Origin of the sequence: Yoonia sp. 208BN28-4, assembly GCF_037543925.1 — a bacterium.
Lineage (GTDB): Bacteria > Pseudomonadota > Alphaproteobacteria > Rhodobacterales > Rhodobacteraceae > Yoonia.
Map to the genome: position 1 here is coordinate 112,640 of NZ_JBBIFY010000003.1, position 230,686 is coordinate 343,325.

Below are 230,686 nucleotides of genomic sequence, written 5' to 3' on the forward strand. Positions count from 1 at the left end.
TCTGGCGCGTCGTCACTGCCAAAGTTGAAATAACCGCAGCCTGTGGTGGTCAGCAGAAGCGTGAATGCCAGAAGGAATCGCATGGGAAGTGCCTGTTTTTATGTCGCCGCAGATGTAGGCGATTGCCGCAGCACTGTCTTGCCGCTGCGTCAGATTAGGCGATGATCTGCCGAACGTGCCTAGGGCGCCCACGTCAGGAAGTTGGCGATCATGCGTAGACCAGCCGACTGGCTTTTCTCGGGGTGGAACTGCGTGCCGATGATGGTGTCGCGCCCTACGATAGCAGTCACATCGCCTGCGTAATCGACGTGGGCGAGGCGTTGCACGGGATAGGCGACGGTCATGGCGTAGGAGTGCACGAAATACGCATGCTCGCCCGTCTCGATACCGGCCAGAACAGGGTGGGGGATGTTCACGATCAGGTCGTTCCAACCCATATGCGGAATTTTCAGCGCGGGATCGGCAGGCGTGATCTTGTTGATCGTGCCGTTGATCCAGCCAAAGCCGGGGGTTTCTTCGTATTCAAAGCCTGTCGTGGCCAGCATTTGCATGCCCACGCAGATGCCAAAGAACGGCACAGCGCGGCGTTCCACACTGTCGATGATCGCCTCGGCTAGACCGGAGCGGCTGAACAATTCGGAGCGGCAGTGGGGGAATGAGCCATCGCCGGGCAAAACAATCCGGTCCGCTTTCGCGACGACATCGGGGTCAGAGGTCACGACAACGGGACCGCTGCCGACCTCTGCTGCCATGAGTTCAAAGGCCTTCTGGGCCGAGTGCAGATTACCGCTGTCGTAGTCGACAAGTGCCGTGGTCATAGCGCGCCTTTGGTCGAAGGAATGGCGTCCGCCTTGCGTGGGTCGGTTTCCAACGCATCGCGCAGCGCACGGGCCACGGATTTGAAAGCGGCCTCGGTGATGTGGTGGGCGTTGAAGCCGTGCAGCTTGTCGATGTGCAGCGTGATCCCGCCGTGGGTGGAGAGCGCCTGAAAAAACTCGCGCACCAGTTCGGTGTCGAATGTGCCGATCTTGCCGTAGGGCAGATCAAGGTTGCAGATCAGGTAGGGTCGGGCGGACAGATCCAGCGCGCACCGCACCTGTGCGTCGTCCATCGCAAGGTGGCACGATCCGTAGCGCACGATGCCTTTCTTGTCGCCCATCGCCTCGGTCAGGGCTTGGCCAATGGCAATGCCCACGTCCTCGACCGTGTGGTGGTCATCGATGTGCAGATCGCCCGAGGCCCGGACAGTCATGTCAATCAGCGCGTGGCGCGACAGTTGATCCAGCATGTGGTCAAAGAACCCCACGCCGGTCTGGTTGTCGTAAACCCCTGTGCCGTCAAGGTTCAGCGTGACGGTGATATCTGTCTCGGCGGTTTTGCGGGTGATGGTGGCTTGGCGCATCGCGTCGCTCCTGCGTGGTCGGTTGCGCACTCTATAGGGGTGTGCGGGGCAGGGGCCAAGTGGGCGATTGCGGGTTTGCCGCCGCTGTGCCAGCTTGGCCGCAATCAGATATAAGGATGCCTGCCCATGACGACCTGTGTATTCGTGCAAATCCGCTGCAAACCCGGCACGACCTATGCGGTGGCCGATGGTATCGCGCTAAAGGAGATCCATTCGGAGCTGTATTCGACCAGCGGCGAATATGATCTGCTGTGCAAGCTCTATATTCCCGAGGGCGAGGACGTGGGGAAGTATCTGAACGATAACCTGATGGATGTGGCGGGGATCGAGCGAACGCTGACGACCTTGACCTTCAAGGCGTTCTGAGGGGTTAACCATCTGTTAATAAATAGAAACCTTCCCCGTAGGGAAGGCTTATGCTTTTACGCACTGCGACCTTGTGCCTAGGCTGTCGCATCCTGCGGCGGCTGTGTCTGTCCGCGTCCGCCAGTGGCCCAGCCTACGGCTTTTTCGCCCAGCTTCTGGAACTTGGCCGATGCGCTGTCCAGCTTGGCCTCCCATTCGGGGTTTGGCGTCTGGCCGTCTGTCACCTTGAAGAAGGCTTGCAGCAAGCAGGCGATGGCGAAGGGTTCGATCACCGCAGCCTTCACGGCCCACGCAAAGACGAGCGCAAAGACCACGCCACCCGCCGACCATGCGCCGGGGATCACGTAGACGATGGCCGCAGCCGGGGCGAGCATCACGAAGAACACCACAATCGTCAGCGCCCATGTGAAAAGCGTGAGCCATGCTGCGTTCTTCAGCATCGGTTTCGCGTTCTGGCCGTAGAACACCAGCGCCTCTTTGGCGGAGGCATAAGGGTTATCGGCCCGCTTGCGCATGGCGTGGGCAAGGATCACCTCGTCGACAAGGCCAACGGCCATGCGCAGGTAGGCGCGAAAGACGGCCATGACATTGGACAGGCCGGGGATCGGCAGGAGCGACATCAGGCCCTGCACAAGACCAGTGATGACCTTGATCACGCCCTTCACAAGCTGGTCGATCCCAAAGAGCACGGATGCCTCACCAAAGCGGGCGGTCACGATGTCCTTGGCATAGGCGATTTGACCCTGACCTTCGGGCAGCGCGCGGCCATCCAGAATTTCAACCATCACGGCGATGTGGCCCGCTTTGACAATATAAAGCAGGTATTCGCGCATCAGATAAAGAACGCCCGCTACAATCGCAAAACCGATGCCGCCGCCCCAGAGCGTGCTGGACGCCTGAAACCCGTCATCACCAAATCCGCCGACGCCGTATCCGATGCCGGCCCCTGTGCCAGTGCCCAGCACATAGGCAAAGGCAATGCCGACATAGACGGCGATCCGGAAAAGGAGGAATGGCAGCGTCTGCCCGAGCACGCCAATGGCGCGGCCCATACTAAAATCCCACATGAATAAATCCCTTTGTCACGTTTAATTGCCCTTAACAGACAGTGCGCAGGGTAGAGGGACAAGTCGGGAAATCCTGCCCCTCCTGTTGGGGGGATGACGGGGAAGGTGGGCATAGGACAACAAAAAAGGCCGCCCGAAGGCGACCTTGTTTTTGCGAATTGGAGCGGGCGAAGAGATTCGAACTCTCGACCCTAACCTTGGCAAGGTTATGCTCTACCCCTGAGCTACGCCCGCGTTCCAGTTCGTAGCGGTGATCTATAAAGAGTTGTGGGTGGCTGCAAGACCAAATCTTGCCAAATGCGAGAATTTTTTGCGCCTGCTTGCTTGGCTGCTCGTCCGGCTCTTGCAAGCCAGCCTCGCCAGTGTGGGATCAGGTAAACTGGATCAGATCCCAGCGGTTCTCGAACGGGTCGCGGAACACAGCCACAGTGCCGTAGGGTTCATGGCGCGGGGCTTCTTCAAAGGTAACGCCCTTTGCGGTCATTGCCGCATGATCGCGGGCGAAATCATCGGTTTGCAAGAACAGCCAGACACGCCCGCCGCCTTGGTTGCCGATTGCCGCGGCCTGATCGCCCACCGCGCGGGCCAGCAGGAACGCGGTTTGCGCACCTTTGGGGGCCACGCGGACCCAGCGTTTGCCGTTGCCGTGGTCGCTGTCTTCCAGCAGATCCCAGCCCATGGTGTCGCAGAAAAACGCGATGCCCGCGTCATAGTCGGGGACCAGCAATGCGATAAGGGCCAGATGCTGCATCAGATGAGCGCGTGCAGAAAGAGACCGACGGCTGTCAGGCCGATCATGCCAGTGGTAAGCAACATGCCCCATGTGCGCAGCTTGAACGGCATCGGGTGCTGCCAAAAGCAGATCGCGTGCAGCAGACGCCCGACAAGCAGCATCAGACCAAGTGCATGTAAGGCCAGTGCTGGCGCGCCCTGCAACTCGACCAATGCCAGCAGGATCAGGCCGAAGGGCGCGTATTCGACAAAGTTTGCCTGACCACGCACGCGCTGGCGCAGGTCAGGATTGTCCGCGTCGCCCAGCGAAACGCGATTGCCGCGCCGGAATGCGATGACGCGGAAAGAAAGGGCCAGAAAGATGACAGCCAGCGGGGCGGCGTAGAGCGATGTAATTGTGACCATCACTCCAGCTCGATCAGCAGGTCTTTGGCGTCGATCTGGCCACCGGCGGTAACGTGCACCGCCTTAATGACAGCATCCCGATCGGCGTGGATGCCGGTTTCCATCTTCATGGCTTCGATGGTCAGCAGCAGATCGCCTTCCTTCACCTCTTTGCCCGCAATCGCGGCCACGGTCGCGACAACGCCCGGCATTGGTGCGCCGATGTGGTTGGCGTTGCCTGCTTCGGCCTTCGGGCGGCTGATTTTTTCGGACGCTGCGGCGCGGTTGGTCACGCGGATCGTGCGGGGCTGGCCATTCAGTTCGAAGAACACCTTCACCTCGCCATCCTCGCCCAGTTCCGACACGGCCTGCATGCGGATTTCGAGCGTCTTGCCGGGGTCGATCTCGGCGGCGATCTCTTCACCCGGTTGCATGCCATAAAAGAACGTCTTGGTGGGCAGGGTGCGGACGGGGCCATAAGTGCGGTGGCGGCCCATGTAGTCAAGGAACACCTTTGGATACATCAGATAGGCGTTCAGGTCCTCGTTATCGACGGTTTTGCCGTCAAGCTGCTTGGACAGGTCCGCGCGGGTGGCTTCCAGATCAACGGGTTTCAGCATCGCGCCGGGGCGTTCTGTGCTGGCTTTTTCGCCCTTGAGCACCTTTTTCTGGATCGCCTTGGGCCAGCCGCCTGGGGGCTGACCAAGCGAGCCCTTCATCATGTCCACAACGCTGTCGGGGAACACGACCTCAACCTTGGGGTCTTCCACGTCGGCGCGGGTCAGGTTCTGGGACACCATCATCAGGGCCATGTCACCGACCACCTTGGAGGACGGCGTGACCTTCACGATATCGCCAAACATCTGGTTCACATCGGCATAGGTCTGGGCGACCTCGTGCCAGCGGTCTTCAAGGCCAAGACTGCGCGCCTGTGCCTTGAGGTTGGTGAACTGACCACCGGGCATTTCGTGCAAATAGACCTCGGAGGCGGGGGCCTGCAGGCCGCTCTCGAAGGCGGCGTAGTGTTCGCGGACCTGCTCGAAGTAGTTGGAAATCTCGCGGATCGCCTGCACGTCGAGGCCGGTGTCACGCTCGGACCCTTTGAGGCTTTCCACGATGGAGCCAAGTGTCGGCTGAGATGTGTTGCCCGAGAAGCTGTCCATCGCGGCGTCGACCACGTCCACGCCAGCGGCGGAGGCGGCCAGAACGGTGGCAATCGCGGCACCGGATGTGTCGTGCGTGTGGAAGTGGATCGGCAGGCCGGTTTCGTCTTTAAGCGCCTTGATCAACTGCGTGGCGGCGGCGGGTTTCAGCAGGCCCGCCATGTCCTTGAGGCCCAGCACATGCGCGCCTGCTTTTTCAAGGTCTTTGGCCATGCCGACGTAGTATTTCAGGTCGTATTTGCTGCGCGCGGGGTCCAGCATGTCGCCGGTATAGCAGATCGTGCCTTCGATCACTTTGCCCGCCTTGCCTACGGCGTCCATGGCGACGCGCATGTTGTCGACCCAGTTCAGGCTGTCGAACACGCGGAAGACGTCAACGCCGCTGTCAGCCGCCTGGGCGACAAAGGACTGCACCACGTTATCGGGATAGTTGGTGTAGCCCACGCCGTTGGAGGCCCGCAGCAGCATCTGCGTCATGATGTTGGGCATGTTCGCGCGGATGTCGCGCAGGCGCTGCCACGGACATTCCTGCAAGAACCGGTAGGCCACATCAAACGTCGCACCGCCCCAGCATTCCACGCTGAAAAGCTGATGCATCTTGGTGGCGTAGGCGGGGGCTGCGTTGATCATGTCGATGGACCGCATCCGCGTGGCCAGCAGGGACTGGTGCCCGTCGCGCATCGTGGTGTCGGTGATCAGCAGTTGTTTCTGGTCGCGCATCCAGTCGGCCACGGCCTCTGGCCCGAAATCGTCCAGAATGTTGCGGGTGCCCGGGGTGACGTCTGTTGTCGGCTTCACCGGCGGACGCGGGGCCTTGATGTCGGCGGGCGGCATCGGGCGGCCAGCTGTCTCGGGGTGACCGTTGACGGTGATGTCGGCGATGTAGGTCAGGATTTTCGTGGCGCGGTCGCGGCGCTTTTTGAAATCAAAGAGGTCGGGCGTCTCGTCAATGAACTTGGTGTGGTATTCGTTGTTCAGGAACGTCGGATGCTTGAGCAGGTTTTCCACGAAGGCGATGTTGGTCGACACACCGCGGATACGGAATTCGCGAAGGGCGCGGTCCATGCGGGCAATCGCCATTTCAGGCGTGGGCGCGCGGGCGGTGACCTTGGTCAGCAGCGAATCGTAGAACCGCGTGATGACAGCACCGGAGTAGGCTGTGCCGCCGTCCAAACGGATGCCGGGGCCAGTGGCCGAACGATACATCTGGATACGGCCATAGTCGGGGATGAAGTTGTTTTGCGGGTCTTCGGTTGTCACGCGGCATTGTAGAGCGTGGCCATCCAGCTTCACATCATATTGGGATGCACAGCCTGTCGCCTCGACCAGTGACTTGCCTTCTGCGATCAGGATCTGGGCGCGGACGATGTCGATGCCGGTGACTTCCTCCGTCACCGTGTGTTCCACCTGCACGCGGGGGTTCACCTCGATGAAATAAAACTCACCGCTGTCCATATCCATCAGGAATTCGACGGTTCCGGCACATTCGTAATTCACGTGCTGGCAGATTTTCTTGCCCAGATTACACAGCTGTTCGCGCTGGGTGCCAGACAGGTAAGGGGCAGGGGCGCGTTCCACGACCTTTTGGTTGCGGCGTTGGACCGAGCAATCACGTTCCCACAGGTGGTAGATCGCGCCGTGGCTGTCGCCAAGGATTTGCACCTCGACGTGGCGGGCGCGCATGATCATCTTTTCCAGATAACCCTCGCCGTTGCCAAAAGCAGCCTCGGCCTCGCGGCGGCCTTCGAGCACCTTCTCCTCAAGCTCGCTCTCGGACATGATTGGGCGCATACCGCGCCCACCGCCGCCCCATGACGCCTTGAGCATCAGCGGATAGCCGACCTCTGCTGCTTCGGCCTTAATTGCGGTCATATCGTCGCCAAGCACTTCGGTGGCGGGGATGACAGGCACGCCAGCTTCAATCGCCACGCGGCGGGCCGAGGCTTTGTCGCCCAAGGCACGCATGGTTTCGGCCTTGGGGCCAATAAACTTGATACCGTTGTCGTGGCAGGCGTCTACGAAATCGGGGTTCTCGGACAGGAGGCCATAACCGGGGTGGATCGCATCTGCGCCGGACATCTTGGCCACGCGGATGATCTCTTCAATCGAAAGGTAAGCGGCAACAGGCCCCATACCCTCGCCAATCCGGTAGGCTTCGTCGGCTTTGAAGCGGTGCAGGCCCAGCTTGTCCTCTTCGGCAAAGACCGCGACGGTTTTCTTACCCATCTCGTTGGCGGCACGCATGATGCGGATTGCGATTTCGCCACGGTTGGCAATCAGGATTTTCTTGAAGTCGGCCATATCGGTCCCCTGTAGGTTCCTGTGTCTTGAAAAGACGTATTTTGCAGTTGCAGCATTTGTAAGGTGAATCGCGGTTTTGTAAACCTCGTAGAAATACCGATGTGGGTGGAACGTCTTTGGGATTGCGCTGTTGAATTGGGAACACAGCAAAAGGAATGACCCCCATGGCACGTTTCACCGGTAAGACAGCACTGATCACAGGCGGCACGAGCGGGATCGGTTTGGCCACGGCCAAGCGGATTGCAGACGAAGGCGGCACCGTCGCCGTGACCGGCACCACGCCGGACCATCTGGAAGAGGCGCGCAAGGCGCTGCCCGACGGCAGCCTGATTATCGAGAACGACGCGTCCGACCCCAAAGCCTGCGCGGCGCTGGGCGAGCGGATCAAGAACGAGTGGGGCAGTCTGGACATCGCGTTCCTGAATGCGGGCTTTGGTGAGAACATGGCGACAGAGGATGTGACCGCCGAAGGGTACGACGCGATGATGGACGTGAACGTGCGCGGCGTGGCCCTGCATATGGCCGCGTTGAAGCCATTGATGAACGAAGGCGGCGCGGTGCTGGTGACAGCATCGGTGGCCCCTTATCTGGGCGGCGCGAAGGGTGCGATCTATGCAGCCTCCAAGGCATCGTGCCTTGCAATGGCACGCAGCTGGTCCAAGGACATGGCGGGCGACAACATCCGCGTGAATGCCGTGGCCCCGGGCCCGATCGAGACAGGTTTCTTTGACGCGCTGGGCGATGGCGGCGATGACGCTGATGAATTGCGCGACCAGATCAGTCAGGCCGTCCCCTTGGGCCGGATGGGCAACGCGGAAGAGGTTGCCGCGGTGACCACATTCCTGCTGTCGGATGACGCATCATATGTCACCGGATCGGAATATATGGTCGATGGCGGCATGACGCTTCGTTAACCAACACTGACCTAAGCTATTGATCGCGCGGCATTAACCTTGCCGCGCGATTTTGCTTTTGACGCCTTATCATTTTGTTAACGATTTGTTAACGTTTTGCCATGGCCACCGAGATTGAACTGACCGCGATCCTGTGTTCCCTCATCCTTGGGGGCGAAACAGAGGTGCGCCATTACTATCCCGTGGTTGACCGGACACATCACATCAGGGTGGATTGCGAGACACCGACCCACGTGGTCGAGGTTGGCTTTGATGCCAAGCGGTCGTCTCAGGACAGTCTGCATCAGGCGCTTTTTGCCGCAGAGCAGTCTGGCAAGCTGCCGATGGTGGTGATCATCGACACCAATGGCATTGAGGAAAACGTGCAGTATCAGGTCAGGACCGTGGCCCGATCTTTGGACGTCAGCTATTTGACCGTAACCGAGGATTTCCTGATCCGCTGGCAGATGACAGAGCCGTTTCGAAACCGCTCTGAGCCGACGCTATTCGGGTATTAGACCGAGCCCGCCTCAACCATGAAGTTGCTCGCGGTGCACATCGCCGCGTCGTCTGACGCGAGAAACAGCACGATGCGCGCCACATAGACCGGATCAATCAGATCGGGCAGGCACTGGTTCTGACGATGTGCTTCTAAGGCTTCCGGCGTGGCCCACAGCTCTTTTTGCCGCTCGGTCATGATCCAGCCTGGCACAACGGTATTCACACGGATGCGGTGTTGCCCCAGATCACGCGCCATTGTGCGGGTCAGACCATGCACGGCGGCCTTGGCGGTGGCATAGGCGGGGAAGCCGCCAACAGCCTCCCACCAGCTGTTGGATCCCATGTTGATGATCGAGCCTGACCCCGCCTTGATCATCGCCGGGGCGACGGCTTGCATGGTGAAAAACATATGTTTGAGGTTGGTTTGCAGCCGCTCGTCCCAGTATTCGGGTGTCACGTCCTGCCAGTTGTGGCGATCATCGCGGGCGGCGTTGTTCACCAGCACGTCGAAGGGCCCAAGGTCAGCGATGGCAGCTTGGGTGGCAGTGATGTCGCGTAGGTCGCAAATGGCAAATTGTGCGCCTGTCTCTTGCGCAATCGCCTGACTTGCATCTGCGTCCTTGTCCAGAAATGCAATCTTCGCGCCCTGTTCGGCAAAGGCGCGCACCATGTCGGCCCCGATGCCGCTGGCGCCTCCGGTGACCAGAACGCGGGCGTCTTTGAGGCTGGGGTAGCTGGCGAATTTTGTCATGTCTGCTCCTTGATCAAGCGGGCTGGCAGATCGGTGAGGGTGCGTGCGCCAAGCTGGCCCATGTTGGCAATCATATCCTGCCGGATGATATCGACAACATGCGCGGCACCGGCCTCTCCCATTGCGCCCAGACCATAATGAAAGGCACGGCCTAGCATTATGAAATCAGCGCCCAAAGCCAGCGCGCGCAGCACGTCCAGCCCGCCCGCGATGCCACTGTCCATGATAAGCGGCAGATCGGTGGCAGCGCGGATGGCGGGCAAAACCTCAATCGTGGCGGGAGCTGCGTCGAACTGGCGGCCCGCGTGGTTGCTGATCCAAAGCGCATCTGCGCCTGCGTCCTTCAGTTTGGGCGCATCGCGCGAATCCAGCACACCTTTGATAATGAGCGGCCCATCCCATTCGGACCGCAAGGCATCGACGTAGGACCAGTCTGGCGAGGTGCGCAGCAGGTAGCCCACGTGCTGGTTAGAGGGCAGCGCGGTTTTCTGTGTCGCGTAGCTGTCCATCAGCTTCATGCGCGGCATGCCGGTTTTGCGGATACCAGCCAGCCACGCGGGGCACTGTGCGGCCTGCATGGCCAGACGCGGCGTGAGCTTCGGCGGTTGCTGCAAGCCGCCCCGCGTTTGCCGTTCGCGACGGGACGCGACAGGGACATCGACGGTTAGCACCAACGTATGAAGGCCCGCGTCTTTGGCGCGTTTCAGCATGTCAGCGCGGATCGCGGGATCGCGCGGCGGGTAGATCTGGAACCAACCCTGTCCGCCGTGGTGATCGGCCACGTCCTGAGGCGTTTGGGTGGCGACGGTGGAGATCGTGTAGGGAACCCCTTCGGCGGCAGCAGTACGGGCGAGCATCTTTTCGGCATCGGGCCAGATCAGGCCGGACATGCCCACCGGCGCAATCCCGATGGGCAAGGGGTAGTCTCGGCCCAGAAATGTGGTGGTCAGGTCAGGCGTGAATTCGCCGTGCAGGATGGAGGGTTGCAGCAGAACCTCATCGAGTTTTGCGCGATTGCGCTGCAACGTCGCCTCGGACCCTGTGCCGCTATCAAGGTATTCCCACACGAAATGCGGGATGCGTTTGCGGGCGGCGAATTTCAGATCGCTTATGGCGGGAAATCTGGCGTGGCTCATAGGCGGTACGCTATGGCGGGGGCGGTGCATTTTGCAAGTGACGGAGCCTCCGGCGGGAGTATTTGCGGCAAAATGATACACGGGCGCGGTGATCGGGTGAACGAAACGCGAACGTCGGGCTTTCCTGATCGGTGATTTCACACTATGTTACGCGCCATGAGCAGTTATTCCGAAGATGATGCCTTTGAGGCCGCAAGTGTCCCCCTCTCTCAACGTGCGATGGCGCGCCCGAGTGCGGCGTATCTGGACGCCCTGAACCCCGCGCAGCGCGAGGCGGTTGAGGCGCTGGAAGGGCCGGTGCTGATGCTGGCGGGGGCGGGCACGGGCAAAACCAAGGCGCTGACCACACGCATCGGGCATTTGCTGGCCACGGGCACGGCGCGGCCGCATGAAATTCTGGCGGTGACGTTCACCAATAAGGCCGCGCGCGAGATGAAAAACCGCGTGGGTGCCATGATGGGCGAGGCGGTCGAGGGGATGCCGTGGCTGGGCACGTTCCATTCGGTCTGCGCCAAGCTGCTGCGGCGGCATGCGGAACTGGTGGGGTTGAAGTCGAATTTTACGATTTTGGATTCAGACGACCAGTTGCGGTTGATGAAGCAACTGGTGGTGGCGGCTGGCATTGATGATAAACGCTGGCCCGCGCGGATGCTGGCGGGGATTATTGACGGCTGGAAGAACAAGGCGCTGACGCCTGATAAGATTCCTGTCGCCGAAAGCGGGGCGTATGACCACAAGGGTGTGGAGCTTTACGGTCAGTATCAGCAGCGGCTTAAGGAGCTGAACGCCGTCGATTTTGGCGATATCCTGCTGCACATGGTGGTGATTTTCCAGACGCATCAAGACGTGTTGGAGCAGTATCAGCGCTGGTTCCGTTATATTCTGGTGGACGAGTATCAGGATACGAACGTCGCGCAGTATCTGTGGCTGCGGCTGCTGGCCTCATCCCACAAGAACATCTGTTGCGTGGGTGACGATGACCAGTCGATCTATGGCTGGCGCGGGGCGGAAGTTGGCAACATCCTGCGGTTCGAGGCGGATTTTCCGGGTGCTGTTGTGGTCCGGCTGGAGCAGAATTACCGCTCCACCCCGCATATTCTGGCTGCTGCGTCCGGCGTGATTGCGGGCAACAAGGGACGCTTGGGCAAAGAGCTTTGGACGGCTGAGGAAGACGGCGAGAAGGTGCGCCTGATCGGTCACTGGGACGGCGAGGAAGAAGCGCGCTGGATCGGGGAGGAGGTCGAGGCGTTGCAGCGCGGGACGCGCGGGCTTGATCCGGTTGGGCTGGACCAGCAGGCGATTTTGGTGCGTGCGTCGCATCAGATGCGCGCCTTTGAAGACCGGTTCCTGACGATTGGTCTGCCCTATCGTGTGATCGGCGGACCGCGGTTTTACGAGCGGATGGAGATCCGCGATGCGATGGCTTATTTCCGGCTGGCTGTATCACACGACGACGATCTGGCGTTCGAGCGGGTGGTGAATACGCCCAAGCGCGGGCTTGGCGATAAGGCGGTGCAGACGATCCAGCGCACGGCGCGGGCGAATGGGGTCAATCTTGTGGAAGGCGCGCGGCTGGTCTGTCAGGGCAAGCTGATTGGCGGCAAGGGTCTGAAAGAACTGACGCAATTTGTGCAGGGTGTGGATCGTTGGCACGCGCAGGTGCGGGCCGAGGAAGACACGCATGTCGAACTGGCCGAGATGATCTTGGACGAGAGCGGCTATACGGGGTTCTGGCAGAACGACAAAACGCCGGAAGCGCCGGGGCGGCTGGAGAACCTCAAGGAATTGGTGAAGGCGTTGGAGAATTTCGAGAACCTGCAAGGGTTTTTGGAGCATGTCAGCCTGATCATGGATAACGAGACCGAAGAGGCAGGCGAGAAGGTCAGCATTATGACGCTGCACGCGGCCAAGGGTCTGGAGTTTCCCGCCGTGTTCTTGCCCGGTTGGGAAGATGGCTTGTTTCCGTCGCAGCGGTCGATGGATGAAAGCGGGATGAAAGGCCTCGAGGAAGAGCGGCGGCTTGCCTACGTGGGGATCACGCGGGCCGAGGCGATTTGTACGATCTCCTTTGCGGCCAACAGGCGGGTCTATGGTCAGTGGCAGTCGGCGATGCCGTCGCGGTTCATTGACGAGCTGCCGGAGGATCACGTGGAGGTGCTGACGCCACCGGGGCTCTATGGCGGTGGTTTTGGTGCGGCTGGCATGGCGGCCAGTGCGTCGCCTTCGATACAGGAAAGCATGGGATCAAATCTGCATCAGAAGGCGGCGGATGCGAATGTGTATAACTCGCCCGGCTGGCGGCGGTTGCAGGCACGCGGGCAGCAACGTGGCATGTCGCAGCCGGTTGAATCGCGTAATATGACGATTGATCTGGATGCGGTCAGTGCATTTACCACCGGCGACCGCGTGTTTCACCAGAAGTTCGGCTATGGCGAGGTGATGGGCATCGAAGGCGACAAGCTTGAGATCGAGTTTGACAAGGCCGGATCAAAGCATGTTGTGGCGCGGTTCATTGTGAATGCCGCACAGGCGGATGACGTGCCGTTTTGACGGACGGGGCTGCGCGCGTGCGGGGCACGACGCCCCGGCCGCCGTCCCGTGCACTATTCCTGACGGACGATAATCTCGACACGCCGGTTGGCGGCGCGACCCTCTTCGGTGTCGTTTGTCTCAACCGGTTCAGCCTCGCCTGCGCCGCGGGCTGTTGCGTCAATCCCTGACAGATCGGGCTGGGTGGTCAGGAAATCACGCACCGTTGTAGCGCGCGCCTGTGACAGTGACTGGTTGTAGTCCGTTGATCCTGTGGCGTCGGTATGGCCCACAACGGCGATGGTGACAGCGCCTGCCTTGGCAATGTCGCCCGCGATGTCGGCCAATGCTGTTTCCGCCGCGGGTTTCAGATCGGCGCTATCAACGTCAAAAAGGACAGCCCCGTCCAGCGTGAACCGCGTGGCGGTGCCAATCGCGGCTACGGCGTCGATATCCGCACCGGCAAAGCGGCCCGAACACGACACGCCATCATCTGTCAGGCGCACAAAGCTATAGGTCGCATCGGGATCGGCCACAGCCGCGATGTCGATCTCAGACCGGCCGCCTGCGATCCCGCCAACTTCGGCCCATGTGGTGCCGTCTTGCGAAATCGCGAGAGCGGTGCCTTCCACATCGGGGCCGACCTCGAACACGTGAAGGTCGGGACCGGGTAGGTCGATCAGGGCATTGTCGGTGAATTGCAGCGTCAGCGTGCCGCCGCATCCAAGGGTCGCGAAGGTGCCGCCATTGTTGTCGCCGGTATAATCCGGTGGTCCGATGGCGCTGGCAGGATCAGCTGCGCTGGCGGTGATTGTGCCGGACCCGGGTGTTTGGGCCACGACAGCATCTGCAAAGCTTAGGTCGCCTTGCGGCAATGTGACCTCACCCCGTGCGCCGTCAGAATAGCTTTGTGGTGTCTGGGCCAAGGCCGGTGCGGTCAGAGCGAGGGCTGTGGTCAGGGCGAGGATGCGCATCAATGATCCCTTTTGAAACGGATAAAATGAATTCGCGATCAGTGTTTCCGATCCGGTGATGGTGATCAAGGGCAGGGGCGATAAGTGGGGAGGCCAGCGGAGGTGATGTTTGTGTTTAGTGCACCAGCAAAGGATAGAGCGAGATCACCAGCAGGATGGCCATCGTGATATTGAACACCCGCAGCCGTTTGGCCGTGCCAAGAAACCGGCGGACCTGCACACCCATCCATGCCCAGATCGTGATGCTTGGCAGGTTGGTTGCAGCAAACACGATTGCGACGACCAGCGAGCCATAAAGCGCGCCTTTGTCCTGCGGAGCGTAGCCACTGATGGCTGTGATCGCCATGAACCATGCCTTGGGGTTGACCCATTGAAACGCGGCGGCTTGCAGAAAGGTGAAAGGCTTGCCTTCGACCTTTTTCGCCTCTGGCGGGACGGCGTTGGCGATCTTCCATGCCAGCCACAGCATGTAGGTGACCGCAAGCACCTTGAGCACCGTGTTCAGCCATGGATAGGCGTCAAAGATTTGTAAAAGGACCAGACCGACCATTGTCACCATGAACGAATGGCCCAGAGAGATGCCCAGCATATGTGGCACCGTCCGGCGCAGACCGTAATTCGCGCCCGATGCCATAAGCATGAGGTTGTTGGGCCCCGGGGTGATCGAGCTGACGAAGGCGAATTGCACTAGCAAAAAGAGTGTGACGGTATCCATGCGCCGCAGATTATGCGTATCGGCGCACAATTAAATTGCTAATGGTGCGGGGTTTGGCCTATTTCAGCAACTCATGACGAGGATTGATGACATCAACGCGCGGATATTGCGCGAGCTGAGCGCTGACGGGCGGGTCAGTAATCTGGTGCTGGCAGAGAAGGTCGGGCTGTCGCCATCGGCCTGTCTGCGGCGGGTGCAAGAACTGGAGCGGTTGGGCGTCATTAAGGGCTATCGCGCACGGCTTGATCCCGCGCAAACCGGCCGGGCCTATGTGGTCTACGTGGCGGTGGGTTTGTCCGAGCATACCAAGACGGCGCAGGAAACATTCGAGCGGGCGATGCAGCGCGCCGAGGAGGTCACGGAATGTCACAACGTGGCCGGTGCGTTTGAATACATGCTGCGGGTCGAGGTCGAGGATTTACCTGCCTACAAGGCGTTTCACACCGAAAAACTGGGCACCGTGCCGCATGTGCGGTCGATCACGTCTTATATGGTCATGGGGTCGCCCAAGGATGTGCGGGGGTAGTAGGCGCAGGTGGCGGCCTATTGTGTACCGCTAAATACACCGCCGATGTTTTCGCCGTTAAACGCCCCCGCGACAGAATCTTCGCCGTAGAAGCCGCCCTTGAGCTGCGCGTCGTCTCCGTTAATCGAGATAGTGCCCGACAGCGCGCCGCTGCTTGTAAGGCCAGCGTCAAGCTTGATCGTGGTCTCGATGCTTCCGTCAAGCCCGCTGCGAGTTAGATCACCCGACAGGCGTTCGCTGCGCGGATTATAGAAGAAGATTCCCATGGTATCGTTGACTTCATTGGCTGTGACGTAGCTGACCCTGCCATCAAACCGGAGGCTGGTTGGTGTAAAATCGACGGCAGGCACAAGATCATCGACGGTGGGTGCTGCGGACAACGGCCCGCTGATCCCCGAAAAAGTTGTTCCGTTGGGCTCCATACCGCCAATCAAGAGGGCAGTGCCTTCGGCGAACGTAACTGCGCGGGTCTGGTTGGTGCTGACCCATGCCAACTGACCATTGAGAGATATTTCACCATTCTCAGGCAGAATGACCGTCTCGCCGTTTTGCATCACGCTGTACACCCCATTGGCGACCTGCGCCTGCCCATCGGCAAGCGGGATCACATCACCGGGCTTGATATCATCCAGAAACGATGTGTCGTCGATTGTCGTGCCACCGCACGCGGTCATGGCAAATAGGGCAAATGTCCCAAAGGCGAAGTAACGCATGGTGCTGCTTTCTGCGAAAATCCAAAGCTTGGCGATTTGTATCGCACTCCCGACAGAGTGGTGGATATCGCAGCAGTTGCAACCCTTTCGTGCAGCCAAACCTGCCTTCACAAAACAAAAAACGGCCGCGCCCGGGAGGAGGTGGGCACGACCGTTCTTATTATCAGCGCCCAACCGCATCTCGGGAGGAGAAAGAGCGGGGCGCTTCCTCGCCGCTGTTTTGTTTGCCCGGGAGGAGGTGGGCGCAAAAAGCGGCGGTATGATCGGCGCTACCGGGAGGAGGTGGCAGAGCCGAAACTGGTGTCAGGCGGATGGCGGCGTCCGAGGGAGGAGGTTCAGACGCCGCCGCCTTTTGGTGATCCATCCGCAGGGAGGAGGTTGCGGGGAGGATCAAACAGGTCTGCCATTTCAGGGAGGAGGCGGCAGACCCGATCTGGTAAGTCGTTAGACTGTCTTTGCAGCGTCCAGTGCGATCGACTTGATCATGGAGCGGTTGATGCCCATGTCGGCCAGTTCGCGGTTTGAGAGTGCGGACAGTTCGTTGTATGTGGTGCGGAACGCGCGGCGTTGCTTGCGGGCGGCAGCGAAGTCAGCGACCAAAGCGTTGAAGCGGTCTGCGATCGTCACGGTGCGTGTGTTGTTTGCGTATGCCATTTTATATTCTCTTACTCTTCTCTGAGTTTGCGTCTTTGGTGTCGTTAGCGCTATCGTCTGCGCTGTTGTGAAATACATTTAGGCTTTTGCTGCGGATGCACAACGTTTCTTTCTGCATTGCAGCTATGCGTAATATGCAATCCTGAAACTGACCTAAGGTCATAAATTTGTTAACTAATTTTGCGTGACGTTGTGTCAGCTTGCGGTTTGCTGAAAACGGCAGCACAAAGGGCCAAATTGAAGGCGACTGATGAACGGCGGTGGACGACATGGCGATTGAGAAGGCTGAAATATTAGGCGCGCTCCAAAAGATCGGGTTGCCGGACGGTGGCGATCTGGTCGGGCGCGACATGATCCGCGCAGTCACGATAGAAGGTGACGCGGTCCGGTTTGTCATCGAAGCGCCGGATGCCGCACAGGCCAGCCGCATGGCGCCAGTGCGTGATGCGGCAGAGGCTGCGGTCAAGGCGTTGTCAGGCGTGGCGCAGGTGTCTGTTATATTGACAGCCCACAGTGGCGGCCCAGCGGCCAAGCCCGCCGCCCCAAAAGGCGAGCCGCCTGCGTTGAAGGTCGGACGTCACCCTACACCGCAAGCAGGCCCTGCGCCCGTCGCCGGTGTTGACCGTATTCTAGCGATCGGATCCGGCAAGGGCGGCGTGGGCAAATCCACCGTGTCATCAAACCTTGCGGTGGCTTTGGCCAAGCAGGGGCGACGTGTGGGTCTGCTGGATGCCGACATCTACGGACCAAGCCAGCCGCGCATGATGGGCGTGAACAAGCGCCCCGGATCGCCGGATGGCAAGACGATTATTCCTTTGCAGGCGCACGGCGTCACGATGATGTCCATCGGTCTGATGGTGGACCCCGACAAGGCAGTCGTCTGGCGCGGCCCGATGTTGATGGGGGCGTTGCAACAGATGCTGGGGCAGGTCGAATGGGGCCAGCTTGATGTGCTGATCGTTGACCTGCCGCCGGGCACGGGCGACGTGCAACTGACGTTGTGCCAAAAGACGCAGCTGACGGGCGCAGTTGTTGTCAGCACGCCGCAAGACGTGGCGCTGCTGGATGCGCGCAAGGCGCTTGATATGTTCAAATCGCTGAACACGCCTGTGTTGGGTATGATCGAGAACATGTCGACGTTCCATTGCCCGAACTGCGGTCACGAGAGCCATATCTTTGGTCAGGGCGGCGTCGCGGCAGAGGCGGCCAAAATAGGTGTTCCGCTCTTGGGGGCTTTGCCGATTGACCTTGATACGCGGTTGGCAGGCGACGGCGGCACGCCGATTGCCGCAGGTGAGGGGCCTATGGCGGACGCCTATGCAACGCTCGCCAAACGGTTCATCGACGGCGGGATGGCCTGACAATAGTCGTCTGATGACATGATCTCTTCATTTTGTGTTGCCGCCTCGGGCGGTGATGCAGATGAAAGAGTTCTCGATTTCTCGTTACCAGTCGGGGGCAGGCGCCGGCGTTTATGGCATGGCCGGCTTGTGTGCAGCTTTTGTGCGCAAATCCTTAATCGCGCGGAAATTGTTCTCGCCCGTTTGCGCGAGGCAGCCTAGATTGAGGCTGCGGCGCAATGTAGTGCTGTCGAAGCAAACGGAACGACCTGTCATATTGACCGTTTTAAGATGCCATTTATGCCCCAAACCCGTGCCTTGAGCAGTTCAACGCCGGGGCTGAGATCAATCTGCGATACGGCTCTTTGGGCCGGTAACCCCGGACAATCGCAATGCCTGTAATCCGCGCGCTGACACCTGCGGATGAGAATGCTGTGTGGCCTCTTTTGCGTGATGTGTTTCGCAAGGGTGACACCTATGCTGTCGATCCGTCGATCACGCGCGATGCAGCGCTGGCCTATTGGAAGGCCGGGGCCGCCTGCCTGGTCGTCGAGGATGCGGGCCAGATTGTCGGCACCTACTATATCAAGACCAATCAGCCCGGCGGTGGTGCGCATATTTGCAATTGCGGATATATAGTCTCGACAGCAGCGCGGGGCCGTGGCCTTGCGCGATTGATGTGCGAAACCAGTCAGGACCAAGCGCGCGGGCTTGGCTATCGCGCCATGCAGTTCAATTTTGTGCTGGAAAGTAACGCTGGCGCCTTGCGGCTGTGGCACCGGCTTGGGTTTCAGACCGTGGGCACCATCCCCGACGCCTTTGATCATCCGGCACTGGGAATGGTCGCGGCGCAGGTTCTCTACAAACCGCTATAGACGTAGTTTTCGGGATTTCATGGAATCGATCTGTAGATTCGGATGGGATTAGATGGAATCTGCGTGGGATTACCGGGAACGGGCCGCAAATGAGGGTGGGATACAGCTGATAATGGCGGACCGCAGAAATTTATTGGGGCATTTTTGCACCACTAAATCGTCTTTAATTCTTACAATATCTAGTGCAAAATATGTCATGTGACACAGGATAAGCGCCGAATTTGAAACAAATGCTACCAGATGTTGTTTTACGAAGACCCCTCAAACACCATCTAGTTCCATGAATTCCCAAAAAGTTGTTGCCAGACCCAGATCCATGCGTCACTAAGGATGCACGGAAGAAACGAGCACACCAACAAACCGGGGCACCAAAGAACCCCACCGGCAAAAAGTCAGGTTTCATACAGGCCTCGTTAATTTCGAACAAAGAGATCCGGCGCGCGAGCGAGCAGACATCCCCCCAGGTGGCGCGCGCAGCTGGACTAGCCCGCAAGGGCAGGAAACGGCGGGTTTGATCAGTGGCAGCAGATCAAAACCCGCCGTTTCTACATTCAAAACAAGATTTTCGGGGGCGACGTTAAAGTAAAGGACCGAGGGACAGTGGTCTTGAGTTTCACAGGCGAACACACCCAAAAGGTGGACGGTAAGGGGCGCATGTCGATCCCTGCCGATTTTCGTCGTGTTCTTGAAACCGGTGATCCGGATTGGGCGCCGGGCCTGTCCCCGCGCATGTACCTGCTTTACGGTGACCACCTTAAGAACGAGCTGCATGGCTATACGGTAGAAGAGTTTTCTGCTGTGATCGCGCAGATCAATGCGATGCCGCGCGGCTCTGCCAACAAGAAAAAACTGTCGCACCTTTATATCGGACAATCCATCAAGCTGGACGTTGATAAGGATGGCCGCACGGTCATGCCGATCCGTCAGCGTGACAAACTGGGTCTGAAAGACGGCGAGTTGTATTTTCGCGGTGTGGGCGACCATTTCGAGATCTGGAAAGCCGAGACATTTACCGCCGAGGTGGGCGAAAGCCTCAAGGGGTGGCTGGACGAGCAGGACGATGATTTCGATCCGCTCAGCCTGTTGGAAGAGTAGGGCGATCCCATGTCAGCTGCCGCAGACGATGACCCGCATATCCCTGTACTGATTAAACCGCTCATCGCGGCGGTTTCGCCAGTTTCCGGCGTGTGGCTGGATGGCACATTCGGTGCGGGTGGCTATACCCGTGAATTGCTCGAGGCCGGTGCCGACAAGGTGATTGGTGTGGATCGTGATCCGCTGGCGTTTGAGCTTGCCGATCCGTGGGTCGCAGAATTTGGCGACCGGATTGAACTGGTCGAAGGCACGTTTTCGCAGTTGGATGAATATGCGTCCGATCTTGATGGCATCGTGCTGGACCTTGGCGTGTCGTCGATGCAGCTTGATCTGGCCGAGCGTGGCTTTTCGTTTATGCGTGACGGGCCACTTGATATGCGGATGTCGCAGGACGGGCTTTCAGCAGCGGACCTTGTCAACACGAAGGACGAGGCGGAAATCGCTGATATCATTTATCTTTACGGCGAGGAACGTGCATCGCGCCGGATTGCAAAGGCGATAGTCGCGGCGCGGCCAGTGACCACAACCTTGCAGCTGGCGAAAATTGTCGAATCCTGCCTACCACGCTCCAAGCCGGGGCAATCGCACCCTGCCACGCGCAGTTTTCAGGCGTTGCGGATCGCCGTGAACAACGAATACGGCGAATTGGCGGAAGGCTTGATGGCCGCTGAAAGGGCGCTGAAGCCCGGCGGTCAGTTGGCTGTTGTGACGTTCCATTCTGTCGAGGACCGGATGGTCAAACGGTTCTTGCAAATGCGCTCTGGCGGCACGGCCAATGCAAACCGTTTCGCCCCTGCAGTTGAACAGATTGAACCTGCATTCAAGGTTCTCAAGAAAAAGGCAATCGGGCCGGATGATGAAGAACTGGCGCGCAATCCGCGGTCGCGGTCTGCCAAGTTAAGGGTTGCTGTACGCACCGATGCACCGGCAGAGGCGATTGATCCGGCGGACCTTGGTATGCCGATGATGAAGGCCAAAAAAGAGACCGTCAAAAAGCGCGGCAAAAGAGGGTAGTATGCGGGGATTTCTGTTTATCTTGGCAGGGTTATGCGTGATGGGGCTGGCATTCTGGTCCTATCAGGAGAACTACAAGACGCGCGACGCCATCAGCGAAGTGCGCAGCCTGCACCGCGAAATTGGCGCCGCGCATGAGCGTCTGAGCATGTTGCAGGCCGAGTGGGCCTATCTGAACCGGCCCGATCGGCTGCGCGATCTGGCGGACCTGAACTATGACCGTTTGGGGTTGCTGCCGCTGATGCCGGATGCATTCGGCAAGGTTGACCAGATCATCTATCCGCTGCCCGAAATTCTGCCGATCACCAACCCCATTGACGTGAACGCCTTTCTTGAAACGCTCGACGAGGAGGATCCGCTATGATCCGCACGCCGCTGCGCCCGCTGGCGCGTATCCTCAAGGCTCGTGAAAAGGGTGAAAACCCTGACGTGATCGAGGCCGAAAACGTTCGTTTGCGCCAAGAGGCGGAACAGGATCGCGCCCGCGACCGCGCCGAGGGGCGTTTGTTGGTGCTGGGCATGGCGTTTTTCTTTGCTTTTGCGGTCATTGGCGGGCGCATGGGCGTGCTGGCTTCGACCGAAGCCGAAGAGCCACGCGCCCAAGCACAGGGCAATCCGATCATTGGACAGCGCTCTGACATTGTTGATCGCAACGGGCGTATTCTGGCGACGAACCTTGATACTTATTCGCTTTATGCTCAGCCGCATCACATGGTTGATCCGGCGATGGCGGCGGAAAAGTTGCTGGAGGTGTTCCCCGAACTGGACGGTGAACGGCTGCTGCGCGATTTCACCGGCGATCGCAAATTCCTGTGGATCAGACGCCAGATCAGCCCCGAACAGATGCAGGCGGTGCATGATATCGGCTCTCCTGGATTGCTGTTCGGGCCGCGTGAAATGCGGCTTTATCCCAACGGTCCGGTTGCGGCGCACATTCTGGGTGGCGCATCTTACGGGCGTGAAGGCGTTTCATCGGCTGAGGTGATTGGTGTCGCGGGGGTCGAGCGGCAGTTTGACGACTATCTGCGCGATCCCGCCAACGAAGGCGCACCGCTAGAACTGTCTTTGGATCTGACCATTCAGGCCGCCGCCGAAGAGGTGCTGGCTGGTGGCATGTCGATTATGAATGCCAAGGGTGCGGCCTCGATCCTGATGGACGTGCACACGGGCGAGATTATCAGCATGGTGTCGCTGCCCGATTTTGACCCCAACAACCGCCCGCAGGTGCTGACCAACGGCGATCAGTCCGACAGCCCGCTGTTCAATCGCGCGTTGCAGGGCGTTTACGAACTGGGGTCCGTATTCAAAATCTTCGCCGTAGGGCAGGCGATGGAGCTTGGTCTGCTGAACGCAAACACCATGATCGACACGCGTGGCCCGTTGCAATGGGGCCGGTTCCGTATCCGTGATTTCCACGACTACGGCGCATCGCTGAGTGCCACAGACATCATTGTAAAGTCGTCCAACATCGGCACCGCGCGGATTGCAATGCAGATCGGCGGGGCCCGCCAACGCGAGTTTCTGGGCGAGTTGGGATTTCTTGAGGCCACGCCTGTTGAAATGATCGAAGCGCCAAGCGGTGCGCCGCTGTTGCCGCGCCAGTGGTCTGAGATTTCAACGATGACAATTTCTTACGGGCACGGCCTGTCCACATCGCCGGTGCATCTGGCGGCGGGGTATGCGTCGCTCTTGAACGGTGGTCTGCGGGTCGAGCCGACTTTGCTGCGTCAGGATGGTCCGCAATATGGTGACCGTGTGGTCAGCGAACAGGTCAGTGCGGCGGCGCGCAGTATGCTGCGACAGGTGGTCGAGCGTGGCACGGCGTCTTTTGGTGAAGTGCCGGGCTACGAAGTGGGCGGCAAGACAGGTACGGCTGACAAACCGCGTCCGCAAGGCGGGTACTACGATGACAAGGTCATCTCGACCTTCGCATCGGTCTTTCCGGCCGATGATCCGCAGTATGTGTTGATCGTTACATTGGATGAACCGGTCGAATCGTCTGGTGACAGACCGCGCCGCACGGCGGGTTGGACAGCAGTGCCCATCGCCGCCGAAATGATCCGCCGCGTCGCACCTTTGCTTGGGCTAAGACCACAGATTGAAACCTTGGAACCAACTGGTGTAACACTGACCTCAAACTAAATGTGGGGTTATCATGTCAGGGCAGGCACAACGCACATCATCGCTCGCGGGGCTGGGACTGACAGCCGCTGGCGGGCGCGAGGCGCAGATCACAGGGCTGAGCGTTGATAGCCGCGATGTGGCTGAAGGGCACTTGTTTGCGGCCTTGCCGGGGGCGACGATCCACGGTGCTGCCTTTATCAAAACCGCTATTATCAAAGGGGCCGTGGCGATCCTGACGGATGCCGAAGGGGCGGCGATGGCGGCCGATGATCTGGGCGATGTCGCCGTGATTGTGGCGCAAGACCCGCGCCAGACATTGGCGCAGACCGCCTCGCTCTGGTTTGGCGCGCATCCCGAAACGGTGATTGCGGTCACAGGCACCAACGGGAAAACATCCGTCTCCACCTTTGCCCGCCAGATCTGGGAGATCATGGGCCTGCCAGCTGTGAACCTTGGCACCACCGGTGTCGAAGGGGCGTGGGCCTATCCGCTGAAACACACAACGCCAGAACCGATCACCCTGCACCGCGTTATGGCCGAGGCAGCGCGCCACGGCATTACCCACGTCGCGATGGAGGCGTCATCGCACGGGCTGGACCAGCGCAGGCTAGATGGTGTGGTGCTGGCCGCTGCGGGCTTTACCAATTTCAGCCAGGATCATCTGGACTATCACGAGACGTTCGAGGCGTATTTTGCCGCCAAGATGGGGCTTTTCACACGCGTGCTGGCCGAAGACGGTGTAGCGGTGATCAATCTGGACGATCCCAAAGGGCCACAGGTTCATGCAATCGCCGTGGCGCGCGGGCAGGAAACAATCGGCGTCGGGCGGCATCCAGATGCGACGCTAAGGCTGAAGGCGCAGCGGTTTGATGCGACAGGCCAGAACCTGTTGTTTGAATGGAACGGGCGGCCCTATCAGGCCTATCTGCCGCTGATTGGCGGATTTCAGGCCGAAAACGTGCTGCTGGCCGCAGGGCTGTGCATCGGCGCTGGCGGCGATCCAGAGGACGTATTCCCTGCGCTTGCATCACTGAAAACGGTACGTGGCCGGATGGAACTGGCCGCGACACGCGAAAACGGGGCGTCGGTGTTTGTTGATTATGCGCACACGCCGGATGCCGTGGCGACCGCGCTGAAGGCGATGCGCCCGCATGTCATGGGCAAGATTATCGCAATCGTCGGCGCAGGTGGTGATCGCGACACGTCCAAAAGGCCGTTGATGGGTGCTGCTGCGGCAGAGCATGCTGATGTTGTGATTGTGACTGATGACAACCCACGGTCCGAAGATCCGGCCAGCATTCGTGCCGCCGTGATGGCTGGCGCGCTGAATGGCACTGGCACGCCCTCGGTGACAGAGGTCGGTGATCGGGCCGAGGCGATTTTGCGCGGAGTTGATGCGCTTGGCCCCGGTGATGCGCTTTTGGTTGCTGGCAAAGGACATGAAAGCGGGCAAACCGTTGGTGATACCGTGCTGCCGTTTGATGATGTGGAGCAGGCCAGCGTGGCTGTGGCCGCGTTGGAGGGCCGGTTGTGAGCGTGCTTTGGACCGCAGCTGACGCCGCCGCCGCAACTGGCGGGCAAACCGCTGGTGGATGGGCTGCCGGTGGCGTGTCGATTGACACACGCACGATCCAGCCCGGCGATTTGTTTGTCGCACTGAAAGATGTGCGCGACGGGCATGACTTTGTGGCGATGGCGCTCGACAAAGGGGCGGCGGCGGCGTTGGTCACGCACCGGCCCGAAGGCGTCGCGGAGGATGCACCGCTTTTGATCGTGCCGGATGTGCTGAAAGCGCTTGAGGATATGGGCCGTTTCGCCCGCGACCGGACCCGCGCGCGCGTGGCAGCGATCACCGGATCGGTGGGCAAGACATCGACCAAGGATATGCTGCGGATCGTGCTGGAAAAACAGGGCAAGACCCATGCCGCCGAAGCATCCTACAACAATCACTGGGGCGTTCCGCTGACACTGGCGCGGATGCCAGCCGATGCCGATTTTGCGATCATTGAAATCGGGATGAGCAATCCGGGTGAAATCGCACCCTTATCGGTGATGGCCCGCCCGCATGTTGCGATGATTACCACCGTGGCCGCCGCCCATCTTGAAGCCTTTGGCCGGATCGAAGGCATCGCATCCGAGAAAGCCGCGATCATGGACGGGCTTGAGACGGGCGGTGCGGCAATCCTGAACGGCGACATCCCGACAGCACCGATCCTTGCCGATTACGCGGCTGAAAAAACGATTGCGCCCACATGGTTCGGGCATGGCGACTGCGACTGGCAAGTCGGCGACGTGCGCCTTGCCCATGACGCAACGGTGATTGCGGCGCGTCATGGCGATGACGATTACCTGTTCAAGCTGTCCGTTGCCGGACGCCATTTTGCGATGAACGCTGTGGGCGTGCTGGCCGTGGCTGATGCGTTGGGCGCTGATCCTGTGGCGGCATCGCTTGATATTGCGGGCTGGGTGCCACCTGCCGGACGCGGGACCCGCGAAACGCTGGTACTTGATGAAGGTATCGAGGATGGCACGATTGATCTGATTGACGATGCCTTTAATGCCAATCCGACTTCCATGACAGCAGCACTTGAGGTGCTGGCCGCAACCAAACCCAAAGACGGTGTAGGCCGGATTTCCAAGGGCCGCCGCATAGCGATCCTTGGCGATATGCTGGAACTGGGCGACACGGAAATGGCTGATCACGCGGGATTGGCCGACGATGTGTCGATGGCGGCGCTGGATGTGATCCACTGTGCCGGACCGCGTATGCATCACCTTTGGTCCGCGCTGCCGGATGAAAAACGCGGCCAATGGGCCGAAACTGCCGCTGAACTGGCCGAGAAGGCCGGACATCTGCTTGACGCGGGTGATGTGGTGCTGGTCAAGGGATCAAAGGGCAGTAAGGTCAGCCTTGTCGTTGACGCGATCCGAAAACTGGGGCATCGCAGAGCCCAACACCACGCGTAAAGGACGCCTCAGAAGATGCTATACTGGTTAACCGAGCTGTCGGATGGTGGCGATTTTTTCAACCTGTTCCGTTATATCACGTTCCGCGCAGGCGGCGCGTTTATGACGGCGCTGCTGTTCGGCTTTGTCTTTGGTCTGCCGCTGATCAATGTGCTGCGCAAGCGTCAGGGCAAAGGCCAGCCGATCCGCGAGGATGGACCGGAAGGGCATTTTGTCAAAGCGGGCACACCGACGATGGGCGGGCTTTTGATCGTTGGGGCGCTGACCTGTTCGACCTTGCTCTGGGCGCGGCTGGATAATCCTTACATCTGGATGGTGCTGTTTGTAACGCTGTCGTTTGGCCTGATCGGGTTTGCCGATGACTATGCCAAGGTGTCCAAGCAAAACACGGCAGGCGTATCCGGCAAAGTGCGGATTTTGCTGGGTCTTTTGATTGCTGGCATCGCGGGCTTTTGGGCGGCGCAATACCACCCAGAGGCGCTTCAGAACCAGCTGGCCCTGCCGATTTTCAAAGACACGCTGATTAACATGGGGTTTCTGTTTGTGCCGTTTGCGATCATCGTGATCGTGGGTGCGGCCAATGCGGTGAACCTGACAGACGGTCTGGACGGGCTTGCTATCATGCCAGTGATGATTGCGGCAGGCACCTTTGGCATCATCGCCTATGCGGTGGGCCGCACTGACTTTACCGAATATCTGGACGTGCACTATGTGCCTGACACGGGCGAGATCCTGATCTTTACCGCCGGTCTGATCGGCGGGGGACTTGGGTTCTTGTGGTATAATGCGCCGCCTGCCGCTGTGTTTATGGGCGACACGGGATCGCTTGCATTGGGCGGTGCGCTGGGTGCCATCGCCGTGGCCACCAAGCACGAGATTGTGCTGGCCATCGTCGGCGGCATCTTTGTGGCCGAGGCGCTGTCGGTTATTATTCAGGTGCTGTACTTCCGGCGCACCGGCAAGCGTGTGTTTCTAATGGCCCCGATCCATCACCATTATGAGAAAAAGGGCTGGGCCGAGCCACAGATCGTGATCCGGTTCTGGATCATCTCGCTGATCCTCGCGATGATCGGTCTTGCGACGCTGAAGGTCCGCTAGGCAGTTGCTTGTGTCGCGCGAAGGCGCGGGCCATCATGGCCCCGTATTTGCACGATGGAGATTTCAATGACCTTTCAAATGACACTGACAGCCACAGTCATGGGACTTTGGGCGACAACCGCTGCCGCGCAAACCACCGTGGTGACATCACCCTGCCAACCCGAGACATCATCCGTGACAGCGGCCGATATGGCGCAATACCTTGCCGGAACGTGGTCGATGTCGGCGGCAGGCACGGGGTTTACGACAGGCACCAACTTCGGCAGCGTGACGCTGGCTGCCGATCCTGAAACCGGCCAACTGACGATGAGCGCCGATGGGATGAGCGTGCCGCTTGTGCCGATGGGCCTTGCGCGCGAACTGGACGAACCGGCCCCTGACGAACCGGATTTTGACATGGCGCTTGAAGGTTTGTCCGGCGGTGGCTTGACCCAATCAGAGATCGAAGTGCTGACCGGATGTGATCGCCCAATGCGGTATTGGTGGTCGATGGGCAGTGGCAACCGCCGCAGTTGGGGTGGGATCATGTTCGTCGAACCTGATATGGCGTCGGGCTTTATGGCCAATAGCGCTGGCGGGTCACGCAGCGTGATCTACCGCAGGTAAGAGGACAGAACGCCGATGATCCCCGTTCAAGGATATGAAAACCAGACTGTCGCTGTTCTGGGGATGGGACGCTCTGGCAGGGCTGCGGCCAAGGCGTTGCAGGCGGGTGGCGCAAAGGTCATCGTCTGGGATGATGGTCCAACGGGGCGCGATGCAGCGGATCAGGACGGGTTTGACCTTGTTGATCTGAATAAGGCTGGCGCATTTGATGGCGTGGCGGCATTGATCGTCAGTCCCGGCATTCCGCATCTTTATCCCGCGCCCAATCCTGTGATCGCGGCGGCTTGGGCGGCAGGGGTGCCGGTGGACAATGATATCAGTCTGTTCTTCCGGTCTTTTGCGACAGATGACTGGAACGGTTTTGACACGATGCCGCGTGTGGTGGCGATCACCGGATCAAACGGGAAATCGACCACAAGCGCGCTGACCCATCACATTCTGGCCGAAAATGGCAGGCCCACCCAACTGGCCGGTAACATTGGGCGCGGGGTGCTCGACATTGATCCCGCCCATGACGGCGAGGTGGTGGTGCTTGAGTTGTCATCCTACCAGACCGATCTGGCCCGCGCGCTGACGCCTGATATTGCAGTGCTGACAAACCTGTCGCCGGATCATCTTGATCGTCACGCGGGGCATGGTGGCTACTTTGCTGCCAAGCGCAGGCTTTTCGCCGAAGGTGGGCCGGATCGCGCTGTGATCGGCATTGATGAACCAGAGGGGCAATATCTGGCCAACCAGCTTGCCGGTTCACTGGCCGACGATCGCGTGATCCGTATTTCGTCGGGTCAAAAGCTGGATCAGGGGGGTTGGAGCGTGTTTGCTCGAAAAGGCTTCCTGTCGGAATACCGTAAGGGGCGGCAAGTGGCCTCTATTGATTTGCGGGGCATTGCGGGGCTGCCCGGTGCGCATAACCACCAGAACGCCTGTGCAGCCTACGCTGTTTGCCGTGCGCTGGGGCTTGGTCCGCGCGGGATTGAGGCTGCATTGCAAAGCTATCCCTGCCTGCCGCACCGGAGCCAGGTGGTCGGACAGCGCAACGGGGTCACCTTCGTCAATGACAGCAAGGCCACCAATGTCGATAGTGCTGCCAAAGCGTTGCAGGCGTTCAAGAGCATTCGCTGGATTTGCGGCGGGCTGCAAAAGGAAGGCGGGCTGGACGGGCTGCTGCCGCATACAGGGAGTGTGCAGAAGGCCTATGTCATCGGGCGCGAAGCGGAAAGCTTTGCCCGTGATCTGCAAGGCGTTGATGCGCAAATCTGCACCACGATGGAGGCCGCTGTCGCTGCAGCCGCCGCCGATGCGCAACACGGCGAAGTCGTTCTTCTGGCGCCTGCTTGCGCCAGCTTTGACCAATACGATGATTTTGAACAACGTGGCGACGCATTCACGGCTGCGGTGCAAAAGGTAGTGTCGGAAGGATAAGATGACCGGACCAAACCCGATCAGGGATCGCACTCTCTGGCTGACGGTGTTGGCGATCTGGTTGGCGCTGCGGTTTTACTGGCCGTTTCCGCAGCTTGTCTGGTGGCAGACGATGGGGCTGCTTTACGGCCTTCTGATGATTGGCGCGATTGTCATCATGGGTGGCAAGCTGCGCTATGTCTTTGATGCCGAGGACAAGATTTACGCCGATAGCACGGGCGGCTGGCACTGGCGGCGCAGCTGGATCATATTGCCGGTTCTGGCAGCGATCTGGATATTGGTGCTTGGACTGACTGCCATGACCGGCACGTTCCATGTGGACCCCGCGCGATTTGATATCCTGCTGATGGTCTTTGCCACGCAGGTTTTCATGGTGGGGCTGGGTGAGGAGCTTTTCTTTCGCGAGGCGGGGATCAAGGCATCAGCTGGTAATCCGATATGGCTTTTCGTTTTTGCGGTGGGACTGTTTGGGGCGATCCATTGGCAGGGTGGTGTCTTTGCCATTCTGGTCGCGGTGGGGCTGGGTGCGGTCTATCTGGCGACCCGTCTGGCAGGCGTGCCAATTCTGATAGTGGCTCTGATGCACGGCATCAATAACACGGTGTCGCGCTATGTCATCTGGTTGGATATCAGCAATCAGGTCGTCTACGCCGTGCTTTTCGTCCTGGGCTGTTTTGCTTTGGCGGCGGCCATTGTGGCGCTCGCGGGTGTGTATGAGCGCAGGCGCGGGCCCTAGGCCGCAGCGATCGCCTGTCCTGCGGCCCAACCCGACGACCATGCCCACTGGAAATTGTAACCGCCTAGCCAGCCTGTCACATCAACACATTCCCCGATGAAATAAAGGCCGGGCACGGCTTTGGCTTCCATAGTTTTGGATGACAGCGCGTCGGTATCCACGCCGCCCAATGTCACCTCGGCGGTGCGATACCCTTCGGACCCTGACGGCAGCAGCGGCCAGTGTGACAGCGCATCACAGATGGCGCGCAGGCGGGTATCCGACTGGTCGGCGATATTGCCTTGGAGTGAAAGGTCATCGGCAAGGAAGTCGACCAAGCGTGCGGGAAGGTGCTGCGACAGGATGCTCGTCAGCCGTTTCCGGCCTGCCTCGCGACGGGCGGTCTGCAAATGCAACAACAGGTCTGTCGCGGGGATCAGGTTGACCGCGATCTCTTGGCCTTCGTGCCAGTAGGACGAGGCTTGTAGGACCGCAGGGCCGGACAGGCCACGGTGGGTGAAGAGAAGCGCCTCATCAAAGCTGGTGTCATCTGCCGTCACGCGGGCGGGCAGGGCGGTGCCAGCCAGCGGCTTGAACCTGTCATCGCTGAATGTCAGCGGCACAAGGCCTGCGCGCGTGGGGATGACAGGCAGGTCAAACTGCGCTGCAATCTGATAGGCAAAACCCGTGGCGCCCATCTTGGGAATGGATTTGCCACCACATGCCACGACCAGATTGCGGGCTGTGATCGCCGTGTCGCGCCCGTCGCGGGTCAGTGTGGCGGCAAAGCCTGTGTCTGTTTTGGTGATATCGCGGATTGCGGTTTGCAACATCAGCTGTGCGCCAGCGCGATCCATCTCGGCGCGCAGCATGGCAATGATATCCTTGGCGGATGTGTCACAGAAAAGCTGGCCCAGCGTTTTTTCGTGATAAGGGATGCCGTGCTCGGTCACGAGGCTGATGAAATCCCACTGCGTATAGCGTTTCAGGGCGGATTTCGCGAAATGCGGATTTTGTGACAGGAATTGCGTCGGCGTGCAGCCTGTGTTGGTGAAATTACAGCGGCCACCGCCGGAAATGCGGATCTTTTCACCGGCAGCCTTTGCGTGATCAATGACCAGCGTATTTGGTCCGGCGTGGGCCGCGCACATCATGCCTGCGGCACCTGCGCCAATGATAAGTGTGTTGACCTGCATGGCGCTGATATGGCGGGTGGTGTGGCTCTTGCCAAGAGCGGGATGCCTCCGGCGGGAGTTGTTTTGGCCAAATGAAGTCGGAGCGCACCCGCAATTTCAGGTAGAAAAGTGCGTAAAGGCGCGTTAAGGTGCGACTTAGACCCGGCAAACGGGCGACCCGAGGCAGTATGAGCGATACCCCATGACAGAGATGGTCTATGGCACGGTTCCCGTGCAATCCGTCGATCCGGTTTTACCCCGTTGGTGGCGCACCATCGACAAATGGACGATGTCTTGCATCTTTGTGCTGTTCGGCATCGGCATGCTGCTGGGGCTGGCGTCATCGCCACCGCTGGCGGCACGCAACGGGCTTGAGCCGTTCCACTATGTGACGCGGCAAGCTGTCTTTGGCAGCATGGCGATGATTGCGATGATTGCCGTGTCGATGATGTCGCCTCAGTTGGTTAGACGTTTGGCGGTGCTTGCCTTTATTGCAGCTTTCATCGCGTTGGCAGGGTTGCCGTTTTTCGGCACGGATTTTGGCAAAGGTGCCGTGCGCTGGTATTCGCTGGGCTTTGCATCTGTGCAGCCGTCCGAGTTTTTGAAGCCCGCGTTTGTTGTGGCCGCCGCATGGTTGCTGGCCGCTGGACAAGAGGTGGGTGGCCCGCCGGGCAAGACGTATTCATTTATTCTGGTCGTCATCATTGTGGCGTTTCTGGCATTGCAGCCAGACTTTGGTCAGGCCGCACTGGTGCTCTTTGCATGGGGTGTAATGTACTTTGTCGGCGGTGCGCCGATGATCCTGCTGCTGACCATCGCGGGCATGGTCGTGGCGGGCGGCTGGTTTGCTTACGGCAATTCGGAACACTTCGCGCGGCGCATCGATGGCTTTCTGTCGCCCGATCTGGACCCGCGCACGCAGCTTGGCTACGCCACCAACGCGATCCGCGAGGGCGGTTTTTTCGGCGTGGGCGTAGGCGAGGGGCAGGTGAAATGGTCGCTGCCGGATGCGCACACCGATTTTATTATCGCCGTTGCTGCCGAAGAATACGGTCTGATCTGTGTGATCGCGATTATCGCGCTTTATACGGTGATCGTTGTGCGGTCCCTGACACGTCTGATGAAAGAACGTGATCTGTTTACTCGTCTGGCTGGCACCGGACTGGCCTGTGCGTTTGGCGTGCAGGCGATGATCAATATGGGCGTGGCGGTGCGGTTGCTGCCAGCAAAGGGCATGACGCTGCCGTTTGTATCCTACGGTGGATCGTCGCTGATTGCGGGCGGGATCGCGGTTGGCATGTTGCTGGCGCTGACCCGCACACGGCCACAGGGCGAGATTGGCGATATCCTGATGCGGCGGGGGCGGTAACATGGCCCCGCTTTTGATCATCGCGGCAGGCGGCACCGGCGGGCACATGTTCCCCGCGCAGGCGCTGGCCGAAGTGATGCTGGAAAAAGGCTGGCGGGTGCGCCTGTCCACGGACGCACGCGGCGCACGCTATACCGGCGGTTTTCCCGACGCGGTTGAGGTGATGACGGTAGGCTCGGCCACTTTCGCGCGTGGTGGCATTGTTCAAAAGCTGGCCGTGCCGTTTCGCATAATCGGCGGCAGTGTCGCGGCCACATGGCGGATGCTGCGTGACAGACCTGCGGTTGTCGTGGGCTTCGGCGGATACCCCGCGATCCCTGCAATGACGGCTGCGTGGACTTTGCGGGTGCCACGGATGATCCATGAACAAAACGGCGTGTTGGGGCGGGTGAACCAGCTTTTCGCCAAGCGCGTCGATCAGGTGGCGTGTGGCACATGGCCCACGGAACTGCCTGACGGGATTGAAGGTATCCACACCGGTAACCCTGTGCGGGCGGCGGTGCTTGATCGTGCGGCGGCGGCCTATATTCCGCCGGACGACTATCCGATGTCGATCCTTGTGATGGGCGGCTCTCAGGGGGCGCGCATCCTGTCAGATGTTGTTCCGCCCGCGATCTCGAACCTGCCCACGCCGATCCGCAAACATATCCGTGTCAGTCATCAGGCCCGCGAGGAAGATATCGAACGGGTGGCTAAATTTTACGCCGACGAAGGTATTCCGGCGGATGTGCAGACCTTCTTTACCGATGTGCCCGAACGCATGGCCGAAGCGCAGCTTGTTATCGCACGCTCCGGTGCGTCTACCGTGGCGGATGTCAGCGTGATCGGACGCCCCGCGATCTGGGTGCCGCTGGCGCAGGCGATCCGTGATGAGCAGACCGCCAACGCCCGCCAACTGGTCGAGGCGGGAGCTGCAAAGATCATGCCGGAAACGGTGTTCGAGGTGGACGCGCTTTCGGCAGAGATCGAAACCATACTGTCCGATCCCGCAGCGGCCCTAGCCATGGCGCAGGCGGCATTGGCGTGCAGTGTTCCTGATGCAACGATGCGATTGGTGGCGCTTGTCGAAGGGCTTGCGAACGACAGCAAACAGATGGAAGAGGCAGACACACAATGATGGACGGGACCTTTGAAATGAACGCTGCAGCAACCAAACTTCCGCTTGATGTTGGACCGATCCATTTTGTCGGGATTGGCGGTATCGGCATGTCGGGTATCGCAGAGGTGCTGCTGAATCACGGCTATATCGTGCAGGGGTCCGACCTGAAATCATCACCGATCACCGAACGACTGAAATCGCTTGGTGCTACGATCTTTGAAGGGCAGCGTGCCGAGAACCTTGAGGGGGCAGAGGTGATTGTCATCTCCTCGGCCATCAAACCAGGCAATCCCGAACTGGATCAGGCCCGCACACGCGGTATGCCTGTTGTGCGCCGTGCAGAGATGCTGGCCGAACTGATGCGTCTGAAATCCAATGTCGCTGTCGCCGGAACGCACGGCAAGACGACGACCACAACTATGGTTGCGGCCTTGCTGGATGAGGGCGGGATCGACCCTACAGTCATCAATGGCGGTATCATCCACGCCTACGGCTCCAACGCGCGGATGGGGCAGGGCGAATGGATGGTAGTCGAGGCCGACGAGAGCGACGGCACATTCAACCGCTTGCCAGCAACCATCGCGATTGTGACCAACATTGACCCCGAGCATATGGAACACTGGGGCACGATCGAGAATTTGCGCGCGGGTTTTCTTGATTTTGTGTCCAACATTCCGTTTTACGGGCTGGCCGTGTGCTGCACCGATAATGGCGAGGTGCAAAGCCTTGTGGGTAAGATCACAGATCGCCGCGTGCGAACCTACGGGTTCAATGCGCAGGCCGATGTGCGTGCGATCAACCTGACATACAAGGCAGGCGTGGCGCATTTTGACGTTCACCTGCAGTCCGAAGATGTGATGATCGAGGATTGCGAATTGCCGATGCCGGGTGATCACAACGTGTCGAATGCGCTGTCCGCCGTGGCTGTGGCACGCCACCTGGGCATGAAGGCCGCGGAAATTCGCGCCGCGCTGAAATCTTTTGGCGGCGTCAATCGTCGGTTTACGAAAGTCGCCGAAGTTGATGGCGTGACGATTATTGATGACTATGGCCACCATCCGGTTGAAATCACTGCCGTGCTTAAGGCCGCGCGTCAGGCCACCGAAGGCCGCGTGATCGCTGTGCACCAGCCGCACCGCTTTACCCGCCTGAATCATCATTTTGCCGAATTTTGCGCCTGCTTTAATGATGCAGATGTCGTTGGCATCGCCGAGGTATTTGCCGCTGGCGAAGAGCCCATCGAAGGCGCGTCCCACGTTGATCTGGTTCACGGTCTGATCCAGCACGGCCACCGCCACGCCCGCGTGATTTCTGATGAAAGCGATCTTGCACGACTGGTCAAGGAACAAGCCCGTCCGGGCGATATGGTTGTCTGTCTTGGCGCTGGTACGATCTCGGCATGGGCCAATGCCTTGCCAGAAAAGCTGGCCAAGTGAGCGGGTCGATCATCTTTGGCGCGCTGTGGGTGGTGGCCTCGGCGATTGTCGCGTTTCTGCCGATGCAGCGGCAGTATGTGCCCGGCATTGCGCTGCTCTGTCTGGCGCCGGTGCTGATTGTCTGGCTTGGCATTGATCACGGGTGGCTGGTCGGGCTTGCTGCGACGGCTGCCTTTGTGTCCATGTTCCGCAATCCATTGATCTATATCTACCGCCGCCTTGCCGGCCAGAACCCAGAGGTCCCCAAATGACCCTTTCGCTGATTGCCGCTTGTATCTGGATCGTGCTGGCCGCCGTGTTGGCGATGCTGCCCTCGAATGACGATCTGTGGCGTCGCGCATATTTCCTGATCGCGATTGGTGTGCCGCTGGTGGGGTGGGTCACTTATGAAAACGGCCCGTGGATCGGCATGGCCGTGCTGGCGGCAGGCATGTCGTTCCTGCGCTGGCCGATGCTGTATCTGGGGCGTTGGGTCAAACGCCAGATTGTGCGCGGCTGATGCAAAGCTGGGCTGACATCGGTGTTTTGGCGGTGATGCTGGTCGCGGGCTTTGTGCCGTTCATCATTTTGTGCCGTCTGATGCTGGGCGGCAAAACCGGCCTTGCATTGACGGTTCTGGCGCTGCTTGGCGCGGCGCTCGCTCTGACGATCTATTCGGTAACGGTGCCACTGGGCCTGAGCCCGATGACGTCGATCCTGTTGGGGCAGCTTGTGCTGACCCCTGCGCTGATCGGCGCCTGTGCGGGCATATTGCTTGGCTGGCTGATTTATCGCCGCCGCAATCCGCGTCAGGATTGATGCGCACTGCGGGGGTATCCAAACCGATCCGCACCCTTGCCGTTTGCACGTCCGCTGACTATCGGTAGCGCACCTATGCAGAGCGGCGAAAGGCACATACCATGATTGATACGCTTCCCGACGTGCGCGGCACGCTGACGCCCGCCCGCGAGCTGGCCGATCTGACATGGATGCGCGTGGGAGGCCCCGCCGAGGTGTTGTTCCAGCCCGCCGACATTGATGATCTGTCCGCTTTTCTGGCGGCACTTGACGTAAACGTGCCTGTATTTCCGATGGGTGTTGGTTCAAACCTGATTGTGCGTGATGGCGGGATCAAGGGTGTGGTGATCCGGCTTGGGCGCGGGTTCAACCAGATTGCAATCGACGGGCAGACAGTCACGGCAGGGGCGGCGGCGTTGGATGCGCACGTGGCGCGCAAGGCGGCGGCAGAGGGTGTGAACCTGACGTTCTTGCGCACGATCCCCGGCACGATTGGCGGTGCTGTGCGGATGAACGCGGGCTGCTACGGTGATTACATGGCGGACGTATTGCAATCAGTGCAGGTTGTGATGCGCGACGGCACAGTGCAGCAGATCGTTGCCGCTGACCTGCAACTGGCCTATCGCAGCAGCGTTTTGCCGGACGGCGCGATCATCACAGGCGCGGTGCTGAAAGGCCCGGCAGAGGACGCAGCTGTGCTGGAACAGCGTATGACGGATCAACTGGCCAAACGCGACGAGACGCAACCGACGAAGGACCGCACGGCAGGCTCTACGTTCCGCAATCCCGCCGGTTATTCCAGCACGGGGCAGGCGGACGACACGCATGATCTTAAGGCGTGGAAGGTCATAGATGATGCGGGCATGCGCGGGGCCACACGCGGTGGTGCTGTGATGAATACCAAACACTCCAACTTTCTGACCAACGCGGGCGGTGCCACGGCAGCCGACCTTGAAGATTTGGGCGAAGAGGTGCGGAAAAAGGTTTACGATTCCAGTCAGATCACGCTAGAATGGGAAATTATGCGCGTAGGTGTCCGCAAGGGCTGACGTTGCGCAAACAAGGCCCGCAAACGGGCCACGATCCGAGGCAAGGATCACATAACAAATGACGGGGCAGCAAGCCTCGCGAATTAGGCGGTGGGTTATGTCGAGCAGGGCAAACCCGAAAGTGGTTGTTTTGATGGGTGGTCCATCGGCGGAGCGGGACGTTTCGCTGAGCACGGGCGCCGAATGTGCAGCGGCTTTGCGGGTATCAGGATGTGACGTGATTGAGATGGACGCAGGTCAGCAGACCAGCGCCGATCTTGCCGTGCACCTGCAAGAGATTGCCCCAGACGCTGTTTTCAACGCGCTTCACGGACGCTGGGGTGAGGATGGTTGCGTGCAGGGCATGCTGGAGTGGCTGCGCATCCCATACACCCATTCGGGTGTGCTGGCCTCGGCGCTGACCATGGACAAGCAGCGCACCAAAGAAGTTTATCAGGCCCACGGTCTGCCATTCGTCAAATCGGTGATTGCCAGCGCAGACGACGTGAAAGCGGATCACGTCATGACGCCGCCCTATGTCGTGAAACCTTTTAACGAAGGGTCATCCGTCGGCATCTATATCGTCAATGATACGGCCAACGGACCGCCCAAACTGGCCGATGATATGCCTGCTCAGGTAATGGTTGAAACCTATGCGCCGGGGCGCGAACTGACGACAGCTGTGATGGGTGATCGTGCGCTGACGGTGACGGATATCATTGTGGATGGCTGGTATGACTATGCTGCCAAATACGAAGAGGGAGGTTCGCGCCACGTGATCCCTGCTGACATTCCCCAAGACATTTTCGATGCCTGCAAGGATTACGCCTTGCGCGCGCATCAGGCGCTGGGCTGCCGTGGCATGAGCCGCACCGATTTTCGCTGGGATGAAAGCCGCGGGCTTGAGGGTTTGATCCTGCTCGAAACGAATACACAGCCCGGCATGACACCCACGTCGCTTGCCCCTGAACAAGCCGACCACTGTGGGATCAGCTTTCCCGACCTGTGTCGCTGGCTGGTGGAGGACGCATCATGCGATCGTTGATGGGCCAGCGCCGTGCGCGCAATTTCCGCGACCCTGCGCCTTCGAAGTGGGGCTATCGCTATCAGCGGCTGATGCTGACACCCGGTTTTCGCGGGGCTGTACGGATTGGCGTGCCTTTGGCGCTGATTGCGATTATCGGCACCACCTGGCTGTCGCGTGACAGCAATCGCGAAATGGTCACGGCCAAGATCGCCGATATCAAGGCAAGCCTTCAGCAACGGCCAGAGTTCATGATCACCGAAATGAAGGTGACAGGGGGCGACCTGCAAATTGCCACGGATGTGGCCACGGTATTGCCGCTGGAATTTCCGCTGTCATCCTTTGATCTGGATATGGAAGCGGTGCGCAACACGGTTGAGGATCTTTACGCCGTCGAAAGCGCCCGCGTGCGTGTGGGCGAGGGCGGTGCACTTGATATCAATGTCACGCCACGTGTGCCTGTCGCCATTTGGCGGGATGGTGAAACGCTGCGTTTGATTGACGCCGACGGCGTGTTCTCGGGCATTATCGACACGCGCGCTGTGCGCCGTGATCTGCCGCTGATTGCGGGTGACGGGGCCGAGCAGCACATTAACGAGGCGTTGGTGCTTTTCACCACGGCCCGTCCTGTTGGTGATCGCGTGCGCGGACTTGTGCGGATGGGCGAACGCCGCTGGGATATGGTCATGGACCGTGGGCAGCGCATCTTGCTGCCCGAAAACGCGCCGATTGCTGCGCTGGACCGGGTGATCGCCTTGCAGCAGGCCCAAGACCTTTTGGCCCGCGACGTGGCCACGATTGATATGCGAAACGCCAACAGGCCAACAATAAAAATGACTGATGCGGCAGCCAACGCGCTGCGCCGTGTCAGCGACACTGGGGAATAGGATACGATGCGGGACCTTTATGAAAGCCAGCGCGCCATGCGCAACATGCGCAAAGCGGCGATGCAGCGCGGTGTGGTTGCCATTCTTGACGTTGGCACATCCAAGATCGCCTGCCTTGTGCTGCGCTTTGACGGGCCTGAGCGGTTCACCGATGCGGACGGTATCGGGTCAATGGCGGGGCAATCGTCTTTCCGCGTGATCGGTGCCGCGACCACGCGGTCGCGCGGGGTCCGCTTTGGCGAGGTTGACGCAATGCAGGAAACCGAACGTGCGATCCGCACGGCGGTGAACGCGGCGCAGAAGATGGCCAATGTGCGTGTCGATCACGTGATTGCTTGCCTGTCAGGCGCGCGGCCACGGTCGTATGGTCTGGATGGTGCGCTTGATATCGCAGGCGGCACGGTGACAGAGCAGGACATCGCACAGGTCATGGCGAACTGCGATGTGCCTGACTACGGCGCGGATCGTGACGTTCTGCACGCGCAACCTGTGAATTTTGCGCTGGACCATCGCTCTGGCATGGCCGACCCGCGTGGTCAGATCGGCAACAAGCTGACCACGGATATGCACATGCTGACGGTGGATAGTGTCGCGTTGCAGAACCTTTATTTCTGTATCAAGCGCTGTGATCTTGAACTCGCCGGTTTGGCGTCATCGGCCTATGTGTCCGGCGTGTCCTCGCTTGTCGAAGACGAGCAGGAACTAGGATCGGCCTGTATTGATCTAGGTGGCGGCTCCACCGGTATCTCGGTCTTTATGAAAAAACACATGATCTATGCCGATGCGGTGCGCATGGGCGGCGACCACGTCACGTCTGATATTTCGATGGGCCTGCAAGTGCCAATGGCCACAGCCGAACGGATCAAGACCTTCTACGGCGGCGTTGTTGCCACTGGCATGGATGACCGCGAGATGATTGAGATCGGCGGCGACACAGGCGATTGGGAACACGACCGCCGCACCGTCAGCCGTGCCGAGTTGATCGGCATTATGCGCCCGCGCGTTGAAGAAATTCTCGAAGAGGTGCGCGCCCGTCTGGACGCCGCCGGGTTCGAGCACCTGCCAAGCCAGCAGATCGTGTTGACGGGCGGTGCAAGCCAGATACCGGGGCTTGATGGGCTTGCATCCAAGATCTTGGGCTCTCAGGTCCGTTTGGGGCGTCCACTGCGTGTGCAGGGCCTTCCGCAAGCTGCCACAGGGCCGGCATTTTCCGGTGCAGTAGGCCTCACGCTTTTTGCCGCGAATCCCCAAGACGAATGGTGGGATTTCGAAATTCCGGCCGACAAATCATCGTCGCGGTCGTTCAAAAGGGCCGTGAAATGGTTCAAGGACAATTGGTAATACGCAAGATTTTGCCGAAACGCCGAAATCCGGCGGAATTGCTGCTAAATGCCCCCACATTTTGTGGGTAAATCGTGTTTTTTCCGTGACGTCTGGGCAACAGGCGTTTAGGATCGCACTAATTATTTACAGACTGCCCGGTGGGACGGGCCCATAACACAGGCGGACAGAGCAATGACATTGAACCTTTCCATTCCCGGTCAGGAAGAACTCAAGCCACGCATCACGGTGTTTGGCGTGGGTGGTGCCGGCGGCAACGCCGTCAACAACATGATCGAACAGCAATTGGACGGGGTCGAATTCGTCGTTGCCAACACAGACGCACAGGCGCTGCAGCAATCCCGGTCGGACGCGCGTATCCAGATGGGTATCAAAGTGACTGAAGGTCTGGGTGCCGGTGCGCGCGCAACCGTTGGTGCTGCAGCCGCTGAAGAAAGCATTGAACAGATCGTTGATCACCTTGCTGGCGCACACATGTGCTTCATCACTGCCGGTATGGGCGGTGGCACAGGCACAGGTGCGGCCCCGATCATTGCTCAGGCCGCACGCGAGCTTGGCGTTCTGACTGTTGGTGTTGTGACCAAGCCGTTCCAGTTTGAGGGCGGCAAGCGCATGAAGCAGGCCGATGATGGCATCGAGGCGCTGCAAAAGGTTGTTGATACACTGATCATCATCCCCAACCAGAACCTGTTCCGTCTGGCCAACGAAAACACCACATTCACCGAAGCCTTCGCACTGGCAGACGACGTTCTGTACCAAGGTGTGAAGGGTGTGACAGACCTGATGGTCCGTCCCGGCCTGATCAACCTCGACTTTGCCGACGTGCGCGCCGTGATGGACGAGATGGGCAAAGCCATGATGGGCACAGGCGAGGCAGAGGGCGATGATCGCGCTGTGCAGGCCGCTGAAAAGGCCATCGCGAACCCGCTTCTGGACGAGATTTCGCTGGAAGGTGCGCGTGGCGTGCTGATCAACATCACCGGTGGCTACGATCTGACACTGTTCGAACTGGACGAAGCCGCGAACAAGATCCGCGAAAAGGTCGATCCAGAGGCGAACATCATCGTGGGTTCCACGCTCGACACTGAAATGGGCGGCAAGATGCGCGTTTCTGTTGTTGCGACAGGGATCGACGCGATTGCAAAGCCTGCTGAAACACCCGTGCCACGCCGTTCCATGGCGCAGCCACTGACACAGCAGGTTCAGGCAGAAGAAACTGTTGCAGCGCCAGCACCTGCTTATGCCGCACCAGCCGCTGCTGTGGCTCAGCCAGCACCCGCGCCCGCGCCGGAGCCCTCACTGTTTGCGCAGATGGACGACGACCGCAGAGCGCCGCAGGTGGAAGACGACTTCGCTGACATGCACGCTGCCATCGAAGAGACAGACGATCTGCCACCACCGGCCTACCAGCCACGCGAAGAAGCACCTGTCGAGGCTGATTTTGTTGCACCACGCGCCGCAGCACCGGGCACACCATCCGAGGCCGCCATGCGCCGTCTGCAAGACGCTGTCAGCCGCAATGCTGATCGCGCCCCTGTTGAGCGTGTTGCCGTTGCCGAAGGCGAAAAGCCACGCATGTTCGGATCGCTGATCGGACGCATGACTGGTGCCGGTGCCGAGCCTCAACAGCCTGTTCGCCAGCCCCCACAGGTTCAGGCGCTGCACGAAGAGCAGGATGTGGACCCCGAGCAGGAGCGGATTGAAATCCCCGCATTCCTGCGTCGTCAGGCCAACTAAAAGCGTTACATCGGTGGCCCTGCGGGGCCATTTGACGCCACGTCGAGATCACGATCAAAGCCACCCTTCGGGGTGGCTTTTTCTTTTGCATCAAGGGGTTAGAGATACTGCTGACGTATTGTGACAGAATAGGCGTCGGTTGTTTCAGTCGGTTACAAAGCGTGAATTGAGACACTGCCCCCCACGCCTTAAATACTGAACACCAAGTTAACAAAGGCCGACATCCGTGCAGACGACCCTGAAAACACCTGTGACATTCGAAGGCACCGGCCTTCACACCGGCGCATCCGTGCGACTGGTTGTGAAACCTGCGGCTGGTCACACCGGTATTGTTTTCCAGCGCACCGATCTGGGCAATGCGCAGATTGCAGCGTTGTGGCACAATGTCGAAGTGACGCCGCTCAACACGCGCCTGCAAAACGGGCAGGGTGTGACGGTTTCGACGATTGAACACCTGATGGCGGCGCTATCTGGGTGCGGTATTCATAACGCTTTGATCGAAATTGACGGGCCTGAAGTGCCGATCCTTGATGGTTCGGCTGCTACGTTCGTGCGGGCATTTGTTGCGGCAGGAGTTGCGCGGCTTGCGACTCCGTTGCGTGCCATCGAGATTTTGAAGGATGTTTCTGTCACACACGGTCCGGCACGCGCAGCACTTTCGCCCGCCACATCGCTTCAGATCGCGTTCGAGATTGATTTTGACGATGCGGCCATCGGACATCAGCAAAAGACGCTGAACATGGCGAACGGTTCGTTTGTTCGCGAGCTTTGCGACAGCCGCACTTTCTGCCGTCAGGCTGATGTGGATGCGATGCGGGCCAATGGTCTGGCACTGGGCGGCACGCTGGACAATGCGGTCGTTGTTGATGGTGATCGCGTTCTGACACCTGGTGGCCTGCGCCACGCAGACGAGGCCGTGCGCCACAAGATGCTTGATGCATTGGGTGATCTGGCCACAGCCGGTGCGCCAATCCTTGGCCGCTATACTGGTGAGCGGGCAGGGCACGCGATGACGAACCGCCTTTTGACGGCGCTGTTTGCGCAGCCTGATGCGTGGCGCTGGGTGAACTGCGATGCTGCAATTCTGGCCCGTTTGCCCGGTGTCGGGGTCAAAGCGGCTGACCTTGCACAAGTTGCCTGATCCGCGGATTGCGCGAAGTTGATCCGTGGATCGGCAAAAGGCATTTTGCACACCATTTTTCTATGCTAGACATCTGCCAATCGGGGCCAAAGCCCCCGACGAGCGGGGTGCAGACGTGCAGGGGCATCAGATGTCAGGCGTATTTACCATGAGACGCGGCAAGGTTCTTGTCGCCGCAGTGTCCTTGATGACGCTGGTTGCGTGTGGCGGATTTGATCCGCGCGCCGAAGGTGCATTAGAAGCCTATACCGCCCAACAGATTTTTGAACGTGGTGAGCTGGAACTGGAAACCGGTGATCCTGATGATGCCGCGTTCTACTTTGGCGAGATCGAGCGGCTTTACCCTTATTCCGAATACGCCAAGCGCGCCCTGATTATGCAGGCCTTCGCGTATCATCGCGACAAGAACTACCCCAACAGCCGCGCATCGGCGCAACGCTATCTTGATTTCTATCCTGCCGAGGAAGACGCCGCTTATGCTCAGTATTTGCTGGCGCTGTCTTACTACGACCAGATTGACGATATCGGCCGCGATCAGGGGCTGACCTTTCAGGCGCTGCAAGCATTGCGTGCCGTGATCGAGAACTACCCCGAAACCGATTATGCGCGGTCATCGATCCTGAAGTTTGATCTTGCATTTGACCATCTGGCCGCCAAGGAAATGGAAATCGGTCGGTATTACCTTAAGCGCGGGTTCTATGCGGCGGCGGTGAACCGGTTCCGCATCGTGGTCGAGGATTTCCAGACAACAACCCACACAGCCGAGGCGCTGCATCGCTTGGTCGAGGCGTATCTGTCGCTTGGCCTGACGGACGAGGCTCAAACGGCGGGCGCAATTCTTGGCTACAACTACCAGTCCACCGAATGGTATCAGGACAGCTTTGCCCTGTTGACCGGCCGCGGGCTTGAGGCGCGTTCGGCGGGCGATAACTGGCTGTCGTCGATCTACCGGCAGGTTGTGCGCGGCGAATGGCTTTGATCCACACGGGCCATTGATCCGATGCTGCGCGGGCTTGATATCAGGGATATGCTGATCATCGACCGGCTGGAACTTCAGTTTCAGCCTGGTTTGAATGTGCTGACCGGTGAAACCGGTGCGGGTAAATCGATCTTGCTGGATTCGCTGGGTTTCGTGCTGGGCTGGCGTGGACGTGCAGAGCTTGTGCGCGCCGGTGCCAAACAGGGCGAGGTCACCGCATGGTTTGATTTGCCGGAGGATCATCCGGGTCGGGCCGTTTTGGAAGAGGCAGGTATCACGGTCGAGGATGAGGTGATCTTGCGGCGCGTGAACACGGCTGATGGGCGCAAAACCGCTTGGATCAACGACAGACGCGCCAGCGGCGAGGTGCTTCGGGCGCTGTCGGAAACGCTGATTGAATTGCACGGACAGCACGATGATCGCGGACTTCTGAACCCGCGTGGGCACCGTATGATGCTCGATGACTACGCAGGACTGGCCGATGATCTGGCGGGCGTGCGGGCGGCGTGGAGCGCGGTGTCACAAGCTCGCAAGACGCTTGCGACAGCCCAGAAACGGCTGGCTGAAGTACAGGCCGAGGAAGACTACCTGCGCCATGCGGTTGGCGAGTTGGACAAGCTGATGCCGGAGCCAGGCGAAGAGGCGAAGCTGGATACGCAGCGACGCCTGATGCAGGGCGCCGAGAAGATCCGGAAGGATATTACAAAAGCCGCCGAAGCCCTTGGAAACATGGGCGCAGAAGGGCAGATGAACGATGCGGCCCGCTGGTTGATTGGCGTGGCCGACAAGGCCGAAGGACAGCTTGACGCGGCATTGGGTGCGATTGAACGGGCCGCTGTTGAGCTTAGCGATGCGCAAGACAGCGTCGAGGCGTGTTTGCAAAGTCTGTCGTTCAATCCGTCCGATCTTGAAGATGTTGAAGAGCGGCTGTTTGCGATCCGTGGTATGGCCCGCAAGCATGGTGTGCTGGCGGATGATCTGGGCGGTTTCGCGGACGGGTTGCGCGAACGGCTTGCCGCGCTGGATGGCGGCGTGGCGCAGATCGCCAAGCTGGAAGACGCGGTGAATAAGGCTGAGGGTGCCTATGCCACAAAGGCTCAAAGCTTGCGCAAGAAACGCCAAGCTGCCGCGAAAGACCTTGATCAGGCCATGGCGGCAGAGCTTGCCCCGCTGAAAATGGAACGCGCGGTGTTCGCGACCGTATTTGAAGAGGCTGAGGCGGGTCCCGACGGCATTGACGCGGTGGCCTTTACCGTTGCGACGAACCCCGGTGCACCTGCGGGCCCGCTGAACAAGATCGCATCGGGTGGTGAGCTAAGCCGCTTCTTGCTCGCTCTCAAGGTTTGCCTGACCGAAGGGGTTGGTGGGCTAACGATGATTTTCGACGAGATTGACCGTGGTGTCGGCGGTGCGACTGCCGATGCGGTGGGGCGCAGGCTTGCTTCGCTGGCAGATGGGGGGCAGGTTTTGGTGGTCACTCACTCCCCCCAGGTCGCGGCCTTTGGCGCGCATCACTGGCGGGTCGAAAAACGGCAGGACGACAATAGCACTATTTCAACCGTCGTGCCGCTGGATGCGCAAGATCGGGTCGATGAAATTGCACGAATGCTATCTGGCGACGTTGTGACCGATGCCGCGCGTGCCGCGGCACAAGCTCTGTTGGATGCGTAGCACTAGACCTGCCCAATAGGGCTTGGAGCAAGCGACCTGATGCCCTAGGACTAGGGGCGGGACAGGAAGGCGTGTGCGGATGGGATCATCTCTCAAATCGTGGCTGACGCAGGGCGCGGGGCAGGCAACGCGGCAATGCGCGACGGCTTTGCAGGTCCTGAAATCGCGCGGTCCCAGTCAAATCCAGTTCTGGTTCATCGCACTCGTGCTGGGCATCGCGGCTGGCGGCGCTGCAATCCTGTTCCGGTTGTTTGTCGAACGGCTTCAATCTCTGCTTTATGGCACCGAGGATGTCGCACGACTGCACAGTTTCGCGGCCAGTCTTGATTGGTGGGTGATCCTTTTATTGCCCATCGCGGGTGGTCTGACGGTTGGCATTCTGCTGGACAGGTTTACCAATGACGGGCGCGTGCGGTCTGTCGCCGAGGTGATCGAAGGGGCCGCCTTGAACGAAGGCCGGGTCGAGGTGCGCCGTGGTCTGGTGTCTGCCGTGGCCAGCATGATCACGCTCTCAACCGGGGGATCAAGTGGCCGCGAAGGGCCGGTGGTGCATCTGGGCGCGGTCCTGTCGACGATGGTTTGCCGCCTGATCAAGGCCAACGGCATCACTGGCCGCGACCTGCTTGGCTGTGCTGTGGCGGCGGCGGTGGCGGCCAGCTTCAATGCGCCCATTGCCGGTGCGCTTTTCGCGCTCGAAGTCATCTTGCGGCACTTCGCCGTGCATGCCTTTGCCCCGATAGTCATTGCCAGCGTTGCGGGCAGCGTATTAAGCCGCCTGACCTTTGGCGACGTGACCAACTTTGTCCTGCCGGTGCAGAACGCGCTGGAGTTTTACGCCGAATTGCCCGCGTTTTTGCTGTTGGGTCTGGTTTGCGGCTTTGTGGCTGTGGTGCTGATGCGCAGCATTTTCTGGGCCGATACGTTGGCGACCAACTTGCAGGCCCGCATGAACCTGCCGCGCGCCTTGCGGCCTGCGGTTGCGGGGGCCTTGCTGGGTATCATCGCGATCTGGTTCCCGCATATCATCGGGGTTGGCTATGAAACCACGTCAGCCGCGCTCACGGGTGGGCTGTTGTTTCACGAGGCGGTGACGTTCGCGATCCTCAAGGTAATCGCCGTGGCCATCACAATCGGTGGCCGGATGGGCGGGGGCGTGTTCTCTCCCTCACTGATGCTGGGCGCTTTGACCGGGCTGGCGTTTGGCGCTGTGGCTACATCATTATTCCCGACTATGTCAGGTGAGGGCACGCTTTATGCGCTGGCAGGTATGGGTGCTGTCGCTGCCGCCGTGCTGGGTGCGCCGATCTCGACCACCTTGATCGTGTTTGAGCTGACGGGAGACTGGCAGACGGGTCTGGCCGTTATGGTCGCCGTGTCGCTGTCGTCGGCGCTGTCATCGCGCATGGTGGACAGGTCGTTCTTCCTGACACAGTTGGAGCGGCGCAATGTGCACTTGGCTGCCGGTCCCCAAGCGTACCTGCTGGCGACCTTCCGCGTGGCAAACATCATGCGCCCCAAGGATGCGCGCAAAGCCGCCCCCGAAGACGAATGCTGGGACCTGATCCGCGAAGGCACCTATATCGATGGTAATGCCACGCTCGAGCAGGCCATGCCGGTGTTCGAGACAACAGGCCAAAGCTTTATCCCCGTTGTCACACTCGGCGACGAAAACGCGCCACCAGAGCTTTGGGGCGCGTTGTTTCAGGTGGATGCATTGCGGGCGATGAACCGCGCGATGGCCGCAACCGCAGCCGAAGAGCATTCGTAAGGCGCTACAGTTTTTCGACGGCGACCTTATTGGTGTAAAACGCCAGATGATCCTTGATCTGCGCGACCGCGTCTTTGGGGTCTTCATAGCTCCACGCGGCGTCTTTCAGTGGGCCGCTTTTGGCGACGATGGTGTAAAACGTGGCCGTGCCCTTATGGGGGCAGGTGGATGTCATGTCTGACGGGTCCAGAAACGCCGTCGCGAAGTCGTCGCGCGGGAAGTAGATGACAGGCGGCAGATTGCCCTCGACCAGTTCCAAAGCGTTGCTGCTTTCGCCCAAAACCGCGCCAGCCGCCCGCACAACCCATGTTCCGGGTGCAGGTGAGATTTTGATATAGTCGTCGGTCATTGGCGTTATCCTTTCGTCACGTGAGCGGGGCGCAGGCCTGCTGCAACCAGTCCAGCGCGTCACCATGCAGATCCTGCGCCAGAACGGCCAATGTAGTGGCATGATAGCGATCAATCCAGTCCCGTTCTGCGCGGGTCAGTTGATCGGTTTCAATCAGGCGGCGATCAAGCGGCACATAGGTCAATGTTTCAAAAGCCAGCATGTCTCGGGAATCGCCACCGGCAATGGCAGGCGCTTCGACAACAGCGATCAGGTTTTCGATGCGAATGCCGAATGCGCCTTCGCGGTAATACCCCGGTTCGTTTGATACGATCATGCCAGGCACAAACGGCGTTGTGGCGCGGCGAGATATGCCTTGCGGGCCTTCATGCACGCTCAGGTAGCTGCCGATGCCGTGGCCTGTGCCGTGGTCATAATCCAGCCCTGCTTCCCATAGCGGCGCGCGGGCAAAGGCATCAATGTGCTGACCGGAAAGGCCCTTGGGAAAACGCAGACGGCTGATCGCCACCATGCCGCGCAGGACGCGGGTATAGCAGGCGCGGTGTTCGTCGGTAGGCTGACCGATACTGATTGTGCGGGTAATGTCGGTGGTCCCGTCGCGGTATTGCCCGCCGCTATCGACCAGCAGCAGTTCACCGGCATTCACGGCGCGATTGGTGTCGTCGGTCACGCGGTAGTGCACGATGGCTGCATTCGGTCCTGCGCCGCTGATTGTTTCAAAGCTGATGTCGCGCAGTGCATTGGTGGCGGTGCGGAACCCTTCCAGCTTTTGCACCACGTCGATCTCGGTCAGGTGGCCTTTGGGGGCTTCGGCGTCAAGCCACGCCAGAAACTGCACCATCGCGACGGCATCGCGGTGCTGTGCGGCCTTCGCACCTGCGATTTCTGTGGCGTTCTTGGTCGCTTTGGGCAGCACGCACGGATCACTGGCATGAGAGATCGTGGCACCGGCCTTGGTCAAGATGGTGGCTACTGCGGCGGGACAGGATTTCGGATCAATTTGCACGGTGCCAGTCAGCTTTCCCAGATGCGCGGCAAAGCTGTCCTGCGCGGCCACGGTGACCATCGGGCCAAGGTGATCGGCAATCGCGTCGGCCTTGCCCTGACCCGCGAACAGCGTGACGCGGGCATCATCGTGTAAGATGGCAAAGGCGTGCGGGACAGGATTACGCTCAATATCCGTGCCGCGGATGTTCAAGAGCCACGCGATGCTATCAGGCAGGGTGATCACGGTGCAGGCCGCTTTCAGATCGGCAGCAAGTCCGGTGCGCTTGGCGTCATGCGCCTCGCCCGACAGTTCAAGCGGATGTGCGGTAAAGGGGGCGGTCGGGGCCGCGGGCTGATCAGACCACAGCGGATCAATCATGTTATCCACAGGGCGTAGGACGATCTTGCTGTCGCGCAGCTTGCGGGTCAGCGATGCAAGCTCGTCCACCGTATGCAACCACGGATCAAAGCCGACGATGCCGCCATCTGGCAGGTGGTCCAACAGCCAATCGGCCAGTTGCACCTCTGGCCAGTGAACTGGCGTAAAGGTGTCGGCCACCTGACTGCGGACCTGCACGCGGTAGCGCCCGTCGATGAAAACGCCCGCGATATTTTCCAAAACAGCGCAAAATCCGGCAGAGCCTGTGAATCCCGTCAGCCACTCCAGCCGTGCATCGCGCGGGGCCACGTATTCGCCTTGATGCACATCTGCACGGGGCACAAGAAAACCGTGAAGGCCAGCCTCCGCTAATGCGCCACGCAGGGCGGCAAGGCGCGGCGGGCCTTGTTCGGGTGAAGACGAAACGGCGAAGGTCTGAAACATGGCGTGTCCTTACGATCAGCAGCAGCCAAAGCCTGTCGTAGACTTTGTTTGCAAACTTTCTAGAAAAGTTTCGGGGCCTTAGCCAGCCTTGCGCATACCCGTGACACGGGCGCGTTTGCGCGGATCGGTGTCAAACAGGCTGGCAAGCTGTTCTGTCATCGCACCGGCAAGCTGTTCGGCATCGGTAATTGTAACCGCGCGTTCGTAATAACGGGTCACGTCGTGGCCGATGCCGATGGCGACCAGTTCGACCGCTTTGCGCTTTTCGACCATGGCGATCACGTCGCGCAGGTGCTTTTCCAGATAGTTCGCAGGGTTCACCGACAGGGTGCTGTCGTCTACAGGCGCGCCGTCAGAGATAACCATGAGCACCTTGCGCTGCTCGCGCCGCGCCAGCATCCGGCGGTGCGCCCATTCCAGCGCCTCACCGTCGATGTTTTCCTTCAGCAAACCCTCTTTCATCATGAGACCCAGATTGGGCCGTGCGCGACGCCAAGGGGCATCGGCCGATTTATAGACGATGTGGCGCAGATCATTCAGGCGGCCCGGCGTGGCAGGTCGACCCTCGGCCAGCCATTTTTCGCGGGCAAGGCCACCTTTCCAGGCTTTGGTTGTAAAGCCCAGAATTTCGACTTTCACCTGACAGCGTTCCAGCGTGCGGGCCATCACATCGGCGCAAATCGCGGCAATGGAAATCGGACGACCACGCATGGAGCCGGAGTTATCCAGTAGCAGCGTCACGCAGGTGTCGCGAAACTCTGTGTCTTTTTCCATTTTGAATGACAGCGGGGTGGTGGGGTTGGACACCACGCGGGCCAAGCGGCCAGCATCCAGAATCCCTTCTTCAAGATCAAACTCCCAAGACCGGTTCTGCTGCGCCTGCAAGCGGCGTTGCAGCTTGTTGGCCAGTCGCGACACAGCACCCTTGAGCGGTTCAAGCTGCTGGTCCAGATAGGCGCGCAAGCGTTCCAGTTCGATCGGTTCGGCCAGATCCTCGGCGCTGATCTCTTCGTCATGTTCGGACGAAAAGATCGTATAATTGGGGTCTGCGTCAGACACAGGCATCGGGGTGGGCGGTTCTTGCGGGGCTTCCCCGTCGGGCATTTCTGTCTCTTCGCCCATCTCAGCATCGGCCTGTTCGTCCATGCTGATCTCGGCCTGAGACTGGTCCTGCTGCTCTTCCTGCGTCTGTTCGGGCGTGCCTTCGGCCTCTTCGCCCTCGTCCTCGTCGTTTCCGGTGCTGTCCTGCTCCTGATCTTCGTCGGACCCGTCCTCGGCTTCGTCTTCCTGATCGTCGTCAAGCGCGTCGGGATCATCGCCAAGCTGGTCTGCGTAGCCCAGGTCAGAGATTACCTGCCGCGCGAATTTGGCGAACGCCTGCTGGTCAGCCAGCATGTCAGTCAGGTTTTCCAGCGTGCCGCCGGCCTGTTCCTCGATAAAGCCACGCCACAGGCTCATCACGTTTTCCGCGCCTTTGGGCAGATTGCGGCCCGTGGCCAGATGGCGGATCAGATAGCCTGCAGCGGTGGCAAGCGGGGCATCGGCGCTGGATTTGATCTGGTCATAACCCTTGCGATGCGCCTCATCGCTGATCTTGGCGTCGATATTGCCAGCGGTGCCGGGCATGTATTTCGCGCCCACAGCCTCAACCCGTGCCGACTCCATCGCGTCATAGATATCGCGGGCCATCTGGCCTTGGGGCATGTAGCGGGCGGCAACACCTTCGTCGTGAAACTTGTGGCGCAGGGCAAAGGCATCGGCGGTGCCGCGGGCCAGCAACACCTCGTCGCGTGTCATCCGGCGGGACACTTGGGGCAGGCGGATCGTTTCGGATGTCTGGCCCGCGGGATCGACAGAATAGCTGACCGACAGCTCTGCGTCGTCGGCCAGCACTTTGGTCGCTTCGGCCAGTGCCTTTTTGAACGGATCGGCAGGATTGTCGGATGGTTTGCTCAAATCAGGAAGCCTTCGGCGCTAAAGCTGTAATCGGTCACATCGTAGCACAGGCGCGACGCAGGCGTGGCCGCAGGGTTACGCGCAGCAGAGCGGGCGGCGAACATGCGCTCGGCAATTTCGGGCGCGACCATGTCGGCGACCCGGACATATTTGTCGTTCAACTCGGCGATTGTGAAACGCGCTGGCGTTGACTCTCCGATCACGACACCGTCTAGGGCGGGCGCAGAGGGCTGGGCTGCGTCAAATTCCGCCTTACCGATACATGCGGCAAAGTTTTCGGCATCCGTCACGCCTGTTGGCAGTGGTGGCGGCGTGTCATCGTCGCGGGACGGACCTGCGCAGGCGGCAAGCGAAAGTGCTGCGGCAAAAGCCAGCAACCTTTGGGTGTTGGTGATGATGGCCATAACGTCCCCCCTTCGTTCAAATCGGTTTTGACAGGCGCCTAGCCAAGCGACAGGCTTGCGGCACTTTCTGGCAGTTCTTCGTCAAAGCAACGCTGGTAGAATTCGGCAACCGTCTGGCGCTCAAGCTCGTCACATTTGTTGAGGAACGACAGGCGGAAGGCGTAACCCACGTCTTGGAAAATGCGGGTGTTTTCAGCCCAAGCCAGCACGGTGCGTGGCGACATCACAGTGGACAGATCGCCGTTCATGAATGCGGTGCGTGTCAGATCCGCGACAGTCACCATCTGGCTGACAGTCTTGCGGCCCTTTTCGGTGTTGAAGTGCGGCGACTTCGACAGAACAATTGCGGCTTCGGCGTCATGTGACAGATAGTTCAGCGTGGCGACAAGCGACCAGCGGTCCATCTGCGCTTGGTTGATCTGCTGGGTGCCGTGGTAAAGGCCGGTTGTATCGCCAAGACCCACGGTGTTGGCCGTGGCAAACAGACGGAATGACGGGTGCGGTGTGATGATCGTGTTCTGGTCCATCAGCGTCAGCTTACCGTCAGTTTCCAGCACGCGCTGGATCACAAACATCACGTCGGCGCGGCCAGCGTCATATTCGTCAAATACGATTGCCACAGGATTGCGCAGCGCCCACGGCAGGATGCCTTCGTGGAATTCAGTGACCTGTACGCCGTCACGCAGCTTGATCGCGTCTTTACCGATCAGATCGATACGGGAGATGTGGCTATCAAGGTTCACGCGCACGGCGGGCCAGTTCAGACGGGCGGCAACCTGTTCGATGTGGGTGGATTTACCCGTGCCGTGATAACCCTGGATCATCACACGGCGGTTATAGCCAAAGCCAGCAAGGATCGCCAAAGTCGTATCGGGATCAAATTTGTAGGTGCTGTCAATTTCAGGCACGCGGTCGGTCTTATCGGCAAAGCCTTTAACCTTCATGTCGCTGTCGATGCCAAATACCTCGCGGACCGAAATCTCTTCGGTTGGTTTTGCATCCGCGTTGTGTGTGCCGTCCGCCATGTGTTTCGTGCCTTTTTGCTAGCCGTCTTACGTCCTGTGTCGGGATGCAACATAAAGCGGGTTACTGCAAGGGAAAGGCCTTAGTGCCAGATGTCAAAATCGGCTTGCGCGCATGTAACGGTTGAAATTCCTGCACAATGGTTAATGGTGGAGGAAACAACGAGGCAAGCAGTCCATGACGACTCCACAGGACGTTGAAAACATGATCGGTCGCATGGCGCTTGGCGACCGACAGGCGTTTTCAGACCTTTATTCGGCGACATCCGCGAAACTCTTTGGTGTGGCCTTGCGTGTGTTGAGTAATCGCGCAGAAGCCGAGGATGCCATTCAGGAGGCCTATTTAAAGATTTGGCGCAACGCCGACCGCTATCAGGTGAACGGGCTAAGTCCGATGACCTGGCTGATTACGATCACGCGCAATCTGTGCATCGACAAACTGCGCGCCCGCAAAGTGCAGGGCGGCGGCATGGACGAAGCAGCCGAGATCGAAAGCAGCGCACCGGGGCCGGAAGCCTTAGCGATGGCGTCGTCCGACAGGGCGCGGATCGTGGATTGCATGGGACAACTGGATGACCAGAAATCCGATGCGGTGCGCCGCGCCTATCTGGAAGGTGAAACCTACAAGGAACTGGCTGAACGCTATGATCAGCCGCTCAATACAATTCGCACATGGCTCCGCCGGAGCCTGATCAAACTGAAAGACTGTCTGTCGCATGACTGATGAAACCGCAACATCCGAGACCGCGCCGCTGGCTGCGGAATACACGCTGGGCCTTTTGCCAGAGGATGAGGCGCGGGCATTTGAAGCACTGATGTCACGCGACCCCGACGCGCGGGCCGAATATGCGTTTTGGGCCGAAAATTATGCTGCGCTGACGAACGATATCCCGCATGAGGCGCCACCCGCGCACGTCTGGACAGGCATTTCCGATGTGGCGTTCGGTCCGGCTGCGCCGCGCGCGTCATGGTTTTCGCGCTTTGGTCTGCCCTCTGCCTTGGGTGGTGGTTTGCTGGCAGCGCTTGCTGTTTTATGGCTGGTCGATCTGTCCGGCATGATGGGTGGTGAAACATCGACCTACACGGCCCAGATCGCAGCCGAGGATAGCAGCCTGATCATACAGGCCAGCTTTGACGACAGCACCGACACGTTGAGCCTGACCCGCGATGCGGGCGCCGCCGCCGATGGCCGTGATCTGGAACTGTGGCTTATCTCGGGTGGCAATGCGCCTGTTTCTTTGGGTGTCATTCCCGAGACGCAAACCGCCGATATCCAGCTTGATGCGGACGTCGTGGCAGCCTTGCAAGACGGTGTGCTGGCCATCAGTGATGAACCCGAAGGCGGATCACCTACAGGTGCGCCAACCGGTGCAGTTCTGGCTGTCGGTCCCCTGATCGCGCTTTAAGCCGCAATCAGCCATTTTTTGCTTTCCGTTAGGTCCGGTCGGGCTTGGCCAAGATTTTGGCACATTTGTCACCCCATATGGGGCCAAGTGACGAATCGGAGCTGTCATGGCGGCAAAACGGATCAATTGGCGGTTGTACCTGACCGAAGGCGAGCGGAGCATTGTCTTTGCGCTGTGCGGCATTGCGTTTTTCGGCGCGATCGTGGCGTTTATCGTGGTCAACCAATTGGGTGGCCAGTCCCAGATCGTGCGTCCGCTGACAACCTATGACTACTGGATCATCTGTTCCGGTGCATTGGGCGCGCCTGCGGGTGCGTTTCTTGCCCGCAACTGGTTCGGCCATCCGGGCGGGGCAGGTGTGATGAAGGCCTGCGTTGGCATCATCGTCACCAGCTTTCTGTCATCAATCATCGCAGGCACGCTGGCCTTGCCATTCTACGGCACGATGTTTGGTCCGTTCTCGCTGATTGTCACAATGGTCGCCTCACCGATGCTGGCCCTGATCTGGGCTGCCATGCTTTTAGGCGCGCATCTTCTGGTCGCGGTATACCGGCGTGAGCGCGAGACGATCTTTGTTCCCAAAAGGGCCCGTCGCCGCGCTGTCGCCTAGTCCTTTTCGCGGAAGTGCTTGCTGGCCTTCACCTGATCCCACGCCCAAACTACCTCGTTCAACTGCTCTTCTTGTGAGCGGTCGCCGCCGTTCATGTCAGGGTGAAGAACCTTGATCAACGCCTTGTATTGCTTGCGAATTTGCGGCTTGGACATGCTGTCTTTGGCGTCGAGAATCTCGATCGCGCGGCGCTCGGTCGGTGGCAGGCGGCGCGTGCTGCCGCCCTTGTTCCGGCCAGGATTCTGCGTCGCGTTCGCCCCAAGGACCTGATGCGGGTCGTCAACGCCCAGACGCGCCCAGGCACGCTGTTCTTCGGACCGCTTAAAGGGTTTGGTGGGGCGTTCCCACACACGGTCCTGATCCATCTGGGCCATCAGTTCGGCCTCTGATGTTCCATCAAAGAAATTCCACTTCAGATTGTATTCGCGCGCGTGCTGCTGGCAAAACCACAGATAGTCATCCATCTGCTCGGGTGATTTGGGCGCACGAAACTTTCCCGCCTCTTCGCAGCCTTCGTGATCGCAGACACGCGTTGATGTCTCGGACGCGCCGGACATCCCGCGCCGACCGCGCGGATTTTTCTTCTTTGCACTGGAAACGGACATATCGAATCCGAAGGGGTCTTTCTTATCCATGTGCGCTTACCTTTCTACGTGGGCCGTGCGACAATAAACTATAGGCCGCAGGATTGAAGGGGGCAGAGCAAAAATAATGGGACTTGAAACCGAGATAAATGACGCGATCACTGCAAACCTTGCGCCAGAATCTTTGCAGGTGATTAACGAAAGCCACATGCACGCAGGTCATGCAGGCGACGACGGGAGCGGGGAAAGCCATTGGCGCGTTGTGATCCGTGCGCCTGCGCTGGACAATATGTCACGCCTTGCACGCCACCGCGCCGTGCATAGCGCCATCGGCCCGGACATCATCGCCCGGTTGCATGCGTTGGCGATTGATATTCAGTAGTGTTTATCGGCGCTGGCCAATGACGGCTTTGCCTGCAGCATAGCCGGTCGCTGCAATCAGGGCGGCGCATAGGGCGAGCTTTGAATAAAACTCCATTGTACCTTGGATGGGCACGACGTGAGCAACGCTGCCCACCACGGCGATGCTGACCAAGGCGATATGTCCCAACCGCCATGTGCGCCACCGCAAGCGCCAAATACGCCGAATCGCCACAAGGCCTGCCGCTGCAAAGACGGCCCACATCGCGATAACGCCCCAGACCGAGAACAGCGCTGGCGAAGTGAAGGTAAGCGCGTCAATCACATCAGGCGGACTGGTCAGCCAGAGCCCCGCCACATGCGCCAAGACGGCAATCACCAGAATGAGGCCGCAGAGGCGATGCAGGCGACGAGACCGCGCCATTGCGATCGCGGGCAGTGCTGCTGTCGCCAAAAGCGGCTGGATGAGCATGACGCCCATCGCGATGATCCCCGAGAAACCTGCGAAAATATAGATCGGCTCGCGCCACGCTAACTGCGGGCTGGCTGCTGCCAAAACAAGCGGAAGTAGGATCACGACCGTTAAGGCAAGCCAAAAGAGTGCCTGTCGCATCAGGGTGATCAGGTTGGTTGCAACACAAAGTGTGCTTCCAACGCGGTATCAGACACGTTGGGCATGATCGGACGCAGGAAAACCGTTTCAAAGCCTGCGTCATCTACAGCCAAATGGCCATGAGGCTGGCCAAACGCAGGCACGATCTGCGGCATCTCAAGCCGGAATACACCGTTTTCATCTGTCAGCGTCGCGCCATGGCTTTGTGGATCGCGTTCGTGACCTTCGACGGTATGCGCCCAGATTTGCACGCGCTGGCCTGCCAAGGGTGCGCCGTCACCCGCCCGCCGCACGGTGCCTGACATCCAAAAACCGCCGCCGCCAATCCGTTCGACTATCGGTGCGCCGGGACGGTAGTTGTTCGACCCGCCGCGCATCGTCGGTGTCGGAGCGACGGTTTGGGCAAGAGCGGGGACGGCTGCCGCGTGGAACAAAGCAGTGGCGCTACCGGTGGCAATCAGAGTGCGGCGCGTGATCAGGTCAGTCTTCATGGGAGCGGTCCTTTTTGCTGCAATGTGATGCCGGATCGGCGGTGTTGATGGAGCGGTCTTGTCGTTAAAATAGCGCAATCAACGGCCCTGTCAGTAGGGCGCGCCGTCACATGAGTGTGAGGCATTGAACCGGCAATGCAGTCGCGGCTTTCGTGGGAGAGCCCAGCGGGTTCACATGTCCCGTCTGAATTATTCTGCGGCGACGCGCGGTTCGGGCCGGTCAGGGTCCGTATCAAGCGGCTTGTTCTCCAACATGGGCGTTGGCGGAGGCGCAGGCACTGCCGTGGCGGGAAACACTTCCGGCGCTTCAACAGGGCGGGAGGTGTCTACCTCTGGTGTCTGCGCGGCGCCAGTCGCAAGCGGCTTGCGAAACACCAGCATGTTCTGGAACACCGTCGTCCGGCCCGTCAGGCCCTGACGTTCCTCGCAAGGAAGCGTATCTGTGCGCAGGTATTCCCAACCCGCGGCACCGTATTCGTTCATGATCGTCTGGATCGCAAAGGCAAAGCGGTCTTCGGTTGTTTTCACGCCACGGGCTTTGGTGCCCTTCTTGGGGGCCGGAACAACTGCGTATTCGTAGCTCATGTGCTTCATCCTTCTTGCGACAAAGACGTCTATAGCAAGTGGCGGCACATCCGCCAAGCTTGCGTCATGTCATCGGCGCTTTGCCGCGTTAAAGGCCCAACTTGGCACTGACGATTTGGTTCACGGCCGCTGGATTTGCCTTGCCGCCCGTGGCCTTCATCACCTGACCTACAAACCAGCCTGCCAGCTTGGGGTTCTGCTTGGCCTTTTCGACCTGCGCAGGGTTGGCGGCGATAATCTCGTCCACGGCGGTTTCGATCGCGCCTGTATCCGTCACCTGCTTCATGCCTTCGGTCTCGACAATCTCGGTCGGGTCGCGGTCTTGCGTGTAGGCGATATCAAAGACATCCTTGGCGATCTTGCCGGAAATGTCGCCGGATTTGATCAGGCCCACGATCTGGCCCAACCGCGCGGCGGAAATCGGGCTTTCGGTGACGCCCTTGTCGCCGTCTTTCTTGAGACGTCCGAACAATTCGTTAATCACCCAGTTGGCGGACAGCTTGCCGTCCTGACCGTCAGCGACCTGTTCGAAATAGGCCGCGTTTTCAGCCTCGGCCGTCAGCACGCTGGCGTCGTAGTCCGACAGACCGAAGTCCGCGATGAAGCGTGCTTTCTTGGCGTCAGGCAGTTCGGGCAGTGTTGCGGCGATGTTATCCACCCAGGCCTGCTCAATCTCTAACGGCAGCAGATCGGGGTCGGGGAAGTAGCGATAGTCGTGCGCTTCCTCCTTGGACCGCATGGAGCGTGTCTCGTTCTTGTCGGGATCATAGAGGCGGGTTTCCTGCACGACTTCTTTGCCGTCCTCGACCAGTGCGATCTGGCGGCGGGCCTCAACGTCGATGGCCATCTGTATAAAGCGCATGGAGTTCATGTTCTTGATTTCGCAGCGGGTGCCAAGGTGGCTGAAATCCTGCGTTTCCTGATACTTCTCATAGGCACCGGGCTTGCAGATCGACACGTTTACGTCTGCACGCAGATTGCCGTTTTGCATGTTGCCATCGCAGGTGCCCAGATAGCGCAGGATCTGGCGCAGCTTGCCGACATAGGCCGCAGCCTCTTCGGGGCCGCGAATGTCGGGGCGAGATACGATCTCCATCAGGGCAACGCCGGTGCGGTTCAGGTCAACGAAGGACATGTTGGGGTCCATGTCGTGCACGGATTTACCGGCGTCCTGTTCAAGGTGGATGCGTTCAATCCGCACGTTACGCGCGGTGCCGTCACCCATTTCCACCAGCACTTCGCCTTCACCTACAATCGGGTGATACAGCTGCGAAATCTGGTAGCCCTGCGGCAGGTCGGGGTAGAAATAGTTCTTGCGATCAAAGGCACTGAAGAGGTTGATCTCGGCCTTCAGGCCAAGCCCCGTGCGCACGGCCTGCTCCACGCAACCTTCGTTGATCACCGGCAACATGCCCGGCATGCCTGCGTCCACGAATGCCACGTTGCTGTTCGGCTCCGCGCCAAAAAGCGTGGATGCGCCCGAAAACAGCTTGGCGGCAGTTGCGACCTGTGCGTGGACCTCAAGCCCGATCACAAGTTCCCAGTCGTGCTGTGCGCCAGCAATGACTTTGGGGGCAGGGGTGTCATAGGTCAGATCAAGCATGTCGCGCCTCGCTTTGCGTTATGCATCGCGTTCTAAGTCAGGCCGTGCAGGGGAACAAGTGGGCGGATGGGACGTTGTAGCGCTGAAACGCATATGACGAGAGGAAACGACCATGCCAAAGATCACCGACGCCAATATTCTGATCCTGTCCACCGACGGATTTGAACAATCCGAACTGTGCACCCCCCGCGATTCCCTGACCGAACAGGGTGCTAATATCCACGTCGCCACCCCGGATGGCGAGGAGATTACAGGCTGGGATAAAGACAACTGGGGCGACAAGGTGCCTGCCGATCTGAAGATCAGCGACGTGAACGTGGCGGATTACGATGCGCTGGTGCTGCCGGGTGGGCAGATCAATCCTGATGTGCTGCGGCTGAACGAGGACGCGATCAGTGTCATCAAATCGTTCGTAAAAGAGGGCAAGATCATCGCCGCTATCTGCCACGCGCCGTGGTTGCTGGTTGAGGCAGATGTGGTCAAGGATCGCGAAATGACATCCTATCCGTCTATCAAAACCGATCTGGTGAACGCGGGTGCAAACTGGGTCGATCAAGAGGTTGCCATCTCGAACGGCATCATCACCAGCCGAAACCCCGACGATCTGCCAGCCTTCGTGGCCAAAATTGTGGAAGAGGTGGAAGAGGGCGAACACCCCCGCGCGGCGGCTTAGCGTCTCGCACTCAAATGACTGAAACGCGGCCCCATCGCGTGGGCCGCGTTTTGCCGACCCCAATCGTTTTTCTTGCAATCGCATAAGGTTGCGCGGCACATTGCGCGCCATGATGTTTGCGCGATCAATCCTGGGGGGGATTTGTGCGGTAATTTTGGCGGGGTCTGTCATGGCCGAGCCACTGATCCGTCCATTTGCCCGAGAAGACGCCGCCACGCTGCGGATCGAAGCCGAGGCCGCACGCCTTGCAGCATTTCGTGCTGTCGCACGTCCCGCCCACATGATCCGGTATCCGGTTGCCATTGAAACGTCGGAACCAGCGGTGCGCCCGCAGGCACGTCAGGCATTTTTGCCGCGCACGCGCTGGGCCTTTCAGCCAAACTCTGCTGTCTGGACCCGTGCCGCGATGTCGGCGATCGGCGGCCATGGCGACGGGCTTGATTCGCTCGTGCCACGCGATATCGACCGCTGGTGCCCGTCTTATCAAGATAACCCGCCCCATCTGCGCCGTGCATTTTGGGTTGGCATGATGTCGGCATTGGCCAAGCATGAAAGCACCTATAATCCGCGTGCCGTGGGTGGCGGGAACCTGTGGTTTGGGCTGCTGCAAATCTATCCGGATACCGCCCGACGCTATGGCTGCCGCGCCCGCACCGGTGATGCGCTGAAAAATCCGGTTGAAAACCTTAGCTGCGCGGCCCGTATCATGAATGTGACCGTCGCTCGCGACAATGCAATCGCCGTGTTTGACCGCCGCTGGCGCGGTGTGGCCGCCGATTGGGGGCCCATGTCGAACCGCAACAAAATCCCCGAAATGGCGAATTGGACACGCCAGCAAAGCTATTGCGTGGCGCGTGATAACATCCGTCCGCAAGCCCGACCTGCCGGATTAAGCGCAACCGTTTCGACACGCACCGTTGCGTTGAACGACTAGCCCTTCAGCATCCGCGCCACCATTTCAGCAGTGTCACGCGACAACTCAGGCGTATGGGCAATGCGTTGCAGGGCAGCTTTCATCTTGGCCTGACGATCCGGCGCGTAACGCGGCCATGTCTCGAACGCTTTTGCCATGCGGGCCGTGGTTTGCGGATTAACCGGATCAAGCCGGATCAGCCAATCGGCCAGCAACGCATAGCCGCTCCCGTCAGCGGCATGGAAACCGGCGGCATTGGCGGCAAATCCCCCAAGTACAGCGCGGAAACGGTTTGGGTTTTTCCAATTAAAGTCAGCGTCTTGCGTCAACATGTTTACAGTCGCAACGGCATGCTCAGGCGATGCGAGTACCGCTTGTAGCCCAAACCATTTATCCATCACCAGACGGTCCTGCGCCCATTGCGTGCGGAATGCGGCCAGCGCGTCTGCGCCGTGCCCTTGGGCCACCAAAGCACGCAGGGCTGACATTTGCTGGGTCATGTTATCGGCTTGTGCGAATTGGGCGCTGGCCTGTTTGCCACCATCCAGCCGCGTCATCAGACCCAGCATCGCGTTGCCGAGCGACCGCTGGCCGGCATCTTTCGCGTCAGGGCTATACGGCCCCGCGACATGCATCGCGGCATAAATCTGGGGCAGGCGATCCTGCATATGTTCGGCCATCGCGTAACGCAGGCTTTCGTGGACCAGATAGATTTTCTGCGGTTCGGGGGCATGGCCCGCGTCCGCCAGCGCGCGGGCGGTGTCGTCTTGGCTGGGCAGGGCCAGCATCAACGCGCGATAGGCCGGATCAAGCGCCTTGTCCGTGATCAGCCCGGTCAGGGCCGTCAGATAGCGCGCATCCGGCGCCGCATCATCCCGCACCATGCCGACCAGCATGTCGCTGGCAAACTGGCGTCCGGCCTCCCACTTGTTGAAGGGATCGGTATCGTGGGCCAGCAGAAACAGCCGTTCATCCGCAGTTTGCTGGCGCTTGATGATGACCGGAGCCGAAAAGCCGCGCAGAAGACTGGGGATCGGCTTTTCGGTCAGATTGTCGAAGGTAAACGATTGTTCGACTTCGGTCAGTTCGAGCACCGTTGTTGGCACAACTTCTGCGCCGCTGGAGGCCAGCAATCCGGCGGCGACGGGGATGTGCATGGGCTGCTTGTCGGCCATGTCATCGGTGTCGCGCAGGCTTTGGCGGAGGGTGAGCGTATATGTGCCGTTGTCGAATTGGTCGGTGACAGTGATTTCCGGCGTGCCGGCCTGGGCATACCACAGGGCAAATTGCGTCAGATCGCGGCCCGTGGTGTCGGCAAAGGCTGCAAGCCAGTCCTCGATCGTGGCAGCTTGCCCGTCGTGACGGTCGAAATAAAGCGTGACCGCCTTGGCATAGGGGTCATCCCCGACCAGAAGCTTGAGCATCCCGATCAATTCCGCGCCTTTTTCATAAACGGTGGCGGTGTAGAAGTTGTTGATCTCGACAAAGCTGGCGGGGCGAACGGGGTGGGCCAGCGGCCCTGCATCCTCGCGGAACTGGTAGGCACGCAGGTCAAGCGCGTCGTCGATGCGTTTGACAGGGGCAGAGCGCATGTCTGCCGTGAATTGCTGGTCGCGATACACGGTCAGCCCTTCTTTCAGGCACAGCTGGAACCAGTCGCGGCAAGTCACACGGTTGCCAGTCCAGTTGTGAAAATACTCGTGCGCGATGATCGCCTCGATCCGTTCGTAGTCGGCGTCGGTCGAGGTGGTAGGAGAGGCGAGAACACAGCTGGAGTTGAATATATTCAATCCCTTGTTCTCCATCGCGCCCATATTGAAGTCATCGACAGCCACGATGTTGAAAATGTCCAAGTCGTAGGCACGGCCATAGACCTTTTCATCCCACTTCATCGACCGGATCAGCGCATCAAGCGCAAAGTCGCACTTGGCCTCGTCCGGTCTGGGGCGGACATAGATGTTCAGCGCGACGTCATCGCCGTTCATCGTGGTAAAACTGCCGGATGTCGCGACCAGATCGCCTGCAACCAATGCAAACAGATAGGCCGGTTTTGGCCACGAATCGTGCCATTCCGCCCAACCCGCGCCGCTGCCCACAGGATTGCCGTTGGACAGCATGACGGGCATGTCGCTTTCGATGCGCACGGTGAACACGGCCATCACATCGGGACGGTCGGGGTAGTATGTGATCTTGCGAAAGCCCTCAGCCTCGCATTGGGTGCAATACATGCCTCCTGACATATAAAGCCCTTCGAGCGCTGTGTTGCCGTCTGGCGCAATCTCGACTTCTGCGTCCCACACAAAGGGTGCGTCGGGAACATCACAGGTCAGACCGTTATCTGTGAGCGTCGGCGACACGTCTGCCCCGTCGATCTGCGCGTTCACCAATTTCAGGTCCTGTCCGTGCAAGGTGAATGTCGTGTCGGTTGCGTCAGGGTTCGGGCGAAAACGGATGCGGCTGATCACGCGCGTGGCCTTGGGCGACAGGCGGAATGTCAGATGGACACCATCAATGAGAAATGCCGGCGGTTGGTAGTCGGCCAGATAGATCGTTTGCGGGCTTGCGTCTTTCATCGGGCATCCTGTCATGGCAATTTCAACCTGCATGACACAAGGCAGGCGGCGCGGCCAGATCGCGTCATTGAAAGCTCACCGCACCGTTTTAGGTGGCCAGACACAGCCAAGGACCCGACATGCCAAAGATGCGCAAGAAATCCGACCTGCCGCAAAAGACCTGTCCAGTCTGCGGCAAGCCGTTTGTCTGGCGCAAAAAATGGGAAAAGGTGTGGGAAAACGTGATTTACTGTTCGGAACGATGCCGCCGCAGCAAGGACGCGGCGCGCTAAAGTTTCCTATCGTAAACTGCAACTTGCCCCTGATAGGGCGATGAACTAACACATCTCTTGGCGTTTTCAGGGCGCCATCAATACCAAAGGGAGCGTAGAAAATGACCGACCGGATCGAGCATAACGGAATGCAAGTGGACGCCGTCCTGTCCGAATTCATTACCAAGCAGGCTTTGCCCGGCACGGTTGTGGATGCGGAAGATTTCTGGGCCGGATTTTCGGCGCTGGTGCATGATTTCGGGCCGCGCAACCGTGCGCTGTTGGAAAAGCGCGAAGAGATTCAGGCCAAGATCGATCAGTGGCACATCGACAACCGCGACGCGCCCCATGACCGCAATGCCTACGAGGCGTTCTTGCAGGAGATCGGCTATCTGATCCCAGAGGGCGAGGCCTTCACGATTGAAACAACAAACGTGGACCCCGAGATTGCCACAGTGCCCGGCCCGCAGCTTGTGGTGCCAATCACCAATGCCCGTTTTGCACTGAACGCGGCGAATGCCCGTTGGGGTAGCCTTTATGATGCGTTTTATGGCACCGATGCGATGGGCACGCGCCCGCCTGCTGGCGGTTATGACCGTGGCCATGGCGCCCGTGTTGTCGCACGCTCCCGCGTGTTTCTGGACGAGGCGTTCCCGATTGTGGGCAAGAGCCACGCTGATGTGACCCGCTATGTCGTGTCGGATGGCGCGTTGCTGGTGGATGATCAGCCCTTGGCGCAGCCCGAGAAATTTGTCGGCTATCGCGGCAATCCCAAAGCACCCGATGCTGTTCTGCTGCGCAATAACGGGCTGCACGTCGAACTGGTGTTTGACCGCGCGCATCCCATCGGTGGCCGCGATCAGGCGCTGCTGGCTGACGTGCGTCTGGAAAGTGCTGTGTCCGCGATCATGGACTGCGAGGATTCCGTCGCCTGCGTGGACGCAGAGGATAAAGTTCTGGCCTACGGCAACTGGCTGGGTCTGATGCAGGGGAACCTGACCGCCGATTTGTCCAAGAACGGCAAGACGATGACACGCCGTCTGGCCGATGACGTCACCTACACCGCGCCTGACGGCAGCGATCTGGTGCTGAAGGGCCGCGCGCTTTTGTGGATCCGCAACGTGGGCCACCTGATGACCAACCCCGCGATCCACGACCGCGACGGCAACGAGGTGTTCGAAGGGCTGATGGACGCCATGATCACTACGCTGGTCGCGATGCATGACCTGAAGCGCGACGGCGGCAACTCCGCGCTTGGCTCTGTCTACGTGGTGAAGCCCAAGATGCACGGACCCGAAGAAGTGGCTTTTACCACCGAGATTTTCAATCACGTGGAAAAGACGCTGGGTCTGCCCGCTAACACGGTCAAGATCGGCATCATGGATGAAGAGCGCCGCACGACGGTGAACCTGATGGAATGTATCCGCGCGGCCAAATCCCGCGTGGCGTTCATCAATACCGGTTTTCTTGACCGCACCGGCGACGAAATCCACACGTCGATGGAGGCGGGGCCGTTCAGCCGCAAAGACTTTATCAAGCGCAAGGGCTGGATTTCCGCCTACGAGAACCAGAACGTTGACGTGGGTCTGGCCTGCGGCTTTTCTGGGAAGGCACAGATCGGTAAGGGCATGTGGGCCATGCCCGATATGATGGCCGCGATGATCGAGCAAAAGATCGAACATCCCAAATCGGGCGCGAACTGCGCATGGGTGCCAAGCCCGACTGCCGCGACATTGCACGCGCTGCACTACCACAAGGTTGATGTGATGGCGGTGCAGGAAAAGCTGCTGAAAGGCGGACGCCGCGCACATGTGAGCGCAATTCTGGATATTCCGCTGGCCGCGTTCCGTGCGTGGAGCAAAGAGCAAGTTGCGCGCGAAGTTGAGAACAACGCGCAGGGTATTCTGGGTTATGTCGTGCGCTGGATTGATCAGGGCGTGGGCTGTTCCAAGGTGCCTGACATTAACAATGTGGGCCTGATGGAAGACCGCGCGACTTGCCGGATTTCCGCGCAGGCGCTGGCCAACTGGCTGCACCACGATGTCACCTCCGAGGCAGACGTCATGGCCGCGATGCAGAAAATGGCCAAGGTCGTGGACGAGCAAAACGCCGATGATCCGGCCTATCGCCCGATGGCACCCGATTACGACGGCATCGCGTTTCAGGCAGCCTGCGATCTGGTGTTCAAGGGGCGCGAACAGCCGTCAGGCTATACAGAGCCTGTATTGCACCGCCGCCGTCTTGAGCTGAAATCGCAGCGCAATCACTGAATTTAGAGGATAATAACATGGCTGAAATTTCACTCTCAAAAACCCGCGTGATCCTGCGCAAAACCATCGCCAAAGGCCGTGAGATGGACCTTAAACCGCTGTCTGTTGTCGTGCTGGACGCTGGCGGTCACGTCAAAGGGTTCGAGCGCGAGGATGGCGCGGCACCGGGCCGTTTTGCCATCGCACACGGAAAGGCTTACGGCGCTGTCATGTTGGGCATGGCGGGAACAGCCCAGATGCAACGCGCCGAACAGCAAGCCTATTTCATGGCGGCCGTGAACGGTGTTTACGGTGGTCAGGTCGTGCCCGTGCCGGGTGGTGTTCTGCTACGGGACAAGCGTGGTGTGATCATCGGTGCGGTTGGTGTCACGGGTGACACCAGCGACAACGATGCGCAGGCCGCCCTTGCGGGGATTGAGGCTGCTGGCCTGACCGGCGAAATTTAAGGCGCAAGCACCACATCCAAGCGGGCCAGACCATGCACGCCAATCCGTCTTGCATAAACGGGTTTGACGTCGGGGCTGGCCTGTTTCATGTCGGGGTAGCGGGCAAATAGCTGTGTCAGCGCTACCTCAACCTCGGCGCGGGCCAGTTGCATGCCAAGACACACATGCGGTCCGGTGCCAAAGCCAAGATGCGCGTTTGGCCTGCGGTTGGGGATCAGGGTGCCAGCATCGTCAAAACGGATCGGGTCGTGATTGGCCGCGATCAGGAGCGGCGCGATCTGGTCGCCTTTGCGGAGCGCCACGCCGTCCAGTTCTGTGTCAGCGGCGACGAAAAGCGGCTGTGTCATAAAGACAGGCGCGTAAAATCGCATCACCTCTTCGATTAAAAGCGGCAGGGCCTCTGGCTGGTCAGTGATGATGCGGCACGCCTCCGGCATGGTGAGAGCGGTATGGACGCAGGTGGTGATAAGATGGGCTGTCGTCTCGCTTCCGGCCAGAAATAAGGCGACCGCCATCGCTAGCAATTCATCATCATTGAAACTGTCGCCCGCGTCATTAGCCTGCACAAGCTGCGTGATTAGCCCGTCACCGGGGGCGGCACGGACCCGCGTAAATTCGGACCGGAAATAGCGCATGGTGCGCCACAGCCCCGGGACCGCTTTGATCATGCCGAATGTGCCTGTCACTTCGGAAAAGGATGACGTGATCCGGTTCACATGCGCCCTATCCGATGCGGGCACGCCCAGTAAGCTGCAAATTGCCTGAGTGGGCAGGGGGCGGGCAAAGCTGCTCGCGATATCGACGGGCCTGTCATGGGGCATCGCGTCAATCAGCGTATCAGCAAGTGCCGCCATTTCAGGGCGCAGATCGGTGATGCTGGTGCGGGCAAAGGCCTGATCGACCAGACCGCGCAGGCGTTTATGCCGCGCGCCATCTGCATTCACCAGATTTTCAAAGATCGGCGACAGAAAGCGCGGCAGATACCAGAACCGTTGCTTCATGCTCTTGCCAGTGATCGGGCCGCTATCGCGGACAAAACGGGCGGTATCCTTGAGCACCATCCGCGCGCCAGCATCTGTGGTCGTCATCCACAGCTTGCCAATCAACGGCAATTTCACTTGCACGACAGGCGCATCGGCCTGCATGGCCGTGATGGTCGGGCGCGGATCACGCAGGAACTTTTGCGATGTCAGGTCATAGGCCATGCCATTACCGTGGGAAGTTGTGCGCGTTTGTCAAATCGCCTGTGCGCGGGGTTTTGCTTTTCATTAGGGGCAGGGGTGCTATTCTGCCAATCAAAGCAGCCATTACAGGACAGCCCGTGCGCCCCGTCATCGGAATTATCGGCAATAGCTATTTGATCAATGACCAGTATCCGGCCCATGCCGCCGGAGAGATGAACGCCGCCGCCGTGCGCGATGCGGCGGGTGGCATGCCGCTGATCATCCCTTCTGATCCTGATCTTGTGACCCCGCAGGAACTGATGGCTACGTGTCATGGCTTTGTCTTTACGGGTGGTCGTCCTAACGTTCACCCCGAGGAATATGGTGAGCCGGAGACTGAAGCGCATGGCGCGTTTGACCGTGCGCGTGATCGCGTGGCGCTACCCCTGATCCGCGCCTGTGTGGCGGCAGGTCTGCCAATTTTGGGTATCTGCCGTGGTTTTCAGGAGGTGAATGTTGCAATGGGCGGCACGCTGTATCCCGAAATTCGTGACTTGCCGGGGCGCGATAACCACCGCATGCCGCCGGATGGCACGCTGGAAGAAAAATTTGCGCTGCGCCACACGGTGCGGTTTTCGGAACACGGGCCTTTCCACCGCTTGATGGGTGCGCAAGAGGTGATGACCAACACGCTGCACGGGCAAGGCATCAAGGATGCGGGACCACGCATCGTGATTGATGGCCATGCGCCCGATGGCACGCCTGAGGCGATTTACGTGGCAGATGCGCCTGGCTTTACGCTGTCGGTGCAATGGCATCCCGAATGGAATGCGGCGGATGATCCGGTGTCACGCCCCTTGTTTGAGGCGTTTGGCGCAGCCTGCGCAGAATGGTCGGCAGGCAACCGTCCCAATTTGCAAAAATCGGCATAGGGCAGGCAATGAAGCGGTCAGAGATCAATCAAATCATCACCGAAGCGGACGCAATGATGCGCCGCTACGGGTTTACTTTGCCGCCTTGGGCCTATTGGTCCCCCGATGAATTTATCGCTCGCAAGTCCGAGGCAAGCGGCGTTATCGCGGCGCGCAATGGGTGGGACATCACCGATTATGGCGAGGGGCGTTTTGACGAAATGGGCCTGTTCCTGTTCACACTGCGCAACGGGCATCTGGCCGACCTGCAACATGGTGGCGGCATGTGCTATGCCGAGAAGCTGTTGATTTCAAAGCAGGATCAACTGTCGCCGATGCACACCCACGTGATTAAGGCCGAGGATATCATCAACCGCGGCGGTGCAACGCTGGTGGTCGAGCTTTATGGCTCGGACGCGGATGGCAATTTTGATGAAACCGCTGGCGGCCATGTTGTTTGCGACGCGATCCCGCGCGCGTTCAAGCCGGGCGAAAAGCTGAAACTGGCCCCCGGCGAAAGTGTGACGCTGATGCCCGGTGACTGGCATGCGTTCTGGGGCGAAGGGGGCGATGTGCTGATCGGCGAGGTCAGCACCGTCAATGACGATGAAACCGACAATATCTTCCGTGAACCCATCGGGCGCTTTGCCACGATTGAAGAGGACGAGCCGCCCAAACATCTGCTGGTGAGCGACTACGCAACCTGGCTCGGCTAATCCGCTAACTTAGCGGACCAGTTCGGCCTCGTGCCGTTTCAGGCAGCGGCGTGCTGTCGGGCCATATCCGTTCGGGTCGCTGCGCAGATCTGGGAAGAGCGCAAACAATTCCTCGCGCGCGGGATCGGACACTGCCGACAGACCGACCGAACCGGGGTGGAAGCTTTCTGATGCGCAGCCTTCGGCAAAGACGATCTCGTGCTCGTCAAACATCATGTGGATGTATGTGACATCGCCACCAGCGTCCTGTGTCACGTCCTTGCCATCAATTAAGTGCTTGGCCGCGATCAGAACTTCGCTTTCACCGAACAACAGCTCTGCGCGGTAGCCTTGGAACAGCATACGGTGCTGCGGCGATACAAGAATCTCACGCTCCAGACCTGTCACAACGCCGGGGCGGATGCGGACGGGGGCAAAACGGTCTTGCGCGGGGACGGTGCGGCTTTGAATCCAGCGGATTGGCTGCAAGCCGTGGTCGCGGGTCACAACCATATCGCCCACTTTCAACGTCGCAATATCGCGTGCGCCGTGCGGTGTGGCGATCAGCGTGCCGGGGGTAAAGCAGATGATGTTCTCGATCTCGGAGAACGTCAGCAGCGTGCCATCGTCCAAGGTCACAGAGCCGGAGAAGGTCTCGTTGCCGTCTGCGTTGATCCCGTCAGAGGTCTTCACCAGCGTGGACAGGTCGGCCAGCGTGCCAAGCTGAAGCGTGTCGCCTTCCAGCGTCAGCGGATCACCGTCGTCCGGTGTCTCGCCGCCCTGACCACCCGTGATGGTGATCGCGCCGTTTGTCGGCTCGCCCAGATCCTCAAGGATGAACGTATCATCGCCGCTGCCGCCGCCGATGCTGTCGCCCTCTGAGAAGGTGACGGTGTCATTACCTGCGCCGGTCGCAATCGTGTCAGCGCCCGTGCCGGTCGTTGTGACAATATCGTCGCCCGCGCCGGTGATAACGTCCTCATTGCCGCTGCCGCCAGTGATCGTGTCGTCGCCGCTGCCGGTTTCGACCTGTTCAATCTCGGCGAATGTGGCGGTATCGGTGCCGTTGTCGACCGTGCCAGCCTCGGGGCCGGAGAAGTTGACGGTGACGTCTTGGGTCAGGGCAGAACCGTCCAGCGTATCGCCATTGGTTTCACCGGTTTCGCCGCCAATGATCGCGTCATTGCCGAAATCATCCGCAATGCGGATCGTATCATCGCCCGCGCCACCATCAACTAAATCAGCGCCTTCACCACCTGCCAGCGTGTCGCTATCGGCGCCACCAAACAGACTGTCATCGGCTGTCGAACCTGTGATGTCATCATTGCCCGCGTTACCAAAAATGGTGATCGGTGCATCCGAGGCAGAGGCGTCAACAGTGTCGTTTCCGGCATCAAGATCAAGAACCTCGATTTCAGAGAACGTCGCGGTCGAGGTGCCGTCGGTGATTGTGCCAGCCTCGTCGCCGGTCAAAATGGTTGTGCTATCGGCGGGGTTGGTCAGGTTGATTGTATCGCTGTCGGTGCCGCCTTCGCCGCCGGTGATCGTGTCATCGCCAAAGGTGCCTGACAAAACGAATTCGTCGGCATCGTCACCGCCGTCAAGTGTGTCATCGCCTTCGCCGCCGGTGATTGTGTCGTTACCTGCATCACCTGTGACGCTGTCGTTGCCGGACCCGCCAGTGATCGTATCATTGCCATCGCCTGCGATGATCGAAGCGCCAACGCTGTCGGCATTGGCGTTAATCACGTCGTCGTATTGCGAACCGATGACGCCTTCAATCTCCGAGAAATTACCATCAGCGCCGCTGGTTCCGACGATATAGCCGGCCGCTTCGTCGCCGGTGTAGGACACGACCACGCCTTGCCCGCCGTCGGTGCCCGAGAAATCGACAGTGTCGAAGTCGCCGATGTTCTCGCCGCCGGTGATCGTGTCGCTATCGCTGTTCTGGTCGATCTGGAAAGTATCGTCGCCGACACCGCCAAACAGATTGTCATCACCGCCACTGCCCAGAACGACATCATTGCCGGTGCCACCAAAGACAGTATCGTCTCCGGTTCCGGCATCAATCGTGTCGTTGTCAGCGCCGCCGTAAACCTCGTCGTTGCCGTCACCGGCAAGGATGCTGTCGTCGCCAGCAAAGCCGAAGATTAGGTCGTCGTTCGCGGTGTCACCGGGCAGGATCGCATCGTCGTTATCGACGATATCGCCGTCAGGATCGCCCAGATAGTTGCCATCAATCAGATCGTCGCCAGCGGTGCCGGAAACGGTGCCGTCCGGCATTGGGATGCCAATGGCATTAAGGTAAAACGGGTTGTCCGCATCAGCAGGCGAAATGCCGTTCAGCGTGATCGATTCACCATTGGGGAATGTCAGAACCGCGTTGCCGGACCCGTCGTCGGTGACAGTGACATCATTGGTCAGGACAGGCGTACGGTTCGGATCGCCGGGTGGCAGGTCAAACAGGTTGGACACATCCAGCGTGTCGATGCCGTTGAACAACCCACCAGCAGCAGGAGTTGGCGCGTCGAAGCTGTCGATAACATCATTGCCAAAGCCGTCTTGCAGCACGATGACATCGGCATCGCCATCGGGGCTGCCGTTGCCCAGATCAATCACGTCATCGCCAGCGCCAGCATTTACAGTGTCTGCACCTGTGCCAAGCTCGACCGTGTCGTTGCCGGACGATCCGGTGACGCTATCGTCGCCAGCGCCAAGGCGGATGTTTTCAATGTTGTTGAAGGTGGCGGTGTTGGCCCCGTCGGTCAGCGTGCCACGTTCGTTATCAGCAGGGGACAGGGTGCTCAGGTCAACGGTTACATCGCCTGTCAGGGCCGAGGCATCAAGGATATCAACGTCGGTGTCGCCCACGTCTTCGGAGCCATCGATGTTATCGATGCCAAAGACGTCGGTCAGGACGATGACGTCGTCATCACCACCGCCGACCATGCTGTCGTTGCCCGTGCCACCGTTGATGGTGTCGCGGCCGGTGCCCATAAAGATACTGTCGTTGCCCGCGCCGCCTTCGGCTGTGTTGTTGCCGCTGGACGCAAAGATCTGATCGTTGCCCGCGCCACCATAAAGGCTGTCGTTGCCTGCATCACCGACCAGAGTGTCATCGCCCGCATCGCCAGAGATGCTGTCGTTGCCCCCGTCGCCGTCCAGATAATCGTTACCTGTGCCGCCAGCGATCCGGTCATCGCCGTCCTGACCGGCAAGGCTGTCATTGCCAGAGCCACCCGAAATGCTATCGTTACCGATGCCACCCAGCGCGGAGTCGTCGCCGTCACCGCCAAAGATGCTATCTGCGCCGGACCCGCCAAAGGCTGTGTCGTTGCCGATCCCACCGTAAAGACTGTCGTTGCCGCCATCGCCGATCAGGCGATCATTGCCCGCATCACCGAAAAGCGTGTCAGCGCCGCCATCACCGTCAACGGTATCGTTTCCGTCACCGCCGAAGATCCGGTCGTCATTACCTTCGCCGCGCAGGTTGTCGTTGCCTGCACCGCCAAAGATCGTGTCAGCGCCGGTGCCAGCGGTGACGCTGTCATCGCCGTCGCCGCCTTCGATATAATCTGCGTCGCTTCCGCTATCGTCGATCCGATCGTTGCCAGCGCCGCCATAAAGGCTGTCCGCGCCAGTGCCACCTTGAAGCGTGTCATTGCCGTCATCGCCAAACACGATGTCATCGCCAGCGCCGCCGTCGATATTGTCGTTCCCGGCAGGGTCGAAGGGTTCGTCAAAATAGACATCGGTAACTTCGATCAGGCCGTCATCACCGGTTTGTTGCGTGTCCTCATAGCGCACGACAAGACGCGCCACGGGACCTGCAATGCTGACGTTCATGGTATTGCCAGCGTCCAGACCGGATGTGGCATCATTGACAATTGCTGTGCCGGTCTCGTTACCGGCAACACCGTCAGAATTGCTTTGCGTCAGTTGCCCGCCGAATACCACCGTAACCGCGATGGGATTGCCAGCAGCATCAAAGGCAAAGACAGACGCGCGGTCTGTAAACACGCCGTTTGAGTCAATGTCGTTGATATTGAACGACACGTTTGTCACCGCGCGATCAAACGCCAGTTCGATCTCGTTCGTGGCAAGGTCACCGCCAAAGTGGGCGCTGCTGTTGGAGTTGGCCGTTTTCAGACCATCGTTAATGCCAGCGGTGCTTGTAGCCTCGGCATTGAAGATCGGCGCGGTATCGGACCCGCCTGTGCCATCGGTGGTGCCAGCTGGGTTTGCGCGATAGCTGTAGGTGATCCCCACGCCACCGATGATCTGTTGCGTGCCGTTGACCAGCGCATCGTCTTCGTCGATCTGGCTGGCATCGTCGGGGTCGGGCATTTTCGACCATTCCCACGCGATCCGGTCGGGTGAGGTGATTGTGTCGCCGCGGATGATGTCATTGCCAGCGCCGCCCGAGATGCTGTCGTCGCCTGCATCGCCGCTAATGCTGTCGTCGCCGATGCCACCGATAATGGTGTCATTGTTGTCACCGGCGTTGATCGTATCGTTTCCGGTGCCGCCGTCGATAGAATCTTCGCCTTCGGCCGCAAAGACCGTGTCGTTGCCCGCACCTGCAACAATCGTGTCGGCGGTGCTTGAGGCGGCATCGTCTTCGGGGTCGTCGCTGTAGTTTTCGTCGATGACGTCATCACCAGCAGTGCCGCTGACCGTTCCGTCGCTGACGATGTAGTTGGGAACAGTTGTCGCCTGCGCAGATGTGATGGTTGTGACCGGACCGAAGTCGGGCACAAAATACACATTGCCGTTGGTGGCCAGAAAATAGACGCCGGGTTCGCTGGTGTTGGTGTAGGTGGTTCCGCCAGCAGTGCCGCTCCAGACCCAGTTACCTGCACCAAGGTTGCGCGATGTGTCGAAGTTGATAAGCGCACCACTGATCACATCACCGGAATCGAGGGAATTGTTCCCCAGAGTGACTAAATAACCTTGTGGCATTACTGCTCTCCACATCGTCGGCGTTTTTGCCGTATTCATTTCGATGCATGCCAATGTCCTGCACTGACTGCATCGTTGAAGAGCAATCTAGCCACGTGACATGGCTTAAGTTTGGATCAATCAGGTCGGAAATAAGTTGAAAAGACCGAATTTTATATAAGTTTTTCGATATTTGTCAGTGCGTTAGGGGGCGGTGCCCCATTGTTGCCGCATTTGCACGCCTGACGTGTAGAGCCGCGATGCAACAAGCGCTGATCCACCTGCGCTTAGATTGCACGCTTGCGCGGTCAAGATCACAACCGTGAAACAAGGTCAGGAATGTGCTTTTTGAACGGGAAGAATCCTTTGGTGGCATGCGGCCATGCATCCTTGTCGTAACCACGTAGAATGCGCACGAGAGTGATCCCGTTTGAGGTCAGTTCGGGTGCGGCCTTGTCCAGCCAGTCCTGTACGGGACCGACAGGCGCATAGGGCGTGACAAGCTGCGTGATCCCCTCATTTTTTGCCCATGCGATCAAATCGTTGACCGATGAAATGACAGGTGTGGCGGGGGACGCATCTTGCGCTAAAGAACGGCGGAAATCGACGACGCTGGCCGCTGTTTTGAGGGGGCCGTGCGACAAGTCCGGATCAAGGATGACGCTGGGCAGATCGCCCATCCCGTTGACGCAAAAACTGGCCGACAAATCGTCGTGATGGACCAACAGTCCGGACATTTTGTCGCGGTCCAAATGATCGCTTTGTGGCACGTCGCGCGGGGCAGGCGCGTCTGATCCGGACAGCGCATTTGCATGCGAGGCAAGCCCTTTGGGCTGGAACCTGCCGTCTGTGTATTTTGCGATGTTGCTGGGGGTCGCAAGATACGTTTTGCCCTTTGTTTGAAGACCAGAAACCCAGCGCCAAGACAGGGTGTTCGAAGCTGGATCACCGTCCAGCAGATGGCGCAGAAAGAAATCCGCCCCCAGCGCCCAAGGCAGGCGCAGCGTAAAAACCCAGATCGACGCAAACCACATGCGGGCATGATTGTGCAGGTAGCCGGTGTCAGCCAGTTCCCTGGCCCAGTGATCAAAGCAGTCGATCCCCGTGTCGCCCTTGCACGCAGCCTCCCACTCCTGACGAAGACCGCTTTCGGTCTGCAGGCGATTGTAGGCGGCGTGTAGGTCGGCCTGATACCACTGCCAGACAGCGGGCCGCATTTCGAGCCAGCCTTTCCAGTAGGTGCGCCAAAACACCTCTGAAACGAACTTTTCGGCGGCTTGGGACGAATGGGTGTCCAAAACGGCGGTGACGACCTCGGCCTCGGTCAGGGCGCGGTGTCTGACGTAAGGCGACAACACAGACACATGCGGATGGGCGGGTAGGTCAAAATTGCGCAAGCGGGCATAATTCGATCCGGCAAGCGGGACAAAATCGGCCAGACGGGCGCGCGCGGCGGAGAGGGTAGGTTCTGCTATCATGCGCGACAGGTAATGCAGCGCGCGCGGCCTTCAAGCTGGGGTATGAACCTGCGTGACGGCGCTACAATAACATCCCAGCACCATGTTCCATCCGGTCAGATAGCTGCGACTGACGGCATCGGCTGTGTCGCCAAGAATGTCAAAGCCGCCGTGCGTCAGATCAACCACGCACCCGTCAGCGCCGGGCTTGAAGGACACTGTGACAACTGTCGCCTCGTCCTCTGACCGGCCCGGATGCCAAGAAAACGCGGCGTATTTGCCGTCTTCCCAACCAATGATTGTGCCCCAGATATGCTCTGACCCATCGGGTCCACGTTCGATAAGCAGACCGTTTTTGTGCGGTTCAACGGTCAGGCGGGCGGATTTCCCGCTGACAGAATGGCTTTCTAGCGGCCACCACCTTGCGATATCCGCAAAAAAGAGGCGAAACGCATCCTCGGGGGACAGCGGGACAGTGACGGTTTTGGCAATCGGGGTCATCATGTGGTGTTGTCCTTACTTTTTTGTGCCGCAATATCGCGGGCTGCCTTTTCGAATGCGCCCAACGCGTCGTCCCACAGGCCATCCAGATAGCGGCGCAGGTCATCAATGCCTGTCGGCGCAATGGCGTAAAACCTGCGATTTCCTTGTGCGGTCACGGTCAGCAGTCCCGCATCGGACAGCACGCGCAGGTGCTGGCTGACGGCAGGGCGGCTGACGGGAAGGGCGTCGGCCAGCTTGCCAACAGGTTGGGGGCCCGTGCGCAAACACTCTAGAATTGCGCGCCGTGTGGGGTCAGCCAATGCGTCTATTGTGTATTGGTAAGTCATGACTTACCGTAAGTTGTGGCTTACCTAAAAGTCAAGCGTGTCGTCCGCTGACGCCGCGTGCCCTTGAAGCCCCTGACAGGCAACACTAAGACTCTGTCAGGATAATTATTGTAATGACGCGCTGACGCGTCCCCCGATTGAGGCAGAATTCAATGCAAGACCCCGTCGAGACCTATATGAACCTTGTGCCCATGGTTGTTGAACAGACAGCCCGTGGTGAGCGTGCCTACGATATTTTCTCGCGTCTGCTGAAAGAGCGGATCGTGTTCGTTAACGGCCCGATCCACGACGGCATGAGCCAGCTTGTCGTGGCGCAACTGCTGCACCTTGAGGCCGAGAACCCCAAGAAAGAGATCAGCATGTACATCAACAGCCCTGGTGGTGCCGTGCACTCGGGGATGAGCATTTATGACACCATGCAGTACATCCGCCCCAAGGTCAGCACGCTGATCTGCGGCATGGCGGCCTCGATGGGGTCGGTGATCGCTGTGGGTGGTGAAAAGGGAATGCGTTTTTCTTTGCCCAACTCCGAAGTGATGGTGCACCAGCCATCGGGCGGTGCGCAGGGCATGGCATCAGACATTCTGATCCGCGCCAACCACATCGAACAGACCCGCGAGCGGATGTACAAACTTTACATGAACCACACCGGCCAGACCAAGAAAGAGGTCGAAAAAGCGCTGGATCGTGACAAGTGGATGACACCCGAAGAAGCCAAGGATTGGGGCCATATCGACGAGATCGTGGCCAACCGTCCGAAAGCTGACGACGACGCCTAAAACCTGACGTGACCGCTGCGGCGTTTCGCTGCGGTCACGATCCCTCACAGCGTGGCATTTTCACGTTGTGGCCCGCACCAGCCTGTCCTAGTGTTTAGGGCAATCAAACCCGACGCGCAGATTAATGACCGAACGGTCAGGGGAACGACATGGCGAACAGCACCAGCAACGATAGCAAAAACACGCTTTATTGCAGCTTTTGTGGCAAGAGCCAGCACGAGGTGCGCAAGCTGATTGCTGGTCCAACGGTGTTTATCTGTGACGAATGCGTTGAGCTTTGCATGGATATCATCCGTGAAGAGACCAAATCAGCTGGCCTGAAAGCAGGCGAGGGTGTTCCGACACCGACAGAGATTTGTCAGGTGCTTGATGATTATGTGATCGGTCAGGTCCACGCCAAACGCGTGCTGTCCGTGGCTGTGCACAACCACTATAAGCGCCTGAACCACGCCGAAAAATCCGACATCGAACTGGCGAAGTCGAACATCATGCTGATCGGCCCCACAGGCTGCGGCAAAACGCTGCTGGCGCAAACGCTGGCGCGTATTCTGGATGTGCCGTTTACGATGGCCGATGCCACCACACTGACCGAAGCGGGTTATGTGGGTGAAGATGTCGAGAACATCATCCTGAAGCTGTTGCAGGCGTCCGAATACAATGTCGAGCGCGCGCAGCGCGGCATCGTCTATATCGACGAGGTCGATAAGATCACCCGCAAGTCCGATAACCCGTCGATCACGCGCGATGTGTCGGGCGAGGGTGTGCAGCAGGCGCTGTTGAAGATCATGGAAGGCACAGTCGCCTCCGTGCCGCCGCAGGGCGGGCGCAAGCATCCGCAGCAGGAATTCCTGCAAGTTGACACCACGAACATCCTGTTCATCTGTGGCGGTGCTTTTGCAGGTCTCGACAAGATCATCAGCCAGCGTGGCAAAGGGTCAGGCATGGGCTTTGGCGCCGACGTTCGTGAAAACGATGATCGCGGCGTGGGCGAGGTGTTTACCGATCTTGAGCCGGAAGACCTGCTGAAGTTTGGTCTGATCCCTGAGTTTGTAGGCCGTCTGCCGGTGATCGCGACGCTGACCGATCTGGACGAAGACGCGCTGATCACGATCCTGTCGAAGCCAAAGAATGCACTGGTGAAGCAATACCAGCGCCTGTTTGAGCTGGAAGACACCAAGCTGACCTTTACCGATGACGCGATGACGGCCATCGCCAAGCGCGCGATTGAGCGCAAGACGGGTGCGCGCGGCTTGCGGTCAATCATGGAAGATATTCTGCTGGATACGATGTTCGACCTGCCTGGGATGGACACCGTGACCGAAGTTGTTGTGAACGAAGAGGCCGTGGGCGGCGATGCTGCCCCGCTGATGATCCACGACGACAAGAAAAAGCAGAAAGAACCGGCCGAGGCCAGCTAATGCATCCGCGCCGCTATAAATCAGGCGGCGTGTTTGAAGATAAAGTCGGATACGCCCGCGCTGTTGTCGCGGGCGGTTTCGTTTTTGTATCGGGCTGCGTGGCCCCCGGTGATGATGTGCCAGAGGATGTAACGGACCAATGTGCTGCCGCATTGGAGCTGATCCGCCGCTCGCTTGAACAGGCAGGTAGCGACATGGCCCGTGTTGTGCGCGTCACCTATATGCTGCCAAATCCGGATGATTTCGAACCCTGCTGGCCGCTTTTGAAAGCCGCCTTCGGGGACCATCCACCTGCGGCGACAATGATCTCATGCGACTTGATCCATCCCCGCTACAAGATCGAGATCGAGGTTACGGCGCTACTTATCGCATAGCGGGTGATGCGCGGAATGTAGCATGCCCACTGGACCTTTGCGCGCGTTTGGGGCATCACCACATCACAGCTAAACCGGAGACGTCCCATGGGCATTGGTCGCACAATCAAACGCATTTTCACATGGTGGGATGGCCAGACATTTGGCACCCAGCTTTGGACATGGCGCAAGGGCGAAAAAGTCGGTGAAGATGCGCAAGGTAACGTGTTTTACACCAACAGCGAAGGCACACGCCGCTGGGTGATCTACAACGGCGATATCGAAGCATCGCGCATTGATCCTGACTGGCACGGCTGGTTGCACCACACATGGGACGAACCGCCAACGGACAAGCCTGTGACGCATAAGGTCTGGGAAAAGCCGCATCAGCAAAACCTGACCGGCACAGCATTGGCCTATGCGCCCGCAGGATCGCTGCGCCGCGTCGATCCAAAGCCCGCCAGCGATTATGAGGCGTGGTCCCCCGAATAGGACATACCGCGATGCGCGAAAACACGACAGAAGTGATCGTCGGTGGCGTTGTTCTGGCAGCGGCGATCGGGTTTGGTGTTTTTGCAGCACAGGCAGCCGGATTGGGCAGTGGCGGCGGGACATATCCACTGACAGCCAGCTTTCGCTCCGTCGAAGGTGTGACCGCTGGCACGGATGTGAAACTGGCAGGCGTCAAAATCGGGACGGTCACAGCTATCACGCTGAACCCGCAAAGCTTTCGGGGTGACACGACCTTGGCCGTCCAGGACGGTGTGATGATCCCCAATGATAGCGCAGTTGTTATCGCGTCCGAGGGGCTGCTTGGTGGCAACTTCATCGAGATCGTGCCGGGTGGATCGCTGGATAACTTTGCACCAGACGACGAAATCGAAGACACGCAAGGCGCTATCAGCCTGATTTCGCTCTTGCTGAAATTTGTAACCGGTGAAGGTGACGGGCAATGATGAAAGCTGTGGCGATCTGTTTAGCGATGTTGCCTATGGCGTCGGTTGCGCAGCAGGCTACCTCCGGTTCTGGCGGTGATTTGCGCATTCTGGACAAGGTGAATGGTGAGGTGACCGATCTCACAATGGCGGTCGGCGAAAGCAGACGTGTCGGCCATTTGAACATCACAATGGAAGACTGCCGTTATCCCAGCGCGAACCCGTCTGGCGACGCCTTTGCCGCGTTGAACATCTGGTATCGCGACGACAATGCGCCCGTGTTCACAGGCTGGTTGGTTGCGTCATCGCCCGCGCTTTATGCGATGGAGCATCCGCGTTACGACGTTTGGGTATTGCGCTGTAGCACGTCCTGAGCGGACGGCACCGCCCCTTGGGCATGAAATGCAGCCGGCTGCGCAATCGCGCGCGACAACAGCTTTTGATACTGGGGCCGCGTGATCTCAATCGCCCCAAGTGACGCCAGATGCGCTGTGATGAATTGCGTATCAAACAGCATAAAACCACCCGCACGAAGCCTGTCCACCAAATAGGCCAGCGCAACCTTTGATGCGTCGCGCCGTGTGCTGAACATGCTTTCACCGAAAAAAGCGGCTCCGATCACAACACCGTAAACGCCACCCACCAGTTCATTCTGATCCCACACTTCAATGGAATGGGCGGTCTTGCGGCGATGCAGGGTTTGGTAAAGCGCAAAAATAGGTGCGTTGATCCATGTTTCTTCGCGATCCGCACAGCCCGCAACCACCTCGGGAAACGCTGTATCAAACGTGATGCTGAACCGCTCCTTACGGATCACCTTGGCCAAACTGCGCGAAATGTGAAAACCGTCCAGCGGCATGACACCGCGATAGCGGGGATCGACCCAGAATACGTCCGGATTGTCGCGGCTTTCGGACATTGGAAAAACACCGCTGCGATAAGCTGCCAGCAATAGCTCTGGTGTCAGCAGCGGTGTTTCGTCCTTAGGCAACGTGCATCGCCACTATGACAGGTTTTCTTCCAGCCAATGTTCCAGCCAGTGGATGTTGTAGTCGCCGGTCTGTACCGCTTTCTCAGCCAGCAGCGCGTGGAACAGTGGCACCGTTGTATCGACGCCATCGACGATCAGCTCGCCCAAGGCGCGGCCAAGGCGGGCCAATGCTTCAGGTCTGTCGCGGCCATGCACGATCAGTTTGCCAATCAGGCTGTCGTAGTAAGGCGGGATGCGGTAGCCATCGTAAAGCGCACTGTCCATCCGAACGCCAAGCCCGCCGGGGGCGTGATATTGCGTGATGGTGCCGGGGCAGGGTGCAAAGTTCGGCAGCTTTTCCGCGTTGATCCGCACTTCGATCGCGTGCCCGTTGATCTTCAGATCATCTTGCGTGAACGACATCGGCAGGCCAGAGGCCACGCGCAGCTGTTCGCGAACCAGATCGACGCCAAAGATGCCTTCGGTCACAGGGTGTTCGACCTGCAAACGGGTGTTCATTTCGATGAAGTAGAACTCGTCGTTTTCAAACAGGAATTCGATGGTGCCGGCGCCGATATAGTTGATCTTGGCGACAGCGTCCGCGCAGACCTTGCCGATCCGGTCACGCAATTCTGGCGTGATGCAGGGGCCGGGTGCCTCTTCGAATACTTTCTGGTGGCGACGTTGCAGCGAACAATCCCGTTCGCCCAAGTGGACCGCGTTGCCTTTGCCATCGCCAAACACCTGAATTTCGATGTGACGGGGCGTGGTCAGGTATTTCTCGATATAGACTTCGTCATTGCCGAACGCGGCCTTACCCTCTGCACGGGCAGAGTGGAACGCGCTTTCCATATCCGCAGCTGTCTGGGCCACCTTCATGCCGCGGCCACCGCCGCCAGCTGTCGCTTTGATGATAACGGGGTAACCGACTTCTTCGCCGATCCGCTGCGCGTCCTTCAACGTCGGCACGCCGCCGTCTGAGCCGGGGACGCAGGGCACGCCAAGCGCCTTCATCGTGTCTTTCGCGGTGATCTTGTCGCCCATGACGCGGATGTGTTCCGCTGTCGGGCCGATAAACGTCAGGCTGTGATCCTCGACCGCCTGCACGAACGCTGCGTTTTCCGACAAGAAGCCGTAGCCGGGGTGGATCGCCTGCGCGCCAGTGATTTCGCAGGCGGACAGAATCGCGGGAAACGACAGATAGGATTGTGCGGATGACGGCGGGCCGATGCAGATCGCCTCGTCGGCCATGCGCACATGCATCGCGTCGCTATCGGCGGTGGAATGGACCGCGACGGATTTGACACCCATCTCGCGGCAGGCCCGCACAACACGCAGGGCAATTTCACCACGGTTGGCGATCAGGATTTTATCGAACATGGGTAGCGCCCCCTATTCGATGATCATCAGAGGTGCGCCAAACTCGACCGGCCCACCGTCTTCGACAAGGATACGTTTGATCGTGCCGGACCGCGGAGCGGGGATCTGGTTCATTGTTTTCATGGCTTCGATGATGAGGAGCGTTTCGCCTTCTTTCACCGTTTTGCCGACTGAGGAAAAATCTGCCGCACCGGGTTCCGGTGCCATGTAGACCGTGCCGACCATTGGTGAGGTGACAGCGCCGGGATGGCCTGATGGGTCATCGTTGCCGGGAGCGGGGGCCGCTGGGGCCGCGGCGGCTGCAGCTGGTGCCGCAGCAGGGGCGGGGGCTGGCGCTGGTGCGGCCTGCACGTGAGCGGCCACTTGCATCTGACGGCTGACGCGGACGTTCAGGCTATCGTCTTTGCCGTACTCACGATTGACCTCAAGCTCTGTCAGGTCATTTTCGCGCAAAAGTTCGGCCAATGCCTGAATGAATGTGACATCACCGTCGTGCGAAGTTTTGTTGCTCATTGTGTCCGCTACCCAATTATTCCTGTTGATCGGGGCTTACCGACCAACCCATTGCAGCGGTTATAGGCCAAACCCGCACGGGTGAAAAGCGGCGCTGCGCGGGGAAAGTGCAGATTGCTGACCCAAGGGCAGGTGTGGGCTGCCTAGGGCGTGTCTGTGCGGTCTGTGGGACCATGTGGCAGCATGCTGACGCCATAGGGTTTGAGGGTGCGTTCCACAGGCGTCACCGCGTCGGCCATTGTCTGGGGCATGCGGGATTTGTTGACCTCTGCAACAGGGGTCATGCTGGCGGGCACGGGGAGCGGAATATCAGGGATGCTGGACCGGGCAAGGGCCGCTGCATCAGCGGTCGGGCGCGAGTCGGCGCGGATGACCGGCTGCGGTTGCTGTGTGGGCGCAGAAAGAAGCGCGGCTTGGCTTTCCATTTCAACCTCCATTGCGAAATGCCATGAGTTACAGGACAAATATTCGCCGCAATGATTACCGAAATGTAAAATTCCGGCGCCATGGACGCCGGAATCGTTTGTGTTGGTTAATCGCAGGCGTCAGATGGCGAGGTATTTCGCGCGCAGCTCTTCGTCATCAAGCACTTCCTTAGCGGACCCGTCATACACCACCGTTCCGGTATCAAGGATCACGGCGCGGTCAGCCAGTTTGAGCGCGGCAACAGCGTTTTGTTCCACGATAACTGTCGTAATGCCTTGGTCACGAATGATATTCAGCGTCTTTGCAATCTCTTGCACGATCACTGGTGCAAGGCCTTCATAGGGCTCGTCTAGCAGAAGCACTTTGATGTCGCGGGCCAGTGCGCGGGCGATAGCCAGCATCTGCTGCTCACCACCTGACAGGGTGACGCCCTCTTGTTTGCGGCGTTCACCAAGGCGCGGGAAAAGCTCGTAGATGCGCTCAAGCGACCAGCCGATCGGGGGCGCGATTTGCGCCAGTTCAAGATTTTCCTCAACCGTCAGGCCAGGGATAATGCGGCGATCTTCGGGCACCAGCGCGATGCCTGCCTGTGCGGCCTCGTGGCTTTTCATCTGGTGCAGGGGCTTGTGGTCCAGCCAGATCTCACCATGTTTAAGCGCCGGATCATCCAGCCGAGCGATGGTGCGCAGCGTTGATGTTTTACCCGCACCGTTACGGCCCAGAAGCGCGAGAATCTCGCCTTCGTGGATGTTAAAGCTCACGTTTTGGACGATGTAGCTTTCGCCGTAATACGCTTCGATTTCCCACACGCTCAGAAAGGCAGGGTGGGTGGCCGCGTTATTGGCATTTTTGTTGAATGGAGCGTTCATAATCCTGCGTCCTTATACCTGTGCTTCGCCAAGATAGGCTTCGCGCACCTTGGGATGGCCCTTGATGTTCTCGGGCGTTTCCTCGACCAGCGGCGTGCCTTGGGCCAGCACGGTGATCCGCTCGGCCAGTGAAAAGACGACGTGCATGTCATGCTCGATGATGGCCATGGTGATATCGCGCTTTTCCTTGATCTCTTTGAGCAGGTCGATCGTGTTGTTGGTGTCCGCACGCGCCATGCCCGCTGTGGGTTCGTCCAGCAGCAAAAGGCGTGGTTCCTGCACAAGACACATCGCCATCTCAAGGCGGCGTTTGTCACCACGCGACAGCGAGGAGGCTATCATGTGGCGTTTGTCTTGCATGTTTACATCCTCAAGGATCGCCTCGGCCATCTCGTGGATATCTTTTTCCGCACCAACGCTTTCAATGGCATGCATGCGGAACGCGCCGTCACGCTTGGCAAAGCAGGGGATCATCACGTTTTCGAACACGGTTAGGTCGGCAAAAATCTCGGGCGTTTGGAACACGCGGGAAATGCCCATCTGGTTGATCTCGAACGGTTTGCGCCCCAGCACGGACTGGCCATCAAACATGACCGATCCGCTATCGGGGATCAGCTTGCCGACCAATACGTTTAGGAGGGTGGATTTACCGGCCCCGTTCGGGCCGATAATCGCGTGCACTGTGTTTTCGGCCACGCTCAGGTTCACATCACCCAAGGCTTGCAGACCACCAAAGCGTTTATTGACGCCTTTGACTTCTAGGATACCCATATCATCAGTTCCTTATTCTGCAGGAGTGTTGCGTTGTTTGGCGGCAGCCGCTTCGGCATCGGCCGATTTGCGATCACGGCGGCGGAAGGCACCACCGATCTTTTCGCCAAGCTGCATCAGGCCACCGGGCAGGAAGATCACCACGGCCATGAACACGACGCCAAGCGTCAGGTGCCAGCCTTTGCCCACGAAGGGATAAAGGATGTTGACCAGCAGGTTGTCGAGCCATTCCGGCATGAAGGCGAACCAGCCATGCAGGATGTCGGAGTTGATCTTGGAGACGATGTTTTCAAGATACTTGATCACACCGGCACCCAGCACTGGACCGACAAGCGTTCCGACACCACCAAGGATGGCCATGACGACAATCTCGCCCGAGGCTGTCCAGAACATACGCTCTGCACCTGTCAGCGGATCCATCGCGGCCAGCAGGCCACCGGCCAGACCGGCATACATGCCAGAGATCACAAAAGCGGCCAGCATGTAGGGCTTGGTGTTCAGACCGGTGTAGTTCATCCGGGTCTGGTTCGATTTGATCGCCCGCAGCATCATGCCCATTGGGGAACGGAAGATGCGGATCGACAGGTAGAAGCCAAGTATCATGAACAGGGCGGACAGGTAGTAGCCGTTCTGGAAGATAAACTCCCAGCCGCCGACTTCCCAAGTGAACGCGCTGTTCATCTCAAGACCGAAGAGGTGCGGCACGTTTGGTGCATTTTCGCCCTGCAGGTATTGCGGATCGTCATTGTAGACCTGCAAGCCGGTTTCGCCGTTGGTGATGACGGTGCCCAGCATCTTACCCACAAGGTCGGAGTAGGCGATGGAATACATCATCTGTGCAAAGGCCAGCGTCAGGATCGAAAAGTAGATGCCGGACCGGCGCAGCGCCACATAGCCGATGACCACCGAGAAGAGGCCCGCGACGATGACCGACAGGATGATGGCCGGGACGATGTTGTAGCTGAGCAGCTTGAACATCCAGACCGCTGCGAACGAACCCACACCCAGAAAAGCGGCGTGACCGAACGACAGGTAGCCTGTCAGACCAAAGAGGATGTTAAACCCGATCACCAGCAATCCGAAGATCACGAAGCGTTGCATCAGGGCAGGGTAGCCTGCGTTGAAGCTCTCACCCAGCGTGCTTGCCACGGGGAAGGGGTTGAGCAGGATCGGTGCCAGTAGGCACAGGGCGACGACGAACAAGAAGAGTTTGAAGTCGCGGGAGTTGAGACCGAGCATTGCTTATTCCTCCATGACACCCTTGCGACCCATCAGGCCACGTGGGCGGGTCAGCAAGATGATGATAGCGACAAGATAGATGATGATTTGGTCGATGCCGGGGATGATGGCTTTGACCTCGTTCATGGATGCGAACGATTGCAGGATACCCAGCAGGAAGCCCGCAGCGACAGCACCGGGCAGGGAGCCCATGCCGCCAACCACGACGACCACAAAGGACAGCACAAGGAAGTCCATACCGATGTTATAGTGGGGTGACAGGATCGGTGTGTACATCACACCGGCCAGACCAGCGACAGCCGCCGCAAGGCCGAACATCAGCGTAAACCGCTTATCGATGTCGATGCCCAGCATGCCAACCGTTTCACGATCCGCCATACCGGCGCGGACAACCATGCCGAAGGTCGTGAATTGCAGGAAGGCAAAGACCGCAGCGATGATGACCATCGAGAACAGGAAGTAGACCAAGCGCCATGTAGGGTACGCAATCGTATTGGCCTCAAAGCCCATGAAGCTGCCCATATCGACAGTGCCCACGAACATGGACGGCATCGGTGTCTGGATCGGGTTGGCGCCGTAGAAGGCTTTGATGATCTCGCCGATCACGATGGCCAGACCGAATGTCACAAGGATTTGGTCGGCGTGGGGGCGCTTGTAGAAGTGCTTGATCAGGCCGCGCTCCATCACAAATCCCACAAGGAACATGACGGGGATCACCAGCAGGATCGAAAGTGGAACCGACCAGTCTTGAATGGCCGCGCCCAATTCGGGGCCGAACCATGTCTGGACGTAAGGCACATCAACCTTCAGGGGGTTGCCCAGAAAGTCGGTCTGCGTTTCGTCAATGACCGTGGATGACAGGCTCAGGAAGCGCTGCATCGTGACCGCGCAGAATGCGCCGATCATGAAAAGCGCGCCGTGCGCAAAGTTGACGACACCCAAGGTGCCGAAGATCAGCGTCAGACCAAGAGCAATCAACGCATAAGCGGAGCCCTTGTCCAAGCCGTTGAGAATTTGAAGGATAAAAGCGTCCATGACCCCTGCCTTTTCGTGACCTTAACCAGTCCGGTGCCGGAAACCGGCAGCGATTGCCCTGTTTTTGCAGGGCGGGGTGGACCGGCGCGTGATGCGCCGGTCCGGTTTTCAAGTATTTACGCTTACGCGCCTGGGTTACACTCGCCCAGATCGCCACCGGCGAACATGGGGTGATCGGGTGCGTACTCGACCTGTGCACGTGGTGTAACTTCCACGATTTCCAGTGTGTCGAATGCGTTTGTCGGGTTCTCGTTACCCTTCATGACCAGCACGTCTTTGAAGCACTGGTGGTCGGCGCCACGGTAGAATGTTTCACCGTTGCCCATACCGTCGAAAGTGAAGTCCTCAAGAGCCTCAACAACGCCGCATGGGTTGAATGTGCCGGCACGTGTGACAGCATCCGCATAAAGCAGTGTCTGCACGTAGCATGTGTGCGCCGCACCGGATGGTGGGAAGCCGTACTTTTCGCCAAAGGACTTAACAAAGGCTTGTGTGCCCGCGTCCTGCAGCTGCCAGTTCCAGTTCATCGAACCGAACACGCCCTGAATGTTGGAACCCGCACCAGCGGCCATCAGCTCAGAGTAAAGTGGCACGATGATCGTGAAGTCTTTACCGTTGACCTGCTTGTCGCGCAGACCGAACTGGATCGCCTGTGTCAGCGAGTTGACCATGTCCCCACCGTAGTGGTTCAGGATCAGCGTATCGGCACCGGAGTTCAGAACAGGCGCGATGTAGGACGAGAAGTCACCGGCACCAACTGGTGTCAGGACGTTCTGGTTTGTTGTCCAGCCCAGAGCTTCGGTTGCAGTCTGGATCGATTCCTGCTGCGTCCAGCCCCATGTATAGTCAGCTGTCAGGTGGTAGGCGTTACGCTCGTTACCGTATTCTGCTTCCAGAACCGGACCCAAGGCAGCACCTGACATGTAACCGTTGAAGAAGTGACGGAAGCCGTTGGCTTTTTTGTCCTTACCGGTTGTGTCGTTGGAGTGTGTCAGACCAGCCATGAAGATCACGCCAGCTTCCTGACACAGACCCTGCACAGCAATAGCAACGCCCGAGGACGAGCCGCCGTTGATCATGATGCATTCGTCTTTCTGGATCATGGACTGTGCGGATGCACGTGCCACGTCAGATTTCGTCTGCGTATCACCTGTGACGAATTCAACCTTCTTGCCCAGGATACCTGTGCCGTCGAGGTTCTTTTCGGAGAAGGTGTTCAGCATGCCGCCGTCACCCATACCGTTGAGGTGCTCAACAGCAAGTTCCTGTGCGCGCAGCTCGTCCAGACCTTCTTCGGCGTATGGGCCGGTCTGTGGCACGTTGAAGCCGATTTTAACGGTGCTGCCTTGTGGCGCGTTAGTAAAGCCGCTGTGGCCGTCCGCGCGCAGATACGTCGGCAGAGCAAGACCGGCGCTGGCAATAGCGCCTGTCTTCAGCACGCCACGACGCGAGAAGTTGGATGTGGACATTAGTATCCTCCCTTAGTGTGAAGTACTGCGCGGGGCCTCCTCACCACGTGCAGCCTGCACCTTTGCGATGCTCTTTTACTGTCGGGGGGAATGGTCATTTCACCAACATGGCAATGGCGTGGGTGGACTTTTTTGTAAACTATTGCACAGTAGGGGTGTAAATGTTGTCAATCGACATGTTTTGTGCGTCTCAGGCGCTTGATACCATTGAAGGAAATGACCATGGCCCATCATGCCGCAACAGGTTCGCGCATCCGCGACAGACGGATGGATCAGGGGATCAGGCAGGCTGATCTGGCGCAGGGCGTGGGTATTTCACCATCCTACCTGAACCTGATCGAACACAATAAGCGCAGAATCGGAGGCAAGCTGCTGACCGATCTGGCCCGTGCGCTGGATATTGATGCGGGCATGCTGACCGATGGCGCTGACCTGGCGCTGGTTGACCAGTTGCGCAGCGCCGCTGCAGAACACGAAACCGCGCAGGCCGAGGTTGACCGGATCGAGGAATGGGTCGCCCGCTACCCCGGTTGGGCTGCCGTGATGGACCATCAGGCCCGCAGGATCGCGCAGCTTGAAACACAGGTGCGCAACATGTCGGATCGCATGGCCCATGATCCGCAGCTTGCGTCTGCCTTGCACGATGTGATTTCGGCTGTGACATCCATCCGGTCAACCGCAGGTATCCTTGTGGACGATGATCGCATTGATCGTGACTGGCAGCAGCGGTTTCACCGCAATATCCACGACGAAAGCGTTCGTCTGGCCGAAGAAAGTGAGGCGTTGATCGCCTATTTGGATGCACCGAAAGCCGAACTGGCCCATCGGCAATCGCCCTTTGAGGAGGCGTCAGCGCATCTGGGCCGGACCGGCTTTCGCGTGCCGGAGCTTGAAGCAGACCCCGACGCCGATACGACTGCCTTGGCAAAGGGCATCGCCTTGTCGTCCGCTGCACAGATCCTTCTGGCGCAGTGGTTTGACGTTTATGCCAGCCTGATCCGGCAAATGCCTCTGGCCCCATTTGCGAAAGCTGCACACGCCTGTGGCCACGATCCGCTGACGCTGAGCCAGACGTTCGGCGCGCGGCTTGTTGATGTCCTCAAACGGCTTGCATCGCTCCCAGTTGAGGATGGTCATCCGCCGATGGCGCTTGTCAGCTGTGACGCGGCGGGGGTTACGACATTCCTCAAGCCTGCCGCCGGTTTTACACAGGCGCGGCAGGGCGGAAATTGCCCGCTTTGGCCGCTCTATCAGGCGTTGACGCAACCCGGTCAGGTGATCCGCGCCGATGTAGTTCTGCCAGACAGCGCGGCCTCGCGTTTTCTGTGCTTTGCGGCAACAGATCAGGGGCCAATTTCCGGCTATGACGCCGCCCCTTTATTGCAGGCGACGATGCTGGTGTTTCCCGATCCGCCGCAGACGGGCCTTATCCCAAGACCCGTGGGGCTGACGTGCCGGATTTGCCCGCGGGAAGGGTGCGCGGCGCGACGAGAGCCTGCGGTGGCCTGATCTCTTTGACACATCGCGCAAAAGCACCGTAATCTTTGCGCAGGACACGATGGGTCGGTGGGACGGACGACGCATCTGATGGCCAAGCGGGGGAGACGCTGAATGGGAAAACGGGTTTTGCTGATCGAGGATGAGCCAAACATCATCGAAGCAATCAGCTTTATTCTGTCGCGGGATGGCTGGACGGTGCACATCCACGAAGATGGGGCAACGGCAATGGACAAGGTCCGCGCCACGCCACCTGACATGATTATTCTTGATGTCATGCTGCCGGGGCGCAGCGGCTTTGACATTCTGCGCGATGTCCGAGCCGAACCGGACATGACCGATTTGCCCGTGATGATGCTGACCGCCAGAGGGCAGACCAAAGACCGCGAACTGGCCGAAAGGCTGGGGGCCACACGGTATGTCACCAAGCCGTTTTCAAACACCGATATCCGCGATCAGGTCCGCGATCTGATTGAAGGCACCTGATGCCCCCCGCTGGCCCCGTTTTTCTGGCACGCGCATCTTATAGGCAGCGACGGCTTCGCGATGGTATCCGTATGATGCCCATGTTTGGGATTGTGGCATGGATGGTCCCGCTTTTGTCTTCGGGGCAGGCGCTGACGGGGCGCATCGGGCTTTATATTTTCGGGGTCTGGATAGTGCTGATCGTGCTGTCCGCATTGATCACTTCGCGTATGTCGCGCGATGCGGACGCGCCGGACGGCACGGCACTAACGGACGATAGCGTATGAGCGTCGGCATCAATCTGATTGTTGTGGTGTCGCTGGTTTATGTGGCATTTCTCTTTGTCATTGCCTTCATGGCTGAACGCAGCGCTGCAAGAGGCGAAAATGCGTGGCTGCAATCGCCGCTGATCTACACCCTGTCGCTGTCGATCTACTGCACCGCATGGACGTTTTACGGCGCTGTCGGATACGCCGCGCGCTCGGGCTTGGAATTTGTCACGATCTATCTTGGGCCCACACTGGTCCTGCTGGGGTGGTGGTGGATATTGCGCCGCCTTGTGCGGATCGGGCGGGCGCAGCGGATCACGTCCATCGCCGACCTGATTTCAAGCCGGTTTGGCAAGTCCACTGCGCTGGGCATGATCGTGACGTTGATGGCCGTTGTCGCCGCAACGCCATACATCGCGCTGCAATTGCAGTCGGTCACACTGTCTTTTGCGGTCTTTGCCCAGCAGGACAACCTGACATGGGCGACCGATGATCTGAATGCAGCCGCGATCTGGGTGGCCGTTGGCTTGGCTATTTTCACAGTCATTTTCGGCACCCGCAATCTGGATGCCAACGAACGCCACAGCGGTATCGTCATCGCCATCGCGGCCGAGGCGATTGTGAAGCTTTTTGCACTGGTCGCGGTGGGCGCGTTTGTGGTGTGGGGGCTGGCTGGCGGACCGCAGGCCACGCTTGATCTGATTGATGCCTCGCCCATTTCTGACTGGCAGCAAAGCGGCGGGCGTTGGGCCACGCTGATTTTCTTGTCGGCTGCAGCCTTTATCTGCCTGCCGCGGATGTTTCAGGTGCTGGTTGTTGAAAACACCAACGAACGAAACCTTGGCGTCGCAAGCTGGGCCTTTCCGCTTTATCTGATGGCAATGTCGCTTTTTGTCCTGCCGATTGCGGTGGTGGGGCTTAATATCATGCCTGCCAATACGAACCCCGACCTCTTTGTGCTGACCATTCCGCTTAGCCAAGGGCAGGAAGGATTGGCGATGCTATCTTTTCTGGGCGGGTTTTCGTCGGCCACATCTATGGTGATCGTGGCGACCATTGCGTTGGCAACCATGGTCTCAAACCATATCGTGGCTCCGATCTGGTTGAATGCCCGCACTGAAGGCGCGTCAATCTCTGGCGATGTGCGCAAGGTGATCGTGCTGGCTCGTAGGCTGTCGGTGGCAGGGATCTTGGCACTTGGCTATTTGTACTTCCGGCTGAGCGGTGGCGGTGCTGCCCTTGCCGCGATTGGCCTTGTGTCGTTCAGCGGTGCGGTGCAGGTGCTTCCGGCGTTGATCGGCGGCATATTCTGGCGGGCATCCACACGTATCGGCGCGGCCTGTGGCCTGATGACTGGCTTTGCAGTCTGGCTATGGACACTGTTCCTGCCGTCATTTGGCGTTGATGCGGCGCTCTCATCATCGGTGATGATGAATGGTCCGTTCGGCATCGGGTGGTTGCGCCCGCAAGCATTGTTCGGGATCGAAGGGATTGATCCGCTTGTGCATGGCTTGGTCTGGTCCATCCTGCTGAACGCGGCTGCCTTCTTTGTCGGGTCTGTCTTAAGTTTTCCAACCCCGTTGGAGCGTCTTCAGGGTGCGCAGTTCGTCAATGTGTTTGAACATTCAAACAATGCGCAAACATGGTCCGGTAATGCGGCAAGGGCCGAAGATCTGCTAATTATGGCGCAGCGCATCATTGGTCCGAACGAGGCGCAGCAGTTGTTTCAAACCGAAAGCACAAAGCAGGGCAAGCAAGGCTATCTGCCTGATGTGACGCCAGATTTTGTCAACGGCTTGGAAAAGGAACTGGCCGGATCGGTGGGGGCGGCAACAGCGCATGCCATGATCGGGCAGTTGACCGAAGGCGCAACGGTATCTGTCGAAGACCTGATCGCTGTGGCCGACGAAGCGGCCCAGATTGTCGAATACTCCAACCAGCTTGAGGCCAAGTCCGCCGAGCAGGATCGCACCGCACGCGCCTTGCGCGAGGCCAACAAGAAACTGACTGCGCTGTCTGTGCAAAAGGATGCTTTTCTCAGCCAGATCAGCCACGAACTGCGCACGCCGATGACGTCGATCAGATCTTTTTCTGAAATTTTGCGCGATGGCGGTATGGCTGACCAATCGCACGCACGCTTTGCCGGTATCATCCATGACGAGGCGGTCCGCCTGACGCGGCTGCTTGATGACCTTCTTGATCTCGCGGTGCTTGAAAACGGACAGGTCACGCTGCACCAGCAAACGGGCAGTCTTGATGATCTGATCGACCGGTCAATTGCGGCGTCCGGCGTGCCAACGGGCACGATGCAGATCATCAAGACGGGCGGTGCAGCCGAGATTTCGGTGACAAGCGATCTGGACCGTCTGGCGCAGGTTTTCATCAACCTGATCACCAACGCCCGCAAATACTGCGCTGCCGTCCGTCCGACGCTCACAATCGCGGTTGAGGCCAAGCGACATGAGCTAACCATTGATTTCATCGACAACGGTGATGGTATTCCGGCGGATGATCACGCTGTTATCTTTGAGAAATTCGCCCGCCTGACCGATGAAGGCAAAGCGGGAAGCGCGGGGCTGGGTCTTGCCATCTGCCGCGAGATCATGGAGCGGATCGGTGGCACTATCACCTATCTGCCAGGGCAGGGAGGTGCTGCCTTCAGGGTGACATTGCCCGCCACGGCATTTGACGAAATCCCGCAATCTTCATCTTTGTTAGCAGGTCAGTAACCCATTTTTGCGATGTGTGCAGGTGACAGAGCCTCAGACTGTGCAAGGGATACAGGCGCCACCGATGACTGATCAGAACAGCCTATCTGTGTTGCAACGCATGACGCAAAAGGCAGCACAGGTCCCACAGGACGTGCCGCTGACGTCGTCGCGTGCGGTGCGCGTCGCCGTGACGCGTGCTGCGGACATTGCCGAAGGGCTGACCGTCAATGTGCAGGGATTGCAGGAAAAGGTGGTGGGTCACGACGGTATCGCCGATGCGATCGAACCGGACTGGCTGATTATCGGATTGCACCGTGACGCGGCGCTGGTTGGTTTGATCGGGGCCAGCCCTGATCTGCGCAGCGCCGTTCTGGAAATGCAAACGACAGGAGCCATTGGCGACAGCGCCGCCGATGATCGGGCACCCACAAACACTGATGCCATGTTGATGACGCCGTTCTTGGCGACCGTCCTAAAACAGCTGGCAATAACGACACCGCGCACCGATTTGGATGGATGGACCGACGGTGTCTGCGTTGATGCGCGCGTGTCGTCCGCGCGATCTGCCGGTCTGGGGATGGAGGATTGCGACTACCGCGTGATCCGCCTGACAGTTGACCTTGGCGCCGGTGAAAGGGAAGGGGCGTTGGCGCTGCTCCTACCAGCCGGCCCGCGTGCCATTGTCGAACTGGTCACGCCCGCAACCGGTATCCCGTGGGACCCGGGATTTCGCAAGGCGGTGTCTGGCGCATCTGCCAGTCTGACAGCGGTTCTACACGAAATGGATATGCCGCTTTCTGTGGTGGACGGATTTCAGGTCGGGCAGGTGCTGTCGCTGCCGGGCTGCACGCTGACATCTGTGTCACTGACCGATCCGAACGGGCGCGTCGCTGCCAAGGCGCAATTGGGCCAGTATGCAGGCATGAGGGCTGTGAAACTGACCCTTGGCCACCAGATCGAGATGTCGGAGATTCAGGCGCGCCCCAACCGGAGCGATATGATGATCGCGCCCGCAGCTGATGCGGACGCCATCGCGCCAAACACAGGTTAGATCATTAGCCTTTGCTTGCGGCGATCTGTTCAATCTGGCCATGAAGGCCGCGCAGATCGTATCCGCATTTGGCGGTCGCGGCGATAATATCGTCTGGCGCCATATCGCCGGCCTGACCCAGCGACCACACAATCGATGACCGCGTGCCAGAAGCGCAGTAGGCCAGCACGGGCCCCTCTGAATTATCCAATGCGCTGCGTTGGCTCGCCACAATGTCCAGCGTCAGGCTCATATGCGTCACTGGCAGAACGACAAACTGCAAACCGGCATTTCTGGCGGCCTCTTCCATGACACTGGCGTGATGGGACGGCGGATTTTCCGCGTCGGGCCGATTGCAGATAACCGTGGTAAAGCCAGCCTGCGCGATTGCTTCCATATCTTCGGGGTCAATTTGCGGGCTGACCGCGTAGTCGGGTGTAATTTGACGTATTTCCATGTTCGTGACCTATGCTGCCTGCGCTGCGCCGTCCAGATAGCCTTTGGCGCGGGGTGCCACGACCATACCGGCGACCATGGCGATCAGGAATACGATACCACCAATGCCGCCAAACGAAAGCGATGCAACGGCGGGACCGGGGCACAGGCCGGACAAAGCCCAGCCCATCCCGAAAAAGATCGACCCCACGGCAAGGTTCGCGCTGATTTTCGGGTCGGGTGGCGTGGGAAACGTGCCGCCCAAAACAGGGGTGCGCGCTTGGGTAAAGCGCCAAGCAATCGCCATCGGGATAATCGCGCCGCCCATCACAAAGGCCAGCGTCGGGTCCCAATCGCCAAAGATATCAAGCCAGCCTTGCACCTTGGTCGTGTCCGTCATGCCCGAAAGCAAAAGACCGGCACCAAAAAGCCCGCCCACAATAAATGCGACAATCGCTCTCATCAGATCAGTCCCCAGATGTGGCGGGCCAGCAGCATCGTGACCGCCCCCGCACCAATGTAGAAAAGCGTGGCGACGATGCCGCGCAGCGACAAACGGCTGATGCCGCATACACCGTGACCGGATGTGCAGCCGTTGGCCATGCGTGTGCCAACCCCGACCAAAAGCCCCGCGATGACAAGCACGGCCATATTGCCGGTCAGATGTGTTTCTGCACCACCCATCGCAAGCGCGATCAGTGCAGGCACGATGACGAGGCCCGCAAGCAACGCAAGCCGCTCAGTGCTTTGGTGGCGTCCTGTGCCGTCGATCAGGCCGCCAATCACGCCCGATGCCCCCATGATCCGCCCGTTAACGAGCAGAAACACAGCCGCAGCCGATCCGATCAGGGCGCCGCCAAGCAGCCCCCAAACCCATTCAATTTCCATTTTCAGTGATCCTTAAAGTAGGTGCCTAGAGTGTGTTGATTGGCACTTTGAAGTAGCTTGTTCCGTTGTCGTCAGGCTCTGGCATATTGCCTGCGCGCATGTTGGTCTGAAGGCTTGGCAGGATTAGGCGCGGCATGCCAAGTTTGGCATCGCGCTCGGTGCGCATGCTGACAAACTCCTCAAGCGGGCGACCCTCGCCAATGTGGACATTCAGCGCCTTTTGTTCGCCGACTGTCGTCTCCCACGCAAATTCGTCGCGGCCCGGTGCCTTATAGTCGTGGCCTACGAAAATGCGGGTTTCGTCGGGCAGGGACAGGATTTTCTGGATCGAGTTATAAAGATCGTCTGCCGATCCGCCGGGGAAGTCGCAGCGGGCCGTGCCGAAATCCGGCATGAAGAGCGTGTCGCCTACAAAAGCCGCATCGCCGATGACATAAGTCAGGCAAGCAGGCGTATGACCCGGCGTGTGCAACACGTCGCAGCGCATCTGGCCGATATGGATGCTGTCGCCTTCCTTGAAAAGCTGGTCGAACTGCGACCCGTCGCGCTGAAACCGTGTGCCTTCGTTGAAGATCTTGCCAAAGGTGTCCTGCACGACGGTGATCTGGTCACCGATCCCGATTTTGCCGCCAAGTTTTTCCTGGAGGTAAGGGGCTGCAGACAAATGGTCGGCATGCACATGGCTTTCAAGGATCCATGACACAGTCAGGCCTTCGGCTTTCACCCAATCGATGATGATGTCGGCGGAAGCTGTGCTGGTCCTGCCAGCCGCCTGATCGTAATCCAGAACACTGTCGATGATTGCACATGACGTGCCTGACGGGTCACGGACCACGTAGGACACGGTGTTGGTGGCATCATCAAAGAACGCTTTGACACTTGGTTGCATGGCGAATCTCCTTTGAGCACCAAGATAGGGGGATTTTAAAACATTTCAATATTGGAATGTGTTTGATTTTCTGCTATATCATTTTCATGGAAAACCTTGCTGACCCCATGGATGCAGCCGCCGAAGAAGCGGCGGATGTTCTGAAAGCCCTTTCAAATCCGCGCCGTCTGCGGCTGCTTTGCGCATTGGCGCCCGGTCCTATGACGGTGGGCGCGTTGGAGGACACGCTTGGCGCAAGCCAGTCCTATGTGTCAGGTCAGCTTTTGAAATTGCGGGCGGAGGGTCTTGTCGCCTGCCGCAAAGAGGGACGGACGGTTCATTACTACCTGTCCGACCCGCGCGTGCGGCCTGTGCTGGAACGTCTTTACGAGGTGTTTTGCCCCGAAACCGCCCGCTAGGCGCGATTGCCCATGTAGGGTTTCAGCTCTGCCCGTGCGACCTGCCTGCGATGGACCGCATCCGGCCCGTCTGCCAATCGCAATGTGCGCAAATGGGTCCACTGGCGCGCCAACGGGGTGTCCTGCGAAATGCCAGCAGCGCCAAACATCTGAACAGCTTGATCGGTGACTTTGAGCGCCACGGCAGGGGCCACCACCTTGATTTGTGAAATCCACGGCGCGGCGGCGCGTTTGTCACCCTGATCCATCATCCATGCAGCCTTCAGGCACAACAGGCGCGCCTGTTCGATCTCCATACGTGCTTCCGCGATGATATCGAAATTCGCGCCCAGTTGGGCCAGCGGTTTGCCAAAGGCCTCGCGCGCCGTGCTGCGCAGACACATCAATTCAAGCGCCTTTTCAGCCTGACCGATGGCCCGCATGCAGTGGTGAATACGCCCCGGCCCAAGGCGACCTTGCGCCACTTCAAAGCCGCGACCCTCTTCCAGAAGCAGGTTTTCGGCTGGGATGCGCACGTCATCGAACCGGATATGCATGTGGCCATGTGGCGCATCGTCGTGCCCATACACCTGCATTGCCCGCACCTTTGTAATGCCAGCGGTGTCGGCGGGGACCACAATCATGGAGTGACGCTGATGTTTTGGCGCGTCGTCGCTGGTGCGCACCATCACGATATAGACGGCGCAGCGTGGGTCCCCAGCACCGGTGGCCCACCATTTTTCGCCATTCAAAACATAGTCATCGCCATCGCGCTTGCACGAAAGGGCGATATTGGTGGCATCCGAACTCGCAACGTCAGGCTCTGTCATCAGATAGGCCGACCGGATGGTGCCGTTTTTCAATGGTTCCAGCCACTGCGATTGCATGGCGGGTGTGCCGTAGCGGGCGAAAACCTCCATGTTGCCGGTGTCGGGCGCATTGCAGTTGAAAACCTCTGCCGCGAGGTGCGACTTGCCCATTTGTTCGGCAAGATAGGCGTATTCCACTGTGGTCAGGCCGGTGCCACTGAACGTATCCCAGAAATTCCAAAGACCACGCTCGCGGGCCTTTGTTTTCAGACCTTCCAGAATATCAACCTGCTTATCGGTGAACTGCCATCTGTCGCCGATATCGACTTCGGCCAGAAACGTATCGTCAAGCGGTGTGATCTCATCGCGGACCATGGCGGTCACGGCATCCAGCACGGGGGCGAGGCGGGGGGTAATGCCAAGGTCCATATTCGGGCTCTCCTATTTGTGACGGTATCGTGCATTCACGCGAGGTCGTGTCAATCGGTGGTTGCCAGTGACGCGGCGCAAGGCCTTAATGTGGGCATGACAGATGCCGCACCCGGGCTGGGGATCAGCCACGCCGCCCTTAATGACTATCTGACCACGCACGTTCCTGATTTCGCAGGACTTTTGGATGTGCGCAAGTTTGATAAGGGGCAATCCAATCCGACCTATCTGATCACAGCCGACAGCGGGCCGCTTGTGTTGCGTAGCCAGCCTGCGGGACGGCTGCTGCCCTCGGCGCATCGCGTGGATCGGGAATACCGCGTAATGCGCGCGCTGGCGGATACCAAAGTGCCGGTGCCTTCGGTGCATTGTCTGGCCGATGCAGATACATCGCCATCAAGTCGGGCGTTTTACGTCATGGCGCATCTGGACGGGCGGATTTTCTGGGACCCGGCACTGCCTGATACTACGGATCGCGGTGGCATATATGATGCGATGAACACCGCTCTTGCGGCGTTACATGATGTCGATGTTGCTCAGGCGGGGCTGTCGGATTTTGGCAAGCCGGGAAATTACTACGCCCGCCAGCTTGAGAGGTGGGCGGGGCAATATCGCGCGAGCATCGATGAACCTCTGGCAGAGATGACCGCGCTTATCGACTGGCTGGAACAGGCGCTGCCGGAAGATGACGGTCAGGTTGCGCTTGTTCATGGCGACTACCGACTTGATAACATGATCTTTGCACCACAAGCTGCTGATATTATGGGTGTTCTGGACTGGGAGCTTTCCACGTTGGGGCATCCGATGGCGGATTTGTCCTATCAATGCATGCAGTGGCGATTGCCCAATCAGGGCGACATGCGCGGCTTGGGCGGCGTGGATCGCGCGGCGCTAGGATTGCCAACCGAAGCGGACTACGTGGCAGATTACATGCGCAAGCGTGGTTTAGGATCGATTGATAACTGGCCGTTTTACCTATGTTTTTCGTTCTTCAGACTGGCCGCAATCCTTGCTGGCGTGGCGGCACGCGCAAGGCAAGGTAATGCGTCAAATCCTGAAATGGCACGCAAATACGGACAGGCAGTCCCACAGCTTGCAGCGATGGCATTGGCGATCACTCGCGACGGGGCCTAGACTAGCATAATTCCCATAACCACGGTCATCAGCCCCAAGACTGACAAAAGCAGCGCGCCAAGGTTCACAGGCAGGATGCGGGACAGCCGCGCGCGCAAGGCATCGTCATCCAGTCCGGCGCGTCGCGCACGGGTCACGGCCACGATGCTATAGATGATCCCTGCAAAACCCAGCAGGGTCAGGGCTGCGCCGGTCCAGATCAATGCGTCCATAGTGCTCTCCTTTGGATGCAAGCCGCTTACCGCGGGTGCAGGATGCTGACAAGTCTTGCAGGGCAAAGCGGGGCAAGCTAGGACATCCGTTCAACCCTCCAGACAAGGATCGACATGATGAGCGATGTGACAGAAACTACAAGCGTAGCCGGACAGGAATTGCGCCAGTTCATCGAACGGTTCGAACGTCTTGAGGCCGAAAAGAAAGATATCGCAGACGCCCAGAAAGAGGTCATGGCAGAGGCCAAAGGCCGCGGTTATGACACCAAGGTCCTGCGCAAGGTGATCGCGATCCGCAAGCGCGACGCCAATGATCTGGCCGAGGAAGAGGCCGTTTTGGACATGTATAAAGCCGCGTTGGGCATGTAGCCTTACGGCTGCACGAAACTGACGCCGGGCATGGCCGCGATCATCTCGACGTCATTTTCATAGGCCAGTGACAGATCTTCGATCATGGCTTCGGTCACGCCGGGCATATCGATTTCTTCTTCGATCTCGTCGTCCAATGCGTATTTATCAAGGAAAGCGCCGATGATCCGGCGCTTTTGCGCTTCTGTCTGCGGGGGATGGGCGCGCATGTAGTTCAAAAAGCGGTTCAATCCCTGTTTGGACATGATCGCGGCCAACAGATCAAAGCCGCCGGTGATTTTCTGGTCCGGCAGCACGCCTGCCATCCGCCGGATCAGATCGGCCCAGATCAGCGGCGTATCTTCATTGCACCAAACTGTCAGATGCGACCGTGGCGCGACGTGCTGGATGCGTCGGACAATGTCCGACCAGCGGATATCTGACGGGTGCACACCCCGCATGAATTTATCCCACGTAGGGTGATCGGATTTGGCGAAAGCGGCTGGCACGAATGTCGCAGGATTGCGCAATGACAGGAAAATCTCGATGTCGTCTTCGACAAAGATGTCATGCAATGCACGGATTTTCGGCTCGGTCTGGGCGTAGAATGCGCCGTCCTCAAAAATACGGTTGGGCACGCAGATGAAGTTCTGGTTGCTTAGGACAAGCCGTTCCGTGGGTTCATCGTCAAGTATGGCATCCAGAAGGATGCTGCGCGTTTCTGGCGAGGGCTTTTGACCGTTCAGCCCCTGAATAGTTTCGCGGATCAGTCGCCGGTATTTGCCGGGCCCCGGAATTTTGACGCCATCGTCCGCAAACGTATCCGCGTTTTTCAGCATCGACTTCAACAGTCGGTCATCGTCCGTGCAATGCGCGCCGATATGATAGACGATTTCCATGGCTCTGCCGCTTTTGTTATTGTTACTTTGTCGCATCATAGTGGGAAATCTGGACAGATAAACCGGTTTCAGATAGCGGTGCCGCAAGATGTCCGACCAAATCCGTCAGTTATCCGCGCGCAAGCGCACCCTGCCGCAGGTTGAGCCGTGGTCCGTTGGGGCGGCGGTCATTGCTGTGCTCGTTCTTTTGCCGATCGTGGCGGTTGTCTATTTCGCCCTCACGCCAACCGAAAATATCTGGCCGCATCTGATGAATACGACCCTGCCACGGTATCTTGGCAATACGGTTGTGTTGATGGTGTGTGTCGGCGCATTGGCGGCTTGTGTTGGCACGGGCGCTGCGTGGCTGGTTGTCATGTATGATTTCCCCGGTCGCCGCTGGTTGGAGTGGGCCTTGCTGATGCCATTGGCCGTGCCCGCCTATGTGGGCGCCTATGCGCTGGTGGATTTTCTGGAATACGCGGGGCCGGTGCAGACGGCATTGCGCAACATGATGGGCTGGGACACGGCTGCCGACTACTGGTTTCCCGCGATCCGAACGCGATCTGCTGCAATCCTCGTGCTCGCCGCATCGCTATATCCCTACGTCTACATTCTGGCCCGCGCCGCATTTCGCGAACAATCCGGCGCAGGCTTTGAAGTGGCCCGTGCACTTGGGGCAGGGCCTCTGGGTCGGTTCATGCGTGTTGGCCTTCCGCTGGCACGACCCGCGATTGCGGCAGGTGTCGCGGTTGTCATGATGGAGACAGTTAACGATTTCGGCACGGTGGATTACTTTGCCGTCCAGACACTGACCACCGGGATTTTCTCGGTCTGGCTTCAGGCTGGCAATCTTGGCGGTGCGGCTCAGATCGCTTGCGTCGTGCTGGTAATGATCGTGATGTTGGTGACACTCGAGAAAATATCGCGCCGCAAGAGCCGCTTTTTTGCAGCAGCGCGGCATCTTCGACCCGTCCAGCGTGAACCTTTACAGGGGATTTCAGCAACAGGCGCAACGCTGGCTTGCCTGCTGCCGTTTCTGGCTGGATTTGTGCTTCCCGTGACAGTGCTTGCATCACACGCCTTTGATGCGGGCCAATGGCTGGCTCCGGGCCTCACGCGCGCCTTGTGGCACACGGTCACCGTCGGCGGCATTGCAGCGGTTCTCACGGTCGTTGGCGGCGTGTTCATGGTTTACGGGGTGCGCATGTCGCGGCACCGCTTGCCCGCATTGCTGATGCCCGTCACCGCAATCGGCTATGCCGCACCCGGCGCGGTGCTGGGCTTGGGTATTCTAGTGCCTTTGGCCGCGCTGGACAATAGGGTGGCTGATGCGGTGCTTGCCGTCACTGGCACAGACCCGGGCCTGATCATGACAGGCACTGCAGGCGCGTTGGTTTTCGCTTATGTCGTCCGGTTCTTTGCGATCGCCCAAGGAACAGCGGACGCCGCCTTGGGCCGCGTAGCGCCAAGCCTGCCCATGGCGGCCCGCTCCTTGGGGCGCACAGCTGGCGGCACATTGCGTGCTGTGCACATGCCTTTGGTGCGTGCCTCAATGGGCTCGGCGCTGCTTTTGGTGTTTGTGGATTGCGTGAAGGAATTGCCCGCAACGCTCCTTTTGCGGCCATTCAGCTATGATACGCTGGCCACGCGCGTGCACGCCAAAGCATCATTGGAAAACATCACAGAGGCGGCCCCGGCGGCGCTGATGATCACTCTTGTGGGGCTTGGTGCGGTCGCACTTTTGGCGCGGGCAAATAAATAGCTTTTTGCCCCTTGCGCGGACCAAGCGATATCGCTAAATCACCGCTCAGTGCCCCTATAGCTCAGCTGGTAGAGCAACTGATTTGTAATCAGTAGGTCCGCGGTTCGAGTCCGTGTGGGGGCACCATTTTTAACATAAATATCAAGATGTTGATTGCCGCCCGTTAAGGCGACCATCGTTGTTTTGTTAGGCTCAACAACAATTCTGCAACACTAGGCAGTTTCGCCTTCGGAATCGCGTTCTGCGAGTTCAGCATAGCGGCCATCGGCATAACGATAGCAGATGCCGTCATGCTGTTCGTGCCAGACCCCAAGCAGGAAGCCAGAATCGTGATGCTTGTCTAAGATGCGTTTGGCTTCTTCGATCTCTGACAGTGCTTGCGCGTCGGTCATCGGCACTTGTTCCGAACCGTTGAGCATCGAGTCTTCCCACCAGCTATGCGGCAAGTCATCTTCGAAACGCAGATAGTAGTAGCGACGGTTTTCAGTTTGGACGCGCAGTTCACGCACGCCCATGCCACAATCAGCGACAGCGGATGCAAGTTTGGTTATTTCGAAGCTCATGCTGCTGCATCCAGTTTGAGAACATTAGCCGCGTCCATCCAGATGACTTGCATCTCTCGAAGCTCGCGTGCCGTTTCTTCGACGCGAGTGACCGCAAATCCATGCTCTTTGTCAGTCATTAGGATCGACAGGACTTCTAAGTCATCTTCGTCTTGGAGAGACAGCTTTTGCTTTGCGACAAGCACGCAGCCGGCTTGGAATGCTATGTCCCTTTCGTCTGGGTGCGTTGCGAGGATCGCAAGTGCGCGTTGAAGGTTTTTGTCTTGATAGGGCATTTGGTAGTCCTTTCGGATATTTTGGGTTAGGCCTTGTTGGCCTGCCCTTTGTCCCAGAAAGCGAGTCCCGTGGAAAAACAGCCAGTTCAAACTGCGTGTTTCGAGGAGGTCTTTCTGGACTACCTGCGCCTACGCTTCGAGTTTGAACCGCTGCCACACTATGTCATGGCGGCGATCCACGTCTGCGACCAGAGCAGCCGGAGCTACCCCCAATTTGTTTTTGGCTTTTTGGCGTGGTTTGCTGACGGATTTCTGTTCGAGCGCGAGGGTACATTCCCTGCGCAGAGCCACAACAAAGACCCCGCAGACAAACGCTGGCGGCGCTACAGGGACTGCCAAGCCCTACTAGATGGATGGCTCAACGACGATCTGACAGCAGCGCTTGAGGCGCAAGAAGAACGCCTGGAACTGGTCGAACGTGTTGCTGCCCTTCGATTAGAAGAGCGCAAAGGCAGCCATACTAGCTCTGGGCGCAAACACAGCAAGATGACCAAAACCGAAACAGAAATCTTCGACGAACTGGAGGAATACTATGGAGACATTGCAGCCTACACCTTAAAGCGGCAGCATAAGAAACTCACCGAGCACCGCGAATATATGTCGGGGGTCTGTCCGGTTGCAATCGTTCCCTCCAGCAACGGGTTTGAAATTAAGATTATGGAAATAGACGAAGGCGTTTTCCGGCTGTTGACGCGCGCAGCACACAGCTAGCCCCTAAAGACCCCGAGCGCTACTCGACTTTCCGCTCCTGCCAAGTACAAAGGAGAAAAGGAGAGCCGTCTTGATTCCAGAGCAAAAGACCTACAGCCAAGACACCTCAGAGTACGATCAGAAATCGGTGCGGCTCAGGATCGAAGCCTTATTCTTGAACAACGTCGGGTTGGTAATATCGCGTGATCAGATTCGAGATGCGGCAAGAAATCCAAAGACAGGAGTGGACCCCGAAAACTGGCATCAACGTCTTTCCGAATTGCGCACTGATCATGGCTATACAATCCTGTCATGGCGGGATTGGGGCGAATTAAAACCGTCCGAGTACTGTATGCCTCATGTGGATAAACGTGAGATAGCAAGTAAACGTGTGCGTCCAACTACAGCAACGTGGAAACGAATTTTGGCTCGCGCCAATAATTGTTGTGAATGGCAGGAAGATGGTCAGTTGTGCGGTTTAGAGAATGGAGCAGTTGACCCAATTGGTGGTGGGACGGTCAAGCTCACGCCGGACCATACTACACCTCATTCAGTTAACCCAAACTCTGACCCCGCCGACGAAAGTCAGTGGCAAGCACTTTGCGGTCGACATCAGGTTATGAAAAAGAACTTCTGGGACGGTGCAACGGGTAAGGTCAACATCATGGCAATACTGCAAGCGGCTGGTGTGAAGCAAAAACGGGAAGCCTTAGAATTTCTCCAAAGCTACTTCGCAAGTAAAGGTTAGGTTTCGATGCCGCTAAGAGGCATGTCGAGCAAATCCGCTTTTCCAATTATTCGCGCTCCAACACCTTTAGTTAGCGCTTTCAGGTTCATCCTGCCTTTGTCAGAACAAAGTGCAGCATAAGCCAAGTCGCGGTGTTGTTGCGGTAGTCTAATGCGATAGACACAATCCGTAAGCACTGCCGACCCGTTTGCAACCATACCAATCTTCTCATGGAGGTTGCGGTCGACCCGTGCCATCAAAATGTCTCCGGCTTCTGCAACAACCTTTGCACTTTGGGTTAGGGATCCCAATTCAGGAAGATTGATCTCTCCGTCAATGATGTCCTTGTAGTCCGATGTGTGAAAAACAGGAAACTCAGCGACCTTCCTTTGAACTGTGCTGATAGACCCACGAAAAATTTCTGCGCCCAATTCTCGCAGCGTAGTGTGCGAGTCTGATTTTTCGCAGCGAAGGAAGTGGAAATTGAAATCCATACGGTTCTCAGCATTGATCCCGCTGATTTGGATTGGTTGAGATAGGTTTTGGTCAACGTCAGCGTTCAAAAGGGTTAGTGCCTGCGTTGGCCCGCCATCTTTTTTCAAGACAATGATGAAACACTGCGCGTCCGTCTCATGAAAAGAGTTGAGCGGCAGTTGTATTACTGTCTCGACAGTGTGGTTTTGAAGCAAAGACTTTCTGAATTTTTGAGCACGGGAAGTCGTGATAAGGCTATCGGGGACGACTACAGCAAGTCGCCCACCACTTTTCAAAAGCGCGAGTGATTGCGCAATGAACAAAACCTCAGCCGTGACCTCTGCCTTTGACCCACAAGCATCCGCTAGATCACCAAGTTGAAGCACATCTGCATGGTCACGGCTCCACTTCGGATTGAAAAATGGGGGATTGCACACAGCGACGTCAAACCGTCCATGCTCTTCTATTAGTCCGCTGGAAAGGTCTACGGTCAAAGCATCGCGTTGGTGATGTCTATGATTGATACAACCAACCCGATGAAGGCTTTCTTGCAGGGTTAAAGTCGTGGTCGGGTCCAAATCAACAGTAACGATGCTAATGTTAGGCCATCTTTGTACCGCAGCCTTACTCAAAGAGCCTTCTCCTGCACCGAGATCAATTAGGGTCTGCGGATCGTCGCAAGGTATGTGTCGTGCAAGAAGTTCGCCGACAGATACCTTTGTGAAAAACTTATTGAGCGTTCCGACTCTTTTTGCCGCAAATTTCGTCTGCATGACTGCTGAAGTACCTTCTTTGTTCTCTTTTTCATAATCAGTTTCAGTAGGTTTGTCAGCACCAATCCAGTCGCTTTCAATTTGGCTTCATAGTCACCAAAACCCACGCAGCGGTGCCTCACCGATATGCGCACCGATTGACCGATGATCTGACAGCCACAAGGCCAGCGATGCGGACACAGCCAAGTCAGCATGGCCGAACTTTGTCCCGCCTTCGATGCGCACACGACCTGTCGATCCCACATCAGCCTCAAAGCTCTCAAGCTCTTGGCGCAGCAGGTCGCATGCTTCGAAGTTGCCGATGGACAGATCACCTGTGTGAATGGCTGAATTGAGCGCCGACAGCAGCCGCGTGCGCCCGACGTTGTTGAAAGTCTGGCCGCGCTCCTTGGTTTCGCTTTCATTTTCGCCTGACACCATCTGGACGCGGGTGTGCTGCACTGACTTGGAATTAAGAATATCGCAAAATGCACGGCCAACGCCGGAGGAATCCACGACGAGATAGGAGCGGCCTGCAATCGCGGGGTCCGTCATAAGGTTACGTGTCACAGTAGCGAGGTCAGCATAGGACATTGCGGGCAGATGATCCGAACGCACAATCTCGCGGCGACGTTTGGTCAGGTCCTGCCGTCCGTTGGCATCGTAGAACGGCACACGTTCGTCGATACAGATCGAATATGCGTTCCGGTCCTGCGCCTGCGCAATGTCCAAGCCCACGAGGAAGCGGCGATACCATTTAACGATCTCAACCGCTGGATCAGCATTGGGCAGGATCAAGTCCTCGCCGCGTTCAAACACCTGCATATAGGTTTCCTAACATGAGTTGTGGGGTGTCGGTGTAGGCAGCAGTGATTGCTGCCGAATCGAAAAACTGGTGTCCGCGCCCCATCCAGTTGAGGCCGTGTTCCACATCAAACTCGAACTTGGACAGAACCTTTCGCTGACGGGCCACGAGTTTCGCCATGCGCGGCAGATCAAGGGAACAGGCGCGGATGCGTTCGACTTCGGGATACATTTCCCAATCGCTTCACATCTCATAGGCTTTGCCCGATTTGCCGCCCGGCGTGGTGATCAGGATTGTCTTGGCGTTATCTTCCGCAATCGAAAGTGTTGAGCCGAAAACATCATCGGGAATAAACGCGGCCTCGTCATAGATAAGGAGGCCGTTTTTAACGCCGTAGCCACGGGCCTGCTCACCGTTTTGACCAGCGGGAACGCAGACAACCGAAGACCCATTCTTGAGGTGCAATTCGGTCATGGTGCGCCGCTTCGTTTCAATCGGCAGCGCCATCTTTTCCCAAGTGTAAGCGATCTTGGCAAACAGCAGTTGAGACTGAGCCAGCGTCTTCGAAAGGATGATTACCTGATGCTCTGGCTTGGACAATTCTTGCCCCGCCATGACACCGACAGTTGTTGATTTGCCGATCCGACGCGATGCCAGCACCATGATGATGTCTGAGGCAGAATTCATTAGCGTGCGCTGCCATTCATCGGGCGGGCCATCGACCACCCGTTCAAGCAGCAGCTCCGGCTTTATCCGCTCGTTAAGGGTGCGAAGGAAAAGGCCAAGATCATTCGACATAAAGCGGAATCCGCCGATCTTCGATCACTTGCCGGAATGTATCGAACGCCTCTGGGTGAGCTTGGAACACGACCCACAACACGTCCATCAGCTTTTGAACGTCGGGATGCTCATTCAGGCCAAGTACGATGGTCGTCTTGTCGCGCAGGTTGGAATAAACTTTCAGCAGGTTCTCGTAGGATTTGTTTTGATCCCGCAGCAATTGCATCATCGGGGCCAGAACTTCGAGCAAGCCTTCACTACCACCATCGACCATGCCGTTCAGCGTGCGATAAAGGCGCTGCTGCTCTTTGAGGATGCCCTCAATGCCGCCTTCGATCTTGTCTTGGGCGCTGTTCACCTCTTGGTCCAGTGACGTTGCATCCAGCTTGTTGGCCTCAACAAGAACGATCTTTTCGACCTCCGGCGTGATGAACCGTTTGCGGAACCGCGTCAGGCTTTCGAGATCGACACAGCATCTTTGCGCAATCTCTTTGAACTGGCGGCGGCGCAATACGCAATCAAGAACGACCTCAACCACATCGGAGCGGGCGCGGATCGTTGAGCGGCGACCATTGCCCGATTCCACGGGCAACGCGTCTTTGATGCGGTCATAGTTGATGCTCATGCCGCTGCCTGACGTGTCAGGGTCAGGCCAGCCAAGCCAACCATATGCGGGGCCATTCGTCCAATGACGCGACGGGCGTCTGCGGCATGGAGCGGATGCGCTGCAACATCGCGAATGAAGTCGGGTTCTTCCGCGCTGTAAAGGCAATCTAGGATGGCATTGCGTGCGAGGGTCACATCGAACTCTCGAACCCTGTGATAGATACCCGACAAAAATTCGCGGGCTGTGGCATCTGCTGCTTTGTCGAGATCAGCCATCGGTTACGATCTCCACTGTTGTGCCTGACTTCTCTGCCTGCGCCTTGGCACGACGATAGATTTGCGCGTCACGCGCCTGAGATCGGGTCAGTCGGATTGGTTCCGGTGTCAGTGCGGCTTTAATTGATGCGGGATCATCATTGCGCTCAAGCAGTGTTTTGAACTGCCCCGCGTCGGCTTGATCCTTGGCGGCGGCATCGGCAGCAGCGCGTTTGCGGTCCTTCAATTCATCAAGCATCTTTTCGGAGTTGGCTTTCAGGCCGCCGATGGAATCTTCGATCTGTTTCGATACGCTCTCGGCCAGCGCTTCCAATAGTTTTGGCGTCGCCTTTTCGATGAATTGTTCCATCAGTTTGTCGTTGTTGTCGTCAGACATATGTGCTGCTCCTTCACGTAGGCACAAAAAGAAAAGCAAGCCCTGAGGCTTGCCCTTCCACTACGTGAAGATGCGCGACCCCTGTCTTGCAAATTGACAATAAGTGCCTGCTATTGCTCAATAAAGCGCAGTTTAAGGTGTTGAGCGAGAAGACCTAAATCCGATCAAGCAGCCGCCAGAATATAGGTATGGTTTTTGTCATTTCTGACGACCTCGCCCTTATTGATTGCGTTTGCGAGGACTTTGCAGATCATGGAGTCGCCAAATTCGCCATCCGTAGCAGCAATCAAATCTTTGAATTGGCGAGGCTGCGATAGCAGTGGCAGGACGGTTGATCTGATAGTGGAATAACTCGCTTTTACCTTCTGACGCGGTGCCGTGGGTTTTGGCTTTGCCTGCTGCTCCCGCGCAGCTTGCGCCCGTTCCGGTTCCGATTGTTCTTCATTCCAGAATTGGCGGGCAATCTCGATGCCGCCGAATGAGTTTCGGGTGTCTGCGCCAACAATCTCGCCGCCATCAAGGATGCGCAGGATATTTGTCCGCAGGGCTTCGGGATCAATCTCACAGGCCGCACAAAGGCGGCGACGGGACTCTGCCCATGCGCCTCTTTCCCGCGTTAGGAAGTAAAGAGCCTCCCGCCGCGCAAGTTGTGCTTCATCCTTTTCAGAAGCCGGAATGACTTTGCCGAAAAGGTCGAGGACGGAACGGGCGACAACAGCACGGTAGAGGGATTGTGGGCCATCTGGACGCGAGATATGCAGCCCAAAGTCAGGGTCAAGGATCATCAGGCATCACGCGTGCCGATGATGGGGGATATGTCGCCGCCATCGGTTTCGATCATATCCTTTTCGTCCTCCCACGACCGATCTGCGCGGATGATCTCGCCCTTTTGCAGGTTCTCATGCAGGGACGCGCGGCTGATCACACCGGACAGATACAGCTTCATCTGCTGTTCAATCATTTTCGGTTCCATCGCGCTTTCGATGAAGTCGCGGGACAAGGACACCGACGCCTCGTCAGGATCATCGCCAACCCACTCAGCAGCAAGGCGTAGAAGGCGGTTGAGGCCAGCCTCGACGAAAACGACCACGCCATGCAAGAGCGCAAGCTCTGACCGCGTGCGCTGCGTCGCTGTGCCTAGAGTTTCGTTCCGGTTGACTGTCGAACTCAACATGCGTGCGCCAAGTGAGATCGTCGTTTCGGATTTCTCCTCCATGATCTCTTTCATCGCGGCGACGCCGTGACCTTGGAATTCCAGCATCCCAACTTCTGCACCTTCGGGCAAAGTCCAAATTGTTCCCGCGCCGATCTGCGTTGGCACTTTGTCGGCTGGGATCGAACCCGCAACCCAAGGCGTCGGCGCAGCCGTGAGAAAGATTGCGTGTTCCCGATCTGCGCTGTTCTTGAAGTGGGAGATTGCAACTTTGCACAGCGATAGAAATGGCGGAGTGACATGTTCTGGCCGCAGCCCTTCATGGCTGACCATGACGAACGGGATATAGGTAAGGGGCTTGCCGTTGACCATCGGGATATGGTTTTCGCCCACATCGACACGGTTTTTGTGCTGATCACGTGTAAAGCGGCGGAACTGATAGACGCAAGCCTCAAGGATCAATTCGTAGGTGACGTCTGCGTCTTCCCATTGCTCGTCAGATGACAGATGCACCCGCGTCAGGACTTTGTGGCCATCGACAAAGCCCGTCGAAAAATCTTCAATGGATTCCGCGTTGAAGGTCGAGAAGTGAGGGACGGTGTTGGTCGTTGCGCCCTCTGTTGGCAAATCAAGCAGGATACCGTAGCGGCCCATAGTTGCGACCTCGCGCACCATGTCCTCAATCAAAACCTGCATCGGCGCATCTTCGTAAGTCGCGTTCAGGCGCATCGGCTCAAGACGTGCAGGCAGCTTGATCACAGGGTCTTTGCGCAGGGCAAGGCCGACAAGTGCGCGGAGCGTCATTTCCGGCGCACCGTAGAAGCAGGCGCGGTCCAGATAGTGCGCATAGTTTTGCGCGGTCATGCCGTCAGGTTGCGGGACATATGTCTGTCCCTGTTCCTTCACTGCATCTTCGCCAGCAATGCAGGCGCGGATCAGATGGTATTGCGATTGCAGGCGGTCCCAGTTTGATCGTGTCATTGATTACGCCTCAAGCACGAGGGCAAATAGGTGGCGGTAGGGCAGTTCAAAGCGACCCCCGCCAGCGTGGACACGAAGACCATCGCGACAGCGATCAACCATCACGGCATCAACTGTCATGTCGCGCTGTTCGGGGTTCATCAGCATTGTGCGGAGGGCTGTTTGTAGGGCAGCTTTCGAGATTGGAATGGAAAAGGCAGTCGAGGACGAAATGGTTTTCTGGGCGAGCGTGCAGGCGTCGCCGCCATCAGCGGTGAATGTAATTTGCATGGGGTGTGCTTTCATTGAGTGTGAACGGCCATCCGAAAGGATCAGCGCGCGAAAGATGGCCGTTCAGATGAGCCAAGCCGCGCAGATCGAATGTGGACGGTTGGCGGCGGGGCGCTCAACTCAAGAAAAAGGTGTAATTGGGCTTAGGTGCTATAGTAATCAGGTGGAGCAACTACCGATTTTAATTTGTTTAACTTTGCCAATGAGAGTTAGGATTTTTTGATGCCCGAAGTTCAAAGCGCCAGACATATCGGGATGCGCCGTGCCCATGCGTTAGCGAATATGACGGAACAACAGCAGCTTGATCTAATTGCAGAAGGGCTTCCAGTTTTAATGAATAGCGCAGGCAGTCTACTTGACGCATCCAATGAGCTTTCAAACCATCCAAGGAGCGCGTCGATGCTAAGACGCCACGCATCTGAAGAAGTAGCGAAAATACTGATACTCGTCGATTTGGTAAGATGCCCCGCCTCACAGCGTCCCTCGCGGGTCGGGAAGATGACTAAGTGGTTTTATGATCATCTAGCACGTTTGATTTATGTCGAAGCGCAAAGCTGGAAACCGATGCACGCTTCGCAGCTCCAAGAATACATCAACAGCCATCGTCGAACTCATTATTTGGAAGGCTCCGTTGGCGAATACATTATGCCAAATTGGGAAGTGTATCGCCGCGAAAGCGGCATGTATGCAGACATAATTGGTGAAGAAGATGGATCGTTCCATTGGAGCGATCCACAGTCCACTTATCGCGATCCCGCCTTCAACGACTTAATCTTAGGCGGACGTTCCGAACCACGATCTTGGTTGATTTGCAAAGCATTGCAAGATTTTGGTGTGTTCACTCGGCAAGGGTTGGACCTAACAGCAAGAGCTTGGAACTCTGTCGATTTTCGTGAAACTGAAAACCATGAGGATTCAAAAAAGCTAACGTATGAAATGGCCCGTGCTTTGGAGAAGGCCAAGCTGTTTGCGGATACTGCAAACGAAGACCAACTCGGCACTCTATACCACGAATGGCAGTTGCCGATGTACCGAATGGATTTTTCAGCCATCGAAGTTTCTTTGGAAGACCTAAAAGACGAACGTGATCGAAACATGTGGTCCGAATATGGTTATTAGTCCTGCGCACAAGCCTTAGAAGGTCCGCTGAACGGGGGCGCAGATTTTTGCTCAGATGTTTCCGACTGTGGGGGCGGGTTTCCATATTAGCAGGAGGGGTCCTAAAAGGTGCCGATGTATACCTGCGACTTGGTCGCAACTGGATGTTGCAGCATTGTTGTAGAGCGAAACCAACCGCTTAATGCGCCACGGCAATTCACTAGTGCGATTGATAGGTTATCAATTGCTTGCACGCAACTACGTCAGCATTGTTGACGTATCACGGATAGATCGCTCCGAGTGACAGTGCAGCGCGTTCGCATCGTGGCATCGTCAGCCGCGAGTTAAACTGTCACTCGCGTTAATAGAGATACATACTATTAAGAGCAGTGACAGTTTAAATCTGCCCTCAGTCCCTGACGTATTGCGCATTGCGCCATGGCCATGCTGCTGGCTGTGCATCCGCCGCCATTGCGCCCACATCGAACTGCCAACCCTCAGCCGTTGTCACTTCGCCGCGCAACGCCGCGCCTTCATCATCAAGCCACGGCTCATACTCCAAAGCCTCGCGCATCGCCCGCACTTCCTGCATGTGGAGTGACGCTTCGACCATCGCATCGAACTTCTGTGCATTGACATCCTTGCGCCGCACAGGCTCACGCCAATCAACGATCTCGGCGCGATTGCACAGGTAGCGCCAGCCGCCATCTGCAAGCCATGCACGCGACCACTGTTTTGATCCCTTCCTGCGCACCTCAATGAACTCGACCTTATGCTCCATCGCCCAGCCAAACAGATCACCAACAGCGCCCTTGATGCCATTGCCTGACATATCATCGAACTTGCGGAACAGCGTCTGCGCCAACTTTGCCGACTGCACCCGCACAGGCGCACGCGCGTATTCCAATTCGTCCGGCAGCAGATCGTCAAAGTGCAGCACTTCATCGACCTTCACTGGCAGAACCATGTTCGTAAACAGCCTGATCTCACACCCCTGACGCACATGCCGCGAACGCGCCGCCGCCTTCATCATTGCTCCCTCGCAGACGACCCAGCGCACGTCTTCAACGCGTGGATCGGTGTGGCGTTCACAGTGAGCCATCCCAGCCCCGCCAACCATCGCAATCGGCCGCTTTGGATACCATTGCGCATTTGGCACAATCGGATCACCGTCTTGATGGATCGCCCGTGCCATGTCCTCAACGTCCAGCGGCGCTGGCAATGGTCGCCCAACAATGTCGATCTTGCCACTAGCCCAATCATTCAGCCCTTCAACAGCATTGAACCATCCGGCCAACATCATGTTTTCGTCTATAAGCGCCTTATATGAGAATAGATGCCGCCCCTCAGAGATACGCGCCACATCTGCGCGAAATTGCTCGGCCAATGCTTTGTCTTTCTTGTCGGTTTCATCCCATTCCTCAACACGGTCGCCTGTGCCGTAAAGCAATGATTTCTTGGATGCGTTGATTGGGACTTGCATGACCTTTGCGTCTTGGTGTTTTTCAACCTCAATCGAAACCCATTCATCCACGGGTAGGATCGCCTCAACCATTGACCGTTTGATCGTTGCGGACAGGATCAGCACAGGCACGCGCGGACGGTCTGTTTCGTTGTCCCACGGGATGCCTGCAATCTTCTGTCGCCAGTTCAGGTAGACGCCCTTCTTGTTCGGCGTCACACGCAGGCGATTGAGTGAGCCAGCCTCAAGCGCATCGCGCAGACGACGCCAGAACGAGGCATACTTATACCACTGCCCGTCGTAGTCGGTTGCCGCGTTCAGCGCCTCGCTGCCGGTCATGTCCGGTGTAATCTCGACCTCTGGGGCAAGAGCCGTTTCTGCCTTGATCAATTCTTTGCAGAGTTCGACCGTGAACCCTGCGGCCTCAAGCCGTTCGATGTTCAGCCCAGCCTTGAACACCTTAGCCAGTTCAAGAAGCCAATCGCCCATGTCGTGGCGCATCACGTCGCATAGGTCTTTGATTTCGACATACCCGTTCTTGATAAGCGCACCGAGGAAGTTTTCGTCGATCACGACGAAGTTAGGCACGCGGCTTTGACCGTGTTCTTTGGCGATTTGCAACGGCAGGTGCGCATGGGTTCGGATGCGCAGATCATGCGTCAGGGATTTGTCTTGCTGCCCCACCAAAGACAGCCTGCACGGTCTGAACACTGCGCCACCTCATTGCCGCAAAACGCCTGACGAGTTTCTTTCACGATGCCCTGAACCTTGGAGATTGCCTCGTGCTTTGTGCATACGGGACGCCCGTTCATTTCTTGGCCGCGACCAAGCTCTGTGTAGGCTTTCATCCCCTGCGCTTTGGCATCGGCCTCAATCTGCGCGGACAAGTTGTGGTTTGGCACATAAAGGTCAGTGAAGAAGATACCATTGGTGTGTTCTGCATATCGCATTTCGACGCCAAGCCAGTGCAACGCCCAGTAGGTTTTGCCTAGGCCCGCCTCTGCTTCGACAACCTTCACGCGCGGTTCATTGGCTGCGACGAAGGTTTTGATCTCGTCACTTAGCTGCTGCGTCGCCTGTGCAAGCGGCACTTCCTGCCGCGTTGTCGGGAAGGCTTTGCGCTTGCGGCGTGCGCCTCGGATGCCGTGGAAACGCATCTTGATATAGCGCTCGTCAAACTCGTGCCGATCAGCAGCCCGGACACCAATTCTTTCATATTCATCCGACAAAGCAGCCCAACATTCGGCGAATACGCTGTTTGGAAATGCCGTTCGATAGGCGACCATGAAATTCATAACTGAGTTGTGACGCTGGCTTGCATCCCAGCGCAGCGTCGGCATCTGACCCAAGTTGACAGAAGGTGCCACGTCCACTTCGATCATGTCGGGCAGCTTAGGCACGTCTACAGGCCCAGCCGTGCCATCGACGAAGAATGCACGAATAGGATGCGGGTCATCTAGGTCGTGCAATTCAGGTCTGGCCGTGAACACGAAACCACCTGGATTGTAGATGCCGTAGTCGATCAGTTTGCGGTTGAAACCGATCCGCTGGGATAAGTCGTTGTTCCAGTGTTCTGCATGGATTTGCTGTTCTGTCAGGTCCATTGGCTCAACCTCGAAGGCAACACGCAATCGGTGGCCAGCCTTAAAACCGGATGAAGGCGAATAGGCATAGACAAACTGACGACCGCGCAGAAACGGAAAGGCAAATCGCACGGCTTCTTCTGCCGTGCCATCGTATTCCAAAGAGTCGAGATCGACGACGCAAAGGCCGGTTGCCCTATCGGTAAAGTCGAGGCCCGTGCGGCCACCGCGTTCGATCAATGGCTCACCGAGAACCAGTGAGGCTGTAGGCACATCGGACAGGCGGTTCAGAAGGTCACAAAATCCGTTCAGCGTAGCAAATTTATGCCGCTCATAGATGAAGTCTTTGGCATACCGATAGCCCTCGGTGCGCTCATTCTGCTTTGGGCCATTGTCGCCCATTTGCCAAATCTTACGAAGTTCAGGCCCTGTGCTTGTTGCTGTAAATATGTGCATCTGCTTATTCCTTGCAGACGCTATTACCTTGTTTTCTGGTCGGGTTCCATCAAAGCGTAATGTATAAGCGAGTTGTTGATGCGATGGGTTCGCGGCTTTGATGAAAATGACTGAGGGACGAGGTTCTAGCGGCTTCGTCCCTTTTTCAGTTCACGCGCTGAGAACGCGCCCATTCGAGAACGTCCTCCCGATCATACAGGATTGTCCGGCTGGAAATGTGCAGGAACGGCGGACCCGTTTCGGCTCCTGCGTTGCGTTCCTTACGCCAAAGATACAGCACTTCTTCCGAGCGGTTCAGATACTGCGCACATTGCGCAGGCGTCATTAGATCAGGCAGTGACTGCTTGACCTGTAAGCCGCGCACTTCGTCGCGCAGCGCACGGATTTCTTGTGTGATTTCTTCCATCAATAGGCTCCTTCACGTTCGAATAGACGCAGGCCTGTTGAAACTGCTGGCGAGATTGCCCTCATACGATCCGGCACCAGCCCCTGATGGATCGCAATATGGTCACGTCGGTTGTTTCTGCCGCACAGCGACACCGACGCGCGACCACATTAGCGCCTGCCGCCGATCTGGACAACATTCAAAGAAGGTAATGCTCCGCATTCCACCTCAGTTTGTTTCGCGATAGCGTTTGCATGACGGTGCGAGGCGGAGCCTTGATCGTAGATACCTTGCACACCTTTTTCTACATCGCCGCGAAGTTGGTCGATCACATAGGCCGGAAGGTCCGCGCGTCGTGCAGCCGTTGTAAACAAGCGGCGGCAATCATGAGGTCGAAGAATGTTATCACCGAATTTCAAGCGATCTGGGTGGAAGATGTGCTTCTCTGTATCGTGCTGTGGGAAAACCCATTCGCTGTGCTTTGGCAGCGCCTCAAGCAAGGCGACAACGCGGTCAGCAAGGGGGAACATGCCCACACGGCCATTCTTTAAACGAGACACCCGCAGCTTGCGTGCTTTGAAGTCAATGTCATCCCAACGGAGCGTGATCACGTTGCCAGCGCGTAGGCCCGTGAACAGCATCAACTCAAAAGCGGCACCGATGATCCTGTTCTGCTGCTTCTTGGCTTCGATCATGTCGAGTGCAGGCCACCGTTCGTCAGCATCAAAATTGACGGAATTGTCGGGCTGGTAGCTTTTGGTGTCCACTTTCAGATCGTCTGCCACATTGAAGCAACGACGAACCGCAGCCGCCCGTTTAAACGATGTTCGAATGATCTGAGCCAAGTGTTTTTGGGTTGCGATACCGTGCTTGCCAAGGACAACTTCCTCTAGGTGATCAAGTGTGATGTCTTCGATCTTCATCGCGAACAAGTCAGCCATATTGTTGCGCACCTGCGCCCGATACTCATCCTTTGTCCGGTCGGAAGCCTTCGAGCGCTTGATATGGGACTCTAGCGCATCGTTCAGTGTGTGGATGCCAGTTGAGGCGGCGTCTGTGCGGGTTGTGACAGCCGCCATCTTTTCGACAGCCACATCACGGGCCGCATATACGGTCGGCAGGTCAGGCCAAGAGCCAAGCGTGACGGAGCGCACCTTGCCGTCGATGCGCTTGGACAGCACCCAAGTCTTGGTCGTTGCGCCGACCGCAAGCCGGATGCCGCGTGCATCGGGGTCAGGCTTTACTGATGGGTCGGAATACATGGTGGTGCCAGTTGCGTGCTTGATCTTTGCAACGGCGGGGCGGGTAGTCAGGTTATGGTTTGGCATTTCTCTGCAACATCCTCTGCAACAATCATCAACGGTATACTACGGTATGCAACCATAGGTTGACCGCTTTTTTTTTTGTTGCAGAACAGTGCTTTGCCTTGTTTTTATGACATATTCCAGTGAACCACGGTTCGTAAGTGATTTCTTTGTAATCAGTAGGTCAGCGGTTCGAGTCCGTGTGGGGGCACCATTTACACTCAATAGCGAAGATCAATTTCCGCGTCTGGATTTCTGTGACAGCTGGGAATTCTGTAAGGCTATTGAGAGCACCGCAACTATCTGTATGCTTTGCTTAAACATATAACGACGCCACTAACTAAACTGCGTAGGCTGGTAAATTTATGCCGTCGATCAACTGACGGATCTACGGCTGCGTTTTGCCTCTCTTAGGCTCGGTTGAGGTGTGTCGGAAAGACAATTTGAATGCGTTTAGATGCCTGAGTGCAGAGACTGAGCCGCTGCAAAGATTGTCATGCGTTGCGCGAACGAAAGTTAGATTCGACTTTCGGTTGCATTGCGCCAAGTCTTACAATTGTATCGTTAAACGCCCGAAACTGACATCGAGATGCAAGTTGCGCGTCCGCGGTCCATTCGTAATAGTAAGTGTTAAGATTGATCTTGAGGGAGCAGAGTGAAGCATGAAACGTCGAGAAAACTGGTTCTTGCCCAACTCCTTAGGTTCGTTTCTACTAAGTTCTCATCACTTATTGCGAAATCTTGCGTCGCCAGCATCGGCCATTGCGCTTGCATCCTGTCTTCTCGCGGTCGGCCAATCCAATTCCGCAGCGTGGGCGCAGGGCGCGGAGGATCCGCAGGCCTTTCTTGAGGAGGCCATGACGGCCAAAAGCGGTCTGTCCATCGATGCGATTGACGGGGTGCATTACGTTGTCTTGCCCAAATCCGTCATTAACCGCTGGCTTTTCTGGAACGCCGAGGTGGCGCGTTATCCGTCTGATGCCGTCGCGATCACCGGAAACACGATTGCGTCCCATGTCGTGAAGCTGGAACGGCGCGCGGATGCGATTTTTGTGCGGTCGATGTCCAGCGGAGCCGTCAAGGTGGCCGGACAGACTCCAGCCACCAGCGACGAGGCCAAGCTGCGCCCCGTAGATATCGCAATCGCGAACGCGCAGATCGGGCCGATCATCGCCAGCCTGCCCATTGTGGCCGAACAGGACGATGCCTTTCTTTTGGATGTCTCAGCGATTTTTGCGTCTGACATTCCAGATTTTTCGGTGAAATCGCAGTTGCTGTCATCCGGACTGATCCCCATCGCCGTTGACCCGTCCAGAAGCTACATCGCTACTGCGGCGGCTTTTCCTGATAACCTCTATGTTGCGTCGCAGCTGACTTTCATAGCGCAGGATCAGGCAGGCGCGGATCGCGCACTTTCAGTCGAGGTCGCCCATTCGATATCGCTGCTTCCTGAGCAGCCAATGGAACGACGGTATTTTGATGATCGCATCGGCTATTTCACCTCCGAAGTCATCACATTTGAAGCAGCAGATGGTGCGGCATCGGAGACGCAGCAAATTGCCCTGCGCCATCGCCTCGAACACGCTGATCCCGACGCGCCGAAACCGTCTGCGCCGGTTGAACCGCTGGTTTACTATCTTGCCCCTGAAATCCCCGAGCGGTGGCGGCCTTATATCCGTGCGGCCGTAGAAGACTGGCAACCGGCATTCGAGGCTGCGGGCTTTAGCGGCGCTATCGTGGCACGGGATGCACCAAGCCAGGAAGAAGACCCGGACTGGTCGCCAAACGATGCGCGTTACAACGTGATCCGCTGGGTCGCGCAGCCTTTTGCGAACGCAATGGGGCCAAACATTCACGACCCGCGGTCCGGCGAGATCCTCTCGGCCCATATTCTGGTTTGGCCCGAGGTTCTGACGCTGTTCGGGAACTACTATTACAATTTGATGTCACAACTTGACCCTGATGCGGCGACCTTGCCGCTGCCGGAGGAAACTCTTGGCCATATCCTGAGATATGCTGTCAGCCACGAGGTTGGTCATACGCTTGGGCTTCGGCACAATCACAAGGCTTCAACGGCGTGGGGGATCGAGCAGCTTCGCGATCCCGAATTCACGGCGGAGAGGGGATCAACGGCGTCGATCATGGCCTACGGACGGTTCAACTATGTCGCCCGTCCCGGTGACGGGGTGACCCAGCTTTTCCCGCTGATCGGCACCTATGACGATCACGCGATTACATGGGGTTACGCAGATTTGACGCCTGATGCGCTTGAGGCCCTTGCGTCAGAGGTGCACGAGGAACCGGAACTGGCCTGGGGCGCGGGAGAGCTTCCGTCAGAAGGGTTGCAAACCTACGATCCAACTGTGCTGAAGGAGAACATCGGTGCCGACCGGATCGAAGCCACGCGGGCCGGGATTGCCGCGATTGGTGCATCGATCCTGAATTTGCCGCAGGCGACAATGGACGCTCCGGACCCCGCCGGATTAACCGCATCGGTCTATGATCAGGCCAAAGACACCTATCTTGGTTTCACCGGAAGTGTCGCCGTGATGGTTGGGGGCGTACTGTCCAGCACCTCGGACGGTGAACCGCTGCAATATGTCGCCGTCTCGGATCAAAAAGCTGCGCTGACCTTTCTTGCGTCGGAAGCAATCGACGGTTTAGCGCCATTTGCGGACCCCGCGCTGTTGATGACATTCCGGCCCTTTGGCGGGGTGATCGGCACGGATTATATGGCCGAGCGCATCATCGGCTCAATGTTGGAGCCTGATGTTATTCGGCGCGTCTATGCCCAGAACGAGCTTGACCCGAATCGCAACTTTGGCGTGGCCGAAATGCTGGCGACGATCACGGATGCCTTCATTGCTGAAGGTGTGTCCATTGCTGACATGCCTCCCGCGCAGCGCGCGGCGATCGCGGAATATGTCAGGCTCTTGCAGTTGCTGCCAACAAACGAGGGCAATCCTGACATGGCCTTTCTTGGGACGCTTGGTGTGCCGCGGGGTTTGGTTGATATCAATGTCGCAGGGCTTGGCGATACCGGTATCGCGGCCGCCGCAAGCGTTGAGCTTGAGCGGCTTGCTGCAGCATTCGAGCCGCATAGCGACGGGTTTGCGACACGACTATTCAAGGACGTCGAGCGCGCACTTGGGGTCGATGTCGGTGATGATTGATTGGCATCAATTCCAGAGCTGATGCATCATTCTGGCAATTTTAGAATTCATTCAGCCTTCGACAGAAAGGACTAAGTCTTATGAGAACCAAACTAACCCTGATTGGCGCGGCCCTGACCGCGCTGCCATTGCCATCCGCTGCGTTCGACCGCGATACGGTTGAGGCCCTGACAGCGTGTCACAACTACGTCTGGGATGTTCCGGAATTCGTCGATCTGCCAAATGCCGCCGTTTCGGTTTGGCCCGGTATGGTCAACGACGCCACCATGACGATCATGTGGAACGTCACGTGGGATGATCCCATGGTAAAAGCCGCCGGCATTTGTACATACGCGGACGGCGAAGTGATCGGCTACGAGCAGTATTAATTGCCGTTGTCGGCCAGACCTAATCGGCGCAGGGCAACTGGCCCCGGTGTCAGATCCGCCCGCCATTGTTCCCACGCGCCGCCAGCACCCATGTAGCCGGAATAGAGCTTTGCAATCAGCAGGGGGTCAGCGGCAATGTCGGGCCACGTCAAGTCCACAAGCATGGGGTGATCACGCCTGAGCCATTCGAGATAAACCGAGGCCTGCCAGTCGTTCAGGCCCGGTTGCTCCGAAAAATAGGCGAGCGCGTGGGCGAACTCGGTTTGTGTGGTGTCGTTGAGCGTCAGGTAGCCTTGCTCAATGGCCCACGGCAGGATCGTTTCCAGCGTCGCTGCCTTGATCCGGTAGCGCCCAAGCGAAAAGTTGGTGCGATAGCCGATCTCGGGTGACAGAAACACGATGGCATCCTGCATTTCTTCGACGCCGCGACGAAAAAAGCTGCGTTGGGCATAAGACTGCCGTTCCGCGTCCTGGATTATCTCAAGAACCGAAAACGGAACGTCGGGGCGGTCAGTTTCAAATTCCAGCGCTGCCAGCCAATGCACGCGAGATTTGATCACAAGTGCGGTTGCGATGCCGCCAATAAGACAGCCGACGATCAGGCCCATGACCACGTTTTTCATCCGGTCCCCCTCCCATTATACTGACGTTGCTTTGCGCTTCCTGCGGTCAAAAAAGACCCAGAGCACCAAAAGCAACACGCCATAAATCATCGGCGGACTGGCCAAGGCGCTCCATGGATCGAAGATTACCTCGGCCACATCACCAGTAGGCGAAACGTTGGCCTGAAGCGTTTGCGAAACTGATACGCTGGAATCCCATAACCCGTGCAGAAAGATCGACGGCCAGATTGATCCTGTCCACAAGACAAAAGCACCAAACAAAAGACCAATGGCCATGGCCCCAAGCACCTGCATTGTTGTCACGCCAAGCGGCTGTCCGCTGACCCAGTTCACATAGTGGAAAAGCCCGAAGATGATTGCGGCGATGATAACTGCAAGTCCACCATTCATGCGTGTCAGCAAGGCCTGCAAGACCACGCCGCGAAAAAGAAGCTCCTCGAAGAAGCCGACAAGAATTGCCACGAGGCACGCCATCCAGATGCTTTGCCAATCCGCTTGCGTTAACGTGACATCTGCCGCACCGCTCTCAGATACAAGGATGGGTGAGATGATGACAAAGATGCAAAACGCGATAAACGGCACGGTCAGCAGGAGCGTTGACCACCGCGGCCAAGTCGCCAATCTGGTGCGACGCACCCACCCGATAAGCACAACTGCAATGAGAATAGCCGCAGCCAGCCTGATCTCGGGCCAAAGCACCTGAGCAAAGCTTTCGGCGCCCACGTCTCTTTCTCCGTTCCCGAAAAGTTGGGACGGATCAACCGAAACGATCGGTGCAAGGAAATAAAGAGCCGCGACCAGCAGGAAAAGAAAGGCGGTCGCCAATGGCCGGGCATTGGCCCACGCCTTAAACATTCGCATCTGAAAACCTTTGGTGAACCCTTTTTCGATTTCAATCATCACCAAGATCGCGTTGAAACGCAAATGGTCAAGCAATGGCATGGCGTTCGAATTCACTCAAGCGGCGAGCATTCTGCATAGGGGATGGGCCTGCACCACACGTCCATTCCGTCAGCCACAGGTCATTGACGCGCAACCATTCCCGGGGTCACGGTGTTTGCCCTTGGAACACTGCATGACAAGGATGATCGTATCGTGAACCGTGGTCGCACCGCCGAAGTCCCCTCTGACATTCCCAAATCCGGTTGGTGGGATATTGCCATGCGACTTTGGCGCGAAGTGTCCGAGGATCACGTTGGCCTGATTGCCGCGGGCGTCGCATTTTATGCTCTTCTGGCGATTTTCCCCGCGATGACCGCACTGATGGCCTTTGCCGGTTTGGTTTTTGAGCCTGCAATCGTGTCCGAACAATTGCAAACCCTACGCACTTTCATGCCGGAAGAAGCGGCAGAGATCGTGCTGGATCAGGCGGTTGCGGTCACCGGATCGGAAAAGACGGGTCTTGGTCTGGGTTTTGTCGTTGGTCTGCTGATCGCGATGTATTCCGCGTCCACTGGCATGGGTAGCCTAATGGAAGGCGTCAACGTGGCCTATGACGAAAAGGAAACGCGCGGTTTCATAAAGCTGAAGATGATGACAATCGGCCTGACGCTATTGCTGATCTTTGGGCTCCTGGTGGGGCTGGGGGCAACGCTTTTGCTGCCGGTCCTGTTGGATTTCATCCCCTTGCCCGCATGGCTTGAGACTGTGCTGTCATGGGGGCGCTGGGTTATTCTGGGCTTGCTGACAATCACGGGCCTTGCGGTCATCTATCGCTACGGACCGGATCGCGATGATGCGGAGTGGCGCTGGCTGACCCCGGGTGCCGTTGCTGCCTGTGTGATCTGGCTTGTCGCGTCGTTTGGTTTCTCGATCTACGTGAGTAATTTTGGCAACTACAACGAAACCTTTGGCGGCTTGGCGGGCGTTGTTGCGCTGCTGATGTGGCTTTGGATCTCGGCGTTCATCATCATTTTGGGCGCAGAGCTGAACGCCGAGATGGAGGCGCAGACCCGTCACGACACCACCGTTGGCCCCGATGAGCCGATGGGCGAGCGTGATGCGCGCAAGGCAGACCATCTAGGCAAGACCCAATCTTAAAGCACGAGCCATTCTCAAGCGGCGGTCACCTTGGCAAGCACGGTGACCGCATTAGCTATTGCGGCACCCCTAAGAAAGACGGCACATGGCGCACCCTGATCGCAACTCGCAAGAAATCTACAACGATGTCGCCGCCCAATGGTGGTCGGATGATATCCGGTGGGTGCGCACGCTCAAGAACATGGTGCCTGCGCGGCTCAAGTGGTTCGATACGCATATCGACTGGAACGGCAAGCAGGTGCTTGATCTGGGGTGCGCGGGCGGTTTCATGGCCGAGGCGCTGGACGAACGTGGTGCCGAGGTCACGGGCATCGACCCTGCCGAAGAGGCGATCGCGGCGGCACGCGCTCATGCCGCGCAAGGCGGACGGTCCATCAGCTATGACACAGGCGTCGGAGAGGCGCTGCCTTATGATGACGCGCGTTTTGACGCGGTTGTCTGCGTGGACGTGCTGGAACACGTGAGCGATCTGGGTCAGGTCGTGCAAGAGGTGGCACGTGTGTTGAAACCGGGCGGCATGTTCCTGTTTGATACGATTAATCGCAATCCCTTGGCCAGTTTTGTTACGATCACGATGGCCGAGGATGTGATGGGTATCCTGCCCAAAGGCACCCATGATCCCGACATGTTTATCAAGCCATCTGAGCTGAAAGATCACCTGACCAATGCGGGATTTTCGACAGGCCCGATGACGGGACTTGGCCCGCGCGGCATAAACCGCCGTGGGGATTTCACCTTTGGCAGGTTGCCCGGCACGATGATCATTTACATGGGAACCGCCGTCAAAGCGGGCGACCCATCGCAGGAGACACGCGCATGACACAGAAAATTCTGATCCTTGGCGCCACATCCGGCATTGGCAAACTTGCCATGCACGAGGCCGCATCGCGCGGTATTTCCGTGCGCGCCTTCGCCCGCAGCGCCGATGACCTCACGGCGACAGACCTGATTGAGCCTTTCAAGGGCGATGCGCTAGAGGCCGATGATATCGCCCGCGCCTTAGACGGCGTTGACGCCGTGATCTATGCGCTGGGCATCACAGAAAGCGTGTCGATGCTGTGGAAAGAGGTGACGCTTTTTTCAAAATCGACCGAGGTCCTGCTGACACAAATGGCGCAGATCGGTCCGAAGCGGCTTGTCGTTGTCACAGGCTTTGGCGCGGGTCGGAGCAAAGATGCGATGAGCTTTCTGGAAAGAACCGGACATCGCGCCATTCTGGGCAAGCCCTACGCCGACAAGGATCGCCAAGAGGCCATGATCATGGACAGTGATCTGGATTGGACCATCGTGCGGCCCGTAATCCTGACCAACAATGCAAAGACCACGAAATATCGCGTGCTGGATAATGCGGCGAGTTGGCGAAACGGGCTGATTTCACGCGCTGACGTGGCGCATTATCTGATCGATGCGGTGGCAGATGACAAAGCCGTGCGCACTGACGTTGTGCTGGCGCGCTAGACCGAATGTCACGCGCTTATTTTATCCATGTCGGCTCGCTCGTGCTAACCAAAGCGGCGGACGGTCTGATCGACCCTAAACTGGTGCTTGCATGGCTACTGAATGCGATTGGCGCGCCGGGGTATATCATCGGCATTTTAGTCCCGGTGCGCGAATCCGGTTCGCTTTTGCCGCAGCTTTTCCTCGCCCGACAGATTGAGGCGCAGTCCCAGCGAAAATCGTTCTGGATCGCAGGATCTGCGGTGCAGGGGATTGCCGCCATCGGCATCGCTGCGGCGGCGGTTTTGCTTTCGGGGGCCACGGTGGGGTGGATCGTTCTGGCATGCCTTGCTGTATTGGCCGTTGCGCGTGCGGCTTGTTCAGCCAGCTACAAAGATATTCTTGCCCGCACCGTTAAGAAGGGGCAGCGCGGCAAAGTATCAGGCACAGCCAGCACAATTGCGGCTGTAATCGTCTTTGCCTTTGCGATCTTGCTGAGCTTTGGCATATGGCCCCGCACGCCTTTGGCCGTGTCATTGGCGGTGTGCATCGCGGGCGGTTTGTGGGTGCTGGCAGCCGTGCTTTTTTCTCGGCTGGATGAACCCGAGGCCGACACCGATAATGACGACGGTCGGCCTTTGTCCGATCTGGTCAAACCGCTGTGGGACGACAGTGAATTTCAGGTCTATCTGGCGACGCGTGCCTTGCTCATTTCAACTGCACTGGCCCCGCCGTTTCTGGTGATGCTGGGCAATCTTGGCGAAGGCGGCCCGGGCAATTTGGGGGTGCTGTTGATTGCCTCTTCACTGGCCGCGATCCTGTCATCTTATTTCTGGGGCGCGCTGTCGGATCGATCGAGCCGCCAAACGCTGATGATTGCGGCAGCCGCTGCGTGCGCCACGTTCCTGATCGCGGCCGCCGTCGGATTTATTGGCCTTGGAGAGTTGAAAGCCGTTGCGATCCCCGCGCTGATCTTTGCCGCACAGATTGCCTATAACGGCGCACGCGCCGGACGCAAAACCCACCTGACAGACATGGATGCGGGTGGTCGCACGGCTGTTTACACCGCGCTATCCAATACGCTGATCGGTGTGATGCTGCTTGCCGGTGGCTTGCTTGGTTTTGTCGCTGACGCCTTTGGTCCTGCGGTCGTGCTGGCGATCCTTGGCGCGTTCAGCGGCTTTGCAGTGCTGACGGCATGGCAGCTGTCCGAAGTGCAAGCCGACTAGCAGCGCTTTACGCAATCGCATCGCAAGCTACGTCTCAAGACAATAGAATTGGAAGGGCGACCCATGAAAGCATCAGATTTATTCGTTCAATGCCTTGAGGCCGAAGGGGTCGAGCGGATCTACGGCGTTCCAGGCGAGGAAAACGCCGACTTCATGAAGTCGCTCGAGGGGTCCTCCATTGAGTTTATCTTGACCCGCAACGAACAGGGTGCCGCGTTCATGGCCAGCGTCTATGGCCGCCTGACAGGAAAAATTGGCGTATGTCTTGGCACGCTTGGCCCCGGCGCGACAAACCTGATCACGGGGGTCGCCGACGGCAATATGGACCGGTCGCCGCTTTTGGTGATTACAGGGCAGGGGGCGCTGACCCGTCAGCACAAGGAAAGCCATCAGGTGATGAATGTGGTCGCCATGTATCGCCCCGTCACAAAGTGGAGCTGCGCCGTCAACGCGCCATCAAATATTCCCGAGATTGTGAATAAGGCCGTGAAATTGGCCACCGCTGAAAAACCGGGGGCCTGTCACATTGAATTGGCCGAGGACGTGGCCGCGATGGAGGTTGATGCCGAACCGATGCGCCCAGCGCGCCCGCGCCGACCTGTGCCCGATGCCTGTGTCATTGACGAGGTTTGGGACAAATTGAAGGCGGCTAAATCGCCGCTCATCATTGCCGGAAACGGCGCGATCCGCACGCGGGCCAGCGCGCAGTTGCGCACTCTGTGTGAAGCCACGGGCATTGGCGCACTGATGACATTCATGGCCAAAGGTGCGCTTGATCTTGATGACCCGCGGTGCCTTTTCACGGTGGGCATGGGCCAGCGGGACTTTCCACAACTGGCGATCAATGCTGCTGATGTCGTGCTGACGGTTGGTTACGATCCGGTCGAATATGGTCCGGAAAAATGGAATGCCGATTGCGGCGCCGAGATCATCCATATGGATTTCGACCCCGCCGAAAGCGACCAGTTCTATCAGCCAGCGATTGAAGTGGTCGGCGATCTTGCGCATGGCCTTTCGCTGCTCAATGACCGTGTGAAGCGTGACGGCGCTCCATCTTATGATTTGTCAGCGCAGGCAAAACTGCGTAACAAAATGCTGGCTGAATTTGCCGAACATGCAGATGACACCACCACCGGCGCAATCCGACCGCAAAAGGCGATTGCCGACGTGCGCGCTGTGCTGGACGCCGGTGATATCCTGCTGTCCGGTGTTGGTGCGCACAAGATGTGGGTGGCCCGCCACTACCAAAGCCACGAACCCAACACCTGCCTGATTTCCAACGGATTCTGCTCTATGGGCATGCCGCTGCCGGGCGCGATTGCCGCCAAACACGCGGCACCTGATACGCGGGTCATGGCGATTGTCGGTGACGGTGACATCATGATGAACGTGCAAGAGATGGAAACCGCATCGCGCCTTGGCTCTGACATCACGGTGCTGGTCTGGGAAGACAAGGAATACGGGCTGATCGCTTGGAAACAAGAGCAGGAGTTTGGATCACATACCGATCTTTCGTTCAACAATCCTGATTGGGCGGCGCTGTGTCAGGCGATGGACTGGCATCATCAGGCCTGTCCTGATGCAGCGGACCTGCAGGACTGTTTGCGCACAGCGCTGGATCACAAGGGGCCGGCCATGGTCGTAATCCCGATCGATTACCGCGAAAACATGATCCTGACCGAACGTCTGGGAAAGATTGACCAAACATTTTGACGCGTCCTGCCTGCGCATCGGAACCGACCTGATGCGGCGGCGTTGAACCTACGCAATACAAAGGACGGCAACATGGCAGACGAGCACGAACATTTCTGGGAAATCATCGGCGGGATGTCCGTCTGCATGGTCACAACCGTGGATGATGGCATCATCCGCTCGCGCCCCATGGTGCCGTATGTGGACCCCGCCAAACGGACGATCCATTTCATGACCGATAGCGGAAGCGCCAAGATCTTCGAGATCAAGGACGAGACTGACATGGCGCTGAACTTCGCGGACACCGGCCAGATGCTTTTCGCCTCTGTGTCGGCTAAGGGCAGCGTGACGCAGGATCAAAAGCTGATCGACCAGATGTGGGGTCCCTACGCTGAGGTGTTTTTTGGCAGCGACCCAAAAGAGGCTGATGTCACCATCATTAAGGCCACGCCCGTGCAGGCCGAATATTGGGACAACAACAAAAACAGTCTGATCATCGCCGCCGAGATGACCAAAGCCTATTTCACCGATGAAGGTCCCAATCTTGGCACTAACGCCAAGCTTGATTTCTAACCACCAATACTCCGATCAAAGGTTATACCATGAGCTTTTCACTGAGCGCTAAATACGACAGCCTGTCCGCCTTTCTGGAAAGCCGTGCCCCAAACGAGCCGGAATTTCATCAGGCCGTGTCAGAGGTAATCGACGATATCAAACCGATAATTGACCAGTCAGACGCCTACAAAGCGGCCAACATCTTTGAACGGCTGGTCGAGCCTGAGCGGATGATTTCATTTCAGGTCGCGTGGCAAACCGATGCAGGCGAGATTGAGGTCAATCGCGGTTACCGCGTGCAATTCAATGGCGCGATCGGGGCCTATAAAGGCGGATTGCGCTTTCATCCCACGGTGAACCCTTCCGTGCTCAAGTTTCTCGCATTCGAACAGACCTTCAAGAACGCGCTGACAGGTCTGCCGATGGGTGGCGCCAAGGGTGGGTCTGACTTTGATCCCACCGGGCGGTCAGAGGCCGAGATCATGCGCTTTTGCGGCGCGTTCATGCAAGAACTGCACCGCCATATCGGACCAGATATCGACGTGCCCGCAGGGGACATCAATGTTGGCGGTCGCGAGATCGGCTATCTTTTCGGGGCCTACCGCCGCATCACCGGGCATTTTCAGGGCGTTCTGACGGGTAAGGACGAATCCTATGCCGGAAGCGCCATGCGCACCGAGGCCACAGGTTATGGCGTGATGTATTTCCTGTCCGACATGCTGGAAGCGCATGATGACGGGCTTGATGGCAAGACCGTCATCATTTCCGGCGCGGGCAATGTTGCGACCTACGCCGCCGAGAAGGCCATTGCGCTGGGCGGCAAAGTGATCAGCCTGTCAGACAGTTCCGGCTTTGTGCATGATCCTGAAGGTCTGACGCAGGAAAAGATCGACTGGGTGCGTGCGCATAAATCCAAACCGGGGGCCAGCCTTCAGCCTTATGTAGATAAATTTGGTGGCGACTGGTCGGAGGGCAAGACGCCATGGGGTCTGGAAGGCGATATCGCAGCCCCTTGCGCGACCCAGAACGAACTTGATGGTGACGCGGCCAAGACGCTGGTCAAGAACGGTATCAAGGCCGTGATTGAGGGTGCAAACATGCCTTCCACTACGGACGCCAAAGAGGTGTTTCAATCGAAGAAGGTGCTTTTTGCGCCCGGGAAAGCAGCAAACGCCGGTGGCGTCGCTGTATCGGGGCTTGAGATCAGCCAGAACCGCAAACGCCAGTCTGACGATGCAGAAGACATCGACGCGTCCCTGCGCACCATCATGTCCAACATTCACGCCGCCTGCGTGGAAGAGGGGAAGCGCGACGGCCATGTGGATTACACCAAGGGGGCCAATGTCGCGGGTTTGCGCAAGGTTGCAGATGCGATGGTCGCGCAGGGCGTCGCTTAGGATAAACGGCATCGGTGGGCCTGCGCTGGCCCACCGCAACTCCTGCACCACGTTTCAGAATTGCGCGAGACGCTCAGAAACAGTCAAAAACACTGAATAGTGGCTGTTTTTTGGAACATTCTACTCAGTTGGGGTCACTTTCGGCGTCAACCCAGAAATTCGGTTGCCTTTATTCAGAACCATTGTTCTACTCCGATGCGACGAAAGAGCGGATAAATCCGCCGAGACGTATGGGAGAACTGGGTGTCTGCAAATGAACCCGCATCGGCGTTTGTTGAATTCAAGCGCGTGCAAAAAAGTTATGACGGGGAAGTGCTGGTCGTCAAAGACCTGAACCTGTCGATGCCCAAGGGCGAATTCCTGACAATGCTGGGGCCATCAGGGTCTGGTAAAACGACCTGCCTGATGATGCTGGCAGGTTTCGAGACCGCGACGCATGGCGAGATTATGCTTGATGGTAAGAACATCAACAACATCCCGCCGCACAAGCGCGGGATCGGCATGGTGTTCCAGAACTACGCGCTTTTCCCGCATATGACCGTGGCCGAAAACCTCGCGTTTCCGCTGCAAGTCCGCAAGATGAGCAAGTCGGTTCAAGAGGAAAAGGTCGAACGCGCGCTGGGCATGGTCCAGATGAACAGCTTTGCAGGGCGCCGTCCCAGCCAGCTTTCAGGTGGTCAGCAGCAGCGGATCGCGCTGGCGCGCGCGCTGGTGTTTGAACCCGAACTGGTGCTGATGGACGAACCGCTGGGCGCGCTCGACAAACAGCTGCGCGAGACGTTGCAGTTCGAAATTACAAACCTTGCGCACGAGCTGGGCATCACCGTGGTTTACGTCACACATGACCAGACCGAAGCGTTGACGATGTCGGACCGCGTGGCTGTGTTCGACGATGGCCGCATTCAGCAGCTTGCCCCACCGGACGAGCTTTACGAGAAGCCGCAGAACAGTTTCGTCGCGCAGTTTATCGGCGAAAACAATACGTTGGACGGCGTTGTTCAAGAGATCAACGGCAACCGCTGTATTGTAAAACTGGACAGCGGCGACGTGATTGACGCGGTTCCGGTGAATGTAAACGCCGTGGGTGACCGCACCAAAGTGTCGATCCGCCCCGAACGTGTTGAGTTTAACCCCGAGCGATTGCAAGAGGGGACGCATACCCTGAAAGCGGAAGTGCTTGAGTTCATTTACATGGGCGACATTTTCCGCACTCGCCTGCGCGTTGCAGGCATGGACGACTTTGTCATCAAGACACGGAACGCCCCCGACCAGCAGCGCCTTGTGCCGGGGCAGATGATTGAAATTGGCTGGCTGCCCGAAGACTGCCGCGCTTTGGACGCCTGAAACCATACCAGATAGGATCATCGGTCGCCCGGGCCGCTGATCTGGACTACGAAACCGGGTTCCGAAACGGGAGAATAGAATGAAACTGACCAAAACACTAATGGCCACATCCTGCCTCACGCTGACCGCCACACTGGCGTTTGCAGACGGGCACATGGCCGACGAGATGACGATTGTCAGCTGGGGCGGAGCCTATTCCGCATCACAGCAGGCTGCGTATCACGACCCCTACGCCGAAATGACCGGCGTCAACATCATCAACGACGAATCCTCGGCCGAAGCCGTCGCCAAGCTGCGCGCAATGAACGAAGCGGGTAACGTGACTTGGGACGTAGTTGACGTAGTTGCATCCGACGCGATCCGTCTGTGCGACGAAGGTCTGGCACTGGAAATCGACGCGGACGAGCAGCTGGCAAACGGCGATGACGGCTCCACAGCCTCCGAAGACTTTGGCGACCTGCTGGTGTCCGATTGCTTCATCCCGCAGATCGTTTACTCGACAACCGTCGGCTACCGCACTGATCTGGTAGGCGACACGCCTCCGACAGAGATCTGCGCGATCTTCGACACCGAAGCCTACCCTGGCATGCGTTCGCTTGAAAAGCGTCCCATCGGCAACCTTGAGTGGGCCCTGCTTTGTGACGGCGTCGCCAAAGGCGATATCTATGACGTTCTGGAAACAGAAGAAGGTCAGGCGCAGGCATTTGCCAAGCTCGATACCATCAAGGACAGCGTAATCTGGTGGACAGCAGGTGCTGACACACCACAGCTGCTTGCTGACGGCGAAGTCATCATGGGTTCCACATACAACGGTCGCCTGTTCAGCCTGATCGAAGAGCAGGACCAGCCCGTCGCCATGCTGTGGGACGCGCAGGTGTTCGACCTTGACGGTTGGATCATTCCAACTGGCCTGAGCCCAGAGCGTGAAGCCCGTGCTCTGGATTACGTCCGCTTTGCCACAGACACACAGCGTCTGGCAGATCAGGCGAAATACATCAGCTATGGTCCTGCACGTCAGTCGTCCGCACCACTGGTGGGTCAGCACGCAACGCTGGGTATCGACATGGCCCAGCACATGCCAACCGATCCGGCCAACGCGACAAACACCTTCCTGTATAACTACGAGTGGTGGGCCGATTACCGTGACGATCTGGATGCAAAATTCCAGGCTTGGTTGTCGCAGTAAACGCGTCTGAGCTTTGAAAACGGCGGTCCCGGCATACGGGGCCGCCACACCTGCAACGCAGGACAACGGGGACACCATGACAGATACCACGCAAATGCTCGCCGCTGACGGCAGGCCGCTGAAAGCATCGCTGAACCGTGCTTTGCGCCGCTCCAAGCTGCGTGCGCTGATGCTGATCGCCCCGCTTTTGATTTTTATCGTCGTGTCCTTTGTAATGCCGATTGCAGACATGCTGCTGCGATCCATCGAAAACCAGATTGTGCAGGAGACGCTGCCGCGCACGACGCAAGAACTGTCCAGTTGGGACGGGGAGGGCGCACCTGACGCCCCCGTTTATGAAGCTCTGGCCCGCGACCTTGCCATCGCTGTTGAGGCGAAAGCGCATACGCGGCTGGGGAGCCGACTGAACTACGAACAAACCGGCGTGTCATCGCTGTTCCGCAAAACCGGGCGCGGCGTAGACGAAATTGGCGAGACGCCGCAGGACGCTTTGGAAGATACCAATGATCTTTGGGGCGAACGTGATACGTTTGGCCGGATTTTCGGGTCAGAGGCTTGGCTTGAGGACGTCAGCGTTTGGGCGGCTGAAGATGAACGCCAGCGTGGGAGCCCGCCCATCTTCGCGGCCAAGCCTTCGGTTCTGGAACAGTTGCCTGAGACGACAGAGATTTACGCGTCATACGCCGCACAGATGACAGCCGACGGTGACAACCCGCTGGAGGAACGGCCTTGGCCGATCCTGTTCCACGTGCTCGCGCAGGAATTGACCGGAACGCAGGTGCCAGACGGCTTATCCGCTGACTACGCTGCCTTGCTGGAGGCAGCACCGGCTACGCTGAACACGGTGATGCTGGATGATCCCAAAGCGATGTTCATCGACATTGACGAAGATTGGGGCACGCAACCCGTCTGGAAAACCATCCAGACCTACAGCCCACCTTACACAAACGGATATTTTCTTAATTCGGTTGATATGCAAAAGGGGCTGGATGGTCCCGAGTGGCGGCCTGAGAACGAACAGATTTACCTCACACTTTTTGTGCGGACGATGTTCATGTCGCTGACGATCATGTTCAGCTGCATCCTGCTTGGCTATCCCATTGCCTGGCTGCTTTCCAACATCACAGATCGCACGGCAAACATGCTGATGATCCTTGTGCTGTTGCCGTTCTGGACATCGCTGCTGGTGCGGACATCCGCGTGGAAAGTGTTGCTGCAACAGCAGGGGGTCATCAATGATACGCTGGTCTGGATCGGGCTGGTGGCGGACGACAACCGTCTGCAACTCATCAACAACCAGACGGGTACGATCATCGCGATGACGCATATCCTGTTGCCGTTTATGATCCTGCCGATGTATTCGGTGATGAAGACGATCCCGCCCACCTATCTGCGGGCGGCGAAATCGCTTGGGGCGACGAACTGGACGGCCTTCTGGCGTGTCTATTTTCCGCAATCGGTGCCCGGCATTGGCGCGGGGTCGATCCTCGTGTTCATCCTGTCCATCGGTTACTATATCACGCCCGAGCTGGTCGGCGGTACCAAGGGTGTCTTTATCTCCAACCGGATCGCCTACCACATCTCGACCTCTCTGAACTGGGGTCTGGCGGCGGCATTGGGCACCATTCTGCTGGTGATCGTTCTAGCGCTTTACTGGGCCTATGACCGGATCGTAGGCATCGACAACGTGAAACTGGGGGGCTGATCCAATGGGTGTACCTGTCTACGCAACCACCGGACAACGCATCTGGTACTACAGCTTTCGCGTGATCTGCGGCTTGATCTTTTTCTTCCTGATCGCGCCGATCCTTGTGATCATCCCGCTGTCGTTCAACGCCGAGAACTTCTTTACCTTCACGCCAGAGATGCTGGCGCTTGATCCGGCAGGTTATTCGACGAAGCACTACGAGGATTTCTTTACCAACTCCGACTGGCAACTGGCCCTGCGCAACTCCCTCAAGATCGCGCCAGTGGCGACAATTCTGTCAGTATCGCTTGGCACGTTGGCTGCCATCGGCCTGAGCCAAAGCCACGTGCCGTTCCGCCGGGCGATCATGGCGATCTTGATTTCGCCGATGATCGTGCCGCTGATTATCTCGGCCACTGGCATGTATTTCTTCTACTCCAACCCCTACATCCCCGTGCCGTTCTACGGCAAAATCGAATTGCCGTTTACACTGACCGGCACGTATTGGGGCGTCGTTCTGGCTCATGCGGCCTTGGGAATTCCCTTTGTTATCATCACCGTGACGGCCACGCTTGTAGGCTTTGATCGCTCCCTGACGCGGGCTGCGGCGAACATGGGCGCAGGTCCGGTCAAGACGTTCTTCAAGATCCAGATGCCTTTGATCCTGCCGGGTGTTGTGTCGGGTGGCTTGTTTGCCTTCATCACATCGTTTGACGAGGTGGTCGTGGTGCTGTTCGTCGGCTCTGCGGGTCAGAAAACGCTGCCGTGGCAGATGTTCACCGGCCTTCGCGAACAGATCAGCCCGACCATTCTGGCTGTTGCGACGATCCTGATTTCGGTGTCGATCCTGCTGCTGTTCACGGTGGAAATCCTGCGCCGTCGCTCTGAGCGTCTGCGCGGCATGTCACCGGCCTAAGGCAGGACCAGGAGCCACAGCCAGACGGACAGAACTGATAGCCCCGTGCCGATCAGCACTGCAGAGGCCGCAACACGTTTGGCCCGACCGTACATGTTGGCGAACACATAGGCATTCACACCGGGCGCGGAAGCGGCTGTCACAACTGCGGAGCGGACACCATCGGTGCCAAGGTCAAATGTGCGCCCCATGCTCCATGTGACCAGTGGGTGCAGGACAAGTGATACGGCAACCACAAACATGATCGTACGCATGTCGCCTTCGGGGCGGTAGCGATACAACACGCCGCCCAGACCGAAAAGGGCTGCGGGCAGGGCGGCTTGCCCCATCAGCCCGATCGCATCATTCAGCACGGTTGGCACTGGAAATCCGGTCAGGTTCACGGCAAGGCCAAGTGCGATACCGATGATCAATGCGTTACGGAACATCGCCCGCAATACCTTGGCTGGCAGCGCCATGAGAGAGCCACCGCGATTGCGGACAATTTCCATCGCGGTGATGCCCACCAAGTAGCAAAATGGCGAGTGCATGGCGATAATGGCAAAGTTGCCCTCAAGCGCGTCAGGGCCAAAAGCACGTTCAGTAATCGGGAGACCCAGAAGGACAGAGTTGGAAAAGAGGCCACAAAAACCAATAGCGACGCTGTCTTCCCAATCGCGCCGAAAGATATAGCGTGCGCCCAGAAGAGCCACAAAGAACCCCGCCAAAGCCCCGCTATAAAAGCTGGTCAACAGCGCGGGATCAAACGTCGCGGCCAGATCAATGGTAGAAATGGCACCAAATAGCAGGCAAGGGATCGCAAATCCCTGCGTGAACTTCATCAGCAGATCGACGCCGTCATCGCTGAAAAATCCGCGCCACACGGCGACATAGCCAAAGGCGAGCACGATAAAAACGGGCAAGATAACGTCGAGCAGCGCGCTCATGGTCAGGTGCCTTTGTGTGGTGTTCCCGTCGGAGCCTCCGGCGGGAGTATTTGTGGCAAAATGATACTAGGTGGCGTTCACGGTGATCGTCATGCCGTCATAGGCAGGGGTCACATGGTCCGGCGTTTCGGCGGCGACTGTCGCGTAATCCAGATCATTGTGCATATTGGTCAGCACGGCGTGGCGCGGAGCGGCACGTTTAATCCACTCCAGCGTGTTGGCCAGATGCGAATGTGTTGGATGCGGATCGCGGCGCAGGGCATCCACGATGAAGTAATCGAGGTCATGCAAATGCGGCCAAACGTCCTCAGGAATTTCAGCGACATCAGGCATATAGACGACATTATTAATGCGAAACCCCAACGCCTCGATGGAGCCGTGGTTGACCTCGAACGATGATAAGGTAATTGGGCCACCAGCGCCTTCGATGGTGACATCGCCGTTGATCATGTTCAGTTCGCAAATCGGTGGATAGGGCGACCCTTTGGGCTGCACGAAGGCATAGCCGAAACGGTCCAGCAGCGCGGTTGATGTATCGCCATCAGCCCAGACTTGCAGCCGCTCGCGTGTGTTGAAAACACACATGCGCAGATCGTCGAGCCCGTGCACGTGATCGGCATGGGCGTGCGTATAAAGCACCGCATCCAGCGTGCCAGTGTTGGCGTCCAGCAGTTGCTGGCGCAGGTCGGGCGAGGTGTCGATCAGGACAGTTGTGCTGCCAATGGCAGAGGTGCGTCGCACCAGCATCGAACAGCGCTTGCGGCGATTTTTAGGGTTCGTGGGATCGCATGCGCCCCATGCGCCACCGGGCGTATCAGCCAGGCGCGGTACACCGCCGGACGATCCGCAGCCAAGGATGGTGAAGGTGAGCGTATCGCTCATGCGGCGGCCTTCCAGAACAGACGGTCAAAGTTTGCGGTTGTGGCTTTTGCAAAGTCTTCGAGCGAGACGCCCATGACCTCTGCCCCGCGAGCAGCGGTGTGGGCGGTGTAGGCCGGTTCATTGGTTTTCCCGCGATTGGGGACGGGGGCCAGATAGGGGCTATCGGTTTCCACCAAAATGCGATCAAGCGGGGCGGCAGCAAAGATATCGCGGACTTCCTGACTTTTTGGAAATGTCGCGATGCCTGACATAGAAAGGTAAAAATCCAGATCAAGCGCCGCGCGGGCCAAAGCGGGACCGCTGGAAAAACAGTGCATCACACACGGGTATGCGCCATTTGCGTGTTCATCCGTCAGAATACGGATCATGTCGTCATCGGCGGCACGGGCATGGATGATCAATGGCAGTTTGGTTTCCCGCGCGGCGGCGATATGGACGCGCAGCGATTGTTTTTGAATGTCAGCGCTATCGGCTGTGTAGTGGTAGTCCAGCCCGCTTTCGCCAATGCCCACAAATTTCGGATGCGCGGACATCGCGACCAATTCGTCGACGGTGGCCAGTGGTTCGTCAGCCGCGCTCATCGGGTGGGTGCCTGCAGCGTAGTAAACCGGATCAAAGGCCTCGGCGATGGCGCGCACCTTGGGTTCGTTTTTGAGGCGCGTGCAGATTGTGACCATGCGGGTGACGCCTGCTGCAAGGGCGCGATCAATGACACCGGCGCGGTCATCATCAAAGTCGGGAAAATCAAGGTGACAATGGCTGTCGACGAGTTGGGGAAGGGACATCGGTGCGCCTTGTCATCAGGTTACGGCGACACCCTGCGCCACCTCTTCGATCTTGAAGATCATATCAAGGATCAGCGCGGCGGGGTCAAGGTTCACGGCCCGCCCGTGCCGGACCCGCGTGCTGAGATCCTGCTGAAGCTGGGCCCAAGCACGCGCCGCGCGATCATCGGGAGCAAGCCGTGCAAGCAGTCGCGCCTCGCCGGATGCGGCCTGTGTGGCCGGCGCGCCCATCAGACCAGCGTGGGCGGTGCGCGACAAAAACAGATCGAACAAATCAAGCAGAATGCCATAGCGTGTCGCGTTTTTCGCACCCACGCTTGCATTTGCCAGCGCCAGTGCCGCGTTGCGGTTGATATGCGGCAACCCATCCATCAGCTTTACCAACTCAGCATAAAGCGGCAGCCCGTCATGGTTCAGAAGCCTGATCGCATCGCCAGCAGAACCGGCGGCCAGAACCGAGAGAGCCTCGGTTGCATCGCCGGTATGACCTGCATGCGCCAATGCGTCGCGCAGATCGTCCGGCCCCAGAACACCGCACCGCAATTCGCGGCATCGTGAGCGGATCGTGGGCAAGAGCCGTGACGGTTGGTGGGCGATCAGTAGGATTGTCGTATTGGCTGGCGGTTCTTCAAGCTCTTTGAGGATCGCGTTGGCAGCACTTCTGTTCATCTCATCGGCAGCATCGACGATCACGACACGCCTACCGCCGTCTGCCGATGACATCTGGAAGAATGTCTTGAGGCCGCGCACCGCGTCGACGGTGATCTCGGTTTTCAGCTTTTTGGTTTTTTCGTCGTAGGGCCGCCGCACCACAAACAGGCGCGGATGGGCGCCCGAAGCAATCAGGCGCGCATCGGGGCTGTCTTCGGGGATCGCAAGCATGGAAGCGGGGGGCGGATCGCCAAACAATCCGCCGCCGACAGGCTGGGACACCAGAAAGGCCGCGATCTTCCACGCCAGTGTCGCTTTGCCGACGCCGCGTGGGCCAGTGATCAGCCAGCCTGAGTGAAGCCGGCCCGCATTAAACGCATCCAGAAAATCACTTTCGGCGCGCGCTTGACCAAAGAGTGTTTGGGTCTCGCGCGGATGCGGTGCGCCTTCGATACGGTCCGGTTCGGGGCGTGCGTCATCGCTCATAGGCGGGCCGCAGCTTGCAGGGCGATTTCCGTCGCAATGGCATCCGCATCGCGGTTGCCGTCGATCAGCACACAACGTTCCGGATGCGCACGGGCCAACGCAAGAAATCCGTGCCGCAGGGTTTCCTGAAATCCAAGACCAAAATCCTCGAACCGGTCCTCGCCTGACTTGCGGGCAAGACCACGGTTCAACGCCGTGGCGGGGTCCATGTCGATGATGAATGTCAGGTCGGGTTCGCGCCCGATCATCAGCGTGTGTAGCTGATCGACGGTGTGCCGCAAATCGCCACGCGTGGCACCTTGGTAAACGCGCGTGCTGTCGGCGAAACGGTCGCAGATCACCGTCTTTCCAGCGGCCAACGCAGGTTCAATCGTCTTTTCCAGATGATCCCGCCGCGACGCGGTGAAAAGCAAAATCTCGGTTTCTGCCGACCAGCGATCAGGATCACCTGTAAGCACAAGCTGCCGGATCTCCTCGGCACCGGGGCTGCCGCCGGGTTCGCGGGTCAAGACAATGTCGTGGCCTTGGTCCGCCAGCACTTTTGCAAGCGCGCGCGACTGGGTGGATTTCCCAGACCCGTCAATGCCTTCAAACGTGATAAAGAGCCCTTTGCCCACGCTTTAGGCCGCGTCTTCGGCTGCGTCTGCCTCGCCATCGGTTTCAACCGCGGGGGCGGGGCCAAAGCGCTGCCACAGCACCTGCGCTGCCATCCGCAATCGCGTTTCAAACCCGCCTTGGGCCACAGCCGCATCCGTGATCAAGGGCATCCGCGCTTCGGGCAGGCCTTCCAGTTTGATCACCAATTCGCCTACTTCCTGTCCGGCTTCGATAGGAGCCTCAAGCGGTCCGTTGTAAATGACCTCCGCATTGATCCCGTTCTGGTCCAGCACCGGCACCAGTAGCGATACATCCTCGGCCACGGTCAGGCCAACGGTTGTCTGTTCGCCCATCCAGACGTCGGCCTCGGCCAAACGGGAGCCTGCGCGCACCACCTCGCGTTCGGCAAACTGGCGGAAGGCCCAGTTCACGATCCGCTCTGCTTCTTCTGCGCGGGCTTGTGTTGATTGCAGGCCCGTAATCACGAAAATGACACGGCGGTCACCCTGCTTGGCTGATCCGACAAGGCCATAGCCAGCCTCTTGGGTATGGCCGGTCTTCAAACCGTCCGCCCCGATCCCCAGACCCAGAAGCGGATTGCGGTTGCGGGTGTTGGCGGGGTGTTCACCGTCATAGTCAAACTCGGCTTCAGCAAAAAGCGGGTAGAATGTCGGATAGTCGGTGATCATCCGGTCGGCCAGGATGCCCAGATCGCGCATCGACATACGGTGACCAACAGCAGGCCAGCCGTTGGAATTTGCGAAGGTGGAATTCATCATCCCCATCTGCTGCGCCCGCGTTGTCATTTGTTGCGCAAAACCGGCCTCTGTGCCGTTACGCGACAAGGCCTCTGCCAGAACACATGATGCGTCATTGCCTGAAAGGACGATCACACCGCGCAACAGATCCTCGACGCGGACGCGATCGGTCGTATCCAGAAACATCGTCGAGCCGGTGTAATTCATGCAGTGCTGCGACACCGGCAGCACGTCATCGGCTGTCAGAATTGCGGGCTGTCCGTTCAGCGGGCTGATCGCCTCAAACGCCATATAGAGCGTCATCAATTTCGACATTGACGCAGGCGGCAGCGGTTCATCCGCATTCTTTTCCAACAGGACCGTTCCGGTGGTCTGGTCCATGACAAAGGCGGCAGTGGCGCGCGTATCAAAGGCTTGCGCCTGTGCTGTGACGGTCGTCACGGCAAGGATGGCGGCGGAAAGGGCGGTGCGCAATGAGGCAGAAATCACGAGGGTGCAGCTCCGTTCAAAGGGCGCGGACACAGCAATGCGGCGTCCGGCGAACCGGTTGGTGTCATCAGGATGCCCGCGGCGGCGTGGCACCGCAAGCTTATCGGTCAGTTGGTTACGAAATATGCATCCGAAAAGCCAAGCGCTTTCACTTTATCAAGGATCGCTGCGCGGTCCCCCGCCGTTGGCGCTGGTCCGACGATGACGCGCCAGAACGGACGCCCCTGACTGTTCTGTGCCAACACGCGGGTCGAAAGCCCATCACCGCGCAGGCGTTCTGCGGTGCGGTTTGCGTTGGCCTCGACACTAAAAATACCGATTTGCACGAATGGTTTTTCGAGACTGCTGGCCACTGGCGTCGGGGTGGCAACAGGTGCTGGCGCAGGCGCGGGGGCGGCGACAGGGGCCAGCACGGCGGTTTCTACCGGATCAACGCTGGCGGTCTCCGCTGCATCAATGGCCGCAGCAGCCCCGGCGATTGGATCAAGACTTGCGGTTTCCACCGCTGGCGGCGTTTCAAAATCGGTGACAGCGGGTGGCGCGACTTCTGGCGCTTCCTCGCGGCGCAGGGCGATCACACTTAGCGTCGAAGGCGAACCCGCCAAAACACCCAATTCTTCAGCTGCGTCTGATGACACCTGAAGGGCAGGGCCGGGGTTGTCGCGTTCGCGCCGGAACAGTGCGCCGATTACCGTGCGGTCATTGGCGGTATTGCGAATGATGACCCGCTCGGGATCGGTGACATCAGGGTGCGCCACCCAAACACCGCCCAGCGATGGGCGACCGTCCCATAGACCGGGTTCAGTGACACTGAAAATTTCGGGCGCTTCAACATCGCGCTCAACAAGAGGACCTGCCGATGTGCCGTCCGCGGCCACTGGTGCATCTTCACCACCGCCAAAGCTGAAACCGCCGTTCTCGTCGCACGCGCTTAGTGTGAATGCTGCGATTGCCAATGCGCTCACGCGCAAAGCCATGTTTGTTGTCAATGGGTTGCCCGCCATACTTCGCCCCTCAGATCGCGCTCCGGTTGGTCCGGCAGCTGCTGTTTCCGTCCGTGTCTTGCGAGAATTGTGATCCCGCAGTTTGATGGTCGCCAAGCGGTCTGAGCTTGGAATGCCATCAGATTTGTCAGCAAACTAACCATAAGGCGATCATTTTGAAAGGGATTTGCGGCCAGTTTCGGCGGATTTCCCCTTTTGGCGAAAGGACTTTCCGAATCAAACCGGACGCCTTAACAGAACCGCGACGGAGGCTTGGCAGAGTGGTCGAATGCACCGGTCTTGAAAACCGACGAGGGTGAAAGTCCTCCCAGGGTTCGAATCCCTGAGCCTCCGCCATCAAACTCATCCCGAGTATCGCGCTTTATGCTGTTTTGACGCGGCTTGGATTTGCTCGCGGGCAGCCGGAATCTGACACGATTTCGAAATGATTTGATCCTGCTCCGTACATGCCTCGGCCGCACTTCGATTGTTTTTTTCGCCTGACTTTGGCCAAAAATCGGACGGCTCCGCAAGCCGATCAAACCCCTACATTTGTGGCGTATTGATACAGTCGGTTCCATATTTAGGTGCTGTCGGGGATCTGCCGCTGACCAAGCTTTGCCGCGTCGAGTGGCAAAAATTATGTGAACCAATCTGACGGAGGCGTGTTTGGGTCGTGAATACCAATCAGATCACCTGCCAGACCGACAGAGGAAAATCATGACTTTTCAAATTATTGACACCCAGACGGGCCAAATCATCAATGACTTCGGCAATGGTTCAATCCTGTCGCGCGACGACCTTGGCAATTTTGCAATCGCCTATGAACCCACCAACGCTAACACCAATCGCGTGGAATTTGTGGTCAACGGCACGCCCGCGCAGACCGACACCGCTGCGCCATTCGTTCTGACCAGCAACGACGCCTCGACCGGCTTCACCAATGGTGATCTTTTGATCGAAGCACGCGAGATCGGAAGCACAGGCCAGACGCTGAACACGTCGACGGTCACTGCAACTGTCGTAGGCTCCGGTGCCGCTGATGGCGGGGCAGGCACAGGCGGTGGCGCAATCGACCTGCCGGAAGTGAAATCCGAGCTGAACGTCGAAGCCGAGGCAGAAGGTGAAGCTGAAACAGAAGTTGAAGCAGAAGTATCCGAAGATGCAGTTGGCGCTGCGATTGCTGCGGCAGCCAGTGCTGCGGCTTACGGCGCAAACGCATTGACCCAAACTGCCGTGACCGGATCGCTTGATCTGGGTCTGGCGGGCGCAACAGACCGCACACAGGCATCCGATCTGGATCGCACCGGCGAGGCGGGCGAGGGCACGCGCGCTGTTGGCGGCGACAACAATGGCGACACCACCGGTTCGGCCACGCCGCCGGTTGCTCAAGTTTCGATCCTGAGCTCTGAAGCTGAGGCAGAGGTCGAAATTGAAGCCGAAGTTGAAGTTGAAGTCGGTGCAGGCGCAGCTGCAGCCGGTGCTGGCGCAGCCGCAGCAACAGCCGCGGTCGGCACGGTGATCTACACGGATGACGATGGTCAGCCACGCGCATCCGCCTCCGAGACAAGCAGCGCGATTGATGTGGCATCCAGCACGTCTTCCAGCCTGAGCAACGTTAGCGGGCAGATTTCTTACAACGACACGCCAGACAGCGACAATTCGGAAGACGACGCGTCGAATACAGAAATTTCGTCCAACAGCCAGCCGATCAACGACCTGACCGACGATGGTGCGTCGGGTCTGCGTCAGGCAGACAGCGAAACAGAGGTCGAAGTTGAGTCCGAGGCCGAAGCCGAAGCCGAGACAGGCACAGGCGTTGCCGCTGCAGGTGTTGCAGGCGGTTCCGGTGTTGCAATTTCCGGTGAATTCGGCGCCGCAGACACCGAGACATCGGTGCGCACATCCACATCCACATCGGCTGTGACCGAGCAGGAAAGCACCCTGTTCAACATCCTGAACTCCGGTTCGCAAACATCACCAACCGTGTCGACCCTGCCGATCAACGGCACCGTCTTTAACGCGTTGAACCCAACACCTAATGGCAACCTTGCGGAAGATGCGCGCAACGAAAGCGTGACCGAGCAGCCACGCAACACAGACTCGCCGGACGGCTATGGCCAGTCGGAAGCTGAAGCCGAGGCCGAGTCCGAAGTGGAAGTTGAAGCCGAAGTTGGCAATAACTCGGCCGCCGTGGCCGCGATTGCCACCGGTGGTGCAGGCGCAACCGGCGTGAACGCAACATCCATCGCGTCCACATCCGCGGTTGCCGCCACATCAACAAGCAACAACAACGGCGATCAGATTGGTCGCAATGATGTTGTTGAAACAGCCACAGAGCGGTCTTCGTCCGACTTTGAGCAGGTTGAGAACCGCGTGTTCGAGCGTATGGACGAAGACGGCAACCTGATCGCGCCACCCGCAGAGACCGAGGCCGAAGCAGAGGCGGAAGCCGAGGTTGACCTGTCCGGCGCACTGCCAACCACCTCTGGCGTTGCCGATGGTGACGGTCTGGGTGACGCCGCCGCGCTGAGCACAATTGCGATGTCCGGTGTTCTGACCACCCGCGAAAATACGTTTAACAGTGGCGTGCAAGCCGTTGAAGAACGCCCAGATATCACTGATGAGGCGACACGCGAGCGTGAAGTTCTCGCCGAGGAAGGCGCAACTGTCGTCGCCAGCGTTGAGGCGATTGAGGTCGAGCGTGAAGCCGAGGCAGAGGCCGAAGTTGAAGTTGAAATCGGCTTTAACGCCGCAGCGGCTGGTGCAGGTGCATCGGCGGTTCAGGGCGGCAACAGCGCCGTGGGCATCACGTCTGAGGCCGCAACAGCGACATCCGTAGCCACCAGCGTCTACGACAACGATGTGAACACGTTCTCTGACGTAGACCTGCCCGGACCAGAGCCTTTGGGCCAGTTTGGCGATCTGGTAACACCCGCCGTCAATCCTGCCGACCTGATCCTTGAGATCGAAACAGAAGCCGAAGCCGAGGCCGAAGTTGGTATCGGTGCCGGTGCTGCTGCGGCGGCCGCAGGCTCTGCCGGTCTGCCAGGTATCGACAGCGACACCAAGACAGGCGCCACAACCAACGCGGCTGCCGCTGCCGCGGCATCGGGTGCCAACATCGAAATCATCATTGAGATGCCAGATGACGGCGAAGAAGGCGAAGTTTACGCCTACGCCCGCGCTTGGGATCCGGCCGGTGGCGGCGTTGCCGTGGCCGTAGCGGTTGCCGGTCTGTCCATCTTTGGTGGTCTGGACAACGAAGCCGAACTGGAAGCCGAGGGTTTGTATGAAGCCATCGTCGAGGTCCGCGTGGATACACGCGAACTGAGCAGCGCCGAAGCCGCATTCCTCTTCGACCTTGCAGAAGCATCCGCGCTTGCCAATGGCGCGACAGACTCTGATGCGGAAGGAGAGGGACCAGACAGCCGCTTTGAATCCGAAACAGAGGTCGAGGCCGAAGCAGAAGCAGAAGCCGGATACGGTGTCGCAGCAGCCGGTGCGGCTGTTGCAGCAGCAGGCGCATATGCGGACGTCGCCGCCACCACTGCTGTTAAAACATCCACATTCGTGGGCATGTTCGGTGAAGCCATCGAAGGCACGCTGAATGACGACGATCTGTCTGGCACCGACGGGATCGACAACATTGTCGGCAACAGCGGCAACGACGATCTATCGGGTGGCAAGTCTGGCGACCGTCTTGATGGCGGCGACGGCAACGACTTCATTCAGGGTAACGAAGGCAACGACAACCTGTCGGGCGGTCGTGGTGATGACTTCCTCAACGGTGGTCAGGGCGACGACTTTGTTGACGGTCAGGGCGGCACAGACACAGCGTTTGTTGGTGATGTTGATGACATCTTCAAGGACAGCTCTGGTCTGACATATGCCGTGTCCAAAGGTGGCGCAGAGCGTGACATCTTCACCAATGTGGAGCGTTTCGAGACAAACGCGACGACCCTGAACGCGATGGATATCCGCCAGTTTGACGGTCTGACCTACATTGCCACCAACATCGACAAGTTTGGCAGCTACAACTTTGCCAAGATGTCCGAGGCGCAAATCAACGATCTGGGCGCGTCTGTTTACGCAACCAAGGGCCTTGAGCGTGGCGATGAAACAAGGGGTTTCTCTGCTGAAAACTACATCAAGGAAAACCCCGATTTGCCGCCATCGGCCAAAAACGATCTGAAGGCAGCAACGCTGAACTACATCCGGTCGGGTGCAGAAGAAGGTCGTGAAGCCGGTGCATCCGGTGATCAGAGCCTTGCACCAACCAATGCAAGCCCGACAGTTGTGACCGAAAGCTATGAGACCGGCGGCGAGTTGCAGGTCAACGCAGCCAACGGTGTTCTGGCCAACGATTTTGACGCCAACGGCGACATGCTGACGGCTGAAATCGCGACCACAACGCAAAACGGCACGCTGACGCTGAACGGCGACGGTAGCTTCAGCTATGTGGCAAACACTGGCTTTGTGGGTGAAGACAAGTTCACATACAATGTGTCCGATGGCACATCATCCAGCCAGCCTGTTGAAGCCACTTTGCTGGTGGACGGGTCGTCCACAGGCACAGGTAGCGGCACGCCAATCACAGGCAGCGGCCAACCTGTTCCGGTTGCCAACGATGACGAGCTGACGTTCCAGGAAGGTGGCACAATCCTGATCGATGTTGCTGACCTTGTCGGCAACGACGAATATTCGGGTGATCGTTCAAGCCTGACAGTCAGCGCCGTGCGCGGTGACACGGGTCCCGGCGTTGCCGGTCTGCAGGATCGGGTGATCGAATATCAACTGCCAACCGACTACTACGGCACGTTTGAGCTGCTTTACACAGTCAGCGTGGGTGAAACCATGTTGCGTGACGAAGGCATCGTGCGGGTGACCGTTGAGAACATCAACGATCTGCCAATGGTGAACCCTGACAGCTTCAAGGTTGCAGCCGATACCACGCTGACAACTCAAGCCGACCGGTCGATCCTGCGCAACGATAGCGACATCGATGGTGACACCCTGACCGCAGTGCTGGATCAGGACGTCAGCAACGGTACGCTGCGCCTTAACGAAGACGGCAGCTTTGAGTACACGCCGGACGCTGGCTATGAAGGTGAAGACTTCTTCACTTACTTTGCCAACGATGGCACAGCGAACAGCGCGTCCTCGACACGTGTGGATATCTCGATCCCAGTCACAGAACCGGGTGCAACAAAGAACCTTGCCCCAATCGCTGTTGACGACAAGTACGACGGTGTTGAAGATCAGGTACTGACCATCAAGAGCGCTGACGTTCTGTCGAACGACCGCGATCAGGACAATGGTCCGAACCCGATCCAGATTGCCGGTGTGTTTGGCGCAGTCGGCGGCAGTGTATCGCTTGAGGATGCAAACATCTTCTTCCGTCCCGATCAGGACTTCAACGGCACAGCCAGCTTTGTCTACGTGCTGTCTGATGAAGGTCTGACCGACAATGGTCTGGTTGAGATCGACTTTGCAGCCGTGAACGATGCGCCTGTTGCCAACGATGAGCCAGAGCCGTTTTTTGATCGCTACACAGCCTACACCGGTTCCACCATGAAAGTGGTCGCTGGCGAAGGTGTCCTGTTCAACGATACCGATGCTGATGGCGAAGTGCTTGACGCGGCGCTGGTGATGAACGCGATGAACGGCGACGTGACGCTGAATGCAGACGGCAGCTTTGACTACACGCCGAATGCTGGCTTTGTCGGTCAGGACGAGTTCACCTATAAGGCCAGCGATGGCATCGCCGAGAGCGCAGAGACACGCGTGATCATCGATGTAACGGCACAGGGTGTTGAAGGTGGCAACGGTGGCAGCGCGCCAACGTTCAACAACTCCAACGGCGGCTCCGGTGGCACAACCACCAACGGCGGCAACCTTGATGGTGATCAGGGCTGGTCCAGCCCGACAGGTGGTGCGACGGCCATGGACGACACTTACAACGGCTCGGAAGGTAACAACCGCGCTAATGGTGGTGACGGCAATGACACGCTGAACGGCAACGGCGGCAACGATCAGTTGACCGGTGCGGCAGGTCAGGATGTCCTGAATGGCGGTGCTGGCATGGATATGCTGGATGGCCGCGAGAAGGGCGCCTTTGAGCAAGATACGCTTGATGGTGGTCAGGGTGGCGACAGCTACATGGTCAACGGCTCGCTTGAGACCGAGACATCGGACATCGTTGTGGAGGCGTCTGGCAACACAGGCAACGACACAGTGACATCCTTTGGCAGCTACTTTGCAGATACCAATGGTGTTGCAGAAACGCTGATTATCTCGGATGACGCGGCACGCAGCGAAAGCGGTCTGTCCACAATTATCGGTGGCGACAACGACAAGACCATCCAGACATCGTCTGGCATGGATCTGGTCGAAACCGGTGCGGGCAATACCGTGATCCAGGGTTCCGCTGGCACAGACTTCTTCGTCTTCCAAAGCAGTGCCGATGGCACCGACAAGGTGACGTTGGAGCTGACACAGGGCGGTGGTGAAGACTTCATCTACGGTCTGGACGCCACAAAGGACCAGATCGACCTGTCAGCCTACGATCTTGCGCTCACACCTGATGAGTTCATTGGCACTATCATGGATGATCCGTTCACCGGTTCTGCCTATGTGAACATCGGTGACAGTGGTGACGCGCTCGTCTTCGAAGGTGTATCCAGCGAGGAACTGACGAGCGACGTCTTTATCTTCTGATCATACGTAAGGGGTCGGCTGCTGCGCCACGATGCAGCGGGCGGCCCCGTTCTGATCAAGCAATCTTGCCATCACCGGCTGCTCTGGAAACAGGGCGGCCGTTGTTGATTTCAGGAATGTGTCAGCAAGGGCAGGCGGGCACACCAGATCGACAATCCACGCCATCGGCCCGTCCTCAAGTGCGTCCTTGCCGCCTTTGCGCGGGTCCAGTGTTCCGTCTGCAAGTGCGTCGTGGGTTTCGCGCGCAACCTTGGCCCAGATCGCAAAGCCGAAATGGCTTTCCTCACCGCCCTGACGCTTGGTGCCCATGACGATCTGCCCTGCTTCTACAAACGGCGACAGATAGGAAGCGGTATCAAAGTCCGGATCTGCGGATGTCCCTAGCGCCTCTTCGTACAGCGCGACCAGTGTCTGCAGGCCGGGAATTTGATTTGTCATGTCGTAACCTTTTTATCATTGGGAACCAATCGTCCCTCATTTCGTTTGATCTAGAACCTACATCATTCTTCGGAGCGCGACATGTCAATTTACACCCAAATCAGCCTTATTGCAGCCGTATCTGCCCTTGCCGCCTGCAGCAGCGGAAGCGGCTCTGATAATTCTGGTTTTACGCCTGATTTTTCGTTCAATGACTCCGCAGCAGCAGCCACAGCGGCCAATGGCGGCAACCTGCGCGCCGCCGAACTTGACACTCAAGGCACGATTGATCCGACCGATGATGTAACCACGTCAGTTGGCGGCTACGTGCTTGCCTCTGACGGCACTCTCGATACAGACGTGTCCAGCGTTTCTGCCGGTGGCACAACCACGCTGAACATCGCCGGATCAACCGTCCTGCTGCCAAATCGCGCCCAAATCTCCGAGACAGGTGGTCTGGAAATTCTGCAAGACTCCATCGAAATCGGCGATGCGTCGACAGTCACGATTTTCGCAACCGGTGACAATCTTGATGCCGATGGCACGCCTGACCGCCAGTGGGCTTACGTGCGTGGCCTGACCACGCCGGTTGAAAATCTGGCCGACAGCGGCACCGTGACATATGACGGAGAAGCCAACTTTGCCGCCGTTGGCAGCACTGACGTCGAGCAGGGCACGTTTTCGATGAACATCAACCTCGGCAACTCCGATGTCGATGGCGAGATTGATCTGTCCAGCTTTGACGGCACAATTGATGCGGTACGTGATGGCAGCGCCTTGGCGGGCGAGATCACCATCAACAACAGCTCTGACACCATGGCGCTTTACGGAAATCTTTACGGCCTGTCCGCCGAAGAGTTTGCGGGTACTGCCAACGGTACGGTCGATGGCACCGAAGGTGTCGTGGTTCTGCACAGCGAATAAAGCCACCGATTTAAGTTAGTTTTGAGCCTGCCCCGATGTCGCGGGGCAGGCTTTTTTGTGGGCATATCCGTTTCTGGCGAGAATGTTTGCGGCGATGGCTTGGAAATAACGGCCATGCCGCTAACATCGGCCCATGGATATTTTTACCAACACCGCTGAAACCCGTGCTGCTGTCTTGGCAGCATTGCATGACGTGCCTGACACCAGCACCGATGCGGCCCGCCCGCAAACGCTGCTTGCGCGCTGTCCGGTTGCCGCTCAAACGCCGCTTGTCGCATCCCCCGCACTTGCCGCGGCGGCGGGAGTTGCGCAGGTTAATATCAAGGACGAACGTGGCCGGATGGGGCTGGGCAGCTTCAAGGCGCTGGGTGCGGCCTATGTGATTGCATCTGATGCCGAAAAGGGTGTCGCGCAGGGTCGAACATACGTGACTGCAAGTGCCGGAAATCACGGGCTTTCTGTGGCTGCCGGTGCGCAGGCTTTCGGTGCCAATGCGGTCGTTTTCCTCGCGGATACAGTGCCTGAGACCTTTGCCGACAGGCTGCGCGCCATCGGCGCGCAGGTGGAACGGCATGGCGCGATCTACGAAGACAGTATGGCCGGTGCCATGCAGGCCGCAGATGACAACGGCTGGACCTTGCTGTCCGATAGCTCGTGGCCCGGCTATTTTGATCGACCCCATCTATTGATGGAGGGATATCTGGCGCTGATGGCTGAAACCGTGAATCAAATTGACCAAGCCCCGACCCATATCTTTTTGCAAGCCGGTGTCGGCGGGCTAGCGGCTGCCAGTGCGGCCTATGCGCGAAAAGCGTGGGGCGATGCGCCGCGTATCATCGTGGTCGAGCCTGACGTGGCCCCGGCCTTGCACGCTTCGATCATCGCGGGATCAGCGCAAGTGACAACCGGCCCAAGCTCTGACATGGGGCGCCTGGATTGCAAGGAACCGTCATTGATCGCGCTGAAAAGCCTGGCGCGGGACGCAACCGATTTCATGCTCATCTCCGAGGCCGAAGGCGCGGGCGGCGCGATTGCAGCACAGGCGGCAGGGCTGACCTCTACGCCATCTGGGGCTGCGGGTCTTGCGGGTTTGCTGGCCGCTCAGGCAGGCAGTGCCAATTTGGACTTGGATGAAACCTCGCGCGTTTTGGTGATCCTGAGCGAAGAAGCAAGCGACTGATGGCATTGCCCTACACGTTGATTGATGCATCTGCGCCCGCAATCGGGCTGATTGTGTTGCAGGCCGACGAGACACTGGAACGGGACATGCGCCAGATGCTGCCCGATGACACCCCTTATCTTGTCTCGCGGATCGCATCTGCTCCGGCTGTCAGCAGTGCAGCGCTGCGCGACATGGAAGGGCGTCTGACCTCCGCTGCAGCCTTGTTTCCAGAGGGTAAGCGCCTCAGCGCGGTGGGCTACGGTTGCACCTCTGCTGTGGCCGAGATCGGGGCAGACCGGGTAGGTGCGCTGATTTCAAAAGGCACGGATACGGCCGCTGTGACCGATCCGGTGACGGCGTTGATTGCTGCCTGCCGCCATCTTGGCCTTACACGCATCGGATTGATCAGCCCCTATGTGGCCAGCGTTTCGGACCGGTTGCGCGACGTACTGGATGCGGCGGGGATCAAAGTGATGGCCTTTGACAGTTTTGATGAACCGCTTGAGGCGCACGTGGCGCGCATTGCCCCGGACGCCATCAGCGATGCGGCCTGCGCAATGGGAAGCCGTCCCGACTGCGATGCTGTGTTCCTGTCCTGCACGAACCTGCGCACCTTTGACGTGATCGCCGCGATTGAAGCCAAGATCGCCAAACCTGTGCTGTCCAGCAATCAGGTCTTGGGGTGGCATTTGTGCCAGCTTGCGGGCGTGCCGATTCATCAGGAGACGCTGGGCAGATTATGCCGCTGACGTTTAATGAAAATTACGGCTTTTGGGCAGGATGCGCACGTTACGCGGGTGCGTTCGGCTGGGCGCTGGAATAGGTTTTTTCACCTCGTCCGCGCGCGCCATTTGCTGTTCCATCCCGCCCGGTGCCAGCCGTAGCAGGGCATCCGTCCGGTCAATCAGATGGGTGCAGACCACGTGAATAATCTCGGCGTCGCGCTGCACGTATCCTTCGATGGACAGCAGGCGTGATTGCATGACGACCTTGCGATAGGCCTCCATCATCTTGGGCCAGACGACCAGATTGGCCACGCCGACCTCGTCCTCGATGGTGATGAAACAGACGCCCTTTGCCGTGCCGGGTTTTTGGCGGATCAAGACAAGACCTGCCATTTTCACGCGCTGATGCGGGCGGCTGTTCAGCAGCTCTTTGGTATCCATAAAGCCCTGTTTGCGCATAGATGTGCGCAGGAATGACATCGGGTGCGCTTTCAATGACAACCGCGTCGTCTGGTAATCGGCCACGACCTGTTCGCACACAGGCATGACGGGCAGGGGCACCGTGATCTCGCGCCCTTCGTCGCGGGTGTCCTGAAACAACGGCAGATCAGGCGCATCACGCAGGCCCTTTGCCTCCCATAAGGCCTGCCTGCGGTCGATGAACATGGATCGCATGGCATCCGCCTCGGCCAGACGGCGCACGATGGCGGCTGTCAGGCCCGCGCGCTTTTGCAGATCGGGAATGTCGTCGTAGGGATGATCGCGTGCGGCCATAATCCGCGCCGCCGCATCCTCGCGCAGCCCGCCGATCTGCCGCAAACCCAGCCGTAGCGCCCAGCCGCCTGTGCTGATCGGCTCCAGCGTTGTGTCCCAGTCCGAGAAATTCACATCTGCCGCGCGCACCTCAACCCCGTGGTCGCGCGCATCACGGACAAGCTGGGCCGGCGCATAAAATCCCATGGGCTGCGAATTCAGCAAGGCGGCACAAAAGACAGCCGGAAAATGACACTTCAGCCAGCTGGACACATAGACCAGTTGCGCAAAGCTGGCGGCATGGCTTTCGGGAAAGCCGTATTCGCCGAAACCTTTGATCTGGTTGAAGCAATTTTGCGCAAACGTCTCGTCATAACCGCGCCGCACCATGCGCCCCACCATCTTGTCATATAGCTGGTCAATCGTGCCGCGCGACCGGAACGTGGCCATGGCCTTGCGCAATTCATTTGCCTCTTTCGACGAAAACTCGGCGGCATCAATCGCGATCTTCATCGCCTGTTCCTGAAAGATCGGCACGCCCAACGTGCGGCCCAGAATTTTCTTAAGCTCCTGCGGATCATGCGGTGCGGCAGGCGCTGGGTAGGCGATCGCCTCTTCACCCGACCGCCGCCGCAGATAGGGGTGCACCATATCGCCTTGAATAGGGCCGGGGCGCACAATCGCCACCTCGATCACCAGATCATAAAACGTGCGCGGACGCAGACGCGGCAGCATGTTGATCTGCGCGCGGCTCTCCACCTGAAACACGCCGATACTGTCGCCCTTGCACAGCATATTATAAACGCGCGGGTCCTCTTGCGGGACCGTGGCCAGTGTCCAGTCCTGCCCATAATGCGCACCAATCAGGTCAAAGCATTTGCGGATACACGTCAGCATCCCCAGCGCCAGAATATCGACCTTCAGGATCCCCAGCGCGTCGATGTCATCCTTGTCCCATTCGATAAACGTGCGGTCCGGCATCGCCCCGTTGCCAATGGGCACAGTGGATGTCAGCGCCTCTTGCGTGAGGATAAACCCGCCGACGTGCTGCCCCAAATGGCGCGGCATCCCGATCATCTGCTGGGCGATGATAATGGTGCGGCGCAGGACCGGATCGCTGAGGTCCAGTCCCGCCTCGGACACATGAGCGCCATCCACATCCTTCCCCCACGACCCCCAGATCGTTTTGGCCAGCGCGCCTGTCACATCCTCTGACAGGCCCATGACCTTGCCCACTTCGCGGATAGCAGAGCGGGGACGATAGTGGATCACCGTGGCACACAGCCCCGCGCGATGCCGCCCGTATTTGGCATAGATATGCTGGATCACTTCCTCGCGGCGGGCATGTTCAAAATCCACGTCGATATCAGGCGGCTCATCCCTGTCTTCGGAAATGAAACGTTCAAACAGCAGGTCATGCTGGGCGGGATCCACAGCCGTGATCCCCAACACATAGCAGACGGCGGAATTGGCCGCAGACCCGCGTCCCTGACACAGGATGGGCGGCTGCGCCTCCTCGCGGGCAAAGCGGATAATGTCGTGAATGGTCAGAAAATACTGGGCGATATCCTTTTGCTGGATCATCGCCAGTTCCTTGCGGATCGTGGCTTGCGTCTCCTCGGGCACACCGTCCGGATACCGCCATGCGGCCCCCTCCCATGTGATCTGTGTGAGGTAGTCTTGTGCTGTCTGCCCTTCGGGGATGACTTCGGAGGGGTATTCATAGCGGAGGTCTTCGAGGCTAAAATCAATCTGTGCGGCCAGATCGACACTGGCGCGGATCGCATGCGGCCATTCACTGAACAGGGTCATCATCTGCTGTGGCGATTTCAGATGTCGTTCGGCATTGGCCAGTAGCTTGTAACCTGCCTTGGCGATGGTGGTCTTTTCGCGGATGCAGGTCATCACGTCCTGCAGGGGCCGCCGGTCAGGTGCGTGATACAGCACGTCATTTGTGGCCAGCAACGTCAGCCTGTGTTCATCCGCAAGCGCATCCAGCCGGTTGATCCGCGCGCGGTCATCGCCGCGATAATGATAGCTGGCCGCCAGATGTGTGAGCGCGGGCAGAGCGCGTTTGAGCTTTGGCAGGCTGCGTGCAAAGCGTGATAGCGCGCGCGGCGGCACGGCGATCAGGATCGTCCCGTCAGTATGATCGGCCACATCTGCAAGCGTCAGATCGCAGACACCCTTGGCCTGCCAGTTGCCATCCACATCTGCCATGCGCCCCTTGGAAATCAGCTGACACAACTGGCCATACGCTGCGCGGGTTTTGGGGTAGGCCAGAAACACCTCGCCGGTAACAAGCGCCAGACGTGTACCGATATAGGGGCGCATGCCTGTGGTGCGGGCCTCAGTATGCAGACGCACGGCACCGGCAAAGCTGTTCAGATCAGCGCAGCCGATGGCGTGATAGCCCAGTGACCAGGCCGTTGTGGCCAGATCAACAGCATCCGAGGCGCCGCTTAGGAACGAAAAACACGTGGCCAACCCAAGCTCGATAAACTCCGCAGGGGCATTGGGTGTGAATTCCCCATCCTCAGGCAGAGTTTTGCGGGGATGCGCATGATCATTCTCCGGCATGATCCGCCCCTCACCAAACGGAGCGGCTGCGCCGCACAGATTTTATTTGGTTTTGGGGGCGCTGCCCCCGTCCTACGGACTCCCCCGAAGTATTTTTGTCCAAAAGAAGCAAGACTTCATTAACCGTGTGGCGCGATAAGAGGATTACGGTACAGGTGGAAGCGCCGATGACCGTTCCGGAAGAAGGCGTTCCGCCGCTGTGAAAAGTGGCGGAACGCTTATTGTTTTTGTGCTTCTTTTGGATGCAAATACTTTGGGGGAACCGCCTCTGGCGGTGGGGGCAACGCCCCCTAAAACCAACTAAAGTCTTGCGGCGTAGCCGCTCCGTTGGGTCAAAACGGGTCATGCGAAAACACCATGCACAAACCAGCGCGGTGTGTCGCCGCGCGTGTCGCCCAATACGCCGTGGCGGTAAATCCAGTAGCGGCGCACATAGTGATCCTCCACCCGGTAATAATCGCGCAGGCGCGTGCGGGGCATGTCCTGCCACCATTCAGGCGCGATGCGTTCAGGGCCTTCAAAACGGATCACCTTATGGGTTACCCGCCGCCAGACAAATTGTGCGGGCGGGCCTTCGGGCACGGCATAAAGCACACGGACTTCCTCGGGGTGGTCAAACAGGCGCACGGGTCGGGCGAGACGGATGATATCGGGTGTCTTTATGTGTTGCAGGGCCGGCTCCCAGCGGGTGGCGCGTTCAGGCACATGGCTGGGATGTGGCACAGCACGGCGCACGGCATGGGTGCCCAGCCGCGCGGTCAACCTGTCGGTCAGTTGTGCCAGCGCACTGTCATCATCGGCGGGGCCATCCAGCCGGGTTTGCACGGTTGTCAGCGCCTCGACCACTGTGGCACCCAGTGTGATCAGGTCAAAGCCGAAGCCGGGGTTGATCGCGTCAAGTTTGTCGTCGAACAGTTTGCAGATGTGACCGGCATCGCGTGAAGGGCGTGCTGTGGCGACTTCGACGTGGCTGACCTCTCCGTCGGTGCGAAAGACGGTGACACGGATGCGGCGCGCGCCAAAGCCCTGCGCATCCAGCCCTGCGCAAAGTTCTGTGCAAAGGGCAGGTAGGTGGGCTGTCGGGTCCTGCACAGGTTCAGCCAGATTGGCCTGCACGGCAAAGCGCGGCGGGTCATACTGCGCGCTGAGCGGTTCGGCCAGTGTGCCTGTCATCTGGTCTAGACGCAGCAGCGGGTTTTGCGGCAATGCGGCGCGCGAAAACCGGCGGGCCAGCGAAATGCGTGGCACGGCGATCAGGTCGCCCACGGTTTTGAGGCCAAGACGGTCCAGCAGCAGGCACGTGTCTGCATCCAGTCGCAGGGCGCGTACGGGCAGGGGGGCGATGCGCATGTTCAGGGCCTCAGCGGTGCAGATGTCGCGTACCTGACCCAGACGGGCCAGCGCCCAGGCCGCACCATGTGTCGGCGCCACGGCTAGGTTGGCCGAGAACCCCAGCGCAGAGAGCTTTTCCTCGATATCGCGCAGCATTGCGGCTTCACCGCCCCACAGGTGATCTGATCCTGTGGTGTCTAGGATCAGACCCGTGGGGCCATCTACGGCCGTCCACGGACACCAGCGGCGCATCCACAGCATCAGTTTTTGCAGAGCGACCTGATCGCCAGCGATATCGGCATAGACAATTTTCAGGTCAGGGCAGAGCGCGCGCATATCTACCACGCGCGCGCCGGTGTGCACGCCTTCGCCGGATGCCGCGCGTGTGCAGGCGTGGATCACTGGGCCATGTGGGCCTTCGACGGCAAGCGCTACGGGCACATCATCGGGCGGCGCATCGGCCTGTGTGGCGGCCCAGCGTAGCCAGCGTTCCATCGCAAAATCAGGCAGGTGGATACTGGTCATGCGGCGGGTCAGCGGGTCTTTTTCGCGGGGCGTGTGGTCTCTGCCGGACGGGGTGACTGCGCCTGCGGCGACACCCACCCGCCCGGCCACGGGGGCAGAGCGCCCGTTCTCCGGCCCCGCCCGCCAGCGGGGTTTCGGGGTGCCGACGGGAGTGTAAGGGTCTTCAAGCGGGGCAGGGTCCGGCGCAGGTGGTTTTGCGACTTCGGCTTCCAGTGCGCCGCGCAAGGCCGCGATGGCCCGTGCGAGTTTATCGGACGGATCCGGGCGGGAGTGTTGCGGACTGGATGCGATTGCATCTGGCCCGCTATCGGGTGATCTGTCCTGTCGGGGGGCGGTGGCAGCCGCGGCGCGCCTTGGCGCGGTGGTCCCTGATGCAGCGGGAAAAGGCAGGACGTGCAGCTTGTCCTGATGGGTCATGGGCGCGGTGGCGGATCGTGGTCAGCCATGATGCAGGTTACGCGGATTGCGCCTGCGGGATGCCTCCGGCGGGAGATATTTTTGGCAAAATGATGCGAGGGGGCCGCGTCAGCCTGTGGCCTGTTGGGGGTACTGGGCGTGATGTGGCGTGGCATGGTCAAGCCCGTGTGCCAGATGCAGACCGGTGGTGTCATGGCTGGCCACCCATTGGCCGGGAGCCCGCCAGCGGGCGCGAAACAGCTCTGCCTGCCACAGTGGTGCACCGGGTGCGCGGCTGTCGTAGGGTTTGGCCTGGCTGGGCAGGGAGGCCACGCGCCAGCGCATCCGTGCCGCACTCAGGTTGGCTGTGGCCCCACGGCGCATCAGCCATGCCGGCACGTTTTGTGCCTCGGCCCGCATGGCCAGACGTTTTGTGGCCGTGAAATCCAGCGCGGGCGGATCGCCCCACACTTCGCCGATGATCGCACACAGGGCAGAACAGCGCAGGCCTTCCTCCATCGCCCAGAGCACATCGACGGGTTTGCTGACGTCCACGTGGATCACATCGCATTTGACTGGCAGGCCCGGCAAATAGGGGCGTCCGGCCTCGCGGCGTGACAGTCTGTCCTGTATCCACAGCAGGGGTTTGTCGCTTTGCGCCAGATGTGCCAGCGTAAAGCCCGTGATGGCCCCGTCCACGGCGTTGTCCGAAAACACCTCTGACAATGTGGCCTGCATGGAGTCCTGCACCACATCTGATGCAGGTGCCGTGCGTGACAGGTTGGATTTGAGAGCAACAGGGGGGCACTGCACGGGGTCTCCTTTCAGTTTGTTCCTATTTTGTTCTAGTACGATTCCCTGCTTTGGTCAAACACCAGATCACTGGTTGATACGGCTTCGGTGATCGCCCATGATGGGTCAAACGACACGGGAAGGCCGTATCATGCGCTGTATTATCACCGCAATTATCATGGGATGTCAGGGGGGTGGCCTAATGGCCGCGCCTTTGCCCGATCCGGTCAGTGACGACAGCTATCGCCCGATCAATTTGGACGAGGCGCAGTTGGGGCAGCTTTTGTTTTATGACCCGATCCTGTCGGGGAACAAAAATATCGCGTGTGGCACGTGCCACCACCCAGACCTTGGTACAGCGGACGGCGTGGCGCTGTCGTTTGGTGAGGGTGGCATCGGGCTTGGCCCCGCGCGCTTGGCTGATCCTGACAATATGCCCGAAGAGCGTATTCCGCGTAACGCGCCAGCGCTCTTCAACCTTGGTGCCAATGAATTTACGGTTCTATTCCATGATGGCCGGATCGAGGTTGATGCCGATCGCCCGGGTGGTCTGCGCACGCCGATGGATGCCGATATGGTTGCGGGCTTTGCGTCGCTTTTGTCTGCGCAGACGATGTTTCCGGTCCTCAGCCGAGATGAGATGGCAGGCGGTCATTCCGAAAACGAGGTTGGCCGTGCTGTGCGGCAAGGGCTGATTGCGGGCGAGGGTGGTGCGTGGGATCTGATCGCAAAGCGCGTTGTCAGTTATCCGGTCTATGCCGATCAGTTTGTGGCGGTCTATCCGCATATCTCAAGCGCCGATGACGTGACTTTTGCTGATATTTCAAATGCGATTGCCGTGTTTATGGAGCATGAGTGGCGGTCAGACACATCGCCGTTTGATGGGGTGCTGCGCGGGGAAAGGGACCTGCCCGGACTGGCGGCAACCGGTATGGACCTGTTTTACGGCGATGCAGGCTGTGCAGGCTGTCATAGCGGACCGTTCCAGACCGATCATCAGTTTCACGCGATGGGCGCGCCGCAATTGGGGCCGGGGAAATCGGCCACGTTTGAGGATCACGCAAGGGATGAGGGCCGCTTTCGCGTGACTGGCGATCCGGCTGATCTTTACGCTTTTCGCACGCCGTCACTGCGCAATGTGACGCTGACTGCGCCTTATGGTCATGCGGGTGCGCATGCTGATCTGGCGGCGTTTATTGCCGACCATGCCGATCCGGTGGTGGGGCTGGCGCGGTTTGATGCGGCAACGGTGAGCTTACCCGATTACGAAGGCGACGACTTTGTTGTGATGAACGATCCGGTGCAGGTCGCGGCGATCAGTGACGCTGTCAGTGCCGACCCAGTGGATTTGAGCGCCGATGACGTCGCCGCCTTGGTGGCCTTCATGGAGGCGCTGACCGATCCGGCGGCCTTTGTCGGGCGTTTGGGCATACCGCGCGCGGTGCCAAGCGGGTTGCCCGTGCCACAAGTGGATTAGCGCGAAATGATGATGGTCTGGTTCGCGTCGCCGCGCTCTTGGGTCTGCGTGCCGTCGGGCCAAGTGATCGTAATGTCAGCCTTGTCCGCGTCGCCCAGACCAAAGTGCAGGGGCAGGGCTTGCCCGCCAGCGTGACCGCCGCCGACGGTGATCTGGCGAGACTGATCGCCCACTTGGATGACCGCGCCAATGGCGTTCCGATTTGGTCCGTCTTGTTCCAGCGTCACGCGCAGCCAGTTGCCGGTGTCAGGCGTCACATTGCGGTAAAGCTCTAACGGGGCGCGGCGGTTCACGACGACCAGATCAAGTCGTCCGTCCAGATCAAAATCCGCCAATGCCGCGCCGCGCGACCGGTCGAGGGTCGCGATACCAGCCACCTCGGCCATCTCGACGAACGTGCCGTCAGCTTCTTGTATCAGCAGGTTGTTGGGGTCGCGCGTGGCCATGCCGGGCATCTGGTCCACGTTACCCTTGGCGATGAACAAATCGGGGCGCCCGTCATTATCGATGTCCGCAAATTCCGCGTGCCAGCCCGTTGAGGGCCGCCCGTCGCCGCCTGTATGCGGGCGCTGGGCGTAGGTGCCGATGCTGTAGGGCGCGCCCGCATAGGTGCCATCAGGCTGTGCCAGTTGCAAAAGCTGGTCGCCCATCGACGTCAGCATCACCTCATCGCGGCCATCGCCTGTCAGGTCGGCGCTGGCGATACCCATGCCCCAGAGCGAGACGTTGTCCCAGCCGTCGTCTGGCCCCAGAAACCGCTGCTCTGCGATATCCCACATCTGCTCGTACCCGCCTTTGACGTAGTAGTGGCGGTCGTTGGAAACGCGCAGCGTCGGGCGGCCACGTGCATCGCGTGCGGCCAGCATCGACAGCGGGCAAAAACCAGGGGCGAGGGTATCAGCGACATATCCGTCAGCGACAGGGCGCAATATGGTATTGGTATCACAAGCCTCGAACGGGCCATCGGGATTGGTGCGATCTACGTAATTGCCAAGCGCCATCGTCGGGCGGAGATCGTCCTCCTCCCACCACGCGGTGAAGGCGGTCGTCCATTGATCCGTCTGCGGGATACCCCAGTCGGCGGTCGCGTCGGAAAAGCTGCAATCAGGCCCGCCGCGCAGGGCGATGTTCGGTCCGGCGCGCATCACGAACAGGTCTATGACCCCGTCATTGTCGATATCGAGCGGATAAGCACCTGTGACGCCCGTCATGTCGGGCAGTGGCATATTCGAAAATGTGAAGTCACCTGCATTGCGCATCAGGCGGGCAGGGGTGCTGCCACCGGCGGCAAAGATGTCGGGCAACAGATCGCCGTTGCAATCAAACACAGCCACACCACCGCCCACGAAGTGTTCCCACCCGCCAGTATAGCTGTGATCTGGCAATGCGTCGGAGCGGTTTTCAAAGGCCGGATCGGCCTGCGCGGTTCCTGCGGTCAACAAAAAGACCAAAGCCCTCATCGGGCGTCACCCAGAACGGTGTCGGTCAGCGCAGACAGAGCAAGAGCCGTCGCGCCACGCGCCCAGACAAGATTGTCCCAGCCGTGAATTTCCACGCGGCAGGGCGCACGGCCTTCGGACAGTGTCAGTGACTGCATCTCGGCCAGCATGTCCTCGGCATAAAGGTAGTCATAGCGCATCCGCTCGCCCGACAGGATAATCAGGTCAGGGTCAAAAAGCTGCACGACATTGGACAGACCCACAGATAAATACCGCGCCGCCCGCTTAAAGATGGTGCGGGCTGGCAGGTTGCCGGATTTGGCCTGCGCATAGAGCGTTTCCAGCATCGATTGCGGCGCGATATCGGCGTTCGCAAGGTGGTTCAGCGCGGTCGCAGCCTCGCGGGCGAGCGCATAGTCGGCCAGATAAGCCTCAAGGCAACCGCGTTGGCCGCAGCGGCACAGCGCGCCATCAAGATGTACCTTGGTGTGGCCCAGTTCCAGACCCATCCCGCGCGATCCACGATAGAGCCTGTTGTTCAAAACCAGTCCCATGCCGACGCCGTTTTCAATGGTGACAACCGCAAAATCTTTCATCGTGCGGCCCGTGCCAAACCAAAGTTCTGCCAGCGTCAGAACATTGGCGTCATTGTCGATATGTGCGGGAATCCCAAAGCGGTCCTGAAACGCCGCCGCCAGGTCAACGTCGCGCTCCAGCAGCATGGGCGACCAAGCGACCACGCCGGTTTGATAGTCGGCAATGCCGGACACCCCAATGCCCACGGCGCTGATCTGGTGCGCTTCCATCTTGGCATTGGCAAGAACGGCATCCAGCAAAAGGGCGATCTCATCCATCAGTTCGGCTGTTGTCTTGCGGTTGACGGATGAGCCGAGCGTTGCCTCGGCCACGGCGTGGCCCGCAAAATCTGCCAGCATAATCGAATGTTTGCCGTCAGACAGCTTGATACCGATGACATAGCGCGCCTCAGGGACAACTTCGAGCGCGACAGGCGGGCGGCCACGACCACTTTCGCGCGGCGCATCCTCAACTTCTTGCAGCAGACCGGCGGCAATCAGATCGGCGGTAATGGTGGTGGCAGACCCTGCGCTGATCGCCAAAGCGCGCGTCACATCAGCCCGTGCTGCGCGACCCGCCGCTCGTACGTGTTCAAAGACTTGTTGGCGCAATGGACGTGTGTCAGTCTCAAGCGCGGGCAACATCGGGCCACAGCCATCCTGCGCAGTCACTTGCTTGGTTTCGGTCACATCGTACATCGCTACTTACCTATTTTCTGCACCTGCAAAACTAAAGCGGTGCTAATCATTGTATTTTGCACCGATATTCACAACCAGACTAGCAAAAACTGCGACCTTTTCGGCTGAATACGCATTTTTTATTTTGACAAGTGAAAATAATCGCGCCACGTTAAGCTATCGGGTCACGTGACTCGGCCTGCTCAGGAATAGGGCGGGCATTTCTTTGGGAGGAAAATATGCATAAATCAATCATCGCTGCGGCGATTGCCGTCACCGGTTTCAGCACGGCTGCGTTTGCCGATGGCCACGGTGTGACCGTTGGCGTCAGCTGGTCCAACTTTCAGGAAGAGCGTTGGAAAACTGACGAAGCTGCGATCAAAGAAGCCTTGGAAGCTGCTGGCGCGACATACGTATCCGCCGACGCCCAATCGTCTTCTGCCAAGCAGTTGTCGGACGTTGAGAGCCTGATCGCTCAAGGCGTCGACGCGCTTATCATCCTTGCGCAAGACAGCGCCGCAATCGGCCCAGCTGTTGAAGCTGCCGATGCCGAGGGTATTCCTGTTGTGGCGTATGACCGTCTGATCGAAGACGATCGCGCGTTCTACCTGACATTCGACAACGTTGAAGTGGGCCGGATGCAGGCGCGTGCCGTGCTTGAGGCACAGCCTGAAGGCAACTACGTCATGATCAAGGGCTCGCCCACCGATCCGAACGCAGACTTCCTGCGCGGTGGCCAGCAGGAAATCCTGCAAGCGGCAATCGACAGCGGTGCAATCACCATCGTTGACGAAGCCTACACAGATGGCTGGCTGCCAGCCAACGCACAGCGCAACATGGAGCAGATCCTGACCGCCAACGACAACAACGTCGACGCGGTTGTGGCCTCCAACGACGGTACTGCCGGTGGTGTTGTCGCTGCTTTGACAGCGCAAGGCATGGAAGGCATTCCTGTCTCCGGTCAGGACGGCGATCACGCAGCCCTGAACCGCGTCGCACTCGGCACGCAGACTGTGTCTGTCTGGAAGGACGCACGTGATCTGGGTAAAGCCGCTGCTGAAATCGCGGTTGAACTGGCCGGTGCTGATGGTGGCATGGTCGCCATCGAAGGTGGTCAGAAGTGGACATCGCCAGCCGGCACAGAGATGAACGCCATGTTCCTCGCACCTGTGCCTGTGACTGCTGCTAACCTGTCCGCCGTGACAGACGCAGGCTGGATCACAGTGGAATCGCTGTGTCAGGGTGTTGTCGACGGTCCTGCACCTTGTAACTAATACCTCCCTGTTTCGGCCTGTCGCATGTTTCATGCGGCGGGCCGGGCATTTGCGGTTGTGTCACCAACCGTCTTTCCAACATCATGATACGCTTTTTTGCTATCCGCAGGGCCGCTGCGGATGCCATGATAACGTGATCCCAAGCTCCGGAGCCTGACCTATGTCCGACGCCACCGCGCAAAGCGCGCCCCGCAAGAAATCACTGATGCAATCGCTCGAAATCGACACCCGTATGCTTGGCATGATCGGGGCGTTCTTTCTGGTGTGCATCGTGTTCAACGTGCTGACAGACGGGCGCTTTCTGACGCCGCGCAACATCTTTAACCTGACGATCCAGACGGTTTCTGTGGCGATCATGGCCACCGGCATGGTCTTCGTGATTGTTACCCGCCACATCGACCTGTCAGTGGGCGCGATTTTGGCGGCTTGTTCCGCACTTATGGCGATGACGCAGGTGCGCTGGCTTCCCGGCACAATGGGGCTTGAGATTGGCCATTGGGCGATCCCTTGGATTGCGATTGCGGCAGGCGTGGCGCTGGGCGCGCTGATCGGTGCTTTTAACGGCTGGCTTGTGGGTTATCAGGGCATTCCCGCCTTTATCGTGACGCTTGGCGGTTTCCTCGTCTGGCGCAACGTCGGTTGGTATCAGACCAATGGCCAGACCATCGGCCCGCTGGATGATACCTTCATGACTTTTGGCGGCATCAACGGCACGCTTGGCGGCACGACAAGCTGGGCGATTGGCATTGCGGCCGCCGTGGTTGCCGTGGCGCTGATTTTCAAATCGCGCAGCACGAAGATGAAGCACGATTTTCCGGTCAAGCCGCTTTGGGCCGAGGCGTCATTGGCGGCCATCATCGTCGCGGCCATCCTTGGCTTTATCGCGATCCTGACAAATTATGCGGTGCCGGAGCGGGTCGTCGCCCGCGATCCTGCGAAATACGGCTGTGAGGTCGCCGAGGGCTGTGCGCCTGTTTACGGCCTCCCGATCTCGGTCCTGCTGCTGATCGCGATTGCCACTGTGATGACGATCATCGCCCGCCGCACGCGGTTTGGCCGCTACATCTTTGCGACCGGTGGTAACCCTGACGCGGCACAACTTTCGGGTATCAACACCCGCATGCTCACGGTGAAAATCTTCGCTTTGATGGGCGTGCTGTGCGCCATCGCCGCGGTCGTGGCCTCCAGCCGTTTGGCGAACCACTCCAACGATCTGGGTACGCTGGACGAGTTGCGCGTCATCGCCGCTGCCGTCATCGGTGGCACCGCATTGTCGGGCGGGGTCGGCACAATTTATGGCGCGATCCTTGGCGCGCTGATCATGCAATCCTTGCAGTCGGGCATGGCGATGGTGGGCGTGGACGCACCACTGCAAAACATCGTCGTCGGCGGCGTTCTGGTCGTCGCTGTCTGGCTCGATATTCAATACCGTAAGCGCACGGGAGCAAAATAATGACTGCACCACTTGTCGAAATGAAGAACGTCTCGATTGCCTTTGGCGGTGTGCAGGCGGTGGATAATGTCTCGATTTCGCTGAACGCGGGCGAGGTTGTGGGGCTGCTGGGCCATAACGGCGCGGGCAAATCCACACTCATCAAAATGCTCTCCGGCGCTTACAAAATGGACAGCGGCGAGATTTATATCGAAGGCAACAAGGCGGTGATCCAGTCGCCCCGCGATGCCCGCGACCATAACATCGAGACGATCTATCAGACGCTGGCGCTGGCAGACAATCTTGATGCCGCCTCGAACCTCTTTCTGGGCCGCGAGCTGACCAATGCTTTGGGCTTTGTCGATGACGACCGGATGGAAGCGGAAACGCGCAAGATCATGGCGCGGCTCAATCCGAATTTCAAAAAGCTGAAAGAGCCTGTGTCGGCCCTGTCTGGTGGTCAGCGCCAGTCCGTCGCCATTGCGCGCGCGGTCTATTTCGACGCGAAGATCCTGATCATGGACGAACCCACAGCCGCCTTGGGTGTCCACGAAACCAAGATGGTCGCCGACCTGATTCAGGAGCTCAAAAAGCAGGGGCTTGGCATCTTCCTGATCTCCCACGACACGCGCGAGATGATGGAACTGTGCGACCGCGTGGCCGTGATGAAAAACGGCCAGATGGTGGGTGCCGAGCGGGTTGAGGATGTGACCGAGGATGACATCTTGTCGATGATCATCCTTGGCAAAAACCCCAAAAGGGACGCCGCCTGATGTTCATCGGCCTTGATCTTGGAACCTCGTCACTCAAAGCGGTTCTGATGGCCGAGGACCAGACGATCTTGGGCGAACACACCGCGCCCTTGTCCGTGACGCGCCCGCATGACGGCTGGTCCGAGCAAGACCCCGACAGTTGGTGCCGAGCCGCGGTTGACGCGATCAAGGGCCTTGGCGCTAATCACGACCTTAGCGGCGTGGCTGGTATCGGTCTGGCTGGGCACATGCACGGGGCCACTTTGGTCGGCGCCGACGACAAACCGCTGCGGCCCTGCATGCTGTGGAACGACACGCGTAGTCACACCCAAGCCGCCGCGATGGACGGACAGGGGCAATTCCGAGACATCACCGGCAATATCGTCTTTCCGGGCTTCACCGCACCCAAGGTGGATTGGGTGCGCGAAAACGAGCCTGACGTTTTCGCAAAGATCGCCAAAGTCCTGTTGCCCAAGGATTATCTGCGGCTGTTTTTGACGGGCGGCCACGTATCCGACATGTCGGATGCGGCAGGCACAAGCTGGCTGGATACCGGCGCGCGTGATTGGTCCGATGATCTTCTGGCCGCGTGCCACCTGACGCGCGATCAGATGCCGGACCTTGTGGAAGGATCAGAAGTGTCAGGCACGTTACGCGCCGATCTCGCGACAGAGCTTGAACTGCCGCAATGCGTGGTTGCTGGTGGTGCAGGCGACAACGCAGCCGCTGCCATCGGGGCAGGGGTTGTGAAAGATGGCACCGCTTTTGTGTCACTGGGCACGTCCGGCGTTTTATTCGTGGCCAACAACGGATACCGCCCTGACCCCGCGACGGCGGTCCACACGTTTTGTCATGCTGTGCCGTACACCTGGCACCAGATGGGTGTGATCCTTGCGGCGACAGATGCGCTGAACTGGCTGTCAAAACTGACCGGGCAATCGGCGGGTGATCTTACATCCGCTCTTGGGTCCCTTCAGGCCCCCTCGCGCACGTTGTTTCTGCCGTATCTGGGTGGAGAGCGGACCCCGCACAACGACGCGGCCGTGCGTGGCCATTTCCTGCACCTTGATCACGCCACCGATGCGCAAGCCGCCACACGCGCTGTGCTGGAAGGTGTCAGTTTTGCGTTCGCCGATTGTCAGGACGCGCTTGCCGCCACCGGCACGACCATCACGCGTGCGCTTGCCATGGGCGGCGGGGCGAAGTCGGACTATTGGTTGCAGGCCATTGCCACAGCCCTTGATATCACGCTCGACCTGCCAGAGGCAGGAGACTTCGGCGCGGCACTGGGTGCAGCGCGTCTTGGCATGATGGCGGCAACCGGGGCAGGGGCGGAGATTGCGACACAGCCGCCAATTGCGCGGTCTGTCACGCCGCAGATCCACCTCACAGATGCCTTCCGCGACAGTCACGCCCGCTACAAAGCGGCCTATCAGGCGATCAAGACGCTTTGATTTGCGATCTTGTGCGCATCTGCCCGCCCGCCTAACCTGACGGCAAAGGCAAGGAGGCGGTATGCTTGCGGCGATCAGACAGGCTATGCGACGTGGGCATATGGATGTCACGATCCGGTCGGGGCGCGATCTGACAGTGCGCCTGATGGAACGGCCCGGTGCGTGGATGGAGGCCGATGATCTGGCCGCACTCACCGCTGACCTGCGCCAAGTTGCGAGCAAAACACTGGACGCGGGATCGCTGACATATGGCGTATTTTCCGGCGACAAAGCGCGGCTGGAACAGACCATTATCACACTGGTGCGACGCCACGACGGCACACCGATTGCCTTTAATGCATTGGCGATTATGGACGTGCAAACGCAGCCTACCCCGACAGAGGTGCTGCATCTGGGGCTTGTCATGGTGGACCCCGATCAGCGGTCCAAAAGCTTGTCGTGGGTGCTATATGGACTGACCTGTTTTTTGATCTTCTTGCGCCGCCAGTTTCGGCCCGTCTGGATTTCCAATGTCACGCAGGTGCCCGCCGTGGTGGGCATGGTGTCCGAGATGTTTTCGGACATTTATCCCCGCCCCGCAGGGGACAGGCGCACGCTGACGCACCTTTTGCTGGCACGGCGCATCATGGAGGATCATCGCGCCGTCTTTGGTGTGGGCGAGGATGCGGGATTTGATGAAGAGCAGTTCGTGATCACCAACGCCTATACCGGCGGATCAGACGATCTGAAAAAGACGTGGGACGAGGCCACCAAACACCGCGATGCGGCTTACAACACGTTCTGTCAGGACAGGCTGGATTACCAGCGCGGCGACGATGTGATCCAGCTTGGGCTGATGGACCTTAAAGCGATCCGCACCTATCTGGTCCGCGATGTGCCGCGCTCTGCCTTGTTGGGGGTCATCTCGACCGGCATTTTTGTGGCACTGCAACGTTTGATCCTGCCCGTGATCTATTGGGCCGACAGCGGCCGCCAATGGTCGATCCTGCGACCCGCCAAAGGGGCAAAGGAATGACGTTCAGCTACGATGAAATGACCACCCGCAATATCGGTTTTGTGACGCAGGCCGAGCAGGACAAGCTGCGCGATGGTTGCGTGTTTGTCTGCGGGACAGGCGGTATGGGCGGCGCTGTGATTATGGCGCTGGCCCGCATGGGTGTGGGTCATCTGATCATCGCGGATATCGACCATTTCGAGGTCAGCAATCTGAACCGGCAGGTCTTTGCATTCACCGACACCGTCGATCAGCACAAGGCGGATGCCACCGCGCAGATGTGCCGCAAGATCAATCCCGAAATGAAGATCACCGTGTGGCACGACGACTGGCCGGACCATCTTGATGAAGCGTTGGGCGAGGCCGCCATCGTTGTGAACGGCACCGATGATTTGGGTGCGTCCCTGTTGCTTTATCGGGCTGCGCGGGCGGCGGGCAAAACGATGGTCGACGCCTACGCCGCACCCTTTCCATCGGTCTATGTGACCAAAGCCAGTGACACACCGCATGAAGAACGCCTTGGTTATCCAACGGTGGGCACGGCATGGGACGCGATCACCGAAGAGCAGCGCAGCACTGCTTTTATGCGGGAATCAGAATGGGTTGTGATCCACTCCTCATCCCGTCACCATATCGACCTTGATCTGGTGGGAGAGGTCGTCGCCGGACGCCGCAGCCGGATGTCATTTGCGCCGATGGTAATTCTGACAGGTCAGCTGATGGCCTACGAGGCGGCAGCCGCAATCACGGGCAAGCCCCATGGCACCGACAATCGCGGCTATTTCCTCAATCCCTACAAAGGTCGCACCGAGCGCCCCAAACCGGCCTGGCTTGCCGCAATGATCCGGCCCGTCGTGCGGCGTTTTCTGACCAAACTGGCATCAGGGTCCTGAATGATTGCTGCGGCCAATATCCTGACAGATCTTGTCTTGTCGCTGTCCGCGCTGACGGGGCTTTTCATCCTGTCGCGCAGTTTGCGGACGGCAGACGAATGGGACCCTTTGAACAGGCGTTTTCTGTTCGGTATCCGCGTCACCATGCTGCTGTTCGCCGGACGCGCCCTGATCGTTCTGACGGGTGGCGCGGGGTTCCGGTTTGTGGTGTTGATCGCCGCTGCGTTACTGCCGCTTGCGGTGTTACTTCTCACCGAAGGGCTGTTGCGCCGTCATGCACCGCAGGCTGTTAAAGCGTTCGCTGCCGTCGGAGCCGTGCTGTTTTGTTTGCTGGCCTTTGTGCCTGCACCGCTGGTCGATCCGTGGCGGTTACATGGCTTGCTGGTGTTTCAGGTTGCGGGATTTGCTTTGTCGGGCTGGCTGGTGCTGACACGCGACCGTGACGGGCTGTCGGCATCGGAAAACCAGATGGCGGGGCGGCTGGCGCTGTCGCTGATTGTGCTGATCCCGCTGATTGGTGCTGATTTCCTGATGGTGCTGATCGGGCTGCCTGTGCAGCTTTCTGCGTTGGGCGTGCTTGTTTTGTGCTGGCTGGCCATCGGGCTGGGCCGCGTGCAGGTCGGCCATCGGGGACCTGTCCGGTCCTTGATCGTTGCAGTGATCGCGGCGGTTGGTCTAGGGTTTTTTCTGGCCTTCATCTTGCCACTTGGCACCGGCGGCGGGGTGATCGTCACGGCGCTGATCGTTGCGGTGATCTTGCTGCTGGCGATCCTGAACGACGCAACCTCTTTGCGGGACGAGGCGCGCAATCACAGGCTTTTGCAACATCTGGCACATGGCGATGCGACCGACGCGATGACATTCCTGCGTGGGCTACAATCGCACCCTCTGGTAGAGGGGGCCGCCGTGATCGGGGCGCAAGAGCTGTCAGATTTTGATGCCGCAACACTGGATGCGATTTTCGCGCGAACACCGGTGCTGCGCAAACAGGCCCCGCAGGTGCAAGACCCTGCCGAGCAGGATCATGTGAACCAGCTTTTCCATCAATTTGCGGCAACCCATATTTTGCAGGTCCGGTCCGCGCCGCGATTGCTGGTGGCGCTTGCGATGCCGGCCATGACCACGGCTCCGCTTGCTGAACTGGAACTGGATGCTGTGCAACGCATGGCGTGGGAAATAGCGCGAAGGGATCCGGCATGATCGCAGACGAAACCCTGCGCGACGTTGTGATGCGCGCCAATCTGGCACCCTCGGTGCACAATATTCAGCCCGCGCGGTGGCGGCGGGAAGGGGATGACATTCTTGTCGCGGCCGATCTTGCAGCCACCTTGCCGGTCGGTGATCCGGACAACTTGGACGCGGGGCTATCGTGTGGCGCCGCGGTTGAGGCCACTGTGCTGGCGCTGGGGCAGGCGGGGTTTGCAGCGGATGTGACGGATTGTTGGACGGATGACGACACAACCACATGGCCCGGCACACGGATTGCTGCGCGTTTGCGCCTGTCGGACGGGGACGCCGATCCGTTGGCGCAGCGCCTTGAGGATCGCTTCACGTGGCGTGGGCTGTTTGCGGATGAAACGCCAAAGCTTTTCGGATGGTCGCGGCCCGATACGGTGCTTGTGCTTGACCAGCCGTCCCGTAATCACCTTGCAGCGCGTAACGACTGGGCCAGTTTGCAGATTATGCGCGACCGCGCGTTCCGACGCGAATTACTGCATTGGATGCGTCTGACGCCGCGCCATCCGCGCTTTTGCTATGACGGGTTGAACCGCGATGCGCTGCGGATGGAGCCCGCGACAGCGCGCGCGGCCCGCTGGGCGCTTGGGCCGTTCTGGCGAGTGCTCGACATGGTCGGTGCGACCAAGGGGCTTACGGCCGAGGCAGAGGCAACGCGCAGCGCGCCTGTCATTGCCTGCTTTCACCGGCCCCGTGATGAAAGCCCCGTTGCGACAGGGCGGGCCTATCTGCGGCTATGTCTGGAGGCTGCCAATCTGGGCTTTGCCGGTTGGCCGATGGCGGCGCTGTCGGATCACCCGCAAACGCGGGCCGAGATTTGTGATCAATATGCGATCGGGCCGGACAGGCGGCTGGTGCAGGTTATCCGCTTTGGTGTGGCGACGGGTGATGCCCCTGCGCGGGCCCGACGGCCCCTTTCGGAGATTTTATCATGACAACAGCACGCAACCTTGCCCGTAGCCTTTTTGATGAAGGCGTCGCCGCCGCCGATCCGGCGGGGGCCGTTGCACGTCACCTGCACGACGTGGACCCGCCTGCGCTGATCGTGGCCGTGGGTAAGGCGGCTTTGAAAATGGCAGAGGCAGCGCTGGCCCGGTTTCCGCAGACACCGTGTCTTGTCGTTACAAACTACGAGAACGCAAAGCCGCTTGCGGGAGCGACAGTCATGGCCGCTGGTCATCCCGTACCGGACGAGGCTGGTGCAGACGCGGGTCGTGCCGTGCTGGGTGCTGTGGGACAGGTCAAGGGGCCGGTTCTGGCACTAATATCTGGTGGCGGATCGGCGTTGTTACCCGCACCGGCGGGGCGCATCACGCTGGCCGATAAGGCCGCGCTGAATGGTCTTTTGCTGGGCTGCGGGCTGGACATCACGCAGATGAATTTGATCCGCCAGCAGGTGTCACTGATCAAGGGCGGCGGTCTTGTCAGGGCTGCAACGCCGCAGGCTATCACCGCGCTGATCCTGTCTGATGTGGTGGGTGACGATCTGTCGACAATTGCCAGCGGACCCACCGCAAGGCCGCTTGGCACCGCTTCGCAAGCACGCGCGATTATGCTGGACGCTGGCATTTGGGACAACGCGCCAGCCTCGGTAAGGGACTATCTGGAAGCGGATCGTGCCGAGTTGCCGGAGGTTGCACCAGCGCGCAATGTGCTTGTGGGCTCCAATGGTCAAAGCGTCGCTGCGATGGCCGCGCAGGCAGGGGAGGCCCAGTTTCTGCCGCGACCCGTTGAGGGTGACGTGCATGCAGCGGCCCGCGAGATTTGTGACGCGGCGGGCCTTGGCATTACGTTATGGGGTGGTGAGACAACAGTGCAATTGCGCGGCACTGGCCGTGGTGGCCGCAATCAGGAACTTGCGCTGCTGATTGCGATTGAGGCCGCACAGCGCGGCTGGAAACAGTGGACGTGTTTGCAAGGCGGCACGGACGGACGCGACGGACCCACGGATGCGGCGGGCGGTCTGGTTGATGATGGAACGCTGGCGCGGGTTGCTGCGGCGGGAGGCGATCTGGATGCGCTTTTGGCCAACAACGATAGTTACCAAGCGCTAAATCTTGCAGGTGATCTTTTGATGACGGACGCGACCGGAACAAATGTGGCCGATCTCGGAATTATGATCCGCGAGGATTAACAACCATGTTTTGCGCCGTGCGATGCACGTCGCCAGAGGGTGGCGCGCTGCGCGCGCCCCAATCAGATGAGTATTTCTGGCAAAATGATGCGGTATGTTGTGACTAGTGATCGACTGGCAGGCCGCTTGGCACGGTGTCGGGACGGCCAAGGGGGCGGGTGTCGGCGCTGTCACCGGTGAGCGCGTTCAGAAAGGCCACAAGATCGGCAATTTCAGCATCGGTGACTGCAAAGGGTGCCAGATCGCGCACGGCAGCTTGGCGGGTCATTTCCAGCGTGTCCGCGCGGATTGCAAAATCGCCGGCGGCTAACCATGGCACGCTTGGCAGGGCGGCCATTGCGGGGGTCCAGTGGTCCTGGCCTGCGTGGTGGCGGATCATATCAGGCAGTGTGGGGTAAGCGCCGTTGTGGCCGTAAGGCGCTGTTAACGCGACATTTCGCAGCGATGGGGTGCGAAAACGGTAGGCGTCTTCGATCTGATTGGTGAAACCCATGCGGCCTACGTCGCGGGGCATCGGGTCCCACTGGCGGGTGCGTCCGGGACCGAAGGGGGGCAGGGCGAGGGCGTGGAAGCCCTGATCGGTGAAGAGCGGACCGGCGTGGCAGGACGCGCAGCGCAGGTCTTCGAAGAATAGCTGGCGACCCCGTTCGGCGTCATCAGGCAAGGGCTGGCCTGCGAGCCAAGCGTCATAAGGGCTGTCATAGGAGCGCCATTCGGAGGTGATGAAAGCGCCCAAGGCGTTGCCGATCTCGACGATGGTCACATCGGCGGGTTCTTCAATATGATCAAAGGCTTGCACGAACATGTCGCCATAGGTGGGGATCGTACGGACGCGTTTGGCAAGGATCGGCCAGGCGGCGTCGATGCGATCATGCACGGCACCTGCGATTTCGTTTTCGCGCGGGTTTCCGGCCATTTCGAACTGCGCGACGAGGGGGAACAGGGCCTGCGCCGCGACGAGGTTATCGAGGCCAGCAGGCAGCCATTCCTGCGCGGGGCTGTCAAAGCCGTTGCCGTAGATGTCAGAGTGGCTGAGCCGCCCGTCGTGAAACAGCACTTCGATGGAATTATGTCCTAGATTCCAAAGGCTTGGGGCGTTTCGGGGGATGCGTTTGCGGATCGCATCGTCGCCTGTGCTAGCGGTGCGGTCGGGGCCAACGCCGACGCCGCCTTCACCAATGCCAAGCGACAGGCCGTCGGTGCCCGCGTGATCGTGGTGGTGGCAAGTGCCACACGAGATATTCTGGTTTCCTGACAAGACCTTATCATAAAACAACAACTGGCCGATGCGGGCTTGATCCGGATCAAAGGGGATGTAATCGTCTGCTGTGATCCCTTGGGCTGTGGCTGACGCTGCACCCAAAATGAGCGACAGGAGACAGGTATGAAAAACGTGCACCGCACGTGCACCGCGCGTGCACTGATTTTTGCGCTTTTGACCTGTGCCACGCCCGCGCTGGCCGACATGGAACAGGCCCGCGACCTGATGGAAGCGGGGGAGTTTGAAGCGGCCCGTGATCTGCTGCAGATCTACGCCCGCTCCGGCAACGCCGAGGCCGAGGAGTTGATCGGCGTCATGTACGGGCTGGGCCTTGGCGTGGAGCGCGACGACGAGCGGGCGTTCGACTGGTATCTGCGGGCGTCTTTGAAGGGGCATGCGGGGGCGCAATCCGGGCTGGGGTGGTACTACGAAGTGGGCCGCGGCATCCCCGCGCCTGATATGGTCAGAGCCTATCTTTGGTATGCGCTTTCGGCAATAGGCGGGGATGTGGATGCGCCTGACAGCCTTGAGGAAATCACGCCGCGTTTGACGGCAGAGGAACGCGCCCGCGCGCAGGCGCTGGTCGATGATTATCGGGTTTGGATGTATCCGTTTCGGTAGATAAACGGTAGGCGGCGCCTGCTGGCGTGCTAGGTTGTTATCGAACGGTCTGGGAGGACACGCCATGCTATCACCCGATCAGCAAAGGGCTGCGGCGCGCAGCTATGTGGTGCAGGCGCTGCGGCGCGATGGGCTTGATCTCGAGGCCGCAGACACGGCCGAGTTCGCACAGCGGTTTGACCAGCATTTCCCGACGCTTTTTGCGCTGTTTGCCGATCTCTATGGGGCGCATGACCGCTGTCTTGAAAATCTGGCCAAGGTGATTGCTGTTGCGATGCAGGCGTGGCTGGACCGCTCTGACGATCTGCGCGAGAGGGACCGTCTCAGAGAAGCACAGCCTGACTGGTTCCAGTCCAACCAGATGCTGGGCGCGTTTTGCTACGTGGATCGCTATGCCGACGATTTGCAGGGGCTGCGTGAGCATATCCCGTATATGCAGGAACTTGGGATCACGTATTTGCACCTGATGCCTCTGTTCGACTGCCCGAAGGAAAACTCTGACGGTGGCTATGCGGTGTCGAGCTACCGCGAGGTGCGATCTGATCTTGGCACTATGGCGGACTTGCGGGCGCTAACGTCTGATCTGCGGGATGCTGGCATTTCACTGGTGGTGGACTTTGTGTTTAACCATACCTCCAACGAACACGAGTGGGCGTTGAAAGCAGCACAAGGCGATCCAGAGTATTCCGATTACTACTGGATATTCGATGACCGCCGGATGCCGGATGCGTTTGAACGCACGGTCCGCGAGGTGTTCCCCGACGATCATCCTGGCGCGTTTATCAAGATGCATGATGGGCGTTGGATTTGGTCGACGTTCCATTCGTTCCAGTGGGACCTGAACTATTCCAATCCGGCGGTCTTTGCGGCGATGGCGGGCGAGATGTTGTCACTGGCCAATCAGGGTGTCGATCTGATCCGCATGGATGCGGTGGCCTTCATCTGGAAACGGCTTGGCACCACCTGCGAAAGCCAACCGGAGGCGCATTTACTGCTGCGTGCGTTCAATAGCGTTTGTCGGATGGCTGCCCCGTCGCTTTTGTTCAAGTCAGAGGCGATTGTGCATCCCGACGAGGTGGTGTCCTACATTGATCCGGAAGAGTGCCCGATTTCCTACAACCCGCTTTTGATGGCGTTGGGGTGGGAGGCGTTGGCCACGCGGCGTGTCGAGATGCTGGATAAGGCGATCAAGGAGCGCCAGCCGCTTTCGGGCGATTGCGCGTGGGTGAATTACGTGCGCAGCCATGACGATATCGGCTGGACGTTCGCGGATGAGGACGCGGCGGAGCTGGACATACTGGGGTTCGATCACCGCAGGTTCCTGAACGCATTTTACACCAATCAATTCGACGGCAGCTTTGCCCGTGGTGAGCCATTCCAGTTCAACCCGCGCACAGGCGATTGTCGTGTGACAGGCACTACGGCAGCCCTGACTGGGGTTGAGGCCGGAGATGCGGGTGGCATTGACCGGATGCTGCTGCTTTACGGCATAGCCTTTTCGGCAGGGGGGATACCCTTGATGGCGCTGGGTGATGAGGTCGGGCAGTTGAATGACCATTCCTACAAGGACAATCCGGGCCGTGCCAAGGATCAGCGCTGGGTCGGGCGGCCTTTCAGACCTGACGACCTTTACGCCCAACGGCATGATACGGACACGACGGCAGGCCAGATTTTCGCTGGCATGACGCAGTTGATTGCGGCACGTCGTGCGGCACCGGGACTGGCGGGGAACGCAATCGAAGGATTTGCGACGCGCAACCCGCATGTGCTTGGCTATGTGCGGCAGGGGACGGGCGATGTGACCGAACAGAAGATTTGCGTGCTGGCCAATTTTGCGGACAGTCCGCAGGACATTGCCGCAGACCCGTTTATCGCCACGCTGCCGCGTATGACGGACCTGATTTCAGGCCAGTCCTTCCATGTCAGACAGGGTATCACGCTTGCAGCGCATCAGATCGTCTGGCTGGCCTGACCGCTAAGCCCGCGCCAGAGCCCGCGTGCGCGATTTATGTCTGAGCCGGACACCAAACACGACGATCAAGACCCCACTGATGCAGGCGGTGACCCCTGACAGTATGACCGGGATCAGCAGGTCCCACGATGCCGTTTTCAGCACCGTGCTGAAGCCCAAGGTCAGCGCCAGCAGCCAGCACGACATCGACAGGCCTGCAGACAGCGACATCATCAGAAGTTTGCGCGCGGGTACTCCGATCAGGGGGATGCCTTCGCTGCGTTGGATGTTGGGAATAACGTAAGCTGACAGAAAAGCCGAGTTCAGGGTGAGCGTCGCAACCACGATGACCTTGCTCCACAGTTTTGGCGTGAAAACTGCGGCATCAAATCCGGTGCGGTAGCCGATCAAACCAAGCCCGCTGATCCAGATGCCTGCAAAAGCGCACAAGACAATCATATGGATGCGGCGAAGCTCGACAGTATCACTCGGCGAAAGCGGGTGGGTCAGGCGGAGAACCGTGCGCAGATCATAGTAGATCGCGGCACCCATTCCGATCACGACGCCCAACAGATGCGGGCCGCGCAGAAGGTCCAAGGTAAGTTCAGGTGTCATTCGGTTGCGCCCCAAATAGAGCGGCGTGTCTTCGGTATTAAGGTATTCAATTCATTTGCTATATTAGCGCTTGGAATAGGTCGAAACATTTCAAACGCGGCAGAAAGTCGCAATGCAGAACCACAGAAAAATTTTTCGACGTGGTTGAACGATGCGGCAATATCATAAATGCAGGTTTAGGCTGATAAAAACATACTCGAACAGCGTTGGAAGGTGCGGTAGGCGTTAGGCTGATCAGCTAATGTCAATTGCTTCAAGGATGCTGTCCCATGTCCATCACCGATGTTGTCGATTTGCAAACACACGACCTGAGCGATCCTGCGTTTCAGGGCGCATGCCGCAAGACATTGGACGAGACCGGAGTGCTTGTGCTGCCGGACTTTATCCGTCCCGACGCGCTGGATGCGATGCGGTCCGAGGGGATCGCGAAAGAGGATCAGGCCTATTTCTGCGCGCAGGAACATTCTGTTTACCTGACGCCGCCCAATCCTGACTTTCCTGCCGATCATGCGGCAAACAAGCGGGTTGTGTCGTCGAAGGGCTGCATTTGTGATGATGCGATTGATGCGCAATCGCCGCTGCGCCGCCTATATGATGATGAAGGCTTTCGCGCATTTATTGCCAATGTGACGGGTGAGGCGGCGCTGCACCCTTACGCCGATCCGCTGTCATCGATCAATCTGCACTATGCGAGACGCGGCCAAGAGCTGGGCTGGCATTTTGATAATTCGTCCTTTGCGATCACCTTGCTAATCCAGAAGCCCGAGGCGGGAAGCCGCTTTGAATACGTCAAGGACATGCGCAATGCGGACGCGGGCGAAATGAATTACGCCGCCGTCGACGATCTGCTCACAGGTCGCGCGTCACCAGATGTGTTGTCACTGGAACCGGGCGCATTGGTCCTGTTTCGCGGGCGCAATGCGATCCACCGTGTGTCGCCCAACGAAAGCGACGTGACGCGCATGCTTGCGGTGTTGGCGCATAACGCCGAGCCGGGCGTGGAGTTGTCGGAAAGCGCGCGGATGACGTTTTACGGGCGGCTGGCCTGATTACCCGCGCAAAGACCGCAGGAACAGACCGATGCCGCCAAACAGCAGCACGAGGATCACCAACAGGTCAAAAACGCTTAGCGCGGAAAACTGGAGTGTGAGGTTTGATATCACGCCTGCGATCAGTGCGATCACGGACGCGATTGCCAGAAACCAGCCGATCTTGCTGCGGCCTTCATAGAAAATCAGCGCGACCCCGAACATGAATGGGATCAGCAGCATGCCTGTGGTCACGTCAACACCGCCAAGGCCAAAGGCGCGTGTGCCAAAACCGAACATGGGGCGGATCACGATGTTGGACAGCAAAAGATAGCCCCCCGCGACCATCATCGCCAATCCGATCAGAAAGCTGAATTCACCGCCGTCGTTGCCGCCTGCACCGCGCATGTTATGCCTCGTTTGCCTGTTTTGCAGATCGTAGCCGAGCATGGAGGGGGGCGCAAATGATCCGCGAAGGTATGGCGGAAAAACCGGTTTCCGAATGTCGGCGTTATGCGTGTTATTGGAATTGCACTGCTCATAAGAAAAGGGCCGCCCGATGGGGCGGCCCTTCTATTCGTGGTGCTGACGAACCTTAGTTCAGGTCGCTGGCGTAGCCCGCATCAAGCTCGGCTTCGGCTTCGTCAACGGCTGCGATCAGCGCGTCGAGGATTTCGTTGCCGCCGTCCACGTTCTCACGGAACCAGTCCTGCACGGGGGCAGCTGCTTCTGCGAAGGCTGCTTTCTCTTCAGGTGTTGGGACATAGAGATCACCGCCACCTGCGACGAAGGCTTCATAGGCTTCGATCGACTTGCGCTTGGGTGAAGCGAATGTCGCCTGCTGCAACTGGCTGAAGCCATCAACAACAACGCGGCGCAGGTCTTCTGGCATCGCCATGAAGTTCTCGTTGGACATCCACCACAGGGCGCCCATGTAGGCGTGACCGTCAAGTGTCACGTACTGGAGACCCGCATCAGGGAATTTCATGCCCATGATGTCGGTGATGCCGTTCTTGGAACCTTCAACAACGCCGGTCTGGAACGATGTGAAAAGCTCGGGCCACGGGATCGGGGTCGGGGACGCACCAAGGGCGCGAACCAGTTCCTGCGGCAGGTCAGCCACAACGGTACGGATCTTCAGGCCTTCCATGTCGGAAGGCGATGCCACACGGCGCTGCGTGTTGGCAAAGTTGCGCCAGCCACCAGTGTTGCCGATGGTCATCAGGCGGATTGCGCCGTCGGATGTTTCCAGCGCCATGTCGCGCATGGTGCGGGTGAAATCACCCTCAAGCACGGCCTCGGCGACGCGGTCGTTTGCCATTAAGTATGGCAGGTCGAGGACCTGCACATAGGGGAAGATGCCAGCGGCACCGCCGGATGTGGAGATGTAGACGTCGATGGAACCTTCGGCGACACCTTCAAGACATTCTGCACCGGTCGAGCAAAGCTGCGTGCCGATGAACAGTTCCACACCGATGCGGCCGTTTGAGGCTGCTTCGACGTAGTTCTTGAACACAACCAGACCGTCATAGTCTTCGTCGTTCTCGTTGGAGTTCGCAGTCGCGCGGATGGTGAATTCCTGATGGCCATCGGCCCATGCCGCGAAAGGTGCGGTCAGGAAAGCAGCGGTTGCGGCCACTTTGGTTAAGGTCTTCAGCATTGGATCCTCCCTATGGATATTGCTGGGTGCTGGGTTTTCCCCATCACCTTTGGGCGGCTTTAGCCACCCGGGGTTGGGCTTATACAAGCCGTGAAACCGACGTCCGGGGCGCAGCCCAAGAAACCGGTGAGATATGGCACTGTCATCGAAATGGCAGGGACATAAGTGATGAGGAATATGACCGCGATTTCCACTGCAAGGAAAGGCAAAATGGCGCGCGCGATGGTTTCGACTTTTTCGCCTGAAACGGTGCTGGCGACAAAGAGGACAAGCCCCATCGGCGGCGTGGCAAGGCCCACGGTCAGGTTGACGGACATAATGATGGCGAAATGCACGGGGTGCACGCCGAGATCGACGAAGATCGGTCCAAGGATCGGGCCGAGGATGATGATTGCGGGGCCAGCGTCCAAGAACATGCCCACCACGAACAGCAGGATGTTGATCAGGAACAGCAGGACCAGCGGGTTTTCCGACAGCGACAGGATGTAGTCGGACATGATAACGGGCGCGTTTGAGAGGGCTACGACGGTCTTGAACGACACGGCAGCTCCGACAAGTAACAGCACGGCAGAGGTGGAGAGGGCGGATTTAGCCAGCACCTCCCACAGGTCTTGGCCGTTCATGGAGCGCAGGACGAGGAAGCTGACGATCAGGGCGTAGGCGACGGCGATGGCAGAGGCCTCCGTCGGTGTCATGACGCCCGCGAGGATGCCGCCTAAGATGATTATGGGGGTTTGCAAAGGCGCGACGGCCTTTTTGGCGACCATGCGGAAATCGTGAGATGCACCCTTGCGGTATTGCATCAGGATCAGGTGCGCGGCGAGCAGGGCTGCTGCGAAGAGCGCCCAGCCAGCGGCGCCGCCTTGGGGCAGAAAGAAACTGCCGAGCCACCACAGCAGACCCGCGAAATTCAGGCGGAGCAGCGCGAAGCTGACCCAGTACTCGACAGGGGTGATGGACTGGCCTTTGTTCACGATCCGCTCTGCCTTGGGTAGGTCGTAGCGGTCGGCCATGAGGCGCACCATGACCATGAGGCCCACGCCCACCATGACGCCCGGCACGATGCCAGCAAGGAAAAGCGCCGCCACGCTTTCGCCCATGACGTAGGCATAGATGATCATAATGCCCGACGGCGGGATGATCGGGCCGATGACGGAGGATGCGGCGGTGATGGCGGCTGCGAATTTGCGGGTGTAGCCGTTCTTCTCCATCGCGGGGATGAGGGTGGAGCCGAGCGCGGAGGTGTCGGCCACGGCGGACCCTGACAGACCCGCGAAGAGGATGGAACTGAGGATGTTGACGTGGGCGAGACCGCCGCGAAGATGGCCCATGAAGGCTTGGGAAAACTCCACAAGGCGGGTGGTGATGCCGCCACGGTTCATCACTTCGCCTGCCAGCATGAAGAAGGGCAGCGCCATAAGCGGGAAGCTGTCCATGCCGTTGTAAAGGTTGCGATAAAGGCCAGCGACGACGTTGCGGCCGTCGCCTTCGAGCATGATGAGTGCTATAGGCGAGACAAGCAGGGCGAAGACAACAGGCAGACCGACGAGGATCAGAACGAGGAAGAAGGGCAGGAACCACAAAAGCATTATGACGACCCCGCAATTTCGCTATCGGGGGCATGGTTGGTCAGGCGGTCGCCTTGGCCCAGAAGGGTGATAATCTGTCGGATCACCAGTTCGATATTCACGAGGATCAGCAGGTTGATGCTGACCCAGAGAGACGCATACTGGAACCGGTTCTGGAATTTCTCACCGCATTTGCCGACCTCGATGCCAAACGGCCAGCGCAGGGTGGCGGAACACCCGCGACCCGACAGCGTGTCGAGATGGTTGTTCAGGCCGCGGTCCCAGAAGACGAAGAGCACCCAGAGCGAGAGTGCGAGGAGGATCAGGGAGAGGACTGCGGACATCACGCGGGGCAGGGCGCGTTCGACCATATCAATGGCGACAAACCCGCCCATGCGATAGGCGAGCGGGGCCATGAGGCCCGTCATCCAGAGCATGCCAAAGCGCGCGCCTTCTTCGGTCCAGTTCGGCGCGTCATTGAGGACATAGCGGAAGAATACCTGCCCGAGGATCAGGCAGACCATGATCGCCATGGCAAGGATCGCAATGACGCGACCGATGCCAAGCAACACCGTGTTTAGCCGCTCCAGCGGCCAGAGTATCCCAAACAGGACCGACATTGCGGCTCCTCCCCTGTTTCTTTAACCAAACGGAAATCGGGCAAGCCCGATTACGCTTTTGTTTTGTTTTTCGGGGGCGTTGCCCCCCGCCGCGATGCGGCGTCCCCCAAAGTATTTTTGTCCAAAAGAAGCGGATTAGCCCGCGCTGTTGAACTGGCCGTATTGACCAGCATGGAACACCAGCGGGTCGCCGCCTTTGTGGTGACATTTGGTGACTTCGCCCACGACGATGACGTGGTCGCCTGCATCATGGGTTGCGTGCAGGTTGCATTCGAATGTGGCCAGCGCGCCTTCGATGATGGGCATGCCGCAATGGGACAGGTGGGTCGGTATCTGGCTGATTGCGGTTTTGGATGCGATGATGGCCGCACAGATATCGCGTTGGTCAGCGGCCAGAACGTGGACTGCGAAGCGGCGCGAGCCTGCGAAATGTTCGAAACGTTTGGAGGCTTTGGCGGGTGACCAAAGCACCAGAGGCGGATCAAGCGAGACGGAGGCGAAGCTGTTGGCGACGATGGCGACTGGGCCTTCGGGGCTGTCAGTGGTGATGACGGTCACGCCGGTCACAAAGCTGCCCAAAGCACCGCGAAAGCTGTCGGCGTCCGAGGCGGGGTTAAATGTCGCGAGTGTTCCTGACTCCATTATGGCACCTCTTGGCCGAGAGCGGCGGTGTAAAGTTCAAACCACGTCTGGCGGTCCATGTTGATCTTAAGAGCGTCGGAAAGCTTGCCGATACGGTCGAGGTTGTTGGTGCCCATGACGGGCATGATCTTGGCCGGATGGGCAAGGAGCCACGCCACGGCGACAGCGGCGGCATCGGTGCCGTGGTCCGCGCCGATTTTCGTCATCATGTCGCGGGTCTGGCTGTCGGCTGTCAGCAGCGCGCCGCCGCCCAGAGGGGACCATGCCATGATCGGCACGTCACGCTCTTGCAGGTAGGCGACATCGCCATTTGTCAGCGCGTCATGCGCGGTCAGGCTGAGTTCGATCTGGTTGGTGACCAGCTGCGTTGCCATCGCCGATTGTAGCAGCGTCCAGTCGTGCAGCTTGAAGTTCGACACGCCTACCGAACGGACTTTGCCGGACTGCACCAGCGCATCCAATGCGCCGCCCGTTTCGTGATGGTCCATCATCGGGTCGGGGCGGTGGATCAGTAGCGTATCGATGGTGTCGATATCCATCAGGCGCAAGCTGTGCTCGACCGAGGCTGTGATGTGGGCAGCGGAGGTATCGTAATACTTGACCCGCTTGTCCGAATAGCGGCCAGCGGGGGCCACGATATCGCATTTGGTGACCACCTCGATCTTGTCCTTGAGGTGCGGGGCTGCCTTGAGGGCGGCACCCATGACCTCTTCTGCCTCGTAGCCGCCGTAGATGTCGGCTTGGTCCATCGTGGTGATGTCTTGGGCCAGACAAGCCTCGATCTTGGCTTGCACGTGGGCAGGGGCGGTGTTGTCGTCGTCCGACAGGCGCCACATGCCATAGACGATCTGGCTGAAGGAAAGGTCGGGGGTAATCTGGATGCGGTTCACGTGCGGGGTCCTGTGCCGAGGGGCGTTGCGGGGGTGTCAGATGGCACGCGGCCATAGGCGTGGGGCAGCGAGCAGGTTTTGAGGTGCGGCATGACGCGGCTGCCAAAGTGTTCGGCCTCTGCGATATGCGGGTAGCCTGAGAAGATGAAAGCACGGATGCCCATCTTTTGGTAGGATTCGATTTTGCTGAGGATCTGGTCGGTGGACCCGACGAGGGCGGCCCCGCAGCCGGAGCGGGCGCGGCCTACGCCTGTCCAGAGACCGGGTTCGGTGTAGCCGAATTGGTCGGCCAGTTCGCGGGCGCGGGCTTGGTGGGCGACGCCAAGGCTGATGCTGTCGTGAGCGCGGTCGCGGATCAGTTTGCCATATTCGTCGTCAAGTTTCGAGGCGATGTAGTCGGCGTATTCTTTGGCCTCTTGTTCGGTGTCGCGGACGATCATGTGGACGCGCAACCCATAGTCGAGCGTGCGATTGTGTGCTTCGGCACGGGCGTGCACGGCTTTCATTCGTTCGGCCAGAACATCCTGCGTTTCTGGCCACATCAGGTAGACATCGCATTGTGCACCGCAAAGCTCCAAAGCATCGGGGGAGTAGCCGCCGAAGTAGAGCAGCGGGCCGCCGTTTTGTTGGTAGGGGGTGGCTGGGCCGGTGGGGACGTTTGCGAACTGGTAGATTTCGCCGTCGTGGTTGATCTCGTCCTGGGTCCAAGCTTGGCGCAGGATTTGCACAACCTCGTGGCTGCGTTTGTAGCGGTAGGGGCTTGCGACCTTTTCGCCGGGGAAGTCGCTGCTGATGATGTTGAGTGTCAGGCGGCCTTTGAGCATATGATCGAGTGTCGCCACAGTGCGTGCCAGCATGATGGGCTGCATTTCACCGCAGCGGATGGCGGCGAGGAAATTGATCTTGTCGGTCAGCGGGGCCATGCCAGCGACGTAGGAAAGGGTGTCTTGGCCAACCTGATAGGACGAGGGGGCGAGGATGTTGCGGAAACCTTGCGCTTCTGCTGTGAGACCGATGTCGCGGCAATGCTCCCAACTGGAACGCAAGTCGCCGTCGGGGACGCCAAGAAACTGGTAGTCGTCGGAACACAGGGCGGAAAACCACGAGACTTCGGCGGCGTCCAGATCAGGGCTGGTGATGGGCACGACGGTCATTGATTCTGCTCCCCCTCAAGCGTTCGATCCCACTTGCGTAGCACGAGAGTTTATGTGCAACAATAGTGTATCAATTATTGTGAGCGGGTCGGAGGAGGGCTTGGCTTATGGCGATGGCCCCGTCCAGCTTGCCCAAATATGTGCAGGTCAGCGAGATGCTGATCCGAGAGATTGCAGCTGGCTTGCTGGCCGATGGCGCACGACTGCCGCCTGAACGTGATATGGCCGCAGAGCTAGGCATTTCCGTGGGCACATTGCGCAAGGCGCTGGGCGATCTGGAGGGCAAGGGCCTGCTGGATCGTGTGCAGGGGTCGGGGAATTATGTGCGGCGACGGGCGGAGGTGGCTTCGGTCTATGCGTTCTTTCGGCTGGAACTGGTGCGCGGCGGTGGCCTGCCCACGGCTGAGGTGCTGTCGGTGGACAGGTTGGTTAAGCCTGCGGATGCGCCGGATTTCGGGCCTGCCGATGATGCGCACCGGATACGGCGGTTGCGATATCTGGGGGCTGAGTTGATCGCGGTGGAAGAGATTTGGCTGGATGGCAGTTATGGCGATGTGATTACCGCTGATGATTTGTCGGACTCGCTTTATCATTATTACAGGCATGACTTGGGGTTGGTGATTGCCAGCGCCACGGATGAAGTGGGCGTGGCTGCGATGCCGGAGTGGACGCCGGACGTGTTTGCACTGGGCGTTGGTGACGCGGCGGGGTTCATCGCGCGTGTCAGCAAAACGGGTGAAGGCGTGGCGGCGGAATATTCGCGCACGTGGTTTGATCATAACAAAGCGCGCTATGTGGCGCGGATGGGAAAAGGCTAACGACAGATGGACATGGTCAGATACGGGATCATCGGTTGCGGGATGATGGCGCGCGAGCACATCCAGAATATCAACCTGCTGCCGCACGGGCGGGTGACGGTGGTGTTTGATCCGGTGGAGGAGTTGGCGCAATCGGCGGCGACCTTGGCAGAAGATGCGCATGTGGCGGGGTCTTTGGAGGATCTGCTGGATTTTGCGGACGTGGATGCCTTTGTCATTGTCAGCCCGAATTATCTGCACGTGGAACAGTTGCAGATGATTGCGGACAGGCGACCACTGCCTGTGCTGTGTGAAAAGCCGCTTTACACAAAGCCAGAGGATGCCGAGGCGGTGAAGGCGCTGGCCGATGCCTACCCTGCGCCATTCTGGGTCGCGATGGAGTATCGCTATATGCCGCCGGTCGCCGCGTTTATTGAGCAGGCAGAGCAAGCGACGGGCGGGATCAAGATGTTGACCGTGCGCGAGCATCGCTTTCCGTTTTTGCCCAAGATCGGCGACTGGAACCGCTTTAATGCTAAGACGGGCGGGACGTTGGTGGAGAAATGCTGCCATTTCTTTGATCTGATGCGGTTTATTCTGAAGGACGAGCCTGTGCGGGTGATGGCAAGCGCGGGGCAGGGGTTCAATCACCTTGAGGAACGCTACAATGACGAGACACCGGATATCTGGGATCATGGCTATGTGATTATTGATTTTGCGGGCGGTGCGCGTGCGATGCTGGAGCTGTGCATGTTTGCCGAAGGCGCGCGGTATCAGGAAGAGATCATCGCGATTGGCCCCAAGGCGAAGATCGAGGCGCTGGTGCCGGGACCGGGGCGATTCTGGCCCAAGGCGCTGGGCGAGGCGCCCGTGCCGCAGATCGTGATCAGCCCGCGTGCGCCCAAGGGGCCGTTTGTGTCGGAAATTCCGGTGGACCCGACCTTGTTAGAGGCGGGCGATCATAATGGATCGACCTTTTATCAGCATCAGCGGTTCAACGCGGTGGTGCGCGGTGAAGGCGAGGTTGAAGTCACAGCGGATGACGGTGCGCGGGCTGTGGCGATTGGCATGGCCGCGCAGGAAAGCGCGCGGACGGGACAGGTTGTGTATCTTTGAGGGCTGGTGACGCTGTTGTCAGCACGCTGCCAATGCGCCCCTCCCGCCCTCCCGCCGGGATGCGGTATATGGCTGACGCTTGTGCGATCATGGAATGAACTGGCGATAGCCGCGATTTGGTCCGAATTCGGGTGCAGATCTAGTCGCATGACTAATCTTGTTTTTATTATTTTCGCGATCTTGCTTGCCAAAGCCTTGTTCGCAATCGGTGTGGCACCATGGGTGCTTTTGCTCGCGTCTGTTCTGGCAATGTTGTTTTGGCATCGGATGCTTAATGTGATCGTGCGCGGGATGATATCGCTGTCCGAAGTCCTGAATGGGCTCGGGTTGCCGGGAGGGCCTGCATTGCTTGCCGCGGCGCGCTGGTTGACAGGCGTCGAGGGCGTTCGCACGGCGGATGGCGGGTGGATGGACCCATCGGATATGGATGTTGCGGTTCGTGCCGAGGCGCTCAGAGCGCAACAAGGAACCCAAGCCGCAGCACAACGTGCAGAAGCCGCGCAGGACAAAGCCCAGCAGAAAGCGCAAGCCACAGCCCTTCGCGCTGAAGCCGAGGCGATTTTTGACGCGCAAGCCGAGGATGCGATTTTCCTGATCAAGGCAAAGCAGCAGGGTCGCGCATCTGGCAGTAAAATTGGTGGTCGTCCGACCTTGCCTCCCGGAAAGGAATGGCCGGAACACTATGGAATGGGGCTGCATTTTCTGGCGGAGATCCATCTTGATGAGATCCCGCGAGATCTTGCGCCGGACGCTCTTCCGTCTTCGGGCGTACTCTATTTCTTTCTGGATATCGGTGAATATAGTGACCTTATGGATGGCCGCGTTCTTTACGCGCCGCACGCTGGCCCGCACCGCGTGAAGCGTCATCCGAATCTGGCAAAACTGCAGCGTGGTTTTGTGCCGGAAATAGAGCAGGACAACGTGCTTGTCGAAACGGCTGTGCGCGCGATTGTTGCGCCTGTTCCACATCTGAACGACTTTGATTTTGCCTCCGTTTCAAAAGAACTGAACCGAAGCATTGGTGATGTTGCTAAAAAGCGCTTTGCGCAGGCGTTACATGAGAAGGGTTATTCCGGAAAGCAAGACGAAGATGGCTATGTTTTCAATATGATAGGTGGTCCGAAGTTGGACATTCCGAACCCCACGATGGGGCAAGGTATCAAGCTATTGCAACTGGACAGCACGGCCGGTCTGGGGCTGCAATTTGGCGACATGGGCGTGATGGAATTCTGGATTGCAGAAGAGGATTTGCGGATGGGCCGCTTTGACCGCGCCTTTGTCGAAAATGCGTCCTGCTAGGGTGTGATGCCGCGCCTTTGGGTTTGTCGTGACATGCTATCTGATGCAAAGCCGCGCGCTGTTTGTCACGTGTCCAAGACACCTGTCTGAAACAACGTCACACGAATACCGCCATGCGGGACAGGTCCCGTGGTGGGCTTAAACGGCAGGCCTGTGGCCTTGGCCAGACCATTTTCGCTGGTGATGATCCCCACGCGCCAGCCGGAAAAACGCTCTTTCAATGTTGTGCCAAGTGCTGCGTACAGACCGTAAAGCAGGTTCTTGTTGCCGATCCGACCACCGTAAGGCGGGTTCACGATGACAAGGCCGGGCGGGCCTTCGGGGCGTTGCAGGTCGCTGATGGCGTGGGTCTGGAACTGGCACAAATCGGCCACGCCTGCGCGCTCGGCATTAGCGAGGCTCATGCGGGTGGCACCTGCATCGCGGTCCGAGCCGTAGAACTGCTGTTGTGTCTGTGTCCGGACGCCGGTGCTGCGCATGAAATCCCAGCGGGCCTGATCGAAATTGGCAAGGTTCTCAAATGCGAACGACCGTGTCCGCCCCGGATGAAGGCCGCGGGCGATTTCGGCGGCTTCAATGACAAACGTGCCGGAGCCGCACATGGGATCAAGCACCGGTTCGGTGCCGTCATAGCCGCATTGGCGCAGGAACAGCGCGGCGAGGTTTTCACGCATCGGCGCCTTATTCACCGCCTCTTTGTGTCCGCGGATGTGCAGGGGCGCGCCCGAGGTGTCGATGGAAAAGGTGCAGAGGTTATCGTCGATACGGACCTTGAGCGTGATCTCGGCCTCTGGGTCGACGGTGATCCCGGCATCTTCGCGCAGGGCGGTTTCAATGCGCTGGGCTGCGGCCTTCGCGATGTAGATTTTGGAGGCGCGTGTCGTCACATCGACGCGCACAGGAAGATCGGGGCGCAGGGTATCGCGCCACGGAAACTTGCGGGCGCGTTTATCAAGTTGTGCAAGGTGAAAGGCACGAAAGCTGCCGATGCGGGCCAGAATACGGGTAGCACCGCGCAATACCAGATTGGCGCGCCAGACATCGGTCCATCCGCCAGTGAGTGTCACCCCGCCTGCGGTCTGCGTGGCGGTGTCAAAGCCCGCAGCCAGACATTCGGCCAGCAGGGTCCCTTCCATGCCGGGCACGGTGACGCAGAATATATCGAATTGTTCATCCATGCGCGCGTGCTTAGCCGCAATTTCAGTGACCTGCGAGGATTATCCCGCGTCTTGCAAGAATTGCAGCAATCGCCGTTCGGCGGCGCGTAACCCTGACGGCGTCGCTTGCGCCGGGCTGTCAATGTCCTCTCCGGCAAGATCAATGACGGCAGGGTGGATATAGCTGTTGCGAGCGATGGTCGCTGTGTTGTGCAGGCGCTGGGCTGCGGCCTCAGCCATATCCTTGATCGATGCGTTGCCTGTCTCGGCCACTTCGAAGGCGGCCAGCGTGCCTGCCCATGTGCGGAATACCTTTGCGGTTGTGCCGTCGCGGTCTGCGGCTTCGGACAAATAGGCGTTCAGATCGCTTGATTGCAGGCTGCGTGGCTCTCCATCATCGCCAAGCCATGTCAGGACTTCGCCACCGTCGATGTTGCCGATCTCGTGCAGGCGACGCGCCAAGGTGCGGTCGGACAGCTGCTTGCGCACGCGCTTTCCACCCTTCGCAGTATAGCGCAAGGCAATGTTGGTGTCGGAAAGCGTGAGATGCTGTCGCCGCAAGGTCAGCGCACCGTAGCTGCCGTTTTGCGCGGTGTAGTCGGGATGGCCCACGCGCATGGCGAACCTGTCGATCATGGCCACGGCACAGGCCAGCGCAAAGGGCTTATCGCCGGCCTCGGTTTCCAGATCGCGGCGGACGCGGGCGCGGATACGGGGCAGCGTTGCGCCAAATTCGGCCAAATCTTCGAACTTTTTCTCGGCCTGTGCCGTCGTCCAGTCGGGGTGATAGCGATATTGCTTGCGGCGGCGTGCATCGCGCCCAGTTGCTTGCAGGTGGCCGTTCGGCTTTGGGCACATCCACACGCTTTCATAGGCCGGTGGCACGGCCAGCGAGGCAAGGCGTTTGCGTTCGGACTGGTCTGCGATGGTCGTGCCGTCGGGTGCGACATAGCTAAAGCCACGGCCACGTTTGATGCGTGTGATGCCGGGGCGATCATCGGGATAGTAGATTAGGTCGAGCATGGTGCGCGTATCCGTTTGCTTGGTGCAAGGATAACGCGGCTTGCCTAAGCTGGGTTCCCGCGTGGCCTGTCAGCTTTGCCAATCAACGTCGAAACGGGCCACAAGCTGTGCCACATCATCGTCTGACAGCCCGCGCGGCGCATGCCCGCGGGTCAGCATGGCAAGGCGGGCGGTATCCTCAAGCTCTTCGATTGCATTGCAGGCCGCTTCGATATCCTTACCAGCCACCACCGGACCATGATTGGCCAGCATGACCGCTGAGCGTTTGCCCGCAAGACCGCGCACGGCGGCACCCATCGCGGGATCACCCGGCATAAAATAGGGCAGCAGTTTCACCCGCCCCATTTTCATAATGCCATAGGGCGTCAGATGCGGCAGAAAATCGTCGGTATTTGCATCGGGCATCATCGACAGGGCAACCGAATGGCAGGCATGCAGATGCACCACGGCCCCCGCGCTGGAACGTGTGTCGTAAAAGGCGGTGTGCAGCGGCATCTCTTTTGTCGGGGCGTCGCCGTCGATCAGCGTGCCTTGTGCGTCAAACCGGCTTAGCCGTGCGGGATCAAGCCGCCCGAAGCTGGTGCCGGTCGGGGACACAAGCAGACCGCCATCTGCAGTGCGCGCCGAAATGTTCCCCGTGCTGCCACCGGTCAAACCACGATTAAACATGGATTTTGCCAGCAGGCAAATCTGGTCGCGCAGGGCGGTATCAGTGGTCATGGGGTCAATCCTTGATGGGCACTTTGCCAATGTGCGTGACGTTAGACGATTTGGCAGCAAGAGCAATTTGAATGCGATCCGGCCACCTGATGCATTCGGTCCGCGCCACACACGCACTGGACCTTGGTAATCGTGCTGGAGTATGGGAGCGCAGCAAAGGAGAGCACCGTTATGTCCACCGCCACCATCACAGCCGCAGCCCGCCTGTCTGTCGCACCGATGATGGATTGGACGGACCGCCATTGCCGGTATCTGCACCGCCTGATGAGCAAACGCGCGTTGCTTTACACCGAGATGGTGACAGCACAAGCGGTCGTGCACGGTGATCGGCAAAGGCTTCTGGGTTTTGACGGGGCCGAGCATCCGGTTGCGGTGCAACTGGGTGGGTCCGATCCGGCGTTGCTGGCAGAGGCCACGAAGATTTGCGCTGATATGGGCTATGACGAGGTGAACCTGAATTGCGGTTGCCCGTCCGACCGCGTGCAATCAGGTTCCTTTGGCGCGGTGCTGATGGAGAACGCGCAGCTGGTGGCCGACTGCGTCGCCGCGATGCGCGATGCCGCCGCTGTGCCGGTCACAGTGAAATGCCGGATCGGTGTGGATGATCAAGAGCCAGCCGATGTGCTGCCGGATTTTCTGGCGCGGGTCAGTGCGGCAGGCGTGGATCGTTTTACCATTCATGCGCGCAAGGCGTGGCTGCAAGGGTTAAGCCCGAAAGAAAATCGCGATATTCCACCCTTGGACTATGATCTGGTGCGGCAGATGAAAGTCACGTTCCCGCTATTGCACCTGTCGGTAAACGGCGGAATTGAAACGCTGGATCAGGCGCAAGACCATTTGCAAGTGATGGATGGTGTGATGATCGGCCGTGCGGCCTATCACAACCCTAGTGCTGTTTTGCTTGATGCGGACGCCCGCATCTTTGGCGGTGATGCAGGGCCAAGTGCCGAAGAGGTGGTGCACCAGATGCTGCCCTATATCGCAGACCACATCGCAGCGGGCGGGAAGCTGCACCACATCACGCGCCATATGCTGGGGCTGTTTCAGGGCAGGCCGGGCGCGAAAGGCTGGCGACGGTATCTGTCGGAAAATGCGCATAATGATGACGCAGACGGCCAAGTGGTGCTAGCCGCATTGGCGCATGTAACGGAGATTGCAGCTTGAGTATTTACATTGGAATGGCGGCGCTGCTGCTGGTGATTGGCGCCTTTGCGGGTGTGCTGGCGGGTCTTTTAGGTGTGGGTGGCGGGATCGTTCTGGTGCCCGCGTTCTACTATGCCTTCGCCGCCCTTGGCTATGACAGCCCGCAACTGATGCAGATGTGTCTGGGCACGTCGCTGGCGACGATCATCGTGACCTCGCTTCGCTCTGTGCAGTCGCACCACAAGAAAGGGGCGGTTGACTGGTCGATCCTGCGCGGCTGGGCGCCGGGGATCGTTGTGGGTGCCGTGATCGGGTTCTTTGTGGCCTCTGCGCTGCGGTCGGACGTGCTGCAGGCGATCTTTGGCTGCTTGGGTATTGCTGTCGGGCTTTATATGGCCTTTGGCAAGAACACATGGCGGCTGGGCGACGTGATGCCGACGGGCATTTTCCGTGCAGCGTTTTCGCCTGTGATCGGATTTCTGTCGGTTTTGATGGGGATTGGTGGCGGATCGTTTGGCGTGCCGCTGATGACGCTGCATGGCGTGCCGATCCATCGGGCCGTGGCCACGGCGGCAGGCTTTGGCGTGATTATCGCGGTGCCGTCCGTGATCGGATTTCTGACTGTGGATATGGCCGTGGCACCGCCGTTTTCGGTGGGTGCGGTGAACCTTGGCGCGTTTGGACTGGTCGTGGCGATGACGCTGGTCACGGCCCCATGGGGGGCGGCGCTGGCGCACCGGCTGGACCCCAAACCGCTCAAGCGGATATTTGGCGGGTTCCTGATCCTTGTGGCGCTGAACATGCTGCGCAAGGCGCTGGGGTGGTAGAGGCAGATTTCGCCCAAAAGGGTTTCGCCGTGCTGGCGCACGCCGATCCGGTAGTGGCGTGGGCGCGTGCTGCGCACGCGGTGGCTTTGGAGGTGGTGAAAACCCCCGGCGATATGCGGTGTGGCGGTACGTGGCGCGTGGGCGTGGACGAGGTGCCGAATGCCCCTGACGGGGCGATCTCTGGCGTGCCCCTGACGGGGCCGTGGGAGGGGTTGGTGCCGCTGCCGCGGCAATGGCATTACGCGCAGCTATCGGTGGTGTATCCCGGATACCCCAAGCAGGACAAAGGCGAGAGTGACGCCGCACATCGTTTCCGTCTGCGTCGCGATGCGGCCCATGTGGACGGGCTTTTGCCAGAAGGGCCCGACAAACGGCGGCACCTGCGCGAGCCACACCGGTTTATCCTTGGACTGCCGCTGAATACCGCAACCGCAAGCCCGCTGGTGGTGTGGGAAGGCAGTCATCAGATCATGCGGCAGACCTTTGCTGCGGCCTATGACGGCATTGAACCGGCAGACTGGGGCGATGTGGATGTCACGGACATCTATCAAGCCGCGCGCAGATCGGTTTTTGACAAGTGCGTGCGGACGCAAATCCATGTCGCGCCGGGGCAGGCGGTCGTATTGCATCGGCATCTGGTGCATGGCGTTGCACCGTGGGGTGACGGCAGTGCCCCGCCGGAGGGACGAATAATCGCCTATTTCAGGCCGCAGTTTGAAACTGTGGCGGACTGGCTGGGCTGAGCGGGTGGGAGCCTCCGGCGGAAGTATTTTCGGCCTTATGTATCAAACGCACCAACTATTGTGAATCCCTCACGCGCTGATCCTGATACCCTGCCGCCATGCAGGAAAAGACGATTAACAACGCGCTACTGGCGCTACGCAAGCAAGGCGGCGCAGAGGGCAAGCTGGCGGAGGTATTGCTGGATATGCGAGGCATTAACTGGTCAGGTTGGACGCAGGACGGGCCTCTAGGTCGCGGGCAAACAAAGCGGTTCATTCTAGAAACGCTTAAGGACGGGCCGCAACCCAACGCTGACCTTGGCCGCATGATCCATGCCACACATTCGCATATGACCGCTAAAGCGGCAGCAAACCGAACGTATCAGGCGCTGTTGCGGCTAGAGGATAAAGGGCTGGTGGTGCGAGATGCAGGGCCGGATGGGTGTTTGTGGCGGCTGGCCTAGCAGCAAATCCAATTCGTCTTGTGGTTTGACAAAGATTCACTATTTCGAGTTAACGTGCTAGCATGGGTGAGACTAGGGAGATTTATCTTGTCACGCTTTGAGAACCCAAAGAACATCGGAAGATGGTTTGTGAACCGCGCAGATCGCTCTGCTGGCGATGTGATGACTCATCTAAAAGTTCAAAAACTCGTGTACTATGCTGATGCTTGGCACCTAGCCTATTTTGATCGCCCTCTCATTGGTGAGGATTTCCAAGCGTGGGCGCACGGTCCCGTTGTCAGGTCGCTTTACGAAAAATATAGAGGTAACTCATGGGACCCGCTTCCGATAGAAAGGGGGGCAATGCCGGATGACCAAGACTTGCTTGAGGCAATTTTTCAATCATACGGTCAGTTTACTGCAAAAAAGCTTGAAGCGATGACGCATAGTGAGACTCCATGGCGTGAGGCGCGTGGCAATTTGCCACCAGAAGCAAAATCTGACGCGATTATTTCCAAGCTAACGATGCGGAATTTTTATGCCCAAAGGATTGAAAAATCGGAAATCGAGGAGCTTTCAAATTGAGACCGGAGAGACCTCAAGAGAGGTCATACCCCCCTCACGCCCCGCGATAGTCGATGAGAGTGCATCTGTAACCCTTCGGCATTACGTCAAATCGTTTGAATGTTTTTCATCGTGGTCTCCCGCTGATTTGAAAAAGTTTTCAGCATTTGTCGATAAGATGAACGCACGAACAAGAGCGCAGATCACCTCGGACACTCGCTTTTGCCATGCACACATGGGAGAACAAAAAAGGTTGCCACCCACAGTCAGCCCCGATCTGAAAGTTTACTCTCTTGATGTGACGGGCGCGGGCCGCGCTCACGGCTTTTTTATTGATGGAAAGTTTTTTCTAGTTTGGCTTGATCGTAAAGGTTCAATCTTGGGACACTAGGCCGCACGCTGCCAATAGCCCTTCCAGATACGCGAAACGGGCGAACCCATCGCGTTGCTTACCACAATATGCGCCAGAGTGCCGTTATCTGTGCGGCGATTGTCTTCCAGCCATGCAGAGTGGTTTGCATACTGGTGCAGGTACTTGGGGGATACGCCGTGGTGCTGGCCTTCGATCATGTTGCGAAGACGTGAGAAGAACGACTCTACCATGTTCGTGTGCTTGCCATGGTCGCTGTAAATTTCGCTATGGTTCACGCGATCAACCATCCACCCATCGTGCAGGGTATCCCAGTGGGACGCTTCGTCCGCTGACATGGTGGCTTTACGGCTCACGTTTTCCATTGCCAGCGCAACGCCTTCGCCTTCACCCATAGCGATGAATGGCAGTGTGCGGCCCTCACGCTCACGCATAGCCACCACAACGCGGCGTGTGCCTGTCTGGTGGCGCTTGAGACGACGATCTACGCGCTTTGACTTCATGTTGGCAGGGCGGATGTGACCACCGAAGTACGCACCGTCGATTTCAACATGCCCGTCCAGCACTTCGCCAGTGTGAACCTCTTGCGCCATAGCCTCACGCAGCTTGTGGGACAGCACAAAAGCGGTCTTGTATTGGCAGTCTAGATCACGGGAAAGCTGCACCATGGAAACGCCCTTGGACGCGTTCACCAGAATGAAAATCGCCGCCAGAAGGTCAACAAAATCCATCTTACGCGAAGCAAAGATTGTGCCGGACGTGACGCTGAACTGGTGCGCACATGCCTTGCACTTGAACTTGCGGCGGGTGGTGATCTTGTAGGTTTCGTCGTGGTTACACTGTGGACAAATTGCCTCACCGTCCGTGTCAGGCCAGCGCATTTCGCAGAACGTCTGGTAAGCCGCTTCTTCACCAGCCTTGTAGATCGCACGAAGGCTGGTGGAGCGGGACGCTGCTGAAAGAAGGAAGTGCTGGGCCATTGTTCTGCTTTTATACTATGTTCGTTATCTTCATATCGAACATAGTATAGTGACATACTGAATGCAATAGGTTACATACTAAATATGTTAGTTTTTACATCATAGGTGGTACATGCCAGATCAAAATCAGTGGGAACAGCAGGCCGCGAACCTTCTCAAGTCAGAGTTGAAACGCAAAGGGGTGACATACGCCCAACTTGTTGAAAAGCTGGACGCTATTGGAATCAACGAGAAAGAGGTGAACGTAGCTAACAAGCTGTCCCGTGGGAAGTTTTCAGCGGCGTTTATGTTGCAATGTCTAAAGGCTATCGAGACGGAGCATTTGCACTTGGGATAGTAGTAGGTTGCGGGATCGCCTTTAACCTATTCCTTTGGCTTGATTATCGAGCCAAGTATAAAGGCGACCAGCCAGCCAACGGCAATGGCGACACCAGTAGCAGTGAAATAGGCAACTATTGGGACAGGTTGATCGGGACGTTTGTTAGCCCTAGCGATACGCTCGCACAATGGATCATGGCAGCATTCACTATCGCAGTTGTTGTTCTGGTGTGGAGAACTCTTATAGCTACTCAAAATATTGCAACCGATACCCGAAAAATCGGAGAGGCTCAGGTCCGAGCCTATATGACTTATGATGACATAGAAATTATCTGGGAGAATAAAATCAATGGACCACCAGAGCCCAACTTTGCAGTAGTGTGGCGCAATACTGGCAACTCGCCAGCCAGAAATGTAAGGCAATCTATTTTTTTCATAAGCGAAAAAGGTCCTCGTTTTAGGGGCAGCATTATGAGCCTTCAGGATATGAGAGAAAATCTTGCGGCCTTCGGCAAAATCGTGGGTCCGCAAAAAACGACTGTGTCGCCAATTAGAGGAACCGTCCCGACGCGACTTGTCGCTGATTGGGTAGATGAAAAAACCACATTCATTTTGACCGGCCTCATTGAATGGGACGACATTTTCGGAACCCGGCTTTACAGTCAGTACACAGCAGTCTTGATTGCAGATGATCGCGTCACCAATAAAGTCAGGTGGCGAATATATCCCACTGGAAACGAACATGGGCTGCGAGAGAAAGGCTAATAAAATTTCCTTAATCATCCCTCACACCCCGCTTGGTGCGTTTGATACATAAGGCCGAGTATTTTTGTCCAAAAGAAGCCGGGGCGAGTGCGCTATTTCCGGCAGGCAAGAAAAGCGGAAAGCGATTTTTCAGGCTCGTCCACAAAAAGGCTGGGCAGCAGGCGCAGGTCAGTGATCTGGTCGACGCGCAATTCGTCAAATCCGCGCGTGGTTTCGCACCAGACAACGCAAGTCCACAGCCGGCCCCAATAGTCGAGTTGCAGCGGGCGCACGGTGCGGTCTGTATCATTGATCGTCAGGCGCAGCTTTTGACGGGTGCGGATTGCCTGCCGGATCGACGGCAGATGCTGAAAGCCGCGTGCGGCATCCGCAAATGGGTAGACCGCAAAGCCGTAGCCTGCAGGGGCACGGCTGCGATCCTCCGGCATTACGGCGTCGATTTTGGCCGACAGGGAGGTGGCGGCGGCTGACAGGTCGTCGTCAGTGCCGCCGCCAACCGCCATCAGGCCAAGATGCAGGGCTTCAAGCTCTGTCATGGTCAGGTTCAGCGGGGGCAGGGTGATCGCGGCTGTTACATGGTACCCGACACCGCGTTCGCCCGCGATCGGCACGCCAGAGGCTGCCAGCGTATCAAGATCGCGGTAGATGCTACGCACAGAGACGCCGGTGGCTGCGGCGAGATCCTCGGCCCGGTGCAATGCGCCGTCGCGCAAAAGCTGGATAATGTGCATCAGGCGGTCGGTGCGGCGCATGGATCGGCTTTCGGCAGGATTTGTGTCAGGTTTCTGTCAACTGACAGTTTATTGTCACAAAAAATAGGAAAGCCAATAAAAAAAGGGGCTTGATCACGTCAAAGTTTGCGATTTGTGCTTCCATCATGCCGCATCCGCCCCTATCTAGGCGATAACTTAATCGATGACGGGGCGGGGTTGCCCCTGAAAGGAGTGACCAAAATGTTGAATAATATTGGCCTGCCGGGCCTTCTGCTGATCGCTGTTGTTGTGCTTGTCCTGTTCGGGCGCGGCAAAATCTCGTCGCTGATGGGCGAAGTTGGTAAAGGCATCACTGCGTTCAAGCGCGGCGTGGATGACAGCAAAAAAGAACTGGATGACAGCTTTGCCGATGCGCGCGACGTGACGCCTGAAGGCGAGACAGACAAAGACAAGGTCTAAAGCACAGCTTTGCCGCAAGATAGGATGGACGCCTGATGTTTGGCATGGGCTGGAGCGAACTGATGCTTGTGGGCATCGTGGCCTTGATCGTGATCGGGCCAAAAGACCTGCCCGGTCTGTTTTTCAAGATGGGTGAGTTTGCTGGCAAAGCGCGTGGCATGGCCCGCGAATTTACCAACGCGATGAACGATGCCGCCCGTGAAAGCGGGGTTGGCGATATCCAGAAGACGCTGAATGCGGCGGCCAATCCCAAGAAGTTCGGCGTGGACAAAATTCGCGAGGCGACGGGCAAGTCGTTTGAAGCCGGACCCGCAACGCAAGCCCTGTCCGAAGAACGGGCCGCATCCAAGGCCAAGTTCGAGGCTGCCGCCGCCGATATGGTGAACAAACGTAAAGCCGCTGAGGCACCCGTGCCTGATCCGGATGCACCACCTGCACCCGAAGCGGCCAGCACGCCCGCGCCAGACCAAGCAACGGACCCCAAGCCATGAGCGCCTCAGACGAGATCAACGACAGCGCAGCGCCGCTGATTGAACATCTGGCAGAACTGCGCACACGGCTGATCTATTCGGTCAGCGCCTTTCTGGTGATGATGATCGTGTGCTTCACCTTTGGTGGCGCACTGCTTGATTTTCTGTTGGGTCCGATCGAGCGGACAATGCGCAATCTGGGCAATCCCAATCCAGTGATGCAGTACACGGCACCGCAGGAATACTTTTTCACGCTGATCCGCGTGTCGGTCGTGGGCGGTCTTATGCTGGCCTTCCCGGTGATCGCCTATCAGATGTGGCGTTTTGTGGCGCCGGGTCTTTACCGCAACGAAAAGAACGCTTTTCTGCCGTTCATCATCGCCTCGCCAATGCTGTTTGTGCTGGGGGCTGCCTTTGCGCATTACGTGGTTGTGCCGCTGGCGATGTCGTTTTTCCTTGGCTTTGCGGACCTGCCATCATTTGTGTCGGCCATAATGGCCAACGCGGTTGAGGCGCCTGACGGGACGTTGTTGCTGCCTGATGCGGACGGCGGGGCGGCTTTGCCTGCTGCGCGTGATGCGGGTGTCGACATTGTTTTCAACGGTAAGGTCAACGAGACGCTGGATATCACGCTCAAGATGATTGTAGCCTTTGGTATCTGTTTTCAACTGCCTGTACTGCTGACGCTGATGGGCACCGCAGGGCTGGCATCATCGCGTGGCCTGCGGCGGGTGCGGAAATACGCAGTTGTCGGTATCCTTGTGGTTGCCGCGCTTGTGACGCCGCCTGATGTCACCACGCAACTGATCCTGTTTGTGGTGGTCTACGGTCTTTATGAGATTTCGATCCATCTTGTAGCCGGAGTGGAGCGCCGCAAGGACAAGCGCGCCCGCGCTGACGGAACCATCGGTGAGGGCGAGAGCCTGTTTGACGACTTCGATGAGTTCGAGGACGAAGATCCGGAAGCGGTTGCAGATCAGGACACCAAGGCGTGAGTGATCCGCTGGAGCGGATTGCTGCGGCGCTGGAGAGACTTGCTCCTGCGCCGCAAGATGCCCCTGATCTTGAGGATGCACCGGCTTTTGTCTGGCATACCGACCCCGACAGGCTTGAGCCCGTTCATCAGGTGAACCGCGTGGATGTGTCGTTGCTGATCGGAATTGATCGTGCGCGTGATACGCTGTTGGCCAATACCGAACAGTTTGCGCGGGGGCTGCCTGCCAACAACGCACTTCTGTGGGGTGCGCGAGGCATGGGAAAATCCAGCCTTGTGAAAGCGATACATGGCGCGCTTCATGCAAAGCATCAAGACCTCAAGATCGTTGAAGTCCAGCGCGAGGACCTGCCCAGCATCACGCGCTGTCTTGATCTGCTGCGCGGCGCCCCACAGCGATTTGTGCTGTTTTGCGATGATCTGTCATTCAGCCACGACGATGCGCATTACAAGTCGCTGAAGGCGGTGCTGGATGGCGGCATTGCAGGACGGCCCGAAAATGTCGTGCTTTATGCCACATCGAACAGGCGGCACCTGATGCCGCGTGACATGATCGAAAACGAACGCTCGACCGCGATCTCACCGTCAGAGGCGGTGGAGGAAAAGGTGTCTTTGTCGGATCGGTTCGGTTTGTGGCTGGGCTTTCATCCCTGCGATCAGGATGCCTATCTGGCGATGATCCGTGGCTATTGCGACGCGCACGGCGTTCAGATTGACGATGCTACCCTGCGCGCCGAGGCAATTGAATGGCAGGCCACACGTGGCAGTCGTTCGGGCCGCGTTGCGTGGCAGTATTTTGTAGACCTTGCGGGGCGCAAGGGCGTGACGATCGGTTAAGCCGTTCGACGGTTAAGGCAGGAAATCAGCCGGATCGACCGATTGCAGCCCGCGACGCACTTCAAAGTGCAGGAAGCTGGGGTCAGCGTCACGCACACGCGCAATCTGCTGGCCACGGCTGACTGTGTCGCCTTTGGCAACGGCCAGACCTTCAAGGTTGGTGTAGACCGTCAGCAGGTTGTCAGCGTGTTTGATGACCACGATGGCCACACCGCTGGTGTCGGTTGTCACGGCGGCCACTTCACCTGCATCGGCGGCTTTCACAGCCGTCCCGGGAGGCACGCCAATGTCGATGCCTTCGTTCCGGCCCGGCGCGTAACCGCGAATGATGGATCCGGTGACCGGATAGACCAGCCGCGCATCGCTGGCCGCTGGTGCGGGTGCTGCGGTGCCGATGTCGGGTGTCTCGGGTGTCGCCTCGGGTGGCGTCGGGGCTTCCGGTGTTTCGTCGGGCAGGGGGGCTGCGGCACTTGGCGGAACAGGTGTCACGCTGCCGGTGCCAGGTTGCTCAACTTCTGGCTGGCTGGCGACAGGCGTGGGGGCTGTGGCTCCGTCCTGCGGGATCAACAAGAACTGGCCCTCACGCACGCTCAGATCGGGGCCAAGCGCGTTCCAGCTGGCGATATTGCGCACGGGCACATTGTAAAGGCGGGCAATCGAAAACGCTGTTTCGCCGCGCGCAACCTGATGGCGCAAAGGTTCAGCACCGGCGGCGGCAGGTGTCACGCTGGCCTGCGGGGTGGCCACGGCGGTCTGTGGACCTGCGCGGTCTAGTGCAGAGGTGGCGATGGCTGTCACATCCAAGGGACCAGTGGTGGTCGAGCCTGTCGCGGGTGACGGTTCGGTCACACGGCTTGGCAGGGCGATGATCTCGTCGCGGCGCAGGATCGTGTCGGCCTCGATCCCGTTGTAGCGGGCCAGTTCACCGGCATTCAGACCAAGGCGGGCTGCGATGGCTGCGATCGTATCGTCACGGCGGGCCACGACCACCTGATAGGTCGGGTAGGAAATCACACCGCGATCATCGGGCGCGGGGCGATCCGGCAGGTTTTCAACGGCCTGCGACGTGTCGAACCCGTTGGCAACGTCGCGCATGTCAAAATCAAAGTCCGCGCACCCAGCCATCAGGGCGGCTGCTGCGGTCAGCATCATCAAACGGGTGGCCATTGTCTCTGCTCCTCGGGTCGTGGCGTGCAGGTCTTTTGCCTGAATTCGCCAATCACTGTCGTTTCCTGCTTAATCCTGTCCAATGCCTTCTAGCAAGGGCACAAAGCGGACAGGGCGTAATTCGTCGTAATCATAGCCGGTTTCGGTGCGGGTCACGCGGATCAGCGTTTGCACGGTGTCCGATTGGCCCACTGGCAGCACCATGATCCCGCCAACGCGCAGCTGGGCCAGCAAGGGGCTTGGTGCGTCTTCAGCGGCGGCTGTCAGCAATATCCGGTCAAACGGGGCCTGTTCGGAATAGCCGAAACTGCCGTCAGCGGTGAAGGTGGTGATATTGGTGATGTCTTGCGCGTCAAAGATCGCTTTGGCCTCGGTCACCAGCCGTTTGAAGCGGTCGACGGTGTAAACGCGGCGAGCCAGTTGCGACAGGACGGCGGCTTGATAGCCAGAGCCCGTCCCGATCTCGAGAACCTTGTGGCGCGGCTGCACTTGCAGGGCCTGTGTCATCAGGCCCACAACCGAAGGCTGGCTGATCGTCTGGCCGCAGGAAATGGGCAGGGGCATGTCCTCGTAGGCGCGTTCAGAAAAGATGCCTTTGACAAACGCCGCGCGGTCCACTTTTTCCATCGCGGTCAGCACGCGCGCGTCAGTGACGCCCTTGCTGCGCAGCGCGAAAAGGAACTGCATTTTGATATCGGCGGTGACGTTCACGACAGCGCCTTCTGCAGATCGGCCAGAACGTGATGGTCGGTCAGGTCCACGCGCATCGGTGTCACAGCGATGTAGCCCTCAAGATTGGCCTGCGCATCGGTGTCGGGCAGGGTCGGGACGGTCTGATCGCCACCCTTGATCCAAAGATACTTGCGTCCCGAAGGGGCCTCGTGCGGGATAGTGTGAAAGCGACTGCCGCGCCGATACCCCTGGGCCACAGCCCGTGTGCCTTTGACATCCGCGGCTGCCACAGGCGGGAAATTGACGTTGTAAAACAGACGGTAATCGTTGTCGTCCCAGATGCCGTTATCCAAAAGGTTGCGCACCAGCGCTGCCCCATGGACTGCGGCCGCTTCGAACTGGTTGTCCAGATCGACGTTGCCCTTGCCATAGTACTGCGACAGCGCGATGGCGGGGTAACCTTGGATTGCAGCCTCGATCGCCGCACCGATTGTGCCGGAATAAAGGGTGTTTTCGGCGGCGTTGTTGCCACGGTTCACGCCTGACAGGATCAGGTCCGGCTTGGCGTCCACCATGATCTCGTAGAGGCCCGCCAGCACACAGTCAGCGGGCGAACCTTCGGCGGCAAAACGGCGTTCGCCAAACTTCGAGATCATTGTGGGCTTGGTGTAGTTGATGCAATGACCCACGCCGGATTGTTCAAACGCAGGTGCTACGGTCCAGACCTCACCGTTGTCACCGGCAATTTCGGTGGCGATGGCGTGCAGCACGTCAAGGCCCGGCGCGTTGATCCCGTCGTCGTTTGTGATGAGAATGCGCATGGATGCCTCGCTGCTTGCCTGTCTTCTGTCCTAAGCCAGTCAAACAAGGGCGGCAAGCGATGCGGGGCGGGATTTCGAGGCTGTTGCCCCAAGGACTCTGATTGGGGGCGCGTCAGCCCGTAATCTGCGGCAGTAAACGCGCGGCTTCGTCTGTTGGCGTGGCCAGAGCGGTGCGATCTTCGCCCGGAAAGAACCGCGCGCGGGTTGCTGTTGGCATGGGGTTCGGCGTCAGAATACGGACCTGTGGGCCGGTTTTCACCGTTTCAGCCTGCCAGCTTTTGGCAACCGCGATTTGCGCGGCCTTTGTTGCGCCGTAGGCCCCGAAATAGGGCTGGCCTGCGCGGGCATCGTCAAAAAACACCGCTTTGCCTTCTGTCCCCAGCAAGGGCGAAAGATAGCCAACCAACCGCGCAGTCGCAGTGACATTGATGGCAACGGATTTTTCCAGATCCTTGGGCGCGATGTGTCCCGCTGGGGCCAGCGGGGCGGCATGCACGGCCGGGTGAAGCCACAGATCAAGCTTGCCCCAGCGGTCAAAAATCGACCGGCAAAGCTGCTGCATGGCAGGTTCAACCGTGATGTCCATCGGGGCCAGTGTTGCCTGACCGCCTGCCGCTTTGATGACGTCATCAAGCTCTTCCAGCGCGCCGGTTGTCTTACCGACAGCGATGATGTGATGGGTCGGGGCCAAAGCGGCGGCCAGAGCAGCGCCAAGGCCGCGCGACGCGCCAGTGATAAGTGCGATCTGTGTCATGCCCCTCATGTGGCGAACCCATGCACGCGGGTCAAGAGGGGGTGGGCCGTGTTAGCCCGCAGGGATCGTCAGGACATGCATCGTGCCGCGTGCATCTGTCAGGTGCACGGCGTCATCATCGATGGCAGCAATCGTCATGCCAGCAGCGGCATCACCGGCGGCCAGGGTGAGGATCTCGCCATCAGCTTTGCGCAAAAGGGCCGTGTTGCCTGTTGGTTTGCCAAAGATGCCAAGCAGCGTCAGTTCGTCCAGCGGAAGCACGTCGGAAATCATCGCGGTTTCGGCCACGTGAGCGGGCGTTGGTTCGATGGTCGAGATATCGGCAAGGTCGTCGTTATCGGCGGCGGTCGTCATGGGTGTCTTTCCAAATGTCTGCAATGTGGGTTGCTTGGAAAGCTGATGTGATGCCGCGCCGCAGCATGTTGAAGAGGGGGCTGCGTTTGTCCCTACGTCACTTGCGGATATCTGCGCATGGGGCGGGTAGGGTCGGCGTTATTCCGCCGCCTGTTTCGCGCGGAAGCCCTGTTCGATCATATCTGATGGCGCAACGGGGTATTCCCCCGAAAAACATGCGTCGCAATAGGCCGGAGATTTCGCGTCGCGGCCCTTTGATTCGCCCACGGCGCGGTAAAGACCGTCCAGCGTGATGAACTTCAGGCTGTCCACGCCAAGGTGGTCGCGCATCTCGTCCTCGGACATGGTGGCGGCCAGCAGCTTTTCCCGCTCCGGCGTATCCACACCATAAAAACAGGGCCAAGCGGTTGGCGGGCTGGCGATGCGGAAGTGGACCTCGGCTGCGCCTGCATCAAGGATCATTTCCTTGATCTTGCGGCTGGTGGTTCCGCGCACAACGCTGTCGTCCACCAAGATCACGCGTTTGCCCTTGATCAACGCACGGTTCACGTTGAGCTTGAGGCGCACACCCATGTTGCGGATCTGCTCGGTCGGCTCAATGAATGTGCGACCCATGTAGTTGTTGCGGATGATCCCCATGGCATAGGGGATGCCCGATTGCAGCGAATAGCCGATGGCGGCAGGCGTGCCGGAATCGGGAACGGGGCAGACCAAGTCGGCGTCAACGGGCGCTTCTTTCGCCAGTTCGCGGCCAATGTTTTCGCGCGTTTCATAGACCGAACGACCACCCAACTGGCTGTCGGGACGGCTGAAATAGACGTGTTCAAAGATGCAGAAGCGCGATTTGGCAGGGCGGAAGGGGAAATGGCTTTCCACGCCCTTGTCGGTGATGACGACCATCTCGCCTGCTTTGATCTCGCGCACGAACTCCGCGCCGATGATATCAAGCGCGCAGGTTTCCGACGCCAGCACCCAGCCTTCGCCGACTTGGCCCAACACCAACGGGCGCACACCCAGCGGGTCGCGGCAGCCGATCAGCTTATCGTGGGTCATGGCCACCACAGAGAACGCACCTTCGACCTTGCGTAGCGCCTCTTCCATGCGGTCTGGGATGCTGCGGCCCATCGAACGGGCCATCAGGTGGACAATACATTCGCTATCGCTGGAGCTTTGAAAGATCGAGCCGCGCTCAATCAGCTCGCGGCGGAGTGCCACTGCGTTGGTAATGTTGCCGTTGTGCGCAATCGCGGCACCGCCCATCGCAAATTCGCCAAAGAACGGCTGCACGTCGCGCATCGCTGTGTGTGCTTTGGATCCGGCGGTGGAATACCGCACATGGCCAATACCAATCGGACCGGGCAGGGAGGCCATCATTGCGGGGTTGGTAAAGTTGTCACGCACCAGCCCCATGCGGCGCTGCTGGTTGAAACCGGTGGTGGTATCGTAGGTGACGATGCCACCAGCCTCTTGCCCGCGGTGTTGCAGAGCGTGCAGGCCAAGTGCGACAAAATTGGCGGCATCCGCCACGCCGATCACGCCAAAGACGCCGCATTCCTCTTTCAGTTTATCATCATCAAAGGGATGGGCAGGGGGCATGGCCCCGGGGATGTCATGGGTCAAGAGTGGCAGCTCCGAGAATCCGATGTGTCCGTTGACGCCCTCTTAACGGACCCGCGCAAGGCTGTCACGGCACGATAGGACGATCGCTGCAAAAAGCCGCGTGTCGTGGCTATTCGGGACGATCAAACACAATCGACAAAAGCGCGCCGTTGTCGCCAACCTGATGGGTCAGTTGCCCGCCAAGCTGCATGGCTGCCGATGACATCAGCGATGCGCCCAGCCCGCTGCTGCCGACATCCTGCTTTTGATCGGACTGTGCGGCACCAATGCCGTTGTCCTTGCAGTTAAAGACCAGTTTGTTGTCGTCGCTGTCGTGCAGGATGATCTGGACGATACCGTCACGGTCGTCGGGGAAGGCGTATTTGATCGAATTGGCCACAAATTCGCTCGAGATCATGCCAAGCGCAGACGCCGCACTTGGTGTCAGATCGACATCAACGCTTTCGCAGGCGACCTGAATATGCGCGGGGCAAATCTCCTGAAGAAAGCTGGCCACGCGATCCAGATAGGATTGGGCGTTGACCGTGCCCTTCCCGTCACGCTCCATCAGTTCGCTATGCAAGGACGCTACAGCCGAGATGCGCCGTTCCAGCATGCCCAGAACGTCAAGCGCTGCCGTATCCGTGACTTGCCGTGCTCCCATGCGCAAAAGCGATGAAATGGTCTGGAGCGAATTGGACACGCGGTGATCAATCTCGCTGCGCAGGTCAATCTCCTGCCTGACCTTCTTACGCAGTTCCAGTTCGGTTACGATCTGGCGGGACAGCGTGCGCAGGGCGTCGCGCTGGAAATCGGTCAGCACGCGTGGCTTGGTATCCAGAACGCAAAGCGTGCCGATGGGCGACCCGTCGGGCGAAACCAGATTGGCGCCCGCATAGAATTGCACATTGGGATCATCCACATGTAGCGGATTGTCCAGCGTGCGTGCATCTTTGGACATATCCTCGATCTCGAACACGCCATCGTTGAGGATCGCATGGGCGCAGACAGATTCCGTCAGCGTGGTTTCGGCCCGATCAAATCCAACGCTGGCTTTGAACCACTGGCGATCACTATCAACAAGGCTGATCAGGGACACCGGCACTTCGCAGATACGCGAGGCAAGTGCGACGATATCGTCAAAGCTGGCCTCGGCGTCGGTATCAAGAATGTCGTAGGATCGAAGCGTCTTGAGCCGCTGATCTTCGTTCGGGTGTTTCGCGGCAAGCACGGTAGAATCCTCTTTGGAATCAGAATTAAGAAACCAACGGTTGACCCGTCAAATGAAATATACCGACCTTATAGGCCCCCACCAAAGGTGATGGAAGCCTTGGTACTTATATGCAGGTGCTTTGTCACCGTCTTGCATGGTGCGACGCTTACTCGGCCGCGCCACACTCACCGACAAGCTGTTCATACTGCGTTGTAATCCAGCCCAGTGCCGCCTCGGGGTCGCGATCTTCGATCTGGCCGGTGAACTGTTTGAACACGGCGGCGGAACGGCTGTTTTCAACCATTTCGATCTGCTGCGCGGACAAGACCGTCTGATAGACAAAGAACGCAACAGCGACCAAGAGGATTCCGCGGAATACGCCGAACAGGAACCCAAGGCCCTGATCCAGCCCGCCAAGCGCAGAGCGTTGCACAAGGCTTGAGAAAAGCGGTGTAAAGATCGACACGACCACAAGGGCCACGGCGAAAACCGCGGCAAAGGCTGCGATGATCGACAATTCACAGCTATCACCGATGAAATCGCCCAAGACCGGCACCTGACGCACCAGCGGCTGCACCTGATCGGCAAAGATGAACGCAAGGATCGTAGCACCGATCCAGCCAGCGATTGCCATCGCCTCGCGAACCAGACCGCGGCTATACGCCAGAAGTGCCGACAGCACGATGATAATGGCAACGACGCCGTCGATGATGGTAAAGTCCATGTCAGTCTTACTCCTGCCGCACCGGCAGGATCAGCTGCGCGGCCCGAAAATGTCTTCTACGAAACCGGCCAGATCGTTGGTCTGGCGCTGGTTAATGCCGTCCACAGCGACCTTCTTGTTCTGCTGCGGCGTGATTGCGGAGGTAAAACCAAGTTTTTGCGCCTCTTTCAATCTATTTTCGGTCTGCACCACCGGTCGCAGTGCCCCGGACAGGCTGATTTCCCCGAAAACGACCGCTTCCTGTGGCAAAGCTGCATCCTCGCGGGCGGAAACGAGGGCTGCGGCGACGGCAAGATCGGCGGCAGGCTCACCAATCCGCATGCCACCCGCGACGTTCAGATAGACATCAAGCCCCGTAAACGGCACGCCGCAGCGAGATTCGAGAACCGCAAGGATCATCGCAAGACGCCCGCCATCCCAGCCCACGACAGACCGGCGTGGCTGACTGTGAGGGGAGGGCGCGACAAGCGCCTGAATTTCGCACAGCATCGGGCGGCTGCCTTCGATGCCAGCGAAAACGACAGAGCCGGGGGCAGGTTTGCCGCGATCGGACAGAAACAGGGCAGAGGGGTTTTTGACCTCGGCCAGTCCCTTGCCCGTCATCTCGAACACGCCAATCTCGTCCGCCGGACCAAAACGGTTTTTCACGGCGCGCAGGATGCGGAACTGGTGGCCACGCTCGCCCTCGAAATAGAGCACGGTATCTACCATGTGTTCGACCACGCGAGGGCCAGCGATAGCGCCTTCCTTGGTGACGTGGCCCACCATGACAACGGCCATGTTGCGGCGTTTGGCAAAGTTGGTCAGTTCGTGCGCAGAGGAGCGGACCTGACTGACAGACCCCGGCGCGCTGTCGACATTGTCGGCCCACATCGTCTGGATGGAGTCGATGATCGCCAGATCGGGCTGTTCGTTTTCCAACGTCGTCAGAATGTCGCGCAGGTTTGTTTCAGACGCCAGCATAACCGGCGACTGTTCAAGGCCCAGCCTGCGGGCGCGCATCTGCACCTGTGCGGCAGATTCCTCGCCAGAGACATAGATGACCTTCAACCCGTTGCGGGCAAATCGGGCAGCAGCTTGGAGGAGCAGCGTTGATTTGCCGATCCCCGGATCGCCACCGACAAGCAGGGCGGATGCCTCGACCAGACCACCACCCAGAACGCGGTCAAGTTCGGCAACACCTGACATCGTGCGTGGTGGGGCCTCTGCCTGCGTGGACAGATCGGTCAGCGTGATGGATTTGCCGCGCTTGCCGCCAAGTGACTTCTTGGACGGACCCGCGGCCAGGGGCACTTCTTCAACGATGGTATTCCAGGCACCGCAGCTGTCGCACTTGCCCGACCATTTGCCAAAGGCAGCGCCGCATTCAGAACATTTAAAGTTAAGATCTTTTGCCATGTTCCCCTTTTGTCCTAGTTCGCACGGCACGGCAATGGGGGAAACGGCAAAGCTGCGCCGGTTCAGGCCCGTTTGCGCTAACGGACTTGCCGGATGCGGAAAATTGCAGATTTTTTCGGTGGCGTCCGATTCGGAGTAGGTGCGGCAACGTTCCCGCACAACCCTTGCGCGACTGCCCATTGCCCTAACGTCAATCGTGGGCGGGGCGGCATGATTGTTGACGCTGCGGAAACAGTCATTGTCCGGCGACGCGGCAGCCTAAAGCACCGCGCAGGGGACGATGTTTGGCCTTCGCTGTTAGGTTTAAGGAAAGGGTGTTAACAAATTGTAAATACAGGTTGTCGGGTCATTTTTCGCGAAATATGCACGTGCAGAAATCTCTGTGAGCGGACGATTATTTATCCACAGGTTGTATTGATTTGCCTGAACAACCGTTTCCACCGTTTCGCATTACAGAATACAACTTTTGGTTTAATTGGCCGGTCGAGATTAATTCTAAACATGGTTAACAGCGTCTCGGTTTTTCCTGAAGTGGTGGGCGGCGTGAATTGCCAACCAAATTGCGCAATTCGTGATTTGCCGGATTTTTATTCCCTAATAAAATAAAGCCAGATTGTCCGCGCACGGGGAAAAACGGCTCTGGAAATGGCGCTTGACTGGCCGCGATCCGGTTGGCTGACAGGAGGCGTGTCAAGCAGTCTTTACTGTTGATTAACTTTTACAAACTGCGGCTAAGTGTCGGACATAAGGCTGTTTTGCGCCGATATGCTTCGTCAATTTAGAAGTGTGTCGCCCGTTTTTTATCGGGCCGTGTTTGGTGGGGACCAGTCGTTCGGTAGCGTTTTTGGGGTGGACTGATGCTTATTGATTTTGACGTGTTTTGTGAAAGGCGGACCGGGGTTCGTTTTATTCCAAACCATAGATCTAAAAGACGGCAGCGTATTTGCGATGCCGCATATGCCGCACTGCGACGAGATATCTAAATCCCACGCCGCTGAATAGGCTTTTGAAGATTTGGCACACGCATCCGCATCTGGCGGGTGCATGACGTCATTTCCGACCTTCGCCATCCGCGACAACCAATTTTTCGATTTCGCGCAGCTGACTGCGCTCACACCATAACTTCTCTGGAGACTTCTCATGCCAACACTGATCGTAGACGCGACTGGCGCCACCGGCGGATTCACATCAATTCAAGCTGCTATCACTGCCGCAGCTGTGGGGGACACGATTACCGTTGTTGGCGGGACCTACACAGAAGATCTGACGCTCGATAAATCGCTGACAATCGTTGCAGATGCAGGCGCGACGGTGACGACAGGCTCGATCACCATTTCGCCTCTGGCTGATGGCAGTGTTGTGACGATCGATGGAATTGATTTTGACGCAGCCGAGGCTACAGCTAACAGCGGTGTACGCTATGCTGGTGGGTATACCGATACAGCCAACGTCGCGCTGAACATCTACAATGTCGATGTCACCGGTTTCTCGCAAAATGGTGTCGCTATCAATGGCGGTGGCGCGGGGCTTGATGTCTCGTTTGTGAACGTGACGACCTCGGAGAATGGTGGTGGTTCATCGGGCGGGAGCGGTGATTTTTCCCTGTTCGAATTTATCGGCGATGCATCGCTGACAGATGTGACCATCAGCGGCACGACCGGTACAGCTGACCACGCATTCCAGATCGCTGGTTTTGAGGACGTCGGGGCGCATACCGTTGGCGCACCTGCGGGAACGATCACGTTCTCGAATGTTTCGGTCACCGGAAACTATGAGAAGACCTTGCTTTATGTGCAGGGCTACAACGATCTGTCTGGCATCAATTTTTCGGGCCTGACAGTGGGTGATGCCGGATCGTCTTCGACAAATGGAGCGGGCCCATGGCCGCCGGTTTACATTGATCCTATGGCAGGTGCCGGGACCTATTCGGGTCCGGCTGACGGGGTGACCAACCTTGATTTGACCGGTTTGACCATCGGGGCGACCTATGGCGGCTTTGGATCGCCAAATTCGATCTTCGTGCAGGGCACATCCGGACCTGACGAATATATCGGCACTGACAGTGGCACGACATTTGTGAATGTGTTCGCAGGCGACACAATCACCTTGTCCGAGACTATCGCTCCCGCAGATTTGACATTTGTCGCGGGTCCGCCCGACACGTGGACAATTGATCTGGGCAATGGCGCGACTGATATTTTCGCAGCCCCAGCATCTGGTGAAGTGACTGTTCTTGACGCACAGGGCAATTCCTTTGCGCTTGGCAATAGCGCAAGCAACCTTGACACGATCGAACCGTCAGTTGTGTCTGCGGTGTTTGATGATCTGCTCGTGAACGAAGCTGATGACGCCGCCACAGTCACCCTGACGATTACGTTCAGCGAAGCCATGAATATGGCTGTCACGCCAACAGTGTCGCTTGCAGGCGGTGCCGGCACGTCGCTGACTGCTCCGTCTGTGTCCGGTCCGGGTCTGGGATGGCAGACCGCAACGACATACAAGATCGCTTATACCGTTGACGAAACCGGCGATGACGAGATCAGCGATATCGCGGTTCTTGTTTCGGACGCGAAAGATGCGGGCGGTAATACACTGTCCCCGACAGTTGGCGGCACGCTGAGCGGCACAGAACTTGACACCACAGCCGACGCGAGCGGGGACCTGACGGTTGCGTTTGTGAACGACCCGATGAGCATGTCTTTTGCGGGCGACACGACCTTCAACGAGAACGAAGATATCCAGATTGCGGTATCCGGTCTGGATGCTGGCACAACAGGCACGCTGACTGTGACGTCAGGCATGACAACTGTGACCCACGAAACGTCAATCGCGGCCAACGGCACGATCACCTTGTCGGCGGCCAACAAGGCGCTGCTGCCGGACGGTCCTCTGAGCGTGAACCTTGATGTAACCGACAACAATAGCAACACCGCGTCCGCGATGGGCAACAGTTTCAATCTTGAGACTGTGAAGCCCACCGTGACATCCGCCAGCTTTTCCGGCGTTGATGGCAATGATGGCGTTATTTCCGACGCGGATGCAGGCGGGACCGTCGCGCTGAGCATCGCCTTCTCGGAGCCGATGGACACAAGCGCGCCTGCTGACGTGGTTGTCGCGGGTATTCCTGCCGGATTGACCGAATCGTCGTCCGTCACGCGTGCTTGGAGCGGCAATACGCTGACCATCACCTACGATGTGACCGATAACAACATGGACGATCTGGCTAATATCTCCGTCGATATTTCGGGTGCCAAAGACCAGTTCGGTAACTCGATGACCGCTGAAACAGGTCGGTCCACCAGCACCGCAATTGACTTGGTGAATCCCTTTGCTGTTTCCGGCGGCGTGGGCATTTTGGAGAACCCGGATGGTCTGCCGCAGTCGGTGGGCAGCATGAATGACGATGTTGTGGTGACGTTCTCGGTGACTGACGGCGATACTTTTGCCATCACCAGCAATCCCGGCAACGCGTTCAAAATCGTTGGCAACGAATTGCAAATCGCGGATGCGACAGCGCTTGACCGCGAAGACCTTGGTGAAGTTCTGCTAGTTGCGATCACTGCGACAGACGATGCGGGGAACACGACCGACTTTACCTACAGTGTGAGCCTTGCTGACGTGAACGATGCCGCCACTGTGCCAGCAGGGCAGGCTGGGCTGGTCGGCAATGTGAACGAGCGGGTTGATATGCCTGCAGATGAGGCTGCCGAGAACAATCCCACAGGCTTTGAAGCCACCGGCAGCTTTACCTTTGACGACGACGATCTTGGCGATAATCACTTCCTGTCGGTGACGCCATTGGCCACAGACGCGCCGGGCGGCGTGTTCTTTGGTACGTTCTTCCCCGGAATTTCGACGACGGCCACTGGTGCCGCAACCGGTGTAATCGATTGGTCACTGGAATCCTTTGATGCGGCTGAAATGGCCGTCATTGACGCGCTTGGTGATGGTGAGACCATTACGCAGGTCTTCCGCATCACAATCACTGACAGTGAGGGCGCGACCACCAACCAACCTGTCACCGTCACAATCACAGGTACAAACGACGCGCCTGAAGTGACAGCAACTGTGGACCACACACAGTCCAAGGCCGAGACAGAGACATCGCTGGATTTTACAGGCACCATCAGCCTGCGCGACGTGGACACCACGGATGAAGTCACACTGTCCGCAGTGGCGGTGTCTACCGATGATACCACCGGCAATGTGGCCGATGATGCCACGCTGCTTGCCATGTTTGACACGGCAGGGGCCACCGTGATTGCCAATGGCGACACGACTGGCACGTACACGTGGAATTTCAGCACAACAGACGGCTTTGATTATCTGGCAGTGGGCGAAAGCGTCACGCTGACCTACACGCTGACATTCAGCGACGACAGCAGCACGGGCAACGACGATATCACGCAAGACGTCGTGCTGACTGTGACCGGCACAAATGATGCGCCGCAGATTTCGCTGGTCGGCATGGACAGTGCGACAGGGGCCGCAAACGAAGGCAACGGCACGCTGACCGACAGTGGAACGCTGACTGTGACCGATCTGGACGTGACCAATACCGTCGCGACACAGGTGGATGCTGTCGTTGTCACGGGTGGTGATGCAACGGCTGTCGACAATGCGACACTTGCCGCAATGATGAGCGTCGACACGGTGGACGTCATCGACAACACCGCGACAGTTGGCACAATCAATTGGCAGTTCAACTCTGGCATTGAAGCCTTTGATTTCCTGAACCAGTCCGAAACTCTTGAGCTAACGTATTTGATTTCCGCCAATGACGGGACCGAGTCAGCCACGCAGAACGTCGTTGTAACGATCACAGGCACAAACGATGTGCCGACCATTTCTGCCGAAACCGCAAGCACGGCCGCAACCGAAGATGGCCCGGCAGTGACGGTCAATCTGGCCGATTTTGGCGATGATCTGGATGATGAAAACGACGGTGCAAACCTGACCTATACGATCGTGACAGGGCCCGCAGAAGGCAGTGCCACAATCACCGGCACAACGCTGTCGTTCGAAACCGATGCCGACTTCCAGGATCTTCAGGACGGTCAGACACGCACGGTGTCCGTTGTTGTCAAAGCCACAGACGCGCGCTTGGCTGATTCCGCGAACCAGACATTCACGTTCACCGTCACAGGTGCAAATGATGCACCAACGATTTCTGTCGCGACTGACGTGAGCGAGACGATCGAAGAAGGCGATGGCGCGCTATCAACATCCGGTTCGTTCACCGTCGAAGACGTCGACACTATGAACCTTGTCGAAATCTCGGCTGTTGCAACAGCTGCGACCGGTACGCTGCCCACTGCGCCGCTTGATCTGTCGTCGCTCTTCTCCGCAGTTAATGTAGGTGACACGGTCATCAATACCGCCAATACGACAGGCGGTGTGCACTGGAGTTTCAACAGCAACGCTGGTGACTTCGACTATCTGGCGCACGACGAATCCATCACGCTGACCTATACGGTGTCTGTCACTGACGGCACCGAAACCGTGTCGCAGGATGTGACGATCACGGTCAATGGCACCAACGACCAGCCCGTTGTAACAACCGGCTCTGCCGATACAGGTATTCGGGCCGAAACAACTGACGCCGACATGGCTGGCAATCTTGCCGCCAGCGGCACGTTGACCGTCACTGACGTTGACCTGACCGATACCCATACGATTGCAAAATCGCTCGCTTCCCTGACCATTACCGATGGCAGCAGCCCTGTGTCCGTGCCTTTGGGCCTGAACGCAGCGGTCGAGGCGGCATTTACAGCGACTAACGCAACGGCCAACACCACGATTGACTGGGCGTTCAGCCTTGCTGACACCAATGTTGATTTCCTTGCGGCTGGCGACACGCTGACAGCTGTGTTTGATGTGACAGCCGATGATGACAACGGTTTCACCGCGGCGATGGGCGACGAGGACTCGGAATCCGCGCCGAAACAGGTCACGATCACAATCACCGGCACCAATGACGCTCCTGTCATCGACGGAAGCGCAGGCGCATCCGGTGCAGCGACCGAGCCCGGCGAGACAGATCCAACCGATCCGACAGGCGACGATGGAACGGTCATGACGTCTGGCACGCTTGGATTTTCGGACGTCGATAACTCTGACACATTTACAGCCGAGGTTGTTGGCGTAGCGATCACAAGCGGCAACAGTACGGATATGCCGCTGACCACAGGCGATCTTCAGGGGTTGATGACAATCACCGACGAAGATGCCGGGACACTCGGGATCAATGTCACAACGCCCAACGGCCTGCAGTGGACATTTACATCCGGCGAAGGGCGCTTTGACTATCTGACCGCAGGCGAGAGCCTTGTTCTGGACTACACGCTGCGCGTCACCGACAACAACGCCGCAACCGACGACCAGATCGTGACGGTTACCATCAACGGCACCAATGACGAGCCGATTGTGACGGTGGCAAACCCCGCGAACTTTGACGAAGGCGATTCCATCGTCACATTGCAGCCGCCTGCGCCTGCTGCCGCAGATATGCAAACTGTTGATCTGCTGGGGACCGCGACAATTACCGAAGTGGACGAAAGCGATGCGCAAAGTGTGAGCGCAATTTCGGTCACCAGCACGACATCTGCCGGTGTGCTGACCGCACTGGGCGGCGTATCTGCGACAGATATCGAAGGCCTGTTCACCATTGGCGCAGGTGTCATCACGTTTGACAAGAACGCGCTGTTGTTTGACCGTCTTGATACCGGACAGGCGATCACCGTTGATGTGCAGTTTGATGTCACATCCGGCCCAGATACTGTCACGCGCACAGTGACGCTGACCGTCGATGGTGCAAACGACGCGCCATATTTCCTTGGCACAGCGGCAGATTTTGCCGAGACGATCACGGAACTGACCAATGCCGATGGGTCCGAGAATATGTTCCTGCACCAGCAGGACTTCACCCTTGGCTTTGATGACGTTGAGCTGACGCAGTCGCACACGGCGACCATCACGCCGACTTTGGGCACAATGGGGGATACCCCCGCGCTGGCCAATTACGTCGGGACATTCTCGCCCGGCTTCCCGCAGGTGGCCACAGGCACCGGCACCGGTGAGGTCAGCTTCCGCTTTCAAGTGCAGGATAGCGTGATCGAAAACCTGTCCGCCGATCAATCCATCGTGCAGCGCTATAAGGTTCTGGTGACCGATAATCAGGGCGCCAGCGTCGAAGAAGATATCGTGGTCACTATTCAGGGCACAAACGACGCGCCTGACATCACAGCCATCAAGGACAGCACAGGGGCCGCACTGTCAGCCTCCAGCCCGAAGCTGGTAGAGGATCAGGGCGCTGTTGAAGAAGGGCAGACCGACACGCAAAGCCTGACGGGTTCGATCGAATTTGACGACGTGGACGTGAACAGCCTTGCTGCCGCGCCGAAAGATGCCGACACACACATGATCTCTGCCGCGCTGTCGGCGGCGACCATCGGCGGGGTGGATGCCACTGGCAACCTTGCAGCGGCCTATACCGGCGCGATGCAAACGGCGCTGACGTTTGATCTGTCGGACATGGCGACCTTGGCCAACGACACATCCGGCGTTGCAAATGTCGCCAACTGGACGTTCGAGATCACTGACAAGGACTTCGATTTTGTCGCGGCGGGCGAGGAAATCGCACTAACCTACACTGTGACCGTCACAGATGAATTTGGCGGCACGGCGACGCAGGACATGACGCTGGTTGTGACCGGCACAAACGACATTCCTGTCCTTGGCACAGCGGCAACGTTGGCCGATGCGACCGAAGGTGATGTGATCACCGTGACTGTTGCACAGCTTCTAGAAGGCTGGAGCGATGTGGACGACAGTGATGATCTGTCGGTCAACGGCGATGATCTGGATGTCAGCGGGACGAGTCTGTCTGTCGCCAACTTCACCGCAAGCGGTGACGCGACATGGACCTATGACGCGATGGCGCAGACGTACACCATCACGCCACCCACCGATTTTAACGGCACAATCACTATTGATTACGATGTCACCGACGGCATTGCCCCACAGGCAGCACAGTTGAGCTTTGATGTGGCTGCTGTGGCGGATGGCGATATCGTTGCTACGCGTGCCAGCGTGAACCCGGTTCTGTTGGACGCTGGTGGAAATCTTATGATCGCAGGTAGCAGCGGAATTCCCGGTGATAACAACCAGTTTGTTGTTGCAACCGATGCCAACGATGCACCCGGTGTCGAGATCGCATTGACGGCCAAGATCGCCTTTACGGGTGGTCAGACTGTTGATCCGTCTGACGCGACAGGCGGCAGCTATGTTGTGCCTGGTGGCGCACGTGCCGGAACCGCACAAAACGGTTCCAGCCCTACGGCGGCCCGCTGGAACGTAGACTACTCGATTGGTGCTGATACCGACATGAACGGCGGCACACTCGGTGACCGTGACTACGTCTTTGAAATCTTTGAAATCGACGCGATGGGCGCAGAAACGAGCATCGCAAACTGGACGCTTGCGGATCGTTTGCAGGCGGCTGAGGATGCCATGGCCCTTCCTGCCGGATCGACTGCGGCGGTTCTGGCGACAAATACCCTACAGTTCACCGAAAACTTCGAGTTCCTTGAGAGCGAAGGACAGATCGGGTCGTTCGATCCGGCGGCTCCAGGGTTGTACCGCTTTGAAATTCGCGCCGAGAATGGTGCGAACGGCTCGGAAGAGCTGGCGGCATCCATCAACATTCGTGTGAACTCGACCCCTGAAGCGGATGCAGACGTCGCAAATGTGATCGAAGCGGGCGAGGGTGTCACAGGCAGCGCTGTTGCAACGGGCAACGTGCTTGACAACGACGACGATCCCGATCTGGCACCCGTGGCCGACACCGGTGAGCTGTTGGTGACATCTGTCAACTTTGGCGGCACCGATTACGCTGTTGCAGCCACCGGCAACACAATCATCGACACACCTTTGGGCCAGTTGGCGATTGCCGCTGACGGCAGCTACACCTACACCATTGATCCAGTGGCAGCCGACAGCCTGAACACAGGCAATGCACCGACCGAGCAGTTTACATACACCGTGACCGATCCTGATGGCCGCCTGACAGCAGTCACCACAGACGGTGACCCTGCCGGCGTTGATCAAGAGATCATCGATAGCGGCACAACAACATCTACGCTGACGGTTACGATCACGGGCACAAACGATGCGCCCGTGGCAAATGCGGTCACAAACCCCAATGTCGTCGAAGAAGACGAGACATTCAGCGGCGCATTGGTCACCGGCATGCCTACAGGCCCCGGCCAGTTCCCGATCTCTGCTTTTGCAACCGATGCGGAAACAGCTTTGGGCTTTGACGCGTTCACATTCGACAGCGTCACGATCGATGGTGGCATGGCACAGACTGGTGCGGCAGCACTTGCTGCGGCGGGTATCACCTATGACAACATGACTGGGGCGCTGTCCTTTGACGGAAGCGTTGCGGCCTATCAGGGCTTGGCGAAAGCGGACGAGGTTGATGTCGTTATCGGCTTTACCGTCACGGACGGAAACGGCAGCACAGACAGCAACACTGTTACATTCACTGTGCGGGGCACCAACGATACGCCTGTGATTTCACTGGCAATGGGGGACTCCGACTCTGGCATGGCGACAGAGACGGGCGACACCAACGGCACCGACGTATTGACAGACAGCGGCACGTTGACCCTAACGGATGCCGATATCACCGACAGCCACATGATCAATGCAACGGCGAGCACGCCGGTCTGGAAAGATGCGGGCGGTGCGGTGGTCATGGCGTATCCGGCCAGCTTGACCATTCCGACTGCGACCTTCACGGCCACCAACACAACCGACAATGATACGATCAACTGGGCCTTCTCGGTCGCGGACGCAGCTGTTGATTTCCTGAGTGCGGGTGAGACGCTGACATATGTCTACGATATCACCGCAGATGACGGGGCGGGTGCTGCATCTGGCCGTGACGAGGCGGGCACGAGCGCTGTTCAGCAAGTGACAGTGACTGTAACAGGCACCAACGACGCGCCAATCATTAACAGCATGGCAAGCGGCGTGAGCGGCTCTATCATCGAAAACGCTGCAGCGGATATGATCCCATCGCAGAACGCCGTTGCCACCGGCACAATCGCCTTTGCGGATGCCGATGCCAACGACCTTGCTACGGCAAGTGTTTCGACAGCTGCAGCGGACGTGACCGTCGCCTACATCGCAAATATCGATACGACGGTTTCCCCTCTGCCTGCGGCCATTGATGTGGCTGCCCTGCGTGGTGCGTTCTCGGTCAATTCGGCTGGTGCGTGGACTTACGATGCCGCGGCGCTTGATCTTGAGGCGCTGGCAGACGGGGATACCGTTACGCTGACCTACACAGTCGAAGTGACAGACGGTGATGAAACAGTGTCGCAGGATGTTGTCATCACGCTGACCGGCACCAATGACGCGCCAACAGCTGTGGGCGACACGACAAACTACGACACGATGGTCCCTGCCAATAATGTGCAGGTCACTGACGAGGACACAGCCATCACGATTGATGTGCTGGCCAATGACACCGATGTGGATGCGACCGATGGACCTGCAAACTTCACATTGAACTCTGTCATGCTGACCGGTGTGACCGGTGCGCTGACGGATGTGATGGCGCTTGGGACGGATACAACCGCGACGATTGTGGGCAACCAGCTTGTGTTTACACCGGGTGCGGCGTTTGACGTGCTTGATCTGAATGACACGGCTGTCGTGACAGTGTCCTACCAGATGCAGGACGATAGCGGTGCAACATCGAGCGCGACCGCAACAATCACCGTTGTCGGCACTAATGATCAGCCGACAATCGGTGATGTGAATATCGGTGGTCTAGTGGATACAGCCGCAAACGATCTGTTTGCAGCGACACCCGATATCGATGGCGCAATGACCGGTACAATCACCGCCGCCGCTTCGGACGTGGATGATGCAGCCGTGCTGACATACACCATCGCGGGGCAGGTGCTGGGCGGAATGGATACGTCCACCAGCCTTGCCGGCACATACGGCACGCTGACGATCAATACTGACGGCAGCTATGGCTACGAGGCAAACGCTGCCGCGATCAACGCCGCCAGCGGTGCGGCCACCACCGATACGTTCACCATTCAGGTAACCGATGAGAACGGTGCGTCCGACACATCAACGCTGACTGTGGACATCACCCCTGCCAATGACACGCCCGAGATCGCGGCACCTGCTGTGGGCGCGATTGTCGACACGGCTGCCACGACCGATATGTCTGCTGACGGCTTTACCACCTCAAATCTGTCCGGCACCCTTATGGCAACGGATCGCGATGATGCCGCCGCTGGTGCAGGGCAACTTGAATACGCGATCTCTGGCCAGACAGTTGCAAGCGGTGCAACCAGCCAAAGCTTCTTCTACAACCAGACATCAGGTGCAGTGACATCCGCACCGGGTATGGGGCTGATCGCGCTGGGCACATTGACCGTGAACAGCAATGGTGCTTACGACTTTGCGCCGGACGCTGCGGGCATTGATGCGCTGGATGCAGGCAACGTGCCTGTCATCACCACCAACGTGCGTGCAACCGACGGGGGAGGTCTGTTTGCCGAAACGTCCCTGACCATCAACGTGACAGGGGTTAACGATAATCCTGTCATTACAACGACAACGCCCGCGGTCACGATGGGTGTGGTCGAGGTGACAGCGCAGGAGCTGGCGGAAACCGACACCGGCACAGAGGTGACATCTGGCGGCACCATCACGTTCACTGACGTGGACAGTGACAACATCCCGTCCTTCGGCTTCCAACAGCTTGGCGCAGGCTATCAGGGCACGATTGCCTTCTCGCCTGCTGCCGGAACGGTGGCCGACAGCTCGGCTGGGTGGACGTTCGAGATCGACAACAGCGTTCTGAACAGCCTTGCCGATGGTGAGGCGCTGGACACAAGCCCGCAGCAATACAACATCCGCGTCTTTGATGGCGACGGTGGCGAAGTGCTGCAGCAGGTGTCGATCACGATCATCGGATCGAATGACACCCCTGTCATCACAGGCGCGCTGACCAGCGGTGGCGCTTTAGAAGCAGCAGACGGCGTTGTGGATGAAACGATCACCACATCCGGCACGCTGAACGTATCGGACGAAGATACATCCGATACCGTATCCGTTGCGGTCACAAACGCTGCGATCACGATGGGTGGCACCTATGCAGGGCCGCTTCCGGTTGCGCTGCCATCGGCGCTGCCATCGATGATGCAGGTGCGCGAGGCAGGCGGCACATTTGCGGCCTCGACTGGTGCGATGTTGGCTGATGGCCCGGCTGGCACAGACTTTGACTGGGCGTTCACATCCGCGATGTCCGGCGACAATGCGTTCGGCTTCCTTGCAAATGGCGAGACGCTTGAAATCGCCTACACACTGACGGCGACAGACGCCAACACAAAGGGCGGCACAGCAGGGGCCACGACCGAACAGGTTGTGACCATCACCGTGACAGGCACCAACGACGGGCCGGTTGCAGCAGGCGATGTCATTGTCAGCGCCAATGAGAACGTGCCTGACACGCAAGTGCTTGCCACAGCTTCGGCCGATGATACCGACCTGACCGATACAGTGTCCTATGCGATCACCACTGGTGCGGCCGGCCTGTTCGAGATCGACAGCACGTCGGGTGAGATCACGCTGATTGATGGTGTTGAACTGGATGCAGAAGCAGGACAGCAGTACATTCTGACGGTCACGGCAAGCGATGTGCTGGGCTTGACAGATACGCAGCAGATCACGATCAACGTGAATGATCTGGACGACAACATCACCACCGCGCCTGTCGATAGTGCAGTTGCTGCCAACGAGGTGGACGAAAACGCGACCGCCGGAACGACTGTCGGGATCACTGCCAACTCAACCGATGCGGATGTGACCTCTGGTGCTGTGTCCTATGCGATTACGGGCGGCACTGGCGCCAGCGACTTTGAGATCAACGCCAATTCCGGTGTTGTCACAGTCAAAGCCGGTGCAGACATCGACCGCGAGGCCGATGAGAACCTGACCATCGAAGTGACCGCGACGCCTGCAAACGGCGCGGCAAGCGCTGTTTCGACCTTCACGATCCAGATCAACGATTTGGACGAAGTGGACGTGACGCAGCCAGCGGACGTGAACGCTGCGGAAAACGAGGTGTCAGAGAACGCCAGCGCAGGCACGGCCGTTGGCATCACGGTTCTGGCGACAGATGGTGACGCCACGACAAATGGCGTGACCTATGCGATCACCGACGGGGATCCGACCGGTATCTTTGCGATTGATGGCGCGTCCGGCGTTGTGACGCTGTCCAGCGTGGCGGGTGCGCCTAAGCCTGACTTTGAAACAGCAACCACCCATACGCTGACAATCACCGCGACGTCGCAGGACGGTTCAACCGCGTCTGATATGTTCACGGTGAAAATTCTGGATGCCAACGACAACGCGCCGGTCTTTGCGACCAACGCGGTGCAGACGGCAGCCGAGAACCAGACCGCAGTTGTGGACCTTGCAGCAACGGACGTTGATACACCGGTCAGCGGCATCTCGTTCACGCTGAACGGCGGCGCAGATGAAAGCCTGTTTGAAATCACCGAAGTTGGTGGTGTCAGCAGCCTGTCATTCAAAGCCGCACCAGACTTTGAAGCGGCACAGACCAGCTTTGAAGTGGTTGTGAACGCATCGGATGGTGTCAATTCCACAGACCAGACCATCACAGTCAGCGTCACTGATGTGAACGAAGCACCAACCAACCTGACACTGGACAACGCTGTCACAACATTGGCGGAAAACACAGTCATCGGCTCAGGTATTAAGGTTGCCGATATCACAGTGACGGACGACGCAATCGTCACGGACAACATGCTGATGTTGACCGGCGACGATGCGAGCTTCTTTGCGATCGTGCACACCCCCGGCGGACCCGAGCTGCACTTCACAGGGGCATCGCCTGACTTTGAAAACGCATCCGACTTCAGCGGTGACGGCACGTACGATGTGACCGTTCAAGTCGATGATGTGTTTGTAGGTGGCTCTCCTGATGCCAGTGCGGTGTTTGCGCTTGAGGTGACAAACGTCAACGAAGCGCCTGAGGCGTCGATCATTCCCGCAGGGACATTCGACACCGTGGACGAGGACGAGACATTCAGCGGCACCGTGACAGCCACGGGTATGGGTATTCCTTTGGGAGCCTTCGCCACGGATGTTGATGGCAACATCGATCCATCATCGCTGACCTTCACAGCGGCAACGGTCAACGGCGCTGCCGTTGCGGGCTTGTCGGTGGCAGGGATCAGCTATGACGGTGCAACTGGCCTGTTCGGTTTTGACGGGGGCGCGGCGATCTATCAGCCGCTTGATCCGGGAACCGAAATTGATGTGGTCATCAGCTTTACCGCGACAGACGGCGGCGGGCTGGTGTCCAACACAGGCTCTGTCACATTCACTGTGCGCGGAACGAACGATCTGCCGGTGATTGATGCGGCCAGTTCGCAAGTCAGCCCAGTTGGAACAGAAGACAACAACGTGACCGGTGCGGTGGTCTTTACCGACGTGGATACATCCGCATCGATTGGCTACGCGGTTGTGAACACCGGAACAGGCGCGCCTGCAAGCGGGTCGGTCACGATCGACGCGACAAGCGGTGCCTACATCTACACGCCAAGCGCAGACTTCAACGGCACTGACGCCTTTACGGTTACCGTAACAGACGGTCAGGGCAGCACGGTCACGCAGGTTGTGAATGTGCAGGTTAATGCAGTGGATGATGCACCCGAGGCGGGCAACACAACCGCAACCACCGACGAGGACAACAGCACGACCATCGATGTGGGAACGCTGATTAACGAACGCGATGGTGACACGGTGACCGTCACTGCAAGCGTGTCTCCGGCACAGGGAACTGTATCGGTGTCGGGCACAGAGATTTCCTTTGACCCTGCAGAGGATTTCAACGGTCTTGCCGTGATCACATATACCGTCACCGACGACACCACCGGCGCGTTGAGTGATACCGGAACCGTCAATGTGACTGTTAATGCGATCAATGACGCACCGGAGGTCGAAAATCCGATCGCCGACCAAGGCGGGACAGAGGACCAGTCGTTCAGCTTTACCGTGCCTGCAAATGCCTTTGCAGACGTGGATGATGCGACGCTGTCCTACAGCCTTGGCATGTCGTCACCAATATGGCTGTCGATCAATGCGGTTTCGGGCGTCATCTCGGGCACACCGCCGCAGAACTTTAACGGCGCGGTGAACGTGGAAGTCATCGCCACCGATGCTGCGGGCCTCACAGCCAGCGATACCTTCGCGCTTGATATCGCTGCGGTGAACGATGCGACCGAAATCGATAATACACTCCAACCGTTCTCCGAGCATGTCGAGGCAATTGATGATGCGGCGCCTGTGCCAACAGCTGTCGCGCCATTGGTGACGCTGACGGACGTGGACGGCCTGGATTACGATGGTGCAGTATTTACGGCGAGCGTTGGCGGCAGCGATGCCACGGATAGACTTGCGCTGGATGAAAGCGGGTTAATTGAGATCTCGTCCGACGCTGTCTTGTTGTCGGGAAATCAGATCGCGACGGTGACGGGTCTGAATACGGGCGCCCTGACGGTGAGTTTCATCAATGCGCCAAGTTTGAGCGATGTTCAGACAGTCGTTCAGGCGTTGACCTATGCGACCACAGACGACACGCCACAGGCCACACGCAGTGTGCGGCTTGACCTCACCGATGGTGACGGCGGCGTCGCAATGCACAAATCGGTCGGCGTGTTGATCGTGTCGAAAAACGATAGCCCGAATGCTATCGACGACACATTTATCCTGTCGGAGGGCGCATTCGCGTCGGGTCTGAACCTGCTGACGCTCGACTTACCCGACAACGATCCCGAGTTTAATTCGCTCAGTGTGACTGAGGTTGAAGATGTGGATGACAGCATCGGATTGTTTATGCCTGCATCCGACAGCGTGAGCCCGTCGGCGTCCGGCGTCATCACCACCGATTGGGGCGCAGAGGTCACCTTGGCTGCAAATGGCCAGTTGCTTTACAACCTCACATCGGCCACCGCCAAGTTCAACGAACTGGGCGCAGGCGAAATAGCGACGGACCAGTTTAAGTACACCATCTCGGACGGCTTTGGCGGCACAGATACCGCGACCGTTTCGGTTCAGATTGTGGGTGTGAACGACGCTATCGTTGCGGTGGCGGATGCGATTACCACCACCGAGGATGCAGCGGCGACGGCAACGGGTAACTTGCTGACCAATGACACCGATCAGGACGTCAATGACGACCGGACAATCATCAATGTTGCAGGGACTGTTACAGCGTCCGTTGCTGCCGCAGCGGGTGGTTTTCAGGTCACAACCAATGACGGTGTGATCGTAAATGTCAGCACCGACGGCAGCTACACGCTCAGCGCGCCAGACGCGTTGGTTGGTGGTCAGGTCTATACCGCAACCTTCCTCTATACCGTGCAGGACGATGGTAGCGCCCAGTCGACAACCACTGTCACCGTCGAGGTCACAGGCGACAACGACGCGCCAACAGCCGCAAACGTCACGCTGACCGCATCGGACGAAGATACTGTGCGGACCATCACAGCCTCTGAACTGCTTGCCGGTGCCAGCGACGTGGACAGCACTACGCTGACCGTCACCCAGCTGACACTGACCAGCGGAAACGGCGGGCTTGTCGACAATATGGACGGCACCTGGACCTACACGCCGTTTGGTGATGACGACAGCGCGGTGACCTTCACCTACGAAGTGTCAGACGGGGCGCTGGTGGCGACGGCATCGGCAGATCTTGATCTGCTGCCGGTCAATGATGCGCCAGTGGGGACGCCAGCAATCCTAGGCACAGTGGAAGAGGACGCGACACTTACCGTCGATATATCCGGCATTTCGGACGCCGATGGTCTGGGGGCGTTCAGCTACCAGTGGCTGGCCGATGGCGTGGCGATTGTGGGTGCAAATGCCGATAGCTTCACACCGGGCGATGCCGAAGTAGGCGCCGCCATCAGCGTGACTGTCAGCTACACCGACAGCAACGGCACAGCGGAAGAGGTCACCTCCGACGCAACAGCGCCGGTTGCCAACGTGAACGACGCGCCAGTGGGTACGCCGACGATCGTGGGTGTTGCGGAAGAGGATGCGACACTCACCGTCGATACATCCGGTATTTCGGACGCCGATGGTCTGGGTGCGTTCAGCTATCAGTGGCTGGCCGATGGTGTGGCGATTGTGGGTGCAAACGCCGACAGCTTCACACCGGGTGATGCCGAAGTAGGCGCTGCCATCAGCGTGTCCGTCAGCTACACAGACGCCAACGGCACAGCGGAAGAGATCACCTCTGACGCAACAGCACCGGTGACCAACGTCAACGACGCGCCGGTCGGCACGCCAGTCATCGTCGGCACTGTGGAAGAGGACGCGACGCTCACCGTCGATACATCCGGCATCACGGACGACGATGGTCTGGGCGCGTTCAGCTATCAGTGGCTGGCCGATGGTGTGGCAATTTCGGGTGCAAACGCGGACAGCTTCACACCGGGTGACACGGAAGTCGGCAAATCACTGTCCGTGACTGTCAGCTACACCGACGTAAACGGCACCGCGGAAGAGATCACCTCTGCTGCAACTGCGCCGGTCGCCAACGTGAACGACCCCCTGATGGGCTCGCCGTTCATCGTGGGTTCGGTCGTGGAAGAGGACGCGCCACTGTTCGCGGACACCTTCACCATGTTTGATGCCGATGGGCTGGGACCATTCAGCTACCAGTGGCTTGCTGATGGTGTTGCAATTGCTGGTGCGACCGACAGCACCTTCACCCCCGGTGACGCCGAAGTTGGCAAGGCACTGACCGTGACGGTCAGCTACATCGACGACAACGGCACAGCGGAGGAAAGAACCTCTGGCGCGACCGTGCCTGTTGCCAACGTCAATGACGCGCCGATTGGTGGCATGCCATCCATTACGGTAAGTGAAAATACGGGCGATCAGAGCCTTGATCTGCTGGCCGGTGCGGCAGATGTCGACAGCCTGCTTTTGACAGTGTCGAATGCATCCGTCAGCAACCTGACGTTCAATGGCGTGACCGAAATGGACTTTGTTCCCGGCACACCGCTGAGCAACTACGGCACGTTTGCGGGCAGCACCTTCACAATCGACACAGATGATCCAAACATCAGTGCCGATGATGGTGACACCATTGTTCTGAGCATCTCTTACACCATCGAGGATGAGGACGGCGGTCAGACAATGACCTCTGCCACATTCACGCTGAACGGTGTTGATGATCTGACCGAAGGGGATGACATCTACTTTGGCACCGAAGGGGACGACTATATCGACGCACTTGGCGGTGACGATCTGGTCGATGCCCGTGGTGGCAATGACACGGTCCTTGACGGTGCTGGCGACGATATCGTCTTTGGTGGCATTGGCGACGATCTGTTCATCGCAGGCAGCGGTGCCAACGACTATGACGGTGAAGACGGGTATGACACGCTTGATTACTCGGCCTCGTCGCGTGGTCTGGCGATCAACCTTGAAACCGGTGACAACACCGGCGGTGAGGCTGGCAATGCCGCTGGCAATGACAGCTTTATCAACATCGAGGGCCTGATCGGTGGTCAGGGTGATGACATCCTGACAGGTACAACCGGCAACAACACCATCGCCGGTGGTGATGGCGGCGACCTGATCCTTGACCTTGGCGGCGATGACTTCATCTTCGGCAACGACGGTGACGATGTGTTCAAGGTCGGTGCGGGTGCCAACACCTTTGACGGTGGCGCTGGTGATGATCTGCTGGATTACTCTGCGTCGGGTCGTGGCATCAGCCTGAACCTTGCAACGGGTGACACCACAGGTGGTCAGGCCGGTAACGCGGCTGGCAACGATGCCTTTACCGATATCGAGGGCGTGATTGGCGGACGGGGTGGTGACATCCTGACCGGTAGCGACCTTGATAACCTGCTGAGCGGCGGGGCCGGTGCTGACGTGATCCTGGGCATGGGTGGTAACGATCTTATCCTTGACGGATCCGGCAGCGATACGGTGTTCGGTGGCGACGGTGACGATTACTTTACAGTCGGCAGCGGTGCCAACACGATCACAGGTGATGATGGCAGCGACACCGCCGATTACTCGGCGTTCCAGCGTGGCTTGCAGATCAACCTGACCGACGGCACCACATCAGGTGGTGCGACAGGCAACGCGGCTGGCAACGACGTGCTGGTGCTGATCGAAAACATCATCGGTTCCAACGGCGACGATGTGCTGCTGGGTGACGCGCAAAGCAACCGCTTTGAGGGTGGCACAGGCAACGATCGCCTGAGTGGCCGTGGCGGTGATGACAGCATCTTTGGTGGCGACGGCGACGACAGCATCTGGGGCGGCGGCGGTGCTGACGTTCTGTCCGGTGGTGACGGTGCCGACTGGTTCGATGGCGGCGCAGGCAGCGACCTTGATATTCTGATCGGTGGGGCGGGTGCTGACACCTTCCACTTCGATATGGGCGAGGGCGTCGATACGATCCTCGACTTCGAGGCCGGTATCGACACGCTGGAGCTGGATAACTTCGGGTATCTCACAACCAGCGCCGATGTTGCCGCTTATGCCAGCGAGATGGACGGTGACCTGATCCTCGACTTCGGTACGGACGGTTTCATCACCATCGAGAACGCAACGTTGATGGGTGTACAGGACGATTTCCAGATCGTCTAACGCCTGAAAGCGTTATCAAAATGCAAGGTGCGGCCGGGAAACTGGCCGCACCTTTTTTGCGCGGCAGTCATCTGCGCAATGCCGTCGGCGATTAGTCTGGAAGATTGCCTTGCTTGATCAGGCGCGCTGTCAGCGTCGATACGAGGATCGAGGCAAGGATACAGCCCGTAAACAGCCAAAGCCCCCAAGCCGTTTCCACCTTGCCGATCCCGATGCCTTTGACCACGACCACATAGAGCGCGATCAGAAACACATCGGCCATCGCCAGCTTCCCGATATAGGACAGCACCGGCAAAGTCGCAGCCTTGAGCAAGTTGAAATGCACAAGCGCAAGGCCGATTGTCTTGAAGTAGGGGGCAAAGAGCGCAAATGCAGTAACCAGCAGCGCAAGGGCCACGTCGCTTTCCCAAAGGCTTTGCAAACCTGAGATAACGCTGATTTCGGACAGGCCAAAAAGCGGCAAAAGCCCCGCACGCATTAACGGTGCGAACCATGCCAGCGGGAAAAGCACCAAAAGCGAGAGGTTGAGAACGCGCAAGGCTGTCAGCATGCCTACCTCCTAAAGGAAGGACGCGGGGCTATTCAGCTGCCGGTTTCTTGGGCAGGTTGACGACATTGCCATCGGGCATGATCGGGCCGGACATCTCGGACGCGATATCGACATCCTCCAGATCATCGTCGGACATATCCTCGACAATCTCGTCAGGTTCGTGCTCAAGGCTGTAACCCAAGGCGGGCAGGGCGGACTGCAGTTGCTCGTCAAGCTGGGCAAGCTGTGATGCGACAATGCTTTCTTCTAGCTCGACCTGCTGCGCCCATTTGCGGATTTCGGTGCAGGAATGCAGGGCTTCAACGATGCGTTCCTGCTGCAGTTCTGCGTCCTGTTGGCGCTGGCGCAGGAAATCCTTGGCGCGGGCGACCTTATCGTCGTTATAAACGTCGGCCAAATGGCGGGCTTGCTGGCTCATCTGGGCTGCGACTTCCATCACGCCGGGCTCCAGCCGCTCAAGATCGGGATGATCGCGCAGGTAGGACAGACGTTCGCGCACCGCGTCAAATTCGGAGGACAGGGTAAACAGGCCGGAACGGTCCGCAGTGTGTACAAGGTGATAGGCGTGGGCCACGTCTTCCATTTTGATCTGGAAATTGCGGTGGCTTTGCTCAAGCGCGAGCGTGCGACCGCTGGCTGGGATAAAGAACAACAGCGATCCGACCAATGCAGTGATCACCAGTTGCAGGTAAAATCCGGCCTCGGGGAAGACCAATTCGCCGAAGGTTGCTGTCAGTGTGAACCACGGGGCGAAGCCAAGTGCGCAAAGGGTTGTATAGCTGATCGCAAAAACGGAAATGACCGCGACGACAAAAAGCGAAAGTGCGTGCATCAATCGCGTCAGTGTTTGAAAAGTCCCCGCCACCAGGCTCATCCCTAAAATCATTTGCTCTGTTAACCTAAACAATAGGTTATCAAATGGTTGCACCCAAAGAGCAAAAAATTGCCGAGTGGTGTGTAAACGACAGTTTACAGCAACAATCGGCATAATTTACGCGCTTCGTTTCACAAATTCGGACAGATTTGGCAGCTATGACGCCAGACCGCTGCCCGTGTTGCCGCAATGACTAGGTGTAAAGACGTTGGCCAACACAAGGTATGGGTTTGCTACTCATGTTTTATGCCGCGACCGCGAAGCTGGGTGCAGCCGCGCCACAGCGCCGGACTTTTTGCCAAAATTCTGCCGCAAATCCGATTTTACGAGGCGTTTGGCACAATATCGGCCCGCTTTGCATGCGAATCGGTTGACCTAAGGATGCGGCGCTCCGGTGATGAATTGCTGCACATAGCGGTCATCAGCCTGTTGCATCTGCTGGGGCGTGCCTGACCAGACGATCGCCCCGTCGCGCAGCATTGCGACGTGATCACCAATGGCCGTC

209 protein-coding genes and 3 tRNA genes (2 of these 212 cut by a window edge) are annotated in these 230,686 nt (G+C 58.6%); 108 read left to right on the top strand and 104 right to left on the bottom strand.

All coding sequences use genetic code 11. From position 1 onward, the window contains the following. From V8J84_RS10735 to hisB, 3 genes are all read right to left on the bottom strand, one after another. On the bottom strand, positions 1–83 hold the 5' portion of the coding sequence (locus V8J84_RS10735; RefSeq protein WP_339930926.1) for a transglycosylase SLT domain-containing protein. The gene continues 421 nt to the left of window position 1, outside the view; the window shows 83 of its 504 coding nt (coding positions 1–83); the start codon lies at positions 81–83; its stop codon lies beyond the left edge, outside the window. Positions 84–179: 96 nt separating this feature from the next. Then, complete coding sequence (hisH, locus tag V8J84_RS10740) at positions 180–818, bottom strand: imidazole glycerol phosphate synthase subunit HisH (RefSeq protein ID WP_339930928.1); 639 nt, start codon at positions 816–818, stop codon at positions 180–182. Then, positions 815–1,402: an imidazoleglycerol-phosphate dehydratase HisB gene (gene hisB / locus V8J84_RS10745; RefSeq protein ID WP_339930930.1), complete on the bottom strand. Its 588-nt coding sequence runs from the start codon at positions 1,400–1,402 to the stop codon at positions 815–817. The genes hisH and hisB overlap by 4 nt, the downstream gene beginning before the upstream one ends. A 126-nt stretch (positions 1,403–1,528) precedes the next feature. On the opposite strand from hisB, the gene V8J84_RS10750 reads away from it, so the two are divergent. Continuing rightward, positions 1,529–1,768, top strand: a complete 240-nt coding sequence (locus V8J84_RS10750) for an Lrp/AsnC ligand binding domain-containing protein (RefSeq protein WP_339930932.1) — start codon at positions 1,529–1,531, stop codon at positions 1,766–1,768. A gap of 77 nt (positions 1,769–1,845) precedes the next feature. On the opposite strand, the gene V8J84_RS10755 is transcribed toward V8J84_RS10750, so the two are convergent. The 5 genes from V8J84_RS10755 to V8J84_RS10775 form a co-directional block, all read right to left on the bottom strand. Then, positions 1,846–2,835, bottom strand: a complete 990-nt coding sequence (locus V8J84_RS10755; protein ID WP_339930934.1) for a hypothetical protein — start codon at positions 2,833–2,835, stop codon at positions 1,846–1,848. 159 nt (positions 2,836–2,994) lie between these two features. Next, a tRNA-Gly gene (locus tag V8J84_RS10760) sits at positions 2,995–3,069 on the bottom strand. Between the two features lie 136 nt (positions 3,070–3,205). Next, on the bottom strand, positions 3,206–3,586 hold the full coding sequence (locus tag V8J84_RS10765; RefSeq protein WP_339930936.1) for a VOC family protein: 381 nt from the start codon (positions 3,584–3,586) through the stop codon (positions 3,206–3,208). Then, entirely contained in the window at positions 3,586–3,972 is a 387-nt protein-coding gene (locus V8J84_RS10770; protein ID WP_339930938.1) for an MAPEG family protein, read from the bottom strand. The genes V8J84_RS10765 and V8J84_RS10770 overlap by 1 nt, the downstream gene beginning before the upstream one ends. Next, positions 3,972–7,415: a pyruvate carboxylase gene (locus V8J84_RS10775; RefSeq protein WP_339930940.1), complete on the bottom strand. Its 3,444-nt coding sequence runs from the start codon at positions 7,413–7,415 to the stop codon at positions 3,972–3,974. Before V8J84_RS10775 ends, V8J84_RS10770 begins: the two co-directional genes overlap by 1 nt. A gap of 164 nt (positions 7,416–7,579) precedes the next feature. On the opposite strand from V8J84_RS10775, the gene V8J84_RS10780 reads away from it, so the two are divergent. Both V8J84_RS10780 and V8J84_RS10785 read left to right on the top strand, forming a co-directional pair. Then, complete coding sequence (locus V8J84_RS10780; RefSeq protein ID WP_339930942.1) at positions 7,580–8,329, top strand: SDR family oxidoreductase; 750 nt, start codon at positions 7,580–7,582, stop codon at positions 8,327–8,329. 101 nt (positions 8,330–8,430) lie between these two features. Continuing rightward, entirely contained in the window at positions 8,431–8,826 is a 396-nt protein-coding gene (locus V8J84_RS10785) for a hypothetical protein (protein ID WP_339930944.1), read from the top strand. Here the strand turns inward: V8J84_RS10785 and V8J84_RS10790 are convergent. Further along, the gene (locus V8J84_RS10790; protein ID WP_339930946.1) at positions 8,823–9,560 is read right to left on the bottom strand and encodes an SDR family NAD(P)-dependent oxidoreductase; all 738 of its coding nucleotides are present in this window, start codon (positions 9,558–9,560) and stop codon (positions 8,823–8,825) included. The two genes, V8J84_RS10785 and V8J84_RS10790, sit on opposite strands and share 4 nt — an antisense overlap. Further along, positions 9,557–10,696 (bottom strand): alpha-hydroxy acid oxidase, encoded by a 1,140-nt coding sequence (locus V8J84_RS10795; RefSeq protein ID WP_339930948.1) that lies wholly within the window; start codon positions 10,694–10,696, stop codon positions 9,557–9,559. The genes V8J84_RS10790 and V8J84_RS10795 overlap by 4 nt, the downstream gene beginning before the upstream one ends. Positions 10,697–10,852: 156 nt before the next feature. Here V8J84_RS10795 and V8J84_RS10800 point away from each other — a divergent pair, with 156 nt between their 5' ends. Further along, positions 10,853–13,246 carry an ATP-dependent helicase gene (locus tag V8J84_RS10800; protein WP_339930950.1) on the top strand — a complete coding sequence of 798 codons (2,394 nt, stop codon included), beginning with the start codon at positions 10,853–10,855 and terminating at the stop codon, positions 13,244–13,246. 53 nt (positions 13,247–13,299) lie between these two features. Here the strand turns inward: V8J84_RS10800 and V8J84_RS10805 are convergent, their stop codons facing one another. Further along, on the bottom strand, positions 13,300–14,199 hold the full coding sequence (locus V8J84_RS10805) for an OmpA family protein (protein WP_339930952.1): 900 nt from the start codon (positions 14,197–14,199) through the stop codon (positions 13,300–13,302). Between the two features lie 115 nt (positions 14,200–14,314). Continuing rightward, positions 14,315–14,914 (bottom strand): LysE family translocator, encoded by a 600-nt coding sequence (locus V8J84_RS10810; RefSeq protein ID WP_339930954.1) that lies wholly within the window; start codon positions 14,912–14,914, stop codon positions 14,315–14,317. A gap of 73 nt (positions 14,915–14,987) precedes the next feature. On the opposite strand from V8J84_RS10810, the gene V8J84_RS10815 reads away from it, so the two are divergent. Beyond that, positions 14,988–15,440 (top strand): Lrp/AsnC family transcriptional regulator, encoded by a 453-nt coding sequence (locus V8J84_RS10815; protein WP_339930956.1) that lies wholly within the window; start codon positions 14,988–14,990, stop codon positions 15,438–15,440. Positions 15,441–15,457: 17 nt separating this feature from the next. Here the strand turns inward: V8J84_RS10815 and V8J84_RS10820 are convergent, their stop codons facing one another. After that, positions 15,458–16,153, bottom strand: coding sequence for a hypothetical protein (locus V8J84_RS10820; protein WP_339930958.1), 696 nt, complete (start codon positions 16,151–16,153; stop codon positions 15,458–15,460). Between the two features lie 444 nt (positions 16,154–16,597). Further along, positions 16,598–16,807 (bottom strand): DUF1127 domain-containing protein, encoded by a 210-nt coding sequence (locus V8J84_RS10825; RefSeq protein ID WP_339930960.1) that lies wholly within the window; start codon positions 16,805–16,807, stop codon positions 16,598–16,600. Positions 16,808–17,076: 269 nt separating this feature from the next. On the opposite strand from V8J84_RS10825, the gene V8J84_RS10830 reads away from it, so the two are divergent. The 12 genes from V8J84_RS10830 to V8J84_RS10885 all read left to right on the top strand — a co-directional run bounded on the left by V8J84_RS10830 (position 17,077) and on the right by V8J84_RS10885 (position 30,084). Beyond that, positions 17,077–18,168: an Mrp/NBP35 family ATP-binding protein gene (locus V8J84_RS10830; RefSeq protein WP_339930962.1), complete on the top strand. Its 1,092-nt coding sequence runs from the start codon at positions 17,077–17,079 to the stop codon at positions 18,166–18,168. 371 nt (positions 18,169–18,539) lie between these two features. Continuing rightward, positions 18,540–19,022, top strand: coding sequence for a GNAT family N-acetyltransferase (locus tag V8J84_RS10835; protein WP_339930964.1), 483 nt, complete (start codon positions 18,540–18,542; stop codon positions 19,020–19,022). Positions 19,023–19,622: 600 nt separating this feature from the next. Next, a complete protein-coding gene (locus V8J84_RS10840; RefSeq protein ID WP_339930966.1) occupies positions 19,623–20,117 on the top strand; it encodes a division/cell wall cluster transcriptional repressor MraZ in 495 nt (164 codons plus the stop codon). A gap of 9 nt (positions 20,118–20,126) precedes the next feature. Continuing rightward, entirely contained in the window at positions 20,127–21,131 is a 1,005-nt protein-coding gene (rsmH, locus tag V8J84_RS10845) for a 16S rRNA (cytosine(1402)-N(4))-methyltransferase RsmH (protein ID WP_339930968.1), read from the top strand. Position 21,132: 1 nt separating this feature from the next. Then, positions 21,133–21,495, top strand: coding sequence for a cell division protein FtsL (gene ftsL, locus V8J84_RS10850; protein WP_339930970.1), 363 nt, complete (start codon positions 21,133–21,135; stop codon positions 21,493–21,495). Then, positions 21,492–23,273: a peptidoglycan D,D-transpeptidase FtsI family protein gene (locus tag V8J84_RS10855; protein WP_339930973.1), complete on the top strand. Its 1,782-nt coding sequence runs from the start codon at positions 21,492–21,494 to the stop codon at positions 23,271–23,273. The genes ftsL and V8J84_RS10855 overlap by 4 nt, the downstream gene beginning before the upstream one ends. A gap of 13 nt (positions 23,274–23,286) precedes the next feature. Next, entirely contained in the window at positions 23,287–24,789 is a 1,503-nt protein-coding gene (locus V8J84_RS10860; protein ID WP_339930975.1) for a UDP-N-acetylmuramoyl-L-alanyl-D-glutamate--2,6-diaminopimelate ligase, read from the top strand. Beyond that, positions 24,786–26,222, top strand: a complete 1,437-nt coding sequence (locus V8J84_RS10865) for a UDP-N-acetylmuramoyl-tripeptide--D-alanyl-D-alanine ligase (protein ID WP_339930977.1) — start codon at positions 24,786–24,788, stop codon at positions 26,220–26,222. Before V8J84_RS10860 ends, V8J84_RS10865 begins: the two co-directional genes overlap by 4 nt. Before the next feature lie 15 nt (positions 26,223–26,237). Next, positions 26,238–27,320: a phospho-N-acetylmuramoyl-pentapeptide-transferase gene (gene mraY / locus V8J84_RS10870; protein WP_339930979.1), complete on the top strand. Its 1,083-nt coding sequence runs from the start codon at positions 26,238–26,240 to the stop codon at positions 27,318–27,320. Positions 27,321–27,386: 66 nt separating this feature from the next. Beyond that, complete coding sequence (locus tag V8J84_RS10875; RefSeq protein WP_339930981.1) at positions 27,387–27,926, top strand: hypothetical protein; 540 nt, start codon at positions 27,387–27,389, stop codon at positions 27,924–27,926. A gap of 15 nt (positions 27,927–27,941) precedes the next feature. Further along, complete coding sequence (gene murD / locus V8J84_RS10880) at positions 27,942–29,348, top strand: UDP-N-acetylmuramoyl-L-alanine--D-glutamate ligase (RefSeq protein WP_339930983.1); 1,407 nt, start codon at positions 27,942–27,944, stop codon at positions 29,346–29,348. Position 29,349: 1 nt separating this feature from the next. Continuing rightward, the gene (locus tag V8J84_RS10885; protein ID WP_339930986.1) at positions 29,350–30,084 is read left to right on the top strand and encodes a CPBP family intramembrane glutamic endopeptidase; all 735 of its coding nucleotides are present in this window, start codon (positions 29,350–29,352) and stop codon (positions 30,082–30,084) included. Here V8J84_RS10885 and V8J84_RS10890 read toward each other — a convergent pair. Beyond that, positions 30,081–31,259, bottom strand: coding sequence for an NAD(P)/FAD-dependent oxidoreductase (locus tag V8J84_RS10890; protein WP_339930988.1), 1,179 nt, complete (start codon positions 31,257–31,259; stop codon positions 30,081–30,083). The two genes, V8J84_RS10885 and V8J84_RS10890, sit on opposite strands and share 4 nt — an antisense overlap. A 181-nt stretch (positions 31,260–31,440) precedes the next feature. Between V8J84_RS10890 and ftsW the strand changes: the two genes are divergently transcribed. The 15 genes from ftsW to V8J84_RS10965 all read left to right on the top strand — a co-directional run bounded on the left by ftsW (position 31,441) and on the right by V8J84_RS10965 (position 47,495). Next, positions 31,441–32,607 (top strand): putative lipid II flippase FtsW, encoded by a 1,167-nt coding sequence (gene ftsW, locus V8J84_RS10895; RefSeq protein ID WP_339930990.1) that lies wholly within the window; start codon positions 31,441–31,443, stop codon positions 32,605–32,607. 1 nt (position 32,608) lies between these two features. Then, on the top strand, positions 32,609–33,724 hold the full coding sequence (locus V8J84_RS10900; RefSeq protein WP_339930992.1) for a UDP-N-acetylglucosamine--N-acetylmuramyl-(pentapeptide) pyrophosphoryl-undecaprenol N-acetylglucosamine transferase: 1,116 nt from the start codon (positions 32,609–32,611) through the stop codon (positions 33,722–33,724). A 17-nt stretch (positions 33,725–33,741) separates the two neighbouring features. Next, positions 33,742–35,142: a UDP-N-acetylmuramate--L-alanine ligase gene (gene murC, locus V8J84_RS10905; RefSeq protein WP_339930994.1), complete on the top strand. Its 1,401-nt coding sequence runs from the start codon at positions 33,742–33,744 to the stop codon at positions 35,140–35,142. Further along, positions 35,139–35,393, top strand: a complete 255-nt coding sequence (locus V8J84_RS10910; protein WP_339930996.1) for a DUF2484 family protein — start codon at positions 35,139–35,141, stop codon at positions 35,391–35,393. The genes murC and V8J84_RS10910 overlap by 4 nt, the downstream gene beginning before the upstream one ends. Beyond that, positions 35,390–35,641, top strand: a complete 252-nt coding sequence (locus tag V8J84_RS10915; protein WP_339930998.1) for a DUF2484 family protein — start codon at positions 35,390–35,392, stop codon at positions 35,639–35,641. The genes V8J84_RS10910 and V8J84_RS10915 overlap by 4 nt, the downstream gene beginning before the upstream one ends. Next, entirely contained in the window at positions 35,641–35,940 is a 300-nt protein-coding gene (locus V8J84_RS10920) for a UDP-N-acetylmuramate--alanine ligase (RefSeq protein ID WP_339931000.1), read from the top strand. Before V8J84_RS10915 ends, V8J84_RS10920 begins: the two co-directional genes overlap by 1 nt. A gap of 101 nt (positions 35,941–36,041) precedes the next feature. After that, positions 36,042–36,968 (top strand): UDP-N-acetylmuramate dehydrogenase, encoded by a 927-nt coding sequence (gene murB, locus V8J84_RS10925; protein ID WP_339931006.1) that lies wholly within the window; start codon positions 36,042–36,044, stop codon positions 36,966–36,968. A gap of 97 nt (positions 36,969–37,065) precedes the next feature. After that, entirely contained in the window at positions 37,066–37,992 is a 927-nt protein-coding gene (locus tag V8J84_RS10930; protein WP_339931008.1) for a D-alanine--D-alanine ligase, read from the top strand. Further along, positions 37,980–38,858, top strand: coding sequence for a cell division protein FtsQ/DivIB (locus V8J84_RS10935; RefSeq protein ID WP_339931010.1), 879 nt, complete (start codon positions 37,980–37,982; stop codon positions 38,856–38,858). The genes V8J84_RS10930 and V8J84_RS10935 overlap by 13 nt, the downstream gene beginning before the upstream one ends. A gap of 6 nt (positions 38,859–38,864) precedes the next feature. Continuing rightward, a complete protein-coding gene (gene ftsA / locus V8J84_RS10940; RefSeq protein WP_339931012.1) occupies positions 38,865–40,199 on the top strand; it encodes a cell division protein FtsA in 1,335 nt (444 codons plus the stop codon). A gap of 174 nt (positions 40,200–40,373) precedes the next feature. Beyond that, positions 40,374–41,936 (top strand): cell division protein FtsZ, encoded by a 1,563-nt coding sequence (ftsZ, locus tag V8J84_RS10945; RefSeq protein WP_339931014.1) that lies wholly within the window; start codon positions 40,374–40,376, stop codon positions 41,934–41,936. Between the two features lie 226 nt (positions 41,937–42,162). Next, complete coding sequence (gene lpxC, locus V8J84_RS10950; RefSeq protein WP_339931016.1) at positions 42,163–43,077, top strand: UDP-3-O-acyl-N-acetylglucosamine deacetylase; 915 nt, start codon at positions 42,163–42,165, stop codon at positions 43,075–43,077. A 148-nt stretch (positions 43,078–43,225) separates the two neighbouring features. Continuing rightward, positions 43,226–44,056, top strand: coding sequence for an outer membrane protein assembly factor BamD (locus V8J84_RS10955; RefSeq protein ID WP_445285969.1), 831 nt, complete (start codon positions 43,226–43,228; stop codon positions 44,054–44,056). 21 nt (positions 44,057–44,077) lie between these two features. After that, positions 44,078–45,727: a DNA repair protein RecN gene (recN, locus tag V8J84_RS10960; protein WP_339931020.1), complete on the top strand. Its 1,650-nt coding sequence runs from the start codon at positions 44,078–44,080 to the stop codon at positions 45,725–45,727. Between the two features lie 79 nt (positions 45,728–45,806). Further along, on the top strand, positions 45,807–47,495 hold the full coding sequence (locus V8J84_RS10965; RefSeq protein ID WP_339931022.1) for a chloride channel protein: 1,689 nt from the start codon (positions 45,807–45,809) through the stop codon (positions 47,493–47,495). A gap of 4 nt (positions 47,496–47,499) precedes the next feature. On the opposite strand, the gene V8J84_RS10970 is transcribed toward V8J84_RS10965, so the two are convergent. From V8J84_RS10970 to cobS, 5 genes are all read right to left on the bottom strand, one after another. Beyond that, a complete protein-coding gene (locus V8J84_RS10970) occupies positions 47,500–47,844 on the bottom strand; it encodes a DUF427 domain-containing protein (protein ID WP_339931024.1) in 345 nt (114 codons plus the stop codon). 16 nt (positions 47,845–47,860) lie between these two features. Beyond that, a complete protein-coding gene (locus V8J84_RS10975; RefSeq protein WP_339931026.1) occupies positions 47,861–49,654 on the bottom strand; it encodes an aminopeptidase P family protein in 1,794 nt (597 codons plus the stop codon). A 78-nt stretch (positions 49,655–49,732) separates the two neighbouring features. Next, on the bottom strand, positions 49,733–51,610 hold the full coding sequence (cobT, locus tag V8J84_RS10980) for a cobaltochelatase subunit CobT (protein ID WP_339931028.1): 1,878 nt from the start codon (positions 51,608–51,610) through the stop codon (positions 49,733–49,735). Continuing rightward, positions 51,607–52,014 (bottom strand): hypothetical protein, encoded by a 408-nt coding sequence (locus V8J84_RS10985; RefSeq protein WP_339931030.1) that lies wholly within the window; start codon positions 52,012–52,014, stop codon positions 51,607–51,609. The genes cobT and V8J84_RS10985 overlap by 4 nt, the downstream gene beginning before the upstream one ends. A gap of 38 nt (positions 52,015–52,052) precedes the next feature. After that, on the bottom strand, positions 52,053–53,039 hold the full coding sequence (gene cobS / locus V8J84_RS10990) for a cobaltochelatase subunit CobS (RefSeq protein WP_339931032.1): 987 nt from the start codon (positions 53,037–53,039) through the stop codon (positions 52,053–52,055). A 175-nt stretch (positions 53,040–53,214) separates the two neighbouring features. Between cobS and V8J84_RS10995 the strand changes: the two genes are divergently transcribed. The 3 genes from V8J84_RS10995 (at position 53,215) to V8J84_RS11005 (ending at position 55,052) form a co-directional block, all read left to right on the top strand. After that, positions 53,215–53,760, top strand: coding sequence for a sigma-70 family RNA polymerase sigma factor (locus tag V8J84_RS10995; protein ID WP_339931034.1), 546 nt, complete (start codon positions 53,215–53,217; stop codon positions 53,758–53,760). Beyond that, positions 53,753–54,442 carry an anti-sigma factor gene (locus V8J84_RS11000; protein WP_339931036.1) on the top strand — a complete coding sequence of 230 codons (690 nt, stop codon included), beginning with the start codon at positions 53,753–53,755 and terminating at the stop codon, positions 54,440–54,442. The genes V8J84_RS10995 and V8J84_RS11000 overlap by 8 nt, the downstream gene beginning before the upstream one ends. 106 nt (positions 54,443–54,548) lie before the next feature. After that, positions 54,549–55,052 carry a hypothetical protein gene (locus V8J84_RS11005; RefSeq protein WP_339931038.1) on the top strand — a complete coding sequence of 168 codons (504 nt, stop codon included), beginning with the start codon at positions 54,549–54,551 and terminating at the stop codon, positions 55,050–55,052. Here V8J84_RS11005 and V8J84_RS11010 read toward each other — a convergent pair. Continuing rightward, the gene (locus V8J84_RS11010) at positions 55,049–55,687 is read right to left on the bottom strand and encodes a J domain-containing protein (RefSeq protein ID WP_339931040.1); all 639 of its coding nucleotides are present in this window, start codon (positions 55,685–55,687) and stop codon (positions 55,049–55,051) included. The genes V8J84_RS11005 and V8J84_RS11010 overlap by 4 nt on opposite strands. Positions 55,688–55,763: 76 nt before the next feature. Here V8J84_RS11010 and V8J84_RS11015 point away from each other — a divergent pair, with 76 nt between their 5' ends. Beyond that, positions 55,764–56,018, top strand: coding sequence for a BolA family protein (locus V8J84_RS11015; RefSeq protein WP_339931043.1), 255 nt, complete (start codon positions 55,764–55,766; stop codon positions 56,016–56,018). Positions 56,019–56,021: 3 nt separating this feature from the next. Here the strand turns inward: V8J84_RS11015 and V8J84_RS11020 are convergent, their stop codons facing one another. The 4 genes from V8J84_RS11020 to gatB all read right to left on the bottom strand — a co-directional run bounded on the left by V8J84_RS11020 (position 56,022) and on the right by gatB (position 59,288). Beyond that, complete coding sequence (locus V8J84_RS11020) at positions 56,022–56,573, bottom strand: ferric reductase-like transmembrane domain-containing protein (protein WP_339931045.1); 552 nt, start codon at positions 56,571–56,573, stop codon at positions 56,022–56,024. 44 nt (positions 56,574–56,617) lie between these two features. Next, the gene (locus V8J84_RS11025; RefSeq protein ID WP_339931048.1) at positions 56,618–57,100 is read right to left on the bottom strand and encodes a twin-arginine translocation pathway signal; all 483 of its coding nucleotides are present in this window, start codon (positions 57,098–57,100) and stop codon (positions 56,618–56,620) included. Between the two features lie 189 nt (positions 57,101–57,289). Then, complete coding sequence (locus tag V8J84_RS11030) at positions 57,290–57,685, bottom strand: DUF4177 domain-containing protein (protein ID WP_339931050.1); 396 nt, start codon at positions 57,683–57,685, stop codon at positions 57,290–57,292. A gap of 88 nt (positions 57,686–57,773) precedes the next feature. After that, positions 57,774–59,288 (bottom strand): Asp-tRNA(Asn)/Glu-tRNA(Gln) amidotransferase subunit GatB, encoded by a 1,515-nt coding sequence (gene gatB / locus V8J84_RS11035; protein ID WP_339931052.1) that lies wholly within the window; start codon positions 59,286–59,288, stop codon positions 57,774–57,776. A 112-nt stretch (positions 59,289–59,400) separates the two neighbouring features. Here gatB and V8J84_RS11040 point away from each other — a divergent pair, with 112 nt between their 5' ends. Both V8J84_RS11040 and V8J84_RS11045 read left to right on the top strand, forming a co-directional pair. Beyond that, positions 59,401–59,961, top strand: a complete 561-nt coding sequence (locus V8J84_RS11040) for a type 1 glutamine amidotransferase domain-containing protein (protein WP_339931054.1) — start codon at positions 59,401–59,403, stop codon at positions 59,959–59,961. A gap of 169 nt (positions 59,962–60,130) precedes the next feature. Beyond that, positions 60,131–60,895, top strand: coding sequence for a transglycosylase SLT domain-containing protein (locus V8J84_RS11045; RefSeq protein ID WP_339931056.1), 765 nt, complete (start codon positions 60,131–60,133; stop codon positions 60,893–60,895). On the opposite strand, the gene pepN is transcribed toward V8J84_RS11045, so the two are convergent. Continuing rightward, positions 60,892–63,447 (bottom strand): aminopeptidase N, encoded by a 2,556-nt coding sequence (pepN, locus tag V8J84_RS11050; RefSeq protein ID WP_339931058.1) that lies wholly within the window; start codon positions 63,445–63,447, stop codon positions 60,892–60,894. The genes V8J84_RS11045 and pepN overlap by 4 nt on opposite strands. 128 nt (positions 63,448–63,575) lie before the next feature. Between pepN and V8J84_RS11055 the strand changes: the two genes are divergently transcribed. The 3 genes from V8J84_RS11055 to V8J84_RS11065 all read left to right on the top strand — a co-directional run bounded on the left by V8J84_RS11055 (position 63,576) and on the right by V8J84_RS11065 (position 66,414). Continuing rightward, positions 63,576–63,719, top strand: a complete 144-nt coding sequence (locus tag V8J84_RS11055) for a DUF2256 domain-containing protein (protein ID WP_339932042.1) — start codon at positions 63,576–63,578, stop codon at positions 63,717–63,719. Between the two features lie 101 nt (positions 63,720–63,820). Further along, entirely contained in the window at positions 63,821–65,968 is a 2,148-nt protein-coding gene (locus V8J84_RS11060; RefSeq protein ID WP_339931060.1) for a malate synthase G, read from the top strand. Between the two features lie 17 nt (positions 65,969–65,985). Further along, positions 65,986–66,414: a GlcG/HbpS family heme-binding protein gene (locus tag V8J84_RS11065; RefSeq protein WP_339931062.1), complete on the top strand. Its 429-nt coding sequence runs from the start codon at positions 65,986–65,988 to the stop codon at positions 66,412–66,414. Here the strand turns inward: V8J84_RS11065 and V8J84_RS11070 are convergent. After that, entirely contained in the window at positions 66,411–67,619 is a 1,209-nt protein-coding gene (locus V8J84_RS11070) for a cytochrome P450 (protein WP_339931064.1), read from the bottom strand. The genes V8J84_RS11065 and V8J84_RS11070 overlap by 4 nt on opposite strands. Before the next feature lie 116 nt (positions 67,620–67,735). Here V8J84_RS11070 and V8J84_RS11075 point away from each other — a divergent pair, with 116 nt between their 5' ends. Together V8J84_RS11075 and V8J84_RS11080 are read left to right on the top strand one after the other, a co-directional pair. After that, positions 67,736–68,509 carry a gamma-glutamyl-gamma-aminobutyrate hydrolase family protein gene (locus V8J84_RS11075; RefSeq protein WP_339931066.1) on the top strand — a complete coding sequence of 258 codons (774 nt, stop codon included), beginning with the start codon at positions 67,736–67,738 and terminating at the stop codon, positions 68,507–68,509. A gap of 8 nt (positions 68,510–68,517) precedes the next feature. Next, positions 68,518–69,204 (top strand): D-lyxose/D-mannose family sugar isomerase, encoded by a 687-nt coding sequence (locus tag V8J84_RS11080; RefSeq protein WP_339931068.1) that lies wholly within the window; start codon positions 68,518–68,520, stop codon positions 69,202–69,204. Between the two features lie 9 nt (positions 69,205–69,213). Here V8J84_RS11080 and V8J84_RS11085 read toward each other — a convergent pair whose 3' ends face one another. The 4 genes from V8J84_RS11085 to V8J84_RS11100 all read right to left on the bottom strand — a co-directional run bounded on the left by V8J84_RS11085 (position 69,214) and on the right by V8J84_RS11100 (position 76,411). After that, a complete protein-coding gene (locus tag V8J84_RS11085; protein ID WP_339931070.1) occupies positions 69,214–74,145 on the bottom strand; it encodes a Hint domain-containing protein in 4,932 nt (1,643 codons plus the stop codon). A gap of 293 nt (positions 74,146–74,438) precedes the next feature. Further along, complete coding sequence (locus V8J84_RS11090) at positions 74,439–75,602, bottom strand: FAD-binding domain-containing protein (protein ID WP_339931072.1); 1,164 nt, start codon at positions 75,600–75,602, stop codon at positions 74,439–74,441. Between the two features lie 30 nt (positions 75,603–75,632). Next, on the bottom strand, positions 75,633–76,085 hold the full coding sequence (locus V8J84_RS11095) for an SRPBCC domain-containing protein (RefSeq protein WP_339931074.1): 453 nt from the start codon (positions 76,083–76,085) through the stop codon (positions 75,633–75,635). Continuing rightward, entirely contained in the window at positions 76,082–76,411 is a 330-nt protein-coding gene (locus V8J84_RS11100) for an ArsR/SmtB family transcription factor (protein ID WP_339931076.1), read from the bottom strand. The genes V8J84_RS11095 and V8J84_RS11100 overlap by 4 nt, the downstream gene beginning before the upstream one ends. A gap of 152 nt (positions 76,412–76,563) precedes the next feature. Between V8J84_RS11100 and V8J84_RS11105 the strand changes: the two genes are divergently transcribed. The 6 genes from V8J84_RS11105 (at position 76,564) to V8J84_RS11130 (ending at position 80,270) form a co-directional block, all read left to right on the top strand. Beyond that, on the top strand, positions 76,564–77,190 hold the full coding sequence (locus tag V8J84_RS11105; protein ID WP_339931078.1) for an ATP-dependent Clp protease proteolytic subunit: 627 nt from the start codon (positions 76,564–76,566) through the stop codon (positions 77,188–77,190). Positions 77,191–77,339: 149 nt separating this feature from the next. Next, a complete protein-coding gene (gene clpX / locus V8J84_RS11110; protein WP_339931080.1) occupies positions 77,340–78,608 on the top strand; it encodes an ATP-dependent Clp protease ATP-binding subunit ClpX in 1,269 nt (422 codons plus the stop codon). Continuing rightward, positions 78,608–78,982 carry a RidA family protein gene (locus V8J84_RS11115; RefSeq protein WP_339931082.1) on the top strand — a complete coding sequence of 125 codons (375 nt, stop codon included), beginning with the start codon at positions 78,608–78,610 and terminating at the stop codon, positions 78,980–78,982. The genes clpX and V8J84_RS11115 overlap by 1 nt, the downstream gene beginning before the upstream one ends. An 87-nt stretch (positions 78,983–79,069) precedes the next feature. Further along, positions 79,070–79,453: an NADH:ubiquinone oxidoreductase subunit NDUFA12 gene (locus V8J84_RS11120; protein WP_339931084.1), complete on the top strand. Its 384-nt coding sequence runs from the start codon at positions 79,070–79,072 to the stop codon at positions 79,451–79,453. 11 nt (positions 79,454–79,464) lie between these two features. Continuing rightward, positions 79,465–79,917, top strand: coding sequence for an outer membrane lipid asymmetry maintenance protein MlaD (mlaD, locus tag V8J84_RS11125; RefSeq protein ID WP_339931086.1), 453 nt, complete (start codon positions 79,465–79,467; stop codon positions 79,915–79,917). Then, positions 79,914–80,270 (top strand): DUF2155 domain-containing protein, encoded by a 357-nt coding sequence (locus tag V8J84_RS11130; RefSeq protein ID WP_339931088.1) that lies wholly within the window; start codon positions 79,914–79,916, stop codon positions 80,268–80,270. Before mlaD ends, V8J84_RS11130 begins: the two co-directional genes overlap by 4 nt. Here the strand turns inward: V8J84_RS11130 and aat are convergent. The 9 genes from aat to V8J84_RS11175 all read right to left on the bottom strand — a co-directional run bounded on the left by aat (position 80,234) and on the right by V8J84_RS11175 (position 88,568). Next, on the bottom strand, positions 80,234–80,887 hold the full coding sequence (aat, locus tag V8J84_RS11135; RefSeq protein WP_339931090.1) for a leucyl/phenylalanyl-tRNA--protein transferase: 654 nt from the start codon (positions 80,885–80,887) through the stop codon (positions 80,234–80,236). The two genes, V8J84_RS11130 and aat, sit on opposite strands and share 37 nt — an antisense overlap. Positions 80,888–80,899: 12 nt before the next feature. Then, the gene (gene accC, locus V8J84_RS11140) at positions 80,900–82,246 is read right to left on the bottom strand and encodes an acetyl-CoA carboxylase biotin carboxylase subunit (RefSeq protein ID WP_339931092.1); all 1,347 of its coding nucleotides are present in this window, start codon (positions 82,244–82,246) and stop codon (positions 80,900–80,902) included. 12 nt (positions 82,247–82,258) lie between these two features. Further along, the gene (gene accB / locus V8J84_RS11145; protein WP_339931094.1) at positions 82,259–82,759 is read right to left on the bottom strand and encodes an acetyl-CoA carboxylase biotin carboxyl carrier protein; all 501 of its coding nucleotides are present in this window, start codon (positions 82,757–82,759) and stop codon (positions 82,259–82,261) included. A gap of 143 nt (positions 82,760–82,902) precedes the next feature. Then, positions 82,903–83,184 (bottom strand): hypothetical protein, encoded by a 282-nt coding sequence (locus V8J84_RS11150; RefSeq protein WP_339931096.1) that lies wholly within the window; start codon positions 83,182–83,184, stop codon positions 82,903–82,905. 120 nt (positions 83,185–83,304) lie between these two features. Further along, positions 83,305–84,054, bottom strand: coding sequence for an ABC transporter ATP-binding protein (locus tag V8J84_RS11155; RefSeq protein ID WP_339931098.1), 750 nt, complete (start codon positions 84,052–84,054; stop codon positions 83,305–83,307). A gap of 12 nt (positions 84,055–84,066) precedes the next feature. Further along, positions 84,067–84,825 (bottom strand): ABC transporter ATP-binding protein, encoded by a 759-nt coding sequence (locus V8J84_RS11160; RefSeq protein WP_339931100.1) that lies wholly within the window; start codon positions 84,823–84,825, stop codon positions 84,067–84,069. Between the two features lie 12 nt (positions 84,826–84,837). Then, positions 84,838–86,064 carry a branched-chain amino acid ABC transporter permease gene (locus tag V8J84_RS11165; protein ID WP_339931102.1) on the bottom strand — a complete coding sequence of 409 codons (1,227 nt, stop codon included), beginning with the start codon at positions 86,062–86,064 and terminating at the stop codon, positions 84,838–84,840. A gap of 3 nt (positions 86,065–86,067) precedes the next feature. After that, positions 86,068–87,099: a branched-chain amino acid ABC transporter permease gene (locus V8J84_RS11170; RefSeq protein WP_339931104.1), complete on the bottom strand. Its 1,032-nt coding sequence runs from the start codon at positions 87,097–87,099 to the stop codon at positions 86,068–86,070. A 122-nt stretch (positions 87,100–87,221) separates the two neighbouring features. Continuing rightward, positions 87,222–88,568: a substrate-binding protein gene (locus V8J84_RS11175; protein WP_339931106.1), complete on the bottom strand. Its 1,347-nt coding sequence runs from the start codon at positions 88,566–88,568 to the stop codon at positions 87,222–87,224. A 222-nt stretch (positions 88,569–88,790) separates the two neighbouring features. On the opposite strand from V8J84_RS11175, the gene V8J84_RS11180 reads away from it, so the two are divergent. From V8J84_RS11180 to V8J84_RS11200, 5 genes are all read left to right on the top strand, one after another. Beyond that, the gene (locus V8J84_RS11180; protein WP_339931108.1) at positions 88,791–90,077 is read left to right on the top strand and encodes a short-chain fatty acyl-CoA regulator family protein; all 1,287 of its coding nucleotides are present in this window, start codon (positions 88,791–88,793) and stop codon (positions 90,075–90,077) included. 102 nt (positions 90,078–90,179) lie between these two features. After that, on the top strand, positions 90,180–90,551 hold the full coding sequence (locus tag V8J84_RS11185; RefSeq protein WP_339931110.1) for a response regulator transcription factor: 372 nt from the start codon (positions 90,180–90,182) through the stop codon (positions 90,549–90,551). Positions 90,552–90,625: 74 nt separating this feature from the next. After that, positions 90,626–90,817, top strand: coding sequence for a hypothetical protein (locus V8J84_RS11190; protein ID WP_339931112.1), 192 nt, complete (start codon positions 90,626–90,628; stop codon positions 90,815–90,817). Next, positions 90,814–93,528 carry an ATP-binding protein gene (locus V8J84_RS11195; protein ID WP_339931114.1) on the top strand — a complete coding sequence of 905 codons (2,715 nt, stop codon included), beginning with the start codon at positions 90,814–90,816 and terminating at the stop codon, positions 93,526–93,528. The genes V8J84_RS11190 and V8J84_RS11195 overlap by 4 nt, the downstream gene beginning before the upstream one ends. A gap of 64 nt (positions 93,529–93,592) precedes the next feature. Then, positions 93,593–94,561: a flagellar motor switch protein FliM gene (locus V8J84_RS11200; RefSeq protein ID WP_339931116.1), complete on the top strand. Its 969-nt coding sequence runs from the start codon at positions 93,593–93,595 to the stop codon at positions 94,559–94,561. A 4-nt stretch (positions 94,562–94,565) separates the two neighbouring features. On the opposite strand, the gene V8J84_RS11205 is transcribed toward V8J84_RS11200, so the two are convergent. The 4 genes from V8J84_RS11205 to V8J84_RS11220 are packed head-to-tail and all read right to left on the bottom strand — an operon-like array spanning position 94,566 to position 96,752. Further along, the gene (locus V8J84_RS11205) at positions 94,566–94,997 is read right to left on the bottom strand and encodes a TIGR01244 family sulfur transferase (protein WP_339931118.1); all 432 of its coding nucleotides are present in this window, start codon (positions 94,995–94,997) and stop codon (positions 94,566–94,568) included. Between the two features lie 9 nt (positions 94,998–95,006). Beyond that, positions 95,007–95,438, bottom strand: coding sequence for a DUF6691 family protein (locus V8J84_RS11210; protein ID WP_339931120.1), 432 nt, complete (start codon positions 95,436–95,438; stop codon positions 95,007–95,009). After that, positions 95,438–95,863, bottom strand: coding sequence for a YeeE/YedE family protein (locus V8J84_RS11215; RefSeq protein WP_339931122.1), 426 nt, complete (start codon positions 95,861–95,863; stop codon positions 95,438–95,440). Before V8J84_RS11215 ends, V8J84_RS11210 begins: the two co-directional genes overlap by 1 nt. Before the next feature lie 25 nt (positions 95,864–95,888). Then, positions 95,889–96,752, bottom strand: coding sequence for an MBL fold metallo-hydrolase (locus V8J84_RS11220; RefSeq protein WP_339931124.1), 864 nt, complete (start codon positions 96,750–96,752; stop codon positions 95,889–95,891). Positions 96,753–96,838: 86 nt separating this feature from the next. Here V8J84_RS11220 and V8J84_RS11225 point away from each other — a divergent pair, with 86 nt between their 5' ends. Continuing rightward, on the top strand, positions 96,839–97,150 hold the full coding sequence (locus V8J84_RS11225; RefSeq protein WP_339931126.1) for an ArsR/SmtB family transcription factor: 312 nt from the start codon (positions 96,839–96,841) through the stop codon (positions 97,148–97,150). On the opposite strand, the gene V8J84_RS11230 is transcribed toward V8J84_RS11225, so the two are convergent. Beyond that, the gene (locus tag V8J84_RS11230) at positions 97,147–98,367 is read right to left on the bottom strand and encodes an acyl-CoA dehydrogenase family protein (RefSeq protein ID WP_339931128.1); all 1,221 of its coding nucleotides are present in this window, start codon (positions 98,365–98,367) and stop codon (positions 97,147–97,149) included. The genes V8J84_RS11225 and V8J84_RS11230 overlap by 4 nt on opposite strands. 96 nt (positions 98,368–98,463) lie before the next feature. Between V8J84_RS11230 and V8J84_RS11235 the strand changes: the two genes are divergently transcribed. Continuing rightward, positions 98,464–99,501, top strand: a complete 1,038-nt coding sequence (locus tag V8J84_RS11235) for a phosphotransferase (RefSeq protein WP_339931130.1) — start codon at positions 98,464–98,466, stop codon at positions 99,499–99,501. Here the strand turns inward: V8J84_RS11235 and V8J84_RS11240 are convergent. Continuing rightward, positions 99,498–99,713 carry a hypothetical protein gene (locus V8J84_RS11240; protein ID WP_339931132.1) on the bottom strand — a complete coding sequence of 72 codons (216 nt, stop codon included), beginning with the start codon at positions 99,711–99,713 and terminating at the stop codon, positions 99,498–99,500. The genes V8J84_RS11235 and V8J84_RS11240 overlap by 4 nt on opposite strands. 117 nt (positions 99,714–99,830) lie before the next feature. On the opposite strand from V8J84_RS11240, the gene V8J84_RS11245 reads away from it, so the two are divergent. Next, on the top strand, positions 99,831–100,082 hold the full coding sequence (locus V8J84_RS11245) for a DUF2312 domain-containing protein (RefSeq protein WP_339931134.1): 252 nt from the start codon (positions 99,831–99,833) through the stop codon (positions 100,080–100,082). A gap of 2 nt (positions 100,083–100,084) precedes the next feature. Here V8J84_RS11245 and V8J84_RS11250 read toward each other — a convergent pair whose 3' ends face one another. Beyond that, a complete protein-coding gene (locus tag V8J84_RS11250; RefSeq protein WP_339931136.1) occupies positions 100,085–100,960 on the bottom strand; it encodes a hypothetical protein in 876 nt (291 codons plus the stop codon). An 88-nt stretch (positions 100,961–101,048) separates the two neighbouring features. On the opposite strand from V8J84_RS11250, the gene V8J84_RS11255 reads away from it, so the two are divergent. Together V8J84_RS11255 and V8J84_RS11260 are read left to right on the top strand one after the other, a co-directional pair. Further along, positions 101,049–102,704, top strand: a complete 1,656-nt coding sequence (locus tag V8J84_RS11255) for an ABC transporter permease (RefSeq protein WP_339931138.1) — start codon at positions 101,049–101,051, stop codon at positions 102,702–102,704. A 50-nt stretch (positions 102,705–102,754) separates the two neighbouring features. Next, positions 102,755–102,830 (top strand) — tRNA-Thr (locus tag V8J84_RS11260). 86 nt (positions 102,831–102,916) lie between these two features. On the opposite strand, the gene V8J84_RS11265 is transcribed toward V8J84_RS11260, so the two are convergent. Beyond that, positions 102,917–103,267 (bottom strand): hypothetical protein, encoded by a 351-nt coding sequence (locus V8J84_RS11265; RefSeq protein ID WP_339931140.1) that lies wholly within the window; start codon positions 103,265–103,267, stop codon positions 102,917–102,919. Next, the gene (locus V8J84_RS11270; RefSeq protein ID WP_339931142.1) at positions 103,264–103,542 is read right to left on the bottom strand and encodes a hypothetical protein; all 279 of its coding nucleotides are present in this window, start codon (positions 103,540–103,542) and stop codon (positions 103,264–103,266) included. The genes V8J84_RS11265 and V8J84_RS11270 overlap by 4 nt, the downstream gene beginning before the upstream one ends. 69 nt (positions 103,543–103,611) lie before the next feature. Between V8J84_RS11270 and V8J84_RS11275 the strand changes: the two genes are divergently transcribed. Together V8J84_RS11275 and V8J84_RS11280 are read left to right on the top strand one after the other, a co-directional pair. After that, positions 103,612–104,253, top strand: coding sequence for a hypothetical protein (locus tag V8J84_RS11275; protein WP_339931144.1), 642 nt, complete (start codon positions 103,612–103,614; stop codon positions 104,251–104,253). 70 nt (positions 104,254–104,323) lie between these two features. Beyond that, entirely contained in the window at positions 104,324–104,980 is a 657-nt protein-coding gene (locus tag V8J84_RS11280; protein WP_339931146.1) for a hypothetical protein, read from the top strand. Here the strand turns inward: V8J84_RS11280 and V8J84_RS11285 are convergent. From V8J84_RS11285 to V8J84_RS11330, 10 genes are all read right to left on the bottom strand, one after another. Continuing rightward, positions 104,977–106,206 carry an HsdM family class I SAM-dependent methyltransferase gene (locus V8J84_RS11285; RefSeq protein ID WP_339931148.1) on the bottom strand — a complete coding sequence of 410 codons (1,230 nt, stop codon included), beginning with the start codon at positions 106,204–106,206 and terminating at the stop codon, positions 104,977–104,979. The genes V8J84_RS11280 and V8J84_RS11285 overlap by 4 nt on opposite strands. A gap of 93 nt (positions 106,207–106,299) precedes the next feature. Then, complete coding sequence (locus tag V8J84_RS11290; protein ID WP_339931150.1) at positions 106,300–107,010, bottom strand: hypothetical protein; 711 nt, start codon at positions 107,008–107,010, stop codon at positions 106,300–106,302. Next, positions 106,997–107,221, bottom strand: coding sequence for a hypothetical protein (locus V8J84_RS11295; RefSeq protein WP_339931152.1), 225 nt, complete (start codon positions 107,219–107,221; stop codon positions 106,997–106,999). The genes V8J84_RS11290 and V8J84_RS11295 overlap by 14 nt, the downstream gene beginning before the upstream one ends. 12 nt (positions 107,222–107,233) lie before the next feature. Continuing rightward, positions 107,234–107,788: a terminase large subunit domain-containing protein gene (locus tag V8J84_RS11300; RefSeq protein ID WP_339931154.1), complete on the bottom strand. Its 555-nt coding sequence runs from the start codon at positions 107,786–107,788 to the stop codon at positions 107,234–107,236. Next, on the bottom strand, positions 107,778–108,395 hold the full coding sequence (locus V8J84_RS11305; protein WP_339931156.1) for a hypothetical protein: 618 nt from the start codon (positions 108,393–108,395) through the stop codon (positions 107,778–107,780). The genes V8J84_RS11300 and V8J84_RS11305 overlap by 11 nt, the downstream gene beginning before the upstream one ends. Continuing rightward, complete coding sequence (locus V8J84_RS11310; RefSeq protein WP_339931158.1) at positions 108,392–108,652, bottom strand: hypothetical protein; 261 nt, start codon at positions 108,650–108,652, stop codon at positions 108,392–108,394. Before V8J84_RS11310 ends, V8J84_RS11305 begins: the two co-directional genes overlap by 4 nt. Then, positions 108,645–109,028 carry a hypothetical protein gene (locus V8J84_RS11315; RefSeq protein WP_339931160.1) on the bottom strand — a complete coding sequence of 128 codons (384 nt, stop codon included), beginning with the start codon at positions 109,026–109,028 and terminating at the stop codon, positions 108,645–108,647. The genes V8J84_RS11310 and V8J84_RS11315 overlap by 8 nt, the downstream gene beginning before the upstream one ends. 164 nt (positions 109,029–109,192) lie before the next feature. Continuing rightward, on the bottom strand, positions 109,193–109,813 hold the full coding sequence (locus V8J84_RS11320; protein ID WP_339931162.1) for a hypothetical protein: 621 nt from the start codon (positions 109,811–109,813) through the stop codon (positions 109,193–109,195). After that, positions 109,813–111,162 carry a DUF4055 domain-containing protein gene (locus V8J84_RS11325; RefSeq protein ID WP_339931164.1) on the bottom strand — a complete coding sequence of 450 codons (1,350 nt, stop codon included), beginning with the start codon at positions 111,160–111,162 and terminating at the stop codon, positions 109,813–109,815. The genes V8J84_RS11320 and V8J84_RS11325 overlap by 1 nt, the downstream gene beginning before the upstream one ends. A 3-nt stretch (positions 111,163–111,165) precedes the next feature. Continuing rightward, entirely contained in the window at positions 111,166–111,432 is a 267-nt protein-coding gene (locus V8J84_RS11330) for a hypothetical protein (protein ID WP_339931166.1), read from the bottom strand. A 222-nt stretch (positions 111,433–111,654) separates the two neighbouring features. Between V8J84_RS11330 and V8J84_RS11335 the strand changes: the two genes are divergently transcribed. After that, positions 111,655–112,551 carry a hypothetical protein gene (locus V8J84_RS11335; protein WP_339931168.1) on the top strand — a complete coding sequence of 299 codons (897 nt, stop codon included), beginning with the start codon at positions 111,655–111,657 and terminating at the stop codon, positions 112,549–112,551. A 388-nt stretch (positions 112,552–112,939) separates the two neighbouring features. Here the strand turns inward: V8J84_RS11335 and V8J84_RS11340 are convergent, their stop codons facing one another. The 4 genes from V8J84_RS11340 to V8J84_RS11355 form a co-directional block, all read right to left on the bottom strand. Next, the gene (locus V8J84_RS11340; protein WP_339931170.1) at positions 112,940–114,676 is read right to left on the bottom strand and encodes a hypothetical protein; all 1,737 of its coding nucleotides are present in this window, start codon (positions 114,674–114,676) and stop codon (positions 112,940–112,942) included. Then, a complete protein-coding gene (locus tag V8J84_RS11345) occupies positions 114,652–116,031 on the bottom strand; it encodes a hypothetical protein (protein ID WP_339931172.1) in 1,380 nt (459 codons plus the stop codon). The genes V8J84_RS11340 and V8J84_RS11345 overlap by 25 nt, the downstream gene beginning before the upstream one ends. Positions 116,032–116,176: 145 nt before the next feature. After that, positions 116,177–116,437 (bottom strand): helix-turn-helix transcriptional regulator, encoded by a 261-nt coding sequence (locus V8J84_RS11350; RefSeq protein ID WP_339931174.1) that lies wholly within the window; start codon positions 116,435–116,437, stop codon positions 116,177–116,179. A gap of 149 nt (positions 116,438–116,586) precedes the next feature. Further along, positions 116,587–117,678: a tyrosine-type recombinase/integrase gene (locus V8J84_RS11355; protein WP_339931176.1), complete on the bottom strand. Its 1,092-nt coding sequence runs from the start codon at positions 117,676–117,678 to the stop codon at positions 116,587–116,589. Between the two features lie 899 nt (positions 117,679–118,577). On the opposite strand from V8J84_RS11355, the gene V8J84_RS11360 reads away from it, so the two are divergent. Together V8J84_RS11360 and V8J84_RS11365 are read left to right on the top strand one after the other, a co-directional pair. Further along, positions 118,578–120,893 carry a zinc-dependent metalloprotease gene (locus tag V8J84_RS11360; RefSeq protein ID WP_339931178.1) on the top strand — a complete coding sequence of 772 codons (2,316 nt, stop codon included), beginning with the start codon at positions 118,578–118,580 and terminating at the stop codon, positions 120,891–120,893. An 80-nt stretch (positions 120,894–120,973) separates the two neighbouring features. Beyond that, positions 120,974–121,261, top strand: a complete 288-nt coding sequence (locus V8J84_RS11365; RefSeq protein ID WP_339931180.1) for a hypothetical protein — start codon at positions 120,974–120,976, stop codon at positions 121,259–121,261. Here V8J84_RS11365 and V8J84_RS11370 read toward each other — a convergent pair. Beyond that, complete coding sequence (locus V8J84_RS11370; protein WP_339931182.1) at positions 121,258–121,884, bottom strand: hypothetical protein; 627 nt, start codon at positions 121,882–121,884, stop codon at positions 121,258–121,260. The two genes, V8J84_RS11365 and V8J84_RS11370, sit on opposite strands and share 4 nt — an antisense overlap. Before the next feature lie 15 nt (positions 121,885–121,899). Then, the gene (locus tag V8J84_RS11375) at positions 121,900–122,826 is read right to left on the bottom strand and encodes a CPBP family intramembrane glutamic endopeptidase (protein ID WP_339931184.1); all 927 of its coding nucleotides are present in this window, start codon (positions 122,824–122,826) and stop codon (positions 121,900–121,902) included. Positions 122,827–122,937: 111 nt separating this feature from the next. On the opposite strand from V8J84_RS11375, the gene V8J84_RS11380 reads away from it, so the two are divergent. The 11 genes from V8J84_RS11380 (at position 122,938) to V8J84_RS11430 (ending at position 135,367) form a co-directional block, all read left to right on the top strand. Continuing rightward, positions 122,938–123,924, top strand: coding sequence for a YihY/virulence factor BrkB family protein (locus tag V8J84_RS11380; protein WP_339931186.1), 987 nt, complete (start codon positions 122,938–122,940; stop codon positions 123,922–123,924). A gap of 85 nt (positions 123,925–124,009) precedes the next feature. Next, positions 124,010–124,744, top strand: coding sequence for a bifunctional 2-polyprenyl-6-hydroxyphenol methylase/3-demethylubiquinol 3-O-methyltransferase UbiG (gene ubiG, locus V8J84_RS11385; protein ID WP_339931188.1), 735 nt, complete (start codon positions 124,010–124,012; stop codon positions 124,742–124,744). Beyond that, a complete protein-coding gene (locus V8J84_RS11390; RefSeq protein ID WP_339931190.1) occupies positions 124,741–125,382 on the top strand; it encodes an NAD(P)-dependent oxidoreductase in 642 nt (213 codons plus the stop codon). The genes ubiG and V8J84_RS11390 overlap by 4 nt, the downstream gene beginning before the upstream one ends. Before the next feature lie 5 nt (positions 125,383–125,387). Beyond that, entirely contained in the window at positions 125,388–126,590 is a 1,203-nt protein-coding gene (locus tag V8J84_RS11395) for an MFS transporter (RefSeq protein WP_339931192.1), read from the top strand. Between the two features lie 63 nt (positions 126,591–126,653). Next, positions 126,654–128,303, top strand: coding sequence for an acetolactate synthase large subunit (locus V8J84_RS11400; RefSeq protein WP_339931194.1), 1,650 nt, complete (start codon positions 126,654–126,656; stop codon positions 128,301–128,303). Positions 128,304–128,375: 72 nt separating this feature from the next. Beyond that, entirely contained in the window at positions 128,376–128,855 is a 480-nt protein-coding gene (locus tag V8J84_RS11405) for a pyridoxamine 5'-phosphate oxidase family protein (RefSeq protein ID WP_339931196.1), read from the top strand. Positions 128,856–128,884: 29 nt separating this feature from the next. Continuing rightward, on the top strand, positions 128,885–130,234 hold the full coding sequence (gene gdhA, locus V8J84_RS11410) for an NADP-specific glutamate dehydrogenase (protein ID WP_339931198.1): 1,350 nt from the start codon (positions 128,885–128,887) through the stop codon (positions 130,232–130,234). Between the two features lie 243 nt (positions 130,235–130,477). Further along, on the top strand, positions 130,478–131,578 hold the full coding sequence (locus V8J84_RS11415) for an ABC transporter ATP-binding protein (protein WP_339931200.1): 1,101 nt from the start codon (positions 130,478–130,480) through the stop codon (positions 131,576–131,578). Positions 131,579–131,657: 79 nt separating this feature from the next. Further along, positions 131,658–132,764: an extracellular solute-binding protein gene (locus tag V8J84_RS11420; RefSeq protein ID WP_339931202.1), complete on the top strand. Its 1,107-nt coding sequence runs from the start codon at positions 131,658–131,660 to the stop codon at positions 132,762–132,764. Positions 132,765–132,840: 76 nt separating this feature from the next. Then, positions 132,841–134,469: an ABC transporter permease gene (locus V8J84_RS11425; RefSeq protein WP_339931204.1), complete on the top strand. Its 1,629-nt coding sequence runs from the start codon at positions 132,841–132,843 to the stop codon at positions 134,467–134,469. A 4-nt stretch (positions 134,470–134,473) separates the two neighbouring features. Beyond that, a complete protein-coding gene (locus V8J84_RS11430; RefSeq protein ID WP_339931206.1) occupies positions 134,474–135,367 on the top strand; it encodes an ABC transporter permease in 894 nt (297 codons plus the stop codon). On the opposite strand, the gene V8J84_RS11435 is transcribed toward V8J84_RS11430, so the two are convergent. From V8J84_RS11435 to V8J84_RS11465, 7 genes are all read right to left on the bottom strand, one after another. After that, a complete protein-coding gene (locus V8J84_RS11435) occupies positions 135,364–136,293 on the bottom strand; it encodes an AEC family transporter (protein WP_339931208.1) in 930 nt (309 codons plus the stop codon). The two genes, V8J84_RS11430 and V8J84_RS11435, sit on opposite strands and share 4 nt — an antisense overlap. A 66-nt stretch (positions 136,294–136,359) precedes the next feature. Further along, positions 136,360–137,175 (bottom strand): MBL fold metallo-hydrolase, encoded by an 816-nt coding sequence (locus tag V8J84_RS11440; protein ID WP_339931210.1) that lies wholly within the window; start codon positions 137,173–137,175, stop codon positions 136,360–136,362. Next, the gene (locus tag V8J84_RS11445; RefSeq protein ID WP_339931212.1) at positions 137,172–137,960 is read right to left on the bottom strand and encodes a TatD family hydrolase; all 789 of its coding nucleotides are present in this window, start codon (positions 137,958–137,960) and stop codon (positions 137,172–137,174) included. The genes V8J84_RS11440 and V8J84_RS11445 overlap by 4 nt, the downstream gene beginning before the upstream one ends. Positions 137,961–137,975: 15 nt before the next feature. Beyond that, complete coding sequence (locus tag V8J84_RS11450; protein ID WP_339931214.1) at positions 137,976–139,097, bottom strand: DNA polymerase III subunit delta'; 1,122 nt, start codon at positions 139,095–139,097, stop codon at positions 137,976–137,978. Next, positions 139,094–139,714 (bottom strand): dTMP kinase, encoded by a 621-nt coding sequence (gene tmk / locus V8J84_RS11455; protein ID WP_339931216.1) that lies wholly within the window; start codon positions 139,712–139,714, stop codon positions 139,094–139,096. Before tmk ends, V8J84_RS11450 begins: the two co-directional genes overlap by 4 nt. 3 nt (positions 139,715–139,717) lie before the next feature. Beyond that, positions 139,718–140,926, bottom strand: coding sequence for a D-alanyl-D-alanine carboxypeptidase family protein (locus tag V8J84_RS11460; protein ID WP_339931218.1), 1,209 nt, complete (start codon positions 140,924–140,926; stop codon positions 139,718–139,720). Positions 140,927–141,048: 122 nt separating this feature from the next. Continuing rightward, a complete protein-coding gene (locus V8J84_RS11465) occupies positions 141,049–141,918 on the bottom strand; it encodes an SPOR domain-containing protein (protein ID WP_339931220.1) in 870 nt (289 codons plus the stop codon). 273 nt (positions 141,919–142,191) lie between these two features. Between V8J84_RS11465 and V8J84_RS11470 the strand changes: the two genes are divergently transcribed. Continuing rightward, positions 142,192–142,281: transfer RNA gene (locus V8J84_RS11470), tRNA-Ser, on the top strand. 363 nt (positions 142,282–142,644) lie between these two features. Beyond that, positions 142,645–148,644 carry a tandem-95 repeat protein gene (locus tag V8J84_RS11475; protein WP_339931222.1) on the top strand — a complete coding sequence of 2,000 codons (6,000 nt, stop codon included), beginning with the start codon at positions 142,645–142,647 and terminating at the stop codon, positions 148,642–148,644. On the opposite strand, the gene V8J84_RS11480 is transcribed toward V8J84_RS11475, so the two are convergent. Next, positions 148,645–149,082: a toxin-activating lysine-acyltransferase gene (locus V8J84_RS11480; RefSeq protein ID WP_339931224.1), complete on the bottom strand. Its 438-nt coding sequence runs from the start codon at positions 149,080–149,082 to the stop codon at positions 148,645–148,647. Positions 149,083–149,163: 81 nt separating this feature from the next. Here V8J84_RS11480 and V8J84_RS11485 point away from each other — a divergent pair, with 81 nt between their 5' ends. The 3 genes from V8J84_RS11485 (at position 149,164) to V8J84_RS11495 (ending at position 151,896) form a co-directional block, all read left to right on the top strand. Beyond that, positions 149,164–149,985, top strand: coding sequence for a hypothetical protein (locus tag V8J84_RS11485; protein WP_339931226.1), 822 nt, complete (start codon positions 149,164–149,166; stop codon positions 149,983–149,985). 133 nt (positions 149,986–150,118) lie between these two features. Further along, positions 150,119–151,165, top strand: a complete 1,047-nt coding sequence (locus tag V8J84_RS11490) for a pyridoxal-phosphate dependent enzyme (RefSeq protein ID WP_339931228.1) — start codon at positions 150,119–150,121, stop codon at positions 151,163–151,165. Then, complete coding sequence (locus V8J84_RS11495; protein WP_339931230.1) at positions 151,165–151,896, top strand: maleate cis-trans isomerase family protein; 732 nt, start codon at positions 151,165–151,167, stop codon at positions 151,894–151,896. The genes V8J84_RS11490 and V8J84_RS11495 overlap by 1 nt, the downstream gene beginning before the upstream one ends. A 3-nt stretch (positions 151,897–151,899) precedes the next feature. Here V8J84_RS11495 and V8J84_RS11500 read toward each other — a convergent pair whose 3' ends face one another. From V8J84_RS11500 to V8J84_RS11510, 3 genes are all read right to left on the bottom strand, one after another. Further along, positions 151,900–155,205 (bottom strand): error-prone DNA polymerase, encoded by a 3,306-nt coding sequence (locus V8J84_RS11500; RefSeq protein WP_339931232.1) that lies wholly within the window; start codon positions 155,203–155,205, stop codon positions 151,900–151,902. A 342-nt stretch (positions 155,206–155,547) separates the two neighbouring features. Continuing rightward, the gene (locus tag V8J84_RS11505) at positions 155,548–157,479 is read right to left on the bottom strand and encodes a Y-family DNA polymerase (protein WP_339931234.1); all 1,932 of its coding nucleotides are present in this window, start codon (positions 157,477–157,479) and stop codon (positions 155,548–155,550) included. 108 nt (positions 157,480–157,587) lie between these two features. Beyond that, a complete protein-coding gene (locus V8J84_RS11510; RefSeq protein ID WP_339931236.1) occupies positions 157,588–158,271 on the bottom strand; it encodes an ImuA family protein in 684 nt (227 codons plus the stop codon). Between the two features lie 130 nt (positions 158,272–158,401). Between V8J84_RS11510 and V8J84_RS11515 the strand changes: the two genes are divergently transcribed. Beyond that, positions 158,402–159,727 carry a cytochrome-c peroxidase gene (locus V8J84_RS11515; RefSeq protein WP_339931238.1) on the top strand — a complete coding sequence of 442 codons (1,326 nt, stop codon included), beginning with the start codon at positions 158,402–158,404 and terminating at the stop codon, positions 159,725–159,727. Here the strand turns inward: V8J84_RS11515 and V8J84_RS11520 are convergent. After that, positions 159,724–161,187 carry a CRTAC1 family protein gene (locus tag V8J84_RS11520; RefSeq protein ID WP_339931240.1) on the bottom strand — a complete coding sequence of 488 codons (1,464 nt, stop codon included), beginning with the start codon at positions 161,185–161,187 and terminating at the stop codon, positions 159,724–159,726. The two genes, V8J84_RS11515 and V8J84_RS11520, sit on opposite strands and share 4 nt — an antisense overlap. Next, positions 161,184–162,440 carry an ROK family protein gene (locus V8J84_RS11525; RefSeq protein ID WP_339931242.1) on the bottom strand — a complete coding sequence of 419 codons (1,257 nt, stop codon included), beginning with the start codon at positions 162,438–162,440 and terminating at the stop codon, positions 161,184–161,186. Before V8J84_RS11525 ends, V8J84_RS11520 begins: the two co-directional genes overlap by 4 nt. 218 nt (positions 162,441–162,658) lie before the next feature. On the opposite strand from V8J84_RS11525, the gene xylF reads away from it, so the two are divergent. From xylF to V8J84_RS11570, 9 genes are all read left to right on the top strand, one after another. Next, positions 162,659–163,693: a D-xylose ABC transporter substrate-binding protein gene (xylF, locus tag V8J84_RS11530; RefSeq protein WP_339931244.1), complete on the top strand. Its 1,035-nt coding sequence runs from the start codon at positions 162,659–162,661 to the stop codon at positions 163,691–163,693. 160 nt (positions 163,694–163,853) lie between these two features. Continuing rightward, positions 163,854–165,146, top strand: coding sequence for a sugar ABC transporter permease (locus tag V8J84_RS11535; RefSeq protein ID WP_339931246.1), 1,293 nt, complete (start codon positions 163,854–163,856; stop codon positions 165,144–165,146). Continuing rightward, positions 165,146–165,898, top strand: coding sequence for an ATP-binding cassette domain-containing protein (locus V8J84_RS11540; protein WP_339931248.1), 753 nt, complete (start codon positions 165,146–165,148; stop codon positions 165,896–165,898). Before V8J84_RS11535 ends, V8J84_RS11540 begins: the two co-directional genes overlap by 1 nt. Continuing rightward, positions 165,898–167,331, top strand: a complete 1,434-nt coding sequence (gene xylB, locus V8J84_RS11545) for a xylulokinase (protein WP_339931250.1) — start codon at positions 165,898–165,900, stop codon at positions 167,329–167,331. The genes V8J84_RS11540 and xylB overlap by 1 nt, the downstream gene beginning before the upstream one ends. A gap of 100 nt (positions 167,332–167,431) precedes the next feature. Further along, a complete protein-coding gene (locus V8J84_RS11550; protein WP_339931251.1) occupies positions 167,432–168,346 on the top strand; it encodes a hypothetical protein in 915 nt (304 codons plus the stop codon). Further along, positions 168,343–169,218 (top strand): HesA/MoeB/ThiF family protein, encoded by an 876-nt coding sequence (locus tag V8J84_RS11555; protein WP_339931253.1) that lies wholly within the window; start codon positions 168,343–168,345, stop codon positions 169,216–169,218. Before V8J84_RS11550 ends, V8J84_RS11555 begins: the two co-directional genes overlap by 4 nt. Beyond that, the gene (locus V8J84_RS11560) at positions 169,219–170,418 is read left to right on the top strand and encodes a hypothetical protein (RefSeq protein WP_339931255.1); all 1,200 of its coding nucleotides are present in this window, start codon (positions 169,219–169,221) and stop codon (positions 170,416–170,418) included. Then, positions 170,415–171,389 carry a hypothetical protein gene (locus V8J84_RS11565; protein WP_339931257.1) on the top strand — a complete coding sequence of 325 codons (975 nt, stop codon included), beginning with the start codon at positions 170,415–170,417 and terminating at the stop codon, positions 171,387–171,389. The genes V8J84_RS11560 and V8J84_RS11565 overlap by 4 nt, the downstream gene beginning before the upstream one ends. Then, the gene (locus V8J84_RS11570; RefSeq protein ID WP_339931259.1) at positions 171,386–172,588 is read left to right on the top strand and encodes a glycerate kinase type-2 family protein; all 1,203 of its coding nucleotides are present in this window, start codon (positions 171,386–171,388) and stop codon (positions 172,586–172,588) included. Before V8J84_RS11565 ends, V8J84_RS11570 begins: the two co-directional genes overlap by 4 nt. A 103-nt stretch (positions 172,589–172,691) precedes the next feature. Here the strand turns inward: V8J84_RS11570 and V8J84_RS11575 are convergent, their stop codons facing one another. Further along, complete coding sequence (locus tag V8J84_RS11575) at positions 172,692–173,954, bottom strand: cytochrome-c peroxidase (RefSeq protein WP_445285974.1); 1,263 nt, start codon at positions 173,952–173,954, stop codon at positions 172,692–172,694. An 18-nt stretch (positions 173,955–173,972) separates the two neighbouring features. On the opposite strand from V8J84_RS11575, the gene V8J84_RS11580 reads away from it, so the two are divergent. Both V8J84_RS11580 and V8J84_RS11585 read left to right on the top strand, forming a co-directional pair. Continuing rightward, on the top strand, positions 173,973–174,470 hold the full coding sequence (locus V8J84_RS11580) for a tetratricopeptide repeat protein (RefSeq protein WP_339931263.1): 498 nt from the start codon (positions 173,973–173,975) through the stop codon (positions 174,468–174,470). A 64-nt stretch (positions 174,471–174,534) separates the two neighbouring features. After that, on the top strand, positions 174,535–176,442 hold the full coding sequence (locus V8J84_RS11585) for an alpha-amylase family protein (protein ID WP_339931265.1): 1,908 nt from the start codon (positions 174,535–174,537) through the stop codon (positions 176,440–176,442). 3 nt (positions 176,443–176,445) lie between these two features. Here V8J84_RS11585 and V8J84_RS11590 read toward each other — a convergent pair whose 3' ends face one another. After that, a complete protein-coding gene (locus V8J84_RS11590; protein WP_339931267.1) occupies positions 176,446–177,036 on the bottom strand; it encodes a hypothetical protein in 591 nt (196 codons plus the stop codon). Between the two features lie 269 nt (positions 177,037–177,305). Between V8J84_RS11590 and V8J84_RS11595 the strand changes: the two genes are divergently transcribed. Further along, on the top strand, positions 177,306–178,085 hold the full coding sequence (locus tag V8J84_RS11595) for a HalD/BesD family halogenase (protein ID WP_339931269.1): 780 nt from the start codon (positions 177,306–177,308) through the stop codon (positions 178,083–178,085). On the opposite strand, the gene V8J84_RS11600 is transcribed toward V8J84_RS11595, so the two are convergent. The 7 genes from V8J84_RS11600 to V8J84_RS11630 all read right to left on the bottom strand — a co-directional run bounded on the left by V8J84_RS11600 (position 178,086) and on the right by V8J84_RS11630 (position 184,598). Then, a complete protein-coding gene (locus tag V8J84_RS11600; RefSeq protein WP_339931271.1) occupies positions 178,086–178,472 on the bottom strand; it encodes a hypothetical protein in 387 nt (128 codons plus the stop codon). A 187-nt stretch (positions 178,473–178,659) separates the two neighbouring features. After that, positions 178,660–179,724 carry a TRAP transporter substrate-binding protein gene (locus V8J84_RS11605; RefSeq protein ID WP_339931273.1) on the bottom strand — a complete coding sequence of 355 codons (1,065 nt, stop codon included), beginning with the start codon at positions 179,722–179,724 and terminating at the stop codon, positions 178,660–178,662. A 59-nt stretch (positions 179,725–179,783) separates the two neighbouring features. Beyond that, entirely contained in the window at positions 179,784–181,313 is a 1,530-nt protein-coding gene (locus tag V8J84_RS11610; RefSeq protein WP_339931275.1) for a TRAP transporter large permease, read from the bottom strand. Beyond that, entirely contained in the window at positions 181,313–181,912 is a 600-nt protein-coding gene (locus V8J84_RS11615) for a TRAP transporter small permease (RefSeq protein ID WP_339931277.1), read from the bottom strand. The genes V8J84_RS11610 and V8J84_RS11615 overlap by 1 nt, the downstream gene beginning before the upstream one ends. A 135-nt stretch (positions 181,913–182,047) precedes the next feature. After that, entirely contained in the window at positions 182,048–182,554 is a 507-nt protein-coding gene (locus V8J84_RS11620; RefSeq protein ID WP_339931279.1) for a flavin reductase family protein, read from the bottom strand. Further along, entirely contained in the window at positions 182,554–183,444 is an 891-nt protein-coding gene (locus V8J84_RS11625; RefSeq protein WP_339931281.1) for an aldo/keto reductase, read from the bottom strand. The genes V8J84_RS11620 and V8J84_RS11625 overlap by 1 nt, the downstream gene beginning before the upstream one ends. Continuing rightward, complete coding sequence (locus V8J84_RS11630; RefSeq protein ID WP_339931283.1) at positions 183,441–184,598, bottom strand: LLM class flavin-dependent oxidoreductase; 1,158 nt, start codon at positions 184,596–184,598, stop codon at positions 183,441–183,443. Before V8J84_RS11630 ends, V8J84_RS11625 begins: the two co-directional genes overlap by 4 nt. A gap of 107 nt (positions 184,599–184,705) precedes the next feature. Here V8J84_RS11630 and V8J84_RS11635 point away from each other — a divergent pair, with 107 nt between their 5' ends. The 3 genes from V8J84_RS11635 (at position 184,706) to V8J84_RS11645 (ending at position 187,810) form a co-directional block, all read left to right on the top strand. Then, entirely contained in the window at positions 184,706–185,416 is a 711-nt protein-coding gene (locus V8J84_RS11635) for a GntR family transcriptional regulator (RefSeq protein WP_339931285.1), read from the top strand. Between the two features lie 6 nt (positions 185,417–185,422). Next, positions 185,423–186,511: a Gfo/Idh/MocA family protein gene (locus V8J84_RS11640; protein WP_339931287.1), complete on the top strand. Its 1,089-nt coding sequence runs from the start codon at positions 185,423–185,425 to the stop codon at positions 186,509–186,511. Between the two features lie 147 nt (positions 186,512–186,658). Continuing rightward, complete coding sequence (locus V8J84_RS11645; RefSeq protein ID WP_339931290.1) at positions 186,659–187,810, top strand: YwqG family protein; 1,152 nt, start codon at positions 186,659–186,661, stop codon at positions 187,808–187,810. A 65-nt stretch (positions 187,811–187,875) separates the two neighbouring features. Here the strand turns inward: V8J84_RS11645 and V8J84_RS11650 are convergent, their stop codons facing one another. From V8J84_RS11650 to otnC, 3 genes are all read right to left on the bottom strand, one after another. Next, on the bottom strand, positions 187,876–188,988 hold the full coding sequence (locus V8J84_RS11650) for a THUMP domain-containing class I SAM-dependent RNA methyltransferase (RefSeq protein ID WP_339931292.1): 1,113 nt from the start codon (positions 188,986–188,988) through the stop codon (positions 187,876–187,878). A gap of 39 nt (positions 188,989–189,027) precedes the next feature. Beyond that, positions 189,028–189,990, bottom strand: a complete 963-nt coding sequence (locus tag V8J84_RS11655; RefSeq protein ID WP_339931294.1) for a DNA topoisomerase IB — start codon at positions 189,988–189,990, stop codon at positions 189,028–189,030. Positions 189,991–190,059: 69 nt separating this feature from the next. Next, positions 190,060–190,710: a 3-oxo-tetronate 4-phosphate decarboxylase gene (gene otnC / locus V8J84_RS11660; RefSeq protein WP_339931296.1), complete on the bottom strand. Its 651-nt coding sequence runs from the start codon at positions 190,708–190,710 to the stop codon at positions 190,060–190,062. A gap of 171 nt (positions 190,711–190,881) precedes the next feature. On the opposite strand from otnC, the gene dusA reads away from it, so the two are divergent. From dusA to V8J84_RS11685, 5 genes are all read left to right on the top strand, one after another. Further along, positions 190,882–191,874 carry a tRNA dihydrouridine(20/20a) synthase DusA gene (gene dusA / locus V8J84_RS11665; RefSeq protein ID WP_339931298.1) on the top strand — a complete coding sequence of 331 codons (993 nt, stop codon included), beginning with the start codon at positions 190,882–190,884 and terminating at the stop codon, positions 191,872–191,874. Between the two features lie 14 nt (positions 191,875–191,888). Continuing rightward, a complete protein-coding gene (locus V8J84_RS11670) occupies positions 191,889–192,680 on the top strand; it encodes a sulfite exporter TauE/SafE family protein (RefSeq protein WP_339932044.1) in 792 nt (263 codons plus the stop codon). 29 nt (positions 192,681–192,709) lie between these two features. Next, positions 192,710–193,423 (top strand): hypothetical protein, encoded by a 714-nt coding sequence (locus V8J84_RS11675; RefSeq protein ID WP_339931300.1) that lies wholly within the window; start codon positions 192,710–192,712, stop codon positions 193,421–193,423. Between the two features lie 98 nt (positions 193,424–193,521). Beyond that, positions 193,522–193,866, top strand: a complete 345-nt coding sequence (locus V8J84_RS11680) for a hypothetical protein (protein WP_339931302.1) — start codon at positions 193,522–193,524, stop codon at positions 193,864–193,866. Between the two features lie 87 nt (positions 193,867–193,953). Then, the gene (locus V8J84_RS11685) at positions 193,954–194,430 is read left to right on the top strand and encodes a Panacea domain-containing protein (protein ID WP_339931304.1); all 477 of its coding nucleotides are present in this window, start codon (positions 193,954–193,956) and stop codon (positions 194,428–194,430) included. A 366-nt stretch (positions 194,431–194,796) separates the two neighbouring features. Here V8J84_RS11685 and V8J84_RS11690 read toward each other — a convergent pair whose 3' ends face one another. Beyond that, complete coding sequence (locus V8J84_RS11690) at positions 194,797–195,759, bottom strand: IS1595 family transposase (protein WP_339931306.1); 963 nt, start codon at positions 195,757–195,759, stop codon at positions 194,797–194,799. A 112-nt stretch (positions 195,760–195,871) separates the two neighbouring features. Between V8J84_RS11690 and V8J84_RS11695 the strand changes: the two genes are divergently transcribed. Both V8J84_RS11695 and V8J84_RS11700 read left to right on the top strand, forming a co-directional pair. Further along, positions 195,872–196,096 carry a DUF6471 domain-containing protein gene (locus V8J84_RS11695; RefSeq protein WP_339931308.1) on the top strand — a complete coding sequence of 75 codons (225 nt, stop codon included), beginning with the start codon at positions 195,872–195,874 and terminating at the stop codon, positions 196,094–196,096. After that, entirely contained in the window at positions 196,054–196,842 is a 789-nt protein-coding gene (locus tag V8J84_RS11700; protein WP_339931310.1) for a hypothetical protein, read from the top strand. Before V8J84_RS11695 ends, V8J84_RS11700 begins: the two co-directional genes overlap by 43 nt. A gap of 92 nt (positions 196,843–196,934) precedes the next feature. Here the strand turns inward: V8J84_RS11700 and V8J84_RS11705 are convergent, their stop codons facing one another. Next, complete coding sequence (locus V8J84_RS11705) at positions 196,935–197,594, bottom strand: helix-turn-helix transcriptional regulator (protein WP_339931312.1); 660 nt, start codon at positions 197,592–197,594, stop codon at positions 196,935–196,937. Between the two features lie 201 nt (positions 197,595–197,795). Between V8J84_RS11705 and V8J84_RS11710 the strand changes: the two genes are divergently transcribed. From V8J84_RS11710 to V8J84_RS11725, 4 genes are read left to right on the top strand one after another with little or no spacing between them, the layout of a single operon-like run. Continuing rightward, a complete protein-coding gene (locus V8J84_RS11710) occupies positions 197,796–198,014 on the top strand; it encodes a twin-arginine translocase TatA/TatE family subunit (RefSeq protein ID WP_339931314.1) in 219 nt (72 codons plus the stop codon). 44 nt (positions 198,015–198,058) lie between these two features. Continuing rightward, positions 198,059–198,505, top strand: a complete 447-nt coding sequence (locus tag V8J84_RS11715) for a twin-arginine translocase subunit TatB (protein WP_339931316.1) — start codon at positions 198,059–198,061, stop codon at positions 198,503–198,505. Then, positions 198,502–199,479: a twin-arginine translocase subunit TatC gene (gene tatC / locus V8J84_RS11720; RefSeq protein WP_339931318.1), complete on the top strand. Its 978-nt coding sequence runs from the start codon at positions 198,502–198,504 to the stop codon at positions 199,477–199,479. The genes V8J84_RS11715 and tatC overlap by 4 nt, the downstream gene beginning before the upstream one ends. Continuing rightward, on the top strand, positions 199,476–200,315 hold the full coding sequence (locus V8J84_RS11725; protein WP_339931320.1) for an ATP-binding protein: 840 nt from the start codon (positions 199,476–199,478) through the stop codon (positions 200,313–200,315). Before tatC ends, V8J84_RS11725 begins: the two co-directional genes overlap by 4 nt. Before the next feature lie 12 nt (positions 200,316–200,327). Here V8J84_RS11725 and V8J84_RS11730 read toward each other — a convergent pair whose 3' ends face one another. From V8J84_RS11730 to radA, 9 genes are all read right to left on the bottom strand, one after another. Beyond that, complete coding sequence (locus V8J84_RS11730; RefSeq protein WP_339931322.1) at positions 200,328–201,482, bottom strand: peptidoglycan DD-metalloendopeptidase family protein; 1,155 nt, start codon at positions 201,480–201,482, stop codon at positions 200,328–200,330. Between the two features lie 69 nt (positions 201,483–201,551). After that, entirely contained in the window at positions 201,552–202,169 is a 618-nt protein-coding gene (locus V8J84_RS11735; protein WP_445285975.1) for a protein-L-isoaspartate(D-aspartate) O-methyltransferase, read from the bottom strand. 20 nt (positions 202,170–202,189) lie between these two features. Next, positions 202,190–202,975, bottom strand: coding sequence for a 5'/3'-nucleotidase SurE (gene surE, locus V8J84_RS11740; protein WP_339931326.1), 786 nt, complete (start codon positions 202,973–202,975; stop codon positions 202,190–202,192). A 112-nt stretch (positions 202,976–203,087) separates the two neighbouring features. After that, on the bottom strand, positions 203,088–203,729 hold the full coding sequence (locus V8J84_RS11745) for an SDR family NAD(P)-dependent oxidoreductase (RefSeq protein ID WP_339931328.1): 642 nt from the start codon (positions 203,727–203,729) through the stop codon (positions 203,088–203,090). A gap of 51 nt (positions 203,730–203,780) precedes the next feature. Beyond that, positions 203,781–204,083, bottom strand: coding sequence for a hypothetical protein (locus V8J84_RS11750; protein ID WP_339931330.1), 303 nt, complete (start codon positions 204,081–204,083; stop codon positions 203,781–203,783). A 138-nt stretch (positions 204,084–204,221) separates the two neighbouring features. Beyond that, positions 204,222–205,679: an amidophosphoribosyltransferase gene (gene purF, locus V8J84_RS11755; RefSeq protein WP_339931332.1), complete on the bottom strand. Its 1,458-nt coding sequence runs from the start codon at positions 205,677–205,679 to the stop codon at positions 204,222–204,224. Between the two features lie 133 nt (positions 205,680–205,812). Continuing rightward, positions 205,813–206,913, bottom strand: a complete 1,101-nt coding sequence (locus V8J84_RS11760; protein ID WP_339931334.1) for a histidine kinase dimerization/phosphoacceptor domain -containing protein — start codon at positions 206,911–206,913, stop codon at positions 205,813–205,815. Positions 206,914–207,061: 148 nt separating this feature from the next. Continuing rightward, complete coding sequence (locus V8J84_RS11765; protein ID WP_339931336.1) at positions 207,062–207,619, bottom strand: CvpA family protein; 558 nt, start codon at positions 207,617–207,619, stop codon at positions 207,062–207,064. A gap of 30 nt (positions 207,620–207,649) precedes the next feature. After that, positions 207,650–209,017, bottom strand: a complete 1,368-nt coding sequence (gene radA / locus V8J84_RS11770; RefSeq protein ID WP_339931338.1) for a DNA repair protein RadA — start codon at positions 209,015–209,017, stop codon at positions 207,650–207,652. Between the two features lie 1,140 nt (positions 209,018–210,157). Between radA and V8J84_RS11775 the strand changes: the two genes are divergently transcribed. Further along, positions 210,158–228,757, top strand: coding sequence for a VCBS domain-containing protein (locus tag V8J84_RS11775; protein WP_339931340.1), 18,600 nt, complete (start codon positions 210,158–210,160; stop codon positions 228,755–228,757). A 91-nt stretch (positions 228,758–228,848) separates the two neighbouring features. Here the strand turns inward: V8J84_RS11775 and V8J84_RS11780 are convergent, their stop codons facing one another. The 3 genes from V8J84_RS11780 to V8J84_RS11790 form a co-directional block, all read right to left on the bottom strand. Beyond that, positions 228,849–229,307 (bottom strand): paraquat-inducible protein A, encoded by a 459-nt coding sequence (locus tag V8J84_RS11780; protein WP_339931342.1) that lies wholly within the window; start codon positions 229,305–229,307, stop codon positions 228,849–228,851. 28 nt (positions 229,308–229,335) lie between these two features. After that, positions 229,336–230,139 carry a DNA repair protein gene (locus V8J84_RS11785; protein WP_339931344.1) on the bottom strand — a complete coding sequence of 268 codons (804 nt, stop codon included), beginning with the start codon at positions 230,137–230,139 and terminating at the stop codon, positions 229,336–229,338. Positions 230,140–230,556: 417 nt separating this feature from the next. Next, on the bottom strand, positions 230,557–230,686 hold the 3' portion of the coding sequence (locus V8J84_RS11790; RefSeq protein ID WP_339931346.1) for an ABC transporter ATP-binding protein. Its footprint extends 590 nt past the window's final position; 130 of the gene's 720 nt are visible here — the last part of the coding sequence; its start codon lies beyond the right edge, outside the window — the gene reads right to left on this strand; its stop codon occupies positions 230,557–230,559.

What these genes read in the sequence shown, in the direction of transcription:
- V8J84_RS11555 (WP_339931253.1), top strand. Translation starts at nt 168,343, where the DNA reads ATGACGTTCAGCTACGATGAAATGACCACCCGCAATATCGGTTTTGTG.
- V8J84_RS11785 (WP_339931344.1), bottom strand. Translation starts at nt 230,139, where the DNA reads ATGCACGCACTTTCGCTTTTTGTCGTCGCGGTCATTTCCGTTTTTGCG.
- V8J84_RS11055 (WP_339932042.1), top strand. Translation starts at nt 63,576, where the DNA reads ATGCGCAAGAAATCCGACCTGCCGCAAAAGACCTGTCCAGTCTGCGGC.
- V8J84_RS11210 (WP_339931120.1), bottom strand. Translation starts at nt 95,438, where the DNA reads ATGAGAGCGATTGTCGCATTTATTGTGGGCGGGCTTTTTGGTGCCGGT.
- mraY (WP_339930979.1), top strand. Translation starts at nt 26,238, where the DNA reads ATGCTATACTGGTTAACCGAGCTGTCGGATGGTGGCGATTTTTTCAAC.
- V8J84_RS11505 (WP_339931234.1), bottom strand. Translation starts at nt 157,479, where the DNA reads ATGACCCATCAGGACAAGCTGCACGTCCTGCCTTTTCCCGCTGCATCA.
- V8J84_RS11640 (WP_339931287.1), top strand. Translation starts at nt 185,423, where the DNA reads ATGGACATGGTCAGATACGGGATCATCGGTTGCGGGATGATGGCGCGC.
- V8J84_RS10810 (WP_339930954.1), bottom strand. Translation starts at nt 14,914, where the DNA reads ATGGATACCGTCACACTCTTTTTGCTAGTGCAATTCGCCTTCGTCAGC.
- V8J84_RS10875 (WP_339930981.1), top strand. Translation starts at nt 27,387, where the DNA reads ATGACCTTTCAAATGACACTGACAGCCACAGTCATGGGACTTTGGGCG.
- ubiG (WP_339931188.1), top strand. Translation starts at nt 124,010, where the DNA reads ATGGCGCACCCTGATCGCAACTCGCAAGAAATCTACAACGATGTCGCC.
- V8J84_RS11225 (WP_339931126.1), top strand. Translation starts at nt 96,839, where the DNA reads ATGGAAAACCTTGCTGACCCCATGGATGCAGCCGCCGAAGAAGCGGCG.
- V8J84_RS11085 (WP_339931070.1), bottom strand. Translation starts at nt 74,145, where the DNA reads ATGCCACAAGGTTATTTAGTCACTCTGGGGAACAATTCCCTCGATTCC.
- V8J84_RS11745 (WP_339931328.1), bottom strand. Translation starts at nt 203,729, where the DNA reads ATGACACAGATCGCACTTATCACTGGCGCGTCGCGCGGCCTTGGCGCT.
- V8J84_RS11070 (WP_339931064.1), bottom strand. Translation starts at nt 67,619, where the DNA reads ATGGCCTATGACCTGACATCGCAAAAGTTCCTGCGTGATCCGCGCCCG.
- V8J84_RS11440 (WP_339931210.1), bottom strand. Translation starts at nt 137,175, where the DNA reads ATGAGCGATACGCTCACCTTCACCATCCTTGGCTGCGGATCGTCCGGC.
- V8J84_RS11270 (WP_339931142.1), bottom strand. Translation starts at nt 103,542, where the DNA reads ATGCCCTATCAAGACAAAAACCTTCAACGCGCACTTGCGATCCTCGCA.
- V8J84_RS11190 (WP_339931112.1), top strand. Translation starts at nt 90,626, where the DNA reads ATGCCCATGTTTGGGATTGTGGCATGGATGGTCCCGCTTTTGTCTTCG.
- V8J84_RS11180 (WP_339931108.1), top strand. Translation starts at nt 88,791, where the DNA reads ATGGCCCATCATGCCGCAACAGGTTCGCGCATCCGCGACAGACGGATG.
- V8J84_RS10970 (WP_339931024.1), bottom strand. Translation starts at nt 47,844, where the DNA reads ATGACCGACGACTATATCAAAATCTCACCTGCACCCGGAACATGGGTT.
- radA (WP_339931338.1), bottom strand. Translation starts at nt 209,017, where the DNA reads ATGGCAAAAGATCTTAACTTTAAATGTTCTGAATGCGGCGCTGCCTTT.
- V8J84_RS11630 (WP_339931283.1), bottom strand. Translation starts at nt 184,598, where the DNA reads ATGACCGTCGTGCCCATCACCAGCCCTGATCTGGACGCCGCCGAAGTC.
- V8J84_RS11570 (WP_339931259.1), top strand. Translation starts at nt 171,386, where the DNA reads ATGACAACAGCACGCAACCTTGCCCGTAGCCTTTTTGATGAAGGCGTC.
- V8J84_RS11390 (WP_339931190.1), top strand. Translation starts at nt 124,741, where the DNA reads ATGACACAGAAAATTCTGATCCTTGGCGCCACATCCGGCATTGGCAAA.
- recN (WP_339931020.1), top strand. Translation starts at nt 44,078, where the DNA reads ATGCTGCGCGGGCTTGATATCAGGGATATGCTGATCATCGACCGGCTG.
- V8J84_RS10790 (WP_339930946.1), bottom strand. Translation starts at nt 9,560, where the DNA reads ATGACAAAATTCGCCAGCTACCCCAGCCTCAAAGACGCCCGCGTTCTG.
- V8J84_RS10785 (WP_339930944.1), top strand. Translation starts at nt 8,431, where the DNA reads ATGGCCACCGAGATTGAACTGACCGCGATCCTGTGTTCCCTCATCCTT.
- V8J84_RS10800 (WP_339930950.1), top strand. Translation starts at nt 10,853, where the DNA reads ATGAGCAGTTATTCCGAAGATGATGCCTTTGAGGCCGCAAGTGTCCCC.
- V8J84_RS11425 (WP_339931204.1), top strand. Translation starts at nt 132,841, where the DNA reads ATGACAGATACCACGCAAATGCTCGCCGCTGACGGCAGGCCGCTGAAA.
- clpX (WP_339931080.1), top strand. Translation starts at nt 77,340, where the DNA reads ATGGCGAACAGCACCAGCAACGATAGCAAAAACACGCTTTATTGCAGC.
- V8J84_RS11605 (WP_339931273.1), bottom strand. Translation starts at nt 179,724, where the DNA reads ATGCTGAAGACCTTAACCAAAGTGGCCGCAACCGCTGCTTTCCTGACC.
- V8J84_RS11265 (WP_339931140.1), bottom strand. Translation starts at nt 103,267, where the DNA reads ATGAGCTTCGAAATAACCAAACTTGCATCCGCTGTCGCTGATTGTGGC.
- V8J84_RS10765 (WP_339930936.1), bottom strand. Translation starts at nt 3,586, where the DNA reads ATGCAGCATCTGGCCCTTATCGCATTGCTGGTCCCCGACTATGACGCG.
- murB (WP_339931006.1), top strand. Translation starts at nt 36,042, where the DNA reads ATGATTGATACGCTTCCCGACGTGCGCGGCACGCTGACGCCCGCCCGC.
- V8J84_RS11235 (WP_339931130.1), top strand. Translation starts at nt 98,464, where the DNA reads ATGACAGATGCCGCACCCGGGCTGGGGATCAGCCACGCCGCCCTTAAT.
- V8J84_RS11515 (WP_339931238.1), top strand. Translation starts at nt 158,402, where the DNA reads ATGCGCTGTATTATCACCGCAATTATCATGGGATGTCAGGGGGGTGGC.
- V8J84_RS11600 (WP_339931271.1), bottom strand. Translation starts at nt 178,472, where the DNA reads ATGCGCGGTGCAGGCGGCAACGACGGCGGTGAATTCAGCTTTCTGATC.
- V8J84_RS11715 (WP_339931316.1), top strand. Translation starts at nt 198,059, where the DNA reads ATGGGCTGGAGCGAACTGATGCTTGTGGGCATCGTGGCCTTGATCGTG.
- V8J84_RS11700 (WP_339931310.1), top strand. Translation starts at nt 196,054, where the DNA reads ATGTCTAAAGGCTATCGAGACGGAGCATTTGCACTTGGGATAGTAGTA.
- V8J84_RS11370 (WP_339931182.1), bottom strand. Translation starts at nt 121,884, where the DNA reads ATGAAAAACGTGGTCATGGGCCTGATCGTCGGCTGTCTTATTGGCGGC.
- V8J84_RS11775 (WP_339931340.1), top strand. Translation starts at nt 210,158, where the DNA reads ATGCCAACACTGATCGTAGACGCGACTGGCGCCACCGGCGGATTCACA.
- V8J84_RS11485 (WP_339931226.1), top strand. Translation starts at nt 149,164, where the DNA reads ATGTCAATTTACACCCAAATCAGCCTTATTGCAGCCGTATCTGCCCTT.
- V8J84_RS11175 (WP_339931106.1), bottom strand. Translation starts at nt 88,568, where the DNA reads ATGTCCACATCCAACTTCTCGCGTCGTGGCGTGCTGAAGACAGGCGCT.
- accC (WP_339931092.1), bottom strand. Translation starts at nt 82,246, where the DNA reads ATGTTCGATAAAATCCTGATCGCCAACCGTGGTGAAATTGCCCTGCGT.
- V8J84_RS11400 (WP_339931194.1), top strand. Translation starts at nt 126,654, where the DNA reads ATGAAAGCATCAGATTTATTCGTTCAATGCCTTGAGGCCGAAGGGGTC.
- V8J84_RS11735 (WP_445285975.1), bottom strand. Translation starts at nt 202,169, where the DNA reads ATGCAGTTCCTTTTCGCGCTGCGCAGCAAGGGCGTCACTGACGCGCGC.
- V8J84_RS11240 (WP_339931132.1), bottom strand. Translation starts at nt 99,713, where the DNA reads ATGGACGCATTGATCTGGACCGGCGCAGCCCTGACCCTGCTGGGTTTT.
- V8J84_RS11750 (WP_339931330.1), bottom strand. Translation starts at nt 204,083, where the DNA reads ATGACGACCGCCGCCGATAACGACGACCTTGCCGATATCTCGACCATC.
- mlaD (WP_339931086.1), top strand. Translation starts at nt 79,465, where the DNA reads ATGCGCGAAAACACGACAGAAGTGATCGTCGGTGGCGTTGTTCTGGCA.
- V8J84_RS11045 (WP_339931056.1), top strand. Translation starts at nt 60,131, where the DNA reads ATGGCCGAGCCACTGATCCGTCCATTTGCCCGAGAAGACGCCGCCACG.
- V8J84_RS11405 (WP_339931196.1), top strand. Translation starts at nt 128,376, where the DNA reads ATGGCAGACGAGCACGAACATTTCTGGGAAATCATCGGCGGGATGTCC.
- V8J84_RS11635 (WP_339931285.1), top strand. Translation starts at nt 184,706, where the DNA reads ATGGCGATGGCCCCGTCCAGCTTGCCCAAATATGTGCAGGTCAGCGAG.
- V8J84_RS10995 (WP_339931034.1), top strand. Translation starts at nt 53,215, where the DNA reads ATGACGACTCCACAGGACGTTGAAAACATGATCGGTCGCATGGCGCTT.
- rsmH (WP_339930968.1), top strand. Translation starts at nt 20,127, where the DNA reads ATGTCAGCTGCCGCAGACGATGACCCGCATATCCCTGTACTGATTAAA.
- V8J84_RS11445 (WP_339931212.1), bottom strand. Translation starts at nt 137,960, where the DNA reads ATGTCCCTTCCCCAACTCGTCGACAGCCATTGTCACCTTGATTTTCCC.
- V8J84_RS11245 (WP_339931134.1), top strand. Translation starts at nt 99,831, where the DNA reads ATGAGCGATGTGACAGAAACTACAAGCGTAGCCGGACAGGAATTGCGC.
- V8J84_RS11320 (WP_339931162.1), bottom strand. Translation starts at nt 109,813, where the DNA reads ATGATCCTTGACCCTGACTTTGGGCTGCATATCTCGCGTCCAGATGGC.
- gatB (WP_339931052.1), bottom strand. Translation starts at nt 59,288, where the DNA reads ATGCTTGATCTGACCTATGACACCCCTGCCCCCAAAGTCATTGCTGGC.
- ftsL (WP_339930970.1), top strand. Translation starts at nt 21,133, where the DNA reads ATGCGGGGATTTCTGTTTATCTTGGCAGGGTTATGCGTGATGGGGCTG.
- V8J84_RS11165 (WP_339931102.1), bottom strand. Translation starts at nt 86,064, where the DNA reads ATGCTCGGTCTCAACTCCCGCGACTTCAAACTCTTCTTGTTCGTCGTC.
- xylB (WP_339931250.1), top strand. Translation starts at nt 165,898, where the DNA reads ATGTTCATCGGCCTTGATCTTGGAACCTCGTCACTCAAAGCGGTTCTG.
- V8J84_RS10930 (WP_339931008.1), top strand. Translation starts at nt 37,066, where the DNA reads ATGTCGAGCAGGGCAAACCCGAAAGTGGTTGTTTTGATGGGTGGTCCA.
- V8J84_RS10805 (WP_339930952.1), bottom strand. Translation starts at nt 14,199, where the DNA reads ATGCGCATCCTCGCCCTGACCACAGCCCTCGCTCTGACCGCACCGGCC.
- V8J84_RS10890 (WP_339930988.1), bottom strand. Translation starts at nt 31,259, where the DNA reads ATGCAGGTCAACACACTTATCATTGGCGCAGGTGCCGCAGGCATGATG.
- V8J84_RS11560 (WP_339931255.1), top strand. Translation starts at nt 169,219, where the DNA reads ATGATTGCTGCGGCCAATATCCTGACAGATCTTGTCTTGTCGCTGTCC.
- V8J84_RS11590 (WP_339931267.1), bottom strand. Translation starts at nt 177,036, where the DNA reads ATGACACCTGAACTTACCTTGGACCTTCTGCGCGGCCCGCATCTGTTG.
- V8J84_RS11620 (WP_339931279.1), bottom strand. Translation starts at nt 182,554, where the DNA reads ATGGAGTCAGGAACACTCGCGACATTTAACCCCGCCTCGGACGCCGAC.
- V8J84_RS11325 (WP_339931164.1), bottom strand. Translation starts at nt 111,162, where the DNA reads ATGACACGATCAAACTGGGACCGCCTGCAATCGCAATACCATCTGATC.
- V8J84_RS11230 (WP_339931128.1), bottom strand. Translation starts at nt 98,367, where the DNA reads ATGGACCTTGGCATTACCCCCCGCCTCGCCCCCGTGCTGGATGCCGTG.
- V8J84_RS11580 (WP_339931263.1), top strand. Translation starts at nt 173,973, where the DNA reads ATGAAAAACGTGCACCGCACGTGCACCGCGCGTGCACTGATTTTTGCG.
- V8J84_RS10915 (WP_339930998.1), top strand. Translation starts at nt 35,390, where the DNA reads ATGACCCTTTCGCTGATTGCCGCTTGTATCTGGATCGTGCTGGCCGCC.
- V8J84_RS10855 (WP_339930973.1), top strand. Translation starts at nt 21,492, where the DNA reads ATGATCCGCACGCCGCTGCGCCCGCTGGCGCGTATCCTCAAGGCTCGT.
- V8J84_RS11375 (WP_339931184.1), bottom strand. Translation starts at nt 122,826, where the DNA reads ATGCCATTGCTTGACCATTTGCGTTTCAACGCGATCTTGGTGATGATT.
- V8J84_RS10780 (WP_339930942.1), top strand. Translation starts at nt 7,580, where the DNA reads ATGGCACGTTTCACCGGTAAGACAGCACTGATCACAGGCGGCACGAGC.
- V8J84_RS10755 (WP_339930934.1), bottom strand. Translation starts at nt 2,835, where the DNA reads ATGTGGGATTTTAGTATGGGCCGCGCCATTGGCGTGCTCGGGCAGACG.
- V8J84_RS11040 (WP_339931054.1), top strand. Translation starts at nt 59,401, where the DNA reads ATGCCAAAGATCACCGACGCCAATATTCTGATCCTGTCCACCGACGGA.
- V8J84_RS11520 (WP_339931240.1), bottom strand. Translation starts at nt 161,187, where the DNA reads ATGAGGGCTTTGGTCTTTTTGTTGACCGCAGGAACCGCGCAGGCCGAT.
- xylF (WP_339931244.1), top strand. Translation starts at nt 162,659, where the DNA reads ATGCATAAATCAATCATCGCTGCGGCGATTGCCGTCACCGGTTTCAGC.
- V8J84_RS10825 (WP_339930960.1), bottom strand. Translation starts at nt 16,807, where the DNA reads ATGGCATACGCAAACAACACACGCACCGTGACGATCGCAGACCGCTTC.
- V8J84_RS10920 (WP_339931000.1), top strand. Translation starts at nt 35,641, where the DNA reads ATGCAAAGCTGGGCTGACATCGGTGTTTTGGCGGTGATGCTGGTCGCG.
- V8J84_RS11565 (WP_339931257.1), top strand. Translation starts at nt 170,415, where the DNA reads ATGATCGCAGACGAAACCCTGCGCGACGTTGTGATGCGCGCCAATCTG.
- V8J84_RS11080 (WP_339931068.1), top strand. Translation starts at nt 68,518, where the DNA reads ATGAAGCGGTCAGAGATCAATCAAATCATCACCGAAGCGGACGCAATG.
- V8J84_RS11295 (WP_339931152.1), bottom strand. Translation starts at nt 107,221, where the DNA reads ATGTATCCCGAAGTCGAACGCATCCGCGCCTGTTCCCTTGATCTGCCG.
- V8J84_RS11475 (WP_339931222.1), top strand. Translation starts at nt 142,645, where the DNA reads ATGACTTTTCAAATTATTGACACCCAGACGGGCCAAATCATCAATGAC.
- ftsZ (WP_339931014.1), top strand. Translation starts at nt 40,374, where the DNA reads ATGACATTGAACCTTTCCATTCCCGGTCAGGAAGAACTCAAGCCACGC.
- V8J84_RS10975 (WP_339931026.1), bottom strand. Translation starts at nt 49,654, where the DNA reads ATGTTTCAGACCTTCGCCGTTTCGTCTTCACCCGAACAAGGCCCGCCG.
- V8J84_RS11650 (WP_339931292.1), bottom strand. Translation starts at nt 188,988, where the DNA reads ATGGATGAACAATTCGATATATTCTGCGTCACCGTGCCCGGCATGGAA.
- V8J84_RS10955 (WP_445285969.1), top strand. Translation starts at nt 43,226, where the DNA reads ATGAGACGCGGCAAGGTTCTTGTCGCCGCAGTGTCCTTGATGACGCTG.
- hisH (WP_339930928.1), bottom strand. Translation starts at nt 818, where the DNA reads ATGACCACGGCACTTGTCGACTACGACAGCGGTAATCTGCACTCGGCC.
- V8J84_RS11115 (WP_339931082.1), top strand. Translation starts at nt 78,608, where the DNA reads ATGCATCCGCGCCGCTATAAATCAGGCGGCGTGTTTGAAGATAAAGTC.
- V8J84_RS11645 (WP_339931290.1), top strand. Translation starts at nt 186,659, where the DNA reads ATGACTAATCTTGTTTTTATTATTTTCGCGATCTTGCTTGCCAAAGCC.
- V8J84_RS11710 (WP_339931314.1), top strand. Translation starts at nt 197,796, where the DNA reads ATGTTGAATAATATTGGCCTGCCGGGCCTTCTGCTGATCGCTGTTGTT.
- V8J84_RS11525 (WP_339931242.1), bottom strand. Translation starts at nt 162,440, where the DNA reads ATGTACGATGTGACCGAAACCAAGCAAGTGACTGCGCAGGATGGCTGT.
- V8J84_RS11205 (WP_339931118.1), bottom strand. Translation starts at nt 94,997, where the DNA reads ATGGAAATACGTCAAATTACACCCGACTACGCGGTCAGCCCGCAAATT.
- V8J84_RS11220 (WP_339931124.1), bottom strand. Translation starts at nt 96,752, where the DNA reads ATGCAACCAAGTGTCAAAGCGTTCTTTGATGATGCCACCAACACCGTG.
- V8J84_RS11215 (WP_339931122.1), bottom strand. Translation starts at nt 95,863, where the DNA reads ATGGAAATTGAATGGGTTTGGGGGCTGCTTGGCGGCGCCCTGATCGGA.
- V8J84_RS11100 (WP_339931076.1), bottom strand. Translation starts at nt 76,411, where the DNA reads ATGACTTACCAATACACAATAGACGCATTGGCTGACCCCACACGGCGC.
- V8J84_RS10770 (WP_339930938.1), bottom strand. Translation starts at nt 3,972, where the DNA reads ATGGTCACAATTACATCGCTCTACGCCGCCCCGCTGGCTGTCATCTTT.
- V8J84_RS11680 (WP_339931302.1), top strand. Translation starts at nt 193,522, where the DNA reads ATGCAGGAAAAGACGATTAACAACGCGCTACTGGCGCTACGCAAGCAA.
- V8J84_RS11540 (WP_339931248.1), top strand. Translation starts at nt 165,146, where the DNA reads ATGACTGCACCACTTGTCGAAATGAAGAACGTCTCGATTGCCTTTGGC.
- V8J84_RS11780 (WP_339931342.1), bottom strand. Translation starts at nt 229,307, where the DNA reads ATGCTGACAGCCTTGCGCGTTCTCAACCTCTCGCTTTTGGTGCTTTTC.
- ftsW (WP_339930990.1), top strand. Translation starts at nt 31,441, where the DNA reads ATGACAGAGATGGTCTATGGCACGGTTCCCGTGCAATCCGTCGATCCG.
- V8J84_RS11450 (WP_339931214.1), bottom strand. Translation starts at nt 139,097, where the DNA reads ATGAGCGATGACGCACGCCCCGAACCGGACCGTATCGAAGGCGCACCG.
- murC (WP_339930994.1), top strand. Translation starts at nt 33,742, where the DNA reads ATGAACGCTGCAGCAACCAAACTTCCGCTTGATGTTGGACCGATCCAT.
- V8J84_RS11705 (WP_339931312.1), bottom strand. Translation starts at nt 197,594, where the DNA reads ATGCGCCGCACCGACCGCCTGATGCACATTATCCAGCTTTTGCGCGAC.
- V8J84_RS11000 (WP_339931036.1), top strand. Translation starts at nt 53,753, where the DNA reads ATGACTGATGAAACCGCAACATCCGAGACCGCGCCGCTGGCTGCGGAA.
- V8J84_RS11490 (WP_339931228.1), top strand. Translation starts at nt 150,119, where the DNA reads ATGGATATTTTTACCAACACCGCTGAAACCCGTGCTGCTGTCTTGGCA.
- V8J84_RS11195 (WP_339931114.1), top strand. Translation starts at nt 90,814, where the DNA reads ATGAGCGTCGGCATCAATCTGATTGTTGTGGTGTCGCTGGTTTATGTG.
- V8J84_RS11120 (WP_339931084.1), top strand. Translation starts at nt 79,070, where the DNA reads ATGGGCATTGGTCGCACAATCAAACGCATTTTCACATGGTGGGATGGC.
- V8J84_RS11595 (WP_339931269.1), top strand. Translation starts at nt 177,306, where the DNA reads ATGTCCATCACCGATGTTGTCGATTTGCAAACACACGACCTGAGCGAT.
- hisB (WP_339930930.1), bottom strand. Translation starts at nt 1,402, where the DNA reads ATGCGCCAAGCCACCATCACCCGCAAAACCGCCGAGACAGATATCACC.
- purF (WP_339931332.1), bottom strand. Translation starts at nt 205,679, where the DNA reads ATGCCCCCTGCCCATCCCTTTGATGATGATAAACTGAAAGAGGAATGC.
- V8J84_RS11105 (WP_339931078.1), top strand. Translation starts at nt 76,564, where the DNA reads ATGCAAGACCCCGTCGAGACCTATATGAACCTTGTGCCCATGGTTGTT.
- V8J84_RS11430 (WP_339931206.1), top strand. Translation starts at nt 134,474, where the DNA reads ATGGGTGTACCTGTCTACGCAACCACCGGACAACGCATCTGGTACTAC.
- V8J84_RS11290 (WP_339931150.1), bottom strand. Translation starts at nt 107,010, where the DNA reads ATGCAGGTGTTTGAACGCGGCGAGGACTTGATCCTGCCCAATGCTGAT.
- V8J84_RS11095 (WP_339931074.1), bottom strand. Translation starts at nt 76,085, where the DNA reads ATGATGACCCCGATTGCCAAAACCGTCACTGTCCCGCTGTCCCCCGAG.
- V8J84_RS11090 (WP_339931072.1), bottom strand. Translation starts at nt 75,602, where the DNA reads ATGATAGCAGAACCTACCCTCTCCGCCGCGCGCGCCCGTCTGGCCGAT.
- V8J84_RS10815 (WP_339930956.1), top strand. Translation starts at nt 14,988, where the DNA reads ATGACGAGGATTGATGACATCAACGCGCGGATATTGCGCGAGCTGAGC.
- V8J84_RS11765 (WP_339931336.1), bottom strand. Translation starts at nt 207,619, where the DNA reads ATGGACTTTACCATCATCGACGGCGTCGTTGCCATTATCATCGTGCTG.
- V8J84_RS11500 (WP_339931232.1), bottom strand. Translation starts at nt 155,205, where the DNA reads ATGCCGGAGAATGATCATGCGCATCCCCGCAAAACTCTGCCTGAGGAT.
- V8J84_RS11300 (WP_339931154.1), bottom strand. Translation starts at nt 107,788, where the DNA reads ATGTCGAATGATCTTGGCCTTTTCCTTCGCACCCTTAACGAGCGGATA.
- V8J84_RS11480 (WP_339931224.1), bottom strand. Translation starts at nt 149,082, where the DNA reads ATGACAAATCAAATTCCCGGCCTGCAGACACTGGTCGCGCTGTACGAA.
- V8J84_RS11395 (WP_339931192.1), top strand. Translation starts at nt 125,388, where the DNA reads ATGTCACGCGCTTATTTTATCCATGTCGGCTCGCTCGTGCTAACCAAA.
- V8J84_RS11315 (WP_339931160.1), bottom strand. Translation starts at nt 109,028, where the DNA reads ATGTCTGACGACAACAACGACAAACTGATGGAACAATTCATCGAAAAG.
- murD (WP_339930983.1), top strand. Translation starts at nt 27,942, where the DNA reads ATGATCCCCGTTCAAGGATATGAAAACCAGACTGTCGCTGTTCTGGGG.
- V8J84_RS11130 (WP_339931088.1), top strand. Translation starts at nt 79,914, where the DNA reads ATGATGAAAGCTGTGGCGATCTGTTTAGCGATGTTGCCTATGGCGTCG.
- V8J84_RS11305 (WP_339931156.1), bottom strand. Translation starts at nt 108,395, where the DNA reads ATGAGCATCAACTATGACCGCATCAAAGACGCGTTGCCCGTGGAATCG.
- V8J84_RS10885 (WP_339930986.1), top strand. Translation starts at nt 29,350, where the DNA reads ATGACCGGACCAAACCCGATCAGGGATCGCACTCTCTGGCTGACGGTG.
- V8J84_RS11730 (WP_339931322.1), bottom strand. Translation starts at nt 201,482, where the DNA reads ATGGCCACCCGTTTGATGATGCTGACCGCAGCAGCCGCCCTGATGGCT.
- otnC (WP_339931296.1), bottom strand. Translation starts at nt 190,710, where the DNA reads ATGACCACTGATACCGCCCTGCGCGACCAGATTTGCCTGCTGGCAAAA.
- V8J84_RS11365 (WP_339931180.1), top strand. Translation starts at nt 120,974, where the DNA reads ATGAGAACCAAACTAACCCTGATTGGCGCGGCCCTGACCGCGCTGCCA.
- V8J84_RS11690 (WP_339931306.1), bottom strand. Translation starts at nt 195,759, where the DNA reads ATGGCCCAGCACTTCCTTCTTTCAGCAGCGTCCCGCTCCACCAGCCTT.
- V8J84_RS11435 (WP_339931208.1), bottom strand. Translation starts at nt 136,293, where the DNA reads ATGAGCGCGCTGCTCGACGTTATCTTGCCCGTTTTTATCGTGCTCGCC.
- V8J84_RS11465 (WP_339931220.1), bottom strand. Translation starts at nt 141,918, where the DNA reads ATGGCTTTGCGCGTGAGCGCATTGGCAATCGCAGCATTCACACTAAGC.
- surE (WP_339931326.1), bottom strand. Translation starts at nt 202,975, where the DNA reads ATGCGCATTCTCATCACAAACGACGACGGGATCAACGCGCCGGGCCTT.
- V8J84_RS10835 (WP_339930964.1), top strand. Translation starts at nt 18,540, where the DNA reads ATGCCTGTAATCCGCGCGCTGACACCTGCGGATGAGAATGCTGTGTGG.
- V8J84_RS11255 (WP_339931138.1), top strand. Translation starts at nt 101,049, where the DNA reads ATGTCCGACCAAATCCGTCAGTTATCCGCGCGCAAGCGCACCCTGCCG.
- V8J84_RS11285 (WP_339931148.1), bottom strand. Translation starts at nt 106,206, where the DNA reads ATGCAGACGAAATTTGCGGCAAAAAGAGTCGGAACGCTCAATAAGTTT.
- V8J84_RS11185 (WP_339931110.1), top strand. Translation starts at nt 90,180, where the DNA reads ATGGGAAAACGGGTTTTGCTGATCGAGGATGAGCCAAACATCATCGAA.
- V8J84_RS11015 (WP_339931043.1), top strand. Translation starts at nt 55,764, where the DNA reads ATGGGACTTGAAACCGAGATAAATGACGCGATCACTGCAAACCTTGCG.
- V8J84_RS11655 (WP_339931294.1), bottom strand. Translation starts at nt 189,990, where the DNA reads ATGCTCGACCTAATCTACTATCCCGATGATCGCCCCGGCATCACACGC.
- V8J84_RS11005 (WP_339931038.1), top strand. Translation starts at nt 54,549, where the DNA reads ATGGCGGCAAAACGGATCAATTGGCGGTTGTACCTGACCGAAGGCGAG.
- V8J84_RS11335 (WP_339931168.1), top strand. Translation starts at nt 111,655, where the DNA reads ATGCCCGAAGTTCAAAGCGCCAGACATATCGGGATGCGCCGTGCCCAT.
- V8J84_RS11170 (WP_339931104.1), bottom strand. Translation starts at nt 87,099, where the DNA reads ATGGACGCTTTTATCCTTCAAATTCTCAACGGCTTGGACAAGGGCTCC.
- V8J84_RS10775 (WP_339930940.1), bottom strand. Translation starts at nt 7,415, where the DNA reads ATGGCCGACTTCAAGAAAATCCTGATTGCCAACCGTGGCGAAATCGCA.
- V8J84_RS10750 (WP_339930932.1), top strand. Translation starts at nt 1,529, where the DNA reads ATGACGACCTGTGTATTCGTGCAAATCCGCTGCAAACCCGGCACGACC.
- V8J84_RS11535 (WP_339931246.1), top strand. Translation starts at nt 163,854, where the DNA reads ATGTCCGACGCCACCGCGCAAAGCGCGCCCCGCAAGAAATCACTGATG.
- V8J84_RS10820 (WP_339930958.1), bottom strand. Translation starts at nt 16,153, where the DNA reads ATGCGTTACTTCGCCTTTGGGACATTTGCCCTATTTGCCATGACCGCG.
- V8J84_RS11330 (WP_339931166.1), bottom strand. Translation starts at nt 111,432, where the DNA reads ATGCAAATTACATTCACCGCTGATGGCGGCGACGCCTGCACGCTCGCC.
- V8J84_RS10985 (WP_339931030.1), bottom strand. Translation starts at nt 52,014, where the DNA reads ATGGCCATCATCACCAACACCCAAAGGTTGCTGGCTTTTGCCGCAGCA.
- V8J84_RS10900 (WP_339930992.1), top strand. Translation starts at nt 32,609, where the DNA reads ATGGCCCCGCTTTTGATCATCGCGGCAGGCGGCACCGGCGGGCACATG.
- gdhA (WP_339931198.1), top strand. Translation starts at nt 128,885, where the DNA reads ATGAGCTTTTCACTGAGCGCTAAATACGACAGCCTGTCCGCCTTTCTG.
- cobS (WP_339931032.1), bottom strand. Translation starts at nt 53,039, where the DNA reads ATGGCGGACGGCACACACAACGCGGATGCAAAACCAACCGAAGAGATT.
- V8J84_RS11060 (WP_339931060.1), top strand. Translation starts at nt 63,821, where the DNA reads ATGACCGACCGGATCGAGCATAACGGAATGCAAGTGGACGCCGTCCTG.
- V8J84_RS11695 (WP_339931308.1), top strand. Translation starts at nt 195,872, where the DNA reads ATGCCAGATCAAAATCAGTGGGAACAGCAGGCCGCGAACCTTCTCAAG.
- V8J84_RS11350 (WP_339931174.1), bottom strand. Translation starts at nt 116,437, where the DNA reads ATGGAAGAAATCACACAAGAAATCCGTGCGCTGCGCGACGAAGTGCGC.
- V8J84_RS11155 (WP_339931098.1), bottom strand. Translation starts at nt 84,054, where the DNA reads ATGAACGCTCCATTCAACAAAAATGCCAATAACGCGGCCACCCACCCT.
- V8J84_RS11495 (WP_339931230.1), top strand. Translation starts at nt 151,165, where the DNA reads ATGGCATTGCCCTACACGTTGATTGATGCATCTGCGCCCGCAATCGGG.
- tatC (WP_339931318.1), top strand. Translation starts at nt 198,502, where the DNA reads ATGAGCGCCTCAGACGAGATCAACGACAGCGCAGCGCCGCTGATTGAA.
- V8J84_RS11615 (WP_339931277.1), bottom strand. Translation starts at nt 181,912, where the DNA reads ATGTCGGTCCTGTTTGGGATACTCTGGCCGCTGGAGCGGCTAAACACG.
- V8J84_RS11160 (WP_339931100.1), bottom strand. Translation starts at nt 84,825, where the DNA reads ATGGGTATCCTAGAAGTCAAAGGCGTCAATAAACGCTTTGGTGGTCTG.
- V8J84_RS10965 (WP_339931022.1), top strand. Translation starts at nt 45,807, where the DNA reads ATGGGATCATCTCTCAAATCGTGGCTGACGCAGGGCGCGGGGCAGGCA.
- V8J84_RS10935 (WP_339931010.1), top strand. Translation starts at nt 37,980, where the DNA reads ATGCGATCGTTGATGGGCCAGCGCCGTGCGCGCAATTTCCGCGACCCT.
- V8J84_RS11355 (WP_339931176.1), bottom strand. Translation starts at nt 117,678, where the DNA reads ATGTATTCCGACCCATCAGTAAAGCCTGACCCCGATGCACGCGGCATC.
- V8J84_RS11250 (WP_339931136.1), bottom strand. Translation starts at nt 100,960, where the DNA reads ATGGAAATCGTCTATCATATCGGCGCGCATTGCACGGACGATGACCGA.
- V8J84_RS11420 (WP_339931202.1), top strand. Translation starts at nt 131,658, where the DNA reads ATGAAACTGACCAAAACACTAATGGCCACATCCTGCCTCACGCTGACC.
- V8J84_RS11150 (WP_339931096.1), bottom strand. Translation starts at nt 83,184, where the DNA reads ATGGAAAGCCAAGCCGCGCTTCTTTCTGCGCCCACACAGCAACCGCAG.
- V8J84_RS10860 (WP_339930975.1), top strand. Translation starts at nt 23,287, where the DNA reads ATGTCAGGGCAGGCACAACGCACATCATCGCTCGCGGGGCTGGGACTG.
- accB (WP_339931094.1), bottom strand. Translation starts at nt 82,759, where the DNA reads ATGAGCAACAAAACTTCGCACGACGGTGATGTCACATTCATTCAGGCA.
- V8J84_RS10795 (WP_339930948.1), bottom strand. Translation starts at nt 10,696, where the DNA reads ATGAGCCACGCCAGATTTCCCGCCATAAGCGATCTGAAATTCGCCGCC.
- dusA (WP_339931298.1), top strand. Translation starts at nt 190,882, where the DNA reads ATGTCCACCGCCACCATCACAGCCGCAGCCCGCCTGTCTGTCGCACCG.
- V8J84_RS11065 (WP_339931062.1), top strand. Translation starts at nt 65,986, where the DNA reads ATGGCTGAAATTTCACTCTCAAAAACCCGCGTGATCCTGCGCAAAACC.
- ftsA (WP_339931012.1), top strand. Translation starts at nt 38,865, where the DNA reads ATGCGGGACCTTTATGAAAGCCAGCGCGCCATGCGCAACATGCGCAAA.
- V8J84_RS11585 (WP_339931265.1), top strand. Translation starts at nt 174,535, where the DNA reads ATGCTATCACCCGATCAGCAAAGGGCTGCGGCGCGCAGCTATGTGGTG.
- V8J84_RS11025 (WP_339931048.1), bottom strand. Translation starts at nt 57,100, where the DNA reads ATGAAGACTGACCTGATCACGCGCCGCACTCTGATTGCCACCGGTAGC.
- V8J84_RS11550 (WP_339931251.1), top strand. Translation starts at nt 167,432, where the DNA reads ATGGATGTCACGATCCGGTCGGGGCGCGATCTGACAGTGCGCCTGATG.
- V8J84_RS10830 (WP_339930962.1), top strand. Translation starts at nt 17,077, where the DNA reads ATGGCGATTGAGAAGGCTGAAATATTAGGCGCGCTCCAAAAGATCGGG.
- V8J84_RS11670 (WP_339932044.1), top strand. Translation starts at nt 191,889, where the DNA reads ATGGCGGCGCTGCTGCTGGTGATTGGCGCCTTTGCGGGTGTGCTGGCG.
- V8J84_RS11345 (WP_339931172.1), bottom strand. Translation starts at nt 116,031, where the DNA reads ATGCACATATTTACAGCAACAAGCACAGGGCCTGAACTTCGTAAGATT.
- V8J84_RS11310 (WP_339931158.1), bottom strand. Translation starts at nt 108,652, where the DNA reads ATGGCTGATCTCGACAAAGCAGCAGATGCCACAGCCCGCGAATTTTTG.
- V8J84_RS11360 (WP_339931178.1), top strand. Translation starts at nt 118,578, where the DNA reads ATGACGGCCAAAAGCGGTCTGTCCATCGATGCGATTGACGGGGTGCAT.
- V8J84_RS11010 (WP_339931040.1), bottom strand. Translation starts at nt 55,687, where the DNA reads ATGGATAAGAAAGACCCCTTCGGATTCGATATGTCCGTTTCCAGTGCA.
- V8J84_RS11610 (WP_339931275.1), bottom strand. Translation starts at nt 181,313, where the DNA reads ATGCTTTTGTGGTTCCTGCCCTTCTTCCTCGTTCTGATCCTCGTCGGT.
- V8J84_RS11030 (WP_339931050.1), bottom strand. Translation starts at nt 57,685, where the DNA reads ATGAGCTACGAATACGCAGTTGTTCCGGCCCCCAAGAAGGGCACCAAA.
- V8J84_RS11200 (WP_339931116.1), top strand. Translation starts at nt 93,593, where the DNA reads ATGACTGATCAGAACAGCCTATCTGTGTTGCAACGCATGACGCAAAAG.
- pepN (WP_339931058.1), bottom strand. Translation starts at nt 63,447, where the DNA reads ATGAAAGACGCAAGCCCGCAAACGATCTATCTGGCCGACTACCAACCG.